General features: G+C 62.7%; 190 protein-coding genes, 7 pseudogenes and 1 riboswitch (1 of these 198 only partly in view). Of the genes and pseudogenes, 103 read left to right on the top strand and 94 right to left on the bottom strand.

Going from position 1 to position 229797, the window contains the following annotated elements; translation table 11 throughout:
• The 3 genes from AC6CIG_RS00985 to AC6CIG_RS00975 form a co-directional block, all read left to right on the top strand.
• On the top strand, positions 1 to 136 hold the 3' end of the coding sequence (locus tag AC6CIG_RS00985; RefSeq protein WP_018098371.1) for a LacI family DNA-binding transcriptional regulator. Its footprint begins 899 nt before the window's first position; 136 of the gene's 1035 nt are visible here — the last part of the coding sequence; its start codon lies off the left edge, out of view; its stop codon occupies positions 134 to 136.
• 121 nt (positions 137 to 257) lie between these two features.
• A complete protein-coding gene (locus tag AC6CIG_RS00980) occupies positions 258 to 2270 on the top strand; it encodes a beta-galactosidase (protein ID WP_498322049.1) in 2013 nt (670 codons plus the stop codon).
• Positions 2271 to 2371: 101 nt separating this feature from the next.
• On the top strand, positions 2372 to 3376 hold the full coding sequence (locus AC6CIG_RS00975) for a serine hydrolase domain-containing protein (protein ID WP_018098373.1): 1005 nt from the start codon (positions 2372 to 2374) through the stop codon (positions 3374 to 3376).
• Between the two features lie 116 nt (positions 3377 to 3492).
• Here the strand turns inward: AC6CIG_RS00975 and AC6CIG_RS00970 are convergent, their stop codons facing one another.
• Positions 3493 to 4152 (bottom strand): peroxiredoxin, encoded by a 660-nt coding sequence (locus tag AC6CIG_RS00970; protein WP_018098374.1) that lies wholly within the window; start codon positions 4150 to 4152, stop codon positions 3493 to 3495.
• Between the two features lie 213 nt (positions 4153 to 4365).
• A riboswitch (TPP riboswitch) is annotated at positions 4366 to 4468 on the top strand.
• 127 nt (positions 4469 to 4595) lie between these two features.
• Between AC6CIG_RS00970 and thiD the strand changes: the two genes are divergently transcribed.
• Together thiD and AC6CIG_RS00960 are read left to right on the top strand one after the other, a co-directional pair.
• The gene (gene thiD / locus AC6CIG_RS00965; protein ID WP_498322046.1) at positions 4596 to 5396 is read left to right on the top strand and encodes a bifunctional hydroxymethylpyrimidine kinase/phosphomethylpyrimidine kinase; all 801 of its coding nucleotides are present in this window, start codon (positions 4596 to 4598) and stop codon (positions 5394 to 5396) included.
• 103 nt (positions 5397 to 5499) lie between these two features.
• Complete coding sequence (locus AC6CIG_RS00960) at positions 5500 to 5706, top strand: hypothetical protein (RefSeq protein WP_201269672.1); 207 nt, start codon at positions 5500 to 5502, stop codon at positions 5704 to 5706.
• Positions 5707 to 5754: 48 nt separating this feature from the next.
• On the opposite strand, the gene exoP is transcribed toward AC6CIG_RS00960, so the two are convergent.
• The 10 genes from exoP to AC6CIG_RS00910 all read right to left on the bottom strand — a co-directional run bounded on the left by exoP (position 5755) and on the right by AC6CIG_RS00910 (position 17768).
• Entirely contained in the window at positions 5755 to 8115 is a 2361-nt protein-coding gene (gene exoP, locus AC6CIG_RS00955; RefSeq protein ID WP_018098377.1) for a succinoglycan biosynthesis transport protein ExoP, read from the bottom strand.
• Between the two features lie 54 nt (positions 8116 to 8169).
• Positions 8170 to 9075, bottom strand: coding sequence for a UTP--glucose-1-phosphate uridylyltransferase (locus AC6CIG_RS00950; RefSeq protein WP_018098446.1), 906 nt, complete (start codon positions 9073 to 9075; stop codon positions 8170 to 8172).
• 15 nt (positions 9076 to 9090) lie between these two features.
• Positions 9091 to 10125, bottom strand: coding sequence for a succinoglycan biosynthesis glycosyltransferase ExoO (gene exoO / locus AC6CIG_RS00945; protein WP_026168965.1), 1035 nt, complete (start codon positions 10123 to 10125; stop codon positions 9091 to 9093).
• A complete protein-coding gene (exoM, locus tag AC6CIG_RS00940) occupies positions 10122 to 11051 on the bottom strand; it encodes a succinoglycan biosynthesis glycosyltransferase ExoM (RefSeq protein WP_018098378.1) in 930 nt (309 codons plus the stop codon). Before exoM ends, exoO begins: the two co-directional genes overlap by 4 nt.
• A complete protein-coding gene (exoA, locus tag AC6CIG_RS00935; RefSeq protein ID WP_018098379.1) occupies positions 11051 to 12043 on the bottom strand; it encodes a succinoglycan biosynthesis glycosyltransferase ExoA in 993 nt (330 codons plus the stop codon). Before exoA ends, exoM begins: the two co-directional genes overlap by 1 nt.
• A complete protein-coding gene (gene exoL / locus AC6CIG_RS00930) occupies positions 12040 to 13251 on the bottom strand; it encodes a succinoglycan biosynthesis glycosyltransferase ExoL (protein ID WP_018098380.1) in 1212 nt (403 codons plus the stop codon). Before exoL ends, exoA begins: the two co-directional genes overlap by 4 nt.
• A gap of 95 nt (positions 13252 to 13346) precedes the next feature.
• Positions 13347 to 14156, bottom strand: coding sequence for an endo-1,3-1,4-beta-glycanase ExoK (gene exoK, locus AC6CIG_RS00925; protein ID WP_018098381.1), 810 nt, complete (start codon positions 14154 to 14156; stop codon positions 13347 to 13349).
• 5 nt (positions 14157 to 14161) lie between these two features.
• Positions 14162 to 15274, bottom strand: a complete 1113-nt coding sequence (gene exoH, locus AC6CIG_RS00920) for a succinoglycan biosynthesis protein ExoH (protein WP_018098382.1) — start codon at positions 15272 to 15274, stop codon at positions 14162 to 14164.
• Positions 15275 to 15781: 507 nt separating this feature from the next.
• The gene (locus AC6CIG_RS00915; protein WP_018098383.1) at positions 15782 to 17254 is read right to left on the bottom strand and encodes a M81 family metallopeptidase; all 1473 of its coding nucleotides are present in this window, start codon (positions 17252 to 17254) and stop codon (positions 15782 to 15784) included.
• A 22-nt stretch (positions 17255 to 17276) separates the two neighbouring features.
• On the bottom strand, positions 17277 to 17768 hold the full coding sequence (locus AC6CIG_RS00910; RefSeq protein ID WP_026168966.1) for a hypothetical protein: 492 nt from the start codon (positions 17766 to 17768) through the stop codon (positions 17277 to 17279).
• A gap of 116 nt (positions 17769 to 17884) precedes the next feature.
• Here AC6CIG_RS00910 and AC6CIG_RS00905 point away from each other — a divergent pair, with 116 nt between their 5' ends.
• The 5 genes from AC6CIG_RS00905 to AC6CIG_RS00885 are packed head-to-tail and all read left to right on the top strand — an operon-like array spanning position 17885 to position 23340.
• Positions 17885 to 18274: a RidA family protein gene (locus AC6CIG_RS00905; protein WP_018098384.1), complete on the top strand. Its 390-nt coding sequence runs from the start codon at positions 17885 to 17887 to the stop codon at positions 18272 to 18274.
• 20 nt (positions 18275 to 18294) lie between these two features.
• Positions 18295 to 19158, top strand: coding sequence for a MurR/RpiR family transcriptional regulator (locus AC6CIG_RS00900; protein WP_018098385.1), 864 nt, complete (start codon positions 18295 to 18297; stop codon positions 19156 to 19158).
• A 19-nt stretch (positions 19159 to 19177) separates the two neighbouring features.
• Positions 19178 to 19954, top strand: a complete 777-nt coding sequence (locus AC6CIG_RS00895) for an SDR family oxidoreductase (protein ID WP_018098386.1) — start codon at positions 19178 to 19180, stop codon at positions 19952 to 19954.
• A gap of 24 nt (positions 19955 to 19978) precedes the next feature.
• Complete coding sequence (locus AC6CIG_RS00890; protein WP_498322042.1) at positions 19979 to 21898, top strand: beta-N-acetylhexosaminidase; 1920 nt, start codon at positions 19979 to 19981, stop codon at positions 21896 to 21898.
• A gap of 8 nt (positions 21899 to 21906) precedes the next feature.
• Positions 21907 to 23340 (top strand): M81 family metallopeptidase, encoded by a 1434-nt coding sequence (locus AC6CIG_RS00885; RefSeq protein ID WP_498322040.1) that lies wholly within the window; start codon positions 21907 to 21909, stop codon positions 23338 to 23340.
• A 167-nt stretch (positions 23341 to 23507) separates the two neighbouring features.
• On the opposite strand, the gene hutU is transcribed toward AC6CIG_RS00885, so the two are convergent.
• The 5 genes from hutU to AC6CIG_RS00860 all read right to left on the bottom strand — a co-directional run bounded on the left by hutU (position 23508) and on the right by AC6CIG_RS00860 (position 30201).
• Positions 23508 to 25181 carry a urocanate hydratase gene (gene hutU, locus AC6CIG_RS00880; protein ID WP_026168967.1) on the bottom strand — a complete coding sequence of 558 codons (1674 nt, stop codon included), beginning with the start codon at positions 25179 to 25181 and terminating at the stop codon, positions 23508 to 23510.
• 2 nt (positions 25182 to 25183) lie between these two features.
• Positions 25184 to 25999 carry an N-formylglutamate deformylase gene (hutG, locus tag AC6CIG_RS00875; protein ID WP_018098390.1) on the bottom strand — a complete coding sequence of 272 codons (816 nt, stop codon included), beginning with the start codon at positions 25997 to 25999 and terminating at the stop codon, positions 25184 to 25186.
• 1 nt (position 26000) lies between these two features.
• Entirely contained in the window at positions 26001 to 27536 is a 1536-nt protein-coding gene (gene hutH / locus AC6CIG_RS00870) for a histidine ammonia-lyase (RefSeq protein ID WP_102762525.1), read from the bottom strand.
• A complete protein-coding gene (gene hutI / locus AC6CIG_RS00865) occupies positions 27533 to 28780 on the bottom strand; it encodes an imidazolonepropionase (RefSeq protein WP_102764327.1) in 1248 nt (415 codons plus the stop codon). Before hutI ends, hutH begins: the two co-directional genes overlap by 4 nt.
• 236 nt (positions 28781 to 29016) lie before the next feature.
• Positions 29017 to 30201 carry an MFS transporter gene (locus tag AC6CIG_RS00860; RefSeq protein ID WP_018098393.1) on the bottom strand — a complete coding sequence of 395 codons (1185 nt, stop codon included), beginning with the start codon at positions 30199 to 30201 and terminating at the stop codon, positions 29017 to 29019.
• An 89-nt stretch (positions 30202 to 30290) separates the two neighbouring features.
• Between AC6CIG_RS00860 and AC6CIG_RS00855 the strand changes: the two genes are divergently transcribed.
• The gene (locus AC6CIG_RS00855; RefSeq protein ID WP_018098394.1) at positions 30291 to 30659 is read left to right on the top strand and encodes an ArsR/SmtB family transcription factor; all 369 of its coding nucleotides are present in this window, start codon (positions 30291 to 30293) and stop codon (positions 30657 to 30659) included.
• A 27-nt stretch (positions 30660 to 30686) separates the two neighbouring features.
• Here the strand turns inward: AC6CIG_RS00855 and phnN are convergent, their stop codons facing one another.
• The 9 genes from phnN to AC6CIG_RS00810 all read right to left on the bottom strand — a co-directional run bounded on the left by phnN (position 30687) and on the right by AC6CIG_RS00810 (position 41663).
• Positions 30687 to 31271 (bottom strand): phosphonate metabolism protein/1,5-bisphosphokinase (PRPP-forming) PhnN, encoded by a 585-nt coding sequence (gene phnN / locus AC6CIG_RS00850; protein WP_018098395.1) that lies wholly within the window; start codon positions 31269 to 31271, stop codon positions 30687 to 30689.
• Positions 31268 to 32407: an alpha-D-ribose 1-methylphosphonate 5-triphosphate diphosphatase gene (locus AC6CIG_RS00845; protein WP_018098396.1), complete on the bottom strand. Its 1140-nt coding sequence runs from the start codon at positions 32405 to 32407 to the stop codon at positions 31268 to 31270. Before AC6CIG_RS00845 ends, phnN begins: the two co-directional genes overlap by 4 nt.
• A 1-nt stretch (position 32408) precedes the next feature.
• Entirely contained in the window at positions 32409 to 33116 is a 708-nt protein-coding gene (locus AC6CIG_RS00840; RefSeq protein WP_018098397.1) for a DUF1045 domain-containing protein, read from the bottom strand.
• Positions 33117 to 33731: 615 nt separating this feature from the next.
• Positions 33732 to 35249 carry a phosphonate ABC transporter, permease protein PhnE gene (phnE, locus tag AC6CIG_RS00835; RefSeq protein WP_102764326.1) on the bottom strand — a complete coding sequence of 506 codons (1518 nt, stop codon included), beginning with the start codon at positions 35247 to 35249 and terminating at the stop codon, positions 33732 to 33734.
• Between the two features lie 9 nt (positions 35250 to 35258).
• The gene (phnE, locus tag AC6CIG_RS00830) at positions 35259 to 36221 is read right to left on the bottom strand and encodes a phosphonate ABC transporter, permease protein PhnE (RefSeq protein WP_018098400.1); all 963 of its coding nucleotides are present in this window, start codon (positions 36219 to 36221) and stop codon (positions 35259 to 35261) included.
• Between the two features lie 174 nt (positions 36222 to 36395).
• Positions 36396 to 37301, bottom strand: coding sequence for a phosphonate ABC transporter substrate-binding protein (gene phnD, locus AC6CIG_RS00825; RefSeq protein ID WP_018098401.1), 906 nt, complete (start codon positions 37299 to 37301; stop codon positions 36396 to 36398).
• Positions 37302 to 37390: 89 nt separating this feature from the next.
• Positions 37391 to 38230 carry a phosphonate ABC transporter ATP-binding protein gene (phnC, locus tag AC6CIG_RS00820; RefSeq protein ID WP_102762531.1) on the bottom strand — a complete coding sequence of 280 codons (840 nt, stop codon included), beginning with the start codon at positions 38228 to 38230 and terminating at the stop codon, positions 37391 to 37393.
• A 364-nt stretch (positions 38231 to 38594) separates the two neighbouring features.
• Positions 38595 to 40430 carry an ABC transporter ATP-binding protein gene (locus AC6CIG_RS00815; protein ID WP_440852881.1) on the bottom strand — a complete coding sequence of 612 codons (1836 nt, stop codon included), beginning with the start codon at positions 40428 to 40430 and terminating at the stop codon, positions 38595 to 38597.
• 33 nt (positions 40431 to 40463) lie between these two features.
• Positions 40464 to 41663 carry an aminotransferase class V-fold PLP-dependent enzyme gene (locus AC6CIG_RS00810; RefSeq protein WP_440852880.1) on the bottom strand — a complete coding sequence of 400 codons (1200 nt, stop codon included), beginning with the start codon at positions 41661 to 41663 and terminating at the stop codon, positions 40464 to 40466.
• Between the two features lie 112 nt (positions 41664 to 41775).
• On the opposite strand from AC6CIG_RS00810, the gene AC6CIG_RS00805 reads away from it, so the two are divergent.
• The gene (locus AC6CIG_RS00805; protein ID WP_100670173.1) at positions 41776 to 42591 is read left to right on the top strand and encodes an IclR family transcriptional regulator; all 816 of its coding nucleotides are present in this window, start codon (positions 41776 to 41778) and stop codon (positions 42589 to 42591) included.
• Between the two features lie 11 nt (positions 42592 to 42602).
• Here the strand turns inward: AC6CIG_RS00805 and AC6CIG_RS00800 are convergent, their stop codons facing one another.
• The 7 genes from AC6CIG_RS00800 to AC6CIG_RS00770 form a co-directional block, all read right to left on the bottom strand.
• Complete coding sequence (locus AC6CIG_RS00800) at positions 42603 to 43103, bottom strand: RidA family protein (protein WP_018098406.1); 501 nt, start codon at positions 43101 to 43103, stop codon at positions 42603 to 42605.
• A gap of 40 nt (positions 43104 to 43143) precedes the next feature.
• Positions 43144 to 44355 carry an amidohydrolase/deacetylase family metallohydrolase gene (locus AC6CIG_RS00795; RefSeq protein WP_102762536.1) on the bottom strand — a complete coding sequence of 404 codons (1212 nt, stop codon included), beginning with the start codon at positions 44353 to 44355 and terminating at the stop codon, positions 43144 to 43146.
• 3 nt (positions 44356 to 44358) lie between these two features.
• The gene (locus AC6CIG_RS00790) at positions 44359 to 45228 is read right to left on the bottom strand and encodes an ABC transporter permease (protein WP_018098408.1); all 870 of its coding nucleotides are present in this window, start codon (positions 45226 to 45228) and stop codon (positions 44359 to 44361) included.
• Complete coding sequence (locus AC6CIG_RS00785) at positions 45228 to 46169, bottom strand: ABC transporter permease (RefSeq protein WP_498322034.1); 942 nt, start codon at positions 46167 to 46169, stop codon at positions 45228 to 45230. The genes AC6CIG_RS00790 and AC6CIG_RS00785 overlap by 1 nt, the downstream gene beginning before the upstream one ends.
• 87 nt (positions 46170 to 46256) lie before the next feature.
• Positions 46257 to 47774, bottom strand: a complete 1518-nt coding sequence (locus AC6CIG_RS00780; RefSeq protein WP_498322422.1) for an ABC transporter substrate-binding protein — start codon at positions 47772 to 47774, stop codon at positions 46257 to 46259.
• A 454-nt stretch (positions 47775 to 48228) separates the two neighbouring features.
• Positions 48229 to 49356, bottom strand: coding sequence for an NAD(P)/FAD-dependent oxidoreductase (locus tag AC6CIG_RS00775; RefSeq protein ID WP_498322032.1), 1128 nt, complete (start codon positions 49354 to 49356; stop codon positions 48229 to 48231).
• 78 nt (positions 49357 to 49434) lie between these two features.
• Positions 49435 to 50388 carry a LysR family transcriptional regulator gene (locus AC6CIG_RS00770; RefSeq protein WP_018098412.1) on the bottom strand — a complete coding sequence of 318 codons (954 nt, stop codon included), beginning with the start codon at positions 50386 to 50388 and terminating at the stop codon, positions 49435 to 49437.
• 187 nt (positions 50389 to 50575) lie between these two features.
• Here AC6CIG_RS00770 and AC6CIG_RS00765 point away from each other — a divergent pair, with 187 nt between their 5' ends.
• Both AC6CIG_RS00765 and AC6CIG_RS00760 read left to right on the top strand, forming a co-directional pair.
• On the top strand, positions 50576 to 51763 hold the full coding sequence (locus AC6CIG_RS00765; protein ID WP_498322031.1) for an acyl-CoA dehydrogenase: 1188 nt from the start codon (positions 50576 to 50578) through the stop codon (positions 51761 to 51763).
• A gap of 11 nt (positions 51764 to 51774) precedes the next feature.
• The gene (locus AC6CIG_RS00760; RefSeq protein WP_498322029.1) at positions 51775 to 52959 is read left to right on the top strand and encodes a CaiB/BaiF CoA transferase family protein; all 1185 of its coding nucleotides are present in this window, start codon (positions 51775 to 51777) and stop codon (positions 52957 to 52959) included.
• 61 nt (positions 52960 to 53020) lie between these two features.
• Here the strand turns inward: AC6CIG_RS00760 and htpG are convergent, their stop codons facing one another.
• Positions 53021 to 54910 (bottom strand): molecular chaperone HtpG, encoded by a 1890-nt coding sequence (htpG, locus tag AC6CIG_RS00755; protein ID WP_498322028.1) that lies wholly within the window; start codon positions 54908 to 54910, stop codon positions 53021 to 53023.
• Positions 54911 to 55015: 105 nt separating this feature from the next.
• On the opposite strand from htpG, the gene AC6CIG_RS00750 reads away from it, so the two are divergent.
• Positions 55016 to 56188 carry an acetate/propionate family kinase gene (locus AC6CIG_RS00750; protein ID WP_498322026.1) on the top strand — a complete coding sequence of 391 codons (1173 nt, stop codon included), beginning with the start codon at positions 55016 to 55018 and terminating at the stop codon, positions 56186 to 56188.
• A 183-nt stretch (positions 56189 to 56371) separates the two neighbouring features.
• On the opposite strand, the gene AC6CIG_RS00745 is transcribed toward AC6CIG_RS00750, so the two are convergent.
• Positions 56372 to 57847 (bottom strand): NAD-dependent succinate-semialdehyde dehydrogenase, encoded by a 1476-nt coding sequence (locus AC6CIG_RS00745; protein WP_498322024.1) that lies wholly within the window; start codon positions 57845 to 57847, stop codon positions 56372 to 56374.
• 115 nt (positions 57848 to 57962) lie between these two features.
• Complete coding sequence (locus AC6CIG_RS00740) at positions 57963 to 59231, bottom strand: 4-aminobutyrate--2-oxoglutarate transaminase (protein ID WP_498322022.1); 1269 nt, start codon at positions 59229 to 59231, stop codon at positions 57963 to 57965.
• A 214-nt stretch (positions 59232 to 59445) separates the two neighbouring features.
• Between AC6CIG_RS00740 and AC6CIG_RS00735 the strand changes: the two genes are divergently transcribed.
• From AC6CIG_RS00735 to AC6CIG_RS00715, 5 genes are all read left to right on the top strand, one after another.
• Positions 59446 to 60276 carry a MerR family transcriptional regulator gene (locus AC6CIG_RS00735; RefSeq protein WP_018098420.1) on the top strand — a complete coding sequence of 277 codons (831 nt, stop codon included), beginning with the start codon at positions 59446 to 59448 and terminating at the stop codon, positions 60274 to 60276.
• A 341-nt stretch (positions 60277 to 60617) separates the two neighbouring features.
• Entirely contained in the window at positions 60618 to 61751 is a 1134-nt protein-coding gene (locus AC6CIG_RS00730) for an acyltransferase family protein (RefSeq protein WP_102762542.1), read from the top strand.
• A gap of 16 nt (positions 61752 to 61767) precedes the next feature.
• The gene (locus AC6CIG_RS00725) at positions 61768 to 62871 is read left to right on the top strand and encodes a glycosyltransferase family 2 protein (protein ID WP_102762543.1); all 1104 of its coding nucleotides are present in this window, start codon (positions 61768 to 61770) and stop codon (positions 62869 to 62871) included.
• Between the two features lies 1 nt (position 62872).
• Positions 62873 to 63910, top strand: a complete 1038-nt coding sequence (locus AC6CIG_RS00720; RefSeq protein ID WP_026168969.1) for a glycosyltransferase family 2 protein — start codon at positions 62873 to 62875, stop codon at positions 63908 to 63910.
• 9 nt (positions 63911 to 63919) lie between these two features.
• A complete protein-coding gene (locus AC6CIG_RS00715; protein WP_498322020.1) occupies positions 63920 to 65713 on the top strand; it encodes an ABC transporter ATP-binding protein in 1794 nt (597 codons plus the stop codon).
• Positions 65714 to 65884: 171 nt separating this feature from the next.
• Here the strand turns inward: AC6CIG_RS00715 and fba are convergent, their stop codons facing one another.
• Positions 65885 to 66928, bottom strand: a complete 1044-nt coding sequence (gene fba, locus AC6CIG_RS00710) for a class II fructose-bisphosphate aldolase (protein WP_018098425.1) — start codon at positions 66926 to 66928, stop codon at positions 65885 to 65887.
• Positions 66929 to 67573: 645 nt separating this feature from the next.
• Between fba and AC6CIG_RS00705 the strand changes: the two genes are divergently transcribed.
• Genes AC6CIG_RS00705 through AC6CIG_RS00690 form a run of 4 tightly spaced genes read left to right on the top strand, consistent with a single transcriptional unit; the run spans position 67574 to position 72873 of the window.
• Positions 67574 to 69172 (top strand): peptide ABC transporter substrate-binding protein, encoded by a 1599-nt coding sequence (locus tag AC6CIG_RS00705; RefSeq protein ID WP_018098426.1) that lies wholly within the window; start codon positions 67574 to 67576, stop codon positions 69170 to 69172.
• A 51-nt stretch (positions 69173 to 69223) separates the two neighbouring features.
• Positions 69224 to 70147: an oligopeptide ABC transporter permease OppB gene (gene oppB / locus AC6CIG_RS00700; protein ID WP_003529067.1), complete on the top strand. Its 924-nt coding sequence runs from the start codon at positions 69224 to 69226 to the stop codon at positions 70145 to 70147.
• Positions 70140 to 71270, top strand: coding sequence for an ABC transporter permease (locus tag AC6CIG_RS00695; RefSeq protein ID WP_411922830.1), 1131 nt, complete (start codon positions 70140 to 70142; stop codon positions 71268 to 71270). The genes oppB and AC6CIG_RS00695 overlap by 8 nt, the downstream gene beginning before the upstream one ends.
• Position 71271: 1 nt before the next feature.
• Complete coding sequence (locus AC6CIG_RS00690) at positions 71272 to 72873, top strand: ABC transporter ATP-binding protein (RefSeq protein ID WP_498322018.1); 1602 nt, start codon at positions 71272 to 71274, stop codon at positions 72871 to 72873.
• Between the two features lie 148 nt (positions 72874 to 73021).
• On the opposite strand, the gene AC6CIG_RS00685 is transcribed toward AC6CIG_RS00690, so the two are convergent.
• Positions 73022 to 74365, bottom strand: a complete 1344-nt coding sequence (locus AC6CIG_RS00685; protein ID WP_379939372.1) for a sigma-54-dependent transcriptional regulator — start codon at positions 74363 to 74365, stop codon at positions 73022 to 73024.
• Positions 74362 to 76182 (bottom strand): sensor histidine kinase, encoded by a 1821-nt coding sequence (locus tag AC6CIG_RS00680; protein ID WP_498322016.1) that lies wholly within the window; start codon positions 76180 to 76182, stop codon positions 74362 to 74364. Before AC6CIG_RS00680 ends, AC6CIG_RS00685 begins: the two co-directional genes overlap by 4 nt.
• Positions 76183 to 76455: 273 nt before the next feature.
• Between AC6CIG_RS00680 and AC6CIG_RS00675 the strand changes: the two genes are divergently transcribed.
• The 4 genes from AC6CIG_RS00675 (at position 76456) to AC6CIG_RS00660 (ending at position 78800) form a co-directional block, all read left to right on the top strand.
• Complete coding sequence (locus AC6CIG_RS00675; RefSeq protein WP_498322014.1) at positions 76456 to 77388, top strand: VOC family protein; 933 nt, start codon at positions 76456 to 76458, stop codon at positions 77386 to 77388.
• A 100-nt stretch (positions 77389 to 77488) separates the two neighbouring features.
• Positions 77489 to 78091: an alpha/beta hydrolase gene (locus AC6CIG_RS00670; RefSeq protein ID WP_018098433.1), complete on the top strand. Its 603-nt coding sequence runs from the start codon at positions 77489 to 77491 to the stop codon at positions 78089 to 78091.
• 86 nt (positions 78092 to 78177) lie between these two features.
• Entirely contained in the window at positions 78178 to 78417 is a 240-nt protein-coding gene (locus tag AC6CIG_RS00665) for a type II toxin-antitoxin system Phd/YefM family antitoxin (protein ID WP_498322013.1), read from the top strand.
• The gene (locus AC6CIG_RS00660) at positions 78414 to 78800 is read left to right on the top strand and encodes a type II toxin-antitoxin system VapC family toxin (RefSeq protein ID WP_127709617.1); all 387 of its coding nucleotides are present in this window, start codon (positions 78414 to 78416) and stop codon (positions 78798 to 78800) included. Before AC6CIG_RS00665 ends, AC6CIG_RS00660 begins: the two co-directional genes overlap by 4 nt.
• Before the next feature lie 3 nt (positions 78801 to 78803).
• On the opposite strand, the gene AC6CIG_RS00655 is transcribed toward AC6CIG_RS00660, so the two are convergent.
• The 7 genes from AC6CIG_RS00655 to AC6CIG_RS00625 all read right to left on the bottom strand — a co-directional run bounded on the left by AC6CIG_RS00655 (position 78804) and on the right by AC6CIG_RS00625 (position 86745).
• Complete coding sequence (locus AC6CIG_RS00655; RefSeq protein ID WP_498322012.1) at positions 78804 to 79916, bottom strand: ABC transporter permease; 1113 nt, start codon at positions 79914 to 79916, stop codon at positions 78804 to 78806.
• Position 79917: 1 nt separating this feature from the next.
• Positions 79918 to 81072 carry an ABC transporter permease gene (locus tag AC6CIG_RS00650; RefSeq protein ID WP_498322011.1) on the bottom strand — a complete coding sequence of 385 codons (1155 nt, stop codon included), beginning with the start codon at positions 81070 to 81072 and terminating at the stop codon, positions 79918 to 79920.
• On the bottom strand, positions 81069 to 82814 hold the full coding sequence (locus AC6CIG_RS00645; RefSeq protein ID WP_498322009.1) for an ATP-binding cassette domain-containing protein: 1746 nt from the start codon (positions 82812 to 82814) through the stop codon (positions 81069 to 81071). The genes AC6CIG_RS00650 and AC6CIG_RS00645 overlap by 4 nt, the downstream gene beginning before the upstream one ends.
• Positions 82814 to 83818, bottom strand: a complete 1005-nt coding sequence (hlyD, locus tag AC6CIG_RS00640; protein WP_018098439.1) for a secretion protein HlyD — start codon at positions 83816 to 83818, stop codon at positions 82814 to 82816. Before hlyD ends, AC6CIG_RS00645 begins: the two co-directional genes overlap by 1 nt.
• Entirely contained in the window at positions 83815 to 84519 is a 705-nt protein-coding gene (locus AC6CIG_RS00635) for a CerR family C-terminal domain-containing protein (RefSeq protein WP_102764317.1), read from the bottom strand. The genes hlyD and AC6CIG_RS00635 overlap by 4 nt, the downstream gene beginning before the upstream one ends.
• A gap of 205 nt (positions 84520 to 84724) precedes the next feature.
• Positions 84725 to 86074, bottom strand: coding sequence for a sensor histidine kinase (locus AC6CIG_RS00630; protein ID WP_018098441.1), 1350 nt, complete (start codon positions 86072 to 86074; stop codon positions 84725 to 84727).
• The gene (locus AC6CIG_RS00625; protein WP_026168970.1) at positions 86074 to 86745 is read right to left on the bottom strand and encodes a response regulator; all 672 of its coding nucleotides are present in this window, start codon (positions 86743 to 86745) and stop codon (positions 86074 to 86076) included. Before AC6CIG_RS00625 ends, AC6CIG_RS00630 begins: the two co-directional genes overlap by 1 nt.
• Positions 86746 to 86985: 240 nt before the next feature.
• On the opposite strand from AC6CIG_RS00625, the gene AC6CIG_RS00620 reads away from it, so the two are divergent.
• The 4 genes from AC6CIG_RS00620 (at position 86986) to AC6CIG_RS00605 (ending at position 91591) form a co-directional block, all read left to right on the top strand.
• Positions 86986 to 88716 carry a phosphoethanolamine transferase gene (locus AC6CIG_RS00620; protein ID WP_498322006.1) on the top strand — a complete coding sequence of 577 codons (1731 nt, stop codon included), beginning with the start codon at positions 86986 to 86988 and terminating at the stop codon, positions 88714 to 88716.
• A 111-nt stretch (positions 88717 to 88827) separates the two neighbouring features.
• The gene (locus tag AC6CIG_RS00615) at positions 88828 to 89208 is read left to right on the top strand and encodes a hypothetical protein (RefSeq protein ID WP_102762554.1); all 381 of its coding nucleotides are present in this window, start codon (positions 88828 to 88830) and stop codon (positions 89206 to 89208) included.
• A gap of 327 nt (positions 89209 to 89535) precedes the next feature.
• On the top strand, positions 89536 to 90195 hold the full coding sequence (locus AC6CIG_RS00610; RefSeq protein WP_498322005.1) for a metallophosphoesterase family protein: 660 nt from the start codon (positions 89536 to 89538) through the stop codon (positions 90193 to 90195).
• A gap of 721 nt (positions 90196 to 90916) precedes the next feature.
• Positions 90917 to 91591: an HAD family hydrolase gene (locus tag AC6CIG_RS00605; RefSeq protein WP_498322003.1), complete on the top strand. Its 675-nt coding sequence runs from the start codon at positions 90917 to 90919 to the stop codon at positions 91589 to 91591.
• A 119-nt stretch (positions 91592 to 91710) separates the two neighbouring features.
• Here AC6CIG_RS00605 and AC6CIG_RS00600 read toward each other — a convergent pair whose 3' ends face one another.
• From AC6CIG_RS00600 to AC6CIG_RS00550, 11 genes are all read right to left on the bottom strand, one after another.
• Positions 91711 to 93300 (bottom strand): ABC transporter substrate-binding protein, encoded by a 1590-nt coding sequence (locus tag AC6CIG_RS00600; protein ID WP_498322002.1) that lies wholly within the window; start codon positions 93298 to 93300, stop codon positions 91711 to 91713.
• Between the two features lie 129 nt (positions 93301 to 93429).
• Positions 93430 to 94416: a hypothetical protein gene (locus AC6CIG_RS00595; RefSeq protein ID WP_498322000.1), complete on the bottom strand. Its 987-nt coding sequence runs from the start codon at positions 94414 to 94416 to the stop codon at positions 93430 to 93432.
• 44 nt (positions 94417 to 94460) lie between these two features.
• Positions 94461 to 95783: a glycosyltransferase family 4 protein gene (locus AC6CIG_RS00590; protein ID WP_498321998.1), complete on the bottom strand. Its 1323-nt coding sequence runs from the start codon at positions 95781 to 95783 to the stop codon at positions 94461 to 94463.
• Positions 95780 to 97996: a hypothetical protein gene (locus AC6CIG_RS00585; protein WP_498321997.1), complete on the bottom strand. Its 2217-nt coding sequence runs from the start codon at positions 97994 to 97996 to the stop codon at positions 95780 to 95782. Before AC6CIG_RS00585 ends, AC6CIG_RS00590 begins: the two co-directional genes overlap by 4 nt.
• An 8-nt stretch (positions 97997 to 98004) precedes the next feature.
• Positions 98005 to 98712: a hypothetical protein gene (locus tag AC6CIG_RS00580; RefSeq protein ID WP_498321995.1), complete on the bottom strand. Its 708-nt coding sequence runs from the start codon at positions 98710 to 98712 to the stop codon at positions 98005 to 98007.
• 11 nt (positions 98713 to 98723) lie between these two features.
• Positions 98724 to 99986: a glycosyltransferase family 4 protein gene (locus tag AC6CIG_RS00575; RefSeq protein ID WP_498321994.1), complete on the bottom strand. Its 1263-nt coding sequence runs from the start codon at positions 99984 to 99986 to the stop codon at positions 98724 to 98726.
• Positions 99983 to 100828, bottom strand: a complete 846-nt coding sequence (locus AC6CIG_RS00570) for a class I SAM-dependent methyltransferase (protein WP_498321992.1) — start codon at positions 100826 to 100828, stop codon at positions 99983 to 99985. The genes AC6CIG_RS00575 and AC6CIG_RS00570 overlap by 4 nt, the downstream gene beginning before the upstream one ends.
• A complete protein-coding gene (locus AC6CIG_RS00565) occupies positions 100825 to 103074 on the bottom strand; it encodes a glycosyltransferase family 2 protein (protein ID WP_498321991.1) in 2250 nt (749 codons plus the stop codon). The genes AC6CIG_RS00570 and AC6CIG_RS00565 overlap by 4 nt, the downstream gene beginning before the upstream one ends.
• A 130-nt stretch (positions 103075 to 103204) precedes the next feature.
• Positions 103205 to 103864 carry a calcium-binding protein gene (locus AC6CIG_RS00560; RefSeq protein ID WP_018098856.1) on the bottom strand — a complete coding sequence of 220 codons (660 nt, stop codon included), beginning with the start codon at positions 103862 to 103864 and terminating at the stop codon, positions 103205 to 103207.
• Between the two features lie 274 nt (positions 103865 to 104138).
• Positions 104139 to 105560, bottom strand: a complete 1422-nt coding sequence (locus AC6CIG_RS00555) for an HlyD family type I secretion periplasmic adaptor subunit (RefSeq protein WP_018098855.1) — start codon at positions 105558 to 105560, stop codon at positions 104139 to 104141.
• Positions 105557 to 107326: a type I secretion system permease/ATPase gene (locus AC6CIG_RS00550; RefSeq protein ID WP_498321989.1), complete on the bottom strand. Its 1770-nt coding sequence runs from the start codon at positions 107324 to 107326 to the stop codon at positions 105557 to 105559. Before AC6CIG_RS00550 ends, AC6CIG_RS00555 begins: the two co-directional genes overlap by 4 nt.
• A gap of 208 nt (positions 107327 to 107534) precedes the next feature.
• On the opposite strand from AC6CIG_RS00550, the gene AC6CIG_RS00545 reads away from it, so the two are divergent.
• From AC6CIG_RS00545 to rfbD, 11 genes are all read left to right on the top strand, one after another.
• Positions 107535 to 108107, top strand: coding sequence for a MarR family transcriptional regulator (locus AC6CIG_RS00545; RefSeq protein ID WP_498321988.1), 573 nt, complete (start codon positions 107535 to 107537; stop codon positions 108105 to 108107).
• A gap of 139 nt (positions 108108 to 108246) precedes the next feature.
• Positions 108247 to 109500 (top strand): glycosyltransferase family 4 protein, encoded by a 1254-nt coding sequence (locus AC6CIG_RS00540; protein WP_498321986.1) that lies wholly within the window; start codon positions 108247 to 108249, stop codon positions 109498 to 109500.
• A gap of 181 nt (positions 109501 to 109681) precedes the next feature.
• On the top strand, positions 109682 to 111154 hold the full coding sequence (locus tag AC6CIG_RS00535) for a DUF6212 domain-containing protein (protein ID WP_498321984.1): 1473 nt from the start codon (positions 109682 to 109684) through the stop codon (positions 111152 to 111154).
• Positions 111141 to 113822, top strand: coding sequence for a glycosyltransferase (locus AC6CIG_RS00530; RefSeq protein ID WP_498321982.1), 2682 nt, complete (start codon positions 111141 to 111143; stop codon positions 113820 to 113822). Before AC6CIG_RS00535 ends, AC6CIG_RS00530 begins: the two co-directional genes overlap by 14 nt.
• 34 nt (positions 113823 to 113856) lie before the next feature.
• Positions 113857 to 115035: a polysaccharide pyruvyl transferase family protein gene (locus AC6CIG_RS00525; protein WP_498321980.1), complete on the top strand. Its 1179-nt coding sequence runs from the start codon at positions 113857 to 113859 to the stop codon at positions 115033 to 115035.
• 42 nt (positions 115036 to 115077) lie between these two features.
• Complete coding sequence (locus tag AC6CIG_RS00520) at positions 115078 to 116250, top strand: polysaccharide pyruvyl transferase family protein (protein ID WP_498321978.1); 1173 nt, start codon at positions 115078 to 115080, stop codon at positions 116248 to 116250.
• A gap of 67 nt (positions 116251 to 116317) precedes the next feature.
• Positions 116318 to 117409 carry a glycoside hydrolase gene (locus tag AC6CIG_RS00515; protein WP_498321976.1) on the top strand — a complete coding sequence of 364 codons (1092 nt, stop codon included), beginning with the start codon at positions 116318 to 116320 and terminating at the stop codon, positions 117407 to 117409.
• Positions 117410 to 117431: 22 nt separating this feature from the next.
• Positions 117432 to 118313 (top strand): glucose-1-phosphate thymidylyltransferase RfbA, encoded by an 882-nt coding sequence (gene rfbA / locus AC6CIG_RS00510; protein ID WP_018098847.1) that lies wholly within the window; start codon positions 117432 to 117434, stop codon positions 118311 to 118313.
• On the top strand, positions 118306 to 118869 hold the full coding sequence (gene rfbC / locus AC6CIG_RS00505) for a dTDP-4-dehydrorhamnose 3,5-epimerase (RefSeq protein ID WP_498321974.1): 564 nt from the start codon (positions 118306 to 118308) through the stop codon (positions 118867 to 118869). The genes rfbA and rfbC overlap by 8 nt, the downstream gene beginning before the upstream one ends.
• Positions 118870 to 118880: 11 nt before the next feature.
• A complete protein-coding gene (gene rfbB / locus AC6CIG_RS00500; protein ID WP_498321972.1) occupies positions 118881 to 119951 on the top strand; it encodes a dTDP-glucose 4,6-dehydratase in 1071 nt (356 codons plus the stop codon).
• Positions 119948 to 120850: a dTDP-4-dehydrorhamnose reductase gene (gene rfbD, locus AC6CIG_RS00495; protein WP_498321971.1), complete on the top strand. Its 903-nt coding sequence runs from the start codon at positions 119948 to 119950 to the stop codon at positions 120848 to 120850. The genes rfbB and rfbD overlap by 4 nt, the downstream gene beginning before the upstream one ends.
• A gap of 47 nt (positions 120851 to 120897) precedes the next feature.
• On the opposite strand, the gene AC6CIG_RS00490 is transcribed toward rfbD, so the two are convergent.
• Complete coding sequence (locus AC6CIG_RS00490; RefSeq protein WP_498322439.1) at positions 120898 to 121041, bottom strand: hypothetical protein; 144 nt, start codon at positions 121039 to 121041, stop codon at positions 120898 to 120900.
• A gap of 241 nt (positions 121042 to 121282) precedes the next feature.
• On the opposite strand from AC6CIG_RS00490, the gene AC6CIG_RS00485 reads away from it, so the two are divergent.
• From AC6CIG_RS00485 to AC6CIG_RS00465, 5 genes are all read left to right on the top strand, one after another.
• On the top strand, positions 121283 to 121492 hold the full coding sequence (locus AC6CIG_RS00485; RefSeq protein ID WP_003528984.1) for a CsbD family protein: 210 nt from the start codon (positions 121283 to 121285) through the stop codon (positions 121490 to 121492).
• A 207-nt stretch (positions 121493 to 121699) separates the two neighbouring features.
• Complete coding sequence (locus AC6CIG_RS00480) at positions 121700 to 121987, top strand: DUF2934 domain-containing protein (RefSeq protein ID WP_498321969.1); 288 nt, start codon at positions 121700 to 121702, stop codon at positions 121985 to 121987.
• Positions 121988 to 122297: 310 nt separating this feature from the next.
• Positions 122298 to 122795: a BON domain-containing protein gene (locus AC6CIG_RS00475; RefSeq protein ID WP_498321968.1), complete on the top strand. Its 498-nt coding sequence runs from the start codon at positions 122298 to 122300 to the stop codon at positions 122793 to 122795.
• 53 nt (positions 122796 to 122848) lie between these two features.
• Positions 122849 to 123208 carry a hypothetical protein gene (locus AC6CIG_RS00470; protein WP_498321966.1) on the top strand — a complete coding sequence of 120 codons (360 nt, stop codon included), beginning with the start codon at positions 122849 to 122851 and terminating at the stop codon, positions 123206 to 123208.
• A gap of 156 nt (positions 123209 to 123364) precedes the next feature.
• On the top strand, positions 123365 to 124144 hold the full coding sequence (locus tag AC6CIG_RS00465; RefSeq protein ID WP_498321964.1) for a DUF1236 domain-containing protein: 780 nt from the start codon (positions 123365 to 123367) through the stop codon (positions 124142 to 124144).
• Between the two features lie 100 nt (positions 124145 to 124244).
• On the opposite strand, the gene AC6CIG_RS00460 is transcribed toward AC6CIG_RS00465, so the two are convergent.
• Positions 124245 to 125324 (bottom strand): AI-2E family transporter, encoded by a 1080-nt coding sequence (locus AC6CIG_RS00460; protein ID WP_498321963.1) that lies wholly within the window; start codon positions 125322 to 125324, stop codon positions 124245 to 124247.
• Between the two features lie 311 nt (positions 125325 to 125635).
• On the opposite strand from AC6CIG_RS00460, the gene AC6CIG_RS00455 reads away from it, so the two are divergent.
• The 4 genes from AC6CIG_RS00455 (at position 125636) to AC6CIG_RS00440 (ending at position 130604) form a co-directional block, all read left to right on the top strand.
• Positions 125636 to 126520 (top strand): helix-turn-helix domain-containing protein, encoded by an 885-nt coding sequence (locus AC6CIG_RS00455; RefSeq protein ID WP_498321961.1) that lies wholly within the window; start codon positions 125636 to 125638, stop codon positions 126518 to 126520.
• A gap of 126 nt (positions 126521 to 126646) precedes the next feature.
• Positions 126647 to 127306 carry a 2Fe-2S iron-sulfur cluster-binding protein gene (locus AC6CIG_RS00450; RefSeq protein ID WP_498321960.1) on the top strand — a complete coding sequence of 220 codons (660 nt, stop codon included), beginning with the start codon at positions 126647 to 126649 and terminating at the stop codon, positions 127304 to 127306.
• Positions 127307 to 127309: 3 nt separating this feature from the next.
• Positions 127310 to 128296 (top strand): FAD binding domain-containing protein, encoded by a 987-nt coding sequence (locus AC6CIG_RS00445; protein ID WP_498321959.1) that lies wholly within the window; start codon positions 127310 to 127312, stop codon positions 128294 to 128296.
• 22 nt (positions 128297 to 128318) lie between these two features.
• A complete protein-coding gene (locus AC6CIG_RS00440) occupies positions 128319 to 130604 on the top strand; it encodes a xanthine dehydrogenase family protein molybdopterin-binding subunit (protein ID WP_498321958.1) in 2286 nt (761 codons plus the stop codon).
• A gap of 28 nt (positions 130605 to 130632) precedes the next feature.
• Here the strand turns inward: AC6CIG_RS00440 and AC6CIG_RS00435 are convergent, their stop codons facing one another.
• From AC6CIG_RS00435 to AC6CIG_RS00415, 5 genes are all read right to left on the bottom strand, one after another.
• The gene (locus tag AC6CIG_RS00435; protein ID WP_498321956.1) at positions 130633 to 131481 is read right to left on the bottom strand and encodes a phytanoyl-CoA dioxygenase family protein; all 849 of its coding nucleotides are present in this window, start codon (positions 131479 to 131481) and stop codon (positions 130633 to 130635) included.
• Positions 131482 to 131530: 49 nt separating this feature from the next.
• Positions 131531 to 132523: an ABC transporter permease gene (locus AC6CIG_RS00430; protein ID WP_180980794.1), complete on the bottom strand. Its 993-nt coding sequence runs from the start codon at positions 132521 to 132523 to the stop codon at positions 131531 to 131533.
• A 12-nt stretch (positions 132524 to 132535) separates the two neighbouring features.
• A complete protein-coding gene (locus tag AC6CIG_RS00425) occupies positions 132536 to 133540 on the bottom strand; it encodes an ABC transporter permease (RefSeq protein ID WP_498321954.1) in 1005 nt (334 codons plus the stop codon).
• A gap of 1 nt (position 133541) precedes the next feature.
• Entirely contained in the window at positions 133542 to 135035 is a 1494-nt protein-coding gene (locus AC6CIG_RS00420) for a sugar ABC transporter ATP-binding protein (RefSeq protein ID WP_437405766.1), read from the bottom strand.
• Positions 135036 to 135135: 100 nt separating this feature from the next.
• Positions 135136 to 136119: an ABC transporter substrate-binding protein gene (locus AC6CIG_RS00415; RefSeq protein WP_018098828.1), complete on the bottom strand. Its 984-nt coding sequence runs from the start codon at positions 136117 to 136119 to the stop codon at positions 135136 to 135138.
• Positions 136120 to 136282: 163 nt separating this feature from the next.
• Between AC6CIG_RS00415 and AC6CIG_RS00410 the strand changes: the two genes are divergently transcribed.
• The gene (locus tag AC6CIG_RS00410) at positions 136283 to 137395 is read left to right on the top strand and encodes a LacI family DNA-binding transcriptional regulator (protein ID WP_018098827.1); all 1113 of its coding nucleotides are present in this window, start codon (positions 136283 to 136285) and stop codon (positions 137393 to 137395) included.
• Positions 137396 to 137492: 97 nt separating this feature from the next.
• On the opposite strand, the gene AC6CIG_RS00405 is transcribed toward AC6CIG_RS00410, so the two are convergent.
• From AC6CIG_RS00405 to uxaC, 8 genes are all read right to left on the bottom strand, one after another.
• Complete coding sequence (locus AC6CIG_RS00405) at positions 137493 to 137828, bottom strand: cupin domain-containing protein (RefSeq protein WP_437405763.1); 336 nt, start codon at positions 137826 to 137828, stop codon at positions 137493 to 137495.
• A gap of 9 nt (positions 137829 to 137837) precedes the next feature.
• Positions 137838 to 138602: a 2-dehydro-3-deoxy-D-gluconate 5-dehydrogenase KduD gene (gene kduD, locus AC6CIG_RS00400; protein WP_498321951.1), complete on the bottom strand. Its 765-nt coding sequence runs from the start codon at positions 138600 to 138602 to the stop codon at positions 137838 to 137840.
• A complete protein-coding gene (kduI, locus tag AC6CIG_RS00395; protein ID WP_498321949.1) occupies positions 138599 to 139447 on the bottom strand; it encodes a 5-dehydro-4-deoxy-D-glucuronate isomerase in 849 nt (282 codons plus the stop codon). The genes kduD and kduI overlap by 4 nt, the downstream gene beginning before the upstream one ends.
• A gap of 132 nt (positions 139448 to 139579) precedes the next feature.
• On the bottom strand, positions 139580 to 140329 hold the full coding sequence (locus AC6CIG_RS00390) for a FadR/GntR family transcriptional regulator (protein ID WP_100670246.1): 750 nt from the start codon (positions 140327 to 140329) through the stop codon (positions 139580 to 139582).
• A gap of 8 nt (positions 140330 to 140337) precedes the next feature.
• Entirely contained in the window at positions 140338 to 141621 is a 1284-nt protein-coding gene (locus tag AC6CIG_RS00385) for a TRAP transporter large permease (protein ID WP_018098822.1), read from the bottom strand.
• 4 nt (positions 141622 to 141625) lie between these two features.
• A complete protein-coding gene (locus tag AC6CIG_RS00380) occupies positions 141626 to 142186 on the bottom strand; it encodes a TRAP transporter small permease (protein ID WP_018098821.1) in 561 nt (186 codons plus the stop codon).
• A 203-nt stretch (positions 142187 to 142389) separates the two neighbouring features.
• Entirely contained in the window at positions 142390 to 143367 is a 978-nt protein-coding gene (locus AC6CIG_RS00375; protein WP_018098820.1) for a TRAP transporter substrate-binding protein, read from the bottom strand.
• A gap of 31 nt (positions 143368 to 143398) precedes the next feature.
• Positions 143399 to 144808: a glucuronate isomerase gene (uxaC, locus tag AC6CIG_RS00370; RefSeq protein WP_498321947.1), complete on the bottom strand. Its 1410-nt coding sequence runs from the start codon at positions 144806 to 144808 to the stop codon at positions 143399 to 143401.
• Between the two features lie 157 nt (positions 144809 to 144965).
• On the opposite strand from uxaC, the gene AC6CIG_RS00365 reads away from it, so the two are divergent.
• From AC6CIG_RS00365 to AC6CIG_RS00340, 6 genes are all read left to right on the top strand, one after another.
• Positions 144966 to 145985 carry a Gfo/Idh/MocA family protein gene (locus AC6CIG_RS00365; protein ID WP_498321946.1) on the top strand — a complete coding sequence of 340 codons (1020 nt, stop codon included), beginning with the start codon at positions 144966 to 144968 and terminating at the stop codon, positions 145983 to 145985.
• Positions 145986 to 146079: 94 nt separating this feature from the next.
• Positions 146080 to 147072: a YihY/virulence factor BrkB family protein gene (locus AC6CIG_RS00360; protein WP_498321945.1), complete on the top strand. Its 993-nt coding sequence runs from the start codon at positions 146080 to 146082 to the stop codon at positions 147070 to 147072.
• A gap of 98 nt (positions 147073 to 147170) precedes the next feature.
• Complete coding sequence (locus tag AC6CIG_RS00355; RefSeq protein WP_100670253.1) at positions 147171 to 147689, top strand: DUF2231 domain-containing protein; 519 nt, start codon at positions 147171 to 147173, stop codon at positions 147687 to 147689.
• A 261-nt stretch (positions 147690 to 147950) separates the two neighbouring features.
• The gene (locus tag AC6CIG_RS00350) at positions 147951 to 148451 is read left to right on the top strand and encodes a hypothetical protein (protein ID WP_498321943.1); all 501 of its coding nucleotides are present in this window, start codon (positions 147951 to 147953) and stop codon (positions 148449 to 148451) included.
• 10 nt (positions 148452 to 148461) lie between these two features.
• Positions 148462 to 148902 (top strand): DUF421 domain-containing protein, encoded by a 441-nt coding sequence (locus AC6CIG_RS00345; RefSeq protein ID WP_018098814.1) that lies wholly within the window; start codon positions 148462 to 148464, stop codon positions 148900 to 148902.
• A gap of 542 nt (positions 148903 to 149444) precedes the next feature.
• Positions 149445 to 150431, top strand: coding sequence for a YihY/virulence factor BrkB family protein (locus AC6CIG_RS00340; protein WP_498321942.1), 987 nt, complete (start codon positions 149445 to 149447; stop codon positions 150429 to 150431).
• 8 nt (positions 150432 to 150439) lie between these two features.
• On the opposite strand, the gene AC6CIG_RS00335 is transcribed toward AC6CIG_RS00340, so the two are convergent.
• Together AC6CIG_RS00335 and AC6CIG_RS00330 are read right to left on the bottom strand one after the other, a co-directional pair.
• The gene (locus AC6CIG_RS00335; RefSeq protein WP_498321940.1) at positions 150440 to 151993 is read right to left on the bottom strand and encodes a PQQ-dependent sugar dehydrogenase; all 1554 of its coding nucleotides are present in this window, start codon (positions 151991 to 151993) and stop codon (positions 150440 to 150442) included.
• The gene (locus AC6CIG_RS00330; RefSeq protein WP_498321939.1) at positions 151986 to 152438 is read right to left on the bottom strand and encodes a DUF2231 domain-containing protein; all 453 of its coding nucleotides are present in this window, start codon (positions 152436 to 152438) and stop codon (positions 151986 to 151988) included. Before AC6CIG_RS00330 ends, AC6CIG_RS00335 begins: the two co-directional genes overlap by 8 nt.
• Before the next feature lie 252 nt (positions 152439 to 152690).
• Between AC6CIG_RS00330 and AC6CIG_RS00325 the strand changes: the two genes are divergently transcribed.
• Genes AC6CIG_RS00325 through AC6CIG_RS00300 form a run of 6 tightly spaced genes read left to right on the top strand, consistent with a single transcriptional unit; the run spans position 152691 to position 159345 of the window.
• The gene (locus AC6CIG_RS00325; protein WP_498322420.1) at positions 152691 to 153272 is read left to right on the top strand and encodes a cytochrome c oxidase assembly protein; all 582 of its coding nucleotides are present in this window, start codon (positions 152691 to 152693) and stop codon (positions 153270 to 153272) included.
• Positions 153263 to 154387 carry a c-type cytochrome gene (locus AC6CIG_RS00320; RefSeq protein ID WP_498321937.1) on the top strand — a complete coding sequence of 375 codons (1125 nt, stop codon included), beginning with the start codon at positions 153263 to 153265 and terminating at the stop codon, positions 154385 to 154387. Before AC6CIG_RS00325 ends, AC6CIG_RS00320 begins: the two co-directional genes overlap by 10 nt.
• Positions 154384 to 155367: a cytochrome c oxidase subunit II gene (locus AC6CIG_RS00315; RefSeq protein WP_498321936.1), complete on the top strand. Its 984-nt coding sequence runs from the start codon at positions 154384 to 154386 to the stop codon at positions 155365 to 155367. Before AC6CIG_RS00320 ends, AC6CIG_RS00315 begins: the two co-directional genes overlap by 4 nt.
• Positions 155368 to 155370: 3 nt before the next feature.
• A complete protein-coding gene (locus tag AC6CIG_RS00310; protein ID WP_437405751.1) occupies positions 155371 to 156444 on the top strand; it encodes a sodium:calcium antiporter in 1074 nt (357 codons plus the stop codon).
• Positions 156444 to 158966, top strand: a complete 2523-nt coding sequence (ctaD, locus tag AC6CIG_RS00305) for a cytochrome c oxidase subunit I (RefSeq protein ID WP_498321935.1) — start codon at positions 156444 to 156446, stop codon at positions 158964 to 158966. Before AC6CIG_RS00310 ends, ctaD begins: the two co-directional genes overlap by 1 nt.
• A gap of 7 nt (positions 158967 to 158973) precedes the next feature.
• Positions 158974 to 159345, top strand: coding sequence for a hypothetical protein (locus AC6CIG_RS00300; protein ID WP_498321934.1), 372 nt, complete (start codon positions 158974 to 158976; stop codon positions 159343 to 159345).
• Between the two features lie 3 nt (positions 159346 to 159348).
• Here AC6CIG_RS00300 and AC6CIG_RS00295 read toward each other — a convergent pair whose 3' ends face one another.
• The 7 genes from AC6CIG_RS00295 to AC6CIG_RS00265 all read right to left on the bottom strand — a co-directional run bounded on the left by AC6CIG_RS00295 (position 159349) and on the right by AC6CIG_RS00265 (position 166757).
• The gene (locus AC6CIG_RS00295; RefSeq protein WP_437416401.1) at positions 159349 to 160407 is read right to left on the bottom strand and encodes a LacI family DNA-binding transcriptional regulator; all 1059 of its coding nucleotides are present in this window, start codon (positions 160405 to 160407) and stop codon (positions 159349 to 159351) included.
• A gap of 106 nt (positions 160408 to 160513) precedes the next feature.
• Positions 160514 to 161794: a D-tagatose-bisphosphate aldolase, class II, non-catalytic subunit gene (locus tag AC6CIG_RS00290; protein WP_498321933.1), complete on the bottom strand. Its 1281-nt coding sequence runs from the start codon at positions 161792 to 161794 to the stop codon at positions 160514 to 160516.
• 2 nt (positions 161795 to 161796) lie between these two features.
• Complete coding sequence (locus AC6CIG_RS00285; protein WP_498321931.1) at positions 161797 to 162738, bottom strand: tagatose kinase; 942 nt, start codon at positions 162736 to 162738, stop codon at positions 161797 to 161799.
• A 21-nt stretch (positions 162739 to 162759) separates the two neighbouring features.
• On the bottom strand, positions 162760 to 163722 hold the full coding sequence (locus tag AC6CIG_RS00280) for an ABC transporter permease (protein WP_127709567.1): 963 nt from the start codon (positions 163720 to 163722) through the stop codon (positions 162760 to 162762).
• The gene (locus AC6CIG_RS00275) at positions 163719 to 165230 is read right to left on the bottom strand and encodes a sugar ABC transporter ATP-binding protein (RefSeq protein WP_498321929.1); all 1512 of its coding nucleotides are present in this window, start codon (positions 165228 to 165230) and stop codon (positions 163719 to 163721) included. The genes AC6CIG_RS00280 and AC6CIG_RS00275 overlap by 4 nt, the downstream gene beginning before the upstream one ends.
• A 101-nt stretch (positions 165231 to 165331) precedes the next feature.
• A complete protein-coding gene (locus tag AC6CIG_RS00270; protein WP_010975799.1) occupies positions 165332 to 166222 on the bottom strand; it encodes a substrate-binding domain-containing protein in 891 nt (296 codons plus the stop codon).
• A 157-nt stretch (positions 166223 to 166379) separates the two neighbouring features.
• On the bottom strand, positions 166380 to 166757 hold the full coding sequence (locus AC6CIG_RS00265) for a GFA family protein (protein WP_498321927.1): 378 nt from the start codon (positions 166755 to 166757) through the stop codon (positions 166380 to 166382).
• 221 nt (positions 166758 to 166978) lie between these two features.
• Between AC6CIG_RS00265 and AC6CIG_RS00260 the strand changes: the two genes are divergently transcribed.
• From AC6CIG_RS00260 to AC6CIG_RS00250, 3 genes are all read left to right on the top strand, one after another.
• Positions 166979 to 167353 carry a DUF427 domain-containing protein gene (locus AC6CIG_RS00260; protein ID WP_100670272.1) on the top strand — a complete coding sequence of 125 codons (375 nt, stop codon included), beginning with the start codon at positions 166979 to 166981 and terminating at the stop codon, positions 167351 to 167353.
• 242 nt (positions 167354 to 167595) lie between these two features.
• Positions 167596 to 168327 (top strand): carboxylesterase family protein, encoded by a 732-nt coding sequence (locus AC6CIG_RS00255; RefSeq protein ID WP_498321925.1) that lies wholly within the window; start codon positions 167596 to 167598, stop codon positions 168325 to 168327.
• A gap of 666 nt (positions 168328 to 168993) precedes the next feature.
• On the top strand, positions 168994 to 169854 hold the full coding sequence (locus AC6CIG_RS00250) for an alpha/beta hydrolase (RefSeq protein ID WP_498321924.1): 861 nt from the start codon (positions 168994 to 168996) through the stop codon (positions 169852 to 169854).
• A gap of 11 nt (positions 169855 to 169865) precedes the next feature.
• On the opposite strand, the gene AC6CIG_RS00245 is transcribed toward AC6CIG_RS00250, so the two are convergent.
• From AC6CIG_RS00245 to AC6CIG_RS00230, 4 genes and pseudogenes are all read right to left on the bottom strand, one after another.
• Positions 169866 to 170789 (bottom strand): dienelactone hydrolase family protein, encoded by a 924-nt coding sequence (locus AC6CIG_RS00245; RefSeq protein ID WP_498322418.1) that lies wholly within the window; start codon positions 170787 to 170789, stop codon positions 169866 to 169868.
• Between the two features lie 504 nt (positions 170790 to 171293).
• Positions 171294 to 172281 (bottom strand): annotated as a pseudogene (locus AC6CIG_RS00240) (carbon-nitrogen hydrolase family protein).
• Between the two features lie 248 nt (positions 172282 to 172529).
• Complete coding sequence (locus AC6CIG_RS00235) at positions 172530 to 173042, bottom strand: GrpB family protein (protein ID WP_498321922.1); 513 nt, start codon at positions 173040 to 173042, stop codon at positions 172530 to 172532.
• Between the two features lie 104 nt (positions 173043 to 173146).
• Positions 173147 to 173758 carry a GNAT family N-acetyltransferase gene (locus AC6CIG_RS00230; RefSeq protein WP_498321921.1) on the bottom strand — a complete coding sequence of 204 codons (612 nt, stop codon included), beginning with the start codon at positions 173756 to 173758 and terminating at the stop codon, positions 173147 to 173149.
• A 183-nt stretch (positions 173759 to 173941) separates the two neighbouring features.
• On the opposite strand from AC6CIG_RS00230, the gene AC6CIG_RS00225 reads away from it, so the two are divergent.
• Positions 173942 to 174442, top strand: coding sequence for a GNAT family N-acetyltransferase (locus tag AC6CIG_RS00225; protein ID WP_437406881.1), 501 nt, complete (start codon positions 173942 to 173944; stop codon positions 174440 to 174442).
• Positions 174443 to 174527: 85 nt separating this feature from the next.
• Here the strand turns inward: AC6CIG_RS00225 and AC6CIG_RS00220 are convergent, their stop codons facing one another.
• Positions 174528 to 175100 (bottom strand): alpha/beta hydrolase, encoded by a 573-nt coding sequence (locus tag AC6CIG_RS00220; protein ID WP_498321920.1) that lies wholly within the window; start codon positions 175098 to 175100, stop codon positions 174528 to 174530.
• Between the two features lie 146 nt (positions 175101 to 175246).
• On the opposite strand from AC6CIG_RS00220, the pseudogene AC6CIG_RS00215 reads away from it, so the two are divergent.
• Positions 175247 to 175854, top strand: a pseudogene (locus AC6CIG_RS00215) (tyrosine-type recombinase/integrase).
• Between the two features lie 85 nt (positions 175855 to 175939).
• Here the strand turns inward: AC6CIG_RS00215 and AC6CIG_RS00210 are convergent.
• Positions 175940 to 177010, bottom strand: a pseudogene (locus tag AC6CIG_RS00210) (NAD(P)/FAD-dependent oxidoreductase).
• 231 nt (positions 177011 to 177241) lie between these two features.
• Between AC6CIG_RS00210 and AC6CIG_RS00205 the strand changes: the two are divergent.
• From AC6CIG_RS00205 to AC6CIG_RS00190, 4 genes and pseudogenes are all read left to right on the top strand, one after another.
• Positions 177242 to 177727, top strand: a complete 486-nt coding sequence (locus AC6CIG_RS00205; RefSeq protein WP_437406308.1) for a GNAT family N-acetyltransferase — start codon at positions 177242 to 177244, stop codon at positions 177725 to 177727.
• A 108-nt stretch (positions 177728 to 177835) separates the two neighbouring features.
• A pseudogene (locus AC6CIG_RS00200) lies at positions 177836 to 177934 on the top strand (GrpB family protein); the annotation flags it as partial.
• 59 nt (positions 177935 to 177993) lie between these two features.
• Positions 177994 to 178374: pseudogene (locus tag AC6CIG_RS00195) on the top strand (carbon-nitrogen hydrolase family protein); the annotation flags it as partial.
• A gap of 452 nt (positions 178375 to 178826) precedes the next feature.
• Positions 178827 to 180206, top strand: a complete 1380-nt coding sequence (locus AC6CIG_RS00190) for an enoyl ACP reductase FabMG family protein (protein WP_498321919.1) — start codon at positions 178827 to 178829, stop codon at positions 180204 to 180206.
• A 95-nt stretch (positions 180207 to 180301) separates the two neighbouring features.
• Here AC6CIG_RS00190 and AC6CIG_RS00185 read toward each other — a convergent pair whose 3' ends face one another.
• Entirely contained in the window at positions 180302 to 181057 is a 756-nt protein-coding gene (locus tag AC6CIG_RS00185; protein WP_498321917.1) for a DeoR/GlpR family DNA-binding transcription regulator, read from the bottom strand.
• Between the two features lie 231 nt (positions 181058 to 181288).
• Here AC6CIG_RS00185 and AC6CIG_RS00180 point away from each other — a divergent pair, with 231 nt between their 5' ends.
• From AC6CIG_RS00180 to AC6CIG_RS00170, 3 genes are all read left to right on the top strand, one after another.
• Positions 181289 to 181888 (top strand): NUDIX domain-containing protein, encoded by a 600-nt coding sequence (locus AC6CIG_RS00180; RefSeq protein ID WP_102762604.1) that lies wholly within the window; start codon positions 181289 to 181291, stop codon positions 181886 to 181888.
• Positions 181876 to 182340, top strand: a complete 465-nt coding sequence (locus AC6CIG_RS00175; RefSeq protein WP_498321915.1) for an acetyltransferase — start codon at positions 181876 to 181878, stop codon at positions 182338 to 182340. Before AC6CIG_RS00180 ends, AC6CIG_RS00175 begins: the two co-directional genes overlap by 13 nt.
• Before the next feature lie 272 nt (positions 182341 to 182612).
• Positions 182613 to 183086, top strand: coding sequence for a GNAT family N-acetyltransferase (locus tag AC6CIG_RS00170; protein WP_437406315.1), 474 nt, complete (start codon positions 182613 to 182615; stop codon positions 183084 to 183086).
• Positions 183087 to 183170: 84 nt separating this feature from the next.
• Here the strand turns inward: AC6CIG_RS00170 and AC6CIG_RS00165 are convergent, their stop codons facing one another.
• Positions 183171 to 183608, bottom strand: a complete 438-nt coding sequence (locus tag AC6CIG_RS00165; RefSeq protein ID WP_029958543.1) for an Rrf2 family transcriptional regulator — start codon at positions 183606 to 183608, stop codon at positions 183171 to 183173.
• The gene (locus AC6CIG_RS00160) at positions 183605 to 184555 is read right to left on the bottom strand and encodes an NAD(P)/FAD-dependent oxidoreductase (protein WP_498321913.1); all 951 of its coding nucleotides are present in this window, start codon (positions 184553 to 184555) and stop codon (positions 183605 to 183607) included. Before AC6CIG_RS00160 ends, AC6CIG_RS00165 begins: the two co-directional genes overlap by 4 nt.
• Before the next feature lie 136 nt (positions 184556 to 184691).
• On the opposite strand from AC6CIG_RS00160, the pseudogene AC6CIG_RS00155 reads away from it, so the two are divergent.
• Positions 184692 to 184830: pseudogene (locus tag AC6CIG_RS00155) on the top strand (oxidoreductase); the annotation flags it as partial.
• A gap of 257 nt (positions 184831 to 185087) precedes the next feature.
• Here the strand turns inward: AC6CIG_RS00155 and AC6CIG_RS00150 are convergent.
• The gene (locus AC6CIG_RS00150) at positions 185088 to 186035 is read right to left on the bottom strand and encodes an alpha/beta fold hydrolase (RefSeq protein ID WP_498321911.1); all 948 of its coding nucleotides are present in this window, start codon (positions 186033 to 186035) and stop codon (positions 185088 to 185090) included.
• A 43-nt stretch (positions 186036 to 186078) separates the two neighbouring features.
• Between AC6CIG_RS00150 and AC6CIG_RS00145 the strand changes: the two genes are divergently transcribed.
• Positions 186079 to 186735: a TetR/AcrR family transcriptional regulator gene (locus AC6CIG_RS00145; RefSeq protein ID WP_375341902.1), complete on the top strand. Its 657-nt coding sequence runs from the start codon at positions 186079 to 186081 to the stop codon at positions 186733 to 186735.
• A gap of 46 nt (positions 186736 to 186781) precedes the next feature.
• On the opposite strand, the gene pdxR is transcribed toward AC6CIG_RS00145, so the two are convergent.
• Positions 186782 to 188257: a MocR-like pyridoxine biosynthesis transcription factor PdxR gene (gene pdxR / locus AC6CIG_RS00140; protein ID WP_498321909.1), complete on the bottom strand. Its 1476-nt coding sequence runs from the start codon at positions 188255 to 188257 to the stop codon at positions 186782 to 186784.
• 155 nt (positions 188258 to 188412) lie between these two features.
• Here pdxR and tauA point away from each other — a divergent pair, with 155 nt between their 5' ends.
• The 11 genes and pseudogenes from tauA (at position 188413) to AC6CIG_RS00085 (ending at position 201666) form a co-directional block, all read left to right on the top strand.
• Positions 188413 to 189432 carry a taurine ABC transporter substrate-binding protein gene (gene tauA / locus AC6CIG_RS00135; RefSeq protein WP_498321907.1) on the top strand — a complete coding sequence of 340 codons (1020 nt, stop codon included), beginning with the start codon at positions 188413 to 188415 and terminating at the stop codon, positions 189430 to 189432.
• A gap of 90 nt (positions 189433 to 189522) precedes the next feature.
• A complete protein-coding gene (locus AC6CIG_RS00130; protein ID WP_498321906.1) occupies positions 189523 to 190335 on the top strand; it encodes a taurine ABC transporter ATP-binding protein in 813 nt (270 codons plus the stop codon).
• A complete protein-coding gene (locus AC6CIG_RS00125; protein WP_018098776.1) occupies positions 190328 to 191155 on the top strand; it encodes an ABC transporter permease subunit in 828 nt (275 codons plus the stop codon). The genes AC6CIG_RS00130 and AC6CIG_RS00125 overlap by 8 nt, the downstream gene beginning before the upstream one ends.
• A gap of 120 nt (positions 191156 to 191275) precedes the next feature.
• Positions 191276 to 191662: a nuclear transport factor 2 family protein gene (locus tag AC6CIG_RS00120; protein ID WP_100670281.1), complete on the top strand. Its 387-nt coding sequence runs from the start codon at positions 191276 to 191278 to the stop codon at positions 191660 to 191662.
• A 23-nt stretch (positions 191663 to 191685) separates the two neighbouring features.
• Positions 191686 to 193086, top strand: coding sequence for an NAD(P)/FAD-dependent oxidoreductase (locus AC6CIG_RS00115; RefSeq protein WP_498321904.1), 1401 nt, complete (start codon positions 191686 to 191688; stop codon positions 193084 to 193086).
• A 41-nt stretch (positions 193087 to 193127) separates the two neighbouring features.
• Positions 193128 to 194903 carry a sulfoacetaldehyde acetyltransferase gene (gene xsc / locus AC6CIG_RS00110; RefSeq protein WP_498321902.1) on the top strand — a complete coding sequence of 592 codons (1776 nt, stop codon included), beginning with the start codon at positions 193128 to 193130 and terminating at the stop codon, positions 194901 to 194903.
• A gap of 60 nt (positions 194904 to 194963) precedes the next feature.
• Complete coding sequence (locus AC6CIG_RS00105) at positions 194964 to 196001, top strand: YeiH family protein (RefSeq protein WP_437416385.1); 1038 nt, start codon at positions 194964 to 194966, stop codon at positions 195999 to 196001.
• Positions 196001 to 196993, top strand: a complete 993-nt coding sequence (gene pta / locus AC6CIG_RS00100; RefSeq protein ID WP_437406324.1) for a phosphate acetyltransferase — start codon at positions 196001 to 196003, stop codon at positions 196991 to 196993. Before AC6CIG_RS00105 ends, pta begins: the two co-directional genes overlap by 1 nt.
• 346 nt (positions 196994 to 197339) lie before the next feature.
• Positions 197340 to 198098 (top strand): SDR family oxidoreductase, encoded by a 759-nt coding sequence (locus tag AC6CIG_RS00095; protein WP_498321900.1) that lies wholly within the window; start codon positions 197340 to 197342, stop codon positions 198096 to 198098.
• 226 nt (positions 198099 to 198324) lie between these two features.
• Positions 198325 to 199110, top strand: coding sequence for a DeoR/GlpR family DNA-binding transcription regulator (locus AC6CIG_RS00090; RefSeq protein ID WP_498321898.1), 786 nt, complete (start codon positions 198325 to 198327; stop codon positions 199108 to 199110).
• Positions 199111 to 199189: 79 nt separating this feature from the next.
• Positions 199190 to 201666 (top strand): annotated as a pseudogene (locus AC6CIG_RS00085) (GcvT family protein).
• Positions 201667 to 201681: 15 nt separating this feature from the next.
• On the opposite strand, the gene AC6CIG_RS00080 reads toward AC6CIG_RS00085, so the two are convergent.
• On the bottom strand, positions 201682 to 202551 hold the full coding sequence (locus AC6CIG_RS00080) for a LysR family transcriptional regulator (protein ID WP_018098764.1): 870 nt from the start codon (positions 202549 to 202551) through the stop codon (positions 201682 to 201684).
• A gap of 109 nt (positions 202552 to 202660) precedes the next feature.
• Here AC6CIG_RS00080 and AC6CIG_RS00075 point away from each other — a divergent pair, with 109 nt between their 5' ends.
• From AC6CIG_RS00075 to AC6CIG_RS00035, 9 genes are all read left to right on the top strand, one after another.
• Positions 202661 to 204331, top strand: coding sequence for a Na/Pi cotransporter family protein (locus AC6CIG_RS00075; RefSeq protein ID WP_498321897.1), 1671 nt, complete (start codon positions 202661 to 202663; stop codon positions 204329 to 204331).
• Between the two features lie 102 nt (positions 204332 to 204433).
• Positions 204434 to 205630, top strand: a complete 1197-nt coding sequence (locus AC6CIG_RS00070) for a 2-aminoethylphosphonate--pyruvate transaminase (RefSeq protein ID WP_498321895.1) — start codon at positions 204434 to 204436, stop codon at positions 205628 to 205630.
• Between the two features lie 26 nt (positions 205631 to 205656).
• Positions 205657 to 206931, top strand: coding sequence for a phosphonoacetate hydrolase (phnA, locus tag AC6CIG_RS00065; protein ID WP_498321893.1), 1275 nt, complete (start codon positions 205657 to 205659; stop codon positions 206929 to 206931).
• Positions 206928 to 208385 carry a phosphonoacetaldehyde dehydrogenase gene (gene phnY, locus AC6CIG_RS00060; RefSeq protein ID WP_498321892.1) on the top strand — a complete coding sequence of 486 codons (1458 nt, stop codon included), beginning with the start codon at positions 206928 to 206930 and terminating at the stop codon, positions 208383 to 208385. Before phnA ends, phnY begins: the two co-directional genes overlap by 4 nt.
• 235 nt (positions 208386 to 208620) lie before the next feature.
• Positions 208621 to 209640 carry a putative 2-aminoethylphosphonate ABC transporter substrate-binding protein gene (locus tag AC6CIG_RS00055; RefSeq protein WP_127712357.1) on the top strand — a complete coding sequence of 340 codons (1020 nt, stop codon included), beginning with the start codon at positions 208621 to 208623 and terminating at the stop codon, positions 209638 to 209640.
• Positions 209641 to 209728: 88 nt separating this feature from the next.
• Complete coding sequence (locus tag AC6CIG_RS00050) at positions 209729 to 210892, top strand: putative 2-aminoethylphosphonate ABC transporter ATP-binding protein (RefSeq protein ID WP_498321890.1); 1164 nt, start codon at positions 209729 to 209731, stop codon at positions 210890 to 210892.
• Positions 210893 to 210897: 5 nt separating this feature from the next.
• Complete coding sequence (locus tag AC6CIG_RS00045; RefSeq protein ID WP_498321888.1) at positions 210898 to 212940, top strand: putative 2-aminoethylphosphonate ABC transporter permease subunit; 2043 nt, start codon at positions 210898 to 210900, stop codon at positions 212938 to 212940.
• Between the two features lie 184 nt (positions 212941 to 213124).
• Complete coding sequence (locus AC6CIG_RS00040) at positions 213125 to 216463, top strand: M10 family metallopeptidase C-terminal domain-containing protein (RefSeq protein WP_498321887.1); 3339 nt, start codon at positions 213125 to 213127, stop codon at positions 216461 to 216463.
• A 72-nt stretch (positions 216464 to 216535) separates the two neighbouring features.
• Entirely contained in the window at positions 216536 to 216937 is a 402-nt protein-coding gene (locus tag AC6CIG_RS00035; protein WP_498321886.1) for a hypothetical protein, read from the top strand.
• A gap of 38 nt (positions 216938 to 216975) precedes the next feature.
• Here AC6CIG_RS00035 and AC6CIG_RS00030 read toward each other — a convergent pair whose 3' ends face one another.
• On the bottom strand, positions 216976 to 217767 hold the full coding sequence (locus AC6CIG_RS00030; RefSeq protein WP_498321884.1) for a LytR/AlgR family response regulator transcription factor: 792 nt from the start codon (positions 217765 to 217767) through the stop codon (positions 216976 to 216978).
• The gene (locus AC6CIG_RS00025; protein WP_498321882.1) at positions 217755 to 218906 is read right to left on the bottom strand and encodes a sensor histidine kinase; all 1152 of its coding nucleotides are present in this window, start codon (positions 218904 to 218906) and stop codon (positions 217755 to 217757) included. The genes AC6CIG_RS00030 and AC6CIG_RS00025 overlap by 13 nt, the downstream gene beginning before the upstream one ends.
• Positions 218907 to 219135: 229 nt before the next feature.
• On the opposite strand from AC6CIG_RS00025, the gene AC6CIG_RS00020 reads away from it, so the two are divergent.
• The 4 genes from AC6CIG_RS00020 (at position 219136) to AC6CIG_RS00005 (ending at position 229387) form a co-directional block, all read left to right on the top strand.
• Positions 219136 to 225984 carry an autotransporter outer membrane beta-barrel domain-containing protein gene (locus tag AC6CIG_RS00020; protein ID WP_498321881.1) on the top strand — a complete coding sequence of 2283 codons (6849 nt, stop codon included), beginning with the start codon at positions 219136 to 219138 and terminating at the stop codon, positions 225982 to 225984.
• Positions 225985 to 226184: 200 nt separating this feature from the next.
• On the top strand, positions 226185 to 227096 hold the full coding sequence (locus AC6CIG_RS00015) for a sulfurtransferase (protein WP_100670302.1): 912 nt from the start codon (positions 226185 to 226187) through the stop codon (positions 227094 to 227096).
• A gap of 107 nt (positions 227097 to 227203) precedes the next feature.
• Complete coding sequence (locus AC6CIG_RS00010) at positions 227204 to 228418, top strand: YeeE/YedE family protein (protein WP_498321879.1); 1215 nt, start codon at positions 227204 to 227206, stop codon at positions 228416 to 228418.
• 381 nt (positions 228419 to 228799) lie between these two features.
• Positions 228800 to 229387 (top strand): DUF6969 family protein, encoded by a 588-nt coding sequence (locus tag AC6CIG_RS00005; RefSeq protein WP_498321877.1) that lies wholly within the window; start codon positions 228800 to 228802, stop codon positions 229385 to 229387.
• Positions 229388 to 229797: the final 410 nt, after the last annotated feature.

Here is a 229797-nt window from a genome sequence, read left to right as displayed (position 1 = left end):
GATCGGCGAGCCGAGCGCGCTGCTCGGCAAATTCATCCTGCGGCGGATGGAGGGAGAGCCGCCTGAAGCCCTGCAGACGCTCCTGATGCCGGACCTCATCGAGCGCTCGGACGACCGACTGAGGCCGAAGCTATGAGCGACCAATCCGCCATTGAGGTCGCCGGTTAATACAAACGTTTAATTTCGCTCCGGCCGTGTCGCGCCTGCTCGCCATGTGCGTCCGCCGCCGATCCAGAAAAACGACAAAGGACTTTACCTTGCACATGCCGCTGACGAGCCCCAATCGCTTCAACTCCGACCTTCGGACGCCTGACAAGCTCGAACTCGGCGTGTGCTACTACCCCGAACAATGGCCGCCCGAGAAATGGGCGGAAGACGCCGGGCGGATGGTTGAGCTCGGCCTCTCCTGGGTCCGCATCGGCGAATTCGCCTGGGCGAAGATAGAGCCGCGGTCGGGCGAATTTCATTGGGAATGGCTGGACGAAGCGATCGACGTTCTGGGCAAGGCCGGCCTCAAGGTCATCCTCGGCACGCCGACGGCGGCCCCGCCGAAATGGCTCGTGGACCGCTATCCCGACATTCTGCCGGTGGATGCGACGGGGACGGTGCGTAAATTCGGCGCGCGACGCCACTATTGCTTCTCGAGCCGGCGCTACCGCTCCGAGGCGGCGCGCATCACCGAGGCGATGGCGCGCCGGTATGGCGAACACATCTATGTCCATGCCTGGCAGACGGACAATGAATATGGCGACCACGACACGATCTACAGCTATTCCGCCGAAGCGGTCAGGGCGTTCCGCCTGTGGCTGGCCGAACGCTACGGCTCGATCGACGAACTGAACCGCGCCTGGGGCACGGCGTTCTGGTCGATGAACTACAACAGCTTTGAGGAAATCGATCTGCCGAACAGCCTGGTGGAGGAGCCGAGCCCGACCCACGGTGTTGATTTCATCCGTTTCTCTTCAGATCAGGTGAAGAGCTTCAACAAGGTCCAGGTCGATATTATCCGGGCGCATTCGCCCGGCCGTCCGGTGACGCACAACTTCATGTCGCAGAATACCGATTTCGACCATTACTCCGTCGGCGAGGACATCGACATTGCCTCCTGGGACGTCTACCCGATGGGCGGCCTGCTCAACGGGCGGCTCGCAGCGAAGGACAAGGAGCATTATCTCCGGGTGGGGGATCCCGACCAGCCGGCCTTCAACCACGACCTCTACCGAGCCGTCGGCCGCGGCCGCGTCTGGGTCATGGAGCAGCAGCCGGGGCCTGTGAACTGGGCGGCGCACAACCAGTCGCCGGCCGACGGCATGGTTCGGCTCTGGACCTGGCTCGCCTATGCCCATGGGGTCGACATGGTCTCTTATTTCCGCTGGCGCCAGGCGCCTTTCGCGCAGGAACAGTTTCACGCGGGCCTCCTTCTTCCAAACAGCGAGGCGGATCAGGGCTATCTTGAAGTCGCCGAAGTCGTCGCGGAAATGAAGCGCCTGCCCGGGGGAGAGGTGCGTGGCAAGGCGCAAGTCGCGATCCTTCTCGACTACGAATCGCGCTGGGCGACACGCGTCCTGCCGCAGGGGCGGAGCTATTCCGCTTCGGCGGTTGCGCTCGATTGGTATTCGACGGCGGCTCGTCTGGGCGTCGATGTGGATTTCATAGGCCAGCACTCGGACCTCGACGGATACAAGCTGATCCTCGCGCCGGATCTCGTCATTGCCGAGGAGGCTTTCGTCGAGCGGCTCGCGCGAGCGGACGCCAAGGTGGTCTTCGGCGCGCGCAGCGGCAGCAAGACGAAGGACATGCACATCCCCGAGGGACTGCCGCCGGGACCGCTGGCGAAGCTCATCGATATCAGCGTCTCGCGGGTCGAGTCGCTGCCGGAGTTTCATAGCGAGACCGTTCTCTACGGCAACGAGGCTTATCAGGCGGCCGGCTGGCGCGAGACGGTAAGGACGAACGAGACCGTTTTCGCAAGCTTCGACGGGGAGTATCGCAACGGCGCTCCGGCGCTCGTCGGCAACGACAAGGCACGCTATCTGGCCGTTGCGGCCAACGGCGCATTGCTCGACAAGGTGATCGGCGACGCGCTCGGCTGGGCTGGACTGGAAAGCCTGCCCGACCTCGGCGATCTTCGCGTGACGCGCCGCGGCAATCTCCGTTTCGCCTTCAATTTCGGCCGGATCCCCGCGGAGGTGCCCGCAGGGCCCTCGGCCGAGTTCTACCTGGGCGGCCGCACGCTGAAACCCGTCGATGTTGCGATCTGGAGGGAATGAACCCCGAGCATCGATGTAGCCGACCTTCAGGCAAGGTCACATCGTCGTGAGCTTGGACTGTACTTGATGACTTGTCGTGCCATTCGCCCTAGGTCGAACGCATGACCATGCTCGTTGTTACGTTCCTTGCGCTCTTCGGTTTCCACTCGGCGGCAGCCGCGCAGGATCAGTCCGTCACCACCTTGCTGACGGCCCTGGCGACCAGAGAAGAGTTGAACCCGCTGAAGACCGTGGTCGTTGCCAGGGACGGGGAGACGATTGCCGAGAAGGGTTATCGCGGCCACACGCCCTCGGAGTCGACCAACATCAAGTCGGCGTCGAAATCGATCGTATCCGCACTTGTGGGCATCGCGATCGGCAAGGGTCTGCTCGACGGCCCGGAGCAGAAGATCGCGCCGCTCCTGAAGGAAGACCTCCCGTCGCAGGCCGACCCCCGGATCAACGACATCACCATCGGCAACCTGCTTTCGATGCAAGCGGGACTGGGGCGCATGTCCGGACCGAATTACGGCCGCTGGGTGTCGAGCCGCAACTGGGTTCGTTTCGCACTGGCACAGCCCTTCGACGACGAGCCCGGAGGTCGGATGCTTTATTCGACCGCCTCGACCCATCTGCTCTCGGCAATACTGACCAAGGTCGGCGGCAAGTCGACACTGGCGCTTGCGCGCGAATGGCTCGGTCCTGTCGAGGGTTTCCGGATCGGCGCCTGGGAGCGGGATCCCCAGGGCATCTATCTCGGGGGCAACCAGATGGCGATGAGCGCGCGATCGCTGCTTGCCTTCGGTGAGCTCTATCGCAACCGCGGCCGCACCGCGGACGGACGGCAGGTCGTCCCGGCCGATTGGGTGGAGCTTTCCTGGCAGCCGCGCACGGCCTCCCGTTTTACCGGCGACGGCTACGGATATGGCTGGTTCACGCGCCGGATCGGCGACGAGGATGTGTATTACGCTTGGGGCTATGGCGGCCAGATGCTCTACATAGTGCCGTCCCTTGACCTGACCGTGGTCATGACGTCGGATGAAAGCGGCCCCTCGGCACGCAACGGCTATCGCGACGCTCTGCACGGGGTTCTGGCGGAGATCATCTCCATCGCCAAAGCGGATTGAGGCAGATGGTTCTGCTCTGTGCGCGTTAAACAACCATGTTAGCAAAAAGCGCCAAGGGCGCGTCAACCTTGATGAATTGACGCGCCTGATCGACTGACTCTTGGCGGCGGGTTTGCTTAGGCCGTCGGCTGCTTCGTCTTCCGGAGATAGGGAAGCACGGTGTCGAACGACCCGAAACGCTGCACGGCGTCCTCGTTGGAGACGGCGGCCGTGATGATGACGTCCTCGCCCTGCTGCCAGTTCGCGGGTGTTGCCACCTGATGCTTGGCGGTGAGCTGGATCGAGTCGATGGCGCGCAGGATCTCGTTGAAGTTGCGGCCGGTGGTCATCGGATAGGTGAGGATCAGCTTGATCTTCTTGTCGGGGCCGATGACGTAGACCGAACGCACGGTGGCGTTATCCGCAGGCGTCCGGCCCTCGGACGTCTCTCCGGCGCCGGCCGGCAGCATGTCGTAGAGCTTTGCCACCTTCAGATCGCGGTCGCCGATCAGCGGGTAGTCGACCTCGAAGCCGGTCGCGACCTTGATGTCGTTCTTCCACTTGGTGTGACTTTCGACCGGGTCGACCGAAATGCCGATGATCTTGACGCCGCGCTTGCGGAACTCCGGCTCGATGCCGGCCATGGCGCCGAGTTCCGTGGTGCAGACGGGAGTAAAGTTCTTCGGATGGGAGAAAAGGACAGCCCAGCCGTCGCCGATCCATTCATGGAAATTGATCGTGCCCTGCGTTGTCTCGGCGGTGAAATCAGGGGCGGTATCGTTGATGCGCAGACTCATGGCGTGTTCCCTCCTGTACGACGAAATTTTGCTAAGAATAACGCAATCGCCGCCGTTTTCGAGGAGGAAACGAGCGATTGACGGCGGCAGAAGGAATGACTGCATCATAGGTGGCCAGGCTGCGGGTATATTTTTGCCGGCTGGCCTAAAAGTCAGGTCTTACAAGCCTTTGCGCGGGTGCGTTGACATCGCTTTGCCACAGCCGCATAGATAGCGCATTCCGAGGGGAGCACCAGACGGTGCTGAGATGGCGTTGAGCCGGACCCTTGAACCTGATCCGGGTCATGCCGGCGTAGGAACGGAAAGAAGGCCGCCAGCGGCAAGTTCGCCTTTTCATCGCCTTTCCTGGATCTCCGTGATGTTCCGTCTGGAGATCGATCGATGACGTCCACTGCCGTACCGCTCGCAAGCATCATCTGCCCTCGTGCGAAGGAGGCCTGGGCATGACGGCGATTGCTCTCACCATCGCCGGCTCGGACTCCGGCGGCGGCGCCGGTATTCAGGCGGACCTCAAGACGTTTTCGGCGCTCGGCGTTTACGGCGCCAGCGTCATCACTGCGATCACGGCCCAGAACACCAGGGGCGTGACGGCCGTCGAGGATGTCTCCGCTGAAATCGTGTCGGCGCAGATGGACGCCGTCTTCTCCGATCTCGACGTGAAGGCCGTCAAGATCGGCATGGTCTCGCGTCGGGAAACGATCGCCGCCATTGCCGATGGATTGCGCCGGTCCGGAAAACGGGCCGTCGTGGATCCGGTCATGGTTGCGACCTCCGGCGACGCGTTGCTTCGGCCGGATGCCGTTACGGCGCTCATCGAAGAGCTGTTGCCGCTGGCGCTCGTCGCCACGCCCAATCTAGCCGAGGCCGCGCTGATGACCGGGCGCGCAATCGCCGAGGACGAGGCGGAGATGGCGCGCCAGGCGGAAGCGATCATGCGGACCGGCGCATATGCGGTTCTGGTCAAGGGCGGGCACCTGAAGGGCCGGAAGGCCACAGACCTCTTCTTCGACGGCGACACTCTTGTCCGCCTTCCCGCCGCGCGGATCGAGACGCGCAACGACCACGGCACCGGCTGCACCCTGTCGGCAGCCATTGCCGCCGGCCTTGCGAAAGGCTTGCCGCTGGTCGAAGCGGTGAGTGCCGCCAAGTCCTATCTGCATGCCGCAATCTTCGCGGCCGACCGCCTGGAGATAGGTCAGGGGCGCGGTCCGGTCCATCATTTCCACCGGTGGTGGGAAGATTGACTGCCGGGTGACGGCTCGGGGAGCTGAAGTGCCTCGCTATCGCCACTGTTGTTCAGCAGCATGACGGCGTCCATGGCTTCGATTGGCAATCGGTTCTCGCGATATGCATTTTCTTACCCGCCGGCTGGAGGCTTTCAACCGTGACGACCTGCCGGATTGGCGGCGGTCGCCTGGCAGGGTGCGGCGTTGTCTTTCGATGCTGCCGTCGCTGGTCGAATATTCGCTTTTCTATGCGCTGGCACTCGTTGCCCTTACGGCGGTCATCGCGCTAATGGCAGCCGCTTGGATCGTCGATCGCCGCAAGGTCTGACGGCGAAGGGCGAAAAGGCCGCGCACAGGTGGCGCGGCCGCGGTCGCCTCAAGCGGCGTTGTTTTCCGTAATCGTATTCTCGACGTAATATTTGCCGTAGCGGTGGCGGTATTTCTCCGCCCCGTCGAAGTCGCTGTATTTGCCGAGTTCGTTCATGTCCGTCTTGTTGAGGATGACGCCCAGCACCTTCGAGTTGATCAATGGTTCCGAGTTGAGCAGATCGCGTACGAGCCGCGAAGGCGTCCTTCCCCACTCGACCACGAAGAGAATACCGTCGGCAAGCGGCGCGAAAGCCTTGGCGTCGACGACGGGGGCGAGTGCGGCAAGATCGACGACGACGTAGTCGAAGGCGTTGCGGGCGTTCTCGATGAGGTTCGCCATGGCCGGGGAGGCGAGCAGTTCATTGCTCTGATGCCGCTGATGCGATGCGCCGCCGGCCGGAAGGATTGCGAGCTTGGTGCGCTGGTCCACCTTGATTCCGGCGGGCCAGGTGGCTTCTCCGGTCAGCGTTTCGACGAGCCCGGTGCGCGGGGCGGGCGTGATCATCTGAGTCAGTCCCGGCTTGCGTATATCGGCATCGATGAGCAGGGTCCGCTTGCCGCTCGCCGCCAGAAGTGCGGCGAAGTTCGCGGCAATGATCGACTTTCCCTCGTCCGGAAGGGCCGATGCAATGGCGATCACGCGGCTTTCGCTGCCGGCGAGCATCTGGTCGCAGGCAAGCTTGGCGTTGCGGAAGGTCTCCGCAAAGGTCGAACGCGGCGCATCGACGACGATGCGCGAAAGTCGTTGGAACGGCATCGTGTCGTCCACAGCTTCGTCGTGTCTTTTTACCGAGCCGAAATGCGCATGGACCAGTTGTGCCTTCTTCTTCATGCGCGTTCCGAGCAGCGGGACGTAGCCGAGCGAGCGATGGCCGAGGAGCGAGCGGATGTCGCCTTCCAGGCGGAAAGTCCGTTCGCGGAATTCGAGGAAGGCCGCGTAAGCCCCGCCGACCATCATGCCGAGCACGGCCGAAAGCGCGAGAGTCATCGTTTTCTTGGGGCTCGACGGCGACACGGGCACGCCGGCCTCGGAGATGACGCGCGCCTTGGCGATCGGGAAGGATTGCTGCTGCGTCGCCTGTTCGTAGCGGCCGAGATAGGATTCGTAGAGCGTCTTCAGAGCCGCTGCCTTCTGTTCGAGCTCCCTTAATTGAACGAGTTGCTCGCTGGCGTCGGAGGTCTTGCCGGCAATGCCCTGGATGCTCTTCCTGAGCGATGCCTCGCGCGACTGCGCGACCTCGTATTCGTTCTTGTAGCTTGCAGTGAGTTGCTGCAGTTCCTGGTAGATCTGCCGCGCGACATCCTCCTGCTCGGCGCGGAGCGATACGGCCTGCGGGTGGTCGGCGCCGAAATTATCCGAGACTTCCCGCTCGCGCTTGCCGACGGTGAGATAGCGGGTCCTAAGGTCACGGATCACCGAATTGTCACCCTCCTTTGAGGAAATGGTGGCGTTCTTGACCGCGTTCTCCGGTCCCTGGTCGACGATCGACTTGTACTGGTTGTAACGGGCCGACGCACTTGCCGTATCGGCCTGGGCGACGATGAGCTGGCTGTTGAGATCGGCCATCTGCTGCTCGGACATCAGCTCGCCGCGTGCAGCCGTCAGACCGTTCTCGGCCCTGAAATGCGCGACTTCGAGCGCGGCGGCCTGCGAGCGCTGCTGAAGATCCGTAAGCCGTTCCTGCAGCCAGACGGAAGCGCGCTCGGTCGCCTCGAAATTGGCGTTCAACTGATCGGTCAGATAGGCACTTGCGTAACCGCGCGCGATGGTCGCCGCAAGCAAGGGGTCGCTCGAGCGAAAGGCAACGGCCACGACCGAGCTGCGCGAAACACGCTCGACCGCGAGCGATTGCTGTATGATCGCGGCTGCCTTCTGCCGCCGTCCGTTGCGCGCCTGTTCTTCCGTAACGTCGGGACCGCCGGAAAAAAGCCCGGTCGCCGATTTCAACCAGTCCTTGACGACGGCAACGGGCGACTGCGGCGGATTGAGTATCGTATCGTTTTCGTCGAGTTTGAGCTTGTCGACGACGCGCAATGCGAGTTCGCCGGATTTCAGGATCTCGACCGCACTCGCAATCTGCGTGTCGAGCATCTGGCTGTTTACCGGGGTAGGTTCCTCCTCGGCGTATTTGGACAGGTTTTCGTCGAGAAGGATCTGCGTCATCGACGTGTAATAGGGCGTGGCAAACAGGAGATAAGCGCCCCCCAGCGCAATGAAGAGCAGGACGAATGCGGCCACGAGCCGGGCACGACGAAAGACTGCGGCGACAAGCCGGTCGAGGTCGATAAAGCCGTCTGACTGGTCTTCGCTGGGCATGATGCTGCTCAATGGAACGCTTCTTTGTTTCATGGGGGCCGTTCTGTTCATCTTCTTCTCCGGTCCTTGTTCCGGCAGTCCCGAAGGACTGCCGGAAGCCGCCGCTTATGCCGCCCGGATGCGGCTTTCGTGAGACAGAACCATGTCGCGGACGGATTCGAAAACGATATCGCCGATGTCCGCACGGGCGAGCGCGAAGGCGACATTGGCTTCGATGAAGCCCTGCTTCGAACCGCAGTCGAAGGTGCGGCCCTCATAGGGATGCGCGTGGAAGGACTGGGATTGCGAAAGCGTCAGCATGCCATCGGTCAACTGGATCTCATTGCCGGCGCCGCGCGTCTGGTGGGCCAGAATCGAGAAGATTTCCGGCTGAAGAATGTAGCGACCGTTGAGATAGTAGTTGGAGGGCGCCTTTCCTGCGGCGGGCTTTTCGACCATCTCGGTCACTGAGAAACCGTGCCGGACCGTCTCGCCCTTGCCGACGATGCCGTATTTCGATGCTTCCTCGGGGGCGCATTGCTCGACGCCGACGACGTTGCCGCCAACCTCGTTATAGAGATCCATGAGGCCGGCCATGCAACCGCGCGCGCCGAAGGAGACCATGTCGGGCAGCAGAAGCGCGAACGGCTCGTCGCCGATCAGGTCACGCGCACACCATACCGCGTGCCCGAGGCCGAGGGGGGCCTGCTGGCGGGTAAAGCTGACCGAGCCGGCTGCCGGCAACATGGCCTCGAGTTCGGAAATCTGCGCGCTTTTGCCAGAGCGTGTAAGCGACGAGATGAGTTCCGGTGCGTCGTCGAAATGGTCCTCGATCACCTGCTTGTTCCGGCTGGTGACGAAGACGATATGCTCGATTCCGGCCTGGCGGGCCTCGTCCACGGCATATTGAACGACTGGCCGGTCGACGATCGTCAACATCTCCTTGGGCACTGCCTTTGTCGCCGGGAGGAACCTCGTTCCGTTTCCGGCAACCGGGATTACTGCTTTTCTGACGGTCCTGACACGGTCCATTTTATCATCCTTTGCTTATTGGGGGTCGTTGCCCAGCGGGGATCGTTCAGCCGCCGCCGTCATGGGGGCGGCACGGGGGGCCGAATGGGAGGAGGGATGCACGAATCGCGCGGCAAGGCGGCGCAATCGGGCAGCGATCGGCATGCTGAGATGCCGGAGCGCAAGCGGGTCGGCCAGCGCGGTCTTGAGCGCGCCGGCCAACGATCTCTTTTTCAACTGCTCGACGAGGACCAGAAACGAGCGAGCTTCGCGGAAGCCGCGCATGCGCCTGCGCTGCATTTTCTGCGCCGGGCCGTCGAGCGCGTAGCGGCGCAGGAAGGCTTCGTCGGCGGCGATCATCGCGTCTATATGATCGAGCCTCAACACACGCGAGATGGAACCCTCGCGGATATGATAGATATAGCCGGCGGACGGCTCGACCGCGCAGCGCCCGCCACAGGCAAGCGCCGATGCCAGCAGGATGTAGTCCTCGCCGATGCGCAGCGTCTCGTCGAAGCGAAGCTGCTGGTTTTCCAGGAAGCGGCGCTCGAAGATCGGTTTCATGTAGCCGAAATTGTGCTCGGATCGAAAGAGCACGTTGGATTCGATGAAGGCGGGAAGCGTGAGCTGCGGCAGCCGGGCGAGGTCGGCTTCGGAGAACATCCTGAGACTGCGCCCGTCCAGCGACACGACGTCGAGATTGTCGACGGCGATCTGCGCCCCGGCCGTGTCCGCTCGTTCGATCATCCGCCTGAGCCGGTCCGCCCGGACCGTGTCGTCCGAATCGAGAACGGCGATCCACCGGCCGCGCGCCGCGCCGATGCCGGCATTGCGCGCGCCGCCCGGACCGCGGTTGCGATCGAGGGCGATCAGGCGGACCCGGGGATCCGGGATCGCCGCCACGAGCGCGGGCGTCGCATCTGCCGAGCGATCGTCGACGACGACCACCTCGACGGTCACGCCTTCCTGTGCCAGTGCGCTTTCGATCGCGCGCACGATCGTATCCGCGGAATTATACGCGGCCACGACGAATGTGACGTCGGGGACCTTATCGATCGCCGGAGGGTTCATGCCGAGGTCACCTCGCGGGCTCCGTATTGTTCGATTTCCTTCAGCCCCAGCAGGCCGCTGATGACGCCGGCATGCAGTACGGCGCGTAGCGCAAAGCGGTTCCGCCTTGCGGCCGAAGGAAAGCAGAGGACCGCGGCAGTTGCGCAAAAGCCGGACTTTGCGCCGGCAAGGGCGACATTCCAGGCCTGACGCAAGCCATTGGCTTTCTCGGCGAGAAGGCGTCCATGGGTCTGTCCGGAGCGGAAACGACGCTTCGCGAGCCAGGCAAGCGAAGTCCTGTTTTCCGGTACCGGCTCATGCACCCAGGCTTCCGGCGAAAAGGCGATCATTCCGCCGGCGCTGTGCATTCCGGCGAAGAAATCCGTGTCCTCGCCGCCGCTCTTGCCGAGCGAAAGCTTGAAGCGCCGGCCATGGAGCGAGGCCGCATCGCGCCTGAGCAGCGCATTGCAGGTGTATCCGGTCCGGATTTCTCCCTTTACCCAGACCGGCAGTGTCGAGTGGAAATCGCCGTTGCGCATCCAGCCGGGAGCCGTAGGCCCGTAATGCGCCCTGACGGGGCCGAGCACGGCGGCGGCTCCCGTGATGCGCGCCGTTTCCAGAAGGCGGATCAGCCAGTCGCCTGAAACGGTCTCGTCGTCATCGAGGAAGGCAAGGAAGTCGCCGGTGCTGTTGTCGAGGCAGCAATTGCGGGCGATCGAGATATTCGAGTGCGGGCAGTGAACGTAGAGGATGTCGAACGGCATCTGCGGCCGAAGCCTTTCGACTAGAGCCCTGGCACTCGGCTCCGCGTCGTTGTCGGCGACGATGACGCGCAAGCTGGCGCGCTCCGGCACGTTCATCGCAGCCAGCGAGCGAAGCGTTTCGGCAAGCTCCGCTCGGCGGTACGTGCAGACGCCGATGTCGATGTGAAGCGTTTCGTTCGGCATCAGGCCACCCTGCGGCGGAAGTCGAGGAGTTCCCGCCAGAACCCGGCGGACCAGGCAAGGTGCATGACCATGGCAGCAACGGCTGCGAGCGGTCCGTAAGGATTACGCTGGCCGAGCGCCATCCAGACGCCATAGCCGAGGCACGCGGCAGCCCAAACCCCCACCGGCACCACGGCCATCCAGTTGACGATCGCGAGAAGTGCGCCGAAAGCGATGGGTGCCACCGCAAGCGGCAGCATCTGCCTGAGCCCCGGCATTGCCCGGTGCTTGAGGAAGTTCTTTGCCCGGCCGCGGCCGTAGCCGAAATACTGCCAAAATAGCGGGACGAGCTTGGCACGGGGATAGTAGACCATGCTCGTCTTGTCGGTCATCCAGATCCGGTAGCCCGCTTTTCCGAGGCGATAGTCGAGTTCGGCGTCCTCGTTGTGGCTGAAGCTCTCGTCATAGCCTCCGACAGCCTCGAAGGCTTCGATGCGCATCAATGCATGATGACCGTGCTCGGCCCAGTGCCCGACGGCACCGGTGCGGTGCTTCGAGCCGCCATTGCCGAGCTTGGAGTTCTGCGCGAAGGCCGTTGCCTTCTGGAAGGTGCTGAAACCGACGGTCTGCATGGCGACCACGACCGAATCCGCGCCGGTCGCCAGCGCGTCCTCGACAAGCCGCTCGCAATAATCGTCCGGATAGGTCCCGTGGGCGTCGATGCGGATCAGGTAGTCGCTGCCGGCGCCGACTTCGGCGACGGCGCGATTGACCGCCGCGCTTTGTATGCGCTTCGGATTGTCGAGGAAGAGCACCCGCGGATCCTCAGTGGCAAGGCGACGGGCGATCTCCCGCGTTCCGTCCGTGCTGCCGCCGTCGGCAATGACCACCCGCGCGTTCAAAGGCGTGAGCGACGGACGCAGCTTTTCGATCAGCGCCTCGATATGCGAGGCCTCGTTGAGGCAGGGTATGACGATAAGGCTCGACGTGGACGTCAGTTCATCGGAGCTCATAGAAATCCACCTTCGTTGTGGCTGGAACCGGCCATCGCGACTACCGGAACGGTCTGCGGCGCCTGGAGCGTGAGCGCTGCCAGCTGCCGCACCAGGGTTTCGCAATCCGCCCGGTCGAACACCCAGGATCCCGGATTGCAGCGGCTGATACGCTCTGCGGCGTCGGCATAGCGTTTTGGCGTCAGCGAGCCGAGAGTTGTGGCGAGGCTCTCGGGGTCGGCTCCCTCGAGAACGAAGCCGATGCTCCGCACGGACAGGAAGCGAGCGGTCTCCGTCCCCTTCATGGCGATCGGAATTCGGCCGTGGCGGCAGCCTTCATAAAGCCTGTTCGGCAGCAGCCAGGCAGAATTCTGGCCCTCCTCGAAGAAGTCGATCGCCCAGGTGAAGTGGACCTCGCCATAGATTTCCGCCAGGTCTTCAGGATTGCGATAGGCGCCTTCGAACCGCATGAAGGGCTCGTTGCGAACGAAGCCGTCGAAATCGTCGAATTCGGAATAGGCGGGCCTGCCGCGCAGAACGATCTCGAAGCGGCCCTCCGTCCTTCGCGAGAATTCGGCGAGAAGGGCGAGCGACCTGCGGCAGCGCAGTGCTCCGAACCAGCCGATCTTCCAGGGTGCGCCGGGCGGCGGGCATTCGGCCGGTGAGGCCGTCCGCCGCTCGACCGTGCCGTCGATTTCGAGCACCTTGTTTTCCAGAAGCATCGGCGGAGCGCCGATGCCGGAAAGGGGCCGGAAGTAATGCTCGATGAAGGCGGGGGAGCTGGTGATCAACAGGCGCGCATTCTTGCCGAGTTGGCTTTCGGCCGCGCGCAGCATCCGCCCGACGATGTCCTTGCGCAGCATGAGGCGGTGGATATCGAGGCATTCGTAGACGATAGGAACCGTACCGCCGAAGAACGCGACCGCTCTCCTCGCCACGGCAAGCATCTCCAGATTGCGCGCGATGATCACATCCGGCTTGCGGACATGGCCGAGCTGGCGTTGCAGCGACAGGCAGGCGCGAGCGACGGCACCGATCCGCTGGGCGAAACGGCCGTCGGCGGTGGTTCCGAGTTCGATCGGCTCGACGCCGTCGATGGCGGCCAGAGGATTGTCGCCGCGGCGGAATCCGGCGAGCGTTACGCGTGCGCCACCCGCGACGAGCGTTAGGGTTCTCCGGCGCACTGCGGGATCGGCAAGATCCTGTGCCAGATAGAGTATCTGCAGCATGAAAACGTCCGTTTTCCTGCCCAGCCCGGGGCTGAGCTTAGTTCAATTCTTTGTGCACTGCAACAAAATGGATAAATTACTCAGTTGCCCGCCAGTCACTCGGATTGCGCCCGCTCCAGCAGGCACGCTACCGACTCGGCGAACTGGCACTCGTCGCCGGCAGCAGTGAAGGCGACGCGATCGACCTGGAGCTTTGTCGGCTCCTTGTAGGAGAAGGTGCCCATCCAGTCGGTGAGCGTGTCCGTCCCCCAGAGGCTGAAGAAGATCTTCTGGGCGTTTACCGGGATCTTCGCCGGATCGGTCACTTCGTGAACCAGTTCGCCGTTGACGTAGTAGCGGATGCGGTTCTTTTCCCAGACGAAGGCGTAGTCGTTGAAACCCTGGTTGGCGCCGCCCGGAACGTCGGCGAGAAATTCGTTGCCGCCCTTTGCCGACACATACTGGTTGATCTGGACCTTCGCCGTGTTCTTTCCGAGAACCTCGAAATCGATCTCGTCATGCGGCTTCTTGTCGGTCGGCCCGATATAGGTGAAGAAGGCCGAGTTCAGCCCGGAACCGTCGGCCGCCTTTATCCGCGCCTCGTAGGTGCCGTAGCCGAAGCGCTTGCGCGTCTGGATCTCCCCGCAGGCGAAGTTGCGCTCCTTTACCTTCTTCTCCTCGAAGGTCAGTTCCAGAATGCCGTCGACGGTCTTCACCTGCTTCTTCGACCAGGTGCAATTCTGATGCCCGCCATTGTTCCATCCGTCCGAGACGAACCAGACGCGGGTGTCGAGAGTGTCGAAGTCGTCCTTGAACGAGGTGCCGTTGGCACCTTCCTGCGCGGCCGCAGCGTCTGCAAGGCCGGCGAGAGGGAGCGTTGCGATGAAAGCGAGACGGGCAAAGCGTCTGTAGCGATCGATTGTCATTGTCGTTACCTTTGCTGGGGCGAATAGCCTGCCTGCGCGCCTTGCGGCGGCTGCGTGGCCATTCGTTTCGTACCTGTTCGGCTGCCGGTAAGCACTCCAAGCAGATCCGGCGCCAAGCGCCCTACGAGATTGTGGGACGCGACGAGGATCGCAATGGCGATGAACGGCGCGGTGAAATAGAAGAGCGGGTAATAGCTGAGCCCGGTGCGGTTCCAGATCATCCAGAACAACACGAGCAGCGGATAGTGGCCGCAGAAGATCCAGAAGCTCAGTCCACTCCCGCGGCCAAATCTTTCACCGAAGCGGGTGCGCACGAGCAGCTCCGAGATCGCCCAGGAGCCGATGATGCCAGCGATCGACGTCAGGCGAAGTGCCATGTCGAGCCAAAGCGGGAAATCCGGGCCGGTGTAATAGAGGCCGACGGCGATCACGACTGCGATCGCCAGGAACCCGGCCGCGATCGGTGCGGCGAAGCGATCGAGCATTTTGATGTTCACGCCATGCAGGCTCGCACAGATTCCAGCCGAGAAGCCGAACAGGATGGACTTCTTGAGAAATATGCCGTTTGGCAGCGGCAGTATCGCATAGGCGAGCAGTGCAAGGAGCGTCACGCGCGGATAACGGCTCACCAGCAATGCCAGAAGCGGCGACAGCAGGATACAAAGCATCAGGTCGCGCAGGAAATACAGGGGCAGATTGACCGGCGTTGCCTCGATCGCGAAGGCCATGCTCAGCCACTGGCGCGGGGTCGCATTGATCGTGTCGGGCAGATAGCCGAAACCGAGGCCCTGGCGCTGGATGGCGTAGACCACCACAAAGAAGGAGCCGCTCCAGATAAGGAACGGCAGGAGAACGGTCCGCGCCTTGGTCTTCAGCGTCTTCCAATAGTCGAAGCCGGCAAGGCCCCTGCGAAAGAGAAGATAGCCGGAGATCGCGCTGAGGCAGGGCACACCGATCCGGAAGAGGCTGTCGCCGAGAAAGACGCGAATCCAGTCCAACATGCCGTAGTTGCCCAGAAAGGGACTCCACTGCGGATTGTACGGGACGTGCACGAATACGATGCCGGAGATCAGCAGAATACGCATCAGGTTGATGCGCGCCGAGACATTCGCGTCCATACTCACGATATCAGTCACTCCCTATCGGGCAGCGCCTCGCGGCAGCCGTTTCAACAGAGCAGACCTCAGCCCGCAGGATGAGAAACTAGGGCACTCCCGAAGAAAAAATATGGCGTTGCAGCAGAAAAGCGAACAGAATCATGCTGCAGTGCACCTAAGCCGCGAGCTCGCGCAAAGAAGATAGCCGCCCGCAGGGGGGCCGCATTCTTGAAAAATCCCAGTTTCGCGGCATGTTGCAGAAATTGCGCCCCGCAATATTTTGGGGCAATCGCCGGTTGAGCGACGCAACTGTGAATTTTCAAAGTTGGGGGCGTTTTCCTGAAGGACTGACCGCGATTGAGGCAGGCTCCGGGCGAAATGCGGCAAGGTTGGGGCGCATGTCGGGGGGTAAGGCCCGCTCAGATTCGGGATACCCGCCGCGGCTTGTTTGATGTCCTCATCGCTGTGCTCGTCCACCAGCCAGACCATGTCCCTGGGCTGAATCCCGCTCCAGTGATGGCGCTCGGCTCAGGCCGTCGTTTCGAACCCGTGCGGGTCGGTGACCATCGGCCAGATGTCGCGCCTTGCCCGCCGATAGGGAGTCCTCGCCGGGTCGTTGGGGTAGGGTGTTCCGGCAGAGCAATAGAGGATCTCGGATGCGATCCTGGAGAATGAGGCGAAGAAGTGGTTCGTGGATTTGATCACGAGGATCTTTTTCGACGTGGGGTCGATGCCCATCACGGAGAAAAGGCTCGGGTCGAAGCTCTGGGCGCGCGTCGTGTTCAGGATGATGTCGATGCCGTGGACGCGTATGTGAACGGCGTCGCCGAAGGGAGCGAAGCTCTCGCCGAAGCGCATTTCAGCATTGCGCACCAGCTTGACGACCTTGACGATGCCATCGATCGGCCGCCCCGTCCCGGGCGCGGATTTCGCGCCGAAGCGCAAGGGGATCTCGGCGCCTTCGCCGGCCGCCATGCAGATCTGCACGGCCATTGGATCCCAGATCGTGCCGATCGCCGTGTCGGTCGCGTCCTTCGCAATGAGTTCCTCCAGCACGACCGTCGCATCGCCCGCCGTGCCGCCGCCTGGATTATCCCACATATCGGCAATCACCACAGGCCCGGCCGGAGCCGCCAGCGCCTGTGCCACCGCCTGGCGCTCGTCGATCTCCGGCATGCGATAGGTGCCGCGCCGGGAGAAGAGCTCCAGACCCAGCTCACGGGCGAGTGCCTCGCCTTTCTCCGCCTTGCCGTTGGTCACGACCAGCATCTTGGTGCCCATTTCCGCCACGTCGCCGGCCATGAAGCCATGCACGACGGACAATGACAGCACATCGGCGTCGTCCCGTTCGATCTGTATCAGTTTGTCGACGAAGCTGCGCATGGGCTCGCGCGAGGTGGGGAAGACGTCTATCATCCGGCAGTCGAAAATGGACATCACCGGCTCTACGCGGCCCTCGAGCTTATCGATCGCGATCCGCCAGAGATCTTCGGCGCGCTCGACGAAATCGGTGTGCGGGAACTCCTTGAAGAAGACGAAGAAATCCGCGGCCGCCGCTCTCCTTGCAGTGAGGTGGCTGTGCGGGTCGAGTTCGGCGCAGACGAGCACGTCCGGACCGACGATTTCGCGCACGCGCTGAAGCAGGTCGCCTTCGGTATCCTCGCAGCCGTCCGCGACCATTGCCCCATGCAGGCCGAGAACGACCGCATCGACGGGCAGGGCGGCACGCAATTGGCCGAGAATCTCGTCACGCAGATCCTCATAGGTCTGCCGATTGACGAGACCGGCAGGATCAGCCCAGGCGGCGGTGCCTTCGATCAATTTCCAGCCTTTTTGTGCGGTCACGCGGCGCCCGACCGTGATCGGCGCCGTGCAGAGCGTCGGTGTTTCGGGGTGCTTTCCTGGCGGAGCGTAAAGCGATGCCTCGAATGCACGCCTGTCGATGCAGATGGGAGAGAAAGTATTCGTCTCGGTCGCGAGCGCCGCCGTGAAGATGCGCAATGGCTTCGCCTTGTCCCTCAACTCAGTTCGACCCCATCGGATTGGGGAGATAGCCGGTGAAGCCGCAGATTTTCCACCGGTCCCGGTGGAGGCGGCAATAGTAAACCGTCTGCCACTTCATTATATCGAACGTGCCGTCCGCTTTCTTCAGCCCCCCGTCGAATTTCTTGCGCGCAAGGGCAAGCTCTCCGTCGACCTCGATGTCTTCCAGGGTCGTGGTGGCGAAGATCGCTTCCCGCGGATCCTCGGCAAAGGACTGCCCGGCGAAGTCCCGCGCCTGACGCAGCCATTCGTCCCGATAGACGGCGAGCGAGGGAAAGGTGAGCCGCCATTTGTCCGGGTTCGCCTCCCGCCGTCCGTCGATGCCGATGAAGCTCTCTTCGACGAAATCGTCGGCTACCATCGACCAATCGGCGGCCAGGAACGCGTCGATATCGCGGGTGACCAGCATCTCCCATATGGAGTGGCGGGCCGTGTCGCTTTCTGGAAACGGATTCTGGAAGGGATTCCGCATGTATTTTTGCCTGGATTGAAATTCTTTTCATAAATGATGATTTTCACTGGTCAAATTCCGCATTCTATGGTCATTTGTCAACGGATAAAGAAAATAATTTGCAGAGCGGGTCCTCGATGTCGATCAAGCGCTATGGTGCCGAACAGGTTGGCGCAGGCGGAAAAACATTGCCTTTCGCACGTGCCGTCGAGGCGGGCGGCTGGCTTCACGTCTCGGGTCAGGTGGCGATGGAAAACGGCGAGATCGTCGGCGGCAACATCGTCGCTCAGACTCACAAGGCGATCGGCAATCTTCTGGCCATCTTGAAAGAGGCCGGTTACGGTGTCGAGCACGTGGTGAGAGTTGGCGTCTGGCTGGACGATCCGCGCGATTTCTGGAGCTTCAACCGGATCTATCAGGAATATTTCGGAGCTCATCCGCCGGCGCGCGCCTGCGTACAGTCCTCCATGATGGTCGATTGCAAGGTGGAGATCGATTGCGTCGCCTACAAGCCGAAGGACGCCTGAACAGGGAAGGGCGCCGTTCGATGGATATTTTCGCGACACTGCAGGAGGAGAAGGGGCGGTTATCCCAATCGGAAAACCGCATCGCCGATATCCTGCTCAATGATTTCGAGTTTGCGGTGAACGCTTCCATCATCGAGCTTGCCGGCAAGGCCGACGTTTCGCCGCCGACGGTCACGCGATTCTGCCGACGCCTCGGCTGCGAGAGCTTTTCCGATTTCAAGGTGCAGCTGGCACGCACCCCCTATGTCGGCATGCGCTACCTGAAGCCCGAGCCGAAGAGCCAGGAGCCCGGCGATGTGGCGCAGGACATCATCACCAAGGCGCAGAATGCGCTCTTTCTGCTGCACCGTTCGCTCGACCTTGCAGCGATCGAGCGCGCAGCCGACCGGCTCGCGCAAGCGGAAATGATCTATGCCTTCGGCTCCGGCGGCAACTCATCGATGATCGCCGGGGAGTTCCAGAACCGTCTTTTCCGATTGGGATTGCGCATCACCGCGAGTTCCGATCACAGCATGCAGATGATGATGGCGGCGGCCGCGCGGCCGGCCGACGTCATTGTCGGTTCCTCCTTTTCGGGACGCAATGCGGAGATGGTGCGCGCCTTCACGCTTGCGCGCGAGGCCGAGGTGCCGACGATCGCCCTTACCCAGAGCGGCAGTCCGGTCGCGCAGGCCGCCGATATCACCGTGCCGGTCGACCTGCCGGAAGGAAACAACATCTATCGTCCGACCTCCACCCGTATCGCATATATCGCAGTGCTCGATATCGTCGCGAGCCTTGTCGCCTATCGCGTCCAGCCGCAGGCGACGGTGACGCTCAGGCGCATCAAGCAGCAGCTGGTGGTGCACAGGGATGGCGACGACCGACAGCTTCTCGGAGACTGACGTGTCAGAAGGAACGCCCATGCCGAAATCCGTAGCGATCGTCACAGGAGCTGCCGGCGACATCGGCCGCGCCATTGCCGCGCGCCTGGGCGACGGACACGATACCGTTCTCCTGGCCGACATCAACAGTGAGGCGGTAAAGAGGACGGCGCTTGATCTCGGCGGAACGGAGCGCTTCCTGGCCATTTCCTGCGATGTGACGGACGCCGCAAGCGTGGCCGCAATGGCGGAGGCTGCCGCATCCGTCGGTACCGTGCGCACCCTCGTGAACAATGCGGGGGCGGCCCGCGCGGTCAGCCTGCACGACACCACGCAGGACATCTGGCGCATGGACAATGCACTCAACCTCGAAGCGGCCTTTCTCTGTTTCCGGGCGGTCGAGGAAATGCTGAAAGAGAGCGGGGGCTCGGTCGTCAACATCGCCTCCGTGAACGGCATGAATGTTTTCGGCCATCCGGCATATAGCGCCGCCAAGGCGGGCCTTCTGCACCTGACGCGACTGATCGCCGTCGAATACGGCAAGTTCGGCATCCGCGCGAATGCGGTGGCGCCGGCGACGGTGCGCACGCAGGCCTGGGAGGCACGCGCGGCCGCCAATGCGCAGGTCTTCGAGGAGGCGAAGCGCTGGTATCCCTTGCAGCGTATCGTCGAGCCGAAGGACGTCGCCGAAGCGGTGCATTTCCTTGCCAGCCCCGCCGCCGGAGCCATTTCCGGCATCTGCCTGCCGGTCGACTGCGGGCTGACCGCAGGACAGGCGGAAGTCGCGCGGACCTTCTCGCAATCGATCCATTACTGACAAACCCAGCTTGGGAGGATGTTCATGCTGCCGGTTCTCTATCGCCTTGAATCTGCCTGGCAACCGGATGGCGGCCCGTTCGGGCGCTTCACCTTCAGCCTCTTCAATCTCTCGGGCGGGCCGCTCAGTGCCTTCCGGCTGGTTTACACATCGCTCACCCGCGTCATTGACGGGGCCGCCTGCGAAAACGCGGTCTTCCTGCGCCGCAACGCCAATTTCCATGAATTCGCGCCACCCGACGGACTGACGCTCGCCCATGGCGAACACTGGACGTTCACCGTCAGCGGTCTGCACCGCGAGGCGAAGCATTGCACCGACGGGGCGAAATCGGCCTATCTGACGCTCGCCGATGGCAGACATGTTCCTGTGGCGGTCTCCGATCTGCGTCTCGAAGGCGCCATGAGCGAACCGCCGCCGGTGCGTCTTCCGGAAGGCTGGCTCGAACTTCCTTTCGCACTGCAGCCCTGGCCTGCCGAAATCGACGCGGCGCCCGGGGACGCGGTCCCGGACGTCCTCTATCCCGCAGCGGTCAGCAATGCGGACGAGATCGATGCCGTTTCCAACGTCCTTGCGCTCTTCCATAGGCTGTTTTCGGCCGGACATGCTCCCTTCAGTCTTGCGCCGTCCTCGCAAGGGCTGCCGATCGTTTTCACGAAGAAGGCGGAACTCGAAGGCGAAGCCTACAGGCTTGCCTTTTCCGAGCGGGAGATACGGCTTGAATATGGAGCGGCGGCCGGCAGGCAATATGCCTTGACGACGCTTGCGCAGTTGATCGACGGCGCGCGAAACCACGGAGGCGAATACAGGTTTCCCGCCGCCGGCGCAATCGCGGATCGGCCACGCTATGGCTGGCGCGGCTGTCATCTCGACGTCTCGCGGCAATTCTACCCCACCGCCGACATCCTGCGCGTCATCGATATTCTCGCCTGGTTCAAGCTCAACATCTTCCACTGGCACCTGACCGACGACGAAGCCTGGCGGCTGGAGATCAAGGCCTATCCGACGCTGACGACACTCGGCGTCATGCGCGGCCCGGACGAGCCCATGCTGCCTCAACTCGGCAACGGCGCCGAACCGGTCGGCGGCTTCTATAGCCACGCGGACGTGAAGGCGATCGTCGCGCATGCCACGGCACTCAGCATCGAAGTCGTCCCGGAGATCGACATACCCGGCCACAGCACTGCCGCGCTCGTGGCGCTTCCCGAACTCTCCGACGGTCAGGAGGCGCCGGAAAGCTACCACTCGGTCCAGGGCTACCCGAACAATGCCCTCAACCCGGCCATCCCGCTCACCTACGAATTCCTCGAGAAGGTGTTCGACGAAATGGTCGAGCTCTTCCCCAGCCGATATATCCATATCGGTGGCGACGAGGTGGCCGACGGCTCGTGGCTCGCGTCACCGCTGGCGCGAAAACTCATGGAGCAGGAAGGGATTTCCGGCACCTTCGCGCTGCAGTCCTATTTCCTCAAGAGGGTGAAGCAGATGCTGACGGCGCGCGGGCGCAAACTCGTCGGCTGGAATGAGGTCGCGCATGGCGGCGGCGTCGGAACCGAGGGCACGCTGCTGATGGCCTGGGAGAACCCGAAAGTCGGGATCGAGCTCGCGCGCGAAGGCTACGACGTCGTCATGACCCCTGGCCAGGCCTATTATCTCGACATGGCCCAGGCGGATGCCTGGCAGGAACCCGGCGCGAGCTGGGCCGGCACGGCGACGCCGGCGCACACCTATGCCTACGAGGCGGAAGGAGAGTTCCCGGAAGAGCTGAAGAGCCGGATGAAGGGAGTCCAGGCCTGCATCTGGTCCGAGCATTTCCTGTCGCGCGGATATTTCAACCGCCTCGTTTTTCCAAGGCTGCCGGCAATCGCCGAGGCCGCCTGGACCCCGAAGGACAAGAAGGATTGGCTGCGCTTTGCAGCGATCGCGCCATTGAGCCCCATTCTGTGAGTTGAGCCATGCGGATCGCGGTCGGTGGAATCCATACGGAATGCAGCACCTATTCGCCCGTCCTGATGACGGCCGAAGATTTCCGGGTGTTGAGGGGAGAGGACCTCTTGCGGTCGGATTATTTCGGCTTCCTCAGCGCCCAAGGGATAAGCCACTTTCCGCTCCTGCATGCGCGGGCCGTCCCCGGCGGACCGGTTTCGCGCCCGGCCTATGACGCCTTCAAGACCGAGTTCCTGGAGCGCCTGAAAGCGGCGCTCCCTCTCGACGGGCTCTATCTCGCCATGCACGGCGCGATCAAGGTCGATGGGATGGACGACGCCGAGGGCGACTGGATCACCGCCGCCCGCGCCGTCATCGGCGCCGATTGCCCGCTTGCCGTGAGCTACGATCTCCATGGCAATGTCAGTCAGCGGATCGTCGATCAGGTCGATATCTTCGCGGCCTACCGGACCGCGCCGCATATCGATACGCGCGAGACCATGGTGCGGGCATGGTCGATGCTGGTGGAAACGCTTCGTTCCGGGAAGCGGCCCGGTGTCGCCTGGGCACCTGTTCCGCTTCTCCTTCCCGGAGAACGCACTTCGACGGAGGACGAGCCGGCGGCGAGCCTCTATCGCGTCCTGCCTGAATTCGACAGGCGGCCCGGCATCCTCGACGCCAATCTGATGGTGGGCTACGTCTGGGCCGATGAACCGAGAGCGACCGCCTGCGCCGTCGTCACCGGCTCGGACAAGGCCGCCGCTTCGAAGGCGGCTGAGGAAATCGCTGCAAACTATTGGCACCAGAGGGACAATTTTCGTTTCGGATCGCTCACCGGCTCGCTTGCCGACATGCTCGACATCGCCGAGCGGGCGACCACGGCGCCGGTAATCCTCGCCGATTCCGGCGACAACCCCACGGGTGGCGGCGTCGGCGACCGGGCGGATGTGCTGGTCGCGCTTCTCGAGCGCGGCTGGCGCGATGCGTTGATCGCCGGCATCGCCGATAGGCCGGCCGTCGATGCCTGTTTCGCGACCGGCGCGGGTGGGACGCTGGCGTTGCGGATCGGCGGCAGTCTCGACCCGTCCAGCCCGTCCGCAGAGGTCGAGGCCAAAGTGGTGCATCTGAATGATCCGGGACCGGTTGCCGAGCGGCAGGCGGTGGTTCAGGTCGGGGGCATAGTGGTCGTATTGTCGGCGCGGCGCCGCCCCTATCATAACATCGAGGACTTTGCCCTCCTCGGTCTCGATCCGAAGACCGTGCGGCTGCTCGTCGTCAAGTCCGGTTATCTCTCGCCGGAGCTTGCGCCGATCGCCAATCCGAACCTGATGGCGCTGACGAACGGCGTCGTCAATCAGGATATCGAGAAGCTGGAAAGCCTGCGCCGGCAGCGGCCGATCTTCCCCTTCGACCGCGATTTCGAGTTTGACCCCAGCGCCAGCCTGTCAGCCCGCTGGACCTGAGATAGTAAGCCCGCCCTGATCTTCGGGCGGGTTTCATCAAGACGTTCCCCCTTGCGGGCGTCGCCGGCCTCTCGCTGTTGCTTTTCCTCGACGGCGACGGCCGAGGAAAAGCGTCTGCGTCCTGAAGAAGACGCGGCAGAAGGATGCCGTGGCGACCTGTCCGCTTTTTACTCGCCCAATATGCCCGGCAGGCGCAGGCCTTTTTCACGAGCACAGTCGAGCGCAATGTCATAGCCCGCATCGGCGTGGCGCATGACGCCCGTTGCCGGGTCGTTCCACAGGACGCGCTCGACGCGGCGCGCCGCATCGTCCGTACCGTCGCAGCAGATCACCATGCCGGAATGCTGCGAGAAGCCCATGCCGACGCCACCGCCATGATGCAGCGACACCCAGGTTGCGCCTGAGGCGGTGTTGAGCAGCGCGTTCAGGAGCGGCCAGTCGGAGACGGCGTCGGACCCGTCCTTCATCGCCTCGGTCTCGCGGTTCGGCGAGGCGACCGAGCCGGAGTCGAGATGGTCGCGGCCGATGACGATGGGGGCCTTCAGTTCGCCGCTGCGCACCATTTCGTTGAAGGCGAGGCCGAGGCGGTGACGATCGCCGAGGCCGACCCAGCAGATGCGTGCGGGCAGGCCTTGGAAAGCGATGCGCTCGCGCGCCATGTCGAGCCAGTTGTGCAGATGCTTGTTGTCCGGCAGCAGCTCCTTCACCTTCCGGTCGGTCTTGTAGATGTCTTCCGGATCGCCGGAGAGCGCCGCCCAACGGAACGGGCCGATGCCCCTGCAGAACAGCGGACGGATATAGGCCGGCACGAAGCCGGGGAAATCGAAGGCGCGCTCGAGGCCTTCGTCCTTGGCCACCTGGCGGATGTTGTTGCCGTAGTCGAGGGTCGGGACGCCGGAATCCCAGAAGGCGAGCATCGCCTCGACATGGTCGCGCATCGAGGCGCGGGCGGCCTTTTCGACCCCCTTCGGGTCGCTCTCGCGCTTGGCTTTCCATTCGGCCATCGTCCAGCCCTTGGGCAGATAGCCGTTGATCGGGTCGTGGGCCGAGGTCTGATCCGTGACCATGTCGGGGCGGATGCCGCGACGGACCATTTCCGGGAGGATTTCCGCCGCATTCCCCAAAAGGCCGACCGATTTCGCCTCGCCGGCCTTGGTCCAGCGTTCGATCATTTCCATGGCTTCTTCGAGCGTCTCGGCCTTCTCGTCGAGGTAGCGCGTGCGCAGGCGGAAATCGATCGAGTCGGGGTTGCATTCGACGGCAAGGCAGCAGGCGCCGGCCATGACGGCCGCAAGCGGCTGGGCTCCACCCATGCCGCCGAGACCGCCCGTCAGGATCCACTTGCCTTTCAGGTTGCCGCCATAATGCTGGCGGCCGGCCTCGACGAAGGTCTCATAGGTGCCCTGCACGATGCCTTGCGTACCGATATAGATCCACGAGCCGGCGGTCATCTGGCCGTACATGGCGAGACCCTTCTTATCCAGCTCGTTGAAATGATCCCAGTTCGCCCAGTGCGGCACGAGATTGGAGTTGGCGATCAGCACGCGCGGAGCATCCTTGTGCGTGCGGAAGACGCCGACCGGCTTGCCGGACTGGACGAGGAGGGTCTCGTCTTCGTTGAGGTCCTTCAGAGACGCGACGATGCGGTCGAAATCGGCCCAGGTTCGGGCTGCGCGGCCGATGCCGCCATAGACGACGAGTTCGTGCGGGTTTTCGGCGACATCAGGGTCCAGATTGTTCATCAGCATGCGAAGCGGCGCTTCCGTCAGCCAGCTCTTGGCGCTGATCTCGGTGCCGCGCGGGCTGCGTACTTCGCGAATATTGTGGCGCGGATTGTTCATGTTCATGCCTCGCTCCCTGTCCTTTTGAGCTCGTTAGCGACTGTTTCGATGCGTTCCAGAATGGTCTTCAGCGGACGGCGAAGCCTGTCGGCTTTCGCTTTGTCCAAAGCGAAGGGCGGCGCTTCCGTCGCCAGATGCGTCGATTGCGCCAGTTCCATCTGGATCGCGTGCACGCCCTGTTCCGGGCGGCCATAGTGACGGGTCGTCCAGCCACCCTTGAAGCGACCATTGAGAATATGGCTGTAACCTTCTGCCGCGGCTGCGATTTCTGCGGTCACCTGCTCAATTTCAGGAGCGCAGGTCTTTCCCGTATCGGTGCCGATATTGAAGTCCGGCAGGCGGCCTTCGAAGAGGAAGGGAATATGCGAGCGGATAGAATGGCAATCGTAGAGCACCGCCACGCCGTGGATCGCCTTGACACGGGCGATCTCTGCGGCGAGCGCCGCGTGATAGGGCGCATGGAACACGCGCAGGCGCTCCGCGATGTCGGCCTCCGTCGGTCCTTCGCCTTCCTTCCAGATAGGTTGACCGTCGAAATCGGTTTCGGGCACGAGCCCGGTGGTGTTCTGGCCGGGATAGAGGCTGACGCCTGCAGGGTCGCGATTGGCGTCTATGACGTAGCGGTGAAAGGTCGCGCGAACCGTCGTCGCGTCCGGCAGAAGGCCTTCGTAGAGATCGTGGATGTGCCAGTCCGTGTCGGCGAGGACGCGGCCGTTGTCGTTGAGGCGTTCCCGGATGGAGGCAGGCACGTCGGTGCCCGTGTGCGGAAAGCCCAGGATGACGGGCGAGCTGCCCTGCCGGACTTCGAAGACGGCCATGTCAGTTCTCCAGTTTCGGAAGAATGCCCGCGGAGACGGCGGCAGCCAGCCGGCCCGACGCGACGAGATCGCCCGCGGCCTTGAGGTCGTCGGCCATGTAGCGGTCTTCCTCGATACTAAAGGAGACGCGGCGCACGGCTGCGGCGGCCTTCTGAAGTTCCGGGCTGGTGGTGAGCGGGGCGCGGAATTCGATGCCCTGCACCGCGGCGAGCGCCTCGATGCCGATGATCGAAAAGAGGTTTTCCGTCATCTGGAGCAGCCGGCGCGCACCGTGGCAGGCCATGGACACGTGGTCCTCCTGGTTCGCCGAGGTCGGCGTCGAGTCGACGGAGGCCGGATGGGAAAGCTGCTTGTTTTCCGACATCAGTGCCGCCGAAGTGACCTCGGCGATCATCAGTCCGGAGTTGAGGCCCGGCTTCCTGGCCAGAAAGGCCGGCAGGCCGTAGCTGAGCGCGGGGTCGACCAGAAGGGCGATGCGGCGCTGGGAGATGGCGCCGATTTCGCACACCGCGAGCGCGATCTGGTCGGCGGCAAATGCGACCGGCTCGGCATGGAAGTTGCCTCCGGAAACAACGGAATTGTCCGAAAGCACCAGCGGATTGTCGGTGACGGCATTGGCTTCGATCGTCAACGTGGCTGCGACGGAGCGCAGGAGATCGAGGCAGGCGCCGTCGACCTGGGGCTGGCAGCGGATGCAATAGGGATCCTGAACCCGCTCGTCGCCCTCGATATGGCTCTGGCGAATTGGGGAGCCGGTCAGCAGCTGCCGTAAGGCGGCGGCCGTGTCGATCTGGCCCTTATGGCCGCGCAGCGTGTGAATATCCGGATGGAAGGGGGCGGAAGAGCCCATGGCCGCATCGGTTGAAAGGGCGCCGGTGATGAGAGCGGCCTGGCCGGCGCGGTGCGCACGGAAGAGCCCGGCAAGCGCGAGAGCCGTAGAGACCTGCGTGCCGTTGATCAGCGCCAGGCCTTCCTTCGCGGCAAGCGTTACCGGCGAGAGCCCCGCCGCCTTCAATGCAGCGTCGCCTTTCATGCGTTCGCCGGCAAAGAAGGCTTCGCCATGGCCCATCATGACCGCAGCCATATGGGCAAGCGGCGCCAGGTCGCCGGAAGCGCCGACCGAGCCTTTTTCGGGAATGAGCGGGATCACGCCCTTGTCCAGCATCGCTTCGATCAGCCGGACAAGCTCCAGCCGCACGCCGGAGGCGCCGCGGCCGAGCGAGATCAGCTTGAGCGCCATGATCAGGCGCACGATGTTTTCCGTGAGCGGCTGGCCCACGCCGCAGCAATGCGAGAGGATCAGATTGCGCTGCAACGTCGCCACGTCGGCGCTGTCGATCTTGATCGAGGCCAGTTTGCCGAAGCCGGTATTGATGCCGTAGACGGGCGCATTGCCCGCCACGATCTCGGCGATCCGCGCTGCGGCCTTGGCAATACCGGTATCGACGGCGGGGTCGAGGCGCGCCGGCGCGCCGGTCCAGTAGATCGTTTCGAGGTCACTGAGCGAAACGGAGCCGGGACTGAGAATAACGGTCATCGGAGAATCCTTTCACCCTTGAAGATCCGCTCCCGAAGAGGATTGAAACCGATGCGGTAGATCAATTCCGCCGGCTGATCGATGTTCCAGATGGCAAGATCCGCAGACTTGCCGGATTCAATCGTGCCGGTCTCTCCGAGGATGCCGAGCGCACGGGCGGCCTCGCGGGTAACGCCTGCGAGGCATTCCTCCAGCGTCAGGCGGAAAAGCGTCGCGGACATATTCAAGGTGAGGAGCAGCGAGGTCAGCGGCGAGGTGCCGGGATTGCAATCGGTGGCGATGGCGATGCGCGTTCCGTTTTCTCGGAGTGCTTCGACAGGCGGAAGCTGCTTTTCCCGGAGGGTGTAGAAAGCCCCGGGCAGGAGGACGGCGACCGTGCCGGACTTTGCCATGGCGGCGGCTCCCGCAGCGTCGAGATATTCGAGGTGGTCGGCCGACAGAGCGCCGTAGGAAGCAGCGAGCTTTGCGCCGCCGAGATCCGAAAGCTGTTCGGCGTGAAGCTTCACGGGCAGGCCGAGCGACTGCGCCTTGTCGAAGACCGAAGCGATCTCCGCCGGCGAAAAGGCTATGCCTTCGCAGAAGCCGTCGACGGCGTCGGCTAGCCCTTCGGCGTGAGCCGCAACCAGGCCCGGCAGGACGACCTCGGCGATGTAGTCGCCGTTGCGTCCGCGATATTCCGGCGGGGTCGCATGGGCTGCGAGATAGGTGGTGACGATGCGCACCGGGCGCAGGCTTTCCAGCCGGCGGGCGGCGCGCAGCATCTTGAGTTCGGCCTCGACATTGAGGCCATAGCCCGACTTGACCTCGACGGTGGACACGCCTTCGGCGAGAAGGGCATCGAGCCGTGGAAGTGCGGCCTCCACGAGTGCGTCGACGGAAAGGGCGTTGGTTGCCTCGACGGTCGAAGCGATTCCGCCTCCGGCACGCGCGATCTCCTCATAGGTCGCGCCTTCAAGGCGGAGCTGGAACTCCCGAGCGCGGTTGCCGCCATGAACGATATGCGTGTGGCAGTCGATCAGCGCCGGGGTGACCCAGCGACCTTCGCAATCGAAGACCTGGTCGGCGCGCGCAAGCTCCGATGGCAGACCGGATTCGGGGCCGGCATAGACGATCCGCTCGCCGCGAATGGCGATGACGCCGTTTTCGATGACCCCGAGTGGCCCCAGGTCCTCGCGAAGTGTGGCAAGGCGTGCATTGCGCCAGAGACTGGTTCCGGCAGAATTTGGGTTGTCGTTTCCGTCCATCTATACCGCCCTTTCCTCGCTGTTAATGTATATACATAATGCCGGCGATGACAAGTGGGAAATATGATCCGTGAGATAACGCGGTGGGAGCTGCCGGCCAGAAGCACGGAGAGAAGCGCAGAAAAGCCCCGAAACTTCCGTCCGGGGCTTATCGAGAGAACTGAGGTCTGGCCTGCGTCGGCGACTATGCGGAAGCGGGAAGCTGTTTCGCGGCGGGCCCGCGTACCATGTTGCGTCTATTCCGCCGCCGCAGTCGCCAGGCGCCGCCGATGGGATCTCAGCCCTGCATAAAGGACGGCGAGCGAAGCCACCGGAAAGAGCGCCGCGAAGAAGCCGAGATCGGCGGCAGCGGTATTCTCGAGCACCCGTCCGCCGATCGCCGTGCCGGTCGCGATGCCGAGATAGATCGCCGAGGCGTTGAGCGACAGGGTCAGGTGGGCAACCTCCGGCGCGAAGCCGACGATGCGGCTCGCCTGAGCCGGCGGGAACGCCCACCCTACGATCCCCCATGGCACCATTATGCCGATCAGCAGCAGGCCGGCGAGATCGCGCGTGAGGAAATGCAGGCCGAGGGCGATCATCAGCGAGACCGCGAGCGCGCAGATGAGCGAAGCTGTCACGACGCGCGTGGCGCCGAGCCGGTCGGCCAGATAGCCGCTGGAGAGATTGCCGATCACCGCGCCGACCCCGAAGGCGAGCAGCAGCCCCGGCAGCGCCAACTGCGAAAGCCCGGCTCCGTCGATCGCCAGCGGCGCGAGATAGGAGATGATTATGAAGCCGCCGGTAAGATAGAGAAACGTCACCATGAGCGACGAGGCCACGCCCGGACGGCCGATGGCGCCGAAGCGCTCGGACATTGTCAGCTTCGTTCCGCTGAGGCCCCGCGGCAGGCGCAGCCAGAGCACGGCAGCGCAGGTGAGCCCAAGCAGCGCGACCGCCCCGAACGTGCCGCGCCATCCCCAGAAGGCGGCAATCAACGCGCCGAGGGGCGCGCCGAGCGCCACCGCGAATGTGGTGCCGCCCACCACGATTGAAATCGCCAATGCGCGGTGCTCCGGTCCGGCCAGTGAAACCGCCGTCGCTTGCGCCGTGGCGGCAAACAGTCCGCTTGCCATTCCCATCACGATCTGGGCGAGCAGCAGCGTGGTGAAGGAGACGCTCATCGCCGCGATGCAGTTGCCGACGACGAAGACGAGCATTGCAGCCACCAGCAATCGACGCCGATCCGCCGCGCCGGCCAGGGCCGAAAGCAGCGGCGCACCGATGGCATAGGAAAGCGAGAACAGCGTGATCAGGTGCCCCGCATGGGGAATGGTCGTGTGCGTGTCGGCAGCGATCGACGGCAGGAGGCTGGAAAAGACGAAGCCGACCGTGCTCATCGTGAAAGAGCCAACGGCGAGCCAGATGATGCGCCTGTCCATCGGGAGACCTCGTTTGTTCAAAAGATATTGAACTATTGAACTTGGTGGCTCGCCGTGTCAATATGCCGACACCGCTAATTGTTGATCCAATGACCCTACCGCATCCCACCGCCGACCAGATCACTCTGTCCAATGTCCTCGCGGCCCTCGGCGATCCGACTCGCCTGGCGATCGTGGGCTATCTCGCCCGCCGCGACGGACGGCCGACCATGTGCCTGAACTTCACGGATTTCGGCTCCAAGACCAATATCAGCTATCATCTGGCCAAGCTGCGCGAGGCGGGCATCACGCGTACCGAAGTCTCCGGCACCAGCCGGTTGATCACGCTGCGGCGGGACGATCTCGACACCCGCTTTCCCGGCCTCCTCGATTCCATTATCGCCGCCGCAGTGGACCTGCCCATGGTCAAGAAGATCGAGGATGCAGAGGAAGCTCTGGCACAGGGCGAGGCGCGATAAAGGATTACCTAACCGCTCGCTTCTTCTTCAGGCAGGGTGATGGCTCTTGGCCGAGTGGCGCTCGACCAGCGCGACGAATTGCCGGCCGGCCACATCAAGCCTGCCGCTGTTGTCGATGACCGTTACGTCGGGATCGGCGATGACGTCGGGTGCCTGCCGCGTCAGGCGGCGCAGCACGTCTTCCTCGCTCTCGCGGCCGCGCTCCGCCAGCCGCTTCGCCAGCACCGGCGGCTCGGCGGTGATCACCGCAACGGCGATCGTACCGAACGCCTGGCGAATGGCAGGGAGGGCGGCACGGCTGCCGTTTACGATCGCGGTCATGCCTCTGGCGATCTTTTCGGCGATCTCCGCCGGGATGCCGTAGCTCAAGCCATGCGCCTGCCACGAAACGGCGAAAGCGCCGCTCCGGCTCATCTCCTCGAATTCGGCGTCGGACACGCTTTCGTGCACCTCGCCGCCTGCATCCGAGGGGCGTGTGATCGCCCGCCGGACGAAGAGAATATCGGGCCGCTGCGCGAAATGGCGGGCGGCAAAGCCCATGACGCTGTCTTTGCCCGCACCGCTCGGGCCGACGACGACGATGAGCGTTCCGGATCCCCGATCGGCGGTCATGCGACACGCCGTCCTTCGCGCCAGACCGAGCGGACGACCGGTATTCCCTCCGGCCGGCGGACGCGCGCGATGTCGGCGCGGAGCCCAACGGCGATCCGGCCGCGATCTTCGAGCCCGACAGTGCGCGCCGGCGTCGCCGTTACCATCGCGATGGCCTGGGGGAGGTCGATCGAGTCGACCTCATCTGCGAGAATGAACGGCGCATGGATGAGGCTGAAAGGTACGTAATCCGAAGAAAGCACGTCGAGAACGCCGCGCTCGGCGAGATCGCGCGCGGCGATGTTGCCGGAATGCGATTTGCCGCGCACGATATTGGGCGCCCCCATCAATACGCTGAGACCGGCGCGATGGGAGGCTTCGGCCGCCTCGAAGCTCGTCGGGAACTCCGCGAGCCGGATGCCGTAGCCGATAGACTCGTCCACATGCTCGAGCGTCGCATCATCATGGCTGGCGACCGTAATCCCCCGCTCGGCGCAGGCTTTCGCGAGCGCGATGCGATGAGGGGTCGCATAGCGCGCCGATAGTGCTTGCTGGCGGTCGATGAACGCGGCAAAGGCTTCGTCGGTAAGGCCGCGTTTGACTTTGTAGTAGATTATGTACTGATCCATGGTCTGGAACTGGCGCTGCCCGGGAGCGTGGTCCATCAGAGAGACGAGACGAACCTGCGGATCGTTCCGGAAGTCCTCATAGTGTTCCAGCACGTCGGCGGTCGACACTTCGCAGCGCAGGTGGATCAGGTGATCGGCCCGCAAACGGCCCTCCTGCTTGGCCTGGGCGAGCGCATCGGCCATGCTGCGCATCTCGCCCTTCGGAAAGCCGCTGTCCTCGTCCGAGCCCAGGCGCAGACAATCGAAGACGGTGGTGATGCCGGAGGTGACGACCTGGGCGTCATGAGCCTGGATCGCCGCGATCTTCAGCCAGCGAACACCGGGGCGAGGAGAATAGTGCGCCTCGAGATGGTCGGTGTGCAGTTCGACCAGCCCGGGCAGCAGGTAGTCACCCTCGAAATCCTCGCCCGTGGCGCTCGCCCCTTCGGAGATGTCGGCGATCCTGCCGTCGCGGATCAGCACCGAACCGTCGAGGATCCGGTCCTCCAGAACGATGCGGGCGTTGGTCAAAACCTGTTCTTTGGGCATGTCATGCAATCTTTCGTTCGGATGCGCCGCCAAGCGGCAGCAGGGAATGGACGGTGAAAGGAGCGCCGCGGCGCTCTTCGGCGAAAAGGGCAATCGTCGAGACGGCAAGCGGCTTGCCGATGAATTCGGCGAAGACCGTTTCGAGCGCCTTTCTCATGGGCCGCTGCATGTCTTCCGGCACCGGCCCAGTCAGCGTCAGATGGAACTGGAACTCCTCGAAGACGTATGGGTAGCCCCATGCCGCCAGGTACTCGCGCTGACGCTGCGTAAGCCTGTCCGGATTGCGGCGGGCGAGATCGGCTTCCGAAAGCGGCGCCCGGAATGGCTCGAAACGGCGAACCGCCTGCTCCGCAAGGCGCTGCAGAGGCGGGCAAGGATCGGCCGAGACGAGCGCGAAGAAGGGGCCGATCTGATGCAAGGCGATCTCCGGCACTTCGAACGGCTCGATCTCCGCGGCGAACTCGTCGAAAGCCGCGATCAAGTCGGCTTCACCGCGGCCGGAGGTAAGCTCGAACGGTGCTTTCAGGGTCCCGTGGAAGCCGTAACGGCGGGGCTCGGTCGTCAATGCCATCTGCTCTTCACGTCCTACTGCCGGATTTTCCGGGCAGTCCAGGGCGCCGCCGGTGGACGCGTCGCGTCCCAGCCAACGGGAAGCGGTCTGCGACAGCCGGTCATCGGACGGCGGCGCGAAGTAGATTGCATAGCGCACGAATTCACACTTTCTTCATCAGTCGCTTCGACGCAGTTGCCCCGAGTCGACGGTTTCCGGGATGAAATGCGCAGCTAGCCGATTTGCATGACAACATCATGATGACATCGGCCCAGAACGCAAATCGGTTCGGAGCGGGATGGATTTGTTTGCAGCTTCGCCTGCTCCCGCGCCAGTGATCGGAATCAGTCATCATTATCCGAATCGACCGGTCCGTTTCTAGACCATGATGATTTTAGGTCGGATCAACCTGAAATCATGAGCGGCGGAAAACCGCACACACTTTTCCTCATCATCCCCGGTTCCTCATTCCTGTGCTTGTCACAGGAATCCAGCCAGACCAAGTCCTTGGGCTGGAAAGGCTCTTCCGCGCCGCAGACGCGGCGCTGCTGGATCCCTGTGACGAGCACATGAGGATGGAGAGGATGCAATCCCCCGAAAAGTGTCCCACAGCGCCGCGCATCTTATGAGAAGCGCAACGGTAGCTGTAGCACTTTGATCTGCTGCATGTTTTCAAGCGCATCGCCATGCGCGCCGACAAGACCGACCAGAGCTTCAACGGCATCATCCATCTCGCAGCAGCCGTCAAAAACTCGAAATGAATCTCAACGCGCGTTAGTGTGTGCGGCCCATGAGACGCGATCGGCAAAGATTGGAGATGCTGTCGAAAACGAAGACGACCATCAAGATCAGCAGCACCATATAGGCGACATTTTCCCAATCCGAATTTGTGCGCATCGCCTCCCACAGCTTCAGGCCGATCCCGCCGGCGCCGACGGCGCCGATAATGGTGGCCGAACGCGTGTTCGACTCCCAGAAGTAGAGAGCCTGGCTGGCAAAGACCGGCAGGACCTGCGGGAGCACGCCGAAGCGCTGGACGGCGACCGGCGCGGCGCCGACCGACTTGACGCCCTCACGCTGCTTGTCGTCGATGTTCTCGAGGGCTTCGGAGTAGAGCTTGCCGAGCGTGCCCGTGTCGGTGAAGAAGATCGCCGAGATGCCCGCGAGCGGTCCGGGCCCGAAGGCGCGGGTGAAGAACAGCGCCCAGATGAACATGTCGACCGACCGCAGGAAGTCGAAGAAGCGCTTCACGAACTGATTGGTGAGGCGGCTCGGCGTGATGTTGCGCGCCGCGAGGAAGCAAAGCGGGAATGCGATGAAGGATGCGAAGAGCGTTCCGACGAAAGCCATGACGATCGTCTGCAGGAGCTTGGTCCAAACATCCAGATGCTGCCATTCCGCATTGTAGAGGACGTTGTTCCAGGCAAGCGAGAGGTTTGAGCGCGCCGGATCGATCCGCTCTCCGGAAACGATCAATGAGGCGACGTCGCTGTAGGACTTCCCGAAGAAGGGCGAGTTGGTGTCGAAGAGGAAATTCGCCCAGCCGAAGAAGCGGTTGCGGATGGAGACCTCGTCGCCCTCCACCTCGGCCCAGCCGGTGGCGCCGAAGGACAGCGTCACCTTCTCGCCCGGCCGCTTCTGGAGCGCCCAGGAGGGAAGGGGGCCCTCCGGTGTCACATTGTCGGCGCCGTCGACCTGAAGCAGGAGCGTCTCGCCGGAATGTGTCACTGTGACCAGCTTATCGGCGACGTCGATACGCGTCGAGCTATCGAAGTTCACCACGGCGTGCGTGACGACTTCTTCGGTGCGGGTCGTGGCGAGATCTTTCTGCGGCGTCTCGTTCGTATCGCCGCCGTGCGCCGCGTTCGGCGCCATAAAGCTGAAAGAGGAGGCGCTCTTCGGCTTCCGGGCCTGCGTCGGGGCCGTCGACGTTTCAACGGTGCGCGTGACCGTCTCTTTTTCGAGCGTGACCCATTCCGGGCTCGGATTGTCTCCAAGCGGCGAATTGCGTCCGTATGAGATGCTCATCGTTCCATCGGGCGCGACGGCGATCTCCGGCCGCACTTCGTAGGATACCCAGTCGGCGAGATAGGTACCGGCAATCCCCCAATTGGCATTGGCGAGCACGTGCCCGATCGAGAAGAACCACCAGCTGAAGATCATGTAGAGAACGACGCCCGCCGTTATCAGTGCCTTGCTGCGCCGTTTCGCGGCCGACGACTGCAGAAGATGCGGATGGCGCGCTGCGATCGCTTCCATTTCGCGCGCGTCGAGGTTGGTCGAGGCAATCATGATGCGGTCCTATTGCGCAAGCTGAAAGGCCTGGTCGCCGACGAGGCGGCGGCGAAGCCAGGCGGAGAACTGATCGACTGCGAAGATCGTCGCGAAGAGCAGGAGGACGATCGCGAGCGTCTTTGCTTCATGGCCCTGGCCGATCGACAGGCGCAGGAGTTCGCCGATGCCGCCCCCGCCGACGGCACCGATGATCGTCGACGCGCGCACGTTGATTTCGAGCCGGAGCAGAAAATAGCTGGTGAAGTTGGGCAGCACCTGGGGGACCATGCCGAACCAGACCCGCTGGATCCAGTTGGCGCCCACGGCACGCAGACCTTCCTCCGGTTTCATGTCGGCATTCTCGACCACTTCGAAGAACAGCTTGCCGAGCGCGCCGATCGTGTGGATCGAGACCGCAGCGATGGCGGGAATAGGCCCAAGCGAAAGGATTGCCAGGAAAAAGCCGGCGATGACGACTTCCGGAAAGGCGCGCAGGATTTCCATCAGCCGGCGTACGATGCCCCTGATCCAGGGATTGGGCATCAGATTTCGCGCGGCGAGGAAGCACAGGATGAAGCCGAAGAAGACGCCGATAACAGTCGAAAAGATGGCAATGTTCACGGTCTCCAGCATCTTGTGAACATATTCCGGGATGTAGAAGCTCTCCGTCACGTAGAGGCGCCCATCCGGGTAATTGTATTTGAAGCTGCCGTCGTCATAGGGCGAAGGCAGATCGAAGAGGGCGCGAACGATCTCTATCGGATCGCGCGGCATGAGATGGCCGACGAAATCGAAGAAGTGCGGCAGCCGGTCGAAGAACTTGCCCGCGTTCGACTCGTTCGCGAACCAGAGCGAACCGACAAGCGTCAACGCGAGAAATGCGAGACCGAGCCAGGTATAGAGACGCCGGCGATTGTTGAGCTCCTGCCAGTGACGCTCGATAAGGGCGCCGTTCTCGCTGAGGTGTCGTGTTGACACGGAAGTGGCCATTGGGGTTTCCGGCCAGGGGGCCGGCCTCTAGAGCGCTTCCGGGAAGAGGAAGTGCGTCGTTTCCAAGAGTAGGATCGCTTGATCGAGACGATCCGCGAGCGGGCGGCTGCAGCTGCCCGATAGTCGAACGCCGGCCGCAGCTTGGCGGCCGGCGCAGGATGACGCGTTCGGCGATCAGCCGCCGATCGTCGCCTTGCGGGCGTCGATGATCGGCTTGTAGAAATCGCTATTGACCTCGACGAAACCGGTGAAGTCGCCGCCCTGGATGGCGGAGAAGCAGGCGGCGTCGGTCTTCGGCAGATCCATCATGAATTGCTTGAACTTGGCCTTCATGTCGTCGTTCAATGCGGTACGCACGACGATCGGGCCGTTCGGGATCAGCGGCGACTTCCACAGTTCGACGAGATCGTTCATGTCGACGATACCCTTGTCCACCATCTTGCGCAGGTTGCCCGAGGTGTAGCCGTCCTTGAACTCGCCGACGCCAGAGCCGAAGGTCGTGCCGGCATCGAAGGTGCCCTTAACGACTTCAAGCACGAGGTTCTCGTGGCCGCCGCCGAAGCCGGTTTCACCGAAATATTCCTTGATCGGCGCGCCGATCGCTTCCGGCAGCGTGACGAGGGGAACGAGATAGCCCGAGGTCGAGTCCGGATCGGCGAAGCCGAGCTTCTTGCCCTTCAGGTCTTCGAGCTTTGTGATGCCGGAGTCCTTGCGGGCGACCATGATCGAATGATAGCCCGTGGAGCCGTCGGTCTGGACGGTCGTCAGGATCGGCTCGACGGCGTCAGCCTTGGCGAGATAGATCTTGGCATAGCCGGAGGCGCCGAGTTCGGCGTAATCGAGCGTGCCGCCGAGAAGGCCCTGGATCACGCCGTCATAGTCGGCCGCCGGAAAGAGGGAGACCTTCTCGACGCCGATGGCTGCCGGGAGCTGATCGACGAGGCACTGGTAGTTGCGCAGGCGGTCGGCTTCGTTTTCGCCGCCGATGATGCCGACGCGGAATTCCTTCAGGTCTTCGGCCTGTGCGTGGCCGACGAGGGCGAAAAGCGCGACCGCGCTCAGAAGAGCTTTTTTAAGCATTGGGTTCGTTCTCCCGTTTCCCGGACGCGCCGGGTCTTTCTCGGTTTCGAAAAGGCGCCCTTGACGCGGGCATTCGATCGCGGCGGACCTTAAGGGCCGGCCAGTGCCAGCGGCTTCAAGCCGGCCGATGCTGTTTCCTGCGGTGCTTCCGCGGGGATGTTGATGCTGGTCGAGGTCATCGACTCTTCGATCGCCGTTTCCGCGCCGTAGATCGCCGCGACTGCGGCGGCCGTCAGATCCTTCGGCTGTCCGTCGAAGACGACTCGTCCATGCGCCATGCCGATAATCCGCTCGCAATAGTTCCGCGCGGTATCGAGCGTATGCAGGTTGGTGATCACGGTGATGCCGTCGCGCTCGTTGATGTCGCGCAGCGCGTCCATCACGATCTTGGCGTTGAGCGGGTCGAGCGACGCGATCGGCTCATCGGCGAGCAGCATCTTCGGCTGCTGCATCAGCGCGCGGGCGATTGCGACGCGCTGCTGCTGCCCACCCGAGAGCGTGCCGGCCGGCTGAAGGGCGGTCTGTTCGATCCCCAGCCGCTCCAGTGCACCGATCGCCATGATGCGCTCTTCGCGGCTGAACATGTTGAGGACGCTCAGTACGGTGGATCGATGGTTGAGCCGCCCGAGGAGAACATTGGTCAGCACGTCGAGGCGAGGCACCAGATTGAACTGCTGGAAGATCATGGCGCAGTCGCGCTGCCACTCGCGCAGGGCCGCCCCCTTGATCGAGGAGACCTGTACGCCCGCGAATTCGATCGAGCCGGAGGAGGGGTCCACCAGACGGTTTATCATGCGCAGGAGTGTCGACTTGCCGGCGCCGGAGCGGCCGATAATGCCAACCATCTGGCCCTGCGGAATGTCGAAGGTAACCGAGCTGACGGCTGTCTTCTTGCCGAACTGGCGGGTTACGTTCTTCAACTGAAACATGGGCAGCAGTTCCTCTTTCGGGGAGACCGGTCATCGGTATGACCCTGCCATATCCGCGCTACATGAAGGCGCAGTGTCAGTTTCGTGTAGGTTCTGTAACAGTGCACAGGTGCGGTTCATCAACCTCGAACGCACCGGCCGAAGTCATCGTGACAGGTGACACCCGTCACCCCCGCAGCCAGCAGCGCAGGTCGGCTTCCAGCCGCGGATCGAACGGCAGCGGAAGTGCGGAATGGTCGGTGCCGAAGCCGTAGCTTTCCGACGTGCACCAAAGGTCCTCATTCGAACTCCGAGCTGGGCACGTCATAGACGAAGCCTCGGGAAACAGCCTGATGCGAGGAGAGGCCCAATCAACGCGTTGAGATCACGCGGCGACGAAGTGCCCTGGCGAAACCTCGTGGTACTGGATTGGTACAGTCTTGTAATCGACCGGACGGATCGGGCTTTTTATCTCCTCATTGCCGATTTGGCCCTTTCCCCGGCGGCGATCCGGGTCGGGGATCGGCACCGCGGAAATCAGTTTCTTCGTATAAGCGTGCTGCGGATTGCCGAAGACCGCAGCGCGAGGGCCCACCTCAACGATTTCACCAAGGTACATGACTGCAACGCGATGGCTGACGCGCTCGACGACGGCCATATCGTGGGAAATGAAGAGGAAAGCAAGATTGAGGCTCTGTTGCAAATCCAGCAGCAGATTGATCACCTGCGCCTTGATCGAAACGTCGAGAGCCGAGACGCTCTCGTCGGCGACGATCACCTTCGGATCGAGCGCCAGCGCCCGGGCGATACAGATGCGCTGACGCTGGCCTCCGGAAAACTCATGCGGGTAGCGCGAAGCCATGTCGGCTGTCAGTCCGACCTTGACCAGGAGATCGGCCACCAGATCACGTGCCTGTTTGGCGGTTCCCATCTCGTGTTCGAGATAGGGTTCGGCGATTGCAGCACCTATCCGCATGCGTGGGTTGAGGCTCGCGAAGGGATCCTGGAAGATCATCTGGACGGTCTTGCGCATCTCGCGCATTCCGCTTGCATCAAGCGTCAAGATCTCGGTTCCATCCACCAGAACGGAGCCGGCCTGCGGCTCGATCAGGCGCATAATCGCACGACCGGTCGTCGACTTGCCGCAACCGGATTCACCGACCAGAGATAGAGTCTCTCCGGCATGGAGGTCGAAGGAAACGTTTTCGACCGCATGGACGCGGCCACTCAAGCGGCTGAACAGGCCGGAATGGATATCGAAATGCTTAGTGAGGTTCCTGACTTCGAGCACCGGGCGTTTCCCGAGTGCAACCGTATCTGCCGTCTCGACCGGAATATCGGAGAGCCCGGTCGCCGTATCGACGACAGGAAAGCGCATGGGCCGATCCCTGCCGCCCATCGAGCCAAGGACAGGAACGGCGGACAGAAGCGCACGCGTATACGGGTGTTTGGCGCGGAAGAAGATATCGCTCGTTGGGCCTGATTCCACCTGCTCGCCGCGGTACATTACCACCGTCCGGTCGGCAATTTCGGCAACGACGCCCATATCGTGCGTGATGAAGAGCACGGAGGTTCCCTCTTCCTCCTGCAGCGTTTTGATGAGATCGAGGATCTGTCCCTGGATGGTGACGTCAAGTGCTGTCGTCGGCTCGTCGGCAATCAGCAGCTTTGGTCGTGAGGCAAGTGCCATGGCAATCATTACGCGCTGGCGCATACCACCCGAAAACCGGTGCGGATATTCATCGAAACGGGAGGCGGCGGATGGAATGCGCACCTTTTCCAACAACCGGATGGTCTCGGCCCTGGCATCCCGCTTGCTCATCTGCGAGTGGCAGAGAAGCGCTTCGGAGATCTGGTCGCCGATAGTGAAGAGCGGATTGAGGCTTGTCATAGGCTCCTGAAAGATCATCGCAACATCGTTTCCGCGCACCTGCCGCATCGTGGTCTCAGGCAGTTGCAGAATATCGCGGCCGTCGAGCGCGACCCTTCCCGCGATACGGCTGGTATCGGCCGGGAGCAGTCGCATGATCGACAGCGAGGTGACGCTCTTGCCGGAGCCGGATTCTCCGACGATCGCCACGGTCTCGCCAGGGGCCACCGTGAACGACATATCCCGCACAACGGACCTCCACTCCCCGTCGACGATGAACGACGTCGTCAGGTTCTCCACGGACAGGATCGGCGGCACGGGTTCTGTTTGTAGGGCGGGGAGGGTTGCCATGTCGGGATCCTTCTTCGGTTTCAGCCGTCGGGTTCAATCCGGCCAGCGCAGTGCGCCATCGAAACGGTGCTTGCTGCGGTTTTCCAGCGGTGTGGCGATGATGTCGTTCGAGGCGCTGGCCTTGTCGAGTTCCTCGGCCAGACGGTTGGCAACGATGGTCTCCTGACCCGGATGCAGGTTGCAGGGATCGAGGTAGAAATAGTGATGCTCGACCTCGTGGTCGCGCACGATGACAGGCGGCGTACCGCGCGCCAGCGCATCGGCAAGATCCCACGCCGTGATATGGGCTTCGTGCGCGCTCACGATCACCCGCAGCCTGTCGAGTGGATTGCCGGTCGGATCGGGCTCGATCAGCGCTGTGATGCCTGGTCGGTTCTCCAGCGTGTCGCGCCAGAGATGGAGATAGCTGGTCTCGCGGGCGCGGATACCGTCATGATCGCGCTTTTCCCAGGCTTCCAGGGCCGCCATGAGGCCGAAGACGCTCTCCTTGCCGACTTTCATGCCCCGCCCAATCCCCATATTCTGAAGGAAGGCGTTGCGCACGAGGTCCTTCCTGCCAGCCACGATGCCGGAAGTCGGGCCGCCCAGAAATTTGTGACCGGAATAAAGCACGATGTCCGCTCCCTGCTCGAGAAAGCTACGCAGATCGTATTCCGATGCCGCATCAACGATGACGGGCACTGATTTCGCGCGGGCGATTTCCACGAATTCCGTCAGCTTCAGCAGGCCGTAGTCGACGACGTGATGCGAGACGACGTAAAGGGCCGCAGCCGTCTTTTCCGTGATCGCGTTCTCCATGTGGTGCCGATGGGTCGAGGTCGCCTGCCCGATCATCACGGTCTTGGCGCCCGCCAGACGAATGGACTGATCGACCGGCGCGCCGTAACTGACGATATGGCCCATCTGCACAAGGACCTCATTTTTTTCTGTGCTGACGCCGGGCAGTTTCTCGATGGCGAGCAGATCGCTGCCGGTGATCGTTCCGGCAATGGCAAGGGTGATGCCTGCCGCGCACGATGCCGTCACGAAACCGGCTTCGCCGCCGGTCAGCCGCGCGATCACGGCACTTGCTTTTCGCTGCAGGTCATTCATCTCGACGAATTGCGGCAGGATGGATGTCATAGCGGCAATCGCTTCCGGAACCACGATCGATGCCCCCAGGCTTGTCATCGTGCCTGAAACATTGATGACCGGACGCAGTCCGAGGGATGTGCGAATGTCTTCACTGGGCATTGTGCTCTCCGAAATTATTGCGGCCGAAAACGGAGGGGATTGCCTTCCGATCATCGACAGCTATGCCATTACAATGTAATAACAGTCCAAAATCATCATGTGAGTTCGTGTCTTGAACGCCAAAATCCACCCCATTTCCGTGATCGATGAGGACAGCGTGAAAAGCGGAAAACGCTCTCGGGTCAGCGGCATAGACCGGGCCCTGCAGGTTCTTGATCACCTCTACGAGACCGGCGCGCCCTGTAGTGCCTATGCTATTGCCAAGGCAATTGGCGCGCCGCTTTCCACGGTCTACGTGATCGTCGATGATCTGGTGGAAAAGAACCTTTTGACGCGCGGTGCCGATGGCTTGATCTGGCTTGGAGCGCGGCTTTACCACTTCGGTCTTGCCTATGCCCGCTCGCTGGATTTCATGAGTGTCGCCACCCATGAAATGCACGATCTCTGTCGCCAGGTCGGTGAAACCGTCCAGCTTTGTGGCCGTGACGGCGACCATATGCTTGTGCTTGCGATGGCGGAAGGTCCAAGCCATTTCCAGGTCGCCTCGCGCGTTGGAACCCGTGTGCCGCTGAACTGGACCGCGTCCGGCCGGCTTCTGGTGGGTCATCTGCCGGACGATGAACGGCTCGAGCTCTTCAGGCGATGCGCCCGCTCCTCGCCGACCGGACGCGCCGATGTCGATCCGGCCAAGCTGTCTGCCGCGGCCGTGGATGCGATGAAGGCGCGACTTTCCATTCAGGCGGGCGAATCCGACTATGCCGTTGCCTGCATCGCGTCGCCGATCTGCGACCGCGATGGCCGGTGCGTCGCGACCATCTCGATCGTTCTGCCGGAGCAGAAGGCCTTTTCCGACGAAACGCATTACACTTCGCATGCGCGCGCTTCCGCGGACAGGATCGAAAAACTGATGGGCTGGCGCGGTCACTGACATGCTTTTTCTTAACCGTGCAGGGCGACGATCGCTTCGATCTCGACGGTGATATTGCCGGGCAACGACCCGAAGCCGACGGCGGACCGGGCATGCTGCCCGGCATCGCCGAAGACCTCGACAAAAAGATCCGAGCACCCATTGATGACGCCGGGATGATCCTCGAAGTCTGGTGTCGCATTGACCATGCCGAGCAGCTTGACGACGCGCCGTACCCGAGAAAGGTCTCCCAGTGCCTCCTGCAGGACGGCCAGCAGGTTGATGCCTGTCAGTCGCGCGTGGCTATAGGCATCGGCGACATCGACGCCGCCCGATCCCACCTTGCCGGTATGCATGAAACCATCGGCCTCACGCGGGCCCTGGCCGGAAAGATAGATCAGATTGCCTTCGCGCACATGCGTCACGAAATTGGCTATCGGCGGCGGGGGGGGCGGCAACACGATGCCGAGCGACGTCAGCCGCTCGGCAGGCGAACCCGTCCTGTCGGCGGCGGTTGCCGTGGAACTGTTCACGCGAACTCCTGTGTCCTGTAAAAATGAGAGTGGCCCCGGCTTAACGGTATGAATAGCCGTGGCTGTGACGCACGAGTTTTCGCGCGCGCGGGATATAGCGGCTGGCTGACACAGCTTCCGCGCCGATGATGGCGTAGCGCGGTTCGAAAATGCGGGTGAGCACCGAGACGTCACCATTCGAATCGGTCGCCTCGATATCGGCATCGACCAGATCGAAAACGGTGAAGTCGGCCCGCTCGCCAACGGCGAGGCGGTTTTCCATCGGCAGCTTGATAACGGACGCCGGCGCCTGAGTAACTGCCTCCACGACCTTGTCGAACGGCATGCCGACCACCAGCAGTTTTGACATGGTCGTCGCCAGATCCCAGACCGGGAAGTTCATCGAGTGGTCGTGCAGATCGGTCGAGATAGAGAATGGCAGAAGACCCCGCTTGATTGCCGCCTCGGCAACCTTGAACGAGAAGGACGCCCCGCCATGGCCGATATCCAGCCGGATACCGTCGCCGGCACATCGCTCGGCGAGATCGAACAGATCCTCGTCTTCCATGATGCTCGAGCCGGCCTTGCCGTTGAAGCAATGGGTGACGATGTCGCCTGGGCCGAGGATTTCCAGCACTTCGTCATAGAGCGCCGGAGGTTCACCGACATGCACCATCATCGGTATCTTGAGGATCTTGGCGATTTTCTTTCCGAGCTTGACCGGCGTCACGCCCCAGGATCCGGTGATGACGTGGCTCGCTCGGACCTTGATGCCGACAATATGCTCGCTGTTTTCGGCGTAGACCTCAAGAATGCGGTCGAGATTGATGTCCTGAATGCTTCTGAGTTCCGGCACACGGTTGCAGGCGACAAGACCGATGGAGCCGAGATTGATGAAAGCCTTGATACGCTCGCGTGACGGCTCGATGATATATTCGCGAAAACCATGGAAATTGGCTTCGCCGGCAGAGCCGGCATCCACCAGGGTCGTGACGCCACGCTCCGCGCCGCATTCGGACGGGCGCAGGGAAATATCCGTGCCGCCGTGCCAGATGTGCACGTGCAGATCGATCCAGCCGGGCGAGATCCACGCGCCGTTGCCATCGATGCGCTGCACCTCAGTGGATACGGCAAGCGACGGGCCGACTTCGGCGATGCGGCCGTCAGCATTGATCAGGATATCGATCGGGCCGTTTGGTGTGCTGGCGCCGAAGGCAATGGGTTTGACATTGGCGAGGAGCACAGGCCCCTTCGCCTCATATCGATAAGACATGTTTCATAAGTCCTTTCGAAGCCTTGGATCGAGAAGATCGCGCAATCCGTCGCCGACCATCTGCAGCGACAGCACGGAGAGAATGATGGCGAAGCCAGGAAACAGCGTCATCCAGTCGGCTTGGCCGATATATTGCCGCCCGGCGGAGATCATCGTGCCCCAGGTCGGGATTTCCGGGCTGACGCCAAGCCCGAGAAACGAAAGTCCCGCTTCGGCCAGCATGGCGCTGGCAAAGAGAAATGTCCCCTGCACGAGGATCGGCGACAGCAGGTTGCGCAGCACATGCCGCGTAATGATGTGGCGCGTCGAAATGCCAAGCGCCCGGGCGGCCTCGATATAGGGAAGCTCGCGGATCACCAGGGTCGACGCACGGACGATACGCGCCAGGCGCGGCGCGTAGACGATGCTGAGGGCGATGATGACGGTGGTCAGCGATGGCCCCAGCGCGGCCACAAGCGCGATGGCAAGAAGAATGTCCGGAAAGGCCATCATCGCGTCGATCAGCCGGGCGATCGGCGCATCGAATTGCTTGAAGAATCCGGCGATCAGCCCGAGCGTCACACCGATGATCGCGGACAATGTCACGACGGCGGCGCCGACCAATAATGACAGCCGCGCCGAATAGATGGTCCGCGAAAACACGTCGCGGCCGAACTCATCGGTACCGAAGATGAACGTGCCGCCCGGCGGTTTCAACCGGTTGACGATGGACAGTTTTGACGGCGCATAAGGCGCGATCAGCGGGGCAAAGATGGCAAGCAGCACGAAGATCGTCAGAACGATCAGTCCGAAGGCCACGGTCTTGCGCTTCAGCAGGCGCCGGATGAATTTGTTGCGCTCACTGAGCGCCGGTTTCGAGACGATTGCTGTCATCAGTAACGCACCCTCGGATCGACCAGCAGGTAGAGCATGTCGATGGCAAAATTGATCAGGACATAGAGTGCGGCAATGACCAGCAACGCCCCCTGGATGACCGGATAATCGCGCCTGAGCACGGCGGATACCACCAGGTTGCCGACGCCGGGCAGGCCGAACACGGTCTCGGTCACGACGGCGCCTGAGACGAGAACCGCCGCAGTCAGGCCGATCACCGTGAGGATCGGAACCAGCGCATTCTTCAACGCATGCTTGAGGATGACACGCCGCTCGATCAGACCCTTGGCGCGGGCAGTCCGGATATAGTCATCTCCGAGCACATCGAGCATCGAGGCGCGGGTGAAGCGCAGGACCAGCGCCGAGGAGACGATGCCGAGCGCAAACGCCGGCAGCGTCAGATGATACATCCGCTCAGCAAACGTCGATCCCGGTCCGCCGTAGCCCGACACGGGGAACAGATCGAGACGGACGGCAAAGACCTGCATCATGATCAGGGCAAGCCAGAAGCTCGGAATGCTGGCAGCCAGCATCGCCAGCGCTGTTGCTGCCTGGTCGAAGAGCGAACCACGCCGATAGGCCGCATAGATCCCGATCGGCAAGGCGATGGCGCTGGCGATGAGGAGCGAGAACAACGTAAGGAAAAAGGTCGGCTCGGCCCGCTCGAGCAGGGCCGATGCGACCGGCATGTTGAGGAAGATCGATTGGCCGAGATCGCCCTTCAGCAGTTGCCCCATATAATAGATGTATTGAACGCCCAGCGAACGGTCGAGGCCCAGCCGCATGCGCAGCTCCGCGATATCCTGGGCGCTGGCGTCCGGCCCGAGCATGACCGCTGCCGGATCGCCGGGCGTCACCCGTACGATCACGAAGACGATCGTGACGACAAGGAACATCACGACGATCATGCCGAAGAGGCGCTGGAGAATATACCGTATCATGAAAGCCTGATCCTCATGCTCCGGAGAGCGCGCAGGTCTGCAAAGGACACCGGCTCGAGCGAGCCGATGTCTCCGACCGAGGAATGATCATTTCGTAATCGACGCGTTCCAGAAAAATGGCCAAGGGGCCGGATCGACGCCTTCCAGTTTTGTCGACTTGGCAGCCACCGCGTTGAAGTTACCGATCTTCATGAAGGCCGCGTCGTCATAGATCGCCTTTTGGACATCGGCGAAGAGCGCAACACGCCTGTTTGGATCGACCTCAGAAGTGAATGCATCCACGGCTGCCTTGCGGGCGGGGGTGTTCCACCAGCCCGGCGAACTGGTCGAAAGCGAGCCGATCAGAGCCGGCTCCGGCAGGAACGGGCTGTGGGTGATATAGACGTCCCAAAGCTTGGGATCGGCCCGGCGCTGCGTCAGCGTTGCCCAGTCGACCACCTGCATATCGACGGTAAAGCCGGCAAGCTTGAGATATTCCGCCGCGACCTGGGCCATCTTGTAATGAAATTCATATTGGCGGCTGGTGAGAATCCGCAGTGGCTCGCCATTGTAACCGGCGGACTTCAGCGCTGCCGCCGCGCCTTCCGGGTCCGCCACATTGTAGGCTCCGTCAGTGCCCGCTTCGGTATGCCAGGAATAGGCCTCCGGGTAGATCGCGCCATCGAGGGAAAAGAAGTCCGGGCTGCCGAAGGCCGCAGCCATCATGTCTTCCATGCTGAGCGCCTGGCGGATGGCCTTGCGCACGGCGACGTCCTTGTTCAGCCCCTCGGCCGTATTGAAGACAAAGACCGGATAGCCGAATGGCTTGAGCATGATCGGCTGCGTCGAGGCCGAAGCCTTGACCTTGTCGAAAGATTCGACCGGGATGGAATCCACATAGTCATACTGGCCGGATACTGCCGCTTCGACGCGCGTGTTGGGATCAGGAACGGGGACAAAGCGGATTTCGTCGAGATACTGGTGTCGAGCGCCGCCGTAGCCATCGCTCTCGCCGGCCCGGGACTTGTAGCCCTCGAAACGGGTCAGCTGGATATATTGGTCGGCCTTGCGCTCCTTGAGCATGTAGGGACCTGTACCGATGAAGTCCTTCATCACGTCATCCTGCTTTTCCGACGGGATGATGATGGCTGCCGAATTGTTGAAGGCGAGCAGGGAAGCCAGCGGCGCGTAGGGCTGCGTCAGGGTGATCTTCACCGTTGCCGGATCGGCAGCTTCGATGGAAGCAATGAAGCCTGCTGCCTGCTTGCCGCGCGAGGCAATCTTTTCCCAGCGGGCAAGAGAGGCGACAACATCCTCGGATGTCATGTCCGTATCATCGTGGAATTTGATGCCGCTACGCAGCTTGATTGTGTAGGTTTTACCGTCGGCGCTGATGTCCGGCAGGCTATCGGCCAGAAGCGGCGTGACGTTCCAGTTTTTGTCGAATGTGTAGAGGGTCTCGAAAATATGCTGCGTGACGATACCGACGAGATCGGCCGTCGATGACATCGGATCAAGCGTCGGCGGCTCACCGATCGTGGCGACATTGACGATGCCGCCCTTTTCTTGAGCGAGAAGGCCGGAAGGAAGGATTGTCAGTGCAGTTCCCAGCAGAAGTGCAGTCACCTTTTTCACGTTGAAGTTCCCCTTGTTCCACTATTATGTTATATGTGTTGTTATAAAAGAATATTGGATAAGCGGTGGCTGTCAATCGAAAATTGAACTGCCACACGTTTCCATTGTCCGATCAGCGGCTGGCCCCCGGGGCTTCGTCCAATGGCGCCGCCTAAGAGCTCGGATTTAACGGAGTTCAACATTGTGCGCGCAGACGCAGATCTTTTGTGGCCGTTGCACAGTAGGCGCGGCGAACCTTCCTCGCTGCGCGCCTTTCCGGGGTGATTTCGTTGAGAGCTTGAACACCGAAAGGACCGGCACTTCGCAAACGATGCGAACGTGGGCAGCCTGATCGATGTCAGGAACGGCTCCTCAGTCGCGTGACGGCTGTTCCACGACGATAAATGGAGTTGTGGCCTGTGGTTTTGGAATTTATCGCGATTGCGGTCCGGCTCGCAAAATTGCTTCAGCTCGGCAGGCGACGCGGGTCGAACTGTCGGGGATCGAGTCCTTCGGCCCGGAAGGCTGCGGGCGGTGCGGTGTCGCTCAGAAGGGCAGCCGCCAGAGCGCCCAGCGCAGGCGAGGTGAGAATTCCATAGCCTCCCTGGGCGGCCAGCCAGAAGAAATCCGGGCAGCCTGGCGCAAAACCGATGACCGGCAGCCGGTCAGGGGAAAAGCTGCGCAGACCCGCCCAGCTCTTGACGATTCTTCTTACCGGGACCGTCGTCGCCTCTTCGACGTAGTGTGCGGCCCAGGCAACGTCGATCTCCTCCGGCTGTACGTCCGATGCTTCGCACGGCGTCGCGTCGGCGGGCGAGGCGAGCAGCCTCCCGCCCTCGGGCTTCATGTAAAAGTCTTCATCTATCTCGTTGATTTCAGGAAGCTTTCCTGCATCGATACCTGCCGGAAGGTCAACGGTGATGGCGGTGCGCCGATGCGGGACGATGCCGCTCGGCCTTACGCCGAAGACCGCGGCGACCGGGTCCGCCCAGGCACCGGCCGCGTTCACGACGATCCTGGCTCCGATCTCACCGGCCACCGTGCCCAGCAGCCAGCCCGATCCATGATGCCGAGCGGCGAGGATTTCATGGCGCTCGAGGATGTCGCAGCCGTTGCGGCGGGCGCCCTTGACGTAGCCCTGGAGCAGGTTCTCGACCTCGATGTCCCAGAAATTCGGGTCATGGAAGGCGGCTGCGACATAGTCGGGATTGAGGATCGGAACGCGGGCAAGCGCCTCGTCCTTCGTGAGCCGTTCGATTTCAGGCGTGAATTCGCGTTCTTCGGCGAGCAGCTTTTCAAATCGATCGAGTTTCCCGGCACCCGCGATCATCACGCCGCCGCGTTGCCTTAACAGCGGCACGTCGCTGAAGCCTTCCGGCGGCCGATCGAAAAAGGCCTTCGATATCGTCGCGAGTTTGCAGATTTCCGGCGCGTTGTATCTGAGCACGAACTCGGCGGCCGAGCGGCCGGTGCTGTGATAGCCGAGCGCCTCCTCCCGTTCCAGGATGGCGACGGAACGATGCGGGCTCAGGAAATAGGCGAGCGACAAGCCGGCGATCCCGCCCCCGATAATCACGACGTCGTAGTTTGCCATATACCGCTCCCGCAACTTGACGGCGGAGAATAGGGACGGTGCGGGTGCCGCTCAAATTTATAGTGGTAAATGTCGCTATCAATCCTGCTGATGGTCGCAATGATCCAGCGCTTCGGTGTCGGCGACGTGGGCGAGGAAGGCGGCTTCGGCCGGATTGAGGATGGAATTCGGATTGGAAATGCGGAACACGTCGGTCGTCGGCAGGTCGCGATAGGGGGGCAACTGCCACAAATCTCCCGCCGCGACGGCCTCGCGGGCGATATGATCGGGCAGCATGCCGATGCCGACATCGGCGGCGATCAGCCGCATGACCTCCTCGACATTGCAGGAGACGCCCCGAACCTGCTGGCCGAAGGAGCCAACGGCGCGGACTGCGGTCACGGAATTCATGTGCTGACCGCCGAGTACATCGGCTATGAAGGCGATGTAAGGATCGCCGCGCAGATCGTGGAAATCAACGCCCTCGACGCCGAAAAGCCGGTGGCCGCGGCCGCAGTAGAGCGCGTAGCGCTCGCGTATGTGGAAGCTCTTGTTCAAGCCCTCCGGTATGATGCCGTCGCAGAGGCCCATCGTCGCGATGTTGCGCTCGACGGCGCTCAACACGTCGACGGTCGTCGCCACCGTCATCGATATCGTCACCTTCGGATGCATGCGAAAGAAACTGCCGAGCTTCCGGTCCCAGGCGGGATTGTGGGCGTGGCTCACCGCATGGATGTTGAGATGACCGGTGATCTCCTCGCCCGCCGTTTCCAGAACATGCGGCAGGCGAATGACGGCCGCGAAGATATCGCGGCACTGGAGGTGCAGTTTCTCACCTGCTTCCGTCAGATCGAAACGCCCCGGGCGGCGGTCGATCAGTTTTTGCCCGATGGTCTGCTCGAGCCGTTTGAGGGCCATGCTGACGGCGGGCTGCTGCAGGAGCAGCCGGTTTGCGGCCGCCGTGATGCTGCCTTCCTCGACGACCACCACGAAGGTGCGCAACAGGTTCCAATCGAGATTGTGGGCGAAACGTTCAAGGCGGTTGTTGGTCATGGTGGCCGGCGGAGCGATAATGTACTTTATGCATATTCAGAAGAATGGTCGCTTGCACAAGGCCAATCGCCACGGCGCCGATCAGATGAATCATGCAGCAGGCGCATGAGCCAGTGTCTCAATTTCGTTTGAAAGCCTTGACCCGGCTTGTCATAACACAGGCGCGACAATGCGACGGGAGATAGAGATGGCCGGCAAAAGCCAATTCCAGTGGGACGATCCGTTCCTCCTCGAGGATCAACTGAGCGAAGACGAGCGGATGATCCGCGACACGGCGCGCGCCTATGCCCAGGAAAAGCTGCAGCCGCGCGTGATCGAAGCTTACCGCGAGGAGACGACGGACCCGGCGATCTTCCGCGAGATGGGCGACCTCGGCCTGCTCGGCGTGACCGTTCCCGACACCTATGGCGGTGTCGGCGCGTCCTACGTCGCCTACGGTCTCGTCGCACGCGAGGTGGAGCGCGTCGATTCCGGCTATCGCTCGATGATGAGCGTGCAATCGTCGCTCGTCATCTATCCGATTTTCGCCTACGGCTCGGAGGAGCAGAAGCGGAAGTACCTTCCGAAGCTTATCAGCGGCGAGTGGATCGGCTGCTTCGGGCTGACCGAGCCGGACGCCGGCTCCGATCCGGCGGGCATGAAGACCCGGGCGATCAAGACCGAAGGCGGCTACCGTCTCGTCGGCTCCAAGATGTGGATCTCCAATGCGCCGCTCGCCGATGTCTTCGTCGTCTGGGCGAAGTCGGAAGCGCATGACAATGCCATCCGGGGCTTCGTGCTGGAAAAAGGCGCGAAAGGCCTTTCCGCACCGAAGATCGCAGGCAAGCTCTCGCTGCGCGCCTCGATCACCGGCGAAATCGTCCTCGACAATGTCGAGGTCGGAGACGACGCGCTGCTGCCGAATGTCGAGGGGCTGAAGGGACCATTCGGCTGCCTCAACCGTGCTCGCTACGGAATTTCCTGGGGCGCGCTCGGCGCGGCCGAATTCTGCTGGCATGCGGCCCGTCAGTACGGTCTCGACCGCAAGCAGTTCAACCGACCGCTCGCCCAGACCCAGCTTTTCCAGAAGAAGCTCGCCGACATGCAGACCGAGATCGCGCTCGGGCTGCAGGGCTCGCTCAGGGTCGGACGGCTGATGGACGAGGGCCGCATGGCCCCGGAGATGATCTCGATCGTCAAGCGCAACAATTGCGGCAAGGCACTCGATATTGCGCGCATGGCCCGCGACATGCATGGCGGCAACGGCATTTCCGAGGAATATCAGGTCATGCGCCACATGATGAACCTCGAGACCGTCAACACCTATGAGGGCACGCACGACGTGCATGCGCTGATCCTCGGCCGCGCCCAGACCGGGCTGCAGGCCTTCTTCTGAGCGGCGCCGCCATGGAAGCGCCGCTCAAGGGCATCCGGGTGCTCGAACTTGCCCGCATACTGGCGGGCCCCTGGATCGGGCAGACCCTTGCCGATCTCGGCGCCGACGTCATCAAGGTCGAGAGCCCGGCCGGAGACGACACCCGGACCTGGGGACCTCCCTTCGTGAAAGGCGAAGGCGACGAAAGGCTGGATGCCGCCTATTTTCACGCGTGCAACCGCGGCAAGAGGTCTGTCGTTCTCGACTTTACGACCGCAGAGGGGCAGGAGGCGGTGCGCCGGCTTGCCGCGCAATCCGACGTTTTGCTCGAGAACTTCAAGGTCGGCGGCCTCGCCAAATACGGTCTCGATTATGAAAGCCTGAGGAAAGTCAATCCGCGGCTCATCTATTGCTCGGTCACCGGCTTCGGGCAGGACGGGCCCTATGCTCACCGCGCCGGCTACGACTACATCGTCCAGGGCATGAGCGGCATCATGGACCTGACGGGCGAGCCGGATCGTGAACCGCAAAAGATCGGCGTTGCCTTCGCAGATATTTTCACCGGGCTCTATGGTGTTATCGCGGTGCAGGCGGCCCTGGCACAGCGGGAACGCACGGGCGAGGGCCAGCAGATCGACATGGCGTTGCTCGACTGCATGACGGGCGTGCTCGCCAATCAGGCGCTGAACTTTCTCGTTTCCGGCAAGGCGCCGCGGCGGCTCGGCAATGCCCATCCGAATATCGCACCCTATCAGGTGTTTCCGACCGCCGACGGGCATCTGATCGTCGCAGTCGGCAACGACCGCCAATTCGTGAAATTCTGCGACCTCCTCGGCCGGCCGGATCTCGCCTCGGATGCCCGCTATCATACGAATGCAGACCGCGTGCAGCACCGCGAGAGCCTGACACCGGAGCTCGCGGCGGAAACGGCGAAGTTCGAGCGGGATACGTTGCTCGCCCGGCTCGAAGCCGCAGGCGTACCCGGTGGCCCGATCAACTCCGTCGCCGACGTTTTCGCCGATCCGCAGGTCGTCCACCGGCAGATGCGGGTGGAGACACCCCACACCGGCGCGGCGGCAGGAACGTCGCCGGGCGTCCGCACGCCGATCCGCTTCTCCGGTGCAACGCTTTCGCTCGAGCGCGGCGTGCCCCGGCTCGGGGAACATACGGATGAGGTGCTGGCGGAGATCGGAATGGTCTTGTCGAAAGACCGGTAAGTCAGGCCGGCCTCAATCTCCTTCGCCCCGCCTGCGGGACGAAGGAGCCTTTCTCTTGAGCCTAAACCTTCAAGGCCCGATCGAACACGCGGGAAAGCCGCTCTGCAAAGGCGCGGGGGTTTTCGGGCTTGTCGCCGTCGAGGACGCGGGCCTGGTCGAGAAGAAGTCTGACCGCGTCCTCCCGGAAGTCCTTGTCCTCCGCGGAGCAGGCGGCAAGCGCGGCGATCAGGTTATGGCCGGGATTGATCTCGAGGACTGGCTTGGGAGCGCCCTCCATGCGTCCGGCGCCTTGGAGCATTTTCTGGAGCTGAAGGTCAGGCCCCTGTTCGGGCGCGACAAGGCAGACGGCGCTTTCCGTGAGGCGGTCGGAGGTGCGGACGTCCGAAACCACGTCGCCGAGCGTCTCCCTCGCGAATGCCACGAACTCGGTGACGGCGGCGCCCGCTTCCGTCGAAGCGGCGGCCGCATCGTCCTTTTTGGCGATGGCGGCGAGATCGGCCGCACCCTGGGTGATCGACTTGAACGGCTTTCCTTCGAAATCGGGAGCGGTCGTCACCCAGAAGCTGTCGACCGGGCACGTCAGGAGCAGCACCTCGATGCCGCGGGCGCGGAAACCTTCGAGCTGGGGCGACGCCTTCAGCTGGGCGAGGTTGTCGCCGGTCAGGTAGTAGATGGCCGACTGGCCGTCCTTCATCTCCTTGACGTAATCGCTCAAACCGCGCGGCTTGTCGTCATCCGAGGTCGTGCGGAAGCGCGACAGCGCCAGGAGTTGGCCCCGCCGCTCGAAATCTTCGTAAATGCCCTCCTTGATCACGCTGCCGAAGTTTTCCCAGATCTTGGCGAAGGCCTCGGGATCGCTTTCCGCAAGCTTTTCGATGCCGGTCAGGACGCGGTTCGTCAGCCCCTTGCGGATATTTGCGAGAAGAGGACTTTCCTGAATCATTTCCCGCGAGACGTTGAGCGGCAGGTCCGCCGTGTCGACGAGGCCGCGCACGAAGCGCAGGTAGCGCGGCAGGAGTTCCGCCTCGTCGGTGATGAAGACGCGCTTGACGTAGAGCTTCATCCGGCCCTTGCGATCGGGGTCGAAAAGATCGAACGGCTTCGAGCCGGGCACGAAGGCAAGCGCGGTATATTCGTGGCGCCCCTCGGCGCGGAAATGAACCGTCAGCGCCGGATCGTCGTACTGCCCGGCAACGCCGCGGTAGAAATCGGTATAATCGTCCTTGCTGATCTCGCTTTTCTGCTTCGTCCAGAGCGCCGTGCCGTCTGCTACCTGTGCCGGTTCTGCACCGGGCTTCTCGACGATCGAGATCGGAACCGGCACGTGACCGGACTGCTCCTTGATGATGCACTCGACCGTCCAGCGCGAGGTGTAGGTCTTGGCGTCGTCCATCAGATGCAGCGTAATGCGCGTACCACGCGACGGCGCGTCCGCGAGATTGACCGCCGAAACCGTGTAGCTGCCCTTGCCGTCGGATGCCCAGTGCCAGGCCTTGTCGGTGCCGGCGCGGCGGGAAACGACATCGACGTTGTCGGCGACCATGAAGGCCGAATAGAAGCCGACGCCGAACTGGCCGATGAGCTGGGCGCCGTCCTTGTTCTGCGCGGCTTCAATCCGCTCCATGAAGGCACGCGTGCCGGAGCGCGCAATCGTGCCCAGCGATTCGACAAGCTCGTCGCGGCCCATGCCGATGCCGTTGTCCTCTATGACCAGACGGGCATTCTCCTCGTCGAGCGTCAGAGTGATGCGCGAGGCGGGATCGCTGCCGAGGAGCTCCGGGGCGACGATCGCTTCGTAGCGCAGCTTCTCGCAGGCGTCGGCCGCGTTCGAAATCAGCTCGCGGAGAAAGACGTTCTTATCGGAATAGACGGAGTGCACCATCAGGTGCAGCAGCTTCGCCACGTCGGCTTCGAAGACATGTTTCTCTACGGACGTTTCGACTTCACTCATTGCGTTTTCGGACCTCGTTGACGTTTGCTCCCAATTGGCAAGCCGCGGCCTGAATTTCAAGGGTCGTCTTGCGGCAGCCCCGCTTCGGTGCGAAGCTCCTGTCAGATGGAAGCGCTGCTCGTCATCAATGCCGGCTCGTCCAGCCTGAAGTTCCAGATATTCGGGATCGCCACGGCGGGGCTCGAGCGGCAGGTTCGTGCGAAACTGGACGGCATCGGAACCCGGCCGCGCCTGAAGGCGACGGCAGCCGACGGCACCGAGCTCATCGATCGGAGCTTGGACAGGACCGATGTTCGCGACCTTCCCGCGGCCCTGTCGGTCGCACGCGACTGGCTGGCGACGCTTCGCGGTTTCGACCTCCGGGCGATCGGCCATAGGGTGGTGCATGGCGGTCCGGATTACGTCCGGCCGGTGCTGATCGACACGACGGTGCTCGACCGTCTGTCAAGCTATCAGGACCTCGCACCGCTGCACCAGCCCAACAATCTCGCGCCGATCCGGCTCGCTATGGAAATCAAACCCGATGTGCCGCAGGTCGCCTGTTTCGACACGGCCTTCCATCGAGGGCGCGCCGAGCATACCGATTGCTATGCCCTGCCGCGCGCCTTCTATGAGCAGGGTGTGCGGCGCTATGGCTTTCATGGGATTTCCTATGAATATATCGCCGGTCGACTGCGCGAGGTGGCGCCGGAGGTCGCCCGCGGCCGGGTGATCGTCGCCCATCTCGGCAGCGGCGCGTCGATGTGCGCGCTGAACGACGGACGCAGCGTCGAAACGACGATGGGCTTTACCGCACTTGACGGGCTGCCGATGGGCACGCGGCCGGGCCAATTGGATCCCGGCGTCGTTCTCCACCTGCTCCGGGACATGAGTGCACAAGCTGTGTCGGACCTCCTCTACCACCAGTCCGGCCTGAAAGGTCTCTCCGGCATATCGAACGACATGCGCGAGCTTCTGGAGAGCGAGGACCCGCGTGCTTCCTTCGCGATAGACCATTTCGTGCACCGCTGCGCGCTCAACGCCGGCATGCTGGCCGCAGCCTTGGGGGGCCTCGATGCTTTTGTCTTTACGGGCGGCATCGGCGAAAACGCCGCGCCGATCCGGGCCCGTATTTCCGAAGGCCTGGCCTGGCTCGGCGCGCGGCTCGATCCGGCCGCAAACGATGCAGATGCCTCGGTCATCTCGAAGGCAGGAAGCCGCGTCGCGCTCCACGTCATGCCTACCGACGAGGAACTGATGATCGCCCGCCATACGCTTGCGATCATCCGTGCTCCTTGAAGAGCCGGCCCGAAATGTTGTTGTTCCGACAGTTCCCCTCCCAATACGGAACGCCTCTACATGTGGCATGCTTCGGCTGAAGCGTGAACCGTGCCGCAAATCGTCTCCCCCCTTGTGGGGGAGATGGCCGGCAGGCCAGAGGGGGCGTCTCGGGGGGCGTCCCGGCGGTCGGCAGGCGCCCGGTCAGATATTGCCCATGCAGAGATATTTCATCTCGAGATAGTCCTCGAGGCCGTGGCGGGAGCCTTCCCGGCCGATGCCGGATTGCTTGATGCCGCCGAAGGGAGCGGCCTCAGAAGACATGCGGCCCGTATTGATGCCGACCATGCCGTATTCCAGAGCCTCGGCGACATGCCAGACCCGCTTGAGGTTCTCGGCGTAGAAATAGGCAGCGAGACCGTAGATCGTATCGTTCGCCTCGGCCACCACCTGCTCGGCAGTCTCGAAGCGGATGATCGGGGCGATCGGCCCGAATGTCTCTTCCTGCGCGATGCGCATGTCGTGCGAGATGCCGGTAAGCACCGTCGGTTCGAAGAAGGTGCCGGTCGTTCCGATCCGGCTGCCGCCCGAGCGCACTTGCGCTCCCTTGGCTACCGCGTCGGCCACATGCGCTTCGATCTTGTCGATCGCGTGGACGTCGATCATCGGACCGATGGCGACGTCGGGAGCAAAACCGTCACCGACCGTGAGTTCGCGCACGCGCGCGACGAACTTGTCGGCAAACGCGTCATGCACCGCGGATTGCACATAGATGCGGTTCGCCGAAACGCAGGTCTGGCCGGCATTGCGGAATTTCGCCTGGAGCGCGCCGTCCACCGCCTCGTCGATATCGGCGTCGTCGAAGACGATGAACGGGGCGTTGCCGCCGAGCTCGAGGCTTACCTTCTTGATCTGGTCGGAGCATTGCCGCATCAGGAGCCTTCCGACCTCCGTCGATCCGGTGAAGCTGATCTTGCGAACCTTGGGATTGCTGCAGAGTTCGCGCCCGATCGGGGCGCCTTCGGAGGCGTAGAGAAGATTGAGTACGCCTTCGGGAAAGCCCGCCTTCTCGGCAAGCGCGAACATCGCGCCGGCTACCAGCGGCGTCTGTTCGGCGGGCTTCAGGACGATGGTGCAGCCGGCGGCAAGCGCCGGGGAAATCTTGCGCGCGACCATCGAAGCCGGGAAATTCCAGGGCGTGATCGTGCCGACCACGCCGACCGGCTGCTTGATCACGAGCATACGCCGATCGTTGGCGGGTGCCGGGAAGGTCTCTCCGTAGACGCGCTTGGCTTCCTCCGCGTACCATTCGACATAGGATGCGGCGTGCAGGACTTCGCCCTTTGCCTCGCCGACGGGTTTGCCCATTTCGGCAGTCAGGATAGAGGCGAGGTCGTCGGCATGCTCGACGAGCAGGTCGTGCCAGCGGCGCAGGATGATGCTGCGATCCTTGGCCGGCTTGCCGGCCCACAGAGGCTGGGCGAGGGCGGCCGCGTCGATAGCCGCGCGTGCGTCATCGATTCCCATGTCCGGAAGCGTCGCGAGCAGTTCGCCGGTAGATGGGTTGGAAACATCGAAGGTGGGGCCGGCCGGCTGTCCGGAAGACGGCGTGACTTCGCCGAGGGAGGCTAAGACCTTCGGTCGCCGGATGAGTCTGGTGAGTGCGGGTGTCAGGGCCATGGGGCGTCCTCCCGCGATGCCTGCGGCGACCGCAGGCTTCGCTTCTATTCCTTGTGAGGGCGCGGATCGTGCGCCCCGGCATGGGCGACCGCGATAGCGGCCGGTCCGGCAGCCGTCAACCGCGTGCTTCGAGGGTCGATGCCTCGATAATGTCGAGGGCTTCTGCGAAGACCTCGTCCTGGATCGTTATCGGCGCCAGGAAGCGGATGACATTGCCATGGACGCCGCAGGTCAGCAGGATCAGCCCCTTTTCGAGGGCAAGGAGGCGGACCTTGTTTGCGAATTCGGCGCTCGGCAGGTTCGTCCTCACGTCGTTGAATTCGACGGCGTTCATGAAGCCGGGTCCGCGGATGTCGACGATTTCCGGTGCTTTCTCGCGGATCGCCGCAAGGCGCTGCTTCAACCGGTTGCCGAGCTGGTTCGCCCGCTCGCAGAGGTTCTCCTCAACAATCACGTCGAGGACCGCATGCGCGGCGGCGATGCCGAGCGGATTGCCGCCATAGGTGCCGCCGAGGCCGCCCGGCCCGGGCGCGTCCATGATCTCGGCTCGGCCGGTGACGGCCGCAAGCGGGAAGCCGCCGGCGAGGCTCTTCGCCATCGTCGTCAGATCCGGCGCGACGCCGTGATGTTCCATGGCGAAGAGCTTGCCGGTGCGGGCAAAGCCGGTCTGCACCTCGTCGGCGATCAGCAGGATGCCGTGCTGGTCGCAGATCTCGCGAAGCGCCTTCATGAAGGCGGTCGGGACCGGATAGAAGCCGCCTTCTCCCTGAACCGGCTCGATGATGATCGCCGCGACACGGGCCGGATCGACATCGGCCGCGAAGAGCTTCTTCAGCGCCGAAAGCGACTGCTCGACAGTCACGCCGTGAAGCTCGATCGGGAAGGGGGCGTGAAAGACGTCTGCCGGCATCGCGCCGAAACCGACCTTGTACGGAACGACCTTGCCCGTCAGCGCCATGCCCATGAAGGTGCGGCCGTGGAAACCGCCCCCGAAGGCGACAACCGCCTGGCGGCCCGTCGCGGCGCGCGCGATCTTGACGGCGTTCTCGACGGCTTCCGCGCCGGTCGTGACGAAGATGGTCTTTTTCGCGAAGTCGCCCGGCACGATCGCGTTCAGGCGCTCCGCCAGATGCACGTAGTTTTCGTAGGGCACCACCTGGTGGCAGGTGTGGGTGAAGCGATCGAGCTGCGCCTTGACGGCAGCGATCACCTTCGGGTGGCGGTGGCCGGTATTGACCACGGCGATGCCGGCGGCAAAGTCGATGTAGCGGTTGCCTTCCTTGTCGAAGATCTCCGCGTTTTCCGCGCGCTCGGCATAGACCTGCGTGGTCATTCCGACACCGCGGGAGATGGCTGCATTCTTGCGATCTGTGAGGCTCGTCATCGTTGTCGTCCTGGTCGAGAGGGAATATATTGCATTTTTTCTGCAACTTTTCTCAGGAAGAGGTACATTTTTCAGGATGGATTGCAAATCAAATTTGCTGATCGAGACAACACCCGGATTGATGGGCGCTTCTTGTGCAGCCGCCGCGCTCGCGGCTAGATAGCCGCCGGCGATCGGCGGCACGGATCCGGCACGGTGATGAGGATATGAATTGATGGGCGGTATTGGCACCATTCGCTACAAGGTTGCCGAGGCGGCAAGGCTAGCGGGCGTGTCCGCCTCGACGCTCAGGCTTTGGGAAACGCAAGGTCTCGTCGTGCCGGAGCGTTCGGTGACGGGGCATAGACAATATACCGATGCCGATCTCGCCCGGCTGAAGCGCATTTCCTGGTTCCGCTCCGAACGCGGCCTCAACCCCGCAGCGATCAGGGAGGCTCTGGAGGCTGAAAGCGCCTTTACCGAAGACGAAAATGGCTCCGCCACGCCCACCGACGACAATGGCGACCTGCAGGTCGGGCGGAAGCTGCGCAGTCTGAGACATGCCGCAGGCAAGACGCTGGAGCAGGTGGCCGGCGACATAGGCATCGCCGCATCCGTGCTCTCGACCCTGGAGCGGACGTCGCAGGGCGTCTCCGTCGCCGTTCTGCACAACCTCGCCGAATATTTCGGAACCACCGTATCGAGCCTCTCCGGCGAAGGGGAGACAAGAGCGCGGGCGCTCGTGCGGGCCGGCGAATGGCGCAATTGGCCGCGCACGACACCGGGGGTGACGGTGCAGTTGCTGGCCGAAGGCAAGAACCAGATGGATTGCCATCGCTTCGTTCTGGCACCAGGCGCCTCGAGCGAGGGCGCCTACCGGCATGAGGGGGAGGAATTCGTCTACGTCCTCTCCGGACATGTGGAGTTCGTGCTGGATTCGGATCAGTTCTACGATCTCCACCCGGGCGACTCCCTTTATTTCGAGAGCCGCCGCCGCCATGCCTGGTCGAACAGGCACGACGGCGAAACCGTGTTGTTGTGGATCAACACGCCGCCGACGTTTTGATAGAAAACATCGGCACTTACAGCGTGAAAATAATTCAGATGTTTATGTGCTGACAGATGTATTCCGACGTAATGAGTCGGGCCGCTGCCAACCAACGCCTATTCAATCGCGCCGACGCTAAATATTGCGCCCAAGACACACTCCCGGCGTCTTGGGAATCGGCCGGCTATGTTGATGAAGGGCGGAACAAAGTTTGGCCCGATTCCCCCGTTCAGCCTCGAACAGTTCTTTAGCCTGCCCGACCGCTTGCTTCCATCGCCAAGCGATCAACGAACCTGATTGCAGACGATGCACCTGTTCGCGAATCGACGGAAGAAAGCTCGAACGGAGAGGGAGTGTTGATGCAGATGGTGCGCGACCAGCAGCTGGACGGCCTGAGAGCCGTAGCTGTCACAATGGTGCTCTACGCGCATTTCTTCGCAGCCGATGGATCCCATTGGGGCCATCTCGGCGTTCGGCTGTTTTTCGTATTGAGCGGCTTCCTGATAACCCGCCTGCTGCTCGATGCGCGCGACGCTGCCCGTTTCGAGCCGGCGACGGCACTCAAATCCTTCTACGCGCGCCGCGCACTTCGCATCTTCCCCCCTTACTTCGCCGTCCTCGCCGCCGTTTTTTTTCTTGATCTGGAACGATCGAAGGAGGTCATGGCGTGGCACGCCCTCTATCTGTCCAATTTCTGGTACGCGCTGCAGAACGAATGGTCGCCGTGGGTTCTCTGTCATACGTGGAGCCTGAGCATCGAGGAGCAGTTCTACCTCGTATGGCCACTGATCGTGCTGCTCGTGCCGCGCCGGTCGGTTGCCGGGGTTTGCATCGGCGTAATCGTTTGCTCGCTCGCCTACCGCTTTTACTGGCCGCTCACCGGTACTCCATCACTCGCGCGGGACCTTTTGCCGCCGGCGTCGATGGATGCGCTGGCCGTGGGCGCGCTGCTCGCCGCCCGCCCATCCTGGCGAGTCGGTTGGCCGGCATGGGCAAAACTGAGCTGGATGCCGCTTTCGCTCGCTTCGCTCGTCCTCGTGTGGTCGAAGCCGGTCGCCATGACACCGGTCGTCGCGTGGTTCGCCTGGATTGGCCTGGAGGTCCTCCCGCTCCTGCCGCTCGCCATGCTGGTCGGCGGCTGTTCGAAGGGGATCGGCGGGCTTGCCGGTCGGCTCGTCGCGCTTTCGCCTTTGGCGGCGCTCGGCCGGATCAGCTATGGCGTCTATCTTTTCCACGCGGTCGTGCTGGCCCTGGTCGTTCAAGCGCAGCCTTTCATCCCGGTCAATGTCTCGGATCAGGGGGCAGGGCGGTTCGTCGTTGCAAGTTCACTGACCCTGATGCTCGCCTCGGTTTCCTGGCTGTTCTTCGAAAAGCCGCTCAACGGGCTGAAGCGGCACTTTCCCTATATTCGTTCCGACGGCGGAGCCGGGGCGGCAGTCGCTATCCCTGGCGCCGGTCGTGACGAAGCCCTGCAGCCCCAGAACCTTCGATAAGCTCACGAGCCGAACCATGCCGACGCCCCTCGTCTCCATCGTCCTGCCTGTCTACAATGCGGAGCCGTACATCGCCGCAGCTATCGAGAGCGTGTTGCGCCAGGACTACGAGCGTCTGGAGGTAATCGCGATCGACGACGGGTCGACGGATCGGTCGCGGGACATTCTCGAACGCTATCGCAAGAGCGATTCTCGCGTTTCCATCATTTCCCGCGAGAACCGCGGCCTCATAGCGACACTGAATGAAGGCCTCGCGCTTGTAAAGGGCGAGCTTGTCGCGCGAATGGATGCCGACGACATCGCCTATCCGTCGCGCCTGTCGCGTCAGGTCGCATTGTTTTCCGCAGAGCCCCGGCTCGCCCTTTCCGGCACGGGCATCGACATGCTGATCGGCAATCGGATCATCCGCGGCAAGCCCAATCCCATATACCGCCCGGGAAGCCTGCGAATCCTGTCGATGTTCTTCACCATCTTCATGCATTCGACCGTTGTCTATAATCGTAACGTCATCCCGGAAGAGATGCTCCGCTACGACCCGAACTATGTGCATGCGGAAGATTTCGATCTCTTCAGGCGGATCGCGGATCGTTTCCCAGTCCACATGATCGACGAGGCACTGGTCGCCTATCGCATCCATGAGGATAGCGTGACCAGCAAGCACAAGCGGCAGATGCGCCGGACCCATTTGACCATCGTCGCCGAGAACCTCGCGCGGGATGCCCTTCTCGGAGAATCCGCAGCCCTCGAAGCAATCGGCGCCGCGGTGACGAGCGAGACGGTGGCACGTCTTGCCTACTGGGTCCTGGCGCTAGAGGGCGAGATTTCGGCCCAGCCGGGCGAGGTTCGGCGTGCCTATGAGGACGGCGCCCTTTGCTTCTTCTACTTCCTCTACCAGCTCATTGCCGACGAGGAGCAGCCGCGACTGACCCATGAGTTCCTGACGCGGACCGGGAAATGGGGCCTCATCCGCCGCCGCGAGCGATACGGGCTGCTTGCGGCCGCTCGCGCACCCTGGTGCAGCCGGATTTCGCTCGCCGCGAGCAAGCGGGTGGATCGGCTCGCGCGCCACCTGCAGTCGGTGCCCGCCGCGAGCGTGCTTTCCGGACATGGCTGGACCTGACATGGCCGTCGAACAGCCTGCAAAAGCGCAGAAACATCCAAGAGCACAGGCTGCTCGGCACTCGGTGGCCGCTTCATTGCTCGAAGCGTCGGAGCCGTTCGTCAGCTTCATCGTCTGCACGCGCAACCGCGTCCGGGCGCTTGGCGCCTCGATCCGATCGATCGAGGCCGCATGCCATGCCCATGCGGCGAACAGGAGCGAACTCGTCGTCGTCGACAACGGCTCCACGGACGGCACCCCGGAAGAACTCGCACGCATGGCAGCAGCCTCGACAATGCCGATCACGCTCGCCACCGAGCCTCGCCCGGGTCTCGCCGCGGCACGCAATACAGGGATGGCGCGCGCGCGGGGCCGGATTCTCGTCTTCATCGACGACGACTGCGAGGTGGACAGGAACTATCTCGCCGACCTCCAACGGCACTACGCCAGTGGCGATGCGCGGGTCATCCGCGGAGGACGCGTGGAACTCGGCGATCCTGCCGACCTGCCGTTCACCATCAAGCGGTCGAAAGTCGCGGCACGTCTGACCCGCGACGTCCACCCCGGCGGCTTCGTGCTCGGCTGCAACATGACCATGCATCGCGACGTCGCGGCACGCATCGGTCCTTTCGACGAGCGCTTCGGCGCAGGCGCGCCGCTGAAGGCCGCGGAAGATACGGATTACCTGGTCCGGGCATTTCGGCTCGGCATTCCGGTCGAATACGTGCCGGACATGGTAGTCCATCATCATCACGGCCGCCGCCTTCGTGCGGCGATCGAAGAACTGCATCGTAATTACAGCCTCGGCAATGGCGGGCTCTGTCTGAAGCACCTGCTCGGCGCGCCCTGGCTCCTCAAGCATTTCGGCTGGACCGTCAGGTCCGCATGCGGCGAAGTTTTCGGAGGCGCCCGCTTCGACCCGAAGCTGCAACTGTCGCATTGGCCGATCGTTTCGATGAACATTGTCGGCGCCGCGCGCTTCGCGCGGATCGCTATGGCAAACGCGGCGCAGCCGACCGAACGGCGCCAGCCCGAACAAGCAGCACCGAAGCTCAGGTGAGGACCGCAAATGCGTAGATTCCTATTGCCGGGACTGGAGGTCCTGCGCGGCGCGCTGGGGCGGCAAATGCGCCTGCTGCCGGCCGTCGTCATTCTCGGCCTCGCCAGCGCCGCGCTCGAAGGCGCCGGCATCGGCCTCATCATTCCGATGCTGGGCATCATCGCAGGAGATGGACAGGCCAACGGCTTGAGCGGCATATCCGCTTACTTTCAGGCGGTAGGAGAGGGCTTGGGAGACGGCGAACGCCTGCTGGTCATTGCGGCAGCCGTGCTCGCGCTGATCGTGCTCAAGAATATCCTCGCCTTCGCCAACACGTTGCTCACGACCTTCATCTACGGCAAGGCCAGCCACGCCATCCGCAGCGCGCTTTCGGATCAGCTCCTGCGGATTGGATATCCGTTCTTCATGCAGCAAAGTCCCGGCCGGCTGCTCAACATCATCTCCAACGAGTCGTGGCGCGCGTCCGACGCGATCCAGACGGTCCTTTCGTCTATCGTGCACGGCTCGGCGGCCGTCATTCTGCTCGCCTTTCTCTTGCTCATGTCCTGGCAGATGACGCTTTTCGTGGCGCTCGGCCTCGTCCTTGTCCAGCTTGCTCATGCAGCGCTCTCCGCGACGCTCAAGGGCCCAAGCCGCCATGTGACCTCCTTCAACAGCGAGCTTGCCGCCAGAATGCTGCATCTCGTTCATGCCGGAAGGCTGATCCGCGCGTTCGGCCAGGAAAGGCGCGAGAAGGATGCATTCGATTCCGCGTCCGACGCCGTTCGCCGTGCCGGCTTTGCCCTCCAGTCACGACAGGGGGCGCTGCCGCCGCTGACCGAGGTGCTCCACTCGGCGTTGTTTCTGGCCGTTGTGGTAAGCGCCTGGTCCGTCGGCGTCAGCTTTCCGGTGATCGTCGCCTTCGTCGTGCTGCTATATCGACTGCAGCCGCATATGCGCGCCCTGCAGATGTCCTGGAGCCAGATTCAGGGCTGGAGCGGATCGCTCGAAGAGGTGCGATGGCTTCTCGACTCCTCCGACAAGCCGAAGCCTCCTCAGGGCAATGCCCCGGTCGACGGCCTGCACGAGGGCATGAAATTCGACCGGGTGACCTTCCGGTATCCCGGTTCCGAGGTGCGTCCCCTGGTGCTGCATTCCGCAAGCTTCGAAATCCGCAGCGGCCGTTCCACCGCGATCATCGGCCGTTCCGGCGCCGGAAAGACGACGATCGTCAATCTCCTCTGCCGTTTCGTCGAGCCGGATGAAGGACGCATCCTCGTCGATGGCGTGCCGCTCGACGAGATCGATCCCGTTCAGTGGCGCCGCCAGATCGCGGTCGCCAGCCAGGACCTCGAACTGGTGGACGGCACCGTCCTGGAGAACATCACCTACGGTCAAAGCGCCACACCTGCAGAAGCGGAACGCGCCGCGAAGCTTGCCGAAGCGCACGGCTTCATCGAGCAGCTGCCGCAGGGCTATGAGACGCTCGTCGGCTACAGGGGTGCAAGCCTCTCGGCAGGCCAACGCCAGCGCATCGCGCTTGCCAGGGCGCTGGTGCGCGATCCGGCGATCCTGATCCTCGACGAGGCGACGAATGCGGTCGACGGCCTGTCGGAGGCGGCGATCGTCGAGACGTTGAGATCGAGGGCCGGCAGGCGCACGACGATCGTGATCAGCCATCACCGGAGCACGATCTCGTTCTGCGACGACGTCGTGGTCCTCGGCTCCGGGCGCGTCAAGGGCCAGGCCGCGCTGGCGGACGTCGCGTCGCTCAGCATGGACCAGCTCTACGAGCATGAGACCGGCACGGGGGGCGGAGGGTAGAGGTTTGCGGCACGGGCGCAGACTGCCGGATGCAGGGCGCGCGAGGACCCCGGCTGCTTGTCCATCGACCCTGGTTGCGGGCGCTGAGGCGCGGCCCCTACCCGCTGCCGCGACCTCCCCGTTTGGACGGGGAGAAGGGGCCGGCAGGCGGAGGGGGCTCTGATCTGAAAATTATGCGGCGGCGTAGCGCTTGGCCATCTCCGGCAACCGCAGCACCCGGATCTTCGATGCCTGGCCGGCGGCGTGGAAGGCCTCGAAGCGCTCCTTGCAGACCTCGGTCATGTGGGCAATTGCCGGCTTCAGATAGTTGCGCGGATCGAAATTATCCGGATGTTCGATATGGTGCTTGCGGATCTCGCCGGTAAAGGCGAGGCGGAGGTCCGTGTCGATATTGACCTTGCGCACACCGAGCGGAATGGCCTTCTGAATCTCGGACACCGGAACGCCCCAGGTCTTCTTCATCTTGCCGCCATAGGCGTTGAAGAGTTCCTGGAGATCGGCGGGGACGCTCGAGGAACCGTGCATGACGAGGTGGGTGTTCGGCAGACGCTTGTTGATCTTGGCGATCGTCTCGATCGAGAGGATCTCGCCGTCGGGTTCGCGGGTGAACTTGTAGGCGCCGTGGCTGGTGCCGATGGCGACCGCAAGAGCGTCGACGCCGGTCTTCGAGACGAAGTCGAGGGCCTGCTCGGGGTCGGTCAGCAATTCCTCGCGTGAGAGCTTGCCTTCAAATCCATGGCCGTCCTCCTTGTCGCCGGCACCCGTTTCCAGATTGCCGAGGCAGCCGAGTTCCCCTTCGACGGAAACGCCGGCAGCATGGGCGATCTTCACGACTTCCGCGGTGACGGCGACATTATATTCGTAGCTCGCGACGGTCTTGCCGTCCTTCTCCAGCGAGCCGTCCATCATCACGGAGGTGAAGCCGTTGGTAATCGCCGAGATACAGGTCGACGGCTGGTCGCCATGGTCGAGGTGGAGGCAGACGGGGATATGCGGATATTCTTCCGCAGCGCCGAGGATCAGATGGCGCAGAAACGCATCGCCGGCATAGGCCCGGGCGCCGCGGCTTGCCTGCAGGATGACAGGAGAGTCGGTCGCATCCGCGGCCCTCATGACGGCCTGGATATATTCGAGATTGTTCACATTGAAGGCCGGCAGTGCGTAATTGTTCTCTGCCGCGTGGTCGAGCAGTTGCCGCAATGTGATCAATGCCATTCTTAACTCCCTGATGCTCCGCGCCACTCGAGGCGCCAGTTCAAGCGCACAATAATTCATGCGGGGCGTTTGGCAACCGGGCCGGCGGTCGTGCGGGTCGCTTGATGGACGTGCGTCAGACCAAATTGCTGTGGATGAGAAATCCCCCTGCCAGAAATCGCTACTTTCGCCCTCTGGTGGTGTTGCCAATCTCAGTTGTGCCCGCAGAGCAGCCGCGGGTTTTCGCGACCGGCGGCAGGTTCGGTCCGGAACGTGGCGGCGTTCGCCGTCCGCATGAGGGTGAGCCGATGTGCAAAAAGATTGCAGCGATTGGGGCAATTTTTTATGCATATTACGTAAAGTGCCGCTACAATTCATGAAGGTTGCATGACTGCTCTTTCGGAGCATTCTTCCGTAACGAAGCGCAACATGCCGAAGCGATCTACAACGTTACAGGTGGATCTCCGCGCGCCGGGGCCGGCCGGCAGACCTGCGTCGTGAAAGGGAGGAAATTCGTCGCAAACGCCTATACAACCTAAGCGATTATCGGCGTTCGCGTTTTAAAGAGAAGGCTGCAATTTTCCGGGCAGATCGCTTGCGTTCGCTGAAAATTTGCACTTCTCTCCTGCGATCAATGAACCCAAAACGAGGGGAAGGAGAAGAAAAATGGCTTCACTGAAACTCAATCTCAGGGCCGCTGCGCTCATAGGCTCGCTGCTCATCGGGGCAAGCCCCGCGCTCGCCGAGGCGGTACTTCACCGCGGCAATGCCGGCGAACCGCAGACGCTCGACCAGGCCCACACCTCCATCAACATCGAGGAGTTCATCCTCAAGGACCTCTATGAAGGCCTGACGATCTACGATGCCGCGGGCAAGATCGTTCCGGGCGCCGCCGAAACCTGGGAGCTTTCGGACGACGGTACCGTCTACACGTTCAAACTGCGTGCCGATGCCAAGTGGTCGGACGGATCGCCGGTGACGGCAGAGGATTTCGCCTTCTCCTTCCGCCGCGTGGAGGATCCGAAGACCGCGGCCGAATACGCCAACATCCTCTTCCCGATCAAGAACGCCGAAAAGGTCAACAAGGGCGAAGTGCCGGTCGACCAGCTCGGCGTAAAGGCCGTCGACGAAAAGACCCTGGAGGTTACCCTCGAACGGCCGACGCCCTTCTTCCTGGAACTGCTCGCACACCAGACGGCGCTTCCGGTCAGCAAGGCGAGCGTCGAAAAGAACGGCGCGGACTTCGTTAAACCGGGTGTGATGGTTTCGAATGGCGCATTCAAGCTGACGGCGCATGTGCCGAACGACAGTCTGACGGTGGAGAAGAACACCAATTATTGGGATGCCGCCAATGTCAAGCTCGACAAGGTGATCTTCTATCCGATCGACGATCAGGCGGCCTCTGTCCGGCGTTTCGAAGCAAAGGAAATGGATCTCGCCTACAACTTCTCCGCCGACCAGATCGAGCGCCTGCGCACGTCCTATGGAGAGCAGGTGCACGTTTCCCCGACGCTTGCCACCTATTACTACGCTTTCGACACCCGCCAGGAGCCCTATAGCGATGTCCGCGTCCGCCGGGCACTTTCGATGGCGGTCGACCGCGACTTCCTTGCCAAGGAAATCTACAGCGGTTCGCAGCTGCCGTCCTATTCGATGGTCCCGCCGGGCATCGAGAGCTACGGCGATCCCGCCAAGGCCGACTTTGCCGACATGTCGCAACTCGACCGCGAGGACAAGGCGATCGAGTTGATGAAGGAAGCCGGTTACGGCGAGGGCGGCAAGCCGCTCAACATCGAAATCCGCTACAACACCAATCCCAATCATGAGCGTGTCGCGACGGCGGTCGCCGACATGTGGAAGAACACCTTCGGCGCCAAGGTCTCGCTGGTGAATCTCGACGTGTCGTCGCACTATGCCTACCTGCAGGAGGGCGGCAAGTTCAACGTCGCGCGTGCCGGCTGGGTCGCCGATTACGCCGATGCAGAGAACTTCCTGGCACTGAGCCTCAGCACCAACAAGACCTTCAATTACGGCCATTTCGAAAACGCCGAATTCGATGCGCTGATGAAGAAGTCCTATGAGGAACAGGATCCGGCGGCACGATCGAAGATCATGCACGAGGCTGAAACTCTGCTGATGAAGGAGCAGCCGATCGCGCCGTTGCTGACCCAGGCGGACCTCTGGCTCGTCGCGGAACGGGTCAAGGGCTGGCAGGACAATGCGCCGAACGCGCATCTGAGCAAGTTCCTGAGCATCGCCGAATAACGAACTGAGGCGACGCGCGGGCACCCGCGCGTCGCCTCCGGAGCAAAGTCAATGATCTCCTTCATCCTTCGCCGGCTGGCGAGTGCGGTGCCGACGCTGTTCATCGTCGTCACCATATCCTTCTTTCTGATGCGTTTTGCCCCCGGTGGGCCCTTCAACCTCGAGCGTCCTCTCCCGCCCTCCACGATGGAGAACCTGATGAGGACCTATCACCTCGATCAGCCGCTCTGGCGCCAATACGCCACCTATCTCGGCAATGCCGTCACGGGCGACTTCGGTCCGAGCTACATTTACCACGACAACAATGTCGCGCAGCTAATCGGCAAGGGACTGCCCTATTCAATGGAGCTCGGCTTTTACGCGCTGTTGCTCGCGGTCGTCGGCGGCGTCATAACGGGAACGATCGCCGCCTTGCGGCAGAACAGCTTCCTGGACTTCGCGGTCATGTCGGTTTCCACGATCGGGGTCACCGTGCCGAACTTCGTCGTCGGTCCCGTGCTGACGCTGATCTTTGCGATCGTGCTCGCGTGGCTGCCCGCCGGCGGCTGGGGCGACGGTTCTCTCCGCTTTCTCATCCTGCCGATGATCGCGCTCGCGCTTCCCCAGCTTGCGGTCTTCGCCAGGCTCACGCGCGGCTCGATGATCGAGGCCCTCAATACGGATCATATCCGCACCGCGAAAGCCTATGGCCTGCCGTCCCGCGCCGTGGTCGTGACGCACGCCATGCGCGGTGCCATGCTGCCGGTCGTCTCCTATCTTGCTCCTTGCGCCGCCGCTCTCCTTACGGGCTCGGCCGTGGTGGAAACGATCTTCACTATACCGGGCGTCGGGCGCTACTTCGTGCTCGGAGCGATCAACCGCGACTATACGCTGGTAATGGGCACCGTGATCCTCATCGCCATCTTCGTCATCCTCTTCAATCTTCTGGTCGATATTCTCTACGGCCTGCTCGATCCGAGGGTTCGCCATGACTGATATCGCTCAGATCCCGGCATCGATGCCCGAAACCAAAGGCCGAAGCCTCTTTCAGCTTGCAACGCTGCGCTTCCGCCGCAACCGCCCGGCCATGGCCGGTTGCGTCATGCTTGTGCTCATCGCGCTCTTTTCCTTCGTCGGGCCGCTTTTTTCGCCTCACAGCTACGATCAGGTCTTTCCGTCCTATGTCACGATCGGCCCCAGCCTCGAGCCGCGTCCGGACACCTCGACACTTCAGGACGTGATGGAAGGCGTGGCGACGCGTGCACGCGTCACGCTCACGGAATTCAACGTCGAAGGCCAGACCTTCACCGCCACCGTGACCTCGGACGAGCCTATCGATCCTCGCGCCACGCGCTATTTCGACCGGGCGAACGAGTTCGAGAACACCGAGGTGGTCGCGACGGAGAACGACGGCCGTACCCTGAAGGTCGAGGGCGAGGTGGCTCGGGAATATTTCCCCTTCGGCACCGATTCCAACGGCCGTGACCTGCTTGTCCGGGTGATGCTGGGCGGCCAGATCTCCATCGCCGTCGGTCTGCTGGCGAGTCTCGTTTCGCTCGGCATCGGCGTCGTATACGGGGCGACATCGGGCTATATCGGCGGGCGCGTCGATAACGTCATGATGCGCCTGGTCGAGATCCTCTATTCGCTGCCCTTCGTTTTCCTCGTCGTGGTGCTCGTCGTCTTCTTCGGCCGCAGCTTCATCCTGATCTTCCTGGTGATCGGGGCTGTCGAATGGCTGGATATGGCCCGTATCGTGCGCGGCCAGACGCTGGCGCTCAAGCGGCGTGAGTTCGTTGGAGCGGCGCAGGCGCTGGGTCTGACCGACTGGCAGATCATCCGCCGGCACATCATCCCGAATACGATCGGTCCGGTCATCGTCTTCGTCACCGTCGTCGTGCCGAAGGTCATCCTGCTCGAGAGTTTCCTGTCGTTCCTCGGGCTGGGCGTGCAGGCGCCGCTTACGAGCTGGGGTGCCCTGATCTCGGAAGGTGCGAACAACATACAGTCGGCGCCGTGGCTCTTGATCTTCCCCGCCATCTTCTTCGTCGTGACGCTGTTCTCGCTGAATTTCGTCGGCGACGGCCTGCGCGATGCGCTCGACCCGAAGGACCGCTGACATGACAGAGATGAAGGACTCCATTCTCGCTGTGCGCGGCCTGAAGGTCGACTTTTCCACCCCCGACGGCACCGTCGAAGCGGTCAAGGGCATCGATCTCGACGTCCGTTCCGGCGAGACGCTCGCAGTTGTCGGCGAATCCGGTTCGGGCAAGAGCCAGACAATGATGGGCATCATGGGTCTGCTCGCCAAGAACGGGACGGTGACGGGTTCGGCGCGCTATCGCGGCCAGGAACTCGTGGGCCTTGCACCGAAGGCACTGAACAAGGTGCGCGGCTCGAAGATCACCATGATCTTCCAGGAACCGATGACTTCGCTCGACCCGCTTTATACGATCGGCCGCCAGATCGCCGAGCCGATCGTCCATCACCGGGGCGGCAGCTTCAACGAGGCGCGCAGACGCGTCCTCGAGCTCCTGGAGCTCGTCGGCATTCCCGAACCGGGGCGGCGCATCGACAGCTATCCGCACGAGCTTTCCGGCGGCCAGCGCCAGCGCGTCATGATCGCCATGGCGCTTGCCAACGAGCCGGACATCCTGATCGCCGACGAGCCGACGACCGCCCTGGACGTGACCATCCAGGCCCAGATCCTCGATCTGCTCAAATCGCTGCAAAGGCGCTTCGGCATGGCGATCGTTCTGATCACCCACGACCTCGGCATCGTCAAGCACTTCGCCGATCGGGTCGCGGTCATGCGCCGCGGTGAGGTCGTGGAGCAGGGGGTGACGGCCGATATCTTCGAGCGGCCGAAGGCGGACTATACCAGGATGCTGCTGGAGGCCGAACCGAGCGGGCGCAAGGCTCCGCCTTCCGACAATGCCCCGATCATCCTGGAGGGTCGCAATGTCGCGGTGGACTATACGATCCCTGGCGGCCTCTTCCGCGGGGCCTCGGCCGCTTTCCGTGCAGTCGACGGCGTCAATCTGAGGCTCAGGCAGGGTCAGACGATCGGGATCGTCGGCGAATCCGGCTCCGGGAAGTCGACGCTCGGCCGGGCGCTGCTGAGGCTTCTGCCGAGCAGCGGCTACTACCGTTTCGGCTCGACCGACATTTCCGGCTTCGACCGCGGCGCGATGCGACCGCTGCGCCGCCAGCTGCAGCTCGTCTTTCAGGACCCTTACGGGTCGCTCTCGCCACGCCGGACCGTGGGCGAGATCATCACCGAAGGCCTCCATGTGCATGAGCCCGACCTGAGCCGTGCCGACCGCGACCACAGGGCCATCGCAGCGCTGAAGGAAGTCGGTCTCGACCCCGCCTCGCGCAACCGCTATCCGCATGAATTCTCCGGCGGACAGCGCCAGCGCATCGCAATCGCCCGCGCGATCATCCTGAAGCCGAAGGTCGTCATTCTCGACGAACCGACTTCGGCCCTCGACCGGTCGGTGCAGGGGCAGGTGATCGAACTCCTGCGCGGTCTGCAGGAAAAGCACGGTCTCTCCTACATCTTCATCAGCCACGATCTATCAGTGGTGAAGGCGATGTCCGACTATGTGATCGTGATGAAGAACGGCCGGATCGTCGAAGAGGGGGAAACGGACGCGATCTTCGATGCGCCGAGGGAGCCCTATACCAAGACGCTGATCGGAGCCGCTTTCAACGTGTGAGGCAGGCAATCTCGTGCCGGATTGCCCCTCATCCCGCTGCCGCGTCCCTTCTCCCCGCAGGCGGGGAGAAGGGGCTATACGGCCCGAATTCGTCAACATGACCGCACTTTTTCAGGGCACGTCCCCTCACCCCGCGTGCGGGGGAGCACTACCGCTCCTCCGATAACGCCTTCTTGTCGAGCCCGAACTTCTGCATCTTCTCGTAAAGCGTCTTGCGTGAAATGCCGAGCGACTCGTAGACGGGCTTCAAAGCGCCGCCATGGGCCGCGAGAGCGCTGGCGATGACGCTCTTTTCGAAGGCGGCCACCTTGTCGGCCAGGCGCCGGCCGTTCGCCGATGCAAGCACCTCTTCGCGTTCGGCTTCGAGCCCGAGGACCAGACGCTCCGCGGCATTGCGCAACTCGCGAACGTTGCCGGGCCACTCGCGTGCGGCCATTTCCGAAGCGAGCGCGGGCGAGACGACGATGTCGTCCCGGCCGTAGCGAGCGGCGGATTCGCGGACGAGCTGCATGAAGAGCAGGGAGATATCGGAACGGCGCTGCGAAAGCGTCGGCACTCTCAAGGTTGCGACGTTCAACCGGTAAAGCAGGTCGGCACGAAAGCGGCCGCTTGCTACCTCGCGTTCCAGATCGACCTTGCTGGTGGCGATGAAACGAACATCGAGCGGTACGGTCTCGTTCGAGCCGAGGCGCGTTATGACCCGCTCCTGCAGCACGCGAAGGAATTTCGCCTGGAGATCGAAAGGCATGGAGCCGATCTCGTCGAGCAGGATGGTGCCGCCGCGGCCATGCTCGAATTTGCCGTAGCGCGGCCTGAGCGCCCCGGGGAATGCGCCCGGTTCGTGCCCGAAGAGCTCGCTTTCGATCAGGTTTTCGGGAAGAGCGGCGCAATTGATGGCGATGAACGGGCCGCTCGCGCGGCTGCTCAAATCGTGGAGCGCGCGGGCGACGACTTCTTTTCCAACTCCCGTTTCGCCGATGATCAGCGTATCGGCGTCGGAGGCGCCGATCGCCCTGATGCGGTAGCGCAGGTCGACCATTGCCTGGCTTCGCCCGGGCAGCCGCTGTTCTATGTCGTCGCGTTTGCCCGCAACCGCCCGCAGGCGGCGGTTCTCGAGCACGAGACCACGCCAATCGAGCGCGCGGCGAATGGTGCCGGCAAGCATCTGGGCGGTGAAGGGCTTTTCGACGAAATCATAGGCGCCCTCGCGCATCGCCCGGACCGCCAGCTGCACATCGCCGTGTCCGGTCACCAGGATCACCGGCAGTTCGGCATCGATCTCGCGGATGCGCTGCAGAAAGGTCATTCCGTCCATTCCGGGCATGCGGATATCGCTGATGACGACGCCGTGGAAGCTGAAGGCGATGCGTTCGAGCGCATGCTCGGCGCTGGCAAACGTATCCACCCGGAAGCCGGCGAGTTCCAGCGCCTGAGCGCTGGAGCGACGCAGTTCCTCTTCATCGTCGACGAGCAGGATGCGGGTTTCGCTCATTCGGCTGCCTCCCGCCCGGCTTCTCCGGCAACCGCAAGCTCGATACGAAAGACCGCGCCACCCTCCGGATGGTTCGACACGGTGAGGCTTCCTCCGAAATCCTTGATGATGTTGTAGGAAATGGACAGGCCGAGTCCTAGACCTCTTCCCACGCCCTTGGTCGTGTAGAACGGATCGAAGATGCGTTCGGCAACTGCCGGAGCAACGCCCGCGCCCCGATCGCGCACCGTCAGCACGACCCTGCCGCCTTCGCGCCAGGCGCGCACCGAAAGCTTGCGATCGTCAAGTCCCTCGACGGCGTCGGCGGCGTTCGAGATCACGTTGACGAGCACCTGCTGCAAGCGGACCGAACCGGCGAGGACCGCCAGCTCATCGCCGAGATCGGTATCCATTTCGGCGTCTGCCGCTTTCAACCGGACTGCCACGATCTCCAGCGTGTCGCGCATCACCTCGTCGAGACGGACCGGGCCGAGCTTTTCATTGGGTTTTCGCGCAAAATTGCGCAGGTGACGGCTGATCGAGGCCATACGGTCGATTAAGCCCGAAATCCGCCGGACATTATCGCTCGCCTCGGCCGTGCGGCCACGCTCGATGAGCAGCGCGGCGCTGTCGGCATAGGTCTTGGCGGCGGCGAGCGGCTGGTTGAATTCGTGAGACAGGGCAGCGGACATCTGTCCGAGGCCGGCGAGCTTGCCCGCCTGGATGAGATCGGCCTGGGTCTGGCGCAACTGCTGCTCGGTGAGCCGCCGCTCGGCGATCTCCGCTTCGATCTGCGAATTGACGCGTGCAAGATCCGCCGTGCGCTCCTCGACGCGGCGCTCGAGTTCCTCCTGCGCCTGCTCCTGCATCAGAATGCGTTCCCTGAGCCTTGCGCGCCGTTGGATGATGATCGCGATCGCCAGGCCGGCAAGGCAAAGGAGCAGCATGACGGCTGCAACCGTGGTCAGGGCCTGGGTCCGCACGGATGCGGTGTCCGTAAGAACGTTCACGGTCCAATCCGCCTCCGGCATATAATGCGAGAGGGCCAGATATTCCCGCTCGCTGCCCTCGGACACCTTTAGCAATCGATGTCCGGAAAGCTCGCTTTGTACGACCGGCAGGGGGCGGAGCGTGGCGTCCGCATAGCGCCGCGAGCCCTCCGTCCGGGCAAGCCGGTCAGGCGTCAGCGGCAGGATCCCGGCATAGAGCCATGCAGGATTGCCGCTCATGAAGATGATGCCTTCGGGGTCGGAGACGAAGATCCGGTATTCGCCACCCTGCCAGGAGGCTTCGATGGTTTCGATATCCACCTTGAACACGATCACGCCGCGGATGTCCCCTCCGACGCGGACCGGCGCACCGAAATAGTAACCGCGCTTCAGCGATGTCGTGCCGAGAGCATAGAAGCGGGACTGGTTCCCCTTGAGTGCGTCCTGAAAATAGGGGCGGTAACTGAAATTCTCGCCGACAAAGCTCGTCGGTCCATCGTAATTGCTGGCGGCGATCGTGTTGCCGTCCGGTGTGATGACGTAGATGTCGGAAGACTTGAGGAGTCCGTTGATCTCCTTGAGATACGAATTGACGGCCCCGCGCAGCCGCCGGTCGCGCGGACGCGTGACCAGTTCCTTGACGTCATCATGGTCGGCGATCAGCGCGGGCAGGGCCTGATAGCGGTTCAGGTGACCGCTAAGGGCCGCAACCGCCAGCCGCAGAGCCGTGTTCGCCTGCGAGGAAGCCTCCTGCATATAGCTGCGCGTGGCGACGGCGGTTCCCTGGACGGCGATCAATCCTGCGGCTGCCGGCAGGAGAAGGAGGGCAAGAACGAGACGGTATTTCACGGGATGGCCGGGCTCCTCCTCCCGCTCGCGGTGTTGGCCGCAGGATCGAACGTTGCCGGCCGCCGCGATGCTAAATGGCGCTCTGACGCGTGGCAAGCTGCCATGCAGGCAGTCCTCTCCGGTCTGTGGTCGTAATTGTTAACGGTCATTCTGTCGTGTCAACACCCCATTGACAATCCGTTCTTTCGCAACGGTCTTTCGCTCTCGGCGTCCAGAGAGCATCTAACCGACATCAACGCACCCCGCAAAGCGCGGGCAGAAAGGAAGCGGATCATGCTTGACCAGATCAAAGGCCTGCATCACGTAACGTCGATGGCGAACGACGCCCGCACGAACAACCGGTTCTTCACCGATACGCTCGGCCTGCGCCGCGTCAAGAAGACGGTGAACTTCGACTCGCCGGACGTCTACCATCTCTACTATGGCGACGAGACCGGCACCCCCGGCACGGTGATGACCTATTTTCCCTTTCCGCAGATGCCGCGCGGCCGCGCGGGCACCGGAGAGGTCGGGACGACCGTCTTCTCAATCCCGCGGGGCTCGCTCGGCTTATGGCAGGAGCGCCTGGCGACACTCGGTGCGACCGGTCTCAACCAAACGGAAAGCTTTGGCGAAAAGCGCCTGAACTTTGCCGGTCCGGACGGCGACGGCTTCGCTCTCGTCGAGGTCGAGGATGACCCGCGTACGCCCTGGACCGAAGGCGGCATCTCCTCGGATCACGCCATTCGCGGCTTCCACTCGGTCGCCATGCGGCTACGCGACGAAGGCGCGACTGCGGAACTGCTGAAGTTCATGGGTTACGAGGAACTCGACCGCAAGGACGGCGTAACCAGGCTGATCGTGCCCGGCGGCAACGGCGCGAGCCTCGTCGATCTGGAGACGCTGCCAAACATCAGCCGCGCCGCACAGGGTGCCGGCTCGGTTCACCACGTCGCGTTCGCCGTCGACAACCGCGAGAAGCAGTTGGAGGTGCGCAAGGCGCTGATGGACACCGGCTACCACGTGACGCCGGTGATCGACCGGGACTATTTCTGGGCGATCTATTTCCGCACGCCCGGCGGCGTTCTCTTCGAGATCGCCACGAACGAGCCCGGTTTCGACCGGGACGAGGACATCGCGCATCTGGGAGAGGCGCTGAAGCTGCCGCAGCAGCACAAGCATCTGCGCCCGGTTCTCGAAAGCCATTTGCAGAAGCTGGACGCCTAGCGGCCAGCACCCTGTGCGCTCCTTCCGCTGGCGCAGGAAGGAGCGCACTTCTTTAGATAGAAGAAGTGTTCGCAACCACACGCGCACAAAGGAGAAATCGATGGTCGATCATGGCTATGTGCACACATTGAAATCCGGCAGGCCCGGCGGTCCGATCCTTTTCGTACTTCACGGGACAGGCGGCGACGAGAACCAGTTTTTCGGCTTCGGGGCGCAGCTCCTGCCGGAGGCCACCGTCGTGTCGCCGCGGGGCGACGTATCGGAACACGGGGCTGCCCGCTTCTTCCGGCGAACGGGCGAGGGCGTTTACGACATGGCGGACCTCGCGCGTGCGACGGAGAAGATGGCGGGTTTCGTGAAGGCGCTCGCTGGCGAACACGACGCCTCGGAGATTGTCGGTCTCGGCTATTCCAACGGCGCCAACATTCTCGCGAACGTACTGATCGAAGAGGGCCTCTTCGACAAGGCCGTGCTCATGCATCCGCTGATCCCGTTCCGTCCGGAGGACAATCCCGCGCTCGCCGGCCGCAAGATCCTGATTACGGCCGGAGAACGCGACCCGATCTGCCCGGCCCCGCTGACACGGGCGCTCGGGGACTACTTCACGAAGCAGAAGGCGAAGGTGGAATTCGAGTGGCATTCCGGCGGCCACGACATCCGCCAGAACGAGATCGCCGCCATCGAAGCGTTCGTCAAAGGCTGAGATCATAAGTGCGGTAGCGCGGTATCTTGCAAAGACATGTGGAGTGAACTAAGTTTAGTGAACTAAGTTCGATTACGAGGACTCCGATGGAAACCGTCAACATTCACGAAGCGAAAACCCACTTGTCGCGACTGATCGAGAAGGCGGCGCAGGGGCAGCCCTTTATCATTGCAAAAGCGGGAAAGCCGATGGTGAAGGTGATCCCGATCGATCAGCCTTCCGATTCGAAAGTGCAGCGGATCGGCTTCATGGCGGGTCAGTTTACGGTACCGGACGACTTCGATCAGATGGGCCGTGACGAGGTTGCAGATCTTTTCGGCGCATGAATATTCTTTTTGATACGCACATTCTCCTCTGGGCGGCCGGTGTACCCGGCCGCTTGTCGAAAGAGGCCCGCGCTCTTATCGAAAGCTCCGAGAATACGCTTTACTTCAGTGCGGCCAGCGTGTGGGAGATCGCGATCAAGCGTGGCTTGGGGCGGATGGACTTCGATGCCGATCCACGGCTCCTGCGCCGAGGTTTGCTGGACAATGGTTACCGGGAACTGCGGATCGACGGCACCCATGCGGTGGCACTTGATCAACTCCCCCTGATACACAAGGACCCATTCGACCGCATTCTCATCGCGCAGTCTCTCGTCGAAGGACTTACGCTCGTCACGTCCGATGAAGTCGTCAGCCGCTACCCCGGTCCTATCCGGCTTGTATAGTCTTCATTCGAGCCGCCTGCGGAACAGCCACGCGGCCGAGGAGAGGGTGACGATCGCGATCAGGCAAAGCGGCAGCGTCTGGTGGACGACTTCGGCAAGGGGAATGTCCTTTAGAAACACACCTTTCACGATCACCAGGAAATAGCGCAGCGGATTGATCAGCGTCACTGGCTGCAACCAGGCGGGCATGTTTTCGATCGGCGTCGCGAATCCGGAAAGCAGCATGGCCGGGACCATGAAGAGGAAGGCCCCGAGGATCGCCTGCTGCTGCGTCATGGACAGCGCCGAGATGAAGAGACCGAGGCCGACGACGGCGGCGAGATAGAAGATGGCACTCCCATAGAGCAGGAACAGCGAGCCGCGCAGCGGCACGCCGAAGATGAAGACCGCGGCAAGGATATAGATGGTGATGTGGAAGAGGCCGATCATCATCGGCGGGATGAGCTTGCCGAGCAGGATCTCGTGGGTGCGCAACGGTGACACGATGAGCTGGTCGAAAGTGCCGAGCTCCCGCTCGCGCGCGACCGACAGCGCCGTGACGATAAGCCCGATCAGGAGAGCGATGCTCGCGACCAGGTTCGGCACCATGAACCATTGGTAGGTGAGGTTCGGATTAAACCAGTTGCGGACCTGGACCCGGATCGTCTCGGAGGCCGCACGCCTGCCCGCCGGCGTGTCGGCCGCGACGGCGCCGACGATGCGGCCGAGATAGCCGGAGACGATCTGCGACGCGTTGGAACGCCGGCCGTCGAGGATCACCTGCACCTCCGCCGGTCTGCCCGCCTCGATATCGCGGGAGAAGGTGGGGCCGATCTCCAGTACGGCCAGGACTCGCTGGGTATCGATCGCGAGGCGGACCTCGTGAGGGCTGCTCGCGAGCTCTATCGAGCGAAAGGTCGGAGAGCCGCCGATCTGCTGCACGAGTTCCTGGCTCCATTGGCCGTTGTCACGGTTGAGCACCATGAGATCGACGTCAGTCACCTCGAGCGTCGCCGCATAGGAGAAGACCAGGAGCTGGATGATCGGCGGGCCGATCAAAACGGTGCGGCCCTTCGGATCGCGCAGGACCGCGAGCAGCTCCTTGACGATCAGGGCTTTCAGCCGCGTCCACCACATGTCAGCCGATCCTCTTTCTGGTGCTTCGCGCCGCCAGCGCGAAGAACATGCAGCCGATCACGAACATCACCGCGATGGCGCGTGCGAACATCGGCCAGATATCGCCGGCGAGAAACACGGTCTGCAGACTGGGAATGAGGTAGCGCGCCGGGACGGCATAGGTGACCCATTGGATGACGGTGGGCATAGAATTGATCTCGAAGAGGAAGCCGGACAGCAGGAAGGCCGGCAGGAAGGCCGAGATCAGCGCGAGCTGCGAGGCGAGAAACTGGTTTTTCGTCGCGGCCGAGATCAGCAGCCCTTGTCCGAGCGCCGGCATCAGGAAGGTCGCCGAAAGGGCGTAGAGCGCCGCCACCGATCCCCGGAAGGGGACATCGAAAAGAAAGACCGCCACAAGCACGCAAAGCGTCATCGACGTAAGGCCGAGGACGAAGTAGGGCAGCAGCTTGCCGGCGAGCAGCTCGGCGGCGGAGACTGGCGTCGCCATCATCGCCTCCATCGTGCCGCGCTCCCATTCGCGGGCGACGACGAGCGAGGTGAGCAGCGTGCCGACCAGCGTCATCACGATCGCGATCGAACCCGGAACCAGGAAGTTACGGCTTGTCAGTTGCGGGTTGAACCAGAAGCGCTGTTCGGCGGAGATCGCCGGGGGCGGGCTCCGGCCCTCGCTCAAGCGCTGGCGCTCCCAATTGGCAACAGCACCCTGTGCATAGTTCTGCACGAAATTGGCGGTGTTCGGATCGGAGCCGTCGACGATCACCTGGACCGACGGATGGCGCCCCGCCGCGTGGTCGGCGGCAAAGCCGGCGGGGATCACGAGGATGCCGCGTACCCGTCCGAGAACGAGGTCGTCCTCAAACTCCCTGCGGTCGCGTCCGGTGACGACGGAAAAGTAGCGCGATGCCTCGAAGCTGGCAGCGAGATCGCGCGTGAGCGGGGTCGCCTCCTCGACCACGAGGGCGACGCGCGTGCGCGTCGTATCGAGCGACACGCCATAACCGAAGAGGAAGAGGAGGACCAATGGCAGGACGAAGGCGATCAGGATACTGCTCGGATCGCGTACGACCTGATAGGTTTCCTTGCGCACCAGGGCGGCAAAACGCCGGGCCCGGCCCGCGGGTTCGTACGCTTTCGCCATTTTCCTCTCGGCGTTCATGCAGCCTCCTTCGCCTCGGAGCCTTGAACGAGCGCGATGAACGCGTCCTCCATGGTCGGGTCGGGGAGGTCCTTGCTTGCGACACGGGCCTTCATGTCGTCCGGCGAGCCGAGTGCGATCGAGCGGCCGCGATAGATGAGTGAAATGCGGTCGCAATATTCCGCCTCATCCATGAAATGCGTGGTGACGAGAACGGTCACGCCCTTTTCGACGAGGCCGTTGATATGGGTCCAGAACTCGCGCCGGGTGATTGGATCGACGCCGGAGGTCGGTTCGTCGAGGAAAAGCACTTCCGGTTCATGGAGCACCGCACAGGCAAGCGCCAGACGCTGCTTGAGACCGAGCGGCAGGTCCTTGGCCGACATCTCGAGGATCGTGCGGAAGTCGAAGATTTCGCTCATCAGAGCGATGCGTTCGCGTTTTCTCGCGCCGGACAGCCCGTAGACGCCGGCAAAAAAATTGAAGTTCTGGATGACGCTCAAATCACCGTAGAGAGAGAATTTCTGCGCCATGTAACCCAGCCGATTGCGCGCCTCGGGGGCGTTGCGCCTGAGGTCGAAGCCGGCGACGCGGCCTTCGCCGGCGGTCGGCTTCAGGAGGCCGCAAAGCATTTTGAACGTCGTCGACTTGCCGGCGCCGTTGGGGCCGAGGAGGCCGAAAATCTCGCCGCGTGGAATATCGAAGGTGATGTTGTCGGCGGCGGTAAAGTCGCCGAAGCGTTTCGTCAGACCCCGCGCTTCGATCACGGGTCTGCCGGCGTCTTCGGCGAACTCGCGCTGTGTTTCCGCAAGCCTCGACCGGCCGCCGGGACCTCCGCCGAGCATATCGACGAAAGCGTCCTCGAAGCGGGGCGGGGTGACCGCTGCGTGAGCGACGTCGGCCGTGTCGCCGAGCGGCGGTGAAAGACCCTGCTTCATGACGAGACGTATGGCTTCGCCCTGGATCACGCCGTCGACCACGCCTTCCCCATCGAGGAGGCGCGCAAGCGCTTCGCGGCGGCGGCCGCGGATGCCGGAGAGGCGAAAGACGCGGTCCTCGACGCGGCCGGTCATTTCCGCCGGCGGGCCGGAAAACATGAGCCTCCCCTGATTGAGCAGGAAAACATGGTCGCAGGCTTCCGCCTCTTCGAGATAGGCGGTCGACCAGACGACGGCGATGCCCTCCGCCCTCAGATTTCCGACCATCTTCCAGAGGTCGCGCCGCGAAATCGGATCGACGCCGACGCCGGGCTCGTCGAGAAGCAGGAGCCGCGGCTTGCGCAGGAGCGCGCAGGCGAGGCCGAGCTTCTGTTTCATTCCGCCGGAGAGCTTGCCGGCAAGCCGCGTGGTGAAGCGGGCAAGATCGGTGAAGTCGAGCAACTCGCCGAAGGTCCGGCTGCGCTCGGTCTTCGGCAGGCCGCGCAGATCGGCGTAGAGGTCGAGGTTCTCCTGGACCGACAGGTCTTCATAGAGGCCGAAGCGCTGCGGCATATAGCCGATTGCCGCCTGGACACTGGCGGGATTCCTCCGGGTATCGTAGCCGAGCACTTCTACGGTGCCTGCATCCGGCAGCATCAGGCCGGTCATCAGCCGGATCAGCGTCGTTTTGCCTGCGCCATCCGGACCGACGAGACCGGTTACCCATCCGCCGAAGATTTCACCCGCAACCGCGTCTAGCGCCGGGGGCGCGGTACCGAACCGCTTGGTGACGGCGTTCAGCCGAACGAACGGGGTCGTGCCGGGCTCCGTTGCGGGGGCGGGCATCAGGAAGCCTCCTTCGCTTCCGGCAGGTGCACGGTGACCGGCATGCCCTGGCGAAGATCCTTGCCCGGATCGGCGATCACGATGCGCAGCCTGTAGACGAGATCGGTTCTGAGCTCGGGTGTCTCAACCGATTTAGGCGTGAACTCGGCGACGGGGGATATGAAGCCGACGGTTCCCTCATAGTTGCGATCGGGCGCGGTGTCGGAGGTGATCGTCACCTTCATTCCCGGATGTACACGGCCGAGGTCGGGCTCCGCGACATAGGCGCGGACCCAGACCGGTTCCGTCAGCGAAAGCACGTAGACGATATCGGCGGGCGAGACGATCGCACCGGTTTCACGCACGCGGGATATGATGACGCCGTCGCTCGGGGCGGCAAGTTGGGTGTCATCGAGCGAGATGCGGGCGCTCTCGGCTTTTGCCGTCGCGGCATTCGCCTGGGCCGCCGCTGCCGCTATGTCCTCTGCGCGGTTTCCCTCTTCGAGAAGCACCAAAGCCTCGCGGGCCGACCTTGCGCGTGCATCTGCCGCTGCACGGCTGGCGTTTGCCTGGTCGAGCTCCGCCTGCGAGATCGTGCCGTTCGGACGCAGCTGCTTTGCGCGTTCATAGGCGAGCTTCGCATTCTCAAGCTCCGCAAGGCGTTCTTCATGCGTGGCGCTCGCCTGGGCGATTTCGGCTGCGCGGGCCCCGGCCTTTAGCTTTGCCAGCGTCGCCCGGGCAGCCTCGGCGTCCGCTTCGGCGGCACCGAGCGCCTGGCGGAACGGCTCGGCGTCGAGCCTCGCGATCACGTCGCCTGCCTTCACGCTATCGCCCTCGTCGACGCGCAACTCAGCGATCCGCCCGCTCACCCGAAAGCCAAGCAACACCTGCCGAATGTCAACATTGCCGTAGAGCACCGCCTGCCGCGGCTCACCCGCAAAGCCGAGGCGCGCCGGCAGGTCGAACCACCAGGCACCGGCGAGAGCTGCGGCGACGATTGCAACGAGTATGGCGACCTTCCTCATGACCGGCGGTCCCTCTCGGCACCGAGCACCGCCACGAGTTCGGCGGCATGGCGGTGCAATGTCTCGATCTCCTTCGGTCCGGCAGATTCCCATTCGAGCTGGGCATAGACGGCTGCATGCGCCATTCGGAACACCAGAACGCTTCCGACGAAGGAGAGAGTTCTCAGACGAATGTGCTCCGAAGCCGGGTCGTCCTCGATGATCGCGCCGATCAGCCGGCTCGCCATGTCGATCATCGGCCCCATGATGCTGCCGTAGATGCGTTTGAATGCTTCGGTCGGCTCCATCTGCTCGCGAATGATGAAGCGTGCCCAGCTTTCCGATTCCTTGCTGACGAAGAGAGCGATCATCCTCTGGACCATCTGGGTCAGGAAATGCCGCGCTTCCATCGGCGTCATCGCAGCGCCTTCTGCATCGAGTTCGGCAAGGCGGGAGACGATCATGCTCCGCAGGTCGCCGACATGGCCGCCGATCATCGACGCAAGGTGCTCGGCGGCGGCTACATAGAGCCCTTCCTTGCCGCCGAAATAATAGGGAATCGCCTGGAGATTGACGCCCGCTGCATCGGCGAGCTTTCGCGTGGACGCGCCATCGAAGCCATAGCGTCCGAAGACGTCGATGGCCGTGTTGAGCAATTTCTCCCGCGTCGCGTCGCCGCGGTCGGCTCGGAGCACAGTGGGGCGGTTTCCATTCTTGATCATGCATCGATGATGCGCCAATCAATCGACTAAGTCAATCGATCGAATGAAATGAAGTGACTGTCTTGCAACGCCAGAGAGCAGCCCGCGTCTGCGGCGCGGGAAGCGTTCTTTCAGCCCAATTACTCGGTCTGGCTGGATTCCCGTGACGAGCACAGGAATGAGGAAGTCAATATAAGTCGTCGCGGGTATCCGATCTCAACAGGCCTTAAGCAGCCGCGGCGAAATCGATGGTGATTTTCGTCCCTCCGCCGGGAACCGTATCGACCGCGATCCTCGCTTTGTGAAGCTCGCCGATACGGTGAACGATCTTGAGGCCGAGCCCAAGCTGGCCGGAGCGCTTGACGTAGCCGAGATCGTCATTGTGCTCCGGCAGATCGACGAGGCCCCTGCCGTTGTCCTCGACAGACACCAGAGGTCCGGGACCGCAGGCGAGCACTATGCGCGTATTGGGCGGATTATGCTTCACCGCGTTTTCGATCAGGTTGCGGAGCATGTTCTCGATGAGCGGCGCAATCACGCTTACGGGCGGTGTGCCGTGGTCTACGAATTCGATGGACTTGCCGTTGTCGAAAACAAATGGCGCAGTCGTCTGCGCGACCTCCGCCCCGATCGCCGAGAGGTCGGCGCGCTGAAAGGCCGAGGGGTCCACAGAGTCGGCCCGGGCAAGCGAGGTCAATTGTTCGAGAATGTGGGTCAGCGCATCGAGATCGCGCTCCGCATTGCGGGCGCGCGGATCGTCGATGCGGCTCAACTCCATCTTGGCGATCGAAACCGGTGTGCGGATCTCGTGGGCGATCGAGGAGGAAAAGACCTTCTGCGCCTGGATGAGATCTGCAACGCGCGCCAGGAGACGGTTGACGGCCGCGACAAGGCGCTCGATCTCCTCTGGCATGCGCGACGAGGGGAGGCGGGCATTGCCGTCACGCGGATCGATCGCATCGGCCGCCCGCACCGCAGCTGCCACCGGTTTGAGCGCACTGCGGATCGACCAGATCGTGGCCCCGATCACGAGGCAGAACATCAGCGTCATGGGCACGATCATGGAATCGAACATCTCGCGCAGCAAAACGCTGTACATGAAGCCGTTGGGGTCCTTCAGGACGGCCAGCTCTACGAGCACGATCTCTCCATAACGCTCGAACGATTGGCCGCCGGCAACGCTAAAGGGTTTGCCGGGTGCGATCAGCCGTTTCCAGAAAGTCGGTGCGTTGACGGCGAGCGGAAGAAAATGCTCCGAACATTCGGCCGAGCAATTGGTGAAGAGCACCGAGCCGGAAGCGGTGCGCACCCTCACATAGATAGCACCCGGTCCATCGCGTTCCAGGTAACGCTCTTTCAGCTCGTGACCGAGCTTGAATGTCAGTTCCCCGTCCTGCTTCGCGATTGCGGTCGACAGGGTGTCTGTCTCCTCCTGCAGCATCAGAACGCTGAGCTCGTCATCGTCGAACCAGTAGTCGGCGAAGACGACGCCGACCTGCAGGATCATGGCGAGCAGTGAGAAGGCGATGACGCGGCGGGCGACGATGCCGATGAGCGACGGGTTCCAGCTCTTCATCAAACCGTCCGAAGCAGATAACCAATGCCGCGCACGGTTTCGATCTGCACGCCGGTTTCCGCCGACTGCAGTCGCTTGCGCACCCTGGAGACGGCGAGTTCCAGCGCATTCGAGCTCAGTTCCTGGCCGTATTCGGAAAGAGCCGTTTCGAGCCTGCGCTTCGGGACGACACGTCCGACCTCGCGCAACAGGATTTCGATCAGCGAGCGCTCGCGCGGAGGAAGCGGCAGAACGGCGCCCTCGCAGGTAAGCTCCGCCGTTGCAGGATCATAGCGCAGCGCACCGGCCTCGAGGACCGGCTGTATCGCATTGGGATTTCGCCTGAGCATTGCCCTGCAGCGGGACAGAAGTTCGCGATGGTGAAACGGCTTGACGAGATAATCGTCGGCGCCGGCGTCGAGCCCGGCGATACGCTCGTCGACCGATCCGCGTGCGGTGATGATCAGCACCGGCAGGCCGACATGCTCCCGCCGGATCCATTGCAGGAGCTGCAGGCCGTCGCCGTCCGGAAGGCCGAGATCGAGGAGAACCAGATCGTGCTCGCGCGCGGCAATGGCGGCCTCGGCATCGCGCAACGTCGAAACGCCGTCGAGCCGCCAACCCGCGTCATGCATGGTCTCGCTGATGAGTTCGGTAAGGCGAGGACTGTCCTCGACGAGGAGTAAACGCATGCAGATCGCAGCCTGAGTCTTCTGGCGCCGGTGACGGGGGACCATAGGACGTTTTTCCCGGGGTGCCAACTTGCGAAATCCGCCGGGCGCGGGGACGCCGCTCGTACCGGCGATGCCGACAGCTTTCCGACAGCTCGTCCGGGCTACTGGGCATGCTCCCCTGGATCGCAAACGGTGCAGGGAACATGAAGGTCACGCCGCACCATGCCTGCAAGGGGCGCGGCTTTGGAGGTGAGCAACTTGAAGATCCCGCGGATTCCCCGGCCCGAGATTGGCAGTATAAGCCTGAGCGCGATCGTCGCTCTCTATCTGCTGCTGGCGACCAACAACTCGTTCTGGGCTCATGCCAACGTCTATTTCGATCACGCCCGGATGAGCCTGCTTGCCTTCGCAGCGGCACTCTACCTCGTCCTCTTCGCGATCTTGACGCCTCTCTCGGTCAAGTACCTGATGAAGCCGGCGCTGGTTATTCTCATCCTGGTGTCGGCGACGGCCGCGTATTTTGCCGACACCTTCGGCATCGTCATAGACCGGGACATGATCGGCAATGCCGCCGTTACGACACGGGCCGAAGCCAGCCACCTGCTGACATTCAGCCTTGCGCGGCATCTCCTCGTCTACGCCGTCCTCCCTTCGATCCTGATCGCCTGGGTCAGGGTACGCCACCGCCGGTTCCTGCGGAAGGCCGCGGTCAATTTCGCCTTCGTCTCCGTATCGCTCCTCGTCGGCGCAGGCCTCGTCTATTCCAACTTCGCGACGGTGGCCTACGCGCTGCGCGAACATACGGACCTCATGAAAAGGTTCAATCCGTCCGGACCGCTGATTGCCGCCGTGCGCTACGGCCTTTCGACCTATCGGGAGCGCAATCTGGTCGTACACCCTCTTGGAACCGACGCGCATCAGGGCGGGCGCGTTGCCGCCGCGGGGAAACCGGTCGTCGTCGTCGTCGTTGCGGGCGAGACGGCGCGTGCCATGAACTTTTCGCTCAACGGCTACGAACGCGAGACGAATCCGGAATTGCAGGCACTCGGGGTCGTCAACTACCGCAACACGACGAGTTGCGGCACGGCGACCGCCGTCTCGCTTCCCTGCATGTTTTCGGTCTATCCGCGCAGCCAGTACAGCGACTGGAAAGCGCGCTCGACCGAAAATCTCGTCAATGTGCTGACGCATGCCGGTGTCTCGGTGAGCTGGTGGGACAACAATACCGGCAGCAAGGGGATTGCCGATCTCATCAGCTTCGCAAGCCAGACCGGCCGCAAGAACAGCCCGCTTTGCACCAACGGCGAATGCCTGGACGAGATCCTCCTCGGCGATCTCGACCGGAAACTCGGGGCGGCGACGTCGAACAGCGTCATCGTGCTGCATCTGCTCGGCAGCCACGGCCCCTCATACTACCTTCGCTATCCCGAGGCGTTCCGCCGCTTCACGCCCGACTGCCGAACGCCGGAACTCATGCGTTGCTCGACCGCGGAACTGGTCAATGCCTACGACAATACGATCCTCTACACCGACCACATCCTCGCCACCGTCGCGCGGCTGCTCGAAAAGCATCAGGACCGCATTGCCGGCGCGATGATCTATATGTCGGATCACGGCGAGTCGCTTGGGGAGAACGGCCTCTACCTCCACGGCGCGCCTTATGTGATCGCCCCGAAGGAGCAGACCCAGGTGCCGTTCATCGCCTGGTTTTCGAAGCCGTACCAGGCTGCGATGGGCGTCGATGCCGGCTGTCTTGCCAAGGACGCCGACCAGCCCAAATCGCACGACAACCTGTTTCACACGGTGCTCGGCATGATGGACGTCGAGACGAGAATCTATAACCGCGATCTCGACGCTTTTGCCGCCTGCACCCGGCCCCTAGACAAAGAGAACCGGCCGGTGCCGGGATATCACGCGGCCCAGAATGGCGAACCCGCATCAAGCGCCGGCGGGTCGCAGGAAGCGAGGTGGGCGCCCGGCCTTCTGTGATTTTCCGATATGCCTCTCCCACCGGCAAGCTGTCGACCTTCGCCAAATCTGGTAGACTGCAGGCCGGTCTCGCATCCGCAGCCGGCGGGGCGTCCATCAGAGGAGAATCAGATGCAGATCGCCGGAATTCAGGTCTATCCCGAGCGCGGCGGCAAGGCGGGTTTCACCGTCGAGTTCGTCGGCACCAACGGGGAGGTCGTCTCCGTCTCCTGCCCGCAGAACGCCGACGGTAGCCTCAACAGGCTGAATGCCGTTTCCCAGGCAAAGGAGATACTCGCCGCGGCCATCGAGGCGGATGAAACGCTTCTTGCCATTACCGGCACGAGACGGTCTCCTTCGGTCCCCGAGGGAGCGCTTGCGAATGCCCGGCAGGCGCATGACCGGGACGCCATGGAAGAGCAGTTGGAAGAGGGTCTCGAAGATACGTTTCCCGCAAGCGATCCCGTCTCGATCACCAGTTCGGCGATTCCGAAGGGATCGTCGCACCGGTAGTCCTTGGGCAGATCTCCCTGGGGCCCTCGTTCCTGTGCCCGTCACAGGAATCCAGTCAACCCCAAGTCCTTGGGCTGAAACGATTCTTCCGCGCTGCAGACGCGGAGCTGCCGGGTCCCTCTGACAAGCACCGGGGCCAGGTGGACAAAGCCGTCGTACGCCTGTCCGCGCTCACTGTTCCTGCCACGCATCGGGCTTTCCGAATATCGGTTCCGATTGTCCGGGCGATGCGCTAAAGCTCTCGGACCCTGGGCGGCTTCAGATGGCCGATTCATATCAGCGACGAAAGGAGCGCGCCGTCTTGGACGAGCAAAGGAGAAGCGATTCATGAATAGCCGGCGTTTCACCTTCGCCGTCGGTGACATTCACGGTTGCCTCGCACAACTCGAAACCTTGCTTGCCAGCATAGAATCCGTCGTCGCCGGCGGCCGGGTGGTCTTCCTCGGCGACCTCGTCGATCGCGGCCCGGACAGCCGCGGCGTCGTGGAGCGCATCATGGCCGGGCCGCGCAGGCCGGGCTGGGAATGGATCACGCTCAAGGGCAATCACGAGGCCATGCTGCTGGCGGCACGCAAGGGCCAGGCCGAGATGTCCCTATGGCTGACGAACGGGGGAGAGGAGACGATGGCTTCCTATAGCGGCGCCATTCCGTTGAGCCATCTGGTCTGGATGGCGGAACTGCCGTCGCTCGTCGTCGATCAGCACCGCATTTTCGTCCATGCCGGTGTCGACGAGACCATTCCGCTCGAAGAACAGGGCGACGACATCCTCCTCTGGATCCGCACCGATCCGAACTACTCCGGCACCTATTGGGGCAAGCATGTCTGCCACGGACACACGCCGAGCCGAAGCAATCCGCGCACCGTCGGGAACAGGACCAATGTCGATTCCGGCGCCGTCTTCGGCGGCATGCTCTCCTGCGCCGTTTTCGATGACGACAGGGCGGGAGGCCCGATCGATTTTCTGGTTACGGATGGATACAGCTAAGGGCCTGTTTAGATTCGGGCTACCCGCCGCGACTTGTTTCATTTCCTCATTCCTGTGCTTGTCACAGGAATCCAGCCAGCCCAAGTCCTTGGGCTGAAAGAACGCTTCGCGCGCCGCAGACGCGGCGCTGCTGGATCGCTGTGACGAGCACAGAGAGAGATGAGGATGAGGAGAGGGTGTGAGGCGGCGCGGCAGGTCCCGGTCACGCCCGTGTACAACGTCCCGCTTCGCTTCGATGCGAGAATGTAGACGTGACCTTTCATTGCGTGACAGGCTGACCATTCCCTCACGTATCCGCAAGCTAAAGTTGTAGGAGCCGCACATCCCGGTCCCTCATTCCTGTGCTCGTCACAGGAATCCAGCCAGCCCAAGTCCTTGGGCTGAAAGAGCTCTTCCGCGCCGCAGACGCGGCGCTGCTCTCATCCCTGTGACGAGCACAAGGAGAGGTTGCAGTCCTCCGGAAAGTTTCCTAAAGCGCCGCGCGTCTTATGAGACGCGCAACCCGCTGATGCGCTCGATGTATCGGTCTGCCGTATCGGTTGAGCCAGACCGTTCGCGACACGATTAATCCTACTCCCCTTCGGTAGGTCACAGGTTCCTGCAACCGGGGCAGTGCGATAAGCGTGCGGAAAGCAATTGCTTTAGCATTGTGCAACGCCGCGTCAGGCTATAGTTGTGCCGACCTGCAAGGCATGTGAACTCGAAATCCAAGGGACACGGTGTGGACACGTCCTCTTCCGCAATCTTCACGAAGAATTTCGCCGCCCTCCTATTCGACATGGACGGCACGCTACTCAACTCGATGGCAGTCGTTGAAAGGGTCTGGGGATCCTGGGCACTCCGCAACGGAATAGACCCCGTGGCGCTCATGAAGGTCGTCCATGGCGTGCGAGCCGTCGATACGATCCGCGCGCTGTGCCTGCCGGTCGATCCGGAACAGGAGGCGCGCATTCTTGCCGAGGCGGAGATCGCCGATGTCGAGGGGATTGTCGAAATTCCGGGGGCCGTCACCTTCCTGAAGACATTGCCGCCGGAAAGGTGGGCGATCGTTACGTCGGCGCCGCTCGAACTCGCCGCGCGCCGGCTCCAGGCGGCCGGTATTCCGGTGCCGCGCCATATGGTGACCGGTGAGGATGTCTCGGTCGGGAAGCCCGACCCGCAGGGCTATCTGCTCGCGGCAGAGAGACTCGGGGTGCGTGCCGAAGATTGCCTCGTTTTCGAGGATGCGCCTGCGGGTGTTCTCGCCGGCAAATCCGCGGGCGCCGAGGTTGCCGTCATCACCGGGGCGCATTCGGCTGCGGCCGAGATGCCGCATATCATGCTGTCACATTACACCGACGTCGAGGCTCGCCTCGTCGAGGACGGATGGCTTTCGCTGCATCGCCGCCGCGGCTAGAGCACTTCCAGGAAAACTGGCTGACGTTTTCCGTCCGCAAGTCTGTAGTTTCAAAGGTTGAGAGCCGGCGCGATGCGAGGCCGACGACCATCGGCCGCCGGCTGCTTCAAAGATCACGTTCAGGCGGCGAGCCAGCACTTGGTCAGCGCATGTCCGCCCATGAGTTCGCCGTTCGGATCGTCGACCCAGCCGCCGACCTTGTCGCTGGTGGCGTCGATATAGTTGTTGAACATCGGCGCGATCACACCACCCTCATCGCGCAGGATCATTGCCGCCTCGCGATAGAGAACCTTGCGCTTCGCCTCGTCCAGCTCGCCGCGCGCCGCAAAGATCAGCTTGTCGAAATCCTCGCGGAAGAAGCGGGTGTCGTTCCATTCCGCCTTTGAAAGATAGGCGATGGAATAGACCTGGTCCTGCGTCGGCCGGCCGGTCCAATAGGACATGCTGAAGGGCTGCTTGTTCCAGACGTCGGACCAGTAGCCGTCTCCGGGCTCGCGCTTCAGCTCGACATCGATGCCGCACTTCGCGGCGCTTGCCTGGAAAAGCTGCGCGGCGTCGACTGCCCCGGGGAAGGCGACGTCGGAGGTACGCAGCAGGATCGAACCGTCATGGCCCGACTTCTTGAAGTGGAACTTCGCCTTGTCCGGATCGAAGACGCGCTGCTCGATATCGTCGTCGAACAGCGGGTAGCCCTTGATCATCGGCGTATCGTTGCCGACCGTGCCGTAGCCGGCGAGTATCTTTGCCACCATTTCCTCGCGGTCCACCGCGTATTTCAGCGCAAGCCGCAGGTCGTTGTTGTCGAAGGGCGCCGTGTTGCAATGGGCGATCAGGACATAGTGGCCCTTGCCGGGGACGTTGCGGATCGTGATCCCTGGAATGCGTTTGACGAGCGCGACGATCTTCGGTTCGATGCGATTGATGATGTGCACGCCGCCGGACTGGAGCGAGGCGGTGCGCGCCGTTGCGTCATTGATGACGGTGATTTCGATCTGGTCGGCATGGCCGCGCTCGGCCGCTCCCCAATAGCCGTCCTGCAGCTCGCCGACATGCTTTACGCCCGGTTCGTTGACGAGGACTTTGTAGGGCCCGGTTCCGATGCCGGCAGTCGGGTCGTCCTTGCCGCCGTTCGGCTGGATCATCAGATGATAATCGCTGACGATGAACGGCATATCGGCGTTCGGCTGGCGCAGCGTAATGACGACCTTGTCGCCATCTGCCTTGATGGTGTCGAATTCCTGGACGAAGGGCAGGGCAGCCGATTTCGAGTTCTTGTCGGCATGACGCTCGAAGGTGGCGACGACATCGGCGGGCGTCAGTTCCTTGCCGTTATGGAAGGTCACCCCCTTGCGGATCGTGAACGCCCAGGTCTTCGCGTCCTTCGACGCTTCGTAGGATTCAGCCAGCCGATACTCAATTTCGCCCGCCGGCGAAACTTCAAGCAACTGCTCTCCCCAGCAGCGGCCGAATGTGTAGGGCACCTGGCTCGCCCAGGTCGCCGGATCGAGGCTGTTCGTGGATTCTCCGCCGACGAGCCCGGCCCGCAATATGCCGCCCTTGGCCGGGCCGCTTGCCCGCGCGGCATTGCCGAGCAGCACCTGGGCCGAGGCGAGCGTTACGCCGAGCGCTGCCGCACGCCCGAGAAAATCGCGCCTCGACAGGCGGCCCGAAACGACCCCCCGGCTCATGAATTCCAGTTCTCCCGCCATCGATTTCCTCTCCTCCATTGCAACGTGCGCACCGGTCAACCGGCATCACGCTCAGGTTGCAATGGATCCATATGGCGAAGGCTGTCTGTTGGCGGCGAAGAATGTCGCAACGAGGCGAGACAAGCCCAGCTATGTCACAACGCCAGAGAAGAGACGTGCTGAGGTTTCCTCATCCCGTGTCGAGGCGCGCGTGCGGGCGATGCGGCCTTCGAGTTCCTCGAGGCGGCGGGCAAAGCCGAGATTGCCTGGCTGGAGCGCCACAGCCTCGGCGAGCATGTCGCGAGCGACCTCGAGTGCGCCGTCGCGGATGTGGCGGTTGGCCCGATGGTAGAGAAAGTTTACACGCTCCACAGGTGAAAAGCCTTCTCCGAAGCGTCGAAGACACCGGTCGGCCCAGGCAGGGTGGCGAGCAATCGCCGCAATGGCGATCTGATAGGGGCGCATCGGGGCGCCGATCCGCGCCGAGCGGGCGAGTGCGCGCAAACCGGCGCGGTCGTCCGCGCGGCAAGCCTCGATGAGCGAAAGCGCGCGCGCCGTCCCGGTGAAGGCCCGAACGGTGCCGTGACCGGTCATATGCACGGGGATGAGATGCGTCTGGCTCTGTATCGTCGCGATCCGCTCCGCGTGCCGGCGATCGACGGCATGAAAGGGGTCGTAGAACAGATAGGCGCGCCCGGCCGCCTGGTCGGGGGCGATTGCCATGTTCGTGTGGAGCCCCGGAGCGAAGTGGCGGACGAAGCGGTTGTCGAATGGTACTGTCTTCGGATCGATCGAGATCTGCGGGCAAAAAGCAACGGCGACGCTTGCGCCAAAACGCCGGCGATAGCGCAGCGCCGCATAGCCGCCTTGCGAATGGCCGTAGAGGATCCGTTCCGGCGCTTCAGCAAGGATCGGCGCAGCAGCCTCGACCGCGGCGACCACGCTTGCCGCCGGAAACCAGTTCGGCCGCCGGCTGATGAAGCCGAGTGCGGCGATGCCGGCTTTCTCGCAGAACCGCTGACCCCAGAAGCGGCTGCCGTTCGCCTGCATCTCCATCTCGTTGAAGGTGACGAGAAGATAGGGCGACGATCCTCGCCGATGGATCACTTCCAGGTTTTCGTCGGCGTAAACGAGCATGGGAATTCCCGAGCAGCTGTCAATTTGAGTGGAGCCGCAAGCGGCTAGACCAAGGCCTGTGCCGCCGCTTCATATTGCCCGGCACCAAGAGAGCTCCGCCTGTCCTTCAGCAGCCGACGATAGAGATCGGCATGCGCGCGGGCCGATTCCGCGTGGCCGGTCGGAGGCCGCAGCGTGGCGTGCAGCCGGTCCCATGCCTCGGGGTTGCCCAGCACTTCCGACAGCCGGTCGGCCAGATCCTGGGCGCTGCCGGCGCGGAAGTGGAGCCCGTCCCTTGCGTCCTGCACCTTCTCTGCCATGCCGCCGATGTCGGAACAGATAATGGGCCTGCGGTGGTGCAGGGCCTCCTGGATGACGACGGGCGAGTTCTCCCACCAGATCGAAGGCAGCACGACCCAGTCGACCGAGCGCATCAGCCTCGGCATATCGGCATTTTGATAGGCGCCATAAAAGCGCACCCGGCGCCCGGCGTCGTCGATGAGCTTCTTCAGGCGCTCCTGGAACTCGGTCGGCTGGCGCTCGAGATTACCGCCGAAGATCATCAGGCAGGAGTCCTCGCCCCAGATTTCTTCCGGCACGCGCGAGACCGCGTCGACCAGCACGTCGATGCCCTTGAAGGGTGTCATCTGCCCGAAATAGGCGAAGCGGTTCCGTCGGGCGGACGGGACCGGCAGATCGCGTACCGGTGCGGCCTCGCCCATGACGATGCCGTTGTCGATCACGGAGAGCTTTTCCGCGTCGATGCCCCATTCGACATAGCGGTTTGCGAGGAACATGCTCGGGGAGATGAAGGCATCGGCAAGGCCGAGCATGCCGCGCAGAAATTCCTCGCGCCTCAGGAAACGGGAAACCGGGATATCGGGAAAACAGCCATGGCAACTGATCGGCGACGAACTGTTGCAGAGCTGGGCGGATGGTCGCTTCACCATTTGTCCGTGATTGTGGCACAGCGACAGATACTCATGGAAGGTGACGACGATTACCGCCTCCGGCAGCGCTTCCCGGAGAGCGTAAAGCGCCTCCATTCCGAGGCCGATCAGGTGATGAAAGTGAACGACATGAGGCGACAGATCGCCGACGAAACGCAGGAGGTCGCGGCGAATCGCGTCCGTATCGCCGTTGGACAGGAAGAAGTGATCGTAATCATCCGCATGGAAGAGCACTTCGTCCACTGCAAGACGCAGACTCATCAGTGCTGAGGCGCCGTGGCGAGGGACCGGACGGCCGACGCGGGCGAGATAGATCGACTCGACGCCCGGCAGCGTGTTCAGGCCCTTGTGCAGGCTGTGGGACGCTATCTCGGCCCCGCCCAGCGACATCGCCGGATGTCCATGCGAGACGACGAGAACACGGAGCCGCTCGCTCATGCGGAAGCCTCCTTGATGCGATTGCCTTCGCCCTGCGGCTGCGGAGCCCATCGGGCCGAAAACAGTCTTTCGTCGATCCGCTCGACGAGAGGAGCCGCGGAGGCGCTGCCGGTGGAGAACGGCTCGTCCGAGCCCAGCATCTGCACCGAGGGCAGCCACCAGGATTCGATCCCCGAACGGCTGAGCCTCAAGCCGAGATCCTGCCCCTTTTGCCGGGATCCGAGATAGCTGCCGGCAAAGCCTCCGGCGACGAGGAAAGCCTCGCGCGGCATGATGCAGCATTCGAAAGAGGCCGCCGCGATCCGGGTGAGCTTGAGACCCGTCACCGCGCTCAACGGATAACCGGCATAACGGCCCGAAAGCGAGTTTTCGGACTGCGCGTCGGCCCAGGAGCCAGCCCATCGAACGGAATGGTCCTCATAGGCGAGCGTCGGCGAAATGATCCCGCCACTTTCCTCGTAGGCGGCAACCAGCCTGCCGTACCAGCCGCTCCTGCGGGGCAACAGCGAGCCGGCGAGCAGAACCACCGTCTCGCTCGAAAGCGCGCGAATGCCGGCTTCCAGGAGATCGTAGACGTCGTCCGTTTCGGCCGACATCAGCCTGAGCGGAAGCCGATAGAACTGCGCGAGCTGCCTGATGCGGCCGGCCTGGCGGCGAAAGCACTCGGAGTGCAGCACGAGCGCGATCGGCGCATGCCGCGTTTCGGGATCGAGCGCCAGAAGGCCGAGAAAAGGGGCAAGCTCCTTTTCTTCCGCTTGGCCGGCAGCCACGATGATCGGCGGCCCCGAAGCCTCGTCGAACGCACCGGCATCGAGGATAGCCCCGACGCCGGGCGAGGGGCTCTCCGACGCGCACAGGAAGGGCACGATCTGTCGATCGACGATTTCCGTCAGGCCCCAGTTTTCGGGATCGATGGACTTGATCTGGCGGAGCGCCGCCTGACGCGGCGGAAGCCGCGCGGGTGTCAGCGGCAGAAAAGCCCGGCGGGAATCCTTGAGCGTCAACTCCAGGTGTAGCGGGGCCGTACCATCTGCCCCAAGTCCGCCGGCAAACACGATGAAACCATGCGGGTGGGTTTGTCGGTCGAGCATGCTTTTGAACAACGGCTCTTCGGTAAAGGCATCCGTCACATCCGAGCGCTCGAGCCGCGTCCAGCGATCGTCGAGCCGCATCTCGCGTTGTCCACGGCGCAACCGGACGCTCTGGACATGCTCATCAGGGTCGAGGAGCCAGCCGGAGATCAGAAAGGCGCCACTGTTCGCCTGAAAGATACTGTCCACTCCCAGACGCACCGGAACGGGAAGAGTGGAGATCGTCTCGCGCCCCTCGAAGCTGTTGGCGGCCGAACGCAGCCGGAGCAGAACGGCAGGGGTGCTGTGCGTCTGAAGCAGCACGGGGCGGATATGCCCGGGCGTCTCCGTGGGACCGCCGATCAGCCGGTGCTCGTGAACCGAAGCATAGCGCCAGCCCCCGCGCCCGCGATAGGCGAGCCCCTCGACGTCTCGTGCGCGAAGCGGTTCGCTTGCCGCCAGCAGACCGATGAAGCCTGCGCCGCCTTGCGGAATGTCCTGCCGGGAGAAGGTCGCGATGCCACAGTCGGCAACGACCGGATTTTCGCCGCACACGATCACGCGAGCGTTGCCGGGATCGGCGGCGCGGGCCCAGCCTCTGAGGAAGATCGCTCCCTCGTGGGTCTCGCCGACGAATTCGAGGAAGCCGTCGCTACCCTTTCGCGCCTGTATCAGGGCAACTATTCCCGCAAGCCTACGCCGACCGTTGGACATCTGCATCATCGCATCCACGAGCGGGTCCAGCACCTCTGCCAGTTGGGCGCCGGCAAGCTCCGCGAGGACCGTCACGCTATCGCGAACAGCAAGCGTGCGGGGGCCGAAGATATAGCGCCTGGGGCTGCCCTCCTGACCCAGGCGGAGCGTGGTAAGCGGACGGCCGGCGTCATTGGTGGGCAGCAGCGCCGCGAACCCGTGCGTGGCGGTTGGCGACTGCGAAGCCAGGCGCCAACCGATGATGGAGGCGCTCGTCGCGGTGGCGGGGTCGTCGTTGATCTGTGCCGGCACCTGGCCGGCGACGGGCGCGCCCGCGCCTATGACGAGCAGCAGCGTATCGTCGATCGGGCAGGCGACAACCCTCCCACCGCGCATGATCCTCGCGGCTGTTTGAGATGTTTGAGGAAGCGCCTGTTCTGCTCCGGCCATGGTACTCCTCATGCCCCGGCGAAAAGCGAGAGGGCAGCGCCCGCGGCAAAGCCCGCGAGAACGAACAGCAGGAGCAGCAGCGGTTTCAACTCTCCATTCGACCGCTTCTGCAACGCTCCGAGGTTCTTCTCCATCGCTGCAACCACGCCATCGAGCCGCATCAAATGAACATCGAGATCGTTCAGGCGCTTCCCGATCTCGGCGGCGGCGGCAGGCCCCAAGGCCCCGCCTTCGCCGCCATCGTCATTATGCGTGCGCTGGAGAGATCGCTGCGAGACCTGCAATTGCCGCTGAGCCGCCATGAGGACGTCGAGCTTGTCGAGAACCTTGGCGAGCGGCGCGGCGATGAGGGCTTCGGCCGCCTGTTCGTCGGGCCGCGGAACGCGCAGCTGCTGTTCGGTGCCGCGTGCGTCCAGGGCCGTCACCTTGAGATCGGCGGTGCGCGAGGCTGCCGCCTCGGGAAGCGCGATTTCGAAGGCATAGCCGCCGTCGCCGATGCCGTTGCGCTTGAGATCGGGGCGATTGCGGTCGGCGACCGCCTGGGCGATGACGCTGCCGTCGAGATAGACGCGAATGGTGAGGCGCTTGTCGGGTGCTGCCGGATCGAACGCCCAGCCGAAGATGCGCCCCTGGTCGATCGCGTCGACCCGGCCGGTCATCGGCTTCGTATTGTCCTGATCCGGTGCGGCATTTGATTTCTCGGCAACAGCAGCCATCGATTTTCCCTTTATGCCGCTTCGATACGTGACGGTTCGATCGCCTCGATCAATTCGAGATAGCGTCGTGCGGTGGTGTCGATGTTCTCCGGTTCCCGCGCATGCGCGGAAAGCCGGCGCGCCAAGGCGCCGTCTTGCGCGAGGCGGCGCATGGCAGAGGCGAGCGCCCGGGGATCGTTGGGCGCAACGGTGAGGCCGTTTGCACCGTCCTCGATCATCTCGGCCATGCCGCCGATATTGCCGGCTATGACCGGCCGTCCGAGGGCCTGTGCCTCCTGGATGACCAGCGGCGCATTTTCCCACCAGATCGAGGGTACGATCGTGCAATCCACCGCTGCGACGAGGTCGGCGACGTCCTCACGCCGGTAGGGCCCGCGCTGCTGCACGGTCGGTGCCGTTTCCCGGAACAGGCGCGTGATCTCGTCGACGAAACTCTCGCTCTGGAAGGGTGCGCCGCCGTGGACGCGCAACTCGAATTCCAGCCCCTCGGAAATGAGCTGCCGTGCCGCCTGGAGCAGTACCGCCACGCCTTTCCAGGGGTTGAGATTGCCGAAATAGCCGAAGACCGGACGATCCGAACCGATCCGGCGGGCCGCTGCCGGCGCGCCGCGGGGCGGCAGTCCGTTGGGAATGACGCTGATCCTGTCCTCCGCCAGCCCCCACTCGACGAAGCGCTGCTTGAGGAACCGGCTGGGCGATACGAACCGGTCCACGTCGCTCAAGAGGGCATTCAGATGGCGTTCGCGCAAGGTGAAACGGTCGAGCGCGATGTCCTTGAAGCAGGCGTGGCATCCGTCGGGGCTCGCCCCATGGCAAAGTTCCTTGCCGCTCGTTTTCACCATCAGCCCGTCATGGTGACAGATCGGATAATAGTCGTGCAGCGTCATGACGATCCGGCACTGCGGCAGCGTTCGACGAACGATATGCGGAAACTCCGCGCCGAGCAGGAGCAGATGGTGGATATGGACGACGTCCGGCCTGAAGTCGCGCAGCAGCTCCGCAATATCGGGAACGACGCCGTAGAGATCGATCTGGCTCATGAAGAAGCGATCGAAATGTCCGGACCACAACAGCAACTCGTCCCCTGCAGGCCCGATGCCTTGAAAGCTCGTACCTGGCCGCGCCTGGCGGTGGATCTGGTTCGTGGCTCCGAGAAAGAGCGCTTCGCAGCCTGCGCGCTTGTAGGCGCCGAACAGGTCGTGTGCGAAAATCTCCGTGCCTCCCGGGTGGAGGGCCGGATGGTTGTGAGCCGCTACGAGCACGCGCATGCTCACGCGCCGCCTCCTCGGCGTTCGGCGACGAAGATGTCCTGGTAGTGCTCCGCCTCCTTACCGCGCCAGGCGCCGAGCGCCTTCAGGGTGATTGCGAGACCGGCCCGGTCGAGGGCGGCGTCAAGAAAGCCGTCGTCGAAACCGACGGCGGCAAGGCGTGGCATGTCGGGGACGTACCAGCATGGCCCGTCGCCGTCGCGGGTGAAGGAAAGGCGCGCGTCGCGCCGGCCGTTTTCGTTGTCCGCTGCGACGTGATCGACCACGAATGCGGTCATGAAGAGGCGGCCGCCGGGTTTCAGAAGCCTTCCGACCTCTCGCAGATAGACGAGGACTTCGTCCGGCGGCAGATGCGTCACGATCGACGTCATGATCACAAAATCGAAGTGACCGTCGGCATAGGGCAGTTTCAACGCATTGCCGCTGATTTTTCCGCTCGGATTATAAAGCTCATGGGCAATATCGACACGCTGGAAGGCGAAATTCGGATAGACCGAGGTGATGAAACGGCGGCACCAGCCGATGCCGCCCTCGACCGGATCTATCCCGCTGTAGCGCCCCTTCTCGAAATCCAGATACTGGGTGAGCGGGACAGCCATGCGGCCGATGCCGCAGCCGATATCGAGAACGCGGCTTTCCGGACGCAGTCCCCCCAGCCGGATGAAGTGGCCGAGGAATTCGACGCCCACCGCCCTGAAGGAACCGTCGCCGACGAAGACACTGTCGGGATCAGGTTCGGGAAGGAAGCGGTTTCGAAGAATGCTCCCGAGCAGGGACTCCACGCGTTCGTCGCGGGCGGGCAGTTCCGTGGCAGCTGTGTTTTTCTGGCGCAGCGCAGTCTCGCTCATGCGGCGGTCCTCGTCGCCGCGCCGATCCCGAAGAGAGCCGGCATCTGGTCGCGGCCGCCGAGATCGGTTTTCATCAATTCGGTGATGTCGTCGTTCCAGCGTTCGGTGTGCAGCCAGGAATTGTACTGGCTGGCGACCCCGCGCATATAGTCTTCGCTGCGGCGGATCGAGCGGCGCTCGAAATGATAGAGACACGCCGACGGCTCGTAGGCGATGTCATAGCCGCACCGGCGGATTTTCAGGCACAAATCGCTGTCCTCATAATCGCCGATCACATAATCCTCCGTGTATCCATCCACGAGCTCGTAGATCTCCCGGCGCGTCACCAGGCACGCACCGGTGATGCCGGGCACGCTGCGGGCAAGTTGAGCCGCCCCGTAGTCGCCGGGCATGCCCTTGTGGAAATGATGGTTGAGCCATATGCCGCGCTGGTCGCGAGCGAAGTAGAGGCCCGCGTGTTGGAGCGATCCGTCCTCGAAGATCAGCTTCGGGCCGATCGCGCCGAGGCTCCTCTGCTCCATGAGCGGCCGGATGAGCTTCTGCAGCCAGCCGGATGCAGACGGAACGACGTCCGAGTTCAGCATGACGACGACCGAGCCGCGGGCAAAGCGCGCGCCCGCATTGCACGCCCGCGCGTAGCCGCTGTTGCGGTTCATCACCACAAGCTTCATCGGCAACCCGTGGAGGAGATGCAGTCCGCCAAGCAGATGCTCCGTCTCGTCCTGAATCTCCGGCGAATCCAGAACGTAGATGATCTCCGCATTGCTTGCGAGCCAGCGATCGGTCGCCATGCCGGAGAGCTGGAACCGCAGGAAGTCGAGAACACGGTAAAGCGGCACGACGATCGAGACCAACGGCGCCTTCTCGGGCAGGTCGTAATCCTTGGTGTAGTCGACTTTGGAAGCTCTTCCCAACCTCTGTTCCACGTCCTGCAGGGCGGGGGCAAGGATCGTCCGGAACGCCTCGTCGATCGCGTGCTGCGGCGGGACAGCGCGCAGTATGCGGTTGCGCTGGGCCGAGGCGTCAAAGGGTTGCGGCTTCGGCACGAGCGGTTTCACAGCACCGGATGCCAGCCGCATCTGGAACCGCGGCTGGAGCAGGGCGCCCCGCGGATCGTTCGACGGCAGCCAGGCGACAAAGCCGGTCACGTCGGCTCGCGATTTTTCGTCCGCTCCGCGTGCCCAGGCGGCGAACTCGTACCAGTTGCCATCAAGCGGTATCGTCGTGCCGTCCTCCTTGAGGTAGTCGATGCCGGCAAGAGTGGCTGTCGGATCATGGGTCCACCCCCCGGCAAGCAGACCGCCGGAAAGCGTCAATGCGAGGTCCACCTCCGCTGAAGGATGCATTGCAGACCTGCCGATCCGCCTTTCAGGGAGCGGCGACCGCAGCTGGAGGTCGACGGCTGTCGCAAGTCCATCCTCCGGTGTCGTCGAGAGCCAGCGGACGACGTATTCGCGCAGCTCCGGCGTATCGCCTCGTTCTGCCCACCAGGCCTGGAGGTTGGCGCAATGAGGGTTGCCGGAGGAGAGCTCGCGCACGGCGACGCCCCTTTTGCCGACAAGCACGAAAGACTGGGGGTATCGGGGAGACTCGACGATGAAATGGCAAGGACGAAGATTATGCTCGCGTTGGGCGCCGATCAGCGCCGGCGACGCCAGTGGCAGGATGGCGTTGGCTCCAAGGGCATAGATTGCGCTGATCTCGCCGAAGTCGGGGCTTATCGCTGTTTCGATCAGGTATCGCCCCTGGTTGATCGGGCATGCAATCTTGGCGGGCGCCGGCCGCGATGTCAGCGCCTGAAGCGCATCCTCGACGAGGCCGATGAAGAACGGGTCCCGGGACAGACGGAACGCGCTTCGCCAAACGGTGAGCAGATTGTTCAGGAACTTGACGCAGCCCTCCGGCGTGAGTGCGGAAAACAGGTCCTCCACGTCGAGGGGCGGAAGTTCACCGACGGGCCGGAGCACGATCGTCTGAACGAAGTCGCTTTCGATGTAAATCTGTCCGCGGCGCGCTTCGTCGCCCGGGCGCATGGCCCAAAGCACACGCTGTCCACCCTCCGCAAGAGGAAGCATCGTGCTGACGAGCGGGACGGGTTGCTCCGGCATGACGAGCGTGTGTTTGGCTGCGGCCGGCAACCTGGCGCGAACGTCGGAGATCAATACAGCCACGTCGGAACCGAGCCGAAAGGCCTTCGCGTCTTCGAAAATGCCGCTGGCGCTCCGCGTACGGTCGTCAAACGTCACACGCCACTCCTCTGACTAATTCTTGGATGGTGCGCCCCACGGGAGGAGGGCAGGGCGCACCGTTCGAAGCCAATGCGGGATGATGAAAAGCCGCCTGCGGTTTTCCAGCCGCGTCCCGCGTCTCAAACTATCAGTGGACAGTGAAATAGTTCTCGGGGTGGGCCTGAATGTCTTCGGCGTCGGCATTAACCAGGGTCAGCGTGTCGCCATGGCCGAGGTCGATGACGACATTGCCGCCGACCTGAGTGATACGCGAAGCGAGATCCTCGGGCGCGGTGACGTCGAGGCCGTTGATGCCCTTGGATATCTGCAGGACGTCTTCGCCGGGGGTAAAGTCGAGGATGACGTCGTTGCCGCCGCCGCCGTCGAAAACGAAGATATCGCTGCCCTGACCGCCGGCAAGAAGGTCGGACCCTGCACCGCCGTCGATGACGTCGTTGCCGGCGCCGCCGAGCAGCACGTCGTCGCCTCTGCCTCCGAGGAGGAAGTCGCTGCCGGCGCCCCCAAGGAGAATGTCGTTGCCGTTATCGCCGTAGATCAGGTCGTCACCCGATCCGCCGACCAGGATGTCATTGCCATTTTCGCCATAGAGAACGTCGGTGCCTTCGCCGCCGAACACGGTGTCGTTTCCGTTGCCGCCGAACAGCAAGTCGTCACCGTCGTCGCCGAAGATGATGTCGTCCCCATTGCCTCCGTTGACGAAATCATCACCGCCATGGGCGCGAATGAAATCGTCAAAGCGGGAGCCAAAAAGGGCGTCGTCGTATGCGCCGCCTTCCAAAGTGGCCATCTGCTTCTCCTCTTCGTGGTTTGATGCATGCGTCATCGGCACGGAGCCGAGGATTGCGTGCCGGAGTGTGCACTGCAATAATTACGAACACAACACAGATGTGTAAAATAAAACGACGATAATTCGGAGGAAAGACGGCGTCTTAAACATAACTCGACCATGTGCCAATATTGGCACAATATAATTTTAGGAGTAATTCTGACGAGAATGCAGACAAAGCACTTCAAAATTTAAAGTAATTTACGACGGCAGGAGATATCAAGCGTTAGACAGATCAGTCTTCCCGAAACGCCCGGTTGAAACTGTCGGAGACCGGGGCGACGAGGTAGTCGATTGCCGAACGCGATTTGTGCACGATCAGCACTTCCGCGGGCATGCCGGGATAGAGGCGGATGTCCGGGTTGGCGGCGAGCGATTCAGGCGCCACCTCTGCCCGTGCGACGAAATAGGCGACGTTGGACTTCTCATCCACCGATTGGTCCGCCGCGATATAGGTTACCTTGCCCGCCAAGGGCAGGTGCGAGCGCTGGTTATAGGCCGTCAGGCGGATTTGCGTACTGGAGCCGATCGTTATGCTGTCGATGTCACGTGTGCTGACATGCATCTCGACAAGCAGCGGTTCGTCCTCGGGGACGATGTCGAGAAGCGGCTGACCGGGCGTGACGGCACTGCCCGGCGTCCGCAGCTGAATGTTGGCGACGATACCGGCCTGGGGGGCACGGATTTCCAGGCGGCGAAGCACGTCCTCGGCGGCGGTGATGCGCTGCTCGACTTCCGCAAGTTCGAGGCGCGCCGTGGTGATCTCTCCGGCGATCTCCGACTGGAAATCGGATTCGATCCCGATGAGCGCAAGCTCGGCCCCCGCCATCGCCTTTTCCGCCTGGGCCTTGTCGCCGGCGAGTTCGCCGCGGGTCGCGGCGAGCTCGCTGAGCCGTGCGTCGATCTCGATGAGTTTCGAGCGCTGGGCGAAGGCTTTTTCGACAAGGGTCGCGATAGCGGTGCGCTGCTCGTTCATCAGCTCGATCTGCCTGTCGGTCGCCTGAAGCTGGGCTGCGAGAGACTTCGCCTTCTCCGAATATTCCTCGATCGTCTTTCGCTGGATTGCCAGACGGCCCTCCTTGGCCTCGCTCCGCTTCTCGAAAAACGCGTTTTCCGCCGTTACCGCATCCGCGGCAGCCTCGCCCTCGGAGACAAGATCGCCCGGGAAGCTCACCGCCTGCAGTCCCGCCCGCTCGGCCCGCAGCCGCGCCAGTTTTGCGATCAGGCCGACACGGCGGCTTTGCAGCGCCTCCAGGTCGGAGCGGGCGCGCGTATCCTCGAGCTTCATCAGCGGCTGGCCGGGCGCCACATGATCTCCCTCCTGAACCAGGATCCGGCCGAGCACGCCGCCCTCGAAATGGCTGACCGTCTTGCGCTTCGAATCGACGACGATCGTTCCGCTGGTGACCGAAGCACTGCTGAGCTCCGTCGAGAACGCCCAACCGAAGAAACCGCCGAAAGCGACGAGGATCGTCGTCAACCCGGCGATGACAAGGCGTCGGATCGGCGAATGCGTGTTGTCTTCCGAAAGGTCCGGCGCCGGCATTGGCGCGGAGAGACGAGCCGGCGCGGCCATCGGCAGGCGGCGTTCCGGGCTCTCAGCCTTCACGGGCGGCTGCAGGTCCAGGCGAACCGGCAGGATCTTTTCCTTGTTCATGAAGCGGTACCTTCGCGTCTTGTTTCGCCGGGCATCATGGTCGCCACGACATCCGTTCGCGGGCCGAACTGGCTGATGCGGCCGCCTTCCAGCACGAGCAGCTTATCGGCCACCTGCATGATGGCCGGCCGGTGGGCAATCAGGATGACGATGGCGCCGTCGTTGCGCGCCTCGTCGATCGCGCGGATGAGGGCGCGCTCGCCGAGGGCATCGAGATTGGCGTTGGGCTCGTCGAGGACGAGCAGGCGTGGCCGGCCGTAAAGGCAGCGCGCCAGCGCGATGCGCTGCCTTTGCCCGCCGGAAAGCGTCAGATGACCATCGCCCACCGGCGTATCATATCCGAGCGGCAGTCGTCCGATCATGTCGTGGACGTCGGCGAGCCGCGCCGCCTCGAGCACCTTGTATGGATCGCTCTCCGCCATCCGGGCGATATTTTCACGGATGGTTCCTTCGAGAAGGGAAACCGATTGCGGCAGATAACCCGCGATCTGTCCGAATGAGCTCCGTTCCCAGAGGTAGACGTTGTTGCCGTCGAGGAAGACGCCGCCGGCAGTGGGCTTCAGAATGCCGACCAGAAGCCGCGCCAGCGTGGACTTGCCCGCCGCGGAAGGGCCGACGATTCCAAGCACCTCGCCTGGTGAGAGCGAGAAGTTGATGCCCTTGATGATCGGCACGTCGATGCCCGGTACCGCGTAGACCAGCTTGTCGACGACGAGGTCGCCTTCGGAGCGCGGTGTCGGCATGGTCTGGCGAACGGCCAGGTCTTCCTTCAGTGCCGTTTCGACGCGACGCCAGCTTGCGATCGCCAACACCCATTGGCGCCAGTTCTCGATGACGGAATCGAACGGCAGCAGAAGGCGGCCCACGAGAATGGTGGTCGCCATCATTGCGCCCGGCGAGATCTCCTGCCTCATCACCAGCAGGGCACCCGTGCCCAGCGACGCCACCTGGATGGCGAAGCGCAGCGAGCGGGTGATCGAGGCCATCGCCCTGCTTCTGATCCCGCTGGCCTCCAGCACGCTGAGCGCGTGCAGTTGCGCGGCGCGCCATTTGTGGGCGAGCGCCGGCAGCATTCCCATGGCTTCGATGGCCTCGGCGTGACGTAATGTCGCACCGATTTTCGACACTGCCTCAATATTAGCCTGGCTTGCCTCTTTCATGAGCTGGCGCGTCAGAAGGTCGTTGAGAAGGCCGCAACAGACGAGTACGACGACGGAGATCGCACCGATCAGCCCGAAGAGGGGGTGCAGCAGGAATAGAACGCCCAGAAAGATGGGCGACCAGGCGGCGTCGAGGGGGGCGCTCACCGCCGAAGAGGTGAGGAAGCCGCGCAGCTCGGTAAGGTCGCGCAGGGACTGCGTCGCGCGCGCAAGTCCCTGATCGGCCGAGGCCTGGACGGCGGCGGTCAGGACCGGCAGGTTCAGCCAGCGGACCACGGCGCTGCCCATGGCCTGAAAGGTGAGGGCGCGAATGTAGTCGAGCACGCCCAGAACGATCAGCGCACCCAGGGCGAGAATCGTCAGCATGACGAGCGTATCCATGCTCTGGCTGTTCAACACCCTGTCATGCACCTGCATCATATAGAGGGGCATTGTGAGCTGGAGGAGGTTGATGCAGGCGCTGAGCAGGGCTGCATAAAGAAGCGTCACCACGAACACACGCCGGGCCCGCAGAACCAGGAGCTTCGGCGCGATTGTTCCGTTTTGCGCCGGTGTTGGCCGATTGGGGCCCTTGCTAATCAAAGGATTTCGAACAGTATCACGCATGTGGCGATCTTCTAATTAGCGCATTCGCGGGTTTCATGGGGCGATCTGATCCAGATTCACTCAAATCACAGTATTGTTGCGATAAGTGTGACACAATAAACATCGCCAGCTCAAGAGCACGCAATTTCGGGGCAGGGGTGCTGTGAAATTTACTTCAAGTTTTGAAGTAAATTCCGGAATTGGAAGTACGTTCCCAATGGAGAGAGGGATGAACCACAGGATACTCTATCCGTTCGCAGACTTTGGAGACACTGTTGCAATCCTTCCCGCGAATGAAACGCAGCGGAAAGGCCTCGATACCTCTGTAGACGATCGTGACGGAGATGATTCGCTCGTCACCTATTTCGAGCTGGCCCGGGTCATGGAGCGCGCAAGCCGCCGGTTTTCCGGCCTGTTGCGTGCGGAACTGACGAAACTCGGGGTCGAAGATATCGGTCCCGCGCAGGCGATGGTTCTTCTGGCCATAGGCGAGGCGGAGCTCTCGGTGGGAGAGCTTCTGGACCGGGGCCACTATGTGGGTTCGAACATTTCCTATTATCTGAAGCAGCTTGCCGACGGCGACTACATCGACCGGATCGCATCGCAGCGTGACAAGCGTTCTGCCCGCATCCGGCTTTCAGAGAAAGGCAGGCAGCTTTGCACCGGCCTGCGACAGGCCGCCAAGGGCTACGAACGCGCCCTCAGCCATGGCGATCAGGACCGGCGGGATCTGGAGACCGCTTTCCAGACACTGCACCGCCTCGAACTCGTCTGGGGAAATGCCGCACGCTACGGCATCTGACGCTCCATCACTGCATGTTCCTCAAAGCGCAACCGAGCAAGGGCGGTAACAAGCAGGAAATCCAAGTGTTGCAACGAGCTTTGCGCGTCCGTTCGGACGCGCGGCGCTGCAGGTGTGATCGATCACTGACAAGTGGCTTATGAAGATGCATGTAGCATTCGTACACCGCCGTGGGTTCGGCCAGTTCGCCGCCCTGGCAAGACATATGGCTGAGGCGGGGAACGAGGTGACGCTCGTGACGGAGACCGTGGACCAGCGGATACCTTCCGTCCGGGTCGTCCGGCATCGGGCGGAACCCGGTCCGCGACCGAATCCCCACATAGCGCGCCATCTTGCCGTTCCCGACCATCATGTGCGGATCGGGCACAGGGTAGCGGAAACCTTCGAGGCGATGGGCCGCCTTGGACAGACCCCCGACGTCGTTCTCGGCCATATAGGCTGGGGCAGCATGATGTTCGTGAAGGATGTCCTGCCGCGCGTGCCGGCACTCGGCTATTGCGAGTTTTTCTATCGGTCGGATGGGGCGGATGTCGGCTTCGCGCCGGACGACCGCCCCGACCCGGAGACGCGCAAACGCTTGCGCCTCCGCAACATCGCGCAGCTGCTGTCGCTGGAGGCGATGGATGGCGGTATCAGCCCGACCAATTGGCAGAAGAGCCTCTATCCGGCCGACGCTCGGCAACGAATCGCCGTCTGCCATGAGGGGGTGGACACGCGCCGTTTCCGCCCCGACCCGGCGGCTTCGCTGAAGCTGCCGGACGGGCGCGTCCTCAAGGCCGGCGATCCCGTCGTCACTTTCGTGGCACGGGACCTCGAGCCCTACCGGGGCTTTCCCCAGGCACTGGAGGCGGCGGCGAAGGTCGTCCGCCGGCACCCGGACGCGCTGTTCGTCTTCGTCGGCGGCGATGGGGTGAGTTACGGCGCGCCGCCCCCTGGCGGGGGATCGTGGAAGGATCATCTGCTTGCGTCTGTGGATATCCCGCGCGAAAGGCTCATCTTCCCCGGCGTCGTGCCGCATTCCGTGCTGCGTCAGCTCTTTCAGATATCGGCGGCGCATCTCTACCTCACCTATCCATTCGTGCTTTCCTGGTCGGTACTGGAGGCAATGGCCTGCGGCGCTCTTGTCATCGGCTCCGATACCGCGCCGGTTCAGGAAGTCATCCGCTCCGGCCGCAACGGCCTTCTCGTCCCGTTCTTCGATACGGATGCGCTCGCCGAGACGATCGTCGGGGCCTTGAACCGCCCGGACAACTTTCGCGAACTGCGCGGCGCCGCGCGCAGAACGGTCGAGCAGAGATTCCGGTTGGACGACTGTCTCGCACGTCAGTTGACGCTGATCGGCGACCTCACCGGTCGAAATGCTGCGCAAGCGAAAGAAACACAGTTTGTCTGAATATTACTTCAATTTTTTAAGTATAAATACCGGGTGAAACCCCAAGAATCTATTGTTGTGCACTGCGGAATCCACGGATATGGTTCGATCCGTGAGGTTCTGGGGCAAGAATATTTCCAGGCCATCAATTTCATCTTCTGGATAAATCGATTTATTCTGGGGTCGCTGCGTGCAAGAGTTGATGTCTTCTAACGTGAGGCAGTCGCCGGCGAAGCGAAGGCTCGTTGTGGCGTCCGGTCTGGACCGGGAAAATTTCGAAGGGAGCGACATCGAGCATCTGGTGCATTTTCTCGACCCGGATGCAGCTTCGCGATCCCCCCTGCAGAACGCCTTTCCTCTGATCGCGCTTGCCTTCTCGGATAAGGGTGAAGCCGATCTGCGGGAGGGGCTCGCGTCGATCAATGCCCTCGGCACCATTCCCGAAATACCGCTTCAGCGGATCGACGTGGGCGGTAAGGCGGAGAGCCTGGCGCTCGTGCAGTCGCTGGTGGAGGGTGGAGTGGGCCGGCTCTCCCGCTTCACGTCGTCGGTAACCGCCGAGCTCGCCATTCTCCGGCGTGAGCGGGAAACGCTGCTCGAAAATTACCGCGCGCTGGAGGATGCCTTCCAGGCCCGCAACTGGGAGCCGGTCGCGGAGATATTCGCCCATGATCCTTATGCCGACCCGAAGGACGAGGGCATCGGGCAGCTCCTTGCGACCGGATGTGTCGAGCAGCTTCTTCCAGTATCCAGCCTTGGCGTGGCTGGGATCGCGCTGCACCTTCATTCCGTGCCCAGGGACGGCGGCGAGCTGGTCGTCATGCTGGGCTATGTCGAGAACGGCGAGGGCGTGGCCGAATGGACCGTCCCCTATGCGCAGCTCGCGGCAAACTGGAATTTCCTCGCCCTGCCACGCGCTTGCGGCGGCGCAGCGAGAACGCTGCGGCTCAGAATCTCCACGACAGGCACGGAGACTGTAGGGCTTTCACTCGGCTATCCGATCGCGAGCGAGCGGTACACGGCCAGATCGGAAACCCCGCATCCGGATCTCGATCTCCGGCCCCTGGCGTTCCGCGTCTTTACGGGACTGCCCGGCGTCAAACCGACGCGCATGCCGAACATGATCGCTCCGACCGCCTTGCTCGAGGGCCATTTCATCGAGGACTATCGCCTGGCGGTCGAATTGCTGAGCCAGATCGTCGACGTATCGGTCACGCCGGTCGTTCCCGAGTTCCAGACCGTCCGCTTCCTCGAACACGAGAATGCGGTCGTTTGCCACCCGCTGCCGAGCGGAATCTCCGCCGGCACGATCGGCCGCGCCGTGGAACCCGGCACCATCTCCTTCTCCGCAAGCGCGATCATCGATCACCCGAAGGGCGCACCCGCGGCCGTGAGCTTCCTGCTCGCTCCGGCGAACTCCAATGCGCGCTCGGAAGTGGCGGAGCTCGCACGCAAGGGGGCTGCCAAGCCGTCGGCTTTCTTCAGCGGCTGGCGCGAGGTCACCGCCGAGCAGGCGGTCAACGTGAACTTTCAATTGGACAAGCCCGTGCGTGAGCCGATGGACCTCATGATCCTCAGCCGAGCGGTGACGGATACGGTGGATTTCTCCTGGCTCAAGGTCTCCGGCTTCCGATTGGTAAAGCAGTCCTCAGGGGCGTCCAATGTCCGGAAATAAGGAAAACTCGGACCTGATCGTGGTGGCAATGCCGCTTTACGGCCATGCGGCCCTCGTCCTGGAGGCGATCGAGTCCGTGCTCGCTTCGAAGCTTGCCGGGTGCAGGGTGGCAGTCGTGGTGTCCGTCGATGGTGATCCGCGGCAGGAGACATTCGATCAATTGCTGCTCTATGCGGCGGCCCATCCTGCGGTTCATGTGCTTTTCGGGGCCAATGCCGGGCCGGGCGGGGCGCGCAATCGCGCGATCGACTACGTGCTCGCGAATCTGCCGGAAGCCGAGGCCGTCTATTTTCTCGACGCCGACAATCGCGTCTTGCCCGGGACCATCGAGACTCTCTACCGGCAACTGCGCGCCAGCGGCTGCGGCTGGATCTATACCAATATCGACACATTCTCGGTGAGCTGGCGCGCTCATTACGGCAATCGCTACTCGCGGCTCCTGCACTGCGTCACGGACAATATTTGCGACACCGGCTCGATGATCTCGATCGACGTGTTCCGGGCGGGTGTGCGCTTCGACGACGACAGGCAAAACGGTTTCGAGGATTGGGAATTCTGGCTGTCCTGCATCGAGCAGGGCTTCGTGGGGGCGCCGTGCCACGACACGACCTTCGAATACCGGCTGAGGGCGGAAAGCCGCTTCAAGGAGGCGAATCGCGATCGCGCCGCCTCGGTGAGCTTCCTCAGAAAGCGCCACCGTGCGCTATTCCAGCGGCCAATGCTGGTCGATTTCGAGCACGAGGAATGCCCGCGCTATCTTTTCGCACGGACGGAAGATGCCGCCATTTCGTTCTTCACGGATCCGACCAAAACGGCCAAGCGGCTTCGTCTCGACGATATCATTCCAGCATTCTGGGCGAGCATCGGCGAACCGGACAACGTTCATTTCCCGCCCTTCCTGATCGCCGGAAGCGGCGCCACGCTCGACCTGCTGCTGCGCTCCCGGATGCTGCCAAACGTGCTCTCGCACCTGGAGCGCCTGAGCGAGAAGGCGAACGTGGTCTTCGTCCAGCTTGGCAACGATGCGGCGCAGCGCAAGATCGAGCCGGTCTTCCTGGAGGCGGGCGCCCAGCACAACGCGCCGGCCGACCTCATCTTCCTGTCCACTTCGCTCGTGCGCGACGTCATTCATAACAAAGCGCTGGACTGGTTTGCCTCCATCGGCAACCAGCAGGTATGGCCGACATCGGCAGTTCTGAAAGTCCGCTTCCCTTTCCCGAGAAGCCTGCCGCGCCGTTCGCTCATCACGCCCCAGCAGGTGATGATCAACTGCGTCAATGCCATCGCGACCAGTCCGCTGCGGCGGACTGCCGGCAAACGCTGGACCTGGCGTCCGGCACGGCTCGTTCCCTATTCCGACCTCCACAAGGCTCTTCGCCACGAGATCGGTGGCTCGCCCGTGTTGCCGCTCGGTCATAGCGAAGGGGGCAGGAAGACCGCAGCCCTGCTTGTTCCGAATGCATCCTTCGGCGGCGCCGAGAAGGTCGTATATGCGGCCTCGCGCGAGCTGAAGGCCGCCGGCTACGAGACCCATCTCTTCGTGCTCGGCACATCCAGGATGGATGTGATCGACGAGTTCGATCAGAGCTTCGACTATATTCACTTCTGGGACCAGGGCATTCCCGCCTGGGGCGGCTCCGGCTCTTTCCTGGGGCAGGACTTCATCGCCGAGGGCCACGACGTCGATTGGGCCGCGCTCAAGGGTCAGCTTTCCGGCTTCGACCTCGTGATCAACAATCACGTCATGGCGGTGCATCCGCTTATCGCACGGTTGCGCTCGGAGGGAACGCGCACGGCCTGCTACCTTCACGTGGTCGACAATACCGGCTTCAAAAGGCCCGCCGGCCAGCCCTTCGCGGCGATAGCCCACGAGCATTGCTACGATGCCTTCCTGACCTGCTCGGAGCAACTCAAGATCTATCTGCACAGCTTCGGCGTTCCCTATGAAAAGATCTTCGCCGTCCCCAACGGCGCGAGCTTCTCCGTGCCGCCCAAGGTGCTCGCGGAGGTGCTGTCGGTCAGGCGCATCGAACGCAAGGACGATCGGCTTCGGGTCCTCTATATGGGCCGGCTCGATCAGCAGAAGGGGATCGACCGTCTCGCTGCGGCGTTCGCCGAATTGCGGGCTTCGCGCGTGCCCTTCGATGCCCGGGCGATCGGCGGGGAAATCCTCGCGGATGCCACCTTGTCGTGGACGGATCGCCTGAGGGACCTCGGCGTCGAGGTGCGCCCGCCGGTCTTCGCAAGCAAGGATCTGATCAAGGCACTCGGTTGGGCGGATGTCCTTCTGATGCCGTCGCGCTGGGAGGGCGCTCCCTTGATGATCGCGGAGGCGCAGCAGCTCGGCTGCGTGCCGATCGCGACGTCGGTCGGTGCCGTCGACGAACTCATAACCGACGGCGAGGACGGCATCCTCATCGAGGCCGCCGCCGATCCGCAGGTGGTCCGGGACATGGCAAAGGCCATTGAGGAGGTGGCCCACAACCGTCAGATGCTCGCGCCCCTCATGGAGGGGTGCCTGAGAACGGCGGCACGCCGCTCATGGACGTCCTCCTTCTCCGAGTTCCTCGGCTGGTGCGACCGTTCCGTGAACAATTCGTCGCTTTCGCGCGCAACGGTTATCCGTGGGCGCGAAGCATCCAATCCCGGAGTTGCGGCCGTGGGCTGAGGCCCCGCCGGTTTTAAGAAGAAGGGTCGATTGCATGCGTCCACGGATCCTCGTGACGGGAATTCCTGGTCATTACACGCGCCTCGCCAACGGCGCCCAGGGATTGGCCGTCTCCTATTCGGAGCGACAGAAACAGCCCGAGACGAAGGAGGAGTTTCTCCAGGAGCTTCGCAATATCAGCAATACGGGAAATTACCTGATCGGCGAGGGGGCGCTGCGCGCGATTGCCCCGCATGCGAAGCAGGTCCCGTTCTGGCACCTCTATAATTGCAGCCAGAACGGCGTCGGACTCGACGAGTTCAACGCCAATTTCGACATCTGCGTCTTCACCTGCGCGAACCTTCTGCGCAAGGGCCTGTCTGCGGATGCAGAAGCGGAAGTGCTTGGCAAGCTCAAGATGCCGATCGTCATGCTCGGTATCGGCCTGCAGAACCGCCGAGACCTTGAAAACAGCCTGCCGGAAGGTACGAAGCGGCTTCTGGACGTTCTCAAGGAGCGTGAGCACTATTTCCTGACGCGCGGGTTCGAAACCGCCGGCTTCCTGAAGGACCAGGGCTTCTCCTATGTGCAGCCGACGGGCTGCCCTTCCATCTATCTGATGCCGCACAACATGCGCGCCTCGCTGAAGAAGCTGCCCAATGTACCGGTCGGCAAGGCGCGGACCATCTTCTCCGGCTATCTGGGTGCCAACCACGATTGCATCGTCGACGCCGCGGCGCTGGCGCCCGAGGGTTCGCGGCCCCAATACGTCATCCAGGACGAGTTCCTCCATTTCGACATGAACGTCGAAGCGAACGGCGACGGCCGCGTCTACGACTCCGCCTCCGGCACGATGCTCGGGGAACTGAGCTATCCGGGCACCGAAAGGCTGAAAACGCCCTTCGACGTGCGGACCTTCTTCGATACGAACCAGTGGCGTGCCTGGGCGTCTTCCATGGATTTCAATTTCGGCCGGCGTTTTCACGGCTCGATCATCGCGATGCAGGCGGCCGTGCCGAGCCTGATGGTAGCGGTGGACGACCGGATGCGGGAAATGCTCGGCTACACGGGCCTGCCGGCGATCGACGCAGTCGAGGTCGACAAGGCGGAAAACCGGGCCGAATTCGTCGCCGACCACCTGGCCGGGCTCAATGCTTCCGAACTGGTTGACAGATATTCCGATCGCGAGCGCACGTTCCGCTCGGCTCTCCGGGAGATCGGGATCGGGCAATAAATCTACGCGAGCGTTTGCAGGCTCTAATCTCAGGTGTAATCGATGCGTATCTTGCTTACGGGAATCCCGTCCTATCTGCAGCGAACCGTCTCGGGCGTGTCCGGCGCGGAGGTTCGGCACAGGCCCTATTTCGACGAGGTCAGAACCAAGAAGGAACTGATCGATCAGGTCAAGAAGATCGCCAATACCGGCAACTATCTGATCGGCGAGGGCGCGGCCCATGCCCTGCGCGGGCATGACGTCACCTATTTGCCTTTCTGGCATCTCGTCAACAACAGGAATTCCGACGAGGCTTATGAAAGCCTCAACAAGGAATTCGACATCTGCGTCTTCGCTTCGGCCAACCTCCTGCGCCCGGGCTACTCGGCGGATCTCGAAGCGGAAGTATTCGAGAAACTGAAGATGCCGGTGGTGATCATGGGGATCGGTATCCAGCGGAGGGAAGGGCTCAAGGAAAACCTGCCTGCCGGCACGCTCAAGTTCCTGGAAGTGCTGAGAAACAAAGAGAGCTTTTTCCTCACGCGCGGTTATTTCACGGCCGAGTTCCTGAGAGAGCAGGGGATGAAGTTCGTCAAGCCGACGGGTTGCCCCTCGCTCTTCTTCGCGCCGGCCGAGATGAAGCGTTCGCTCGCCGCGCTCGCCAATCCGGATCTCGCTTCCTCCCAGAAGATCGCCTTCGGAGGCTATCTCGGAAGCGTGGCCGATACGATCGTCGACGCCCACGCGCTGCTGAAACCGGAGAGCGTCGCGAGCTACGTCGTCCAGGACGAGGTGGTCGCCTACAATCTTTCCCTTCCCGTGGACGACGACTTGCCCGTTTACGACCGAGCAAGCGGGCGCATCACCGGCCAGACCGCCTATAAGCATTCGGAGAAATGGCAGCGCAAACACGAGCTTCTGGTGTTCTTCGACACCAATCAATGGCGAAGCTGGGTCTCCGCGCGCGATCTCTGCTTCGGGCGCCGTTTTCACGGCTGCATCATCGGCATGCAGGCGGGCGTGCCGTCGCTCATGATCGCGGTCGACGATCGCATGCGGGAAATGCTGGAATTCATCGGCTTCCCCTACATGGAGGCGGCAGTCTGGAACCGGGAGCCGGACAGGAAGGCCTATCTTGCCAGCTTCCTTTCCAAGATCGATTCGCAGGCTGTCATCGACCGGTACTCGGCCTGTGAGACCAACTTCCGCAATGCTCTGGCGCATGTCGGGCTCTAGAGCAATTCCGGGGAAAGTGCGCAGCGGTTTGCGGCCCGGGACTTCAGCGAACCGAGGAGCAGCAGCATTGTTCCTCGGCGCCTTGCTGACGCTTTCCGCACCCGCGCATGCCGATGAAGCTTCGGCTGCTCGCATTGGCGTCAATCGGATGAATCTTGCCTGGCTGCCCCGGGGCGACCAGGAGAGAATACTGACCGACATCGCTGCCAGCGGCGCGACGGATGTCCGTCTTTCGCTTTCGCGTCCGGTGGACAAGAGCATAGAGGCGCTGGCAATCGCCCATCGCCTGGGGCTGCGCATCCTTCTCGAGATTCAGCTGGGAAACAAAAGCTACTATCCCCAGAGCCTCAGACCGAGAACGGGCCATGGCCGTATCTGGGACGTCTATCGACTGTCGGATTTGGATCTTGTTCGGTATCGCAGGGAGTTGCGGCAAGCGCTTCAACGCATCGATGCCCTCGGCGTGCGTCTTGTAGCGATCGAGCCGGGAAATGAGATCAACTATGCCGGCTACAACGGCGATCTTGCCGTCTATCGAGAACCGGGCGCCCTGTCGCCGCGCAGCATCGCCGAGCTACGGGAGCGGACAAGGTTTGAACGCGGCCTCGACAACTACGTCAAGGCGCTGGAGATCAGCCGATCGGAGCTGCGCAAAACCGTACACAGCCGCGACGCAGCCGTCATTTCCGCCGGTCTCTCGGATATGAGCGCCGCAGAAGCCGACAGGCGCGGAATGGAAAGGCTCGATCCCGGCGAATTCGTCGCGCTCCTTCGTCAACGCGGCATCGACAGTCTGGTCGATGCCTATGGCATCCACATCTACCCCGGAAAGAAAGCCGCGCCAGCTATTGCAGCGCGGGTCAGAAGCATTCTCGATTTCTGCCGGACCGCGGGAACCGGCAAGTCCTGCTGGGTCACGGAATGGGGGATCGCAAACAAGGCGCGCTCCTGCCCGGTGGACGATCGATCGCGAGGGGAGGCGATCCATGTCATGCGCGCGACCTTCGGCGAACTGATCGAGGCAGGCCGGCTGACGGCTGCCTACTATTACGACTGGGACACCGAGCCTTCCTATAGCCTCTGGCGCTGCGGCAAGCTCAGTCCCGTCGGCGCCGCGGCGATCGGACCGGGCGAGGGCGCAGGAGCGCAAGCAAGATGATGGCCTCGACCGGAGTGGGCGCATGAAGGGCATCATCCTTGCGGGCGGCCGGGGAACCAGGCTGTACCCGGTGACGATCTCGGTTTCGAAGCAACTGCTCCCTGTCCATGACAAGCCGATGATATATTATCCGCTCGGCATGCTGATGCTGGCCGGTATTCGCGAGATACTGGTGATCACCATGCCCAGGGACCGGCCGCTGTTCGAGGAGCTGCTGGGGGACGGCAGCCAGTTCGGCCTCGCGATCTCCTATGCCGAGCAGCCGGAGCCGAACGGGCTCGCCGAAGCCTTCATCATCGGCCGGGATTTCGTCGCCAACAGCTCGGTGGCGCTTATCCTCGGAGACAATATTTTCTACGGTGCCGGCCTGCCCGAGCTTTGCGGCGATGCCGCGGCCCGGTCGAGCGGTGCCACGATCTTCGCCTATCGTGTGGATGATCCCGAGCGCTACGGCGTCGTCAGTTTCGACGGAGAGACCGGACGGGCCGTGACGATCGAGGAGAAACCGGAGCGGGCGAAATCCAGCTGGGCGGTGACAGGCCTTTATTTCTATGAAAACAGTGTGCTTGACATCGCTTCTTCAATCAAACCTTCAGCACGTGGCGAACTGGAAATCACCGATGTGAACCGGGCCTATCTGGAGCGCGGCGACCTTCACGTCTGCCGCCTCGGGCGGGGCTATGCCTGGCTCGATACGGGCACGCACGACAGCCTGCACGATGCCGCTTCCTTCGTACGCACGATCGAGCACCGGCAGGGCGTCAAGATCATGTGCCCGGAAGAAATCGCCTTCGAGCTCGGCTACGTTTCGGCGGATCAGGTGCTCGAGCGTGCCGACCTTCTCGGCAAAAACGACTATGCGATCTATCTCCGGAGACGGGTCAGGGAGCTCTCGGATGCTTGATGTAAGGCCCCTGGGCCTCGACGGGGTTCTGGAGATCGTCCCGCACAGGCTCGGCGACGAGCGGGGCTTCTTTTCGGAGACCTACAATGCCGAGACCCTCGCCGCCAACGGCGTCACGGACACCTTCGTACAGGACAACCATTCCTATTCCGCGGCTGCGGGCACGCTGCGCGGCCTGCACTATCAGCTTCCGCCCAAGGCGCAGGCAAAGCTCGTTCGCGTTGTTCGAGGCAGGGTGTTCGATGTCGTGGTCGACATTCGCAAAGGTTCGCCGACCTTCGCGAAATGGGTCGGTCTCGAACTCTCGGCCGAGAAATGGAACCAGGTTCTGGTGCCTGTCGGCTTCGCCCACGGCCTCGTCACGCTCGAGCCGGAAACGGAAGTCCTCTACAAGGTGAGCGAGCATTACAGCGCCGAGCATGAGCGGTCGATCCGCTACGACGATCCTCAGATCGGCATAGGCTGGCCTGCCGCTACCGACCGTCTGCAACTGTCCGCGAAGGACAGGAACGCACCATTGCTCCACGAATCCATTGTTTTCGAGTTCACCGCATGAGGGGAGAAACCATGCGAGTTTTGGTAACGGGTGGCGCGGGTTTCATTGGATCGGCGGTTTGCCGGCATCTGGTCCGAAGCGGGGCCGAGCGCGTCGTCAATGTCGATAAGCTGACCTATGCCGGCAGCCTTGCGTCGTTACGGGCGGTGGAAAGCGATCCGCACTATGCCTTCTACCGGGCCGATATCCGCGACGAACAGGTTCTGCTGCAGATCATGCGCCGGGAGCGGATCGATGCGATCATGCATCTTGCTGCCGAGAGCCATGTCGACCGCTCGATCGAGAGCCCCGACCCGTTTATGGAGACGAATGTCCTCGGCACGGTGCGATTGCTCAACGCCGCACTGGCCTACTGGTCGGGGCTCGGCACCGAGGAGCGAGAGCGCTTCCGGTTTCACCATGTCTCGACCGACGAAGTCTTCGGCGACCTTCCGTTCAACCGCGGGATTTTTTCCGAGGAGACGCGCTACGCACCTTCGTCCCCCTACGCGGCCTCGAAAGCGGCAGCTGATCATTTCGCACGTGCGTGGCACCACACCTACGGCCTTCCGGTGGTCGTTTCGAACTGCTCCAACAATTACGGCCCGTTCCATTTTCCCGAGAAGCTGATCCCCCTGACGATCATCAACGCGATCGAGGAGAAGCCGTTGCCGCTCTACGGCTCGGGAGCGAATGTGCGCGACTGGCTCCACGTCGACGATCATGCGACTGCGCTGGAACTGGTCGTCAGCCGGGGCAGGCCGGGGGAGAGCTACAATATCGGCGCCCGTGCCGAGCGCAACAATCTGTCGGTCATGGAAAGCATCTGCGATCTGCTCGACATCCGATCGCCGCGAAAGGGCGGTCATAGCTATCGGGACCTCATCACCCTTGTTCCGGACCGGCCCGGTCACGACCGGCGCTATGCGATCGACCCCTCGAAGGCCGAGCGTGAGCTTGGCTGGAGGCCGAAGCGGAGCTTCGAGGGCGGACTGAGCGAGACTGTCGACTGGTTCCTCGCAAACAGGTGGTGGTGGGAGCCGATCCGGCGCGAGCGCTATTCCGGCGCCCGCATCGGCGAGCAGCATCGGAGCGTTGCGTGAGAATTGCCGTGACCGGCTGCGAGGGGCAGTTGGCTCTCAGCCTGGTCGAACGGTCTGGTCGTTGGCCGGGCGTGGAAGTCGTTACGATCGGGCGGCCGCATCTCGATCTCACGGAGCCGGCAACGATCCTGCCGGCGATCGAGCGGTGCCGGCCGGACCTCGTCGTCTCGGCGGCAGCCTATACGGCCGTCGACCAGGCCGAAAGCGAGCCGGAGGCGGCCTTCGCGACCAACGCGTTCGGGGCTGGCGCGGTCGCTGAGGCGGCCGCACGCCTCGAAGTGCCGATCATCCATATCTCGACGGACTATGTCTTCGACGGGAGCAAACAGGGGAGCTACGCAGAGAGCGACACACCGGCTCCGCTCAGCGTCTACGGCGCATCCAAGCTTGCCGGAGAAACCGCCGTTGCCGAGGCAACCCCCCGCCATCTCATCCTTCGCACGGGCTGGGTCTACAGCTCCTTCGGGAAGAACTTCGTCAAGACCATCCTGCGGCTCGCGGAGGAGCGCGAGGATATCGCGGTCGTTGCGGATCAACGGGGAAATCCGTCATCGGCGATCGACCTTGCGGATGCCATCCTCGATATTTCGGCGCGGCTGACGAAATCCGATGAGGACGCCGCCTTTGGCCTCTATCACCTCGCTGGCACGGGCGTCGTAAACCGCGCCGATTTCGCGCGGCATGCTCTTTCGGCGAGCCGTGCCGAAGGCGGTCCCTGGGCGCATGTTCGGGACATCGCGACGGGGGCGTTTCCGACACCTGCAAGCCGCCCTCCCAACTCCTCGCTGTCAAGCGCCAAATTTACCGCGGCCTTCGGCCGGGCCATGCCTGCCTGGCAGTATTCGGTGGAGCGAACCGTAAGGCGGCTTGTCGGGAGCATTTCGAGTGAAACCCGTTAGGGCGGAGCGCGGACGGAAAGCCGCACGCACTTTCAGGCCGAAACGATTTACTGCCGGGCTGCCGCCTGTTGGGCGTCGGCACGCGCGGGCGGATCGGGCGTGGCCCATTCCGCCGCCGCGATGGCGGAGCCGAGCAGGAGGGCGGGCAGAGCGAGTGCTGCGAAAAACCGGAGCACGTGACGGCGACGCATGCGCTTCTTATCCCGATCGTAAACCATCTTCCGCCCCGCTTTGGATAGATTGAAAACAGCCCTCGCATGATAGAAGCAGAGAAGCCTCGCAAGGTCGAGTTCCCTGGGTAACACAACTTTGTGTCTGTGACGTCACGGCCGACGGTCGGACTCCCGGAAAGCACGATCGCCGCCGACTCGATGAACCAAATGCGTTCTCATGAGTTCCATCTTCGATACAATTGAACCAGGAGGATTACTCATGGACTGGAATCGTGTTGAAGGTAACTGGAAGCAGGTCAAAGGCAAGGTCAAGGAGCAGTGGGGCAAGCTCACCGACGACGATCTGGACCAGATCTCCGGCAGCCGCGAGCAGCTCGAAGGAAAGATCCAGGAGCGTTACGGAATCGAGAAGGACCGCGTAAGGCGCGACATAGACGATTGGTACGGCCGCCAGACGTGGAATTGGTGATCAGCAAACGCCGGTCGAGACCCGCCTTGACGGGTCTCGATCCATGCCTAACGATTGTTCCCCTTGAGGAAGGCGAAGATATTTGCCCGATAAAACACGGATAGTCGATCTTGGCTTCCGCCGCCGGAGCTACGCGTCTATGCTCGCGATGGGAGTCCGAAGCCGGCAGATCGGCACTAACCTGCGTTTCGCTCAGGAGGCTCAGCCATGACCACCGACAATGAACGGGACAAGCGCATCCGCGCACGCGCCTATGAGCTGTGGGAAAATGACGGAAGACGTCACGGAGACCATGAGCGGTACTGGCACGAAGCCGCTCGGGAAATCGACGCGGAGGGTCATTCGGGTCTTGCCTCGGACCTGCAGCCCGGTGGAATGCAGCCCGACGGTGGACCGGCCGGGGGTGTCGCGAGCATTGAAAGAAAAGGGGCCGATAAGGCCAAGGCTCCGCCCCGCGGGGCCGGCCCGCGGCGGGGCGCGGCGAAAACACTATAAAGAAGGCTTCGGTGCAGTTGGGGAATGACACGCGCCCCTGAGGCTGTGTGTCCCCGACGGCCCTGCAACGGCGCCTGCGGCGTAGCCAATCAGACCGAGTTCAGCTCTCCTTCCTAATTCTGTTCAGGCCTCGGCTCGTCGACCGTGCCGTCACGGTCGGTCTGTCGTGGCATCTGACCCGGAGCGGAACAACGAGAACCCGGGTTGGTTACCAGTGATCGCACCCGCCAATGGGTCATGTGACCGCAAGCCGGATTGAACAAAAGCCTGCCGGTTTTGTTTGACCTCTGCAAAACGAAAGGAGATCGCAATGAAAGTGCCCCGTAAGGATAAGGCGCTCTCGCGCGACGAGGATTATCGCGACTATGAGGAGCGCGATCTTCGCGAAGGATGGCCCTACGCGGATGGCAGCGGCAGTACATCGAGCAGCCCCGAAAACAGAAGCTACGGCGCTACCGGCGCGAATTTCGAAGAGGACCGCGGGAAGGGCTTCATCGTGGATGAGGCCGGCGCGGACGGTCTTGAAGAAAATTCCGCGGACAATGGTCGTCCTCTGCCGCCTGACCGCATCGACAGCGACGAACTGGAAGCGGTGATCACGGATCTGCTTAGCCAAAGCGGTGAAGCCGAGCCCAACAGTATCGACGTGCGCGCCGACAAAGGCATCGTAACCTTGGAGGGTGCTGTCGAAACCTTGGCGATGGCGCGCCGGCTCGTGGCAGCGGTGGAGGCCGTGCCCGGGGTCCTGGAGGTTCGCAACAATCTTCAGACCCTTGGCGTCGATTCCCACATGCCTGACGACGGGTAGCGACGACGCCTTTGCGGCTGCGGCGCCCCCGCCGGACATCGATGGAGGGTCCAATGTCAGTGTTCGAAGTAATCGTCGAGCAGGAAGTGGCCGAAGAGCTCGGCGTCGCCGTGGTCATATTGACCCGCGAGCATGGCCGTGGTCTCCCCCGCAAAGGGATAATGCTCACGCAGGAACTCGTCGACGACGCGTTCGAAGGCGACCGTGAACGGGCGGCTGAGGCAGCAAGATCCGGCGTGATCGACCATGAGGCGATGCGCCGGATCGAAAGTCCGGACAGGCTGGTTTATCACCCGCGAGACGCAGCCGATCCTGTGGAATGGACGCTTGCTGCGTTCAGCCGCGACGATTTGGGACTGTTCGAAGGACCGGTCCGTTCCGGTGGGGCCGGGGCGGGCGGTATCCAGGCTTAGAGTGCTTTCAAGGCAAAGTGTGCAGCGTCTTTCCGTCGGGAAGTGCGCACACCCTTTCGTCATCCCACTTCTACTGCGCACAGGCGGGTTGCCAGGGAACAATCCTGTCAATCCGCGGTTGGCTACTCGAAGGGACGTTCGAATGGAGAACATCCGATGAAGGGTATCCTTATCAAGAGTGCGCTCGCTTTGAGCCTCGGGGTTGCGTCCACCCCGGTCTTTGCACAGACGGAACAGCCGGCACAGGGGCAGTCCACCGATTGCCCGGCCGGGACGGAATGTCCGCAGGGCGGCGCGCAACAGGATCAGCAGCCTGATGCTCAAGGGGGTGCGACACAGCAGGACGGGCAGACGGGCCAGGACCAGCAACAGCCGGCAGATCAGCAACAGCCCGCCGATCAGCAGCAGCAGCCGGCCGATCAGCAGCAACCGGCCGACCAGGGCCAGCAGCAGGATCAGCAAGATCAACAGAAGCAGCCTGACCAGCAGCAGGACCAGCAGGGCGAAACAGGCACGCAGCAGGATCAAGGCGGCTCGCAAAGCGGGGAGACGGGGACCGACACGCAGACCGAGCAGCAGGACTCCGAACAGCAGCCCGCGCAGGGCGAAACCGAGGAGCCCGCTCAAGGCCAGTCCCAGTCGACCGAGCAGGGTCAGACCTCCGGCTCTTCCGGAGATGTCGACGTAACGGTAGAGCAGAAAACCGAAATTACGCAGATCATCAAGGAAGAGAACGTCGAGCCGATCGACGTCGACTTCGATGTATCCGTCGGAGTGGCAGTACCGGAAACCGTCAAGGTCAAGCTGAGGCCGCTTCCGACCCGCATCGTGAAGATCGTGCCGAGATATGAAGGTTATCTGTTCTTCATCCTCGCCGACGGTCGGATCGTCATCGTCGAACCCTCGTCGCTTGAAATCGTGGTGATCCTCGCCTGACGGCTTGCCTGATGAAGCTGCCCGCCTGATTCTTCAGGCGGGCCATTCTCGTCGTCCCACGGTCGTGTGCCGTGGGGTTTCGATCCTTTCCGGCGGCGCCTCAAACCTCGGGGTTCGAATTATGCCGGCGCCAGATATCCAGGAGCAGCAGCGTCACCGTGAAGGCTACGGGGCCGATCACCAGCCCAGCCGACCCGAATACGATTATGCCTCCGATCATGCTCATGAAGGCCGTCAGCGTGTGGAGCTTCAGGCGATCTCCCACGAAAATGGGGTAGAGGAGATTGTCGATGGTCGCGACCACTCCTGCGCCCCAGGCGACGAGTATAAGCGCCTTTCCCCACTCGCCGCCCAGGGCCAGCGACAGCGCGGCCGGAAGCCAGACGATGAAGGCGCCGAGCACCGGCACGACGGCGAGCAAGCCCATGGCGAGGCCCCAGACTACGGGTGCGGGCAGACCGAGCAACCAGAACATCAGGCCGCCCATCGCGCCCTGTACGGCAGCAACGGCCACCGTGCCGAAGACGACGGCCTGCACCGTTTCGTTTACCCGCGTGAACAGCCGGTTCATCTCCTGCGAGCTGAGAGGGGAATATTCCTTCAGCGCGCCCAGTGCCTGCTGGCCGTCACGCAGGAAATAGAACAGAAAATAGAATGTCAGGATCGCGTCGACGATCTGGGCAACGGACCCACGCACGAATGAGGCGCTGAAGTTGGTAAGCCAAGTGGTCGCGCTGCCTGCGATCCCGGCCAGATCGAGCTGCGTTTCGATCCAGACGACGATCGGCGCAAGGCGTGGATGGTTGGCGAGCGCATCGCTCCAGGTACCCGACCTCACCGCTTCTTCGACGATCTGTGCCCCTTTGGCAGCCTCGTTCACCAACCGTTCCGCCATGAAGGTGAGCGGAACAGCCACGACGAAGACGGCGATCGCCACGGTCGCCGCGGCGGCGGCTTCCGGGTAGCGGAAGCGTTTTTCGATCCGACGATGCAGCGGCCGGAACATCACAGTGAGCACGAGCGCCCATGTGAGAGCGGGCAGGAAGGGCACGGCGAGGAAGTAGCAGACGACCAATCCCACGGCGAGCGCGACAAGGATTGCCAATGTCCGCGACCGCCGCGGCGTCAGTAGGCGTTCTGGAGCATCCTTTTCCTCAGCTACGGAAACACTCTTCGCCATCGCGTTTTCTTCGCTCGTTTGCGGGCAGTTCGGGTCCAGTCGGACAGACTTGTCAAAAGATAACGCATCTCACCGAAAGACGTTGCGACCGCCAGATGCAAACGGGCGCACCGAGCGAGGAATTGTCCCGGCAGTTCCCGTTGGTCCCGGCTGGCGGGAGCCACTACACGACACTTTGAACATGGTTTGGTGGCGCAACCGGCGTGGATGCTGGAGAGTTCGTGCGGGCGAGAAGGTGAGGACCCTGGGGCATGAGGGTGGCGCATGGGCGCCGGCGCGGTTTTGGTTCGGTGGAACACAGGACGATAGATATGTCTTTCAGGCCGCTTTTCGGTAGTGGGCGAATTCGGACTGCCGGAGAGCAGCCGGCGCAGCCCACGACAGCTTGCTGGGCCGGTTCCTCGGTCGTTTTCGATCGTCGCCGATGGGCGTGCCGGGAAGCCGAACTTCGCTGGACGGCGCCGCATCACGTACTCGTCCTGACGGAGGAAGGCGCCACATCGCAGACCTCCATCCAATCCGATGGAAAGATGGTTTATGAGGGGCGGGACCGATCTGGTGCGATAACGTTCGTGCCCGCGGGGGTGGAACGCCTCGGTGCCTATCGCGACGTCGACCTTACCTATTCCGCCCTGTGGATCAAACCCCGGTCTATCTCTCCCGCCAGTGATCACCTGCAGGATTTGCCGGTCCTGATAAACAAGAGCGACAATGTGATCAGCGCGCTGTTGCAATCGTTGAGCAGCGAGATATCCAGCGGCCATATCCCCGACTCGGCCTATATGGAACATCTGATTGCACTCGTCACTTTGCGGATACGTGGCTTCGCTGATGAGCCCGTACCGGTTCCCCGCCATGGCTCCCTCGGCAGCCGCGTCGTCAAACGGGTCCGTGACTATATAGACGCACACTTGGACGGCGACATTTCCCTCGGCGATTTGGCCGATGTCGCCGGTGTTGCCTCGGATTCTTTTGCGCGTCGCTTCAAAGTCACGACCGGCTTCGCGCCTTACGCCTATGTGCTCGAGGAACGCATCCGGCGCTCGGAAGTGCTCCTGTGCGAGACCGACACGACGCTGAGCGCGATCGCGTTGAGCTGCGGTTTCTCGAGCCAGAGCCACTTCACCACGACATTCAAGCGCCTGCGAGGTGTCACCCCGCACGCCTATCGGTCGAAAGTTATTCCGGAATCCTGATAACCCCGCCGATTTCCTGAAAGAAATGGCAGGCGCGGGAGGCCATGTTGTCTCCTGTCGATGCGCGCCGCTCGGCGCGTTCCAGGCGGCGGGAATCCACCTCGCAGTCGAATCCGGAGATGACTCATGGACGAAACGCAAAAGGACAATGGACCGACGCGAAGGGCGGTGCTCGAGGGCGGTGCAGCCACGACCCTGCTCCTCATCGCCGGCCTGCCCGTCGGGCGCGCCGCTGCAACCGGTGCTGCTGGCGCACCGTCAGCAGGCCCGGCGTCCACGCTGCCGGTGCTGCTCAACATCAATTCCAATGACGTCGCGGTGGAAGTGGATCCGCGGACCACGCTGCTCGACACCTTGCGCAACCATCTCGGTCTCACCGGTTCGAAAAAGGGTTGCGACCATGGTCAATGCGGAGCCTGCACCGTTCTTGTGAACGGACGCCGCATCAATGCCTGTCTGACGCTCGCCGCGATGCATGAGGGCGATGAGATCACCACGATCGAGGGGCTTGCAGGTGAGGACGAACTTCACCCGATGCAAGCGGCATTCATCGAACACGATGGTTTTCAGTGCGGCTATTGCACACCCGGACAGATATGCTCCGCAGTCGGAATGCTGCGTGAGGCCAGCGAAGGTTGGCCGAGCCACGCAACCGCCGATGTTGCGGCCGCCTCCCACAATCTCACCGATGTCGAAATTCGCGAGCGCATGAGCGGCAATCTCTGCCGTTGCGCCGCTTACCCCAACATCGTAGCCGCCATTCGCGATGCGGCAGAGAGGTCTTGAAGCATGCAGCCCTTCTCCTATCAGCGGGCCGACACAGTGGAGACAGCCGTTGCGGCTGTGGCGGGTCGGCCGGCGGCACGTTTCATCGCCGGCGGCACCAATCTCCTGGATCTGATGAAGCTGGGTATCGAGCGCCCGGATCATCTCGTCGACATCGGCCGTTTGGGACTCGACCGTATCGAGCCGACCGAGAAGGGCGGATTGCATATCGGCGCTCAGGTCCGCAACAGCGATCTCGCCGCCGATCCGATCGTCAGGGCACGCTACCCGGCTCTGTCTCAGGCGCTGCTGGCGGGCGCCTCCGCCCAGATACGAAACAAGGCTTCGACAGCCGGCAACCTTCTCCAGCGTACGCGATGCCCCTATTTTTACGACCGCAACATGCCTTGCAACAAACGAGAACCGGGCGCCGGTTGCGCCGCACTCGAGGGCTTCAACCGGATGCATGCGGTCATCGGAACGAGCCAGGCGTGCATTGCCGTGCATCCCTCAGACATGGCGGTCGCCATGGCGGTGCTCGACGCTGCAGTCGAAACCGTCTCACCGGGAGGTGAAACGCGTTCGATCCCGATCGGAGATCTCTACCGGCTGCCTGGCACGACGCCGCACCAGGAGACCGTGCTTGCCCACGGCGAAATGATCACCGGCGTCACACTGCCGCCACCACCGGCGGGCCGGCAGGCGTATCGCAAGGTGCGCGACCGCGCCTCCTATGCGTTCGCCCTCGTTTCCGTTGCAGCGATCATCGAGGTTTCCGGCAATCGGGTGCGAACCGCTCGTGTCGCCTTGGGCGGCGTTGCGCCGAAACCCTGGCGGGCCCTGGAAACCGAGAGCAGGCTCGCGGGTGCGGCACTATCGGACCATGTGCTGACGGACGCCGCGGAGGCCGCCCTGGCGGGAGCCGCCGGGTATGGCGGCAACGACTTCAAGATTCCCTTGGGCAAGCGGACGGTGCGTTACACGCTCGCCTCCCTGGCCGAACAAGCATGATCCGAGCAAACTGGTGGAAACTATGACGGATAAGGCGCAGCGAAATACCACAAGCGGTGGCGGCAGCCTCATAGGCAAACACATCGACCGCGTCGATGGACCGGTCAAGGTTACCGGCGCCGCCACCTATGCCTACGAAGTTGCGGAGGGTCCGCCTCCGGCTTTCGGTTTTGTGCTGGGTGCGGGCATCGGCAAAGGCCGCATTCTGGAAATCGAAACCGGCCAGGCCGTGCGAACGCCGGGCGTCCTTCACGTGATGACGCATCTGAATGCACCGCCCCAACCGGAATTTGGTCCAGCCGTCACGCCGGCCGTGCGCGATGTTTTCACCCGTGCGCGACCCGTACTCCGCGACGACCGCATCCGCCACTATGACGAGCCCATCGCTCTTGTGGTCGGCGAGACCTTCGAGGCCGCACGAGCCGCTGCGGCCCTCATCAAGGTGCGCTACGAAGAAGCAGCCGGCGACTTCGGCCTCGAAGAGCGCCGCGGAGCGGCCTACGCACCGCAGCGGACCAATGCAGGCTTTGATACGGATAGTGCAGTGGGCGATTTCGATGCAGCCTTTGCCGAGGCGGCGGTGCGGATCGACATGACCTACCGTACGCCCTATCAGCACCACAATCCGATGGAGCCCCATGCGACGTTGGCGATCTGGCAGGGCGACGACGTGACGATCCATACCTCGGCCCAGACCCTCTCGAACTTTCGTGCCGGTCTCGCCGCCACGCTCGGCGTTCCTCTCGAGCGCGTGCGCGTGATCAGCCGTTACATCGGTGGTGGTTTCGGCTGCAAACTCATTGTCCATGCCGATTCGGTGCTCGCGGCTCTGGCCGCGCGCATTCTCGGAAGACCCGTCAAGGTCGCCCTGACGCGCCAGCAGATGTTCGCCAATGCCGGGCACCGTGCGGAAATGCTCCAGAACGTTCGATTGGGCGCGAGCCCCGACGGAAAACTGCTTGCTCTCGGACACGATGTCTGGTCGGCAACCTCTCGCGTCGAGGAATTCTGCGAGCAGACGGCGGTCTTCGCCCGTTCGCTCTATGCCGCGCCCAGTCGCCTGACCCGCCATCGGCTCGTTCCAGTCGACCTCAACAGAGGCGAGTGGATGCGATCTCCGGGCGAGGCGCCAGGCATGCTCGCGCTGGAATGCGCCATGGACGAGTTGGCCGAGCGGCTGGGTCTTGACCCGATCGAGCTCAGGATCCGCAACGAGCCCGATCTCGATCCCGAGCGCGGGGTGCCGTTTTCCACGCGTAACCTCGTGGCATGCATGCAGGAGGGCGCGCGGCGCTTCAGTTGGCAGCGGCGCAGGTCGGAACCGGGCAGCCTGCGCGAAGGCCGGAAGTTGGTTGGCCTCGGCATGGCGGCTGCGATCCGGCCGAACTACATCGGGGCCGCGGCGGCTTCGGTTCGGATCGATGCGGAGGGGCGAGTGACCGCTCGCCTCGACATGACCGATATCGGTACGGGGACCTACACCATCCTGACGCAGATAGCCGCCGATGCCCTCGGCGTTCCGATTGCGGCAGTCACGATCGAGCTTGGAGATAGCCGCTTTCCCTTGACTGCAGGCTCCGGCGGTTCCTGGGGAGCGGCAAGTGCCGGGACGGCCCTTTTGCGTGCGTGCGAGGCACTGAAAGGCAAGATCGTGGCCGCGCTGCGCACGCAAAATGGTGCATCCGACCAGAATTCCGGGACTGACGACGTCACGATGGTCGCAGGAGCGATCCGCTTCGGCGAACGGACGGAAGCATTGCCGGAATTTATGCGGCGCGTCGCACCCGAAGGGCTCGATGCCACGGGCTCGGTCGAGGCCGGTGCGAGCACCGAGAGCTACCGCGCATTCTCGCAGCATTCGTATGGCGCGCATTTCGCCGAGGTGAGCGTCGATTGCGACACGGGAGAGGTTCGTGCGAGGCGCTTGCTCGCCGTGATCGGCGCAGGCCGTATTCTCAATGCCAAGACGGCGCGTTCACAGATACTCGGAGGTATGATCTGGGGTCTCGGCGCAGCCTTGATGGAGGAATCCGTCCTTGACCGCCGCTACGGATGTTTCGTCAATCATGACCTTGCCGAGTACCACGTTCCGGTCAATAGCGACGTTCCCGCCCTCGATGTCGTGTTCATGGAGGAGAACGATGACAAGGCCAATCCTTTCGGCGCAAAGGGCCTCGGAGAGCTCGGCGTTTGCGGTGCCGGCGCAGCGATCGCCAATGCGGTCTATAACGCCACCGGAGTAAGGGTTCGCGAGTTCCCGCTGACCCTGGACAAGGTCCTGCCGGGCCTGGCGACGGTTGCGCTTTGAATTCCGGCGAAAGCGAGCTGCGGCCCCTTCAGGTCGGTGTCGAGCCCATCACCAGACCCTCGATGTCGTGCTTCTGCGTGACGGGGATCAGTTCCTCGACGACCCTGCAGACGAGGTGCTGCTTCACCAGAACGGGCAGGGCATCAAAGTAATCCTGCGTCACCATCATGTCGTGCAGTTCGGCGTGGCCGGCGCCGGGCGCGTCGACGCCGAGGACCATGACCGGACGGGCGATCGGCGAAGCATGTTCCGTACCCCGATGGATGGTGAGCGCGGAGCGGCACGAAACATCCCCCAGCTTCGGATACTTGCGCGTCGCGAGCTCCTGAAACTCAGGCCACCTCTCCTTGGGCGGGAACATTTCATGCTTCCACTCCCTGCCGTCGAGCCACTGGGTGCCGGGGGCGATCTCGAACGGCCCCATGTCCTCCGTCACGTCCACGCCGGTGAGATTGAAGGCAAGCGAGGTGATGCGGCGCTCGACATAGGTTTCGGGCGGCGAGGGGAAGTCGCGGTGCCAGGGCTGGTACTTCGCCCCCTGGAACGGCACGTCGAAGCCGATCTCGACGATCTGGTAGTCGGGACCGAGCACCGCCTCGCACATGCCGGCCACCCACGGATGGGTGACGAGGTCGACGAAGCCGGAAAAATCCTGCGGATGGATCTCGACGTACCAGCGGCGCGGGCCACGGCCGACGGCGCCACCCGGCCGCTGAATGGCCGACCAGAAGGCCGTCATCATGTCCTCACGCATCGTTTCGGCCCATTCGCGCGAGAAGGCACTCTTCAGTCCGGTAATGCCCTCCCGTTGCAAGGCTTCGACGGACGCGCCGAAATCGTAGTCCGACCGGGTTTCATGTGTTGCTGTCGTAGTCATCACATTTCCTCTTGCTTCGCATTGTCGCGGGCTTCACCATGGCCGCATCTCAGACGCGTTCCTCGCCTGTTCGGCGTGACATCAATCGCGCCTGAAGAACGACGACGATCAGCAGGAAGCCGCCGCGGATGACGGATTGCCAATAGGCCGAAAGGGAAATCCACCCGAGGCCGTTCTCGAAATTCAGGATATTGAACACCATCGCGAGCAGAAGGGCGCCCGCAAGCGTCGCCCCGACAGAGCCCGAACCGCCTGTCAGAAGCGTACCCCCGACGACTACGGAGGCGATCGCGAAGAGTTCCCAGCCGACTCCCTCGGTAGGTTGGCCGGCACCGAACTGCGAGGCGAGAATGACGCCTGCGAGCCCCGCCAGCGCGCCGGAGCCGACATAGACGGCGGCGAGCGTCCGCCTCACCTTGAGGCCCATCAATGCGGCCGTCGCTTCGCCGTCGCCGATCGCCAGCACATGGCGGCCGACGGGCAGGCGTTCGAGCACCAGCCAGCCGGCAACATAGACGAGAAGGGCGATCCAGGCGGGAATCGGAAAGCCAAGGAAGTCGTCCTGGCCTATCGCCGTGAAGCCGCTGTCGTAGGAAACGGAGACGGACTGGTTTCCCGCAAGCAGCAAGCCGGTTCCGTAGGCGGCCAGCATTGTCGCGAGCGTCGCGATAAAAGGCTGGATGCGCATGACGGTCACGGTGAAACCGTTCAATGCTCCGACGGCAAGACCCGCCGCGATGCCGCCGAAGAGACCTGCGGCCCAATGATAGGGCGACAGAAGCGCGGCGACGACGCTCGCCATGGCTGCGGTACCGCCGACGGAGAGATCGATGCCCCCGGTCATGATGACGAAGGCCATGCCCAACGCGATCAGCGCGAACATGGAGTTGTAACGCAGGAAGCTCAGGATGTTGTATTGCGACAGGAAATTCTCGTAACGCAGCGCGCCGAACAGGATGAGGCCGAACAGCGCCAGGATAACGCCGAGGCGGGCCATATCGCCGGGGGACTTGAGGGCAAGAGCCTTGAGGAGTGAGTTCATCGGCATTCTCCCTCACGACTTTCCGGCGCGCTGCTGGATGAACACCGCAAGTAAGATCAGTGCAGCCTTGACGATCAAGGCGGCCGCGTCCGGCACGCCATTGGCGAGCAGGGTGTAGCGCACCAGCTGGATGACCAGGGCGCCGATCACGGTGCCGACGATGTTTGCCCGCCCGCCGGTCAGAAGCGTGCCGCCGACGGCAACTGCGGCGATCGCGTCGAGCTCCATGCCGAGGCCGACGAGGTTCGCGTCGCTTGCGGAGTTGCGCGCGACGACGATGAGGCCCGCCACCCCGGCAAGCGCGCCGCTGATCGCGTAGACAAGCAGTTTGACGCGGTGAACGGGTATGCCGGTGAGGCGTGCGGCCTTCTCGTTGCCTCCGACCGCGATGACCTGCCGCCCGAACATTGTGTAGCGGATTGCCGCCCAGGCGATCGCCGCGATCGCAATCATCAGGATCACCTGGGCGGGAATGCCGACGACACGCCCCAGGGCGATGAATTGGAAACCTTCGTTCCGGAAGACCTGCAGGTTGCCGTTGGTCATCACCTGGGCGATGCCGCGGCCTGCGATGAACAGCACGAGGGTCGCGATGATCGGCTGGATCGCGAAGCGGGTCACAAGCAGGCCGTTGAAAAGACCGAGCAGCCCCGTCGCGACGACCGGCAGAACGAAGGCCAGCGCCACGGCCACGGGCATGGAGGAAACCGGAAACAGCGTCCCCATGAAGATCATCGGCGCAAGCGCACCGCCGATCGCCATCAGGGAGCCAACCGAAAGATCGATGCCGCCGGTGGCTATCACGAGCGTCATTCCGATGGCGACGATCACGATCGTGGCGACCTGGGTGAGATTGACGTTGAGCGTCTGCAGCGACAGGAAGTTCGGAGTGAAAACGACGTTGAACAGGATCAGGGCCAGGAAGGCGGCGACGGTGCCGTAACGCCCGGCGAGCCTAAAGAAACGTTTGCCGGAGGGGACGGTGCCTGCGGTCGCCTGTGTCTCGATCGTCGTCATGCTACTCCACCTGATGTGCCATGGCGGCAAAGAGCGCAGCCTCGCTCAATTCCTTGCGCGGCAGCACGGCGACCGAGGTTCCGTCGCTGAGCACGGTTACCCGGTCGGCCGCCGCCAGCAATTCCTCGAGTTCGGACGAAATCATCAGCACGCCGAGGCCCTCGTCGGCGAGCCGGCGCAGGAGGCGGAGGATTTCCGATTTGGCGCCGATATCGATGCCGCGGGTCGGCTCGTCGACGATCAGCAGCTTGGGATCGGTACAGAGCCATCGGCCGAGCAGGACCTTCTGCTGATTGCCACCGGAAAGTTCCTTGATAGGCTGGTCGGGAGAGGTGCATTTGATGCCCAGCGCCGCGATGTAGCGAACGACGATTTCATCCTGGCGGGCGCGATCGACGATACCGGCGCGGGCGAGCTTCGGCAGAAGCGCGAGCGTCATGTTTTCGCGAATACTCATATCGGGAATGATGCCGTCGACCTTCCGGTCCTCGGCGACGAGCCCGATGCCGTCGGCAATTGCGTCCGCGGGCTGGCGATAGGAGCGGGCTTCGCCATCGTAGCGAATTTCGCCGCGCTGCAGCCGCTCGGCGCCGAAAATCAGGTTGGCCGTTTCGGTTCGGCCGGAGCCGAGCAAGCCGGCAAGCCCGGAGATCTCGCCTTCGCGCACCGTGAGGCTCACATCCCGCACGCGGAGGCCGGCGCCCGCATTCCGGACCGATAGCCGCACCGGTCGCTGTGCGCCCTCGTCGGCGTCCTTGGCGATCGCTTCGAAGGCCGCGAGTTCTTTGCCCAGCATATGGCGCACCAGTGCGAGCTTCGGCATGTCCGCCATTGCGGCCGTCGCCACGGTCTTGCCGTCACGCATGATGGTGACCCTGTCGCAGATCCGGTAGAGCTCGTCGAGACGATGGCCGATGAAGACGACCGAGACGCCGCCGCGTTTGAGCGTCCTTATGGTGTCGAAAAGGATGCCGACTTCCCGCTCGTCGAGGGAAGAGGTCGGTTCGTCCATGATGACGAGCCGTGCCTTCTGTGTCACGGCGCGGGCGATGGCAACCATCTGCCTGGTAGCGGCGCTGAAGCCGGCGACAGGTCGATCGACGTCGATCTCCAGATTGAAAGTCCGCAGGACGGCGGCGGCGCCTTGTCGCATCGCGGCCCGGTCGATCATGCCGAAGCGGCGGGGTTCGCGCGACAGATAGATGTTCTCGGCGACGGAGCGCTGCGGGGCGAGGTTGATCTCCTGGTAGATCGTCGCAATGCCCCGGGCCTGGCTCTCCGCCGGCATGCTGAAGGATACGTCCTCTCCCGCAAAGACGACCGCACCCTCGTCGCGCCGGTACGCGCCGGTCAATATCTTGATGAGCGTCGACTTGCCCGCGCCGTTCTGCCCGACGAGTGCCATCACCTCGGCTTCGCCGACTTCGAGAGAAGCCGCACGAAGCGCCGGAATGCCGTTGAACGACTTGCAAATGCCCTGCATGGACAGAAGCATAAGTCCTCCCGATGCCGATCTGTCTTTATCGCAGCCGATTTCGCAGCGATTGCGGATTTCGCCACCCGGCCGGAGCGTTCCGGCCGGCCGGCGAAGGATGTCAGTAGGCGTTGGCGAGTTCGGCAGCCGCGTTCGACGCGTCGTAGAACTTGTCCTCGTTTATGACCATGGGGTCGATCTTCTCGCCCTTGGCATAGCGCAGCATCGTCTCGAAGGCCTTGGGGCCGAAGCGTGGATTGCACTCGACCACCGCGGCGATCTTTCCATCGATGACCGCCTGCACCGCTTCCTTGCCGCCGTCGATCGACAAGACCAGCACGTCCTTGCCCGGGACCTTGCCGGCCGCCTCTATTGCGGCAATGGCACCGATCGCCATCTCGTCGTTATGGGCATAGACGATGTCGGCATCCGGATGCGCCTGCAACAGGGCTTCGGCGACCTGCCGGCCCTTGTCGCGTGCGAAATCGCCCGACTGCGAAGCGACGATCTCGAAGCCGCCTGCCGCCTTGATCGTCTCGTCGAAACCTTTCTTCCGGTCGTTGGCCGGCGACGAGCCGGTCGTACCCTCGAGCTCGATGATCTTCGATTTGCCGTTGGCATTCTTGACGAGCCATTCGGCGATGCGCCTGCCCTCTTCGATGAAATCCGAGCCGATGAAGGTCACGTAGTCCTCGCCGGCCTTGGCAAGCGACGGATCGACGCTGCGGTCGAGCAGGATGACGGGAATGCCGGCCTTCTTGGCGGCCATGACGGCGGGGATCAACGGCTTCTCTTCGCGCGGCGCCAGGAAGATCAGGTCCACACCCTGGGCGATCATCGAGTTGACGTCGGCCACCTGCTTGGCCGCGGACCCGGCGGCGTCCGTGTAGACGAGCTGATGGCCGAGCTTCTCGGCCTCGGCTTTCATGCTGTTTGTCTGGGCGATGCGCCAGGGATTGTTGGATTCCGTTTGCGCGAAACCGACCTTATAGGTCTCCTTCTGCGCCAGTTTGGGCAGTTCCGCGAAAGCGACGGTGCCGGCGACGGCGATTGCGCCGGCCGCCGTGGCCGCAAGCATGAACGCGCGACGTGAAATCCTGTTCATCGTGTTCTCTCCTCCCGGTTTGCCGGTACTCCTCTACCGGCTGCGAGCAACTTTATGCTTCACACGGGAAAACCTTGCGCTAATATTATTAGCAGTCAAGGCTAAAGTTATTAGCGCATGCACAAATTGAATGCGGCGTTGCAGCGCCGGACTGGGGAACGAAATGGCAAAGGGCAATGGGGGCGGTGCCTCGACTAAGGAAGGCGGCGGCGGCCGGCCGACCATGACCGACGTGGCGCGTATCGCCGGCGTCTCGCAATCGAGCGTTTCCCTCGTTCTGAATGAAATGTCCGGAGCCCGCATCTCGGCTGAAACAAGGGCGCGCGTGCGGGAAGCGGCGCGCAAGATCGGGTACAGGCTGCCGAATACCCGGCAGGATCTCGCCCGCGCTCCCGCTATCGAAAAGGATACGATAGCCTTCATCGTAGACGAGATATCGACCAGTCCGCACCCGGTGGTCAGCCTCGACGGAATTCGCGACTACGCCTTCGAACAGGGCCTGCTCGTTTCCGCGCACGCGACCCGTTCCAACCCCGACCTCGAGAGCGCCGTGCTGCGTGCTGTATTGCGCGATCCGGCAATAGCTGGAGTGATTTATGCGACGATCTTCACACGAAAGGTGAGCGTCCCGCACGAACTGGCGAACATTCCGACGATCCTGCTGAACTGCTATGCCGAGCCGCGCCAGCACCTGGCGATCGTACCCGGAGAGGTCGCCGGAGGCTTCGCGGCGACGGCGCATCTGACTTCCCTCGGACACCGGCGTATCGGCTTCATCAACGGCGAACCGTGGATGGATGCGGCAATCGATCGGCTCAAAGGCTATAAGCAGGCGCTGGCCACCGCCGATATCGCCTATGACGAATCCCTGGTGCGAAATGGCGACTGGCTGCCTTTGCGCGGCTACGAGGCTGCACTCGAGCTGCTTGCCATCGACAATCCGCCGACCGCCATCTTCTGCGGCAACGACCTGATGGCGATCGGGGCGCTCGAAGCAGCTTCGGAGCGCGGGCTTCTCGTGCCGCAGGACCTGTCGGTAATGGGTTACGACGACCAGGAACTCGCCCGCTACACGCATCCGCCGCTTTCGACGCTGGTGCTGCCGAACTATGAAATGGGCCAGAAGGCGGCGGAAATGCTGATCGACATGGCGATACACGGAAAGAACCCGCGCCCGATGACGATCAAGGTGGATGGCCCTCTGGTAGAACGGGGAACGACGGCAGCCATCCCCGAGAGGATGACTGGACGTGCTCTTGCCTTGCGCGAGGGGTGAGGCTGCGTCGAACCGGAAATGCCCGACGCAGGCGCGACGCGACGGCTTCAGATCTTGCGGCTGTGCGGTTGCAGACGGAAAACCGCTTCCTTGAAGTCTATTTCAGGAAATCGGCGCGGTGCGGCGTGAAGCTGTCGATCAGCCGGCCGGCCTCCAGCGCCTTTACGCCATGGACCACGCCCGATGGAGCAATGAAACTGTCGCCGGCCGAAAGAACCTGCGTGTGCTCGCCGACGGTGACTTCGAACCTGCCCTCTGCGATATAGCTTCCCTGCACATGAGGGTGTGAGTGGAGTGCGCCGATTCCGCCTTTCTCGAAGGCGAATTCGACCAGCATCAGCTCGTCGGTATGCAGGATCACCCGGCGCCGATTGCCCTGTCCGAGCTCTGTCCATTCGCCGTCGTCGCCACGGGCAAAAAGTTTCGTGTCCATCGTTTTCTCCTATCTGGCGAGCCAGCCGCCGTCGACCGGAACGACGGCGCCATGCATGTAGTCGGAGGCCGGTGCAAGCAGGAAGACCGCCGCATCGCCTATATCGTCCGGCGTGCCCCAGCGCCCTGCGGGGATACGTTCCAGAATGGAGGCGCTGCGCTTTTCGTCGGCGCGCAGAGCTTCCGTGTTGTTGGTGACGACGTAGCCGGGGGCCACGGCATTCACATTAATGCCCTTGGCAGCCCATTCGCATGCCAGCAATCGGGTGATGCCGAGGGCTCCGTGTTTGGACGCGGTATAGGAAGCGACGCGGATGCCGCCCTGAAAAGACAGCAGCGAAGCGATGTTGACGATCTTGCCGCGGCTTTCCTCGGCAATGATCCGGCGCCCGAAGGCCTGGCTGAGGAAGAACAGCGAACGCAGATTGACGTCGATGACATCATCCCAGTCGGCCTCGGTGAAATCCACCGCGTCGGCACGACGGATTATCCCCGCATTGTTGACGAGGCCCTGCAGAGCGCCGTGCTCGTTCCACAACCCGTCGATGAGGGAGCGCGTGGCTTCGCGATCGGCAAGATCGGCATGGGCCGCAATGAAAGTTCCGCCGGCGTCGGTGACCCTCTTTTCCGTCTCGTCCATGGCGGAGCGGCCCACGCCGATCACCGTGCCGCCCGCCCTGGCGATCGACACAGCGATACCCTGTCCGATCCCGGTATTGGCACCGGTGACGACGACACGGCGGCCGGCAAGGCTGAAGCGCGACGGTAGGCTCATCGCAGCGTCTCCATCGCCACCATCTCCACATCGGTATAGTCGACATTGTCGCCGGCCATGGCCCAGATGAAGGCGTAGTTTGCGGTTCCGCAGCCCGAATGGATCGACCAGGGCGGAGAAAGCACGGCCTCTTCCCTGGCCATCACGATGTGCCGGGTTTCGCTAGGCTCGCCCATGAGGTGCAGGACGCGGGCGCTGTCATCGAGGTCGAAATAGAGATACGCCTCCATTCGCCGGTCGTGCACGTGACACGGCATGGTGTTCCAGACCGACCCCGGGGCAAGCTGCGTCATGCCGACGACCAACTGGCAGGTCTTCACGCCTTCGGGGTGGATGAACTGGAAGATCGAACGCTCGTTCGAGGTGGCCGCACTGCCGAGGTCGAGCCGTTTGGCGTCGCCGATGCGGATATGGCGCCTTGGCAGCGCCTGATGAGCGGGCGCACTGAGCAGGTAGAACTTGGCGGGTACGGCCGCGTCCTCGGACGAGAAGGTGACCTCCTCTCCCATGCCGGCATAGGCCATGTCGCGCGGCTCGAGACGGAAGCTTTCGCCATTCATCTCGATACGGCCGGGGCCGCCGATATTGACGGCGATGAGCTCGCGCCGCTCGAGAAAGCGCGCCGTACCCGTCGGACGGATGGTTTCGAGAGCCAAGGGCTTGTCGACCGGCACGGCGCCGCCGACGATCATGCGGTCGTAATGGCTATAGGTGAGCGAGATCCGCCCCTGCCGGAACAGATCGCCGATGTGAAAATTCGCGCGCAAGGCATCGGTGTCCATGCGGGCTGCTGCTGCCGGGTCGACGGCGAAACGAATGGTGTAGTCGATATGGCTTGCGGTCATCGGCTCACGGTCCTCGGATTGGGGCACTTCCAGGAAAAACGTGTAACGTTCTCGTCCGGGAGTGCGTCGTTTCAAAGTGTTGGAGCGTCCGCTGCTTCGTTAGGCAGCGAAAACGCTCTGGAGATTGGGCAATCAGACGCCGCGCTTGGCGGCGTCCCAGGCGGCCTGCTGTCCGCTCAACCGGACTCGGTAGCGTTCCTGGCTCGCGGTCAGATGGGCGCGCATGGCGGCGCGGGCAGCTTCCGGATCGCTTTCGGAAATCGCCTTCAGGATCGCTAGATGCTCGCGCTGGAGGCTTTCCTGATATGCACGAGAAAGCACGCTTTCCGTCCCCCAGGGGGAGGCGACGTCGCAAGGGATAGCCCGCAGACCCAGCGCATCGAGAACCTCCACGTAATAGGGATTGTTGGTCGCGGCCGCGATCGCCCGGTGGAAGGCAAAGTCGCTCTTTCCGGTTGCCTCGCCGCGCTCGAGCAGGCGATCGAATTCGAAGAAGGCCTCCTGGATCTGGGCCTCCTGGGCACCATTGCGCCGAAGCGCTGCCAGACCCGCGCTCTCGATCTCGAGCCCCATCCGCACCTCGATGACGTTGAGCGCATGGGAGATCTTGTTGCCGACGTCGAGGCTGATCGAGCCGAAGGCAAGCGTCGGGTGGTCCATGACGAAAACCCCGGCACCCTGCCGCGGCTCCACGAGGCCGTCCGCGGCAAGGGTTGCGATCGCTTCGCGCACCACCGTGCGGCTGACGCCGAAGAACTCGCTCATCCGGCTCTCCGTCGGCAGCTTCTGCCCGGGCTGTATTTCGCCCTTCAGAACCTGCTCCCTTATTGCGTTCGCGACGCGTTCGGAAAGCTTCGGTTTGCGTTCGGTCAGAAGATCCATGCGGTTTGTCACCCTTTGAAGACGGCCGGCAGCCATAGCGAAAGGGCCGGAACATAGGTGACGAGCCCGAGCACGATCAACCCCGCCAGGTAGAACGGCCATATGCTGCGCATCGCCTGCCAGACGGAAATTTTCCCGACTGCACAGGCGACGAACTGCACGGCGCCCACTGGCGGCGTGTTGAGGCCGATGCCGAAGTTCAGGATCATGATGACGCCGAAATGAACCGGGTCGACGCCGTAGGCCATGGCGACCGGCAGGAAGATCGGGGTGCTGATGATGATGGTCGGGCCCATGTCCATGAAGGTGCCGAGGAACAGCATCAGGACGTTGAGCAACAGGAGTATGATGATCGGATTTTCCGAGATCGTGTTCATCCAGTCGATCAGCGCTGCGGGCACTCTGAGGAAGGCCATCAGCCAGGAGAAGGCGGCCGCCATGCCGATGATGAGCAGGACCATGGCCGTCGTGCGCACGGCCGCGAAGGTTGCCTGGACGAAATCCTGCCAGGTCATCTGCCGGTAAACGAAGACGGTCACCGCGAGCGCATAAAGGACGGCGATGCAGGAACTCTCGGTCGCGGTGAACACGCCCGAACGTACGCCCCCGAAGATGATGCCGATGAGCAGGAGGCCGGGCGTCGAAACCAGCAGATAGCGCCCTACCCGTGCGAACCCGGGAAAGATCTCCGTCGGATAGCCGCGCCGGCGTGCAACGAAATAGGCGGTAGTCATCAGTGCGGCAGCGTAAAGGAGGCCGGGAACGATGCCGGCGGTGAAGAGATCTGCGATCGAGATCTTTCCGCCTGCCGAGATCGAGTAGATGATCATGTTGTGCGAAGGCGGCAGCATCAGCGCGATCAAGGCCGCCATGGAGGTGACATTGACGGCGTAGTCCGCGCCGTAACCGCGCTGCTTCATCTGCGGGATCATGAGCCCGCCCACAGCCGCGGCTTCCGCCACGGCCGATCCTGAAATGCCGCCGAACAGCGTTGCGGTGACGATGTTGACCTGACCGAGCCCGCCCCGGATGTGCCCGACCAGCGATGCCGCGAAGGCGACGATCTTCTGGGCGATTCCGCCACGCACCATCAGATCGCCGGCATAGATGAAGAATGGAATGGCAAGCAGCGAAAACACGCTCATGCCGGAATTGAGCCGCTGAAAGATCACCAGCGGCGGCAGCCCCAGATAAAGAACCGTCGCGAAGGACGCGACGCCGAGGCAGAAGGCGATCGGCGTGCCGATCAGCATCAGCAGCGTGAACACGCCGAAGAGGATCATCATGTCCATCGGGTCAGGCCTTTATTTCAGCAGGTTCGAGTTCGGCGGCAACTTCCGCCGGCGGCATTTCGTCGAGACGATCGTCGATCGGCTCCCCGGCAAGGCGCAGGACGATGCGCTCCAGCGCGAACAGGCAAATAAGGACGCCGCCCGCGACGAGCGGCACATAGCTCCAGCCGCCGGAAATCCGCAGCGACGGCAGGACGGTGTTCCAGGTGAGAGCCACGAGCTGCCCTCCATACCAGATCATCCCGGCCCCGAAGGCGAGCGCGACGATATCGGAGATCATGCGCAGCCAGATCTTGCCGCCTTTCGGCACGACATAGAGCAGCACGTCGAAGCCGAGATGATAGTTTTCGCGCACCCCGACGGCGGCACCCAAGAAGATGAACCAGCTCATCAGCATGACGGCGCCGGGTTCGGTCCAGCTCGGCGAGTCGTTCAACACGTAGCGGCAGAACACCTGCCAGGCGACGATGAGCGTCATCGCGACGAGGCCCACACCGGCCATCCAAAGCGAGAGGGTGCCCAGCCACGAGAGGCCCCGGCCCAGTTTTGCCAATCCGTTGGACAAGGTTTCATTCCTATTGAAAGGGACGGGCAGGCTTCTGCCGCGGCCTTTGCGCTCGATTACGATGATCCTGGGTCGGGTCGATCCAAATCATGAACGTCATCGATTTCAGTTGATTGGAGCGGGATACGGGCGGAGAACCGCACACGCTTTTCCTCATCCCGCTCCAACGCGCATGGGCACAGCAGGCCTGCCCGTCTGACTCGTCACTGCACCGCGCGAACGTCCTCGACCATCTTCTTGAGGACCTCATCGGTGACGTGCTTTTCGTAGACCGGCTTCATCGCGTCGATGAACCCCTGCTTGTCGGGGGTGGTGATCTTCGCGCCGGCCGCTTCGACCTTCGCACGCGACTCCTTCACCTTGGCAGCCCAGAGCTCGCGCTGCTTGGCAACGCTCTCCTTCGCTGCCTGCTTGAAGATCTCCTGGTCTTCCGGCGTGAGCTTGTCGAAGACCGCCTTGTTCATGACGAATACCTCCGGAAGGATGGTGTGTTCGTCGAGCGAGAAGTTCTTGGCCACTTCGAAATGCTTGGCGGTGTCGTAGCTTGGAAAATTGTTTTCCGCGCCGTCGATGACGCCCGTTTCGATGCCCGAATAGACTTCGCCGTAGGGCATCGGCGTAGCGTTCGCCCCGAGTGCTGCCACCATGTCGACGAAGATGTCCGACTGGATGACGCGGAACTTCAGGCCCTTCATGTCTTCAACCGAATTGATCGGCTTCTGCTTGTTGTAGAAGGAACGCGCGCCGGCGTCATAGAAGGCAAGCACCACCACTCCGGCGCCTTCGAAGGCCTTCTTGATCTGATCGCCGATCGCGCCGTCCATCACCTTGTGCATGTGCTCTTCCGAACGGAAGAGATAGGGCAACGCCGGAACGATCGATTCCTTCACCGTTCCGTTGAAGGGCGCCATCGATACGCGGTTCAGTTCGATGACACCGGAGCGCACCTGCTCGATCGTGTCCTTTTCCTCTCCGAGCTGCGCGGAGTGATAGACCTCGACGGAGTAGCGGCCGGCTGTGCGCTCCTTGACCAGCTCGCCGAAATATTTGACCCCCTCGACCGTCGGATAGCCGTCCGGATGCGTATCCGATGAGCGCAGCACCGTCTGCGCATTGGCTGCATTGCCGATAAAAGAAGCGGCGACCAACAGACCGGCCGCCAGTTTGACCAGGATTTTCATGCTTTTCCTCCCGTTTGCATGATGTGAATTCTCAGAGCCGGTACGCCTCCTTGGCGAGACCATAGGCAAGGTCCCGCGCAAGCTCGTACGCCTCATCCTCCCGCAGGCGATGTTCCGCGACCAGACGCGCGAGAAATGCGCAGTCGACCCGGCGCGCAATGTCGTGGCGCGCGGGGATGGATGGAAACGCCCTTGTATCGTCGTTGAACCCGACGGTGTTGTAGAAGCCCGCCGTCTCGGTGGTCATCTCACGGAAGCGGCGCATACCCTCCGCACTGTCGTGGAACCACCATGCGGGTCCGAGCTTCAGCGCGGGATAGACGCCGGCAAGCGGCGCAAGCTCGCGCGCATAGCTCGTCTCGTCCAGCGTAAAGAGAATGACGGTCAGATCGCGCTCGAGCCCGACTGCATCGAGCAACGGCTTGAGTGCGGTCACATAGTCGGTGCGTGCCGGAATATCGAAACCTTTGTCGCGGCCGAACTTTGCCAGGATCGCCGGCGAGTGGTTGCGGAACGAGCCCGGATGAATCTGCATTACGAGCCCATCGTCCAGGCTCATCTTGGCCATCTCGGTCAGCATCTGCGCCCGGAACAAGCGCCGCTCGTCGGCATCCGCCTTGCCCAGCCGCACCCTGTCGAAGAGTGCCGCGGCCTCCGCTTGCGAAAGGTTGGCCGTGTCTGCCGTCGCATGGCCGTGATCCGTCGAGGTCGCGCCGAAATTCTTGAAATAGGCGCGGCGGGAGCGATGGGCGTCCAGATAGCCCGACCACGTTGCGGTGTCGGCGCCGGTGATGTCGCCGAGCTTATCGAGATTGGTCGAAAAACCCTGGAAATCCGGATCGACCACCGCGTCGGGACGGTAGGCGGGGACGACCCGTCCTTTCCAGCCGCTTTCCAGTATCTTGCCGTGCCAGCCCAGATCGTCCAGGGCACTGTCGGTCGTGGAGATCACCTCGATATTGAACCGCTCGTAGAGCGCGCGCGGGCGATAATCCGGGCGCCCCAGACAGTCGGCGACGTGGTCGTAAAGCCGGTCCGAACTGGCGGCGGAGGGCAGTTCGTCGATGCCGAAAAGCTCGGAGAGCGTATAGTCGAACCAAAGCCGCGTCGGCGTGCCGCGAAAGAGATGGTAGTTCTCGCAGAAACGCCGCCAGATCGTGCGGCCATCCGTCTCGACCGGCGAACCGTCGAGCGCCGGAACGCCGAGCTCTTCCAGCCTGATCCCCTGGCTGAACAGCATGCGGAACACATAATGGTCCGGCACGATGAGAAGTTGGGCGGGATCGGGAAAAGGTTCGTCCAGCGCATACCAGCGCGGCTCCGTATGCCCGTGCGGGCTGACGATCGGAAGACCGCTTACTTCGGCATATAGCCTCCGCGCCAGCGCACGGGTGCGCTCTTCGGCCGGAAACAACAGATCTGGATCGATCAGTCCCCTCATCACTCTCCCGCTCCTCCAACAGGTGCTCTATGGCTACGGCTTGTAAAATATATTGTCAACATACAAACTTCATGAAGTTGTATGATGACTTTCTTGCCGCGCATCGCTGCAGGATGTAGAGAGAGGTCCGGAGGAACTGTGCTGAGGGGGTGACGGAATGAAAAAGACGCGCATCGGCGTGATCGGACTCGGCATGGCGGCTGGCCCGCATGCCAAAAGCCTGCTGGACCTTGAGGAGAGAGTTGACGTCGCTGCCGCCTACAGTCCCACGGCCGCCAGGCGGGCTGCCTTTTCCGAGGCCTATGGTTTCGCGACTTGCGACTCCGCCGAGGCGATCTTCCATGATCCGTCGATCACGGCCGTCATGATATTGACGCCGCCGAGCACGCATCTCGATCTGGTGCGGCAGGCGGCCGAAGCGGGCAAGCATGTGCTTCTCGAAAAACCGCTGGAGATCACCCCGGAGCGATCGGAAGCTCTGGTGACGTTGGCCGAGCGCGCCGGAATAAAACTCGGCATCGTGCTTCAGCACCGCTTTCGCAGGGTCAGCCAGGAACTTGCGAGGCTCATCGATGAAGGCCGCCTCGGCCAAATCGTCAGTGCTTCGGCCCGGCTGCACAACTGGCGGCCGCAGAGCTATTACGATCAACCGGGCCGGGGTACGCGGGCTCGCGACGGCGGCGGCGTGCTTCTCACCCAGGCCATACACACGCTCGACCTTCTCGTTTCGCTTGCTGGCCTGCCGGAAGAGGTCAAGGCCTATGCGGCGACGAGCGGAATCCACCGCATGGAAACCGAAGACCTGGCGATGGCGGCGATCCGCTTCGCGGGCGGCGCGATAGGGACCGTGAGCGCGACCACCTGCGCTTATCCCGGCTATCCGGACGAGATAGATATAATCGGGACTGGCGGCATGGCGCGCCTGGGCGGCAGGCTGCTTGCCGTATCCTTCCACGACGGAACGGAACTCTCGGTCGAGGACGAGGCCGCGGGTGGTGCCGGCGCCGATCCGATGGCATTCCCGCATCACCATCACCGTGCGGTCCTCGCCGACTTTCTCGATGCGGTCGAGAGTAATGGCGAACCGCGCGTCAACGGGCGCGAGGCGCTGAAGGTCCACCGGCTCATCAATGCGTTTCTCGGCGCTTCGGAAAGCGGGCAGGCGCACCGCCTTTGAGCCGTCGCGTCCCGGAACAAGCTATTTACCGCGGCGTTGGATAGGCATGCGGCGAGGCGAAAGCCGGGTTCCGTCACCGGACGGGCGTTGATACATGGGTGCGAACGAAATCGAACTTGCCGAAAAGCTGGAGGCCGCGGAGCCGGGCAGGGGGCGTGCAGCCGACACGCCCGCAGATATCCCCGCCAAGGGGATGCGGGACGTCTTCTGGCGGGTGCTTTCCGAAATCGGCGAAGAGCGGGTCATGCTGATAGCCGCGGGGGTAAGCTTCTACCTTCTGCTGTCGCTCTTTCCCGCGATGGGTGCCCTCGTCTCGATCTACGGGCTCGTCGCGGACCCGTCGGAAATCGGCACCCATGTCAGTATCCTGCAGGTGATTCTGCCGTCGGACTCCTACGGGCTGATCATGGACCAGCTGGAGACCCTGACGACGCAGAAGCAGTCCACTCTCGGCATCGGTTTCTTCGTGAGCCTGTCAATCTCCCTGTGGTTGGCAGCCAACGGCATTGCCGCCCTCTTCGACGCGATGAACGTCGCCTATGGAGAAAGGGAAAGGAGAGGCTTTCTGTCCAGAACCCTCCTGTGCATCGCGTTCACCTTCGCGGCGCTCCTCTTCGCGGTCGCGCTGATCGCTGCGATCGGGGTCGTGCCGGCCGTACTGGCCTATGTGTGGGTCGATCGTTGGGTCGAGCTCGTGACCCGAGCGGCGAGATGGCCCGTGGTACTCCTCCTCGTCACCTTCGGCACCATCCTCATCTATCGTTTCGGGCCAAGCCGCGAGCGGGCGAAGTTGCGGTGGCTGAACTGGGGCGCGGTGTTCAGTACCTTGTTTTGGCTGGCCGCCTCATGGCTCTTTTCCTACTATCTCGAACATTTCGCCAACTACAACGCGACATACGGCGCCCTCGGCGCGCTTGCCGGTCTCATGACATGGGTGTGGATCTCGGTGATGATTCTCATCATCGGCGCACTCATCAACGCCGAACTCGAACACCAGACGGCGGTAGATTCGACGACGGGCAAGCCGCTCCCCTTGGGCGAGCGCGGTGCTCATGTGGCCGATACCATCGGCAAGGCGGCCGACTGATCAGCCGGAGCATGCGCCGGTTCGCATCGTCAAGGAACAATCGCCGCTTCTTACGCATTTCAGGATCACCGGGACTTGCGGTGCTGGAGGATTATGCCATGGCAGATCGTGACCTCTTGGGTCTGGCGGCCAGCGCGAAAATCGGCGGGCATCCGATCCATCCGATGCTCGTTCCCTTTCCAATCGCGCTTCTTGTCGCAACGTTCATATGTGACATCGTGTATCTCGCGAACGGAAATTCATTCTGGGCAGACGTGTCTATGTGGTCGCTGGGTGCAGCCATCGTGATGGCAGCCTTGGCCGCTCTCGCCGGACTGACGGATTTCCTCGGAAATGCCCTTATTCGGGCGATCGACGACGCCTGGAAGCACATGATCGGAAACGTTGTCGTCGTACTCCTCGCAGTGGCCAGTTTTTGGCTGCGCTACGCGAACGGTTCCGTCGAGGCGGTCTGGCCATGGGGCCTTCTGCTATCTCTCGCCACCGTCCTGCTGCTTCTCTACACCGGCTGGAAAGGCGGGGAGCTCGTCTATCATCATCGCGTCGGCATGGACCCCGAGGCGGAGGACGGCGCTGCCACGCCATCCATCACCAGGCACGGGACGAAGCACATCTAAAGGCCCTGTCGTCCGCGGCGGCAACCAGCCGATTTCCGGTTGCCGCCCGTATCCTTCTATTCGCTTCGGTCGCAGGAGAACTGCATTCCAGGCCGCCCGTTCGACGAACAGGCGCGGCGCGGGTGCTGCCTTCTGCGCGGACACTGCTTGAGTTCTGCGGCGGACACCGAGGCGAGGAAGCGGGCCGTCGTAGAGGGTTGGTTCACGGAACATTTCCGCCCGTTCAGCCATTCTACAAAGCTCAAGGGCGAGGTCTAAGCTTTGGATCAACCACCAGTTCGACCGGACGGATTGCAGATCGAAGAGCATCGCACGTTCCAGGAGTTTTTCTGGAAAGTAGAGCGCGCCGCATGGATCGTTTTTGGCCTGATACTGCTTGCCGCCGTCCTGGGCGTTACCGGCTCAAGGGGCTGGCTTCAGAGACAGACCGTGACGTTCGCCGGCGGCGCCGTCGATGTGCCCCGTTTCAGCCGCTGGGAGGCTTCCGAGACGCTGAACGCGTCATTGGCCGGCGGCGAGAACGAACGTCGCCTGACCTTGTCGCCCGAATTCTTCAAAAGCTTTCAGGTGGAGGATATGGATCCGCCACCGGTCTCCGCTGAAGCAGGCGATGAAGGGCTGGTATACCGCTTCCGGTCCGCTTCGCGGCAGCCCCTCGTGCTGACTCTGCACCTCCGTGCCCAAACTCCGGGCGTCGTTTCCTACCGGGCAAGTATCGATGACGAGCCGGTAAAGGAGGTGCGGACGATCGTCTGGCCCTAGGAGATACGTCATGGACTCCGTCGTTCGCGGTATTACGATCTATTTTATACTCCTCGCCGCGCTCCGGCTTTCCGGCCGGCGCACGGTTGCACAGATGACCACCTTCGACTTCGTGCTGCTGCTCATCATCGCCGAGACCACTCAGCAGGCGCTGCTCGGCGACGACTTCTCCATCGTCAACGCAACATTGCTCATCCTGACGCTTTTCGGCGTCGATATCGTTCTCTCCTACGTCAAGCAATGGTCGCCGAAGATCGCTCTGTTCCTCGACGGCACGCCGACGGTGCTTATCGCCGACGGGAAGGTCGACGAGCGCGCCGTGAGAAGAGCCCGGGTCAACATCGAGGACATACTGGTCGCGGCCCGGGAGCAGCAGGGTCTGGCTCGCCTCGACCAGATCAAATTCGCTGTTCTCGAGGCGGACGGGGGAATAAGCATCATTCCGAGATGAAAAGGTGGTGCCAAGCTGGAAACCCCGGTTCGTCCGCCAATTTAGGGTGCCACTTTATTTCGATCTCATCGTGCAACGGTACTCCCCCTTGATACATGCGATCTTGGGCGAGGAGCACTCGACCGCTCCGTCGATCAACGAACATAGAGAGCATTGATCATTGAACTCGAGGCAGTCGGGATTGGCATCTACGAAATTCTTCATGGCCAGGCTTTGACTTCGAACGTCTCCCTTTTCGTGCTGCACATTCCCCGCGACTGCCGGAAGAAACGGAGTCGCCGCAGACAAAAATATGGCGGTCAGGCGCAGCGTCGCAGGTTTCATGATTCAGTTCTTTCAAATCCGAAAACGCGCCACGAGAGCATGGAGCACTTCTTATGAGAAAATAAGTCGCGCCGTTCAGTAAGGGCTTCGCGTCCGAATAGGGGAGATCGCAAGGAACAAGCCATCGCCTGGCGTGTTCGAATGCCACCCGTGTTCGCCCGCCATCGGCAAGCCCGATCAGCGGCACGGCGGACTTTCGAACCCGTGAGGAAGAGCAGATGAAATCCGGTGATGCAAAGAGGGGAACTGACGAAAAGGCTCAACAGGAGGGCAGGGGACGCACGGCCGACAGCCCGGGCGAAATCCCGGCGAGGGGTCTGCGTGACGTCTTCTGGCGGGTGGTTTCACAGATCAGCGAGGACCGGATTTCGCTCGTTGCCGCCGGCGTCACCTTTTACGTGCTCCTCTCCATATTTCCAGCGCTCGGCTCGCTCGTCTCCATCTACGGTCTCGTTTCCGATCCGGCCGCGATCGCCGAGCAGGCTACAATGCTCGCCACCGTGCTCCCGGCGCAGTCGCTTCAAATGATGACCGATCAACTGGAAACCCTGACCTCCCAGAACACGTCCAGCCTGAGCCTCGGCTTCATAGGCGGGTTGCTCTTCGCTCTCTGGAGCGCGCGCAACGGCGTGGGCGCCCTTTTCGAAGCCATGAATATCGCCTATGACGAGACGGAAAAGCGCGGCTTCGTCCGGCTGGCACTGTTAAGCATCGGCTTCACGCTGGCCGGTTTGATCCTGACGGCCGTCCTCATCGCGGCCATCGCCATATTGCCGGCAGTGCTGGCCTTTCTCCACCTGGAACTGGAAGGTCTTGTCAGGTTCGTGCGCTGGCCCGTGATGCTGTTGCTCGTAGCGGCGGGCATCACCCTGATCTATCGCTACGGTCCGTGCCGGGAGCCGGCCAAACTCAGGTGGCTTACCTGGGGTGCGGCCCTGAGCACGATCTGCTGGCTCGTCGCGTCCCTGGCGTTCTCTTATTACATCGACAATTTTGCGAACTACAATGCCACCTACGGCGCTCTCGGCACGCTGATAGGCTTCATGCTCTGGATCTGGATATCCACTATGATCGTCATCATCGGTGCTGAACTCAATGCCGAGCTGGAACATCAGACGGCGAGGGATTCAACGACAGGGCGGCCCAAGGAGCTCGGAAAGCGCGATGCCTATGTCGCCGACACGGTGGGCGACGCCGAGGATTAGATCGGAAATTATTGCTGCGGCTCCGGTGATTCCTGTTCCGTAGCTCTCGGCAGAGTAGCCGGCGCGACATCGGTCTGCGGCGGCTCCGGAGGCGTGGCACCGGTTGCGAGAGGAGCGGCCCGTCCGGTTGTTCCTCCTGTCTCACCCGCCGGCGGGGTGGCTTCGCTGGTGACCGCGCTATCCCTCTGTCCGTCCGTACCGACCGGGCTCGGCGTGACCCTGCCGTCGGCTCCGGCGACGCGCCAGACGGTGTTGCCGGCGTCGTCGGCAACAAGCAGCGCCCCGGTCCCGTCGATCGCAACGCCGACCGGACGACCGCGTGCCTGATCGCCTTCGATGAAGCCGGTCACGACGTCCTGAGCCTTCCCGGCCGGCCGGCCGTTTTCGAAGGGGACATAGACGACCTTGTAGCCATTGAAGCTGCTGCGGTTCCAGCTCCCGTGCTCGCCTATGAAGGCGCCGTTGGCGAAGGGCTCCGGCAGGGCGGAGCCGTTGGAGAAGACCAGGCCCAGGGCGGCGACGTGGCTGGAAAGAGCATAGTCCGGCGGGATCGCTTTCTCGACCATGTCGGGCCGCGGCGGATGGACCCGCTCGTCCACATGGGCGCCGTAATAGCTCCATGGCCAGCCGTAGAAAGCGCCTTCCTGCACCGAGGTCATGTAGTCCGGCACCAGATTCGGCCCCAGCTCGTCACGCTCGTTGACGACCGTCCAGAGCACGCCGGTCTCCGGATGGAAGATCAACCCGTTCGGGTTGCGAAGGCCGGACGCGAAGACGCGGGCCGCACCCGTTTCCCGATCTACCTGCCAGATCGCAGCGCGGCCCTTTTCGGCCTCGAGCCCGCGCTCGGCCACGTTCGAGTTGGAACCGACGGAGGCATAGAGATAGCGCCCGTCCGGGCTGAGGGCCAGATCCTTGGTCCAGTGATGGTTGATCGGGCCACCCGGAAGCGGTGTTAGAACCCGCGGCTCGCCGGTGATTTCCGCCTGCCCGAGCTGATAGGGATAGGCGAGGATCGCATCGGCCGCAGCCACGTAAAGCGTTCCCTCGTGCCAGGCCACTCCGAAAGGAGAATTGAGCCCCGTCAGCAGGTCGTGGCGTTCGTCCACCGTTCCGTCGCGATCGGTATCGCGGAGCAGCGTGATCAGATTGCTTTCCTTTTGGGGGCCGGCACCACCGCCGTGGGCCATGGACATGATCCAACCCCGGATCATGTCCTTCGGCCGCTCTATCGGCTTGCCCGAGGGTTCGCGCGATTGAACGACGAGAACGTCGCCGTTCGGCAGCGTATGGACGGTCCTCGGATTGGCAAGGTCCTTCGCGTAGGCGGCAATGACGAGATTGTCGGGAACGCTCGGTGCCGTGCCGTCCTGCCAGCCGACGACCTCGGCGATTTTCATGTCCGGCATGAGTTCCGATGTCGGCTCCGGCAAGACCGGATCGGGGCCGATCTGCTGCGAAACGTCGAAATCCGAGCCGTCATCGCCGCAGCCTGCGAGCGCCAGGAGGAGAACGCCGGTTCCGACGAGGAACCTTGCACGGAAGAAGGCAGAGCTATTCATAATCGCTCACTCCGGATTGCCTGCGATAGAGGGTGGCGCGGCCAAGCAAAGCGAGGAGGATCGTCAGAAGCACCGTCGCCGCGGAGAGGATCAACCCGTAGGGTACCACAGCCGTCCAGCCATCGGCGGCATGGACGAGGTTGTTGACGAAGGCGAGACCGAAGACGAGGACGTAGCCGATTACATGGAGCCAAACCGCCCCTTGCCTACGCCGCTCCCTTCGAAACAGGAACTCCAACACACCGGCCACACCAGCAATCACGCCGGCGATGATTCCGGCAAAGAGCAGCCAGGCGGAGAAGTTCTGCCACATGATGTGTCCCGTCTGCCAGAAGGCGATATCGGTCAGAAGGGCGAGCGTAAAGCAGACAACCGGAAACGGCACGAGCAACGAATGGACCGGGTTGGTGACGGTCGCGGCAGTCGATGCGGAATTCAGACTCATCGGCCCCTCCTGTTCGGTCGACCGTTGAAACCTCGGGCCTGCCCATTTGTTCCGTGAGCGCTTCGCGGCGGGCGGTTCGGCCGTCTCCGCAACCACAGGAGGTGCGGATTGGAACCATGAAGCACCCCAAACAGTTTCGCCTTGCGACACAGTAATTCGATGCCGTGTTTCGGCCGGCCGCCTGCGCCGGCGACCTTTCTGAAACCTGACCGGCGCGGTCTTGGTCAACCGCTCGGAGGACTAGGGGGAGTGATGGGGCCGTTGGCGACGCATATGGCAGTGCACATCCTGCTGATGAACCTCGCCGCGCCCCTGGCTGCCGTCGCAATGACGTGGGGCCGGCCGCAGCGGCGGGAAATCGCCGGGTGGGTTCTGCCGCTTGCGACACTTGTGCAGATCGCCGCCCTCTGGGCCTGGCATGCGCCGCCATTTCTCAAGCGGGCCCTGGAATTTCCCACGGTTCATTTGCTGATGAATGCCAGCCTGTTCCTGACCGCATTCCTGTTCTGGCGGGCGGTCCTGCTTCTTCATGGCAAGCGTTCCTGGCAACCGATCGTTGCCCTTCTGATGACCAGCAAGCTCTATTGTCTTCTCGCCGTACTCTTCGTCTTCGCGCCGCGAGCGCTCTACCCCGCTTTCGCTGCATCCCACACGGCGCATGCGACTGGAACCCTGAACGCAACTTTGGCCGATCAGCAGCTCGCGGGGCTTATCATGCTGGTCGCCTGTCCTGTGACCTATGTTCTCGCAGGAATCGTGATTGCCGCGCGTTGGCTTTTGACGATGGAGGAAGACGAGGCCGGATCCAGAACGGGTGCAGCAGCGTGGACCTGAGAAACCTTCACTGGACGGCCGTTGCTAAAATCGTCGGGATCGGCGCCGTGCTGCTCGTGACTGCGGGGGTCGTGTTCGTCTGGTCCGGCGTCTACAACGTCGCGGCCTCCAAGGACCATCTGCGGATTACGACATGGATCCTGACGCTGGTCCGCGAACGATCGATCACCAACCGAAGCTTTACGATCGAAGTTCCGCCGCTCGATGACGACGGCATGATCCGACTCGGTGCATCCCATTTCGAAGGTGCGTGCGTAGCGTGCCACAACCGCCCCGGCGAAGAGATAAACCCGATCGTCAGCGGCATGCTGCCCCCGCCTCCGGATCTGATGGACATCGGCAAACGCCGCCCGCCGGAGGAGATCTTCTGGATCGTCAAGCACGGCCTCAAATATACCGGCATGCCCGCATGGCCGAATACGCGGCGCGACGACGAAGTCTGGGCCGTCACGGCATTCCTCGCGAGCCTGCCCGCAACGGCAGGCAATTATCCCGACTTGGCAGGCCTCACGCGCAGCCAGGCGAGTAGAGATGAGGGATCCGTGAGCGGCAGCGCCTTGACCGCCTGCGGGCGCTGCCATGAACGCGAAGGCGCAGGCACGAACGGCGACCGTATCCCGCGGCTCGCGGGGCTACCCGAAGCCTATCTCCTGCGCAGTCTCCAGGAGTATGCGAAAGGGACCCGCGCGAGCGGTGCCATGGAACCGGTCGCCGACCTTCTGTCAGAGGACGCCATGCGGGAGCTGGCAGCGCATTACTCCGCGCTCCAGCCAAGCGCCGGAAATCAATCGGCGCCACCTGACCCTGAGCAACTCAGGCGCGGCGAAGCCATAGCCAGGCGCGGTATCGCCGATCAGGGCGTACCGGCCTGCCTGAGCTGCCATTCCGGACGTCAATCGCAGCAGTTTCCGGTCCTCGCCGGCCAGCATACCGAATATATAGAGGAGCAGATACGGCTCTGGCGGCGCGGCGGGCGGATCGGGACCCCCTATGGGAGGATCATGACGGCGGTTGCCGGCGCACTGGACGAAGCGCAGATCGAAGACGTCGCCGCCTATCTGGGTTCGCTGCCTCCGGGAAGCGCCACGGCGCCGATGACGGAGGCGAACCGATGAGGCTCGCCCGATATTTCGCGGTGGCAAGCGCTCTCGCGCTGCAGGGCTGCGCCGGGCTGCAGTCCGCGCTCGATCCTTCCGGAGCGGAAGCCGAGCGCATCGGCACGCTCAGTTGGCTGCTGATCCTGTTCTCTACCGCCATTCTCGTCGGGGTCTGCCTGATCACGGCGGTCGCGCTTTTCGGCGGTGAGCGCTGGCGTGCCCGCATTGCGGGCGAAAGGGTGGTCATCGGTGGCGGTCTCGTTTTCCCGATCCTCGCTCTCAGCGTCCTGCTGGGCTACGGCTTCTATCTTATGGCGCCCGGCGCCACTGCGGCCCGTTCGCAGGGCGGATTGCGCATCGAGGTCGTGGGCGAGCGCTGGTGGTGGCGGGTGACCTATGTCGACGAGGCCGGTCGCCGCATCGAGAGCGCCAACGAAATCAGGCTGCCTGTCGGGCGGCCGGTGGAATTGGAACTGACATCGGCAGACGTTATTCACAGCTTCTGGGTGCCCCGGCTCGCCGGCAAGCTCGACATGATCCCCGGCCACACCAACACGCTGACGCTTCAAGCGACGAAGGCCGGCATCAGTCGCGGCCAATGTGCGGAATATTGCGGCGGGCCGCATGCCTTCATGTCCTTTTACGTGATCGCCATGCCCGAAGATCAGTTTTCCTCCTGGCTGGCAGGTGAGGCCGGCGACGCCGCGGCTGCGAAACAGGATCAGGCCGCAGGGCAGGCGCTGTTCCTCTCCTCCGGCTGTGCCGCCTGCCACCGGGTCCGAGGCACGGATGCCCGGGGCACGATCGGCCCCGATCTCACGCATGTGGGCAGCCGGCACTCGCTTGCCGCTGCCACGCTCGAGAACGATGTCGCCGCCTTCGTCCGCTGGATCCGCGACGGCCAGCACGTGAAGCCGGAAAATCTGATGCCGCCATACGAAATCTTCACCGACGACGAATTGCGGCAGCTCGCCGCCTATCTGGACCAGTTGAGGTGACCTATGCTTGACTTCGCCGGCCTTGGACTTTGGCTGAATCTTGCGATTTTCGCGGGGGCGGCCGTGGCAGTCTGGATGGCAGGCGTCAGGATCACCGGCTATGCCAATGCGATCAGCGAGAAGACGGGAGTAGGCCAGGCCTTCATCGGCGTCGTGCTTCTCGGCGGCATCACTTCGCTCCCGGAGCTGGCGGTAGGCGTGACCTCGTCGCTCAGCGGTGACGCCAGTCTCGCGGTCAACAGCATCCTCGGCGGCATCGTCATGCAGGTGGCGATCCTCGCCTTTGCCGACATGCTGATCGGCCGCCAGGCGCTGACTTCGGTCATTCCCGATCCGGTCGTCATGCTGCAGGGTGGCTTCAAAATCCTTCTCCTGTCGATCGTCGCCGCCTCGATCGTGGTGGGGGACGTGCCGGTGCTTTTCTCGGGCGTGTGGATGTGGTTGCTTGCAGCGGTCACGGGCTTCGGCATGTGGGTCTTGTCACGGTCGAAGCGCGACAAGCCCTGGATAGCGAATGACGAGGAGGTCACGCCCGAAAAGGAGGAAGAGAGGGCGCGGAAGGAGGCCGAAGACAGCAAGGAGAAATCGCTGCGCGAGGTGGGCTGGGCGACTGCCGGCTGCGGCGCCGTCATCATCGTCGCAGGCTATCTGCTGTCGCGTTCCGGAGATGCGATCGCCGAAGCGACCGGACTCGGCCAGAGCTTCATCGGCGCGGTTCTCGTGGCGATTGCGACGTCGCTGCCGGAAGTCAGCACGGTGTTCAGCGCCACGCGTGCCGGCCTCTATACCATGGCCATGTCGGATATCTTCGGCACGAACCTCATTGATCTCTTCCTTCTTTTCATCGTCGATATCACCGGAGGTGCCGACGCGGTGATGAACGGCGCCGGACGCTTCGAAGCCTTTGCAGCGCTGATCGCGATCACGGTCACGGCGATCTTCTTCATCGGGCTGGTCGAACGCCGGGACCGGACGATCTTCCGGATGGGTTACGACTCCTTCGCGGTCCTCACCGTTTACCTGGCGGGGCTGGTCGTCCTCTATTTCCTGCGCGACACTGGCGGCGGAGGCGGATGATGGAACTGCCAAATCCCGATACCCGGCCCGAAGGCGAGGTCCGTGAACTGGAGCGCATCTGGGCGACGCCGCGCGGTTGGCGGCTGGTGACGGCCGTCAACAATACGGTGATCGGTCTTCTCTATATCGGCGTCGCGTTTCTCTTCTTCCTCATGGCCGGTCTGCTGGCCGTCGTCATGCGCACGCAGCTCGCCCTCGGCGACAATCGCCTCATAGACCAGGACCTCTACAATCAGATGTTCACGGTCCACGGAACGACGATGATGTTCCTCTTTGCCGTGCCGGCGGTCGAGGCGCTCGGTGTCATGCTGCTGCCGCAGATGCTGGCGGCGCGCGATCTGCCTTTTCCGCGCCTCAGCGCCTTCGCGATCTGGGCCTATGTGGTCGGCGGGCTGGTCTTCTTCTCGACCATCTTCTACGACCTCGCGCCGAAAGGCGGCTGGTTCATGTATCCGCCGCTGACGCTCATGGAATATTCGCCGGGTGACAACGCCGATTTCTGGCTGCTCGGCATCGGCTTCATCGAGATTTCGGCGATCGCAGGGGCGGTGGAGATCGTCGTTGGCGCGCTGAGGACACGGCCGCCGGGCATGTCGCTCGCCAAGATGCCGATCTTCGCCTGGACGATGCTGATCTTCGCCAGCATGATCATGTTCGCGTTCCCGGCAGTGATCCTGGCGACGATGATGCTGGAGATCGAGCGGGCGTTCGGCTGGCCCTTCTTCAGCGCCGCGCTGGGGGGAGATCCGCTGCTCTGGCAGCATCTCTTCTGGTTCTTCGGGCACCCGGAAGTCTACATCATCTTCCTTCCGGCCGCGGGCCTCGTCTCGATGATGGTACCGACCATGGCCCGCACACCGCTCGTGGGCTATCACCTGATCGTCGTCGCCTTGATCGGCACGGGCTTTTTCAGCTTCGGGCTCTGGGTGCACCACATGTTCACGACAGGCATTCCGGCGCTGAGCCTCGCCTTCTTCTCCGCCGCCAGCATGGCGGTCGCCGTTCCCTCGGGCATCCAGGTCTTTTCGTGGATCGCGACCATCGCCGCGGGACGGGAGCGCTTCCGAATAACGACCGCATCGCTGTTCATTCTCGGCTTCCTTTTCATTTTCACCCTTGGCGGGCTTACCGGCGTCATGGTGGCCATGGTGCCCTTCGACCATCAGGTACACGACACCTACTTCGTGGTTGCACATTTCCACTACGTGCTGATCGGCGGGTTCGTCTTCCCGCTGTTTGCGGCGATCTATTACTGGATGCCGCTCTTCAGCCGCCGGATGCTCTCGGAACGGTTGGGCCGGTGGGTTTTCTGGCTGATCTTCATCGGCTTCAACGTCACCTTTCTGCCGATGCATCTGACCGGTCTCAGAGGCATGCCGCGGCGCGTCTGGACCTATCCCGGCGACATGGGCTGGGACACGCTGAACCTCATCTCAACCGTGGGGACCTATGTGCTTGCCGCCGGCGTACTCGTGTTTCTGGTGGATCTCGCCGCGAAGTTCCGCCCCGGCAACGGACCTCACGAGAACCCTTGGGGGGCGGGCACGCTCGAATGGCTGCCGAACGACGTCTATTCCACCCGAAGCATCCCTCACATCACCAGTCGCGAACCCCTCTGGGACCGGCCGAGCCTCCCTCAGGAGGTACGCGACGGCCATCACTATCTTCCAAACGCTCCGACCGGCTGGCGGGAAACGATCGTGACCTCGCCGATCCATGCCCGTCCGCAATATGTCATCCAGATGCCCGGTCCCGGCTGGCCGCCTTTCCTCGCGGCCGTCTTCACGGCGGCGTTCTTCCTGCTGCTGACGGTCAAGATGGTGACGATCGCGACGATCTGCGGAGTCCTCGCCATCGCCTTCATCCTCGTCTGGGCCTGGGGGCTCGACCCCGGGCCTTCGAAAGGCATGATCGAAATCGCCAAGGGTGTTCGCCTTCCCACCTATATGAGCGGACCGACGTCGCATTCCTGGTGGGCGATGGTGGTCCTGATGTTCGTTGCGGCGTCCCTCTATCTCGCCTATGTCTTTTCCTACCTTTTCCTCTGGGTCGTCTCGCCGGAGGTCTGGGCACCGGCCGGTTCTCCGGAACCACCGCCCCTTCGCTGGCCCTTGGGGTCCGCGGCGCTGCTTCTTGCCGGCTCGGGTATCTTATGGCTTGTCAGCCGCAGGCTGGGGATGTTCTCGGCATCGCGCGTGGCAATGGCGGCCGCTCTGCTTCTTTCGCTCGCCTGCCTGACGGGTGCGTTCGCACTTGAACTCCGGGGACACTTGGCGACCGGCTTGACCCCCGATGGGAACGCCTACGGAGCCATGGTTTATCTCGGCGCCGTTCTCTTCGCTCAACTCGTCTTCGCCCTGCTGATCATGGGACTGTTCGCGATGGCGCGGCATCTGGCCGGGAAGCTGGATGCCGTACGGCGGGTGACCTACGACAGCTACGCGCTGCTCTATCACTACGCCGTCGCCCAGTCGCTGCTGGGCCTCGGACTGATTCACGGCTTCCCGCGACTGATCGGATAGGTGCGTCATGAACGATCCCATCCGCGAACCACCCATTGCCGGCGCAATTCTCTTCCTTCTGGCCGGGCCGATTCTTTGGGGTGGACATCTGCTTGCCGTCTATACTTTCCACGCCGTGGCATGCGCCGCCGCGGGGCCGTGGGCGACCACCATCGTTCCGGGATCCATCGTCGTGGCCACACTCGCCGCGGCCGGAGCACTCTTGCTGGTCTTCTCTTTTCCGGGAAAGCTCGCGCAAGCGCTTCGCTGTGCCGATCCGGGAGACGACCAGCCCTTCCTGATCCGCGCGGGACGCCTTCTGACGGTGCTGGCCCTGACGGGTGTCCTGTGGACCGGCTCTGGGGCGCTCGCGCTTGCGCCGTGCGCGCAGTTCAGGTGAGTTCTAAGCCGAACCGCGCAACATGATCTCCGCGCTCAGCAAAATGCGTTCGTCGTCGCGAAAGGCTTCACCGTTACCCGAAGCCTCGCCGAGCTTGAACAGGAGCAGTTCGATCGCCAGCCTGCCGATTTCGTTGTAGTTCTGCGCGACCGTGGTCAGTGGCGGACAGGTGTAGCGGGACAAGGGATGGTCGTCATGGCCGGCGACCCTCAGATCGCTGTCGGCATCCCGCCCGACCTTCAGGCCGGACTGAAACGCGGCGGCAATGACGCCGAAGGCGACGCGGTCGTTCGCGCAAAGAACGGTTTGCGTCGGGAAACCGCCCCTGGACAGGATGCGCAGCGTCTCGTCGAAGCCGAACTTCTCGAAGTCCCAGGAGGCACATGCCGTCGTCTCTACGACCGCCGGCTTCATCTTCAGTTGCCGCATGGCCTCGAGGTAAGCGTCCTGGCGCGCCATGGCGTTGTTGTTGACCGGGGGCATGCCGAGATAGCAGGGCGCGCCACCCGAACGGCAGAGATAGTCGACCATCAGCCTGAAGCTCTGCCGGTTGTCGGTTCCGACGAAGGAGGAACTGTCGTCGAGCGGCGAGTCGACATAGATCAGCGGTATGCTTTGTCCGAGCGCGCTCAGCTTCTGGTGATGCGACTGGACGCCGAGCGGAGCGATGATCGCGCCGGCGACGTTCATCGACTTGAAGGTTTCGATCGCCCGTTCTTCCATCTCGGGCCTGCCGTCCGAGGAAAGGACGAAGGCGAGGAATCCCGCCTGATCGGCAATGTGCTCGATGCGCCGCGTCAGCGCCATGTAGAACGGGTCCGTCGAGTTGGGCACGATGACCCCGAGGATATTGGTGCGGCGGCGGTTCAGGTTGACGGCGAAGATGTTCGGGCGAAAGCCCGATTGCTTTATCGCCGCCTCGATGGCGTCGCGTGTCTTCTTGCGCACCGATGAGGGGTCGTTGAAATATTTGGAGACGGTGGGGCGCGACAGTCCGACGAACTCCGAAAAATCCTCCATCGTCTTGATCTGTCTGGTCACGGTCGAAGCGTCCCCGCTCATCTGATTTGGTCTTTCGGAATATTCACCGATCACGGCGCTTCCGCTAGAGCGGGTTGAGGAAAAGTGTGCGCGGCTTTCCGCCCGCATCCCGCTCTGACGTCTTGATCTAGACCCGGCACGCTGCGAAATAGTCCTGCAGAACGGCGTCGACGGCGGCAAGCGCCAACGGCTTGGCCTGCGGCGCGACCTCGCCATTGCGAACGCGCTCGTAGCTGCCGGCGAGAAACTGGCTGATCAGCGTTTCCGGGATCGCAACGCCGTCGAGCAGAGACATGAGTTCGTCCACGGCTGCAGCGGCCTTCGGATGCGGCCAGTAATAGCGTATGCGGTCGCTATAGGAGAAGTGCCGCTGAAGGCGCTGCTCGTCCGCCGAGCCGTGATAGTATTTGCCCCAGTTCGCCGGTTCCTCGCGCATCACCGCTTCCGTGACTTCGGCAAGCGTCCGCTCGCGCGCGGCCGGAAAGAGAAAGGCAGCGATCTGGTCGAGGCCGTAGAGGGCTTCACGAAGAGCAAAGGTGAGGCCGGGTCCGACCTTCAGGATCGCGAAGCCGTCGGCGACCAGTTGGCGAAGGGCATCCGGCGTCTGGTAATCGGTGGAATGGGCCTCGAAGACCATCCCGTCAAGTTGGCCCAGCGTGGCGCTGAGCTTTTCGGCCCTGGCAGGATCATAGGCAATGACGTTCTCGTTGCCGAATTCCACGCCCGGCTGGACGACGGCGCCCACGACGCGGCTGAAGGCACCGGCGGCGCCGGCTTCCTCGAACGCCGCGCGATGGACGCGCACGGTTTCTATGGCGGCTTCGGGAGCAGTCACCTCGAGCGTGTCCAGCTCTTCGAGCGCGCCGCCCGGTATCGGGACTTCGGTGCCGATGATGTAGACCGGGAGTACGCCCCCGCAGCCGCCGATGGCGTCTTCGGCGACGGCCGCGAGCCGCGCCGCGCGGGCCGCCGTCGTGGCATCGGGCAAGGCCGTCGGTTCGCCGGCGCATCCCATGCTGGTGTCGAGATGCAGCTTGGTGAAGCCTGCTTTCGCGTAGGCCGCGATCATCGCCTCTGCCTTGGCCATCGCCTCCGCGGCGGGCAGATGCTTCCAGGGATTGGGGCCGAGATGGTCGCCGCCGAGCAGGATCTTATCCCGGGGGAACGCGATCCGGTCGGCGATGGTGCCGACGAAGCGGGTGAAATCCTCAGGCGTCATTCCGGTATAGCCGCCGTCCTGATTGACCTGGTTGCAGGTCGCCTCGATCAGCACCGGCGTATTCTCCCGGCGCGCGCGCAGCATGGCGGCTTCGATGACGAGCGGGTGCGCGGAACAGATCGACGGTATGCCGCGCGGACCGGGACGCTTGCTCCACCGGGCGATGTCGATGAGATAGTTCTCTTGCATGATCAGGCCTGTTGCTCGCTGATGAATCGTTCGAGTTCCGCGCGTGTCGAAGCGCCTTCCATGGGGCCGAAGTGCATGACGGCGCGGGCGCCGGAAGCGGCGGCGAATTCAAGGGCCTCGCGGGGGCTCGCCCCGTTGAGCCAGAAGCTGACGAAGGTGGCGCCGAAACAATCGCCGGCCCCGGTCGGATCGACCTCCTCGACAGGGAAGCCCGGCAGGGATAGCGCCGTCACGGTATCGAAATAGCTGGCGCCTGCTGCGCCGCGTTTGACGACGACGGCTTTGATGCCGGATGCGAGGAGTTCCGCGACCGCCTGACCTTCCGTCTTGGCTTCGGTGAAGAGGAATAGCTCGTCTCCGCTCGGCAGGAAGAGATCTGTCTCGGCGAGCACCGTAAGCAGCGCCTCGCGCATGCCGGGGCTTTTGAGGATCTCCGGGCGAAGATTCGGATCGAAGGAGACGGTGCCCCCGCCCGCCTTGACGATCCCGATCGCGGCGAGAATGCTTTCGACCACGCTCGGCGCGTAGAGCGACGAGCCCATGACATGGATATGGCTGCATTCGCCGACGAGCCGGGTCATTCGCTCGTCGAGCATGATCTTGCCGCAGGCGCTGTCGCGGATGTTGAAGACGAAAGCGCGGCTGCCATCGGGCCGGTAGCGGACGAAGGCGCTGCCGGTCGTGGCGAGCGGATCGACCTCGATCCCGGAAATGTCGACGCCGTCACCCTCGAGGCGTTCGAGGTTGACCGTGCCGAAATCATCCCCTCCGACGCGGGAGATGATCGCGCATGGCTGACCGAGCTTCCCGGCCTGGTCGATGAATATGGCCGGTGCACCTGAAGGGAAGGGGCCGATGAGCGGCGTCGCCTGGCGGAACCCGTCACCCTTCTCGGTCGCGATGATTTCGACGAGAATCTCGCCGATCGTCAGTATCTTGTGCATGTGGATCACTCGTGTCGGGATTCAGCGCTTTGCCTGCTTGGCGCGGACGTCGAGCCAGACGGCGACGAGGATCACCAGGCCCTTGACGATCAGCTGATAGAAGTAGGGGACGGAGAGCATGTTCATGCCGTTGTTCATCACCCCGATGATGAGCGCGCCGATCAGCGTGCCGACCATGGTTCCGACGCCGCCGGCAAGGCTGGTGCCGCCGAGAACGGCCGCGGCGATGGCGTCAAGCTCGTAGCTCATGCCCGCATTGGTCTGTGCGGAGAACAGGCGGGAGGAAAGCAGAATGCCGCTGATGGCCGCCATCACGCCGGAGATCATGAAGATCAGGATCTTCAGCCGGTCGACCTTGATGCCGGAGTAGACGGCCGCCTCGCGGTTGCCGCCGGTCAGATAGGCGCGCCGGCCGAAGCTCGTCTTGCTGAGCACGATCTGATTGATGACGAAGAGGACGGCGACGACCCAGATGATGATCGGCAGCCCCAGGAAACTCTCGGTGCCGATTGCGGTCCAGGTTTCGTTCTCGATCATGGCCGGCGCGCCGTTGGTGGGCAGGCTCACCATGCCGCGATAGATACCCATGGTCGCGACGGTGACGATGAAGGACGGCAAGAGCAGCTTGGCCGTCAGCACCCCGTTCAACATTCCCATCAGGGCGCCGGCAGCCAGCGTCAGCGCGATCGCCGGCACGAAACCCATCCCGAAGGCAAAGCATTGCGCCCCGACCATTCCTGCCACCGCGATGATCGAGCCGACGGAAAGATCGATCTCGCCGAGCAGGATCACCCACGTCATCCCGAAGGCCGCGATAGCGACGACGGCGACCTGCTGCAGGATGTTCATGAAGTTTACAACCGTCATGAACCGCGGGTTGAAGAAGGAAAAGACGATGCAGAGCATCACCAGCGAAAGGAAGATGCCGCCATATTGCTTGAGAGCCCGAACAAGGGCGGCTTTGGCTGCTGTGTTCTGTGTCATGATTGAAACCCTGTCGCGTGAGCCATGATCGTCTCTGGAGTGAGGGCGGAACCTTCGAGCGTGGCGCCGGGCGCGCCTTCATGCATGACGACCACGCGGTCGCTCATTCCCAGGACTTCGGGCAGGTCGGAGGAGATCAGCAGAATTGCCGTTCCCTCGGCCGCCAGCTGGCGGATGATCTTGTAGATCTCGAATTTCGCGCCGACGTCGACGCCGCGGGTCGGCTCGTCGAGGATCAGCACCTTGGGCCGCGTGAGCAGCCATTTGGCGAGCACTATCTTCTGCTGGTTGCCGCCGCTGAGGGCCCCCGCCGGCGTTTCCAGCGAGTTCGTCTTGATGGAGAGCTTCCCGACCTGTTCGGATGCCGCCGCCCGTTCCGCGCCGTTGCGGATGAAGCCCAAACCCCCGGCGAAGTTCGCGAGAGCCGCCATGGATATGTTCCACTCGACGCTGTGGCCGAGGACAAGGCCCTCTTCCTTCCGGTTCTCCGTCACGAAACCGACGCCGCGGGCGATGGCCTCGTCCGGGGAACGGAACCGCACGGCCTCGCCATCGAGGTGAACCGTGCCTTCGGCGTTCTTCATGCCGAAGAGCGCGTTCATCACCTCCGAGCGGCCCGAACCGACAAGCCCGAAGAAGCCGAGGATCTCACCGGCGCGCACGTGGAAGGACACGTCGTGAAACTCGCCTTCGCGCGTCAACCGGTCGACTGCAAGGACCGGGGCGCCGTCCGCCGCCACTTGGTGCATCGGCGGCGGGTAGATTTCGTCCATGCGGCGCCCGACCATCAATGCGATCAGCGTCTCGATGGTGACTTCGTCGCGCGCATGCGTTGCGACATATTCGCCGTCTCTGATGACGGTGATGTCGTCGCTGAGCCGCATGATCTCTTCCATGCGGTGCGAAATATAGATGATCGCCGCGTTGCGCTGCTTCAGCCGGCCGATAATCTCGAAGAGGATCTCGGCCTCGCTGTCGCTGAGCGAGGAAGTCGGCTCGTCCAGAATGACGACCTTGGCATCATGGCTCAGGCCCTTGGCGATCTCGACGAGCTGTCGCTGGGCGATCGAGAGATTGCCGACCTTCTCCGTTACGTCGATGGGAAGTCCGAGGTCGGTTACGATCCGTTGCGCCTTTGCGACGAGCGCCTTGTCGTTGATGAAGCCGAAACGGCGCGGCTCGCGCGTGGCGAGGATGTTCTCAGCGACCGTCAGATTGTTGCAGAGGCTCAATTCCTGGAAGACGATCGCCAGCCCGAGCGAGGCGGCCTCCTGCGGGTTGGCGGGCCGGTAGGGCTGCCCGTCGAGAACGATCTCTCCCGACGTCGCTCCGTGCACGCCGGCGAGAATCTTCATCAAGGTCGATTTGCCGGCGCCGTTTTCGCCGAGCAGCGTATGCACCCGGCCGCGCCGGACTTCGAGCCGCATCCCCTTGAGAGCGGCGACCTGCCCGAAGGACTTGGTGACATCGGTGATCTTGAGAATGGTATCCGCAGCGGAACCATGCATGGCGGGCCTCCTTCAGCCGGACCGGAGCGTATCCGGCGGCATGCGCCGGATACGCCCGTGGTATGCCGCCGCCCGCAGGCGGCAGCCGTCCTGGGAGGGACCTATTTCCCGGTGTAGACGCCCGGTACGATCGGCTGCTCGGCCGGTACCGTCTCTCCGGCGACAACCTTTACGGCGGTGTCGATCGCCTGTTTGCCCATCTGGTCCGGGAATTGCTGGATCACGCCGACCATTACCGGATTGCCGTCGACGGCATCGCGTGCTTCCTTCATGCCGTCGAAACCGATGACCTTGACCTGCGATTCCAGTCCGGCAGCCTTGACGGCAACGGCCGCGGCAAGGGCCGCATCGTCGCCGAAGCCGAAAATGCCGGTAATGTCGGGATTGGCCTGCAGCATGTTCTGTGCGGCGGCGAGGGCTTCGGCGCGGGTGATGCCCGTCTGGGTCGCGACGATCTCCATTTCCGGATGCTTGGCGATCGCTTCCTTGAAGCCGTTGACGCGATTGACCACCGACTGAACCGTCGGATAGTCGATAATGGCGACCTTGCCCTTGTTTCCGAGAACTTCGGCCATCAGCTCGCCCGCCTTCACGCCGCCGGTGAAATTGTCGGTGCCGATATGCGACGTCACCGTCGCCCCATTGGCCGGAACGTCGACGGTGATCACCTTGATGCCGGCCTTTTCCGCCTTTGCGATCGCCGCGCGTACGCCCTGGCTGTCGACAGGTGAGATGACGATCACATCAACGCCCTTGACGATGAAGTCCTCAACGTCGGCGAGCTGCTTGTTGAGGTCCTGATTGGCGATCGCCACTTCGAGCGCGACATTCTTTTCCTTGGCTTCGGCTTTCATCGCCTCGGCGAGCTCAATGTAGAACGGGTGCTGTTGGGTCAGGAGCGATGCGCCGATGCCGTCGGCGAAGGCGCCGGATGCCAGCAAGGTGAGCGCGGTGCCGGCGACGAGAGTTTTGAGAATGCGGGGCATATTCATGGTTTCCTCCCTTGGAAACGGCGGGCCTTCAACGTTTGCAACCAGGCAGGCGGGCCCTCCCGTCCCTGACCTTGGCAGGGAGTAAACACCATAAAACTTATCGCGCGTCAATTTTAAAAAGAACACACAACAACAAAATTCAGCGCACGAGAAAATATTAGGTTCGGCTTCGATCCCCCGGATATTGCGGGACCGGAAGGGGAGGCAACCACCCCTCGCGCCGGACGACCCAGATCTCGTATTGGGGATTGAGAGCGGCCGGGGCATCGTCCAGCGAACCGACGCGAATTTCGGTTTCCTCTTCTCCCGGGTTGAAGAGCCGCGATCCGCAGTCGGGGCAAAAGCCACGGCCGGCGAATATCTTGACTTCGCCAGAGCTCTTGAAAGCCCGGGTGGGCCAGACGGCGAAGGTCACGAAAGAAGAGCCGCTTTCCTTGCGGCAGTCCGCACAATGGCAAAGTCCCACCCGCAAAGGTTCTCCGCGCACCTCATATCTCAGCGCGCCGCAAAGGCACCCACCTGTTCTCGCAATCATCTGCCGGCATCTCCAATCTGGCTAACATCGAGCGGGATCAAGGAAAGGCGCATGCCCGTTTCCGCCCGCATCCGCTCCAACTCTTTCAGATATCCGATGGTTCATGATTTTGTTTGGCCGGACCGGAAGCCATCCCAGCCCGTCGAGGCGGTGCGGCCCTTGGGGAGCGGGAGGCGTGACCCTATCTAAGGGGCGGTGCAACCACCTGAAGGCGAACGCTCATGTCAGACAAGCCGATCAGAATTCCAGGCCCCGACCATCCGATTACTGTCGAACGCAATCCCCGGCGTGTTGTAGTCAGGCTCGATGGCCGCATCGTGGCCGATACGCGCGACGCGCTCACATTGCGCGAGGCGTCCTATCCGCCCGTGCAATACATCCCCCGCAGCGACGTCGACATGTCGCTGCTTGCGCGCACCGATCATGGGACCTATTGCCCCTACAAGGGCGATGCGTCCTATTACAGCATCGCGGCCGGTGGCGAACGCTCGAAGAATGCCGTCTGGACCTACGAGAATCCGCATGAAGCGGTCCGTGAGATCAAGGAGCACATGGCATTCTATCCGGACCGGGTGGATGCGATCGAGGAAATGTAGCGGCACTGTCTGCCCTTCTACGAGAAGGAGAGAACGGCCTGACCCAGTGATTGCTCGCCACGCCGGAGGTAATTCTTCACTCGACAACCGGGCTGTCAGGTCGCGCTTCCGGGATTGCCGCGGCTTTCCGCGACAATCCTTCCCCGAGGCGACGTTCCATCCCCGGAGTCGGCAGGCTTGAGTTCTGGTTTTTCGGTTCCATTTGATGCCTACAGGCGCAACATTATGAAGCAGGTGGTCGAATGACGCGGAACATCATGGCACTGGCTTTCACGGCCGTAATCGGAATGTGCAGTGCAGGCGTGGCGCATGCAGAGCAGTTGGCAGCGAGATCGAGCACCACCATAAAGAATGATCTCAACTATCTGATTTACACGCCGGACGACTATGCGTCCTCCAGCAACGCGTATCCGCTTGTTGTGTGGCTACACGGCGGCGATCAGGGCGGGACCGATATCGAGAAAGTCAGATCGAGTGGCATTCCGAAATTGATCGAGGAGGGAAAGAAATTCCCCTTCCTGGTGTTTTCACCTCAGAATCCGAGTGAAGAGCTGCTTTATCCGATCGAGAAAGTCGAGGCGGCACTCGACGACGTTATGTCGAAGTATCGCGTCGATCGCGCGCGTGTCTATGTCGTGGGGTTCAGCCGCGGCGCTTTCGCTGCTTGGGCCATGGCAGAACAGTTTCCCGAAACATTCGCCGCTGTCGTTCCGATCGCCGGCGGCGGCAATCGCCACTACCTTAGCAGAACAAATGAAAAGGCAGCCTTCTGGGTGTTCCACGGCACGAACGATGAAGTCATCCCTTTGTCGGATTCAGTCGTGCTTTATGAGCGGCTTGTGGGTCTGAAGCGTAATGCTCGTCTGAGTGTCTTGGAGGGCGTGGACCACTCGGGCGTCGAGCGGGCCGCCTTGAACGATCCCGAGCTCTGGGACTGGCTTCTGAAACAGCGCCTTGAGGTCGCGCCTGAGTAACCTGTCGATCCGCTGCACGTACCGCGGAATGCGAACGGCGTCTGGTTGACGCCCCGTGTCGGTCATAGCGGAAGTCATCGCGCCTGCCGGAAAGCAGACATGGTTCTGAAAGCGGCGTCACGCCGCCTGTGCGCCAAAAGCGGTCATCTCGAACATGGTTGGCGATGACCAAAATGGGGGCCGTTACCGGACTGTCAGGTTCTGGCGTTCAAAAAGAGATAGCAGACGTTCAACCCAGCGGGACCGAGGTCTCAGACTTGACCCGTTGCTGCCGTTCGTCGGATTGGTCGAATGTCCTGATTCAGCAGAAAGCGATCACTCAGGGGTTGTCCGTAGCGGCGGTTTGGCCATTTGCCCTCGCCTGTCGCAACGGTGACGGCGACCATGGGCCAGCGTCTGGTGCCTCCCAGGGACACGAAAGATGAGTGGCGGTAATGTACAAAGGATGAACTTGCTATTTTTCGTGATCGGCAGTTTCATACTCTGTCCTATCTTATCCTCGGGGAGGGGAGTTATGCAAACGAGCGCCGCATCGGCCGGTGACGGCCCTACGCGCAGGGCTGTCCTTATTGCGGCTACTGCCGCAGCCGCAACGGTCTCGACACCGGCTCTGGCTCAGCGCTGCCAAATCGGCCCGCCGAAGCAGAAAAGGGCCCGCCCGTCTTTTTGAACTATGACCGAGTAGAACTCGACGCGGCCTATGACCAGCAGTACTACGAGCCCCAACTTAGCATAGTGCAAAAGCGAATCGCATCCCACAGCGAAGCAACCATCGCGCGGATCGGCGTGCCCGAGCGGGTGGCTTACGGCGATGCGGAAATCGAGCAGATGGATATCTACCGGACCAATCATACGAATGCGCCCATCTTCGTGTTTATTCACGGTGGGACGTGGCGCTACGACACGGCCAGAGGATACGCTTACGCTGCGGAGACGTTCGTCGGCGCGGGCGCACACTATGTGGCGGTTGATTTCGCATCGGTCACCGATGTGGGCGGCGACCTCGGCGTTCTGGCTATGCAGGTGCGCAAGGCAATCGGCTGGGTGTATAGGAACGCGGCAAGCTTCGGGGGCGATCCTGACCGCCTCTACATTGGCGGGCATTCCTCGGGCGGCCATCTATGCGCCGTAGCCCTCATAACTGAATGGCAGAAGGGGTTTGGTCTGCCTGCCGACATCATCAAAGGCGGATTGTGCATGAGCGGCATGTACGAGATGGAACCGGTAAGGTTGTCTTGGCGGCGAGGTTATATCAAGTTCACCGACGAGATCGCGGACAACATGAGCCCGCAACGTCATGTCGAGAGGTTGGGCGCGCCGGTGGTGGTCACCTACGGCAGTCTCGAAACGCCGGAGTTCCGCCGCCAAGGCCGTGATTTCGCCGCCACAGCGAAGGCCGCAGGAAAGCCTGTCGAGCTGATAGAGGCGACCAACTATCATCACCAGGAGATGGCAGAGACATTGGGAAACCCTTACGGCCCCAATGGACGCGCGGCCTTGGCACTCATGGGCATAGGCGCGGCGTAGTGATTGCCGGCCTATTTGTCTGCAAACACGCCAATCAGAAATTCCATCACCGCAGCCTGCGCTGCCGTTGCGGCGGCATCGTGGTACTGTGAACTCGGGCCGTATTCGACGCAGGCGTCGGTATAGGTGAAAGGCTTGCCGGTTACCGCGTTCACAAGCTGCCCGTCTTCTTCCCGGCGCAGGCAGTTTCGCGACGTCTGCCAATCGGGATCAGAGACACGAGCGGGATTGCGCGGGCTGTCGAAATTATGCAGCGCACCGGGATAAACGGTCATCTGCGCATCGTGACCTGCCTTTGCGAGCCTGTCGATATAGGCGCGACAAGGGGCGGCCGGCGTCCAGTCGTCTTCTGCCCCGTGAAATTCCCGGATCGGAACGCCGGTAACATTGACCTGGTCCAGAAGCTCGAAGTTGCAAGCCGGATAGAACGGCAAATGGGCGACGATGAGGCCTTCCTTCGGCCCGAATGACTTCTGGAATCTGACCATTGCCGAATAGAGGGCAGCGTTACCGCCACGCGAGAATCCCATGATCGCCACGCGTGAGCCGTCAATTTTCGGGTGTGCGGCCAAGGCCTCCACGGCCCGATAGGCGTCGTATATCTGCGTGAATTGGCTGAAGAGCGACTGGTCGGACGACGCTTCGCTAAGGTTCCGCCCCGTATAGCTGTCGAGGCTGAGGGTCGCAATGCCTTTGCTGTTCAAAAAGCGGTTCCAGCTCCAGACCGCTCCGCTCCCCGGCCCGTCCGTCCCGTGCAGCAGAATAACTACAGGGAGCTTCTGTTCGGCGTCCGGGCCTGAAAGGCCGCCACTTAGAACGACAGGACTTCCCGCATCCTGATCACCTCCAAGAAATGCGCTGTCGCTCAGGGTACGCGACTGAATCTCAAGCCTTTCGTCAAAGGCAAGCGCGCTCGAAGCGCAGCAGCCGATCATGCCAGCGAGAAAGAGCGATAGAGGAAATCCTGACATTGGGACGGCCCCGCAAACATCGATTCTGGTTAATATCCGTTCCTGTCCAAACTATATCATTGAGGCCAGCGGCCGTCACTTTCCACCAAATCGGTGTGCTGAGCTCTTTAGGAGCGCAACCAGCGAGTATCCTCGTTCGGCTAGTACACGCTGGCGGAAATTTGGACGCACTGGTTAGGCGGTCAAGGTGCTTTGCTATGGTCTTGTTGAAGTAGTCGATGAAGCGCTTAATGCGGTCTTTTGAGATCGGCGGTGGAGGCGAAGCTGGCGCGGCGCAGCGGCTTGCGCATCAGGATGGAGAACCAGATTTCGAGCCTCTGGCACGAGAGTTGACGCCTTCGGCCATGTCGACTTCCAGATGATACGAGTATCGGCTCAACGTCCGAAATGGGGCGCGAGCCGGCCAAGTCGGCAGCCGGCCCAAAGGGATCAAGTCGCGGCAAGGGGCTGCCCCTGACCGTATTATAATCAGAATTGGTCGCGGCTGTCGCTTCTCACGTCGCCCTCCACCTGATGAGGAGCGTAGAGGTCGGCGCGAGCGCTTCGCCGCCAGGGCCGCGCCGGATGCTCCCGGTCAATTGTAACATCGGTGACGGAGATCGAAGTTGAGCCATCTGCCGCGCATTGGGCTGCCCAGCGGCCATCTGGCGATGCTATCCCAGCAGGAATAGCTACGCTTTGCGGCGCGTGAGCTGCGTAGCTGACCCAATACGTATTGCTGGCAGCGTGGCCCAGCACCTCCGCGGCGAATGCTGGGGCGGCGGAAGGGCTTTCGCCGGTAGTCGAGAACAGAACGCAATCTGCATCAAGCCGCTCATACTCCGTGAATAACTCTGGGTAGTGTGATTCCATCCCGAGTGCGCAGCCGAACCGCACGCCATCCACTTCGAATGTCACTGGAAATTTTCCAGGCGAATACATGAAGGAAATTTTGGTATTCGATAGCATGCGCTCGTCGTAGCGGGTCACCAGTGTTCCGCAATCAGATATGACGTACAGGCTATTATGCGGCCGATGAGGAGGTGTAAGCTGATGGACGGACCCAAGCACCGTCCATAGCTTCAATTTCTTCGCCAGCTCGCTCGTGGCCGCCAATTCTGAACGCAAAGTGGCCCAGTCATATCGTCCCCAGTCTGATGGGCCGATCTCCTTTGGGCCGCTCTCCGACATAAGCCGCTTGTTGGGCGAGCATGTCGCGCCTTCAGGGAAATGGATTACGCGAGCGCCTGCTATGAGCGGCCATCATCAGGGCGCGCAACTCCGTCCCACTCGCTCGAAGCGCAGACTTGTCGCGAGGATCTTCAAATAGAGAGGTTTGCGCCACAGCAAGCCGTATTGCGTGGATGGCAAGCTTGGCCGACGGCTGGCGGATGTGGTGAAGAGCTGCGGTGTAAGATTCGCCTGTCTTTGCCGCGCGAGCGCGTACACGACGTTTGAAATTTCCGTTTTGGGTCATTGTGAGGCCTTTCACGTTCCGGACGTAGTTCCCCAGCAACCCGCCGAAACGATCGGACCAAGACAACCGACCCGAGACGTCAGTCCCTTTGCCTCTGTTCAAGACCATGCTGGGGAAGGTCTAGGAGGTTAGGCGTAGGCCGCGCCGAGCGAATGATGCGCCGCCCCGCACTGATTCGTCAATCAGTATTGATCACTCGCGAAGAACGCTTCTGGCGCGCTCCTAGCCAAGGCGGTAGTCGGCCCCGGTCACCGCGCCTCTCTTTGCGCCGCGCGGACTATTTCGGAGATGAAGGCACTCTTTCCCGACGTATAACGATCCCCATCATACGGAAACTGCGCCGCAAGCTGGTTTTTCAGGGCCAGGTATGCAGCAGCCACGTCGTCATGTTGACGAAGATGATTTCGGAAAAGCATCCGCTGTTCGTGGGTCTGGTTTGAGGGCGGGCAGAGGTAGACCCTGATCTGAGGCGCAGGGCGTTTCAAAAGGAAAGCCCAAACGTCGTCGTCGTAGCGATTGCCACGCGGTTCGAATCCAGCCTTGATGAGGTTCGCGCTTGCGTCGGAAATGTCGTCCAACCCGGATAGGGTTACATCAATGTCGAGCATCGGCTTTGCGGCCAAGCCCGGTACAGCCGTGCTGCCTATGTGGTCGACAGCCAAGACGCATTTGCCGAGCGTTGTTCTTAGCAAAGCTTCAGCCGCTGAAAAATCATTCAACCAATTCGCATCGTAAGGGACGAGTTCGACTAAGCTCGGCATGTGCGCATCCGTGATATGGCGAACCGATGTTAGCCGATCCGGCCAGTGCATGTCTTCTATTGGCACTCAGCGACATGGCTGCTGTCGGTCCTTGGCCGTCATTGCTAGTCGACCAACCTTTTCCGATAGCGGTGAGTGGAGACGACGAACTTCTGACTGATGCCAGGCGGAGCCCAGAGAGCACCGTCGAATGTGTCGATGAGGCACCAACCCTGTCGGATGTAAAAACGTTCGGCTCGGATGTTGCCCGCTGTGCAAAAAAGCTCCGCCTGAGATACCCCGTCTTGCCGCAAAGCGTGTTCTGCGAAACCCAACAAGGCAGACGCCACTCCGGTGCCCCGAGCGCCTACGCCAACGTAGAGTTTGATGACTTCGATCCCCATCAAGGAAACGAAACCAATCAGGTTGTCGCCTGATCGAGCAACGTAGAAAGTATCTGCCGCTTCCTTCAACCAGATGCGGAAGTGACTCTTCGTCCGGTAAACTAGAGCCTCTGGAGGAACCAGTTCGGCATGAGCGTCATGCCATCCCTGATGCCAAAGGTGAACGATCGCCTCCTCGTCTTCGGGGGCTGCTGGTTGAATGTCCATATGGCTTCGCTGTCGTTCTGAAGAATATCCAGGAAAATTGGAGCTTACGTAAAGCCCCATGAATGGCAACCCGAAGACGTGGCCGCTCATGGCGCACAGGCGGCGTGACGCCGCTTTCAGAACCATGTCTGCTTTCCGGGAGGCGCGATGACTTCCGCTATGACCGACATGAGGCGCACAGCAGCCATGCGGGCTTCGCCTGTGACAGTCTGCTTCGGGCCGAAAACCGCCTTCTGGTAAACCGCGGCATTCGCAGCCGGACCCAATGCCCTTCTTGCGCATCAAGGGTTGTAAGCATATCGAGTTTGAATGATCGAAACAGAACGCCTCACTCTCCGGCCTCCCATTCATGCCGACTTCGAAGCTACGGTGGACATGTTCGCCGAGGAGGCTGTCATGCGTCACATCGGCAATGGTCCCTTGGACCGCAGCGAGGCTTGGGCGCGATTTCTACGTGATGTCGGGCACTGGGAAGTCATGGGGTTCGGTCTATTCTCGGTAACTGAGCGAAGCACCGCGCAGTATGTCGGCAAGCTCGGCTACGCGACATTTGAGCGTGACCTTGGCTGCCACGCCGGGACCAGCATAGAGATGTCGTGGACACTGCGCTCGCAATACCATGGATGCGGCTATGCCACTGAAGCTGCAAGGGCGGCGCAGCATTGGTTTGAGAGCAATCATAGGCAACGTACGGCATGTTTGATCGCTGCGGCAAACGCCCCCTCCATGAAACTCGCCACGCGTCTGGGGTATAGTGAGGTAGATCGCCTGTCACGTGACAGAGGCGAAGCGGTTGTTATGGTTCGGTAACCTATCCACCAGCAGCGGTGCAGGTGAAGCGCCTTATAAGGCTGCATCGGGCACTTCGGTGGCGCTGATGCGCCAATAGCGGACGTTAGTTGGTGGTGACGGTCGCTAACCAGGAGCGTGCCAACGTAACGTCCGCATTGTGACGTGCCCATCCATGCCCGGCATCTATGACATGCAGCGAAACGACAGCCCCAGCCTTGTTGAATTGTTCAGTAAGAACGGCAGCGTCGTCGTGGCGTCGGCGCTCGTCGTGCTTTCCTGCCACGATCAGGATCGGTTTTGCCGGCATTTCTGAAAAACTGAAATTCGAGGAGAGCGGTTCGGGGCGCATGAGAACCGCCCCCGCGAACCTCTGGGGAGCGACCGAGAGTAACGCTTCAGCAAATATCGCGCCGCTGGAATATCCTACCACAATGACCTCACCGGATGCCGGGAGATGCGCCTCGACCTCTTGCGAAACCCACCTCGTCGCCCGGTCTAAGACCTCAGCAGCAGCAATGCTGCGATCAGAACGGCGTCTGAAGAAGGTGAACCCGTCTGCCTGTGCAAACGGGCCACGAGGAGCGCTTATGTGGGCCTGAGGTGCAAGCTGGTGACAGAACTCTGCCAAATCGGTTTCGTCTCGGCCTGAGCCATGAAGTGCCAGAAGTGTCAGCATGGTTTGTTTCCGCGTGGGATGGCCGCACTCTATTGCATCCCCCGACAACACATCGATGACGGCTTGCGGCCGAGTAGCGACGGAACGTGCTATGATCGGCTGCCTGACGGAGGCGACGCGGTGGGAGGAGCGGTGGAGGCTTAGGCATGGACACCCTCGTACTGCGTGGTCGCTATCCGTGGAACAAGGGAATTCTGGTAGGTCAGAAGCGCCCACTACAGCCAAAGAACGTGTGGCCGATCCGTGTTCGGCTTGAGATGAGCGGCGCGATCCGAGAACTGGCGCTGTTCAACCTCGCCATCGACAGCAAGCTTCGCGCTTGTGACCTCGTCAAGCTGAGGGTTGAGGACTTGTGGTCCGGTAGTTCGATTCGAGATCGGGCCACCATTATCCAGAAGAAGACGAACGGCCCGTGCAGTTTGAGGTCACCGAGCAGACGAAGACCGCACTGGCGGCGTGGCTTCCCTTTGTTCGAAGGAACGGCGGCAGCTACTTGTTTCCAAGCCGTCGGGAGACGGCGCAGCACTTGTCGACGAGGCAGTATGCCCGCATTGTCCATCGCTGGGTCGCGTCTATCGGACTCGACGCTAGCGCCTATGGCACCCACTCGATGCGGCGCACCAAGGCAGCACAGATTTACAAGAAGACGGGCAATCTTCGGGCCGTCCAGATTCTGCTCGGTCACCCTAAGCTGGAAAGCACCGTCCGCTACCTTGGCGTCGAAGTAGACGATGCCCTCAGGATTGCGGATTGAGCTATAGGCTCTTGACCATCGGCGACAGCCGGTGGTCTCTCTCGCGCCAAAAGGAGACATAGGCGCGATGTCTGAAGTCGACACCCTAGTAAGAAGTAAGAGCGGCGCTCTTGCTCCTGATTTTCATAATCGCTTGTGCGGTCATGCGACCTATCAACGGGGCAAGAATTACGCCTGGATGGCCGACTGCCAGGTACAAATTCTCGACTTCGGGCAGAAAGCCAGTACGCGGCAAGCCGTCGAGAAAAATCGGACGTTCGCCAATCTCCGCACTCTGCAGCTCAACCTGTTCGGGTAAGTCCAGTTCGTCGTGCATTACGTTAAGCAGCGTCTCCCCGACCAACTTGGGGCCGTTCTCCTCTCCGTTGGCCACGTAGGATTTTGCAACAAGCAGACTGCCGTCAATGGCTTGTCTGATTTCCAAACGAGGGCCGCGCAAGATATGGTTTACAACAGTGCGATTACATGTGTAGCGAAGTAGCAGGGCTGGAGATGTCGTCAAACCTGTTTGAATGCCAATCCGATCAGCCAGCTCTTGGATACCAGAACCAGCCGACATAACCACGATGTCGGCTGGGATGGTCTCATGCCCAACTTTTACCCCGGAGACCCTCCCGTTTACGGTTTCGATTGTATCGGCGGCCGCGCCGAAGAGAGTCGAGCCGCCAGCGGCAACTGCCGCAGCGACGAGGTCTCTGGCAAGCTGCCCTGGATCAAGAGCCAGATCATCTGGCGAAAAGACAGCGAGTTCTGGTGCTCGGCGAAGACCGGGCTCCAATCCCTGCAATGCCTGTCGTGACACTAGCTCGACACGTTCCCCTGCTTGACGATGAAGGTCGGCGAACGCCTCCGTCTCCTCTGTCGTACTTTTTCACAACAAGGACCCACAGCGTGCACAGGCAAAGGCTGTCGGGAGAGCAATTTGTAACCCCCTGTACTCTGCAACTGCTTCGCGCCAAAGGGCGTAGCTCTGGTCGCAGGGGGTTCCGTTTATCACATTGATCCAACCGAAAGCCCGTCCTGTTACGCCAGAACCAGCTGTTGGACCTCTGTCCAAGAGCAGGACGTTCGCGCCCTGGATGGCCAGGTTGTATGTGATCGCCGAACCAATGATTCCTGCACCGACAACTACGATGCGCGGCCGATGCTGTACCACGTTCAGCCTCGCTCAAGGAAAAGCATTGGCCGACGGCTAATCTCTTGAGGTGACAATCGTGTGAAGCAAATGGCGATGATCACGCGCACCGCCGGTTAAACGTCCGCTTCGGCCCGGACCCCGTCATGGCGCTGATGCGCCATAAGCGGCCACGTCTTCGGGTTGCCATTCATGGGGCTTTACGTAAGCTCCAATTTTCCTGGATATTCTTCAGAACGACAGCGAAGCCATATGGACATTCAGCCAGCAGCCCCCGAAGACGAGGAGGCGATCGTTCACCTTTGGCATCAGGGATGGCATGACGCTCATGCCGAACTGGTTCCTCCAGAGGCTCTAGTTTACCGGACGAAGAGTCACTTCCGCATCTGGTTGAAGGAAGCGCCAGATACTTTCTACGTTGCTCGATCAGGCGACAACCTGATTGGTTTCGTTTCCTTGATGGGGATCGAAGTCGTCAAACTCTACGTTGGCGTAGGCGCTCGAGGCACCGGCGTGGCGTCTGCCTTGTTGGGTTTCGCAGAACACGCTTTGCGGCAAGACGGGGTATCTCAGGCGGAGCTTTTTTGCACAGCGGGCAACATCCGAGCCGAACGTTTTTACATTCGACAGGGTTGGTGCCTCATCGACACATTCGACGGTGCTCTCTGGGCTCCGCCTGGCATCAGTCAGAAGTTCCTCGTCTCCACTCACCGCTATCGGAAAAGGTTGGTCGACTAGCAATGACGGCCAAGGACCGACAGCGGCCATGTCGCTGAGTGTCAATAGAAGACGTGCACTGGCCGGATCGGCTAACATCGGTTGTTCGCCATATCGACGGATGCGCACATGCCGAGCTTAGTCGAACCCGTCCCTTACGATGCGAATTGGTTGAATGATTTTTCAGCGGCTGAAGCTTTGCTAAGAACAACGCTCGGCAAATGCGTCTTGGCTGTCGACCACATAGGCAGCACGGCTGTACCGGGCTTGGCCGCAAAGCCGATGCTGAATCACACTATCCAGAGTTATTCACGGAGTATGAGCGGCTTGAGGCAGATTGCGTTCTGTTCTCGACTACAGGCGAAATCCCTTCCGCCGCCCCAGCATTCGCCGCGGAGGTGTTGGGCCACGCTGCCAGCAATACGTATTGGGTCAGCTACGCAGCTCACGCGCCGCAAAGCGTAGCCATGCCTGCTGGGATAGCATCGCCAGATGGCCGCTGGGCAGCCCAATGCGCGGCAGATGGCTCAACTTCGATCTCCGTCGCCGATGTTACAATTGACCGGGAGCATCCGGCGCGGCCCTGGCGGCGAAGCGCTCGCGCTGACCTCTACGCTCCTCATCAGGTGGACGGCGACGTGAGAAGCGACAGCCGCGACCAATTCTGATTAGAAATACGGTCAGGGGCAGCCCCTGGCCGTGACTTGATCCCTTCGGGCCGGCTGCCGACTTGGCCGGATCGCGCCCCATGCCGGTCGTTCACGCCACCCGCATTAGGTCCTGGAAGCTGTCGGTCTGCTGTCGAGCGGTCACGTCCGGAACGCGGCCGATAGTTGTCTTCGACAATGATAGAACGCGCCAACCTTGAGCCTCAGAGAGCGCCAATAGCCTCCAAACATCCGTAGGACGAGCGTTCCCAGCGAACTCGTTTCGGTATCGGCGCGCCGATCTCCAACGGCCCCGGCATCTCGCCGCATTGCAGGAACAGCAGAGACCGACTTCACGTTTTGAAATGAACGGTCACCGAAAATGAGTTCCCATTCGGTGCCAGTGCGGTCATGTCTTTGCGACGCTCGTATGAGCCATTGCTCGACGACACACGAATCAAAGAGCTGACAGCATGGAAAATCCGGTTGCACTGAATCGTCTTTCCGAGAACACGGTCTTCCGTAAAGGCGATGTTTTCGTACTCTTCGGCGAACTGTTCGGCCGCGGATACGCCACCGGTTTGCTCGAGGAAGCCCGGCGGGCTGGCATGGAGATTGTGGGGATCACCGTCGGGCGGCGCGACGAGAACAACGCGCTTCGGCCGCTCGATGCCGAGGAACTGTCTTCAGCGGAGGCCCGGCTGGGCGGCAGGATCATCAACATACCTCTTATGGCGGGTTTCGATCTCGATGCGCCCGCAGACGGCCCAACTCCCACCGATCTCCTGGCAAAGATGACGCTTGAGAGCTGGGAACACGACAAGCTCGACTGGGACTATGTGAGGCAATGCCGCGACATCGCCACTGCGCGTTTTACGGAGTCGCTTGCAAAGGTCATGACCGTTCTCGACGGAATGATCGCCGCTGGGCGCAATGTTTTCTTCGCCCACACAATGGCCGGAGGCATCCCGAAGGCGAAGGTATTATTGGTCGTCGCCAATCGAATCTACAAGGGAACCGGAACCCGCCACATGTCGTCGCAGACCTTGCTCGACAGTGATATGGGAAAACTCATCCTGCAGAATTTTGACGACGTCTCCGCAAACACCTTTCGCCATCTCATTGATTTCAGCGCGGCGATTCGCGAGCGCGTGGAAGCTTCGGGCGGTCAAATACGATATACGGCCTATGGTTACCACGGATCGGCGATCCTCATTGACGGAAGCTATCGTTGGCAGACCTACACCAACTACACCCAGGGTTATGCCAAGATGCGGCTCGAAGGCATTGCAGAGGAAGCCTGGGCGAAAGGCATCAAGGCAACTGTCTATAACTGTCCCGAAATCCGGACCAATTCGTCCGATGTGTTCACGGGTATCGAACTGCCCCTGATACCGCTGCTGCTTGCGTTGAAGAAAGAAAACGGCGGCCAATGGGCAGACGAACAGTGGCAGGCCTGCGAGCAGCTTCTGGCAGACGGCTTAACCATGAAGGATGTGTTCCGGAAGATCACCGACATGCAGGCCAGCGAGGTCATGCGCCCGTTCTATGAGTTTTCGGCATGGCCCATGGCAAACAGCCAGGCACAGGCCGATTTGACCATCGGCACGTCCAACGAAATCACCCGGATGCATCGGGATAGCAAGTTGATGATCAGCGATCTCCTGAGCGGTCTCGTCGTGAAGGCAACCGGGCAACTGATTTTCGGTGAATCTTCCGAACCCTCCGGTCCCGTCCTGTGGCTCAACCACGATATCGTGGCTCGGCGACTTAACGCTTCCCACCCGCATGCGAAGTCTCCCGCGCCGCTTATCACGCAGGGAACGGAATCTTCGCACCTTGAGGTGGCGTGACGGGCTCCCGGCTTAGCTTGGAAGCTGGTGTTTTGGCCATGAAGCGACGAATCTTGCGACAGGAATGAGCCTTCATTTCCGCCACTGTCCGCCATTTACGACGATATGATCTGCGTGCCTAGATCGCGAAGAGGGGTGAGCAGATCCTCGGGACACTTCCTGCTCACAATAAGCCCGTCGACGTCATCGAAGCCAACGACGCTGTACGCGGAGACGGCACCGAGCTTTTCCCTCGAGCCAAGCACGACCGTCTCCGCAGCCTGCCGGCAGATCGCCCGCTTCACCGCCGCCTCCTCGCGGTCTCCCGTCGTCAGGCCGTGCTCTACATGGATACCGGTCACGCCCATGAAGTAGAGATCCACACGGATCTGCGAGATTGCTTCGATGGCGGCGGCCCCTACGGAGACGTTCGAATGCTTGTAGATGTGACCGCCGATAAGCTCCACATCCACCCCCGGATGATCAAGAAGAGCGGTTGCGACGTCGGGGCTATGGGTCACGACCGTCGCCTTCAAGGCCCTTGGGAGGGCGCGCGCGAGCCTGATTGTCGTCGTGCCCCCATCCAGGAAGACGATCTGTCCTTCCTTGACCATGCCGGCGGCGACCTTGGCGATCTCGGCCTTGTCGTTGACTGACACATTTCGGCGCGTGGGAAGGTCTTTGAGTGCCTTGGAGGCGGGGAGAGCGCCGCCATGCACGCGTTGAAGTAGTCCTTCGCCAGCAAGCTCCCGAAGGTCTCGCCGGATCGTGTCCTCGGATAGGCCCAGCTTCCGGCTGAACTCTTTCGCGACGATCCGGCCTTCCTTGCCGAGGGCGTCGAGGAGCAGCGCCTTGCGCTCAGTGGTCAGCATGTGGAAGCTTCCTTTTCAGATAGTGCAAACCGGCAATAACCGCTGCAATTGAATCCCTAGCTCCAGCCCGTGGCGGCTCTGCAATGCAGGCTCGGGAGTGACTGCAGGAATTTCCCGAACGTGGAAGCTCGCCTTAACGCGCCCGCCATGATGCGTCCGTCGCCGATGCTCCGTATATTGCACGAACACAAATATCATGCAATATCGTGCAGTATGTGATGGAGAACGTGTATGTCGGTTGCAGATCGGATTCGGGTTGAGCAGGTGACCACCCTGTCGGACGACTGGTATGTCCTGAAGAAGACGACCTTCAGCTTCCGTCGGACGGACGGAGAGTGGCAGAGACAGAGCAGGGAGACCTACGATCGCGGCAATGGCGCGACGATCCTGCTTTACGATTTGCAGCGCCGAAAGGTCTTGCTCACCCGGCAGTTCCGCTACCCTGCCTTTGTCAACGGGTATGACGATCTTCTGATCGAGACACCCGCTGGCCTTCTGGACAAGGCAACACCGGAAGAGCGGATCAAGGCGGAGGTGGAGGAGGAGACCGGGTACCGCGTCACCGATGTCAGTCAGGTGTTCGAAGCGTTCATGAGCCCTGGATCGGTGACGGAACGGCTTCACTTCTTTGTCGGAGCCTATTCGACCGCTGATCAAGTGTCGGAGGGCGGTGGCGACCCGGACGAAGGCGAAGACATCGAACGTCTGGAGCCGACAATCGAAGAGGCGCTGAGGATGATCGCCGACGGCCGGATCCGCGACGGCAAGACCATTATGCTCCTGCAATATGCCGCGCTGCACCTCTTCAAGGACACCGCATGTTCACCTTGAGAGCGGCGAAACACGAAGACCTTGCGCGCAACTTCGAGATCTGGCGCACGTCGGTTCTGGCGACGCACCAGTTTCTCTCGGCGGAAGACTTCGACGAGATCGGCGAGCTCGTCGAGAAGTCGTATCTGCCAACTGCAGATTTCACAGTTGCGGTTGACGCGGATGACACCGCCCATGGGTTCATGGGCACGACTGGAGATCATGTCGATGCCTTGTTCGTCCACGCTGACAGTAGGGGTCAAGGCATCGGGCAGCTCCTTCTGCATTCGTTTCTGGCACCCCGGAGCGAGGCGACCGTCGACGTCAACGAGCAGAACGCCTCCGCAAAAGGCTTCTATGAAGCCATGGGCTTTGATCAGCAGGGACGATCGGACACGGATTCAGAGGGTCGACCGTATCCGATCCTTCACATGCGCTGGAGGCGCGAACGTGACCCGACTGGCAAGACGTGATAGAGAGCGTCTGGCGTCGTGACCTTGGACGGGGGACCGGGCCGGGATCGGATAACGAGCAGGAGTTCTTCGCCGATGCCCCCGGGCAGGCGCAAGGAGGCGCTTACTGCCGACAGGCCGCCAGGGCGGTTCGGACTGCCCGAAGAGTTTCAGCCATGGCGCTCTGCTGGCGTCGATGAATGCTCCTAAATCATCGACACTGACTTGAACATCGATAGCGCGATTCTCACAGGGTCGATCGCCCATCCAGACCGAGGGTAAATTCATAAGCGATGAGTTCCGATCCGTGCAGCATCAAGATTCGTCGAGCTGGATCTACTGAACCAGAGGCTGTGGCATCTGTATTCCGGAGGTCGCGCCAAGCCTTTCTCCCCTACTTGCCAGATCTGCACACCTTTGAGGAAGACAAGGCCTACTTCCGCAACATCGTGTTCCGAGACTGCGATGTGTGGGTGGCTGACGAACAGCAGTTGGTCGTCGGCTTCTGCGCCTTCAAGCAAGGTTGGGTAGAACATCTTTACCTTCTGCCTGGCTATACGGGTCGCGGGATCGGCCGGAAGCTGATTGCGAAGGCGCAGGACCATTTCGACCATCTTCAGCTCTGGGTCTTCCAGGCGAATGTTGATGCGATCGCCTTCTACGAGCGAAACGGCTTCGTCAGGATTCGTGAGACGGACGGAACCGACTGTCAGGAGAAGATGCCCGATGCGCTATATCGGTGGGATGCCGGCGTGACAGCAGGGTAACGTCGGTGTCGCGTCGGCCTCAGGAAGCTTTAACAACGGCTTCGGGCGAGTCTCAGACCATGAAACGGACATCCTCCGATGGCGCTACTGTTTGAGTTCGGCGTGGCAGATGGCATCGAACTGTTCCGCCAACTCGGCGAGTGTGACCTCGCCCAATCTGCCGATCAGCAGCCGTTCGGCTCGATCCAGCGCATCCGCGACTGCGCTGTTGACGACCCGTTCGACCGCGCAGGATGGATTGTCGTTGTCTAGGCCAATCGCGAAGATATGACGGCCGCCGACTGCCCGATGAATATCCAGCAAGGTCGTTTTGTTGAGGTCGCAGGCAATCGTCCAGCCGCCCCCCTGTCCAGTGACAGATCGAACATAGCCGTTGGCGCGCAAGCCAGCCATGGTCCGACGAACGACAACGGCGTTCGTCTGAAGCATTCCGGCGATATGCTCGGATGTATATGGGCGATCATGGCGGGCCATGTGCAGCAGGACGTGGAGCATGCGGGACAAGCGGCTGTCGGTTCTCATGATGCTCTTCGTGAGATGTCAGCCGAGCCGCCACTCCTCTGATTGGCCGTTCGCCGCTCTATTTCTCTCTCCAGCAGATACATGACGACATGCGGGCCAACATTGGTGCCGGCAGCGGACGCGTGAGCGAGATGAGCGGCGGGATCGGCGGCGTTTCCGACGGCAAAAATCCCCGGTCGGCTTGTCCGCCCGGCGCTGTCGGTCCGAGCCAGGCCCATGTCGTCAACATCACATAGGCTAGCTGCGAGATCGGAGGCCGCGACCATGTCAGCAGCAATCCAGGCGGCGTCGCAGGCGATCGATTTCCCCTTGCGTGTCGTGAGCGCTTCAAGTCGCTCGCCGCCGTGAACCAATCCCGTCACCTCGTCGGCAATCACCTCGATTTCCAAAAGTCGCAGGCGATAGAGATCGACGTCGGTGAACGCATGCTCGGAAACCACCGTCACGTCGCGAGACCACATCCACACCCATGATGCCATGTGGACCAGCCTGTCGGGCACTCCGAAGACCACGAAGCGCTTTCCTTGCACCTCATAACCATCGAAGCATGGACAGACACGAAGATCTCTTCCCCAGACCTTGGGCAATCCTGAAAGCGGCGGCAGTTTGTCTGTCAGTCCGGTTGCAAGAACAACGGTGCGAGCCATCCTTACCGAATGGCCGTGATGCACCTCGAAAAGGCCGTCGGCGCGTGGTGTTACCGACGTTACTCGCTGGCGTATGATCTCGACCCCGTTTTGTTGGACCTCAGCGCTGGCTCGGGCAAGCAGCTCCTGGGGCGGCAACCCATCGAAGCCGAGGTATTCGCGGACTTCCGCAACGCTTTCGATCCGGGTTGTGCCTCCATCGAATATGATAGCGGACCTGCCTGCTCTACCGAGGAATAAAGCGGCGCTTAGACCCGCAACACCCGCGCCCACGATGACCGCGTCCACGACACGTTCCATTCTACTATCTCGCTCTGAATCTCGTTCGGGTCGCGAGTATAGACCGCCCAGCATCATGCGCAACTTCAAATGTTACAAATAACGAGAAAGACTATGACTGCCCCGGGTGGCTGCTTCGTCGATCCGGCTAATGGCCTGGTTCCCGCTGGGCGGCTTCAACCCGCTACAGGCTGAAACGCGCTCCGAAGTCGCGCCGGTTGGAGGCAACTCCAATGCAAGTGGGGCACGCGCGGCTCCTGCAGCAGTCGCCGGACATCCTGCTGATCCCCGGCACCATGAAGAAACGGTCTGTCATGACCTGCTGCCACCGCGTCCTGGCGGCATCGGGCACAGTTTGCCCCAGGAGTCTCCGCGCGCCTCTGCCGACGCTGTAATCGAAGCCGATGCGAACAGCCAGGTGACCACTTCGCCTCGCCGGTTGGGTGCCCTCGGGCTTCGGCCAGCGTGCCAGTGATAAGCCGGCAAGGGGCCCGGTCGCGTCCGCAGCATGCGTGACGTTCGCCATCGGCAATGAACGTCACGCACATACAGATCAACTGGCGTGCGTGCGATAAGGCTCGAGGAAGGGCCTCAACAGTGCCAATAGCGCGTCCGGTGTTTCCTCCGGCACGAAATGCCCGCATTCCGGAATTATGGTACAGCGAACATCGTCAGCAACCTGGCGAAGCTGCTCCTCCACCGCGCCCGCGCAGGCTAACTCGCCGGCGAAGCCTAGCACCGGCATGGTCAGCCGAGCCTTCATCCGTTCACGATTTGCCGGAATGTCATCGTCGATGGCGCGGTAGTAATCGAAGCTCGCACGTAGCGTCCGGCGATCGCGCTTGATTAGGTCGATGTAGAAGGCACGGATGTCGGCTGGGATAGGGTTGGGTACCGGGATCTTGGTGAATTGGTAGTCGAAGAATATTTCCTCACGACCTACTACAAGCGCCTCGTTGATCCCGCGCACGCGACAAAAATTGTTGTGCCACAGAAAATCGCTGAGCTGCCGATCGTCGGAGATCAGCGGCGGGGAGACGGCGACACCGGGGATTATCGCCTCGCCCAGCGCAATCCGCGCGATCCGCTCGGGCTGGTCCGCTGCCATCGCATAGCCTACCCACATGCCGCAATCGTGGCCAACCAGCGCGAAGCGTTCGTGGCCAAGCGCCGTCATCAGCCCGAACAGGTCGCGGCCTAGTGTCCCCTTGTCATAGCCTTCTTCCGGCTTATCCGAGATCCCGAGCCCGCGCGGGTCAGGTACGACGAGTGTGAAGCGCTCAGCCAGCGGCAGCATTACGTCACGCCAGATGTACCAGCTCTGCGGCCAGCCCCCGAGGAGCAGCAGCGGCGGGCCCTCGCCACCGATAACGGCATGGAGTTCGATCTCTCCGGTAGGCACCCGGTAGCTTTCGAATACGTCGTCGAAGCCCGGCGGCAGGCTGGGGACACCGTGGACGGAGCCGAACCCCTTGATGTTTGGGAATGGTGGACGGGTCATACATTGCGCTCCTTATGTTTAGTGATCGCTACAGACTAACGCATTGCCTTTCGGCGTCAAGCTGTGTTTAGTGATCGTTATGGATAAGCCTCGCCAACGCCGCTCCGCAGGCCCGCGCAGCTTCGATCGAGATCAAGCAATTGAGACCGCGATGCGTCTGTTTCGGCGTTACGGGTATCAGGGCGTGTCGATCTCCGACCTGACGAGCGCGATCGGCATCGCTCCGCCAAGCCTGTACGCGGCGTTTGGGAGCAAAGCGGGCCTCTACCGGGAAGCGCTCGACCTTTACGCAGGCCTACCCGGTGCGCTCGACGGCATGGAAGGCGCTGTGACGCTGGAGCAGGCGCTGAAAGGATTACTCGATGCGGCGATCCGTGCAGTGACGGCCGAGGAGCGCGGCTGCATGATCTCGACCGGTTTGGTCGAAGCTGCGGACGAGCAGCAGGAACTCGCACACGAGCTCGGCAAACGTCGGCGAGCGCTACGCGACCGTATTGCGAATGCCTTGTCTCGATGGCTTGACCGATCCGAAGCAGAGGGGCTCGCCCTGTACCTATCCGCCGTACAGCAGGGCATGTCGGTGCAGGCGCGTGATGGCGCGACAGCGGAAGAGCTCTCGCGCATTGCTGACGAAACCGTCGCGGGCATCATTGCTAGGCGGATACCGAGCGCTTCGCAATCCTGCCCGCCCCCGGCTTAGCAAGAGCGTACCGAATGAACGGCAGGGGGTCGTCTGGAGATCCATCCTACCCCCGCTCCCCGATCCGCGCCGCGGTCAGAGCCACGCCGTCGGCTATGCGGTTGCGTGCAATCGACGAGTAGCCCATGCGGAAGAAGCGGCACGGTCCGTCGTCCTGCGGGAAGAAGGGGGATCCGGATTCGATCAGCACGCCGTCCTTGCGCAAAGCGTTCATCAGCAGGTCCGTATCGAGACCTTCCGGCCCCTCGATCCAGAAGGACGTGCCGCCGAAAGCCGCAGATCCTGCAATCTTCAATCCGGCATCCCGGAGGGCGGCGTCCATGATGATGTGGCGGCGATGATACTCCTCCCGCATCCGGTGCAGCACGGCATCATAGTGGCCGAGCGCCAGGAAATAGGCGGCCGTTCTCTGGAGGTGTCCCGGCGGATGCCGCAACATCAGCGCCCGTAGTGCCCGCGCCTCCCGGATCACGGCCGCCGGTGCCACCAGATAGCCAAGACGCAGGCCGGGAAACAGCGATTTGGAGAAACTGCCGATGTAGAAGACCCGCCCGCTGCGGTCGAAGGCCTTGAGGGCAGGGGAAGGGGGCGCCAGAAAGCTCATCTCGAACTCGTAGTCGTCCTCGACGATTATGAAGTCCTTGGAGGCGGCCGCCTCGAGCAAGGCCGCCCGCCGCTCGATCGGCATCGTCGCGCCGGTCGGCGAATGATGGCTGGGCGTGACGAACACGGCATCGACCTCTTGCGGAAGCGCGGCGGGCGGCAGGCCGTCCCTGTCCACATCGACGAAGGTGATCCCGGCGCCGCTCAAGCGAAGCGATGCACTCATGTCGGGATGGCAGGGATTCTCGCAGACCGCATGGGCGCCCTGACGCAACAGGAGCTGGATGACGATCCAGAGGGCGTTCTGCGCGCCCACCGTCACCAGGATCTCGTCGGGGTTCGCACGGATGCCGCGGCCCGGCAAGGTGCGCGAACAGATATAGTTGACGAGCTGGATGTCGTCCGCGGCCGCGAAGTCGCCCGCCATCAGCTCGAAATCCTCGCGCGCCAGCGCCCGTCGCGCGCAGTCGCGCCAGGCCGTGAGATCGAACAGTGACGGGTCCATCTGACCGTATAGGAACGGATAGGGATAGGCTCGCCAGTCGAGGGGCTTACGCATCTGCTTGGCCACGATGAAGGTCGAGCGCAACTTGGCCGACCAGTCGATCGCATCGGCCGCAGCATGGGCGGCCTGCATCGCGATTGCTGTCGTCGGGGGTTTGCCGGCGACACGGTAGCCGCTCCGGTTCGCCGCCTCCACATAGCCTTGGGAAGCGAGTTCCTGATAGGCGAGCGTTACGGTGATCCGCGAAATATTCAGATAGGCGGCAAGCTTGCGGCTGGAGGGCAATTGGGCGCCCGGCGCCAGGCGGCCCGACAATACGGCCGAAACGATCGTTTCACGGATCTGCGCCTGCAGGCCCGTTTGGCTGGCCCGGTCGAGGAAGAAGATCGTTTCCGAGACCGTCGAGCCCGCCATTGTTCACCTCATCCAACTGGACTCATCTAACTTCCTATCTGGATATAAGGCAATCCGGGACGTGGGCATATTTCTATTCGGCAAGCAAAGACCGTCATTCAATGTACGGCGCGACCCCGCAAAAAGCGGGGCGACATAACCAAGAGGGTAACGACATGATCCACCTTAGAAGTTTCAAGCACTTATCCGGAGCCGTGGCGATCGCCGCCGGTGTCCTCACCTCCTTCGCCGCCCAGGCGGAAACCAGCGTCGTCGTAGGCTACCAGCAGATCGTCGGTCCTTTCATCTCGGCGATCGCCGATGGTCGTTTTGATGCCGCAGCGAAGGAAGCCGGCTATACGATCGATTGGCGCCAGTTCAGTTCCGGCGGTGACATTTCGACCGCCCTCGCTTCCGGAAACGTGCCGATCGGCGTCATCGGTTCGACCGGTACGACAGCCGCGGCGACCCGCGGCGTCGGGCTCGAACTCTTCTGGATCCTGGACAATATCGGCAAGTCGGAAGCGCTCGTCGCACGAGAAGGATCCGGCATCGAAAAGCCGGAAGACCTGAAGGGAAAGAATGTCGGCGTTCCCTTCGTCTCGACGTCGCACTTCCATCTGCTGGTCGGCCTCGAACAGGTCTGGAAAACCGATCCGCGGGAAGTGAACATCCTCAACATGAAGCCGCCGCAGATCGTCGCTGCCTGGCAGCGCGGCGATATCGATGCCGCCTATGTCTGGCCACCGGCGCTGTCGGAACTCCTGAAGAGCGGCAAGGTCATCTCCGATTCCGAGACGATCGGCGCGGCGAGCGTGCCGACCTTCGACGGTCTCGTGGCCGACAAGGAATGGGCCGAGCAAAACCCCAAATTCATGGCCGCCTTCACCAAGGTGCTCGCGGACGCCTATGCCGATTACAAGGCGAACGGCAGCGGCTGGAAGGCCGACTCGCCGCAGGTCCAGGGCATGGTCAAGCTGATCGGCGGCGACGCCGAGGGTATCGTCCAGGCTTTGAAGCTCCTGTCCTTCCCGACCGTCGACGAACAGGTCTCCGATCAGTGGCTTGGCGGCGGCGCTGTCCGGGCGCTGGAGGCGAGCGCCAAGTTTCTGGTCGATCAGAAACAGATCGACACCGCGCTCGACGACTACGCGCCCTTCGTCAACAGCTCATATGCGAAAGAAGCCTCCAAGTAGCAGACGACGCGCGCTCCCGCCCGCGCACCGTGCGCGGCCAGGAGCGCCGCTGATACCCTCGGCACAGCACTTTCCAGGAAGGCCTGCGACATGGAAACGCTTAACGTCAGCAATGTCAGTCTGACCTATCCCGGTCTCTATTCGGACCAGGCGGTCATCGCGCTCAAGGGCGTGGATCTCGAAATCAAAAGCGGCGATTTCGTCGTCGCCCTCGGTGCGTCCGGATGTGGCAAGACCACGCTTCTCAACCTGATGGCGGGGTTCATGGCGCCGAGCGCCGGGGAAATCATGCTGGGCGACCGCCGCATCACCGGCCCCGGTGCCGACCGTGGCGTCGTCTTCCAGAAGCACGCGCTGCTCCCCTGGCTTAACGTCATCGACAATACCGAGTTCGGATTGAAGCTCAGGGGTGTCGACAAGGTGACCCGGCGGGACCTGGCGACCAGAAATCTCGCGCTTGTCGGGCTGCAGGATTTCCACCGGCACATGATTTATCACCTCTCCGGCGGCATGCAGCAGCGTGTCGGCATCGCCCGCGCGCTCACCTGCGATCCGGCGATGCTGCTCATGGACGAGCCGATGGCTGCCCTCGACGCGCTGACGCGCGAGACCATCCAGGAATTGCTGCTCGAAGTGTGGCAACTCACCAACAAGATGTTCTTCTTCATCACCCACAGCGTCGAGGAGGCGCTGTTCCTCGGCTCCAGGCTGATCGTGATGTCGCCCCGTCCGGGCCGCATCACCCATACCTACGAGCTCGATTTCAACAAACGCTTCCTGGAGAACGGCAATGCACGCGCAATCAAATCCAGCCGCGACTTCATCGACATGCGCGAAGAAATCCTCGGCATCATCTATGGCGACGAGCGCCAGTCCGGGAGCCCGGAGATCCTCCATGCTTGAGGGTGTCGCAAAGAGCAAACCGGTTCGTCCGGGCAGGATCTACGGTGCGCCGGGCGACGGCATGAGCGGCCACATCAGCCTGCTCACGGCCCTTGCGTTCATCGCGCTCTGGCTGCTCGTGACCGAAATGGGCTGGATCAAGCCGCTGTTCCTGCCGTCGCCGCTCGCCGTCTGGGACAAGTTCGTGATTGCGCTTACGGAGGGCGTCTCGAACTCCACTTTGGCGCAGCACACTCTGTCAAGTCTCGGGCGCGTGCTCGGAGCTTTCGTGCTGGCACTCGTCACGGCCGTTCCCGTCGGCATCCTCATGGGCGTCAACCGGGTGGTGCGCGGTCTCTTCGACCCGATCATCGAATTCTACCGGCCGCTGCCGCCGCTCGCCTATCTGCCGCTGATCATCATCTGGCTCGGCATCGGCGAATTCCCGAAAGTGTTCCTGATCTATCTGGCGATCTTCGCGCCCATGGCGATCGCCGCCAGAGCCGGTGTCCGCTCGGTCTCGACGGAACAGATCCATGCGGCCTATGCGATGGGCGCGACGCGAGCCCAGGTGATCAGGCATGTGATCCTGAAGGCGGCCCTGCCGGAGATATTCACCGGCATGCGTATCGGAATCGGCGTCGGCTGGACTACGCTCGTCGCCGCCGAAATGGTGGCCGCCCATCGTGGCCTCGGCTTCATGGTGCTGAATGCCGCCGAATATCTCGCCAGCGATACGGTCATCATGGGCATCGTCGTCATCGGCGTCTTCGCCTTCGCCTTCGATCTCATGATCCGCTACCTCGAAAAGGCGCTCATTCCCTGGAAGGGCAAAGTGTGACGGCAGCCGATCGGACGTAGTGGGCGCCGCCCCGGACAACCTCTTCCAACCCATTTCAAACGGGCTTAGCGCCGCCCGCCCGGCGAAGCTATGCCCAGGCATGAACAAAGGAATTTCGACATGACTGCCGAAGATCTCGCAAAGCTTTTCGACGCCTTCAACAGGCACGACATCGACGACGTCATGGCCTTTTTCGCCGCCGATTGCGTCTTCAACGCCGTTGCCGGGCCGGAGGCCTGCGGCAAGCGCATCGTCGGCGCTGCGGCGATTGCCGATGCCTTCTCAGGTGTATGGACGGCAATGCGGGATGCCCATTGGGATCATCACAGCCACTTCGTCCACGCTGATCGCGCCGTCTCCGAGTGGACGTTCTCAGGCACCAATGAGGACGGCTCGCGCATCGTCGCTGAAGGCTGCGATCTCTTCACGCTTCGCGACGGAAAGATCGTCCGCAAGCAGGCATTCCGGAAGAACCGGCCGCTCATCGAACCGCAGCCGAGATACTGAGAGCCTCAGGGCAGGATCACGACATGGAACACCAACTGGCCAGACCGATCGCATCGCGGAAGCCCTTCGATCCGACCTATGATCCGATCCGCGCGCCTAACCCCGGCGACGGCAAGGACTATGCGCCGACCTATTGGATCGGCACGGCCGGCACTCCGCCTGCCGACGACGGACCCGTCACACGCGATATGGACGTCGACGTCGCTGTCGTCGGCTCCGGATACACCGGTCTCTCCTGCGCGATCCATCTGGCCCAGGAGCATGGCATCAAGGCGACGGTGCTGGAAGCCAATGGCGTCGCCTGGGGCTGCAGCACCCGCAACGGCGGTCAGGCGCAGATCTCCGCCGGCCGGCTCAAGCGTTCGCAATGGATCGAGCGCTGGGGCGTCGATGTCGCCAAAAGGCTGCATGGCGAAATCAGCGAAGCCTTCGATCTCTTCCGGGACCTGATCCGTTCGCCCGAGATCGACTGCGACCCTCAGGACGGCGGCCATCTTTATATCGCCCACCGCGACAAGGTGATGCCGGCGCTCGAAACCGAGTCGCGGCTTCTCAACGAGGTTTTCGGCTACCGCTCGCGCATGGTCGGCCGCGATGAGGTCCACCGCGACTTCGTACGCGACGAGGAGGCGAGGGGGGCGATGTACGAACCGGACGGCATGGGCATCCACGCGGCCAAGCTGGCCTTCGGCTACCTCAGTCTGGCGCGCAAGCTCGGTGCGCGGGTCCATACGGCAAGCCCCGTTCTCGGCTGCGACTGGAAGAACGGAGCCTATCACCTGGGGACGCCGGGCGGCACCGTTCGTGCGCGCGCCGTCTGCATTGCGACGGCAGGCTATACCTCGCCGGACCTGCATACGCTGACGCGGCACAGGCTGATGCCGATCCTCTCGAACTCGATCGTCACACGCCCGCTGACCGAGGAAGAACGCGCCGAACTGAACTTCAAGACCCGGATCCCGCTCACCGATACGCGCACGCTGCGCCACTACTACCGGATGTTACCGGACGGTCGCGTGCAGATCGGCAGCCGCAGCGCCATTACCGGCCGCGACGCGGTCAACCCCAAACATCTCGATCGGCTGCTCGAAGGGCTCTACCGAAAGTTCCCGATCCTGAAGGGGATCACGATCGACTACTCCTGGTGGGGCTGGGTCGATGTCAGCCACGACATGATGCCGCGCATCTTCCGCCCCGACCCGAAGCAGCCGCTGTTCTACGCCATGGGCTATGGCGGCAACGGGGTCATGTATTCCGCCCAGGCCGGCCGCCGCATGGCCCAGATGGTGGCGGGCAAGGGTGGCGCCCTCGATCTGCCGATCTTCACGTCGCCGCTGCCGAGCCATGGCCTGCTCACGCCGTTCAGACGCCTCGGCCAGTGGGGCATGTATCGCTGGTACTACCTCAAGGATGAAATTCTTTAGCCGCCCGGTCGGCCTTACCCTCAACGCGAAAGGAACATGACATGAAAATGACGACCGAAGAGGCGTTTGTAAAAGTCCTGCAGATGCACGGCATCGAGCATGCGTTCGGGATCATCGGCTCGGCGATGATGCCCGTATCGGACCTGTTTCCGAAGGCGGGCATCCGGTTCTGGGACTGTGCCCACGAGACCAATGCCGGCATGATGGCCGACGGCTTCAGCCGTGCGACCGGCACGATGTCGATGGCGATCGGCCAGAACGGGCCCGGCGTGACCGGTTTCATCACGGCCATGAAGACGGCCTACTGGAACCACACGCCACTGCTCATGGTCACGCCGCAGGCCGCCAACAAGACCATCGGCCAGGGTGGCTTCCAGGAAGTCGACCAGATGGCTATGTTCGAGGAGATGGTCTGCTATCAGGAGGAAGTGCGCGATCCGAGCCGCATTCCCGAGGTCCTTAACCGGGTCATCGAGAAGGCATGGCGCGGTTGTGCACCGGCGCAGATCAACATCCCGCGGGACTTCTGGACGCAGGTCATCGACGTGGACCTGCCGCGCATCGTCCGCTTCGAGCGGCCGGCGGGCGGACCCGCGGCCATCGCCCAGGCCGCGCGGCTGCTTTCGGAAGCGAAGTTCCCGGTCATTCTCAACGGCGCCGGCGTCGTCATCGGCAACGCCATCCAGGAATCCATGGCACTTGCGGAGAAGCTGGATGCGCCGGTGTGCTGCGGCTATCAGCACAACGACGCCTTTCCCGGCAGCCACCGTCTGTCGGTCGGACCCCTGGGCTATAACGGCTCCAAGGCGGCGATGGAATTGATCAGCAAGGCAGACGTCGTGCTCGCCCTGGGTACGCGGCTCAATCCCTTCTCGACGCTGCCTGGCTACGGCATCGACTACTGGCCGAAGGATGCGGCGATCATCCAGGTCGACATCAATGCCGACCGGATCGGCCTGACTAAGAAGGTGACCGTCGGCATCTGCGGCGACGCGAAGCAGGTGGCGCAGCAGATTCTTCAGCAGCTTGCGCCGGCCGCCGGCGACGCGAGCCGCGAGGAACGGAAGGCGCTGATCCACCAGACGCGCTCGGCCTGGCTGCAGCAGCTCTCGTCGATGGACCATGAGGATGACGATCCGGGCACGGAGTGGAACGTCGGCGCACGCCAGCGCGAGCCCGATCGCATGTCGCCTCGCCAGGTCTGGCGGGCGATCCAGGCCGTGCTTCCGAAGGAGGCGATCATCTCCACCGACATCGGCAACAACTGCGCGATAGGCAACGCTTATCCGAGCTTCGAACAGGGCAGGAAATATCTGGCGCCGGGCATGTTCGGCCCCTGCGGATACGGTTTCCCGTCGATCGTCGGCGCCAAGATCGGCTGCCCGGACGTGCCGGTGGTCGGGTTTGCCGGGGACGGCGCCTTCGGCATCTCGATGAACGAGATGACGTCGATCGGTCGCGAGGGCTGGCCGGCCATCACCATGGTGATCTTCCGCAACTACCAGTGGGGAGCGGAAAAGCGGAATACGACGCTCTGGTACGACAACAATTTCGTCGGCACCGAGCTCAATCCGAACCTGAGCTACGCCAAGGTTGCAGATGGCTGCGGCCTGAAAGGCGTGACGGTCGACACGCCGGCCGCACTCACCGAGGCCCTTGCGAAGGCGATCGAGGACCAGGCCAGGGGGATCACCACCTTCGTCGAGGTTATCCTCAACCAGGAACTCGGTGAGCCCTTCCGCCGCGATGCGATGAAGAAGCCGGTAGCGGTGGCCGGCATCGATCGCGCCGACATGCGCACCCAGCGACCTATGTAAGAAGCTCTCGCGACTCGCTCGGCGGTGGTAACCGCCGAGCTCACTCGACGGAAAGAAAAGATGGACGCGATCCCCAAAACCGAGCGACGGAAGCAATCCCTGTCAGTCGTCCTGTCGACCTATGGACCGGGTCTCCTGGTGACGGCCGCCGTCGCCATGGCTGCCCAGTTCCTGTCGGAGCATTACGGGGCGCCGGCGATGCTGATGGCGCTGCTGCTGGGGATCGCCTTCCACTTCCTGGCGGAAGAAGGACGTTGCGTCGCGGGCATCGAGCTTTCGGCAAAGCTGATCTTGAGGATCGGTGTGGCGCTGCTCGGCATGCGCATCAGCGTCGATCTTCTGATCGGCCTCGGCGCCGGCACCATTCTGCTGCTCGTCTCGGCGATCGTGGCAACCATCCTGTTCGGCCTCCTGGCCGCCCGCCTGCTTGGCCGGGGCTGGCGTCTCGCCCTTCTCACCAGCGGCGCGGTCGCCATTTGCGGCGCTTCGGCCGCCATGGCCATCGCCGCCGTGCTGCCCCGCAACGAATTTTCCGAGCGCAATCTGATCTTCACCGTGCTGTCGGTGACCGTGCTCAGCACGCTTGCGATGATCGGCTATCCGATCGTCGCCGAGTATCTCGGGCTTGACGGCCAAGCCACCGGCATCTTTTTCGGCGGCACGATCCATGATGTCGCCCAGGTGGTGGGAGCCGGCTTTTCGGTCTCTCCGGAGGCGGGCGAGACCGCGACGCTCGTCAAGCTCATCCGGGTGACGATGCTGGCGCCGGTGGTCCTGATCTTTTCCCTCGCCCTGCGCGGCGTTCCGCAGGAGGGCGCGTCCATCGGAAAGCGCGCGCCGCTCGTGCCGGGCTTCGTCCTGGCGTTCCTCGTTCTCGCGGGCTTCAATTCCGCCGGGCTGGTGCCGGTGCTCGCAAGCGAGGTCGGGATGGCCATATCCAGATGGGCGCTGCTGGCGGGCATCGTGGCGGTCGGCATGAAGACGTCGCTGCGCCGCGTCCTCGAAGTCGGCGGAGATGCCGTTGCGCTGGTCGTGGCCGAAACGCTGTTCATCGCCGTCTTCATACTCGGCGGCATGTACTATCTGGGACACAGCTGATGAAACCTCTCGATCGCATCATCGACGCCGCCAGGAAAGCGCCGCGGCACATCGTCCTTCCGGAAGGCGAGGACCCGCGGATCGTCGCCGGCGCCGTGCAGGCGAGGCGGGAAGGCGTGGCGGAGATTACGCTGGTCGGAAACCGCGAGGTGGTTGCGCAGAGGCTCGCAGCCCTGGACGCAATCCCGCAGGAATTCCGGATCGAGGACCCGGCGTGCTCTCCGCTTACCGATGATTTCGCGACCGCCTATCTGGAGCACAGAAGGAGCAAAGGCGTGGACGAGACCGCGGCTCGGGCCGCCGTCCTGTCACCGCTGACCTTCGCCGCGATGATGGTGCGCGAAGGAATGGCCGATGGGACTGTCGGCGGCGCGGTCGCAACCACCGCAGACACCGTTCGTGCCGCATTGCAGGTGATCGGCAGGGCGCCCGGCGTCGGGCTCGTCTCCAGTTTCTTCCTCATGATGCTTTGCGAGCCCCATCACGCCAGGAAGGGGGCCTTCGTCTTTGCCGATTGCGGACTGGTCGTGGACCCGGACGCAGCCGGTCTCGCCGACATCGCGCGCATGTCGGCCAAGTCCTTCGAAAGGCTTGCCGGAGAACGGGCAAAAGTCGCGATGCTCTCATTCTCGACAGGCGGCAGCGCCGCTCACGAGCGCGTCTCGAAGGTCGTCGAGGCGACCGGCATGGCGCGGTGCGCCGAGCCCGATCTTATCATCGACGGCGAATTGCAGTTCGACAGCGCCTTCGTCGAGGCCGTCTGTCTGACCAAGGCGCCGCATTCGGCGCTGCGCGGGGAGGCCAACGTCTTCGTGTTTCCGAACCTCGACGCTGCCAATATCGGCTACAAGATCGCCCAGCGGATCGGCGGCGCGACGGCAATAGGACCGATCCTCCAAGGACTTTCACGGCCCGCCAACGACCTTTCGCGCGGCTGCAGTGCGGCCGACGTCTTCCATATGATTGCCGTGACCGTGGTTCAGGCCGCCTGACGCCAGTTTCGCCGCGCCCGCCCATCTCAGGGCTCCACAAAACATCACAAATCGCAAATTAAACGCGTGCATGGTGTCGGTTCATGTAGAGGACGAAATGCAGGGCCGTCTGATGCACCAAAAGCGGGCTGCGAGATTGCGGCCGCCGTGACACCAAGGTGAGGTCATCCGCCTAACAGCAATGACGGGCACCGCGGAAGGGGACAATCTTGTTCCCATCTAGGCCAGTTGCCGGGCAAATGCGTCCGTGTTCGGCCCAAAGCGGACTTCTGCTGAGACAGGAAACGGGTGGCGACCGGCCTGAGGGCGCAATAGCCATCTCCTGCATCATAAACAGGAGATGAAAATGGAACTGGCTAACAAGACCTTGATCGTGACCGGAGCCAGCAGTGGTATCGGAGCAGCCGCCGCCAGATTGTTTGCATCCGAGGGGGCAAATGTCGTTCTGGGCGCGCGACGATCTGATGAACTTCGATCGGTTGCCGAGGACATCACCAGAGGCGGCGGCAGCGTCGTGTACCGTGCAGGTGATGTACTGGATGAAGCCTATGCAGGTGTGCTGACCGAATTGGCCCTGGAGCGTTTCGGCAGCCTGCACGGGGCTTTCAACAACGCAGGCGTGGTGGGTGACATGGTGGCGGTACCTGACATGTCCATTGACAACTGGAACAGAGTAATCTCGACAAACCTAACCAGCGCCTTCTGGGCGGCCAAGGCGCAGGTTCCGGTTATGAAGGAGCAAGGCGGCGGCTCTATTGTCTTCACGTCCTCTTTCGTCGGGTTCAGCAACGGCGGCCTACCAGGTATGGCAGCCTATGCCGCGTCCAAGGCAGGGTTGAATGGGCTTGTCCAATCGCTTGCCGCTGAGCATGCCAGAGAGGGCATCCGGATCAACGCGCTGCTGCCCGGAGGGACAGTTACCCCGGCAGGTGGCGAAGGTAATCCTGAAGCTTTAAAGTTCGTCTCTGACCTGCACCCCATAAAGAGAATGGCTTCGGCTTTGGAGATCGCTCAAGCCGCACTCTTTCTTCTCTCGGATCGGTCCCAGTTCATGACTGGTAGTCCCATGATCGTTGACGGGGGCATGTCGGTCCGCCTCTTATAGTTCATAGGATCGGGTGTCGCAGTGCCGGGAGCATCTGCGACACCAAGAGGACCCATTGCGGTCACCGGATCAAGTGAGAGGTCTCCGCGAAACGAACCATCGCCCTATTGCGGAAGAAATCGTCTTGCTCCGTCACATGAGCCGACACCTGCATTGTAGTTGCACCCGACGCTTCGCGTTCGTGACGTCTCTTGCGGCGAGCCACAAATATTGCAACATTGTTCACATGTCCAAGTTGCCGAACACCCGAGCGCTCGCGCCCCGCCGCCACGAAGAAATATTGAGGCGCGTCGTTTCCGAAGGTTCGGTGAGCATTGCCGAGCTTGCCGCCTATTTCGACGTCTCGCGCGAAACGATCCGCCGGGACATGAAGTTGCTCGCCGACCGCGGCCAGCTCGATGTCGTGCATGGGGGCGCCACACTGTTCGAAACATCCGAGCCGGCGCTGGTCTTGCGAAGCGGGGAAAACGCCGCCGCGAAGGCAGCGATCGGCCGGAGGGCGGCCGAACTGGTGAAGGACGGCATGGTCGTCTTTCTCGACTCCGGCACGACGACGCTGGCCGTCGCGCACGCATTGAGCGGTCCGCGTGACCTGACCATCTGCACCACCGGCCTTGCTATCGCGCTGCACATGTGCCGCCAGCCGCAAGTCCGGGTGCACATGCTGGGTGGCGAGATCGATCCTGCCGAGGAGGCGGCAGTGGGCCTCGACGCGCTGGAAGCAATAGGACGCTTCCGAGTGGACATCGCCTTTCTCGGCGGGGGAGGGCTTTCTCCTGACGGCGAGGTTACCGACTTCACCCGCAACGGCGCCGAGCAGCGCTCGCGGATGATCGCCATGGCGGGCAAAGCCTACTTCGTCCTCGACAGTTCGAAATTCGGGCGGCTGACACCCCTTCGAATACCCGGGTTTCACCAGGCGACCGGTGTGATCGTGGATAGACCGCCGCCCCCTACGATCTCTGAAGCACTCGAGCGAAAAGGCCCGCGCGTCATCGTCGCCACGGCATGATGTTGCATTTTGTTGCATCTATTGTTGCTTTTTGTGAATCCCTGGCTATGCTGACTCCAGTCGATTGGGAGGTCGGTTCATGGCGCAGGAATTTCCAACACAGGCGCGGGTCGTCATCATCGGCGGCGGCATCATAGGCTGCTCGGTCGCCTATCATCTCACAAAGCTCGGCTGGACCGACGTGGTCCTGCTGGAGCAGGGGCAGCTCAGCGGAGGAACCACCTGGCACGCGGCCGGCCTTGTCGGGCAGTTGCGCAGCCATGCCAACATGACCGGCCTCATCCGATATTCGACGCAGCTCTACAGCGAGCTGGAGGCGGAGACGGGCCTTGCGACGGGCTGGAAGAATTGCGGCTCGCTCGCCGTGGCGCGCACGAACGATCGCATGACCGTGCTGAAGCGGACCGCAGCATCGGCGCGGGCGCAAGGGGTTGCCGTCGAGGTGATCTCACCGCGGGAAGCCGCCGATCTCTGGCCGGTGATGGCGATGGACGATCTCGTAGGAGCCGTCTGGCTTCCCGGAGACGGCAAGGCCAATCCGACGGACCTCACCCAGTCGCTGGCGAAGGGGGCGCGCAACCGCGGCGCCCGCATTATCGAGCGCGTGCGCGTGACGGGCATCACGGTTAAGGACGGGACGGTCCGTGGCGTCGAGACCGATGGGGGAATATCGCCGCCGAAATCGTCGTCAATTGCGCCGGCCAGTGGGCGCGCAAGGTCGGGCTGATGTGCGGCGTGACGGTCCCTCTGCACTCGGCCGAGCACATGTGTATCGTCACCGGAAAGATCGAGGGGGTGCATCCCGACCTGCCGGTGCTGCGCGACCCGGACGGCTACATCTATTTCAAGGAGGAAGTCGGCGGTCTCGTCATGGGCGGCTTCGAACCGGAAGCCAAGCCCTGGGGCATGAACGGCATTCCGGATGATTTCGAATTCGCCTTGCTTGCAGATGACTGGGACCAGTTCGAGATCCTGATGCAGAACGCGCTGGTGCGCGTGCCGCAGCTCGAAACGGCCGAGGTCAGAAAATTCTACAATGGGCCGGAGAGCTTCACGCCGGACAATAATTTCATTCTCGGCGAGGCACCGGAACTGCGGAATTTCTATGTAGGAGCAGGGTTCAATTCCATGGGCATCGCCAGCGCCGGCGGCGCCGGGCGGGCTCTTGCCGAGTGGATCGTCAACGGTGCGCCGACAATGGATCTCTGGCCGGTCGACATTCGCCGCTTCGCGAGCTTCAACAACAACCCTCGCTGGCTGCACGACCGGGTGAAGGAAACGCTCGGACTGCACTATGCCATGCCATGGCCGAACCGCGAGCTGCACACAGCGCGGCCCTTCCGGCGCTCGCCGCTCTACGACCGGCTTGCCTCCAAGGGCGCATGCTTCGGCTCGAAGATGGGTTGGGAGCGCGCGAACTGGTTTGCCGAAGCAGGCCAAACACCGGAAACGGACTATGCCTTCGGTCGGCAGAACTGGCATGAGGCAGTAAAGCGAGAGATGAACGCGGCGCGACAAGCTGCTGGGATATTTGATCAAACTTCATTTGCCAAATTTCTCGTGCAGGGGCCCGACGCAGCGAAGGCGCTCAACCGCATCTGCGCCGCGGACGTCGATGTCGAGGTCGGCCGGTCGGTCTATACGGGCATGCTCAACGAACGGGGCGGCTATGAAAGCGACCTGACGGTGATGCGGCTCGCCGTCGACCGGTTCCTCATCGTCACCGGATCCGCGCAGGCGGTGCACGACGCCGACTGGATCCGCAGGAACACCTCACCGGACGCCCGCGTCACCCTCACCGACGTGACATCGGGTTACGCGGTGCTGGCCCTGATGGGACCGAACGCACGGGACATACTCGGGCGGATCACGTCCGCCGACCTCTCGAATGCAGGCTTTCCCTTTGCGACCATCCGCGAGATCGACATCGGCTATGCGACGGCCTACGCCAACCGAATGACCTATGTCGGCGAACTCGGCTGGGAACTGATCGTGCCCAGTGAATTTGCCGTGGGCGTTTACGAGGCGCTGCACCAGGCGGGGCGCGATCTCGGGCTCGTCGATTGCGGCTATTACGCTCTCGAGGCGCTCCGCATCGAGAAAGGCTTTCGCGCCTGGAGCCGCGAATTGACGCCTGACATCAATCCTCACGAAGCGGGGCTCGCCTTCGCCGTATCGTTCGACAAGCCGGGCGGATTCATCGGCCGCGAGGCTTTGATCCGGGCAAAGCAGGTCGGCGCCCCCGTCAGACGCATCGTGCAATTCACCTTGGATGATCCCGAGCCGATGCTTTGGGGCGGGGAACTCATCCTGCGTGACGGCAAACCTGTCGGCGAAGTCCGCTCAGCCGCCTATGGCCACACGCTTGGACGTTCCGTTGCGCTCGGCCTTATAGAGCATGGAGAAGGGGTCGACCGCGAGTTCATCGCAAGCGGGAGTTTCCAGATCGACCTTGCCGGTGAGCGTCACCCGGCGACCGCTCACCTGAAGTGCCCCTACGATCCGAAGTCAGAACGCGTGCGGGCGGATGCCGGGGAGCCGCGAGCCGCCGCCTGAAGCGGGCAGCTCCATTCACCTCTCCGCCAGCGAACGGGCAATTTCGAAGAAGGCGCGCACGAGCTTTCCGCCGCTGCGCTCCTTCAGGCAGATCAATGCCTCGTCCATCAGCATTTCGGCGCCGACGATCTCGATCGGCGCGAGACGTCCGTCCCGGCCGAATTCCGCGGCTGAGACGAAGCCCACCCCGGCACCGGCCGCGACGATCTCCCGCACGGCCTCCCGGCCCTCCGCTTCGATGGCCGGCTTCAGGGTGACGCCTGCGGCGGCCGCGAAATCCTCGAGCTTCTGCCGCGTCTTCGAACCGCGTTCCCGCATCACCAGCGGCTGGCCCGAGAGTTCCTCGAGACTGACTGTGCTTCGCCGGGCGATAGGATGTTCGCTCGACGCGAAAGCGATGATCGGCGTCGAGTTCAGCTTGACGATGTCGAACTCACGGCTCTCGGGAACCTCGCCGAGCACGCCGATGTCGGCCTCGTAGGAATAGAGGCTGGTGATGACCGTTTCCGTGTTGCCGGCCCTGAGCGAGATCTGAACCGACGGATATTTCTGACGAAAGGCCGCAAGGATGTGAAGCAGATGGTGGGCGGCGTCGGCGACGATGCGAAGCGTGCCGGCCCGCAAGGCGCGCGATTCCGATAGCAGATCGAGCGCCTGCTGCTCGGTGTCGAACATGCGTCGGGTGATCTCCAACAGCTGGTGACCGGCCTGGGTCAGCGTCACCTGCTTCTTGTTCCGGTTGAAGAGGAGCACGTCATATTCCTCTTCCAGTTTGCGGACCTGATCCGACACGGCCGGCTGCGTGAGGAACAGCGCCTCTGCTGCACGGGAGAAGCCTCCACAAACTGCAACATTGTGGAACGCGCGAAGCTGGACGTACCGCATGGCCTCTCCCAATCATAAGCTGACCTGATCAAACGATAGAAACGAACGATTTGATTTATGTAAAGGGAAAAGTGACGGTCTTCGGATCGATATTCCGGAGAGATTGAAGATGGCTCTCGTTACTCTCTCGCTGCACCTGGGCGGCGCGACCGTGCTGCTGCTCTACGCGGTGCATCTCGTCCGCAGCGGCGTCGAGAACGCCTATGGCACGTCGTTGAAGCGTGTGCTGGCGAGGGGAGGGGAGCGCCGCATCTACGCCGCCGCAAGCGGCACGGTCCTTGCGGTCCTGCTGCAGAGCTCGACCGCCGTGGCGATGCTCGCCTCCGGTCTTTCGGCAAGCGGCTATCTTACGCTGAACACCAGCCTTGCCGTTCTGCTGGGAGCGGATTTCGGCTCGGCGCTGGTGGTTCGCGTTCTTTCCTTCGACCTGGGCTGGCTGTCGCCGCTCCTGCTTGCGGCCGGCGGACTGCTTTACCTGAAGGGCAGAAGCGACAAGCCCCGCGAGCTCGGCCGCATGCTGCTCGGCATCGGCTTCGTCCTCATGTCGCTGAAGCTGATCGGCGAGGCGACCTTGCCGTTGAAACAGAGCGACGTGTTGCCCGCCATCGTCGGCTATCTCACGGAGGACCAGGTGACGGCGTTCGCGGCGGCGATGCTCTTCACCTGGACCGTGCATTCGAGCGTCGCGGTCCTGATCCTCATCCTGGGTTTCGCCGCACAGGGGCTTTTGCCGGTCGAGGCAGGCCTGCCGCTGATTCTCGGCGCCAATCTCGGCAGCGGGTTGATCGCCATGTGGCTGACGCGCGGGTTTTCAGCCGAGGCGCGGCGCGTCGCGGCCGGCAATCTCCTTTTCCGGGTCTCCGGCGCCTTGATCGCCTTGCCGGCGATCGGCCCCTTGTCGGCAGAACTTCGACATCTTGGCGCAACCCCGGCGGAGCAGCTCGTCCATTTTCATCTGGCCTTCAACGCCTGCCTCGCGATCTTTTGCCTGCCGCTTTCGCAGCTTGCCGCCGGCGCCGTTACTTCTCTCATCAAATCGGATCTCAAGAGCTCCGAAGACGGCGACACGCTTGCCCGAAGAATCAGCGCGCTGGACCGGACTCTGCTCGACAGCCCCGACACGGCCCTCGCCGCCGCGACGCGCGAGGTGCTGTTCATGGGCGAGGTGGTCGAGCGGATGCTCTGTCCGGTGATGGAGCTCCTGGAGCATCCGAGCCCGGCGAAGATCGAGGAAATCCGCCGGCTCGACGGATATGTCAATCGCGCCCACCGCGACATCAAGCTCTATCTCGCAGCAATCCATCGCGGCGTGCTCGATGAGCGTCAGTCGCGGCGGGGTGTCGAACTCATCGACATCGCCATCAATCTCGAACATGCCGGCGACATCGTGTCCAAGACCCTGGTCGAAATCGCCCGCGACAAGCTGGAGAACGGCAACAAGTTCTCCGACGAGGGCTGGACCGAGCTCAAGGTGCTTCACGCCAGCGTGCGCGACAACATGCGTCTCGCTTTCAACCTGCTGGTGTCGGATGACCCGGCGATGGCGCGAAAGCTCGTCCGGGAGAAGGAGCGGGTACGCGCGCTCGTACGGGAAAGTCACGAACGGCATCTGGCGCGATTGCGGGCAGGGCGCCCGGAAAGCGTCGAGTCCAGCAACATGCACCTCGAAGTCGCACGGGCGCTCAAGGAGGTGAACTCCCTTCTCGCCACACTCGCCTATCCAATCCTGAAACAGCGAGGGGATCTGCTCGAGAGCCGTCTTGCGCTTGTGAAAGGATGATAAGCCAAATCTATGAATGGATATGAAATATCGATTTTACAGATACATGTGGGATCGCCATCCTCGCCCATGTCCCGGCAGTTCTCAAAGGAGAGAAACCAGATGCCCGCAGATGCAAAGACGAATGAAGTTCTCGAAGCGCCGAGATTGGGCGAGCCGTACCTGCTGACGCCTGGGCCGTTGACCACCGCCTTTTCCGTAAAGGAGGCGATGCTGCGCGACTGGGGGTCCTGGGACGGCGACTTCCGGGGCATGACGGCCGAGTTGCGTCGCGAACTGCTTGCGATTGCGGGAGACGGAAGCGGCGAATACGACTGCGTCCCCATGCAGGGGAGCGGCTCCTTCTCGGTGGAAGCCATGCTCGGCAGCTTCATTCCCCGCGAGGGCAAGGTTCTGGTGCTGATGAACGGGGCCTACGGTCAGCGCATCGGCCAGACGCTCAAATATCTCGGCCGCACGCATGTCTCGATCGACAAGGGCGACTATATGCCCCCGCGCGGCAGCGAGGTGGCGGCCGCTCTCGACGCAGATCCGGCAATCACCCATGTCGTGGTCGTCCATTGCGAGACGAGCTCGGGCATTCTCAATCCTCTCAAGGAAATTTCCGAGGCAGTCTACAGGCGCGGCCGCAAGCTGCTGGTCGACAGCATGAGCGCCTTCGGCGCTGTGCCCGCCGGTGTCGATGACTTCCGCTACGAGGCGATCGTTTCCTCCGCCAACAAATGCATCGAAGGCGTTCCGGGTTTCGGGTTCGTCATCGCGCGCAAGTCGGAACTGGAGGCTGCGAAGGATCGCAGCCATTCCTTGAGTCTCGACGTCCATGCGCAATGGGCCTACATGAACAAGACGGGACAATGGCGCTTTACTCCGCCGACCCATGTCGTCGCCGCCTTTCTCGAGGCGCTGCGGCTGCATCGCAAGGAAGGCGGCGTTGCCGGACGCGGCGCGCGCTACGCGAACAACCGCGACGTCATGGTCGCCGGCATGCGCCAGCTCGGCTTCGAGACACTGCTAGGCGACGAGTGGCTCTCGCCGATTATCGTGACCTTCTTCAGCCCCGCCCATCCGAAGTTCAATTTCGAGCGCTTCTACGAATTGATGAAGGCGAGGGGCTTCATCATCTATCCCGGCAAGCTCACCGTCGTCGACAGCTTCCGGATCGGCTGCATCGGCCAGATGGACGCGCAAGTGATGGAAAAGGTGGTCGCTGCCGCCGCCGAGAGCCTTGCGGAAATGGGCGTCGACACCGCCACCCCACCGGCGCTCGCGCTCGCCGAGCGCGCCCGCCTCGCCGCCTGACCGATCCCCCTCCAGGAGCACAACAGATGAACCAGATGTCCAAGATTTCGGTGACGGTGAATGGCCGCCGCTACCCATGGCCCCGCGTGCCCGCAATTGCGATCTGCCTCGACGGATGCGAGCCCGCCTATCTCGATGCAGCGATCGAAGCCGGGCTGATGCCCGCGCTGAAGCGCATCAAGGAACGGGGAGCCGTGCGGCTGGCGCACAGCGTCATCCCGAGTTTTACCAATCCCAACAATCTCTCGATCGCAACCGGCAGCCCGCCGGCGGTCCACGGGATTTGCGGGAACTACCTCTATGAGCCGTCGACGGGCGAAGAGGTGATGATGAACGATCCGAAGTTCCTGCGCGCGCCCACCATTTTCCAGGCTTTCTATGATGCAGGTGCCCGTGTCGCGGTCGTCACGGCGAAGGACAAGTTGCGGGCGCTGCTCGGAAAAGGGCTCCGTTTCGATGAAGAGCGCGCCGTCTGCTTCTCGTCCGAAAAATCGGACAAGGCGACCCGCGCGGAGCACGGGATCGACAATGCTTCCGCCTGGCTCGGCCGGCCGGTTCCCGAGGTCTATTCGGCAGCACTTTCGGAATTCGTCTTCGCTGCGGGCGTCAAGCTGCTCAGGGAGTTTCGCCCCGACATCATGTATCTGACGACGACCGACTATGTTCAGCATAAATATGCCCCCGGCGTTCCCGAAGCCAATTCCTTCTACGAAATGTTCGACCGGTATCTCGCCGAACTGGACGGGCTCGGAGCAGCCATCGTCGTCACTGCCGATCACGGCATGAAGCCGAAGCACAAAGCGGACGGCTCACCCGACGTCATCTATGTTCAGGACCTGCTCGACGAATGGCTCGGCAAGGATGCGGCCCGCGTCATCCTGCCGATCACCGACCCCTATGTCGTGCATCACGGCGCGCTCGGGTCCTTTGCCACCGCCTATCTTCCGGACGGATGCGACCGCGGCGAGATCATGGAAAGGCTGAAAGGGATCCAAGGCATCGACGTCGTGCTCGACCGCTCGGAGGCGTGCCGGCGCTTCGAGCTGCCGGAAGACCGCATCGGCGACACCGTCCTCGTTTCATCCGAAAACAAGACGCTCGGCACCAGCGAGCACCGGCACGATCTGGCCGCACTCGACGAACCGTTGCGCTCCCATGGAGGTCTGACCGAGCAGGAGGTTCCCTTCATCGTCAACCGCGGGTTGCCCGAACTCCCGAACGCGCCGCGTCTTCGCAACTTCGATGCGTTTTTCTACGCGGTCACGGCGGCGGCCGAGGCCGGTGCGGAGGGCGCGCTATGACGAAGGCGGAGGTCACAATCGCAGTGCGCCACGAACCGATGCGCATAGCCGGGCGCCTTATCGACACGGACGATCGCATAGAGGTCCGCTATCCCTGGAACGACACTGTCGTCGGCACCGTACCCGCCGGCCGCGCCGAACACGCAAGAGAAGCCTTTGCGATCGCGGCCGCCTATCAGCCGAAGCTCACGCGCTACGAGCGGCAGAAAATCCTGCTGGCGACCGCCGAGGCGCTGGCCGCCCGCAAGGAGGAGATTTCCGACGTCATCACGCTGGAACTCGGCATCTCGAAGGCTGACTCGCTCTATGAAGTCGGGCGCGCCTTCGACGTCTTTACGCTTGCCGGCCAGATGTGCATCCGCGACGATGGCGAGATATTCTCCTGCGACCTCACGCCCCACGGGAAGGCGCGCAAGATTTTTACGATGCGCGAACCCCTGACCGCAATTTCGGCGATCACCCCGTTCAATCACCCGTTGAACATGGTGGCGCACAAGGTCGCGCCGGCGATTGCGACCAATAACTGCGTGGTGGTGAAGCCGACCGAGCTCACGCCGATGACGGCGCTGCTGCTCGCCGACATTCTTTACGAGGCCGGTCTGCCGCCGGAAATGCTTTCCGTCGTCACCGGCTGGCCTGCCGATATCGGCATGGAAATGATCACCAATCCGCATGTCGATCTCGTCACCTTCACGGGCAGCGTTCCTGTCGGGAAATTGATCGCGGCCAACGCGCACTACAAGCGCCAGGTACTCGAACTCGGCGGCAACGACCCGTTGATCATCCTCAACGATCTGTCCGACGACGACCTCGCCAGGGCGGCCGAGCTTGCGGTCGCCGGGGCCACGAAGAATTCCGGCCAGCGCTGCACGGCGGTCAAACGCATTCTCTGCCAGGAGAGCGTCGCGGACCGTTTCGTGCCGATGGTTCTCGAACGGGCGAAGCGCTTGCGTTTCGGTGATCCGATGGACCGCTCTACCGATCTCGGGACCGTCATTCACGAAAAGGCGGCGGCACTTTTCGAAGAGAGGGTGATGCGTGCGGCGGAGGAGGGAGCCGACATTCTCTACCATCCCGGGAGAAGCGGCGCGCTCCTGCCGCCGATCGTCGTCGATCGGGTGCCGCACCAGTCGGACCTCGTGCTGGAGGAGACCTTCGGTCCGATCATACCGATCGTGCGGGTTCCCGACGACGACGAGGCAACGATCGCCCTGTCGAACTCCACGGCCTTCGGCCTCTCCTCCGGCGTCTGCACCAATGATTACCGCAGGATGCAGAAATACATAGCCGGTCTGAAGGTCGGAACGGTCAACATCTGGGAAGTGCCCGGCTATCGGATTGAAATGTCGCCCTTCGGCGGCATCAAAGACTCCGGAAACGGCTACAAGGAAGGCGTGATCGAGGCGATGAAAAGCTTCACCAACGTCAAGACCTTCTCGCTGCCCTGGCCGTAAGACAATCTGCCCCCCAAGTAGCAGCGGAAGGAGCGGCCCGATGGCCGCTCCTTCCATTTCGAGAACCTACGTGAAGCTATATAAGCTGAGACAATACTTATATAAAATAAATAGATTTTACTTATCGATCCATCCCCCGCAGATTTCCCAGGCAGGGCGGATTTCCAGGCGCGCAAGTCGCCGATACCGCCACAAGAGCTTGCCAATTCGAATGCCAACAAAAAGGGGAATTAGCATGCCGTTTTCAAAGATTTTCCTGGGCGCAGCGACTGCCCTCATCCTCACATCTTCCGCCTATGCCGAGACGGAGCTCACCGTCTACACGTCCATCGAAGCGGTCGACCTCGACCGTTACAAGGAGACATTCGAAAAGGCCCACCCCGACATCAAGATCAACTGGGTCCGCGATTCCACCGGCGTGATGACGGCCAAGCTGCTGGCGGAGAAAGACAATCCGCAGGCTGACGTGGTCTGGGGCGTGGCTGCGACATCGCTGCTGCTGCTGAAATCCGAGGGCATGCTCGAACCCTATTCTCCGAAGAACGTAGAGGCGCTCGACCCCCGTTTCGTGGATGGCGACAAGCCGCCGAGCTGGGTGGGTATGGACGCATATGTGGCGGCTCTTTGTTACAATACGGTGGAGGCGGAGAAGCTCGGCCTGACGCCGCCCACCAGCTGGAAGGATCTCACGAAGCCCGAATACAAGGGCCATATCGTGATGCCCAATCCCAATTCCTCCGGCACAGGCTTCCTCGACGTCTCCGCCTGGCTTCAGACGTTCGGCGAAGAGGGAGCCTGGTCTTTCATGGACGCCCTGCACGAGAACATCGCCGCCTATACCCATTCGGGCTCCAAGCCTTGCAAGATGGCGGCATCAGGCGAAACCGTCATCGGCGTATCCTTCGAATTCCCGGGTGCCAAGGCCAAGACGTCGGGCGCGCCCATCGACATCATCTTTCCTTCTGAAGGATCGGGCTGGGAAGCCGAGGCCACGGCGATCATCGCCGGGACGGCCAATCTCGAGGCAGCGAAAACGCTGGTCGACTGGTCGGTCAGCAAGGAAGCCAACGAGATGTACAATGTCGGCTATGCCGTCGTGGCTTATCCCGGCGTCGCCAAGCCGATCGAAAATCTTCCCGACAACGTCGCCGACAAGATGATCGAGAACGACTTCGAGTGGGCCGCAAACAATCGCGCTCGCATTCTGAAGGAATGGCAGAAGCGCTACGACGCGAAATCCGAGCCCAAGTCCTGATCCGCATGCGTCTCACGGGAATGTTCGCGCTTAGCCACGGGCGTTCCCGTCAAGCCTCATCGAATGCCTATTGCCCAGGAGCTTGCGGATGAAACATGCAACAGCCCCCGCGGAGCCGGCCATGCCCGCCTCCGCTACCCGTCAGATCGAAAGACGGCCATTCCTCGAAATCGGCGGCCTCTGGAAGGCCTATGGCGATTTCGTCGCGCTGCGCGACATCGACCTTCAGGTGAAGGAGGGCGAATTCATCTGTTTCCTCGGACCTTCCGGCTGCGGAAAGACCACGCTTCTGAGGGCCATCGCCGGCCTCGACATCCAGTCGCGGGGCACCATTTGGCAAGGCGGGCGGGATATTTCCAGGCTGCCGCCGGCGCAGCGGGACTATGGCATCGTCTTTCAGTCCTATGCGCTCTTCCCGAATCTGACCATCGAGAAGAACATCGCCTTCGGGCTCGAGAATATCGGCCGCCCGCGGCACGAAATCGCCTCCCGCGTCTCCGAGCTTCTGGAACTCGTCGGCTTGGGCAGTCAGGGCCGGAAATATCCGGCCCAGCTATCCGGCGGACAGCAGCAGCGCGTGGCACTTGCCCGCGCCATGGCGATCTCGCCGGGCCTGCTGCTTCTCGACGAGCCTCTGTCGGCGCTCGACGCCAAGGTGCGCGTGCATCTGAGACACGAGATCAAGGAACTGCAGCGCAAGCTCGGCGTCACCACGATCATGGTCACGCACGATCAGGAAGAGGCGCTCTCCATGGCAGACCGGATCGTCGTCATGAATCATGGCGGCATCGAACAGGTCGGTACGCCGACCGAGATCTATCGCCACCCGAGGACACTCTTCGTCGCCGACTTCATCGGCGAGACCAACCAGTTCCCCGCAACGGTCGGGAAGGGCGCGCAAGTCGAAATCGGTCACACGCGATTTGCCTGTGCCGAGCATCGGTTACCGCCGGGTTCGGCGGTCGTAGCCGCTGTCCGTCCAGCCGATATCATCCCGCACGGCGCCGCCGCCCATCGGGCGACCGGGCTCGATGCCGTCGGCAATGCGGACAATCTCATCGACGCCCATGTGGAGGATATGGAGTTTCTCGGCATGTTCTGGCGCACACGGCTCTCAGCCCCGCGCCTGAAAGAGAAGGCGCTCGTTGCGGACTTCTCGACAAACGCGGTTCGCCGCCTGAGCATCGAGATCGGCAGCGCCATCCAGGTCGAAATCCCGCAGGAACGCCTGCTCCTTTTTGCAAAGGCCTGACGCGAATGACGCTTGCTGTCGATTTCCTTCCGCCCGGCCGAGCCGTTCGCCAGCAGATTTCCGGCGACGACAGGCTCAAACGCGCAGTCATGCTCGTCGTCGGCATCTATCTGGTCGTTGCTCTTGCACTACCGCTCTTTGTGATGCTGTCGAAATCGTTCTCCACCTACACGTTCGATCTCCGCCAGTTCGAGTTCCAAGTGAGCGACCAAAGCGGGCAGGGGTGGAGCGATGCCGTGACCGCTGCGGCGCTCAATGCCGCCGTCGCCGCCTTCCCGGAAAGCGAGCTCAAGGCCAGCGCCGATGGGCGGCTGCAGGCGGCGAAGCTCTTCCCGGATTTCAGCTTCCGCAGTCCGGTCAGATATCGCATCCGCGGCACGAGCGACGAGGCGCACTTTCTTGCCGGTTCGCAGCTGGTGCGCGGTACCGAGTGGCAGGAATATGACAGCAACAATTTCCGCAGGGTAATGCTGCGGCCCTCGCGCTCGATCGGGCTTTCCAACTTCGCCGAGTATTTCTCAACGCCTTCGCTCGTCCGTTCGATCAGGAATTCGGTGACGATGGCGCTGATCAGCACCGCAGTCACGCTCGTCGTCGCCTTCGGGCTCGCCTATGCCCTGAACAGAAGCCTGATGCCGGGGAAGGGGCTGTTCAAGCTCATCGCCACGATCCCGATCCTGGTTCCGTCTCTCCTGCCGGGCATCGCGCTCGTGTACCTGTTCGGAAATCAGGGCGTCTTTAAGGATCTGTTGTTCGGCCATTCGATCTATGGCCCGCTCGGAATCGTCGTGGGCTCGGTATTTTTCACGCTGCCGCACGCCTTTCTGATCATATCGACGGCTCTCTCGGTCGCCGATGCTCGTCACTACGAGGCGGCGACGTCGCTTCGCGCAAGCAAGTGGCGGACCTTCTGGACGGTGACCGTGCCCGGTGCCCGATACGGCCTGATCTCCGCGGCTTTCGTGGTCTTCACGCTGGTCATAACCGATTTCGGCCTGCCTAAGGTGATCGGCGGGCAATATGGCATGCTCGCCGTCGACATCTACAAGCAGGTGATCGGTCAGCAGAATTTCGAAATGGGCGCCGTCGTGTCGGTCATCCTGCTCGTTCCGGCCTTTCTGGCCTTCGTCGTCGACCGCATGACGCAGCGCCGGCAGGTGGCTTTGCTTTCCGCGCGCGCCGTCCCCTACGAGCCGAAGCCGCGGCGCGGTTTCGATGCGGCTTGTTTCGCATTCTGCTCCCTGGTCGCGGTCTTCGTCCTCGGGATGATCGGCATGTGCCAGGTTGCGGCGATCGTGAAATTCTGGCCATACGACCTCAGCCCGTCGCTGCGCAACTATGCCTTCGACCTCATGGATGGGGGCGGCTGGGATGCCTATTACAATTCGATCCGGCTCGCTCTGATGACGGCTGTGATCGGCTCGCTGATCGTGTTCACCGGCGCCTACATGGTCGAAAAGACCAAGGGCTTCGGGCTCGGCCGGGCGACCTTTCATATGCTCGCAATGCTACCGATGGCCGTGCCGGGCATGGTGCTGGGACTTGCCTATATCTTCTTCTTCAACCGTACCGCAAACCCGCTTCACGGCATCTACGGCACGATGACCATTCTGGTGCTGTGCACGGTCACGCATTTTTACACCGTCGCCCATCTGACGGCGCTCACTGCGCTGAAGCAGTTGGATCCGGAGTTCGAGGCTGTGGCGGGTTCTCTGAAGATACCTTTCTACAAGCTCTTCTTCCGGGTCACACTGCCGGTTTGCCTTCCTGCCGTGCTGGAGATCGCGATTTATCTCTTCGTCAACGCCATGACGACGGTCTCGGCAGTCGTGTTCCTCTATGCCACGGACACCAAGCTCGCCTCGGTTGCCATCCTGAACATGGATGACGCGGGCGACATAGCGCCGGCGGCCGCGATGGGCATGATGATCTTCTACACCAATGTGGCGGCAAAACTTCTTCATGCGTTTGTATCGCGGCTTCTTCTCGCCCGCACACAGGGCTGGCGGCGTGTATCGCAAAGTGCAGCGGCCACCGCTCCGCACTGACCGCCGCACCGGCTAACGTGACGTCACCCCCGGCTTTGTGGGGGTGACAAGTCGACGTTTCCAATCTCATTATTTCGGGTGGGGCTGACGGGCAGGCGCACGCCAAGCGTGCGGGGTGGAAAATTGGCAGCTGCAGAACGGCAAAGCCGTAAATGCGCACAATCGTCAGAGAGGGAAGCTTAAGATGCCGAACCCTAGCCAGACCAGCGACAATTGGTGGATCAACGATCAGACGCCGGATAACCCTTATGGCAAGAGCGAGGACTATGAGTCCTTTCTCGACTACCTGGGGGCATTGCCCCGCAGTCTGACGCCGGAACTGGCTGCGGGAACGCTGAGGATCAACGTTTACGAGCTCAACGATCACCCCGAATACAAAGCCGCCGCGATCGGCGCGTTGCAGATGTGGGCGTCCGTCACCCCTCTAAAATTCGAGATCGTCGACGACGCACCGTTCGACAGCACGACGGACTGGATGGAGGTCGTCAGCCCCGAGCTCGGGGAGGAGGACGATGGCAGCGCCTATTCGAGCAACCGCTACGTCAGCGTCGGGCAGCGTTTCCACGACACGGAACCCAATAAGACGGACATCGGCGGCTATGTCTTCGATTCCTTCATCCATGAGTTCGGCCATGAATTCGGACTGAACCATCCCGGTCTCTACAATTACAGCGGCCCCGGCGGCGTCCAGATCAACTATCTGAACAATGCGACCTGGACTTATGATCGCCAGCAATACAGCGTGATGTCCTATTTCGACGGTATCGATGTGGGGGAAACCAGCCGCTGGTCTGCCTCGACGCCCCTCATGGCCGACATCGAGGCGGTCATCCGCCGCTTTTTCTCGACCGTCGACGAGAACGGAGTGCGCACTTATCAGCACATCGAGCTCAACACGGGGGACAACGTCTACGGCTTCGGGAGCACGCAATACGGCTATCAGTTGACCTCCTCGGGCATGCAGCATGACATCGGCTTCGCGATTCACGACACGGGCGGAACCGACACGATCGACTTCTCCGGCTCGACCGCGGGTACGATCCTCGACTTGCGCGCCGGTCAGTTCTCCAGCGTCAACGGTCACAGCAACAACGTGTCGATCTTCGCCGGCCACAATGCGGATGGGACCGATTATTACATCGAGAACGGCATCGGCAGCAGCTTCGACGACATTCTGATCGGCAATGACGGCGCCAACACGCTCGATGGCCGCGGCGGTGGCGACCGCATGGCCGGCAATGGCGGCGACGATACTTACTTCGTCGATTCACTTGACGATATCGTTCGTGAGGAGGCCAACGGCGGCAACGACACCGTCATCCTCCTGTCCAGGAGCCTGAAAATCAGGAAAATCGCCAACGTCGAAAACATCATCTATGCCGACGAGTCGACGACGCAGCCTGGCGGCGGCGCCGCGTCCCCGCCCAGCGTCGGCGACAACACGATGACAAGCATCATTTTCGGCGGCAGCGGAAACGATACCCTCGACGGAGGCGCCGGCGACGACACGATCTTTGGTCAGGGTGGTGATGACCTGATTATCGGGGGCCGCGACTCGCTCGCCAGCCGCGACATCAACAATACGATCGACGTCGAAGACCTCGAAGACCAGACCGAGAGCGATGACGGCAACGATACGCTCTACGGCGGGGCCGGCAACGACACGATCCTCGGCGGCCAGGGCAATGATATTCTCGACGGCGGCGCCGGCGACGATACGCTAAGCGGCCAGGACGGAGTCGATATATTCAGGGGCGGGGCGGGGATCGATACCGTCGATTTCAGCAGGGAAAGTCCGTTTCAGCTGCTCGTCAACCTTGCCACGAATGTCGCCAGCGGCGGCACCGCCTCGGGCGACACTTTCTACAGCATCGAAAACCTGATCGGGTCCGATGATCGCATCGACCGCTTCATCGGCACATCCGCCGCAAATCACTTCTGGGGCCAGGGCGGCGGAGATTACTTCAACGGCGGCGGCGGCAACGACACCCTGGATGGCGGCAACGATGGCGACATCCTGTATGGCGAGGCCGGCAATGATACGATCATCGGCGGCGCCGGTCAGGACTATCTGGATGGTGGTTCCGGTATCGACACGGTCGTCTATGCGGGTAGCCCTGACGGCGTCACCATCGATCTTGCCAATGGCACTGCCAGCGGCGGCGACGGTGACGGCCCGGTGCAGATCGTCGGGCGAGGCGCGGTTATCCGGCACGATATGCTGGTCGGCTTCGAAAATGCCGTCGGCTCGTCCTTTGACGATCATCTCATCGGCAATGCGCAGGCCAACGATCTCGCCGGCGGTGCTGGCGACGACACGCTGACCGGCGGCGGCGGCGCCGACAGATTGAACGGCGGCGCCGGCAGCGACACGGCAGACTACGCCGATGCAGCGAGCGGCGTCAGGCTCAGTCTCACTGGAGGCAGGTCCGGCGGAGACACATATGTTTCCATCGAGAATCTCGCAGGGTCGGGGTTCAATGACCGGCTGACCGGCAATAGTGCGGCCAACGTGTTGACCGGCCAGGGCGGCAACGACACGATCGACGGCGGCCGCGGCGACGACACCCTGCTCGGCGATTTTGCCTATCAGGGCGACGCGCCGCCACGCCCGGGCATGGGAACCGGCTACGCGACGCTCGGACCGGACGCGACGAACAACTCGATCGCGGCCGCGTTCGACATCTCCGACAACTTCTCCCTGACCAGCGATCCCGATATCTTCGACTCGACAACCGTCCTTCATACGACCGTCAACGCCACCGGAAACGGCCAGGGCGGATATTACAAGATCGATCTGGCGGCCGGTACGGTGATTACGATCGACATCGACGGAATCGCCGATCCGAACGTCCATGACAGTTGGGTCAGGCTGCTCGACAGCGCCGGCAACATCGTCGCTCAGAACGATGACGGCGGCGGCGATCCGGGCTCTGCCAGCAACCGGGATTCGAGCCTGGTATTCGTGGCTCAGGAGACCGGAACCTATTACATACTGGAAGGCAGCTGGTCGCCCACGGCGCCGGGCGACGGCTGGGCAGAAGCCGTGCCGGCAGGCTCGTCATACGAGCTCAATGTGTCGGTCGAGTTCCCTCCGGCTCCGGCCCAGCCGGGCGTCGCGGGATCGGACACCCTGATCGGCGGCGCAGGCAGCGATCTGCTGGATGGCGGACTGGCGGCCGACATGCTCACCGGCGGCGCGGGAGAGGATACATTCCGCTTCTCGACGGCGCTTGGGAACGGCAATGTCGACTGGATCAAGGACTTCGATGTCATCGACGACACGATCCTGCTGGACAACCTCGTTTTCGAAAGCGTGGGTGGCGAAGGCACTCTCGCCCTGGGCGCATTTTACGGGAGCGCGGGAGGTGTCGCCCATGACGCAGACGACCGCATCATATACGACACGGACAGCGGCGCCTTGTCCTATGACGCCGATGGCGGCGGAGACGTTGCGGCCATTCAGTTTGCGCAGCTGAGCACGAATCTGAAGCTTTCGGCCTCCGACTTCATTATCATCTGACGCACGGATGGGGCGCCTCAGGCGCCCCATCCGCAGCGCCGCGTTTCGCGGGGCTTCCAGGGAGAGTGTGTGATGAAGCGCCCTACCGACCGCCGCACGGTACTCTTGACCGTGGGAGCTGCCGCCGTTGCCGCCGTCACCGGGCCGGTCGCCGCGCAATCGACGGATATTCGCGGTGCAGTCACCTTCGAAGGTAGCGCGGCCATCCCGGAAGGTCACCTCGAGATTTATCTCGACGACCCTGCCATTCAGGACGAGACGCGGCGTCGCACCACGCAAACGCGCATCAAAAGCGACGGAAGATCGAAGTCGATAGCATTTTCCTTGCCGTCGCCCGCAAGCGCGACCGCTTCTTCGACGCGGCGGATCGTGGCGCGTCTGGAGCGTGCGGACGGCTGGCTGATTGCGCGCGGCAGCACACGGCTGGAGGCGGGCTCGCCTGTATACGTCACGCTCAATGCAGTGATTTATTGAAGGCCGGCAGCAGTCCCCGACGGTGCCGATCTGCTCGGTCAAGCGGGAGCGTCATTCCCGTCAGATACAGTTTTCACCCGCTGGACTCCATCGAGCGCACGCCGCAAGCGCGTGGTGGCGACTCGACCGAGCATGATGGGCGCAAGAGACCGCCCGAGCGACAGGAGCGAGCGCCCCTTATCTTGCGTTCTCACGCGTACCACCCGATCCAGATTTATCATCAGGGAGCGGCTGACGCGGAAGAATGGCGGCGTCGGAAGATCTGCGCCGCATTGGCCGAGCAGCCGGCACACCAGATAGTCCCGCCCATCCGCCATCACGATGCGCGTGAAGTCCGCTTCGGCGGCGAGCATGGCGATGCCGTCGGTCGGCAGGACGACTGTTTGGCCGGCCATCCTGATGTGCAGGCGTCTCCTGTCGGGCGTGGCTACCGGCGCTGTTGCCGTGTCCTCGATCTTGCTGTCAAGGTCGAGCGCGCGCCGATAGCGCCGCAGCCGGTCCAGGGTCAATGCCAGGCGTTGCCGCCCGACGGGTTTCAGCAGGAAATCCAGCGCTGCGACATCGAACGCCTGCGGCGCGTAGGTGCCGTGTCCGGTCACGAAGACGATCGCCGGCACCTGATCGAGCCGCTTGATCAGGCCGAATCCGTTATCGTCGCCAAGATCGATGTCGAGGAAGATCGCATCTGGCCGCAGGGCATGCGTCAGTTGCTGCGCCTGGTCCAGCGAACCGGCTTCGCCGATGACTTCGACATCCGGGTGCGCTTGGATCAGACGTTTCAGCCCTCGCCGGGCCGGCGGCTCGTCGTCGACAACCATCACGCGAAGCATGCGTCCCCCCTCAGCATCAGTCGCGCGGTCACGTTGTCGCCGGCCTGGATCAGTGTCAATGCGTGACCGAGCGGATAGTGCAGTTCCAGCCGGCGGCGAATGTTGGCGAGACCGATGGCCGGGCGGTCACGTTCGCCCGCTTCCAGCCTGCCGGGATTGCTGATCTCGATGACGAGGTCGGCGTCTCGACGCTCCACGGTAATGCCGACCGCGAAACGGCTGGCCGACGAGCGCAGTCCGTGCTTCACGGCATTCTCCACCAGCGGCTGCAGAATGAGATGCGGCACGGCGATCGACCGGGCCGCGGGGTCCACCTCGACCACCAAATCGAGGCGGCCTTCGAACCGCAGCTCCTGGATACGGATGTAGGCGAGCATTGCTTCGATCTCGTCCGAGAGCGGACAGATGCGACGCGTCTGGTTCTCGAGCAAGTAGCGCAGATAGGCCGTGATCCGGTGGATCATCTCGAGCGCCGTGTCCGGCTCCTCGGGAATCTCCATCGCGACGGTGTTCAGCACGTTGAACAGGAAGTGCGAATCGAGTTGCAGGCGCAACTGGTGAAGTTCGGCCCGCAGCGCCTCCTCGCGGGCCCGGTGGCGCCGGATCCGTTGCTTTCTCGCGTCGGCATCCGCCTTGATCCAGAGATAGGCAAGAGACCATCCCAGAAAGATCAGGGTATAGTAGATCGCCGGGATCACCGAGCCGTTGGCGCCGTAGTCCGGATCGATGTTCGGCTGCAGGATGTCCTTTATTCCGTTGGCGATCAGCATCTGCAGCAGGCCACCGGCGATCGAGAGCGCCAGGGCGACCGCGACGACCGTTAGCGTGACGCCGCCGATCCGGTGGCGAAATACCCGGTAAGCAAGGGTGGTGAGCGCGAAGCCGAGGGGCTCGAGAACGGCGGTCAATGCAAACGCGAACGCCACGTCCTCGAATGCGAGAATACGGCTGACGACGGCAAACAGCGCGCCGAAGAGCCAGCCGGCCGTCTGCGCCCGCCAGAACGAACCGAGCGCACCCACCAGAACGGTGCCCGACCTGTCGGTTTTTCGCGTCATCCGGCTCCGCCCGGAGCTCGGATCCGCGATGTGGCCTCCACTCAGCTCGCGACGAGGATGGGGCTCGGCAATGACAACCATCGAAGCTGTAATTCCCTAATTGCTGTCATCCCCGGGGCAGGATTGGTTTCTTCACCGAGTAGATCGACCGGTTCATCGAATAGGGCGTGTCCATGCGCTGAGGGCGCATCATTAATACTTATAAAGAGTCGCATATTCAGTGCGTCGCACACTCGCACGTTGAACATGGCGGTGCAAGGCTTGCCGCCGTGTCTCGCTCTACGGGCGCCATTTTGGGGGGATACATCGGATGAAGCACGCCACCAGAAGCAGGAAAGCCCGGCCGAAATCTTCGCTCGCAGCATTCCGGCCCGGCGACCAAGCGGCGCTTCCGTCCGAGCGGAACACGTCGCATTTTTTGATCGTGCTGGCCGTGGGCCTCGGCGGGGCGGCCCTGGCCGGCGAGGCGTATGCGGGTTGTGACGGAAGTGCAACCCAGACGATCGGCCAGGTCGACTATGGATACACATGGTCGGCCTGTTGGGGCGACAGTGGTGTGGATGACAAGGATGAGAAGAACGGTGATCCCGGAGCGAACATAACGATCAACACCCAGGCCTCGTACACGGCCGGCGCCAGTCTCCCTTACACCATCCCCTGGGATTCCGTCGGTGGTGTCATCATGACGTACACCATGGGTGGCGCTGGCGTCGACGAGGGAAGCGCCGGCGCAGGGGGCACCGTGACGATCACCAATTCCGGGCCCATAACTCTGACCACCTCAACGGATCCAGGCTCGATCGGCAGCCTGATTTCCGCAACGAGCTTCGGCGGCTCGGGGGATGGGGATAACGACAACTACAAGTCCAACGGTGGGGCAGGCGGGTCCGGAGGCGCGCTGACGATCACCAACTACGGTGCGCTGAGCGTAGAGTCGCTCAGCTCCAATACGGCCAGGGGCATGGCCGGCATTCATGCCGTGAGCAAGGGTGGCACCGGCGGCAACCAGAACAGCGGCGCGGCAGGCGACCAGTTCGGGGGAGTCGGCGGCAGCGGCGGAAGCATCAGCATCACCAACACCGGGCAGGTGAATCTCGGCAGCGCGACCAACCCGCTGAACGGGCTGGACTATGTCTGGGGTCTCGCCGCCCAATCCACCGGCCAGGCGGGGGGGCATGACAATGGCGCGGGTGGGGCAGGTGGCGCCATCCGCATCAGCAACGGTTCAACCGGCGGAAATGCCTCGATCGGTGCGATCAACATCTACTCGAACAGTGCCGACAGCGTGCGCGGCATCTATGCGTTGAGCCAAGGCTCCTATGGCACGGCCTCTCAGGATTCATCCGACAATGGCGGCGCCGGCGCGGACGGCGACCAGTTCATCATCGACACCTATTCCGACATCACCGTGGTCGCCACCGGCTCCGGCCCGAACGAACTGTCCGGCGGCATCGTTGCCATCAGCCAGGGTGGTGATGGCGGCGCCGGCACCAAGTCAACGACCGGAGGCCGTGGCGGGAACGGCTCTGCGTTCAACTCGACCCTGAGCGTCCAATCGGGCGTTACGGTTTCGACAAAAGGCGATTATGTTGCCGGCGTCGTCGGGCTGGCCCAGGGCGGTAGAGGCGGCGACGGCGCCAGCGGCGAGAAGGACAGCTCCGGCGGTAAAGGCGGCGACGTCAGCGACATTCAGATCAACGTCTATGGCGGTGCCATCGAGACCGACGGCCTCGAGGCCTACGGCCTGCTGGGGGGAAGCATCGGCGGTCAGGGAGGCAATGGCGGCGACGACACGGCCCTTGTCGGAACGAGCGGCGGCGGCGGCTACGGTGGCAATGCCGGCGGTGTCGGCGCGTATGTCACTGCTGGCTCCAGAATCACGACGACAGGGGACTTTTCGGCTGCGGTCACCCTGCATTCGATCGGCGGCGGCGGCGGCACGGGCGGCGATTTCACAGACGTGCTCGGCGGCGGTGCCGGCAATGGCGGCAATGGCGGCGATGGCAATACCGCCACCATCAACAATGCTGGCGGGACGATCGACACCTCGGGCGACCATTCCTATGGCATCCTGGTACAGTCGATCGGCGGCAGCGGCGGCACCGGCGGCATCGCCGACGGGCTGACGCTCGAGCTGGGTGGCGATGGCGGCGACGGCGGGAAGGCCGAGACGGCCAGCGTCCAGAATACCGGCATCATCACCACGACCGGCTATTCCGCGCACGGCATCATCGCGCAGTCGATCAGCGGCGGCGGCGGCGCTGCCGGCACGGCGGGCGGGGTGCTGTCTATCGGAGGTACCGGCGGCGCCGCCAACTACGGCGGTACTGCCGAGGTCCGCAGCTCGGGTGCCATCAGCACCGCCGGCGACGCGGCGATCGGCATCATGGCGCAATCGATCGGCGGCGGCGGCGGTTCAGGTGGCGGTGCTGAAGGCATCGCGGGCGTCGGAGGCTCGGGCGGCGCCGGCGGCTACGGCACCCATGCCAACATATTGCTGTCCGGCGGTTCGGTCACCACGCAGGGAGAAATGGCACATGCGATCATGGCCCAGTCGATCGGAGGCGGCGGCGGCAATGGCGGCAATGTGATCGATATGTCGGTTGCGGTTCCGGGGCTGGGCGTCGGCGGCAGTGCCTCGGGCGGCGGTAGCGGCGGATGGGTCTGCGTCACCAATGCGAATCCCAGCAGCGATTGCTCCGCAGGTTCCGGAGCGCCGCAGCCCGTCACGATCGCGACCGGGGGTTCCGGAGCGGTCGGCATTCTCGCGCAGTCGATCGGCGGCGGCGGCGGCAATGGCGGCAACGCCACTGGCGGCGATGCCGGGCTCGGCAGCTTCCAGATCGGCGGCGGCGGTGGCGGTGGCGGCTATGCAAATACCGTGGATGTCGGCTTCCAGGGCCTGAGCCTGATGACCGGCGGCTCGCACGCCGCGGGCATCGTGGCGCAATCGATCGGCGGCGGCGGCGGCACCGGCGGTACCGCGAGCTCCTATTCCGCAGGTCTCGGCTTCACCGCGTCGGTCGCCGTCGGCGGTACCGGTGGCAACGGCGGGTACAGCGACAAGGTTACAGTGCATCTGACCGACAGTTCCATCTGGACCGGACAGGACGACGGCGACGTGACCGATGCCATCGGCGTGCTCGCGCAGTCGATCAGCGGCGGCGGCGGCAGTGGCGGCTCTTCGATTGCCGACGCCCTCACCGTGGCGGTGCCGACCGGTGAGGACGTCTCCCTGGCGATGAGCGTCTCCACGGCGGTTGGAGGCAGCGGTGGATCGTCCCATGACGCCGCCGCGGTGTCACTGACGCTCGACGGCAGCACCGCGGTCTCCACGAAAGGCGCCTCTTCGCATGGCCTCGTGGCGCAGTCGATCGGCGGCGGCGGCGGCAATGGCGGCAGCGCGTCGTCAATGGCCGCGACGGCCGGCACGGTGGACACGGTCAGCGCCGACATCGGCGTCTCGGTCGGAGGCTCGGGCAGCGGCGGCGGTAATGGCGGTACCGTCACGGTCGATCTGGATGACAGCGCCTCGGTGGCGACGGTCGGCGACTATGCCAATGCGATCGTGGCGCAGTCGATCGGCGGCGGCGGCGGCAATGGCGGCGTCGGCAGTGTCAACAGCAAGCAGATCGGCAGCGGCTTCAACCTGACGGCAAAAGTCGGGATCGGCGGATCAGGCAGCGGCGGCGCCGGCGCCGGGAACGCGACTGTGACCCTCGACAGCGGCACCAGCCTGCAGACCAGCGGGTCCGGTTCGCGCGGCGTGCTCGTCCAGTCGATCGGCGGTGGCGGCGGGACTTCGCAGGGCGCCAGCGTCGGGCTGTCGGCCAGCGCCAGTCTGCCCGGCGGCGAGGAAGCCGAAGAATCGGAGGAGGGCAGCGGCGCTTTCTCCGCATCTGTCGACGTTTCGCTTGGCCGCACCGGCGGCAGCGGCGGCTCCGCCGGCACGGTCGACGTCACCACCGCAGGTAAGATCACTACTTCTGGCGCCGATGCCGACGGGGTATTGGCGCAGTCGATCGGCGGTGGCGGCGGGCTGGGCGGCTCGGTGGGGCAGGCTACTTCCGACGGTTCTGAGCCGCTCGACGACGAGGGAGAGAGCGATTGCTCCAGCGTCGACGGCGATGGTGAATCCGGCTACTGCTTCGGAGTCAGTGTCGGCGCGACCATCGACGACGGCGGCACTGGCGGTACGGCCGCCAACGGCAACGCGGTCACGCTGACGCATGCCGGTCGCATCGCCACGCTGGGCGACTGGGCCGACGGCATCGTCGCCCAGTCGATCGGCGGGGGCGGCGGTGCGGGTGGCACCTCCACCGCGTCCGGCAGCCAGGCAACGGCCAACATTACCGTCGGTGTCGGCGGCAGCGGCGGTGCGGGCGGCAATGGCGGTGCGGTCGACGTCACCTTCGACGACAACCATGGCAACAGCATCAGCACCGCTGGATACAGCGCCTATGGCGTGCTGCTGCAGTCGATCGGTGGCGGCGGCGGGCAGGGCGGCGATGGTTCCGACCAGGCGGCAGGCAGGATCACGGTCGGCGGCGGCTTCGGCGGCAGCGGCGGTGCCGGCGGCAGCGGCGGTAAGGTCACCGCCAAGGGGTGGATCAACCTTTCGACGAGCGGCGATGACGCGCACGGCATCGTAGCGCAGTCGATCGGCGGCGGCGGCGGCGTCGGCGGCGCCGGAAGCAGCACCGCCGCCGAAAAAGAGCACAGCCACACGATCGATCTCGTTGTCGGCGGCAGCGGCGGTGTCGGCGGCAGCGGCGGCGAAGTCGATCTCAGCGTCGGCACGACCCTCAACACTTCGGGCGCACGGGCATTCGGCCTCGTCGCCCAGTCGATCGGCGGCGGCGGCGGCATCGGCGGCGCTGGCGAGGCCGACAGCATTGCCTCGCTGGTGGTGGGCGGCTCGGGCGGTGGAACAATAGACGGCGGCGCAGTCACCGTCGACCTGACGAGCCAGAGCTCGATCACGACGCGGGGCATAGCCGCCCATGGCCTCGTCGCCCAGTCGATCGGCGGCGGCGGCGGTGTTGGCGGCGCCGCCTCGGGTGCGCCGCTCTCTTCCACCGGCAACAGCCCCGGCAGCTACGGTGACGGTGGCAACGTCGCCGTCACGGCCGACGGCAGCATCTTCACGCGCGGCGACTACGCCTTCGGCGTGCTGGCGCAGTCGATCGGCGGCGGCGGCGGCTTCGGCGGCAATGCGACGAGTGCCTTTATCGGCTCCAACGGAAATCTCTCGTCGGACGGCAAGAGCGGCAATGTTACGGTCAGCCTCGCTGCCGGCAGGACTATTCAGGCGTCCGGCAAGGACTCGATCGGCATATTCGCGCAGAGCGATGCAGGAACGGACAACAACGGCACGGTCGATGTGACCGTCAGTGGTACTGTCACCGGCGGTTCCGGCGACAACGGTGCCGGCATCTGGGTTTCGGCCGGTAAAAACAACGTGTTGACCGTCAACTCCGGAGGCAGCGTCTCGGCCGCTTCGGGCGTCGCCGTTCAATATACCGCCGGCGTAAACTCGCCCGGAGACAGCACCCTGATGGTGAACAACGCCGGTACGATCAGCGGCAGCGTGAAAGGAGCCTTGCCCGTCGCGGCCAAAATGTCGAGGGTGGCCCGCTTGGGCGGCGACACGGCGGTCGCCGTCGTCAACGAGGCAGGCGGCCTGCTGGCGGATGCGGAGATCTACGAGGCTGACGTAATGAATCGTGGCAGCCTGACGATCGGTCGTTCCGGCGGTATCGACGGCACCCGGATCACAGGCAACCTCACGCAGGACGCAGGTGGGCTGCTGGGGATCACCGCCGACTTCGCCGGCTTCCGTATGGACCGGTTGATCATCGACGGCGACGCCACGCTCGCCGGCAAGTTGACGGTGAACGCCATCAGCGTCCTGCCAGACATCAGCCTGCCGTTCCTCACCGTCGAAGGCGCGCTGGACCATTCGCTGAGCGCCGAGTCGTCGATCTTCGATTATTCCATCAGCCGGGCGGGAAATGAGCTGTCGGTTTCAGCGGACTCGGCTCACTTCACCGATCCCGGTGCCGTGCTGAACCAAGACCAGAACAACGTCGCCGGTCATCTGCAGCAGGTTTGGGACGCCGGCGGCGGTTCCTTCGGCACGCTTTTCGGCACGCTCGGATCTCTGGCCGACCGCGATTCCGGCGACTACGCGGCTGCTCTCTCCGACATGTCGCCCGGCATTTCAGGCGCGGCCGCGGCCGGCAGCATCGCCATGACGCAGCAGCGTCTCGACCTGCTATTGAGCTGCCCGATGTTTGCCGATGGCACCTCGGCTCTGGTCGAGACGAGTTGCATGTGGAGCCAGGCCGGCGCACAAACACTGGACCAGAAGGCCGGCGGCGGCGTGTCGGGCTTCGATACGACGACCTACGCTCTTCGGGCGGGGGCCCAGGTGGAGGTGTCGCCGGACTGGTTCGTCGGCTTCGCCGGCGGCTATGATCGCAGTTCCATTCGCGGCGATGACGGCCGGGTCAACGCCGACGGCGACATCATCTATGCCGGCGCCTCGCTGAAGCATGAGATCGGCCCATGGCTGCTGTCTGGCGCCGTCGCCGGCAGCTATGGTTGGTACGACAACACGCGCACGATCCGCATTCCGGGCTTCGCCGGCCAGGCCGAGGGCGATCCGGAGATCTACAACCTCAGCACCCGGGTACGCGCCGCCTATACCTTCGCGCAGGAGCCCTATTATGTGCGGCCTCTGGTCGATCTCGATCTGATCTACTCGCATGCCAGCGGTTATCGCGAGTCGGGAACCGGCGCGCTCGACCTCCTGGTCGACGACGCCGGCCAATGGAGCTTCCACGCAACCCCGGCGATCGAGGTGGGCACGCGGGTGGAGGTGAACGAAACGACGGTGATGCGGGCGTTTGCAGGCGCGGGAGTGAGCTTCAGCACGGTCGACAGCTGGGATACCTCGGCCCGGCTAGCCGGTGCTCCGGCCGGGATCGGCATGTTCGACAGCGAGGTGCCGCTGGCAGACGTGGTCGGGCGGGTAACCGCGGGCATCGATCTTGCAACGGATAGCGGCTTCGGTCTCCGCGTGGAATATAACGGCTCATTCTCGGACACCTACAACAGTCATGCCGGTTCGCTGCGCTTGAGCCACAAGTTCTGAGGAAACGACTGGAGACAATGCAGCTGCGCAGGAGCTGCGGACGCTCCCGGGCGGGGCGTCCTCGGCGCGGCTTACCGCATCGCTGGTACCGTACAGAAAGATTTTCCAAGGTTCGGCGGATCTCCAGCCAAACCATGTCCTGACTCGACGTACATCGCGCGGTAGATGAGGTTCACATATGAATTCGGGAGCCTCACGAAATGCGCATCGCATCATTAGCCTTCACGCTGTCCTTCCTCGCCTCTTCAGCGCTGGCTGCCGACATCAGTCCACTCGTAGATGCCGAATGGGTCAAGGCGCATGCCGGCGATAAGGACGTCGTCATCCTCGACATCCGCGACAAGGTCGCCGAGACAGAACTTGGCGACAAGCCCTATATACAGGGCGCGGTGGTCGCCCCCTATGCGAGCGCCGGTTGGCGTACCGAGGTGGGTGGCGTCCCCGGCATGCTGCCGCCGCTGGAGCAGATCACCAAGTTGATCGGCGATCTCGGCATCGACGATGACGATCACGTCGTCATCGTGCCCTGGGGTACGGATTCGACTGAGTTCGGTGGCGCGACCCGCGTCTATTGGACGTTCAAATATCTCGGCCATGAGGAAGTCTCGATCCTCGACGGCGGGTGGCGGCAGTACGACGCCGCCGGCGGGGCCCGTTCCGCCGAGGCAGTAAAGCCCGAACCGGCGACGTTCCACGCCGAGCCGCAGGAAAAACTGCTGGCGACGACCGAGGAAGTCGCTGCCGCGCTTAAGGCCGGCGTCAAGCTCATCGATGGCCGGCCGGCCGAGCAGCACGAGGGCAAGTCCAAGAGCCCGGTCGTGCGCGCCAACGGCACTATTCCTGGATCGATCAATATCGAGCACTCCAAGCTCTACAGTCAGGACCACGCGCTTTTCGCCCGACCCGAAACTGTGAAGGCCCTGACCGAGGCCGCCGGTCTGGCTGCGGAAGAGGAAAACATCGCCTTCTGCAACACGGGGCACTGGGCATCCGTAACATGGTTCGCCCTGTCCGAGGTGCTAGGCAACAAGAACACCACCATGTATGACGGCTCGATGGCCGAATGGACGGCCGACCCGGCGCGCCCGGTCGAGAACAAGTCGGGCACCTGACGCCAGCGGACCGGGACTGATCCGCGGTAGCGGAAGAACAGGCGAATGTCCGCAAGCTGCGGACATTCGCGATTTGACCAATGCCGCACAAGCGGCAGGAATTCGAAATGACCGACATTTCCTTTGATCGTTCGCGATATTTGCCGCCGGCGATTGTCGACCGTGGGCCGGCGCTCGTAGCCGGCGGCGCACTGCTGATAGGCTTTCTCGTCATCGCGCAACTGATCGATCTGCGGCAGGCGGCCCTCTTCGTCGTCGGCGGCCTGTTGGGGGTCGCCCTTTATCACGGCTCCTTCGGTTTCACGGGCGGGTGGCGCCGGATGGTGGTCGAACGTCGCGGGCGCGGCATCCGCGCCCAGATGCTGATGATCGGCGTGGCGGCACTGGCCATGATCCCGCTGATCTCGGCAGGCAGCCTCGGTGGCCAGCCGCTCGTCGGCGCGCTGGCGCCGGTCGGAGTCTCCGTACTCGTCGGGGCTGCCATGTTCGGGCTGGGCATGCAGCTTGGCGGTGGCTGCGGTTCGGGCACATTGTTCACGGTCGGCGGCGGTTCGGCCCGCATGCTCGTCACGCTTACCTTCTTCATCGTCGGCGCGCTCATCGGCTCGGCGCATCTTCCGTGGTGGCTGACCCTTCCATCCTTCGGCACGATCGATCTCGGCCGGCAGCTCGGGACCGGCACTGCCATCCTCGCGACGCTCGCAGGGCTCGGCCTCGTTGCCCTGGCGACGGCGCTGATCGAGTGGCGCGCGCATGGCAATATCGAAAGGGAGCCGGAACCGTCGCGTGCGGGTTGGGCCTGGCTGCTTTACGGTCCATGGCCTCTGGTGGGGGCAGGGCTGCTCATGGCTTTGCTCAACGTCGCCACGCTGCTGCTTGCCGGCCATCCCTGGTCGGTCACGTTCGGCTTCGGCCTGTGGGGGGGCAAGGCGGCGCAGGCGGTCGGCGTTCCGGTCGCGACGTGGGAGTTCTGGAGCTGGCCGGGGCCGCAAGCGGCGCTCAATGCAAGCGTCCTCGCCGACGTTACATCGGTGATGAATTTCGGTATCGTTCTTGGCGCGGCAGCCGCCGCGAGTCTTGCCGGAAAATTCGCGCCGAAGGCAAAAATTCCGTTTGGCTCCATGCTCGCGGCCGTCGTCGGCGGTCTGTTGATGGGTTATGGCGCACGGCTTTCCTTCGGCTGCAATATAGGCGCGCTGTTCTCAGGCATCGCTTCGGGCAGCCTGCATGGCTGGCTGTGGTTTGCGACTGCCTTTGTCGGCTCGTTCGTCGGCGTCTGGATGCGTCCGCTTTTCGGTCTCGACGGGTTCAAGAAGAAATGACGACAAGGAACACGCTTCTTTTCGGTGCAGCGCTGGCGGCAGCGACCGCCGCTGTGGCCGTCGATCACCACACGCATCCCGTTCCGCGCGCCCAACCGGCAGCGGCCTCCGGTTCGGCGGGAGGGGCGGCGCCCTGTGCCGCAGGTGCCCCGTGCGCCGCTGCCGCGCCTTGTGCGGCCGGTGCGCCTTGCGCCGCCGGCGCTCCGCTCGCGGCACCACCGCCGCCGCCCGCGCCAGTGCCCATCGCGCCTTGTGCCGCCGGGGCACCCTGCACGGCAGCGGCACCCAAGCTCGCGCCGCCGCCGCCGCCGGTTCCCCTCCCGGCCGAGAGCAAGAAGCTTCCGCCGCCTCCGCCGCCCATTCCCTTGCCGGACCGGGAAAATGGCTGAACAAGCCATAGAACTTGCGCGCCGCGAGATCGCCTACTGCGAAACCTTGCTCGCCAAGGGCGGTCTCAACGTGCTCAGCGAGACCTTTCGCGACACGGCTGAAATCAAGGCCTGGGACCACTACCCGACAGGCGATGTGTTCGACCCGAGGAGCGGCGCTCAGTGGTTCTATCACTGCCACCCGGCTGAAGAGGGAGCGGAAGAACACGGCCATTTCCACTGCTTCTTGCGACCGCAAGGACCGCAAGGGCCGATCCACCATCTCGCGGCTGTGGGGGTCGACGCTCACGGGCGCCTCCTGCGGCTTTTCACGGTGAACCAGTGGGTGGTCGGCGATGACTGGCTCGGTGCGGAAGACACGATCGCTCTTTTGTCGCGCTTCGACGTACAGATGCCGCGGCCGTCTTATCTCGTGAACCGTTGGCTGACGGCAATTTTCGCCGCCTACGAGCCGCAAATAGCCGAACTGATCCGCGAGCGTGACCGCACCTTGCTCACGCACCGCCAGCCTGAAGGCGTCGAAGCGCGCCAGGACCGCGCGCTGGAGGTAACTTCGGAGTTCAAGCTTTCGGGTGGCTAGATGTGGCGAACGAGAATCAAACAGATCCCGTTAACCACACCGAAGCTCCAAAGAGTGCGGTATCGGCTCCGAAACTGGGTGAGTGAGTGACTGGAAGCTCCTGTAATCACAGGCGTTCTATGGAATTGTCGCTGCCGACCCGAAGGTACAATGAGCCGTGCGGATCTGAAAGGTACGAACTGGCAGCGAAGTACGTCCGGTCAGAGAAGCGGCCCAGGATAGCCTTCTGTTGCCTCGATCCCTGAGGCGGACTTTTGCGCGTGCACTCGCTTCAGCATGTCAAGATTTGTCTTGGTACAGGCTATCGCGTCTGAAGACGCGGGTCAGGTCCAAGCATCTTATTGTCATTGAGCAAAGCAACGAAAACAAAACCTGCGTTGTTCCATAAGATAGATTATCTGATTTTTGTT

The organism is Sinorhizobium sp. GQ132 (genome assembly GCF_059758575.1).
The sequence above is the reverse complement of the archived record's forward strand: the minus strand, read 5'-3'. Positions and strand labels throughout refer to the sequence as shown.

What these genes read in the sequence shown, in the direction of transcription:
- AC6CIG_RS00975 (WP_018098373.1), top strand. Translation starts at nt 2,372, where the DNA reads ATGACCATGCTCGTTGTTACGTTCCTTGCGCTCTTCGGTTTCCACTCG.
- AC6CIG_RS00970 (WP_018098374.1), bottom strand. Translation starts at nt 4,152, where the DNA reads ATGAGTCTGCGCATCAACGATACCGCCCCTGATTTCACCGCCGAGACA.
- thiD (WP_498322046.1), top strand. Translation starts at nt 4,596, where the DNA reads ATGACGGCGATTGCTCTCACCATCGCCGGCTCGGACTCCGGCGGCGGC.
- AC6CIG_RS00960 (WP_201269672.1), top strand. Translation starts at nt 5,500, where the DNA reads ATGCATTTTCTTACCCGCCGGCTGGAGGCTTTCAACCGTGACGACCTG.
- exoP (WP_018098377.1), bottom strand. Translation starts at nt 8,115, where the DNA reads ATGAACAGAACGGCCCCCATGAAACAAAGAAGCGTTCCATTGAGCAGC.
- AC6CIG_RS00950 (WP_018098446.1), bottom strand. Translation starts at nt 9,075, where the DNA reads ATGGACCGTGTCAGGACCGTCAGAAAAGCAGTAATCCCGGTTGCCGGA.
- exoO (WP_026168965.1), bottom strand. Translation starts at nt 10,125, where the DNA reads ATGAACCCTCCGGCGATCGATAAGGTCCCCGACGTCACATTCGTCGTG.
- exoM (WP_018098378.1), bottom strand. Translation starts at nt 11,051, where the DNA reads ATGCCGAACGAAACGCTTCACATCGACATCGGCGTCTGCACGTACCGC.
- exoA (WP_018098379.1), bottom strand. Translation starts at nt 12,043, where the DNA reads ATGAGCTCCGATGAACTGACGTCCACGTCGAGCCTTATCGTCATACCC.
- exoL (WP_018098380.1), bottom strand. Translation starts at nt 13,251, where the DNA reads ATGCTGCAGATACTCTATCTGGCACAGGATCTTGCCGATCCCGCAGTG.
- exoK (WP_018098381.1), bottom strand. Translation starts at nt 14,156, where the DNA reads ATGACAATCGATCGCTACAGACGCTTTGCCCGTCTCGCTTTCATCGCA.
- exoH (WP_018098382.1), bottom strand. Translation starts at nt 15,274, where the DNA reads ATGGACGCGAATGTCTCGGCGCGCATCAACCTGATGCGTATTCTGCTG.
- AC6CIG_RS00910 (WP_026168966.1), bottom strand. Translation starts at nt 17,768, where the DNA reads ATGCGGAATCCCTTCCAGAATCCGTTTCCAGAAAGCGACACGGCCCGC.
- AC6CIG_RS00905 (WP_018098384.1), top strand. Translation starts at nt 17,885, where the DNA reads ATGTCGATCAAGCGCTATGGTGCCGAACAGGTTGGCGCAGGCGGAAAA.
- AC6CIG_RS00900 (WP_018098385.1), top strand. Translation starts at nt 18,295, where the DNA reads ATGGATATTTTCGCGACACTGCAGGAGGAGAAGGGGCGGTTATCCCAA.
- AC6CIG_RS00895 (WP_018098386.1), top strand. Translation starts at nt 19,178, where the DNA reads ATGCCGAAATCCGTAGCGATCGTCACAGGAGCTGCCGGCGACATCGGC.
- AC6CIG_RS00890 (WP_498322042.1), top strand. Translation starts at nt 19,979, where the DNA reads ATGCTGCCGGTTCTCTATCGCCTTGAATCTGCCTGGCAACCGGATGGC.
- AC6CIG_RS00885 (WP_498322040.1), top strand. Translation starts at nt 21,907, where the DNA reads ATGCGGATCGCGGTCGGTGGAATCCATACGGAATGCAGCACCTATTCG.
- hutU (WP_026168967.1), bottom strand. Translation starts at nt 25,181, where the DNA reads ATGAACAATCCGCGCCACAATATTCGCGAAGTACGCAGCCCGCGCGGC.
- hutG (WP_018098390.1), bottom strand. Translation starts at nt 25,999, where the DNA reads ATGGCCGTCTTCGAAGTCCGGCAGGGCAGCTCGCCCGTCATCCTGGGC.
- hutH (WP_102762525.1), bottom strand. Translation starts at nt 27,536, where the DNA reads ATGACCGTTATTCTCAGTCCCGGCTCCGTTTCGCTCAGTGACCTCGAA.
- hutI (WP_102764327.1), bottom strand. Translation starts at nt 28,780, where the DNA reads ATGGACGGAAACGACAACCCAAATTCTGCCGGAACCAGTCTCTGGCGC.
- AC6CIG_RS00860 (WP_018098393.1), bottom strand. Translation starts at nt 30,201, where the DNA reads ATGGACAGGCGCATCATCTGGCTCGCCGTTGGCTCTTTCACGATGAGC.
- AC6CIG_RS00855 (WP_018098394.1), top strand. Translation starts at nt 30,291, where the DNA reads ATGACCCTACCGCATCCCACCGCCGACCAGATCACTCTGTCCAATGTC.
- phnN (WP_018098395.1), bottom strand. Translation starts at nt 31,271, where the DNA reads ATGACCGCCGATCGGGGATCCGGAACGCTCATCGTCGTCGTCGGCCCG.
- AC6CIG_RS00845 (WP_018098396.1), bottom strand. Translation starts at nt 32,407, where the DNA reads ATGCCCAAAGAACAGGTTTTGACCAACGCCCGCATCGTTCTGGAGGAC.
- phnE (WP_102764326.1), bottom strand. Translation starts at nt 35,249, where the DNA reads ATGATTGCCTCGACCAACCTCGACGCGCGCGAAATGGAAGCGATCGCA.
- phnE (WP_018098400.1), bottom strand. Translation starts at nt 36,221, where the DNA reads ATGGCCACTTCCGTGTCAACACGACACCTCAGCGAGAACGGCGCCCTT.
- phnD (WP_018098401.1), bottom strand. Translation starts at nt 37,301, where the DNA reads ATGCTTAAAAAAGCTCTTCTGAGCGCGGTCGCGCTTTTCGCCCTCGTC.
- phnC (WP_102762531.1), bottom strand. Translation starts at nt 38,230, where the DNA reads ATGTTTCAGTTGAAGAACGTAACCCGCCAGTTCGGCAAGAAGACAGCC.
- AC6CIG_RS00815 (WP_440852881.1), bottom strand. Translation starts at nt 40,430, where the DNA reads ATGGCAACCCTCCCCGCCCTACAAACAGAACCCGTGCCGCCGATCCTG.
- AC6CIG_RS00810 (WP_440852880.1), bottom strand. Translation starts at nt 41,663, where the DNA reads ATGCCCAGTGAAGACATTCGCACATCCCTCGGACTGCGTCCGGTCATC.
- AC6CIG_RS00795 (WP_102762536.1), bottom strand. Translation starts at nt 44,355, where the DNA reads ATGTCTTATCGATATGAGGCGAAGGGGCCTGTGCTCCTCGCCAATGTC.
- AC6CIG_RS00790 (WP_018098408.1), bottom strand. Translation starts at nt 45,228, where the DNA reads ATGACAGCAATCGTCTCGAAACCGGCGCTCAGTGAGCGCAACAAATTC.
- AC6CIG_RS00785 (WP_498322034.1), bottom strand. Translation starts at nt 46,169, where the DNA reads ATGATACGGTATATTCTCCAGCGCCTCTTCGGCATGATCGTCGTGATG.
- AC6CIG_RS00775 (WP_498322032.1), bottom strand. Translation starts at nt 49,356, where the DNA reads ATGGCAAACTACGACGTCGTGATTATCGGGGGCGGGATCGCCGGCTTG.
- AC6CIG_RS00770 (WP_018098412.1), bottom strand. Translation starts at nt 50,388, where the DNA reads ATGACCAACAACCGCCTTGAACGTTTCGCCCACAATCTCGATTGGAAC.
- AC6CIG_RS00765 (WP_498322031.1), top strand. Translation starts at nt 50,576, where the DNA reads ATGGCCGGCAAAAGCCAATTCCAGTGGGACGATCCGTTCCTCCTCGAG.
- AC6CIG_RS00760 (WP_498322029.1), top strand. Translation starts at nt 51,775, where the DNA reads ATGGAAGCGCCGCTCAAGGGCATCCGGGTGCTCGAACTTGCCCGCATA.
- htpG (WP_498322028.1), bottom strand. Translation starts at nt 54,910, where the DNA reads ATGAGTGAAGTCGAAACGTCCGTAGAGAAACATGTCTTCGAAGCCGAC.
- AC6CIG_RS00750 (WP_498322026.1), top strand. Translation starts at nt 55,016, where the DNA reads ATGGAAGCGCTGCTCGTCATCAATGCCGGCTCGTCCAGCCTGAAGTTC.
- AC6CIG_RS00745 (WP_498322024.1), bottom strand. Translation starts at nt 57,847, where the DNA reads ATGGCCCTGACACCCGCACTCACCAGACTCATCCGGCGACCGAAGGTC.
- AC6CIG_RS00740 (WP_498322022.1), bottom strand. Translation starts at nt 59,231, where the DNA reads ATGACGAGCCTCACAGATCGCAAGAATGCAGCCATCTCCCGCGGTGTC.
- AC6CIG_RS00735 (WP_018098420.1), top strand. Translation starts at nt 59,446, where the DNA reads ATGGGCGGTATTGGCACCATTCGCTACAAGGTTGCCGAGGCGGCAAGG.
- AC6CIG_RS00730 (WP_102762542.1), top strand. Translation starts at nt 60,618, where the DNA reads ATGCAGATGGTGCGCGACCAGCAGCTGGACGGCCTGAGAGCCGTAGCT.
- AC6CIG_RS00725 (WP_102762543.1), top strand. Translation starts at nt 61,768, where the DNA reads ATGCCGACGCCCCTCGTCTCCATCGTCCTGCCTGTCTACAATGCGGAG.
- AC6CIG_RS00720 (WP_026168969.1), top strand. Translation starts at nt 62,873, where the DNA reads ATGGCCGTCGAACAGCCTGCAAAAGCGCAGAAACATCCAAGAGCACAG.
- AC6CIG_RS00715 (WP_498322020.1), top strand. Translation starts at nt 63,920, where the DNA reads ATGCGTAGATTCCTATTGCCGGGACTGGAGGTCCTGCGCGGCGCGCTG.
- fba (WP_018098425.1), bottom strand. Translation starts at nt 66,928, where the DNA reads ATGGCATTGATCACATTGCGGCAACTGCTCGACCACGCGGCAGAGAAC.
- AC6CIG_RS00705 (WP_018098426.1), top strand. Translation starts at nt 67,574, where the DNA reads ATGGCTTCACTGAAACTCAATCTCAGGGCCGCTGCGCTCATAGGCTCG.
- oppB (WP_003529067.1), top strand. Translation starts at nt 69,224, where the DNA reads ATGATCTCCTTCATCCTTCGCCGGCTGGCGAGTGCGGTGCCGACGCTG.
- AC6CIG_RS00695 (WP_411922830.1), top strand. Translation starts at nt 70,140, where the DNA reads ATGACTGATATCGCTCAGATCCCGGCATCGATGCCCGAAACCAAAGGC.
- AC6CIG_RS00690 (WP_498322018.1), top strand. Translation starts at nt 71,272, where the DNA reads ATGACAGAGATGAAGGACTCCATTCTCGCTGTGCGCGGCCTGAAGGTC.
- AC6CIG_RS00685 (WP_379939372.1), bottom strand. Translation starts at nt 74,365, where the DNA reads ATGAGCGAAACCCGCATCCTGCTCGTCGACGATGAAGAGGAACTGCGT.
- AC6CIG_RS00675 (WP_498322014.1), top strand. Translation starts at nt 76,456, where the DNA reads ATGCTTGACCAGATCAAAGGCCTGCATCACGTAACGTCGATGGCGAAC.
- AC6CIG_RS00670 (WP_018098433.1), top strand. Translation starts at nt 77,489, where the DNA reads ATGGTCGATCATGGCTATGTGCACACATTGAAATCCGGCAGGCCCGGC.
- AC6CIG_RS00665 (WP_498322013.1), top strand. Translation starts at nt 78,178, where the DNA reads ATGGAAACCGTCAACATTCACGAAGCGAAAACCCACTTGTCGCGACTG.
- AC6CIG_RS00660 (WP_127709617.1), top strand. Translation starts at nt 78,414, where the DNA reads ATGAATATTCTTTTTGATACGCACATTCTCCTCTGGGCGGCCGGTGTA.
- AC6CIG_RS00655 (WP_498322012.1), bottom strand. Translation starts at nt 79,916, where the DNA reads ATGTGGTGGACGCGGCTGAAAGCCCTGATCGTCAAGGAGCTGCTCGCG.
- AC6CIG_RS00650 (WP_498322011.1), bottom strand. Translation starts at nt 81,072, where the DNA reads ATGAACGCCGAGAGGAAAATGGCGAAAGCGTACGAACCCGCGGGCCGG.
- AC6CIG_RS00645 (WP_498322009.1), bottom strand. Translation starts at nt 82,814, where the DNA reads ATGCCCGCCCCCGCAACGGAGCCCGGCACGACCCCGTTCGTTCGGCTG.
- hlyD (WP_018098439.1), bottom strand. Translation starts at nt 83,818, where the DNA reads ATGAGGAAGGTCGCCATACTCGTTGCAATCGTCGCCGCAGCTCTCGCC.
- AC6CIG_RS00635 (WP_102764317.1), bottom strand. Translation starts at nt 84,519, where the DNA reads ATGATCAAGAATGGAAACCGCCCCACTGTGCTCCGAGCCGACCGCGGC.
- AC6CIG_RS00630 (WP_018098441.1), bottom strand. Translation starts at nt 86,074, where the DNA reads ATGAAGAGCTGGAACCCGTCGCTCATCGGCATCGTCGCCCGCCGCGTC.
- AC6CIG_RS00625 (WP_026168970.1), bottom strand. Translation starts at nt 86,745, where the DNA reads ATGCGTTTACTCCTCGTCGAGGACAGTCCTCGCCTTACCGAACTCATC.
- AC6CIG_RS00615 (WP_102762554.1), top strand. Translation starts at nt 88,828, where the DNA reads ATGCAGATCGCCGGAATTCAGGTCTATCCCGAGCGCGGCGGCAAGGCG.
- AC6CIG_RS00610 (WP_498322005.1), top strand. Translation starts at nt 89,536, where the DNA reads ATGAATAGCCGGCGTTTCACCTTCGCCGTCGGTGACATTCACGGTTGC.
- AC6CIG_RS00600 (WP_498322002.1), bottom strand. Translation starts at nt 93,300, where the DNA reads ATGGCGGGAGAACTGGAATTCATGAGCCGGGGGGTCGTTTCGGGCCGC.
- AC6CIG_RS00595 (WP_498322000.1), bottom strand. Translation starts at nt 94,416, where the DNA reads ATGCTCGTTTACGCCGACGAAAACCTGGAAGTGATCCATCGGCGAGGA.
- AC6CIG_RS00590 (WP_498321998.1), bottom strand. Translation starts at nt 95,783, where the DNA reads ATGAGCGAGCGGCTCCGTGTTCTCGTCGTCTCGCATGGACATCCGGCG.
- AC6CIG_RS00585 (WP_498321997.1), bottom strand. Translation starts at nt 97,996, where the DNA reads ATGGCCGGAGCAGAACAGGCGCTTCCTCAAACATCTCAAACAGCCGCG.
- AC6CIG_RS00580 (WP_498321995.1), bottom strand. Translation starts at nt 98,712, where the DNA reads ATGGCTGCTGTTGCCGAGAAATCAAATGCCGCACCGGATCAGGACAAT.
- AC6CIG_RS00570 (WP_498321992.1), bottom strand. Translation starts at nt 100,828, where the DNA reads ATGAGCGAGACTGCGCTGCGCCAGAAAAACACAGCTGCCACGGAACTG.
- AC6CIG_RS00560 (WP_018098856.1), bottom strand. Translation starts at nt 103,864, where the DNA reads ATGGCCACTTTGGAAGGCGGCGCATACGACGACGCCCTTTTTGGCTCC.
- AC6CIG_RS00555 (WP_018098855.1), bottom strand. Translation starts at nt 105,560, where the DNA reads ATGAACAAGGAAAAGATCCTGCCGGTTCGCCTGGACCTGCAGCCGCCC.
- AC6CIG_RS00550 (WP_498321989.1), bottom strand. Translation starts at nt 107,326, where the DNA reads ATGCGTGATACTGTTCGAAATCCTTTGATTAGCAAGGGCCCCAATCGG.
- AC6CIG_RS00545 (WP_498321988.1), top strand. Translation starts at nt 107,535, where the DNA reads ATGAACCACAGGATACTCTATCCGTTCGCAGACTTTGGAGACACTGTT.
- AC6CIG_RS00540 (WP_498321986.1), top strand. Translation starts at nt 108,247, where the DNA reads ATGAAGATGCATGTAGCATTCGTACACCGCCGTGGGTTCGGCCAGTTC.
- AC6CIG_RS00535 (WP_498321984.1), top strand. Translation starts at nt 109,682, where the DNA reads ATGTCTTCTAACGTGAGGCAGTCGCCGGCGAAGCGAAGGCTCGTTGTG.
- AC6CIG_RS00530 (WP_498321982.1), top strand. Translation starts at nt 111,141, where the DNA reads ATGTCCGGAAATAAGGAAAACTCGGACCTGATCGTGGTGGCAATGCCG.
- AC6CIG_RS00525 (WP_498321980.1), top strand. Translation starts at nt 113,857, where the DNA reads ATGCGTCCACGGATCCTCGTGACGGGAATTCCTGGTCATTACACGCGC.
- AC6CIG_RS00520 (WP_498321978.1), top strand. Translation starts at nt 115,078, where the DNA reads ATGCGTATCTTGCTTACGGGAATCCCGTCCTATCTGCAGCGAACCGTC.
- rfbA (WP_018098847.1), top strand. Translation starts at nt 117,432, where the DNA reads ATGAAGGGCATCATCCTTGCGGGCGGCCGGGGAACCAGGCTGTACCCG.
- rfbC (WP_498321974.1), top strand. Translation starts at nt 118,306, where the DNA reads ATGCTTGATGTAAGGCCCCTGGGCCTCGACGGGGTTCTGGAGATCGTC.
- rfbB (WP_498321972.1), top strand. Translation starts at nt 118,881, where the DNA reads ATGCGAGTTTTGGTAACGGGTGGCGCGGGTTTCATTGGATCGGCGGTT.
- AC6CIG_RS00490 (WP_498322439.1), bottom strand. Translation starts at nt 121,041, where the DNA reads ATGCGTCGCCGTCACGTGCTCCGGTTTTTCGCAGCACTCGCTCTGCCC.
- AC6CIG_RS00485 (WP_003528984.1), top strand. Translation starts at nt 121,283, where the DNA reads ATGGACTGGAATCGTGTTGAAGGTAACTGGAAGCAGGTCAAAGGCAAG.
- AC6CIG_RS00480 (WP_498321969.1), top strand. Translation starts at nt 121,700, where the DNA reads ATGACCACCGACAATGAACGGGACAAGCGCATCCGCGCACGCGCCTAT.
- AC6CIG_RS00475 (WP_498321968.1), top strand. Translation starts at nt 122,298, where the DNA reads ATGAAAGTGCCCCGTAAGGATAAGGCGCTCTCGCGCGACGAGGATTAT.
- AC6CIG_RS00470 (WP_498321966.1), top strand. Translation starts at nt 122,849, where the DNA reads ATGTCAGTGTTCGAAGTAATCGTCGAGCAGGAAGTGGCCGAAGAGCTC.
- AC6CIG_RS00465 (WP_498321964.1), top strand. Translation starts at nt 123,365, where the DNA reads ATGAAGGGTATCCTTATCAAGAGTGCGCTCGCTTTGAGCCTCGGGGTT.
- AC6CIG_RS00460 (WP_498321963.1), bottom strand. Translation starts at nt 125,324, where the DNA reads ATGGCGAAGAGTGTTTCCGTAGCTGAGGAAAAGGATGCTCCAGAACGC.
- AC6CIG_RS00455 (WP_498321961.1), top strand. Translation starts at nt 125,636, where the DNA reads ATGTCTTTCAGGCCGCTTTTCGGTAGTGGGCGAATTCGGACTGCCGGA.
- AC6CIG_RS00450 (WP_498321960.1), top strand. Translation starts at nt 126,647, where the DNA reads ATGGACGAAACGCAAAAGGACAATGGACCGACGCGAAGGGCGGTGCTC.
- AC6CIG_RS00445 (WP_498321959.1), top strand. Translation starts at nt 127,310, where the DNA reads ATGCAGCCCTTCTCCTATCAGCGGGCCGACACAGTGGAGACAGCCGTT.
- AC6CIG_RS00440 (WP_498321958.1), top strand. Translation starts at nt 128,319, where the DNA reads ATGACGGATAAGGCGCAGCGAAATACCACAAGCGGTGGCGGCAGCCTC.
- AC6CIG_RS00435 (WP_498321956.1), bottom strand. Translation starts at nt 131,481, where the DNA reads ATGACTACGACAGCAACACATGAAACCCGGTCGGACTACGATTTCGGC.
- AC6CIG_RS00430 (WP_180980794.1), bottom strand. Translation starts at nt 132,523, where the DNA reads ATGAACTCACTCCTCAAGGCTCTTGCCCTCAAGTCCCCCGGCGATATG.
- AC6CIG_RS00425 (WP_498321954.1), bottom strand. Translation starts at nt 133,540, where the DNA reads ATGACGACGATCGAGACACAGGCGACCGCAGGCACCGTCCCCTCCGGC.
- AC6CIG_RS00420 (WP_437405766.1), bottom strand. Translation starts at nt 135,035, where the DNA reads ATGCTTCTGTCCATGCAGGGCATTTGCAAGTCGTTCAACGGCATTCCG.
- AC6CIG_RS00415 (WP_018098828.1), bottom strand. Translation starts at nt 136,119, where the DNA reads ATGAACAGGATTTCACGTCGCGCGTTCATGCTTGCGGCCACGGCGGCC.
- AC6CIG_RS00410 (WP_018098827.1), top strand. Translation starts at nt 136,283, where the DNA reads ATGGCAAAGGGCAATGGGGGCGGTGCCTCGACTAAGGAAGGCGGCGGC.
- AC6CIG_RS00405 (WP_437405763.1), bottom strand. Translation starts at nt 137,828, where the DNA reads ATGGACACGAAACTTTTTGCCCGTGGCGACGACGGCGAATGGACAGAG.
- kduD (WP_498321951.1), bottom strand. Translation starts at nt 138,602, where the DNA reads ATGAGCCTACCGTCGCGCTTCAGCCTTGCCGGCCGCCGTGTCGTCGTC.
- kduI (WP_498321949.1), bottom strand. Translation starts at nt 139,447, where the DNA reads ATGACCGCAAGCCATATCGACTACACCATTCGTTTCGCCGTCGACCCG.
- AC6CIG_RS00390 (WP_100670246.1), bottom strand. Translation starts at nt 140,329, where the DNA reads ATGGATCTTCTGACCGAACGCAAACCGAAGCTTTCCGAACGCGTCGCG.
- AC6CIG_RS00385 (WP_018098822.1), bottom strand. Translation starts at nt 141,621, where the DNA reads ATGGACATGATGATCCTCTTCGGCGTGTTCACGCTGCTGATGCTGATC.
- AC6CIG_RS00375 (WP_018098820.1), bottom strand. Translation starts at nt 143,367, where the DNA reads ATGAAAATCCTGGTCAAACTGGCGGCCGGTCTGTTGGTCGCCGCTTCT.
- uxaC (WP_498321947.1), bottom strand. Translation starts at nt 144,808, where the DNA reads ATGAGGGGACTGATCGATCCAGATCTGTTGTTTCCGGCCGAAGAGCGC.
- AC6CIG_RS00365 (WP_498321946.1), top strand. Translation starts at nt 144,966, where the DNA reads ATGAAAAAGACGCGCATCGGCGTGATCGGACTCGGCATGGCGGCTGGC.
- AC6CIG_RS00360 (WP_498321945.1), top strand. Translation starts at nt 146,080, where the DNA reads ATGGGTGCGAACGAAATCGAACTTGCCGAAAAGCTGGAGGCCGCGGAG.
- AC6CIG_RS00355 (WP_100670253.1), top strand. Translation starts at nt 147,171, where the DNA reads ATGGCAGATCGTGACCTCTTGGGTCTGGCGGCCAGCGCGAAAATCGGC.
- AC6CIG_RS00345 (WP_018098814.1), top strand. Translation starts at nt 148,462, where the DNA reads ATGGACTCCGTCGTTCGCGGTATTACGATCTATTTTATACTCCTCGCC.
- AC6CIG_RS00340 (WP_498321942.1), top strand. Translation starts at nt 149,445, where the DNA reads ATGAAATCCGGTGATGCAAAGAGGGGAACTGACGAAAAGGCTCAACAG.
- AC6CIG_RS00335 (WP_498321940.1), bottom strand. Translation starts at nt 151,993, where the DNA reads ATGAATAGCTCTGCCTTCTTCCGTGCAAGGTTCCTCGTCGGAACCGGC.
- AC6CIG_RS00330 (WP_498321939.1), bottom strand. Translation starts at nt 152,438, where the DNA reads ATGAGTCTGAATTCCGCATCGACTGCCGCGACCGTCACCAACCCGGTC.
- AC6CIG_RS00325 (WP_498322420.1), top strand. Translation starts at nt 152,691, where the DNA reads ATGGGGCCGTTGGCGACGCATATGGCAGTGCACATCCTGCTGATGAAC.
- AC6CIG_RS00315 (WP_498321936.1), top strand. Translation starts at nt 154,384, where the DNA reads ATGAGGCTCGCCCGATATTTCGCGGTGGCAAGCGCTCTCGCGCTGCAG.
- AC6CIG_RS00310 (WP_437405751.1), top strand. Translation starts at nt 155,371, where the DNA reads ATGCTTGACTTCGCCGGCCTTGGACTTTGGCTGAATCTTGCGATTTTC.
- ctaD (WP_498321935.1), top strand. Translation starts at nt 156,444, where the DNA reads ATGGAACTGCCAAATCCCGATACCCGGCCCGAAGGCGAGGTCCGTGAA.
- AC6CIG_RS00300 (WP_498321934.1), top strand. Translation starts at nt 158,974, where the DNA reads ATGAACGATCCCATCCGCGAACCACCCATTGCCGGCGCAATTCTCTTC.
- AC6CIG_RS00295 (WP_437416401.1), bottom strand. Translation starts at nt 160,407, where the DNA reads ATGAGCGGGGACGCTTCGACCGTGACCAGACAGATCAAGACGATGGAG.
- AC6CIG_RS00290 (WP_498321933.1), bottom strand. Translation starts at nt 161,794, where the DNA reads ATGCAAGAGAACTATCTCATCGACATCGCCCGGTGGAGCAAGCGTCCC.
- AC6CIG_RS00285 (WP_498321931.1), bottom strand. Translation starts at nt 162,738, where the DNA reads ATGCACAAGATACTGACGATCGGCGAGATTCTCGTCGAAATCATCGCG.
- AC6CIG_RS00280 (WP_127709567.1), bottom strand. Translation starts at nt 163,722, where the DNA reads ATGACACAGAACACAGCAGCCAAAGCCGCCCTTGTTCGGGCTCTCAAG.
- AC6CIG_RS00275 (WP_498321929.1), bottom strand. Translation starts at nt 165,230, where the DNA reads ATGCATGGTTCCGCTGCGGATACCATTCTCAAGATCACCGATGTCACC.
- AC6CIG_RS00270 (WP_010975799.1), bottom strand. Translation starts at nt 166,222, where the DNA reads ATGAATATGCCCCGCATTCTCAAAACTCTCGTCGCCGGCACCGCGCTC.
- AC6CIG_RS00265 (WP_498321927.1), bottom strand. Translation starts at nt 166,757, where the DNA reads ATGATTGCGAGAACAGGTGGGTGCCTTTGCGGCGCGCTGAGATATGAG.
- AC6CIG_RS00260 (WP_100670272.1), top strand. Translation starts at nt 166,979, where the DNA reads ATGTCAGACAAGCCGATCAGAATTCCAGGCCCCGACCATCCGATTACT.
- AC6CIG_RS00255 (WP_498321925.1), top strand. Translation starts at nt 167,596, where the DNA reads ATGACGCGGAACATCATGGCACTGGCTTTCACGGCCGTAATCGGAATG.
- AC6CIG_RS00245 (WP_498322418.1), bottom strand. Translation starts at nt 170,789, where the DNA reads ATGATCGGCTGCTGCGCTTCGAGCGCGCTTGCCTTTGACGAAAGGCTT.
- AC6CIG_RS00235 (WP_498321922.1), bottom strand. Translation starts at nt 173,042, where the DNA reads ATGCCGAGCTTAGTCGAACTCGTCCCTTACGATGCGAATTGGTTGAAT.
- AC6CIG_RS00230 (WP_498321921.1), bottom strand. Translation starts at nt 173,758, where the DNA reads ATGGTTCTGAAAGCGGCGTCACGCCGCCTGTGCGCCATGAGCGGCCAC.
- AC6CIG_RS00225 (WP_437406881.1), top strand. Translation starts at nt 173,942, where the DNA reads ATGATCGAAACAGAACGCCTCACTCTCCGGCCTCCCATTCATGCCGAC.
- AC6CIG_RS00220 (WP_498321920.1), bottom strand. Translation starts at nt 175,100, where the DNA reads ATGCTGACACTTCTGGCACTTCATGGCTCAGGCCGAGACGAAACCGAT.
- AC6CIG_RS00205 (WP_437406308.1), top strand. Translation starts at nt 177,242, where the DNA reads ATGGACATTCAGCCAGCAGCCCCCGAAGACGAGGAGGCGATCGTTCAC.
- AC6CIG_RS00190 (WP_498321919.1), top strand. Translation starts at nt 178,827, where the DNA reads ATGGAAAATCCGGTTGCACTGAATCGTCTTTCCGAGAACACGGTCTTC.
- AC6CIG_RS00185 (WP_498321917.1), bottom strand. Translation starts at nt 181,057, where the DNA reads ATGCTGACCACTGAGCGCAAGGCGCTGCTCCTCGACGCCCTCGGCAAG.
- AC6CIG_RS00180 (WP_102762604.1), top strand. Translation starts at nt 181,289, where the DNA reads ATGTCGGTTGCAGATCGGATTCGGGTTGAGCAGGTGACCACCCTGTCG.
- AC6CIG_RS00175 (WP_498321915.1), top strand. Translation starts at nt 181,876, where the DNA reads ATGTTCACCTTGAGAGCGGCGAAACACGAAGACCTTGCGCGCAACTTC.
- AC6CIG_RS00170 (WP_437406315.1), top strand. Translation starts at nt 182,613, where the DNA reads ATGAGTTCCGATCCGTGCAGCATCAAGATTCGTCGAGCTGGATCTACT.
- AC6CIG_RS00165 (WP_029958543.1), bottom strand. Translation starts at nt 183,608, where the DNA reads ATGAGAACCGACAGCCGCTTGTCCCGCATGCTCCACGTCCTGCTGCAC.
- AC6CIG_RS00160 (WP_498321913.1), bottom strand. Translation starts at nt 184,555, where the DNA reads ATGGAACGTGTCGTGGACGCGGTCATCGTGGGCGCGGGTGTTGCGGGT.
- AC6CIG_RS00150 (WP_498321911.1), bottom strand. Translation starts at nt 186,035, where the DNA reads ATGACCCGTCCACCATTCCCAAACATCAAGGGGTTCGGCTCCGTCCAC.
- pdxR (WP_498321909.1), bottom strand. Translation starts at nt 188,257, where the DNA reads ATGGCGGGCTCGACGGTCTCGGAAACGATCTTCTTCCTCGACCGGGCC.
- tauA (WP_498321907.1), top strand. Translation starts at nt 188,413, where the DNA reads ATGATCCACCTTAGAAGTTTCAAGCACTTATCCGGAGCCGTGGCGATC.
- AC6CIG_RS00130 (WP_498321906.1), top strand. Translation starts at nt 189,523, where the DNA reads ATGGAAACGCTTAACGTCAGCAATGTCAGTCTGACCTATCCCGGTCTC.
- AC6CIG_RS00125 (WP_018098776.1), top strand. Translation starts at nt 190,328, where the DNA reads ATGCTTGAGGGTGTCGCAAAGAGCAAACCGGTTCGTCCGGGCAGGATC.
- AC6CIG_RS00120 (WP_100670281.1), top strand. Translation starts at nt 191,276, where the DNA reads ATGACTGCCGAAGATCTCGCAAAGCTTTTCGACGCCTTCAACAGGCAC.
- AC6CIG_RS00115 (WP_498321904.1), top strand. Translation starts at nt 191,686, where the DNA reads ATGGAACACCAACTGGCCAGACCGATCGCATCGCGGAAGCCCTTCGAT.
- xsc (WP_498321902.1), top strand. Translation starts at nt 193,128, where the DNA reads ATGAAAATGACGACCGAAGAGGCGTTTGTAAAAGTCCTGCAGATGCAC.
- AC6CIG_RS00105 (WP_437416385.1), top strand. Translation starts at nt 194,964, where the DNA reads ATGGACGCGATCCCCAAAACCGAGCGACGGAAGCAATCCCTGTCAGTC.
- pta (WP_437406324.1), top strand. Translation starts at nt 196,001, where the DNA reads ATGAAACCTCTCGATCGCATCATCGACGCCGCCAGGAAAGCGCCGCGG.
- AC6CIG_RS00095 (WP_498321900.1), top strand. Translation starts at nt 197,340, where the DNA reads ATGGAACTGGCTAACAAGACCTTGATCGTGACCGGAGCCAGCAGTGGT.
- AC6CIG_RS00090 (WP_498321898.1), top strand. Translation starts at nt 198,325, where the DNA reads ATGTCCAAGTTGCCGAACACCCGAGCGCTCGCGCCCCGCCGCCACGAA.
- AC6CIG_RS00080 (WP_018098764.1), bottom strand. Translation starts at nt 202,551, where the DNA reads ATGCGGTACGTCCAGCTTCGCGCGTTCCACAATGTTGCAGTTTGTGGA.
- AC6CIG_RS00075 (WP_498321897.1), top strand. Translation starts at nt 202,661, where the DNA reads ATGGCTCTCGTTACTCTCTCGCTGCACCTGGGCGGCGCGACCGTGCTG.
- AC6CIG_RS00070 (WP_498321895.1), top strand. Translation starts at nt 204,434, where the DNA reads ATGCCCGCAGATGCAAAGACGAATGAAGTTCTCGAAGCGCCGAGATTG.
- phnA (WP_498321893.1), top strand. Translation starts at nt 205,657, where the DNA reads ATGAACCAGATGTCCAAGATTTCGGTGACGGTGAATGGCCGCCGCTAC.
- phnY (WP_498321892.1), top strand. Translation starts at nt 206,928, where the DNA reads ATGACGAAGGCGGAGGTCACAATCGCAGTGCGCCACGAACCGATGCGC.
- AC6CIG_RS00055 (WP_127712357.1), top strand. Translation starts at nt 208,621, where the DNA reads ATGCCGTTTTCAAAGATTTTCCTGGGCGCAGCGACTGCCCTCATCCTC.
- AC6CIG_RS00050 (WP_498321890.1), top strand. Translation starts at nt 209,729, where the DNA reads ATGAAACATGCAACAGCCCCCGCGGAGCCGGCCATGCCCGCCTCCGCT.
- AC6CIG_RS00045 (WP_498321888.1), top strand. Translation starts at nt 210,898, where the DNA reads ATGACGCTTGCTGTCGATTTCCTTCCGCCCGGCCGAGCCGTTCGCCAG.
- AC6CIG_RS00040 (WP_498321887.1), top strand. Translation starts at nt 213,125, where the DNA reads ATGCCGAACCCTAGCCAGACCAGCGACAATTGGTGGATCAACGATCAG.
- AC6CIG_RS00035 (WP_498321886.1), top strand. Translation starts at nt 216,536, where the DNA reads ATGAAGCGCCCTACCGACCGCCGCACGGTACTCTTGACCGTGGGAGCT.
- AC6CIG_RS00030 (WP_498321884.1), bottom strand. Translation starts at nt 217,767, where the DNA reads ATGCTTCGCGTGATGGTTGTCGACGACGAGCCGCCGGCCCGGCGAGGG.
- AC6CIG_RS00025 (WP_498321882.1), bottom strand. Translation starts at nt 218,906, where the DNA reads ATGGTTGTCATTGCCGAGCCCCATCCTCGTCGCGAGCTGAGTGGAGGC.
- AC6CIG_RS00020 (WP_498321881.1), top strand. Translation starts at nt 219,136, where the DNA reads ATGAAGCACGCCACCAGAAGCAGGAAAGCCCGGCCGAAATCTTCGCTC.
- AC6CIG_RS00015 (WP_100670302.1), top strand. Translation starts at nt 226,185, where the DNA reads ATGCGCATCGCATCATTAGCCTTCACGCTGTCCTTCCTCGCCTCTTCA.
- AC6CIG_RS00010 (WP_498321879.1), top strand. Translation starts at nt 227,204, where the DNA reads ATGACCGACATTTCCTTTGATCGTTCGCGATATTTGCCGCCGGCGATT.
- AC6CIG_RS00005 (WP_498321877.1), top strand. Translation starts at nt 228,800, where the DNA reads ATGGCTGAACAAGCCATAGAACTTGCGCGCCGCGAGATCGCCTACTGC.